Here is a 222,726-nt window from a genome sequence, read left to right as displayed (position 1 = left end):
TGACCCGTCGCCGACTCGGGGGGCTGCTGCTCCTGCTGGCGGCTCTGTACTTCGCCGGCGAGGCGTGGGCTCTCGCGGGCTGGCAGGGACGGCCCTACGACCTGACCGTCGACGCGATCAGCGCGCTCGGCGTGCCCTTCGAGATGCCCGACGGGGCGGTCTCGACTCGGCACGCGGCGATGAACGTGACCTTCATCGGCTCCGGCCTGCGGGCCCTGCTCGCGGGGTGGGCGCTGGCCCCCTTCGTCCCGCGATGGCGGTGGCTCGTGCTCCCGCTCGTCGCGGTCTACGCGCTCGGGCTGGTCCTCGTCGGCCTCTCGCCCGCCGGCGAGACCGTGCACGGGGCCGGCGCCCTCCTGGCCATCGGCGGCGGGTTCGTGCTCCTCGCGGCACTCACCGGCGCGCTGTGGCGCCATCGCGCGCTGGCCGTCTGGACCGTGGTGTGCACGGTGGTGTGCGGGCTCGGCTGGGTGCTCGCCCTCACCAACGCGGTCGGCTTCGGCACGGCCGAGCGGACGGCCGTCTACGCCGTGGTCGTGTGGCAGGTCGGCGCCGGCCTGGCCCTGCTCCTCGCCCGCGGTCGGGACTAGCCCCCGGGGGCGAAGGGGGGAGCTGGCGGTCCCGCCGCCAGCCCCTGCTCCGCGGCCGCCGTGCGCACCGCCTCGACGAAGAGGTCGATGGAAGGGCGCGGTGACGTCGTCGCCCGGTGCGCGATCGAGACGGTCCGCAGCACCGGCTCGTCGAGGGGGACGACATCGACCCCCGGCGGCAGCAACGTCAGGCCGAGGTCGGAGACGAGGGTGACGCCGAGGCCGCCGGCGATCATCGCCAAAGCGGTGAACTGCTCCTCGACCGTGTGTGCGATGCGCGGCTCGAAGCCGCGCTCGTGGCACCACACGCGCACCGCCCGGCCGAAGTGCGACCGGGGCCCGGCGAGGATCCACGGGAAGTCCGCGAGGTCGTGCAGACCCACGGTCTCGCCGACGACCGAGCCCCTCGGGCACGGCGGCGTGCAGCCGCTCGACGGCGACGACCGAGCGCTGGAGGGCCGGGTCGGGGTCGATCGTGTGGCTCGAGTAGTCGATGACGAAGGACATGTCGAGCAGCCCGTCACGGACGGCGTCGGCCGTCTCCTCGGGCGCGAGCTCGCTCGTGCGCACCTCGATGCCGGGGTGGTCGAGGTGCAGCGCCGACAGCGCGCGAGGCAGCAGGCCGGAGGCGACCGAGGCCCACACGCCGACGCTCAGGCGCGCGGTGATGCCCGCCTGGGCCTGCTCGATCGCGGCGGTGGCGCGCTCGACCGAGCCGAGGATCTCCTCGGCGTGGTCGGACAGGAGCAGGCCGAGCTCGGTGAGCTGGACGCGGCGGCCGTGGCGCTCGATGAGCTTGACGCCGACCTCGCGCTCGAGCTGGGCGAGCTGCTGGGAGACGCCCGACGGGCTGTAGTGCAGGGCCTGGGCGGCAGCGGTCACCGTGCCGCGCCGGTGGAGCTCGCGCAGCATCTGCAGGCGTCGCAGGGACAACTCCATCCGCCCACAGTAGGCCGCGCGCCGCCGGTCGTGGGCGAGGCGGCGACCGTGCAGTGGGGGTGCACGATCCAGCGCACCTTCTGTAACTGGACGTGAAGCGGGTCACTCGCTGACGCTGGCCCTACTGCACCCCCTTTTCAGATTGGCGGTCATCACCATGACGGCGACCCACACCACCAACCCGGCCCACGACTTCGTCGACCGCGAGCCCGCCCACCAGATCACCTGGGTCGACCCGGTCACCGGTGCCCACGGCTACCTCGTCGTCCACACCCTCGTCGGGGGCATCGCCACCGGCGGCACCCGCATGCGGCCCGGCTGCACGATCAGCGAGGTCGGGGACCTGGCCCGGGGCATGGCCACCAAGACGGCGGCCTTCGGCCTGCCCGTCGGCGGGGCGAAGGGGGGAGTGGACTTCGACCCGAAGGACCCGCGGGCCTTCGGCGTCCTCACGCGCTTCTTCACCGAGATGCGTCCGTGGCTCGACGGCCGGTGGGTCACCGCCGAGGACCTCGGGGTGACCCAGCAGCTCATCGACGACGTCTTCGCCGAGGTGGGCCTCTCGCAGTCCTTCCACGCGGCCATCTCGCGCTCGCCGCAGCCCGAGGAGACCCTCGCGCGCGTGCAGGCCGGCCTCGAGGTCATGACCGACGACGGGTACCCGCTCGGTGACGTCATCGGCGGCTACGGCGTCGCCGAGGCCTGCCTGGGTGCGGCCGAGGGCTTCGGCTGGGCGATCCCGGAGACGACGATCGCGATCCAGGGCGTCGGCACCATGGGTGGCGGCGCGGCGTGGTACCTCCACGAGGCCGGCGCGCGGGTGACGGCGGTCGCCGACGCCCGCGGCACGCTCTGCGACCCGGCGGGCCTCGACGTCCCCGCGCTGCTCGACCTGCGCGACGAGTACGGCGAGATCGACCGGACCCGGGTGCCGGCCCACGTGCAGCAGCTGCCGCGCGAGGCGATCGTCGGCATCACTGCCGACATCTTCGTCCCGGCGGCGGTCTCCTACGCGATCCGCGAGGACAACGTGGACCAGGTGGCGGCGGGGGTCGTCGTCGAGGCGGCCAATGCCGCCACGACGTGGGGCGCCGAGGACGCGCTCGTCGCGCGTGGTGTCGTCGTCGTGCCCGACTTCATCGCCAACGCCGGTGCCGCCGCGTGGGCGTGGTGGCTGCTGCAGGGGCAGGTCGGCTGTGACCCGCAGGATTCCTTCGACCGGCTCTCGGCGGAGATGCGGGCCAAGGTCGCCGTGCTCGCCGAGCGGTGGACCTGCGACCGGATCCCCATGCGGCAGAGCGGGTTTGCCCTCGCGTCGAGCAACCTGCACGCGCTCGAGGGGGCGCAGATCGTCATCCCCTGAGGTGTCCTGGCCCGGCCGCGACTCTGCATTGCCCTACGGCAATGCGGAGTCCGCCATCCCAATCTGCGCATTGCCGTAGGGCAATGCAGAGTCAGGAGGCGAAGGGGGTCAGGCGGGCGGCCGCATTTCTTCAAGGTCGTGCGGCCTCGCGCTTGTCGACGAGCCGGCTGACGGCATCGTCGAGGTGGGCCTGGAGGGCAGCCTTGGCCTTCGCCGGGGTGGCCTCGAGGATCGCGGTGCGCAGCTCTTCGTGCTCGTGGACCTGGGTCTCGAGGTCGCCGTAGGTCGTGCGCAGCTCGCCCAGGCACATGCGGGTCTCGACGAGCAGGGTGCGCATCGCGCGGATGAGGCGGGGGCTGCCCGAGGCCTCGACGAGCACCTCGTGGAAGTGCTGGTCCGCGTCGGAGACGGCGGGACCGTCCCCCTTCGCCGCGGCACGACGCATGCGGCGCAGGACGTCGTCGAGCTCGTCAGCCGTCTCCTCGCGCCGCGCTCCGTCGAGGACGACCTCGAGGGCGCCGCGCTCGATGACCGAGCGGGTGCGGTAGACGTCGAGCACGTCCTCGAGCGTCAGCTCGGTGACGAAGACCCCGCGGTTGGTGATCGCGTGGAGCAGCCCCTCGGAGACCAGTCGCTGCATCGCTTCGCGCAGCGGGCCCCGCGAGACCTCGAAGCGCCGCGCCAGGTCCGCCTCGCCGAGCTGCTCGCCCGGCTCGAGACGCCCGGCCATGATCGCGTCGCGCAGCTCGTCGGCGATGTACTCGACCGTCGACCGGCGCGGGTTGGGGCTGAGCTCACTGACGGGCATGGTCCTGCCTTCGTGGGGGGAGGCGTCGGGCGAAGAGGGCGCCGAGGTCCGGCGTCGTCGGCGTCGACCCCGCGAGCCGCAGCGCCTGCCAGATCGTCACCTGGTTGGCCGTGAGGACCGGCTTGCCGAGGCGGGCCTCGAGCTCGGGCACCACCGCGAGGGTACGCATCGCGGTGTCGGGGACGAGGAGCGTCTGCGCCTCGGGATGGTCGCGGGAGACGGCCAGCTCGGCGACCTGCTCGGGGGTGAGGTGGCCGACCTCGGCGGCGGTGTCGATGCCGGCGCTGCCCATCGCGACGACCTCGACGCCGGCGGCCGCGAGGTAGTCGACGAAGAGGCGGGCCACGTCGTCGGGATAGCTCGCCGCCACGGCGACCCGGGTCAGGCCGAGGTGGGCGAGGGCGTCGACAAAGGCGGCGCTCGTGCTCGACGCGGGCACCCCTGCGGCAGAGGCGAGCTGGTCGATCTGGTCGCGCGCTCCCTCCGGCCCGTAGACGAAGCTGCCTGACGTGCACGCCCACAGGACCGACTGCGGGCGGTGCTCAGCGAGCCGCGCGGCGCCCTCGGCCAGGCGGTCCGGGCGCCCGAGGTCGAGCAGCTCGGGGACGGCGTGCAGGTCGGTGCCGTAGACGTGGACGACGGGCAGGCGCACGCCGAGCAGGTCTGCGGCCCAGGGGTACTCGTCCTCGGCCGCGTGGTCGGGGTAGATGATGCCGGCCGTCGTCGGTGTGGTCGTGGCGGGTGTGCTCATGAGCCGAAGACCTCCCTCAGCCACCTGCCGGGCCCCATCATCGGCAGGCCCATCCGCGCCAGGCAGGCCCACACCGTCAGCTGGTTGGCGGTGAGCACCGGCTTGCCGAGCTCGCGCTCGAGTGGGTCGATGATGTCGTAGGTCGGCAGGTTGGTGCACGAGACGAAGATCGCCTCGGCCGCCGGGTCGTCGGCAGCCTCGACGAGCGCCGCGACGGTGCGGTAGTTGACCCGCCAGATGCCGCCGGCAAGCCCGAGGTGCTGCTGGGTGACGACCCCGACCTCGAGCTCGCCGAGGAAGTCGACGAGCCGGTCGGTCAGCGGTTGGTCGTAGGGCGTGATGACCGAGATGCGTTGCAGCCCAAGGGTGGTCACCGCCTCCGCGAGAGCTCCGGAGGAGGTCAGCGCCTCGGGGGCGCCGGCCTCGCGGATTGCGTCGACGAGCGCGGTCTCGCCGTCACGACCGTGGATGAAGCTGCCCGAGCTGCACAGGTAGGCGACGACTTCGGGCTCGACCCCGAGCACGTCACGGGTGGCGTCCTGCAGGGCGCTCACCGACGAGACCCGCTGCGCCATCTCCAGGCTCACGGGCACCGGCTCGAAGGGGGTGCGTGCCAGGTGGAAGCTGACCTCCAACGGTGCCCAGCGCCACAGCTCTCGCTCGAGGGCGAGGTCGAAGGGGGCGATGACCCCGATGCCGCGCTGGGCCAGCGGCCCGTCGAGCTCCGCGCCGGTCAGGACCACGTGCGGACCTCCCTTCGCACCGGGATTGCCAGATTGTTGACAATCTAGGAACCCGCTCATACGTTGTCAACATGTCTCGCCAGCCCGTCGTCGTCGTGCTCCACGACGGCGAGATGCCCAGTGAGAGCTCGATGGCGCCGGTCGTGGAGCGGGCGCGCGAGGTGCGCTACGCCACCGCCGCCGAGCTGCCCGAGGCGATCGTCGGGGCCGACGTCCTCTTCGCCTACGACTTCTTCTCCAGCGCGATCCCCGATGCCTGGCCCGCCGCCGACGCCCTCGAGTGGATCCATGTCGCCTCGACCGGCGTCGACGCGATCCTCTCGCCCGAGCTGCGCGCGAGTGACGTCGTGCTCACCAACTCGCGCGGCGTCTTCGACGAGGCGATCGCCGAGTACGTGCTCGGGCAGGTGCTGAGCTTCGCCAAGGACCTGCCCCGCTCGTGGGAGCTGCAGCAGGCGCGCCGCTGGGTGCACCGCGAGTCCGAGCGCGTCGCCGGCACGAGCGCCCTCGTCATCGGCACCGGCCAGATCGGCCGGGCCATCGCCCGGCTCCTGCGTGCCGCCGGCATCCGGGTCTCCGGCTCCGGGCGGCGGGCGCGCACCGACGACCCCGACTTCGGCACGGTCACGGCCCAGGAGGACCTGCACGAGGCCCTCGGGGGCGCCGACTGGGTCGTGTGCATCGCCCCGCTCACCGAGGCCACCCGCGGCATGCTCGACGGCGTCGCCTTCCGCGCGATGGCCGACCACGCCCGCCTGATCAACGTCGGCCGCGGCGAGTCGGTCGTCACCGACGACCTCGTCACCGCCCTGCGCGAGGGGGCCATCGCCGGGGCCGCCCTCGACGTGCTCGACACCGAGCCGCTGCCCGACGACCACCCTCTGTGGGACCTGCCCGACGTGCGCATCACCCCGCACAACTCGGGCGACTTCGTCGGGTGGCGTGACGCGCTCGTGCGCGTCTTCACCGACAACTTCGCCCGCTGGGTCGACGAGGAGCCGCTGCGCGACGTCGTCGACACCTCGCTGGGCTACGTACCGACCGACGGGAGCGCCCGATGACCCCCACCGAGATGACCGCCGTCGAGCTCGTCGCCGCCTACGGCGCCAAGGAGCTCTCGCCCGTCGAGGCGACCGAGGCGGTCCTGGCCCGGATCGACGAGGTCGACGGCGAGATCAACGCGATGTGCCTCGTCGACCGGGAGAGCGCCCTGGCGCAGGCCCGCGCGTCGGAGGCCCGGTGGCAGGCCGGCGCCCCCCAGGGGCTGCTCGACGGGGTCCCCACCTCGATGAAGGACATCTTCCTCACCAAGGGGTGGCCCACCCTTCGCGGCTCGAAGTCGATCGACCCCGACCAGACCTGGGACGTCGACGCCCCCGTCACCGCGCGACTGCGCGAGGACGGCATGGTCTTCGTCGGCAAGAACACCACCCCCGAGATCGCCTGGAAGGGCGTCACCGACTCGCCCCTCACCGGCGTGACCCGCAACCCCCTCGACACCCGGATGACCGCAGGGGGGTCCTCCGGTGGTGCCGCCGCGATCGTCGCCGCCGGGATGGGCCCCGTCGCCGTCGGGACCGACGCCGGGGGCAGCATCCGCATCCCCGCCTCCTTCTGCGGGATCGTCGGCTTCAAGCCGACCCACGGGCGGGTGCCGATGTTCCCCGCCAGCCCTTTCGGGCCGCTCGCCCACGCCGGCCCGATGACGCGCACCGTCGAGGACGCGGCGCTGCTCATGGACATCATCTCGCTGCCCGACCACCGCGACCCGACCGCGCTCGCACCGCCGCGCGCGACCTTCCGCGGTGAGCTCGCCCGCGACCTCACCGGGCTGCACGTCGCCTACTCGCGAGACCTCGGGTGGGTCGACGTCGACCCGGAGGTCGCCGCGACCGTCGACGCCGCGGTGGCCAAGGTCGACGCCGCCGGGTTGCACGTCACCGCGACCGACCCGGGCTTCGACGACCCCTTCGACGCCTTCGAGCTGCTGTGGGGCGCCAGCGCGGCGACGCTGCTGCGGACGATGCCGGGCGCCCGCGACACGATCGACCCCGAGCTCGGCCGGGCCTGGGACCTGGGCGAGTCGGTGAGCGGCGTCGACGTCTTCGAGGCGCGTGCCGTCGCGGCCGGGCTCGGCATCACGATGGGTGCCTTCCACGAGCAGCACAACCTGCTCATCACGCCGACGATGCCGATCCCCGCCTTCGAGGCCGGCCACGACGTCCCCCCGGGCAGCGGCATGACGCACTGGGCGCAGTGGACCCCCTTCACCTACCCCTTCAACATGACCCAGCAGCCGGCGATCAGCATCCCGTGCGGCACGACTGCGGCCGGTCTCCCGGTCGGTCTGCAGATCATCGGTCCGCGGCACTCCGACGACCTCGTCCTGGCCGCGGCGCGCTGGGTCGAGTCGGTCCTCGCCGGCTGACCCGGCCCGGCCCACGGCGGCTGCGGTCGTCACCCGTTTCTCGGGTCACCCGAGAAACCTCCCCTTCGCAAGGGTTTGAAACTCTTGTCAAGGACGGGTTTCTCGGGTGACCCGATATTCGTGAGGTCTGGGCGCGACGCCCTCAGGCCCGGGCGAAGACCAGCCGTTCGCCCTCGAAGCCTCGCCGCCACAGGTCGGTGCAGGCCGCTGCCATCTCGGCCAGGCCCTCCTCGATCGTCGCGAAGACCGACCCGGGTACCCAGCCGACGTCGCCGTTGATGAGCAGGTTGTTGCGGCCGTAGAAGATCGCCAGGTCGGTTGCCCCCTGGGCCGCGTGCGCCTCGGACCCGGGCTCGTAGCCGTAGGCCGGGTTGCCGATCTCCCAGGGCTCGAAGTCGAAGAGGCAAACGTCGCCGGGGATCGGGGTGACCGTGGGATTCTCGCGGTGCGGGGCGGCCGCGATCCGTGGCAGCAGTGTGTAGACCTCGTTGCGCGCGTACTTCGCGTGGAAGGCGTCACCGCCCGCGGGCAGCGCATCCCACACCGCGGCGCAGGTCAGGGGCGCCTCGTCGTCGAGCAGCCGCGCCCGGCACACCACGCCGCGCGACTCGAGGGCGATCGTGATGTACCGGGCCATGGCTCAGACCTCCGCCAGGACTTTGCCCCAGATCTCCAGGGCCTCGTCGACCTGCTCGGCGGTGACGACGAGCGGCGGGATCATCCGCACGACGTTCATGTGGGCGCCGCAGGTGAGCAGGAGCAGGCCCTTCTTGGCGGCGAGCTGCTGCGCCGCCTGGGCGCGGGCCGTGTCGGGCGTGCCGTCGGCCGCGGTGAACTCGCTGCCGACGAGCAGGCCGAGGCCGCGCACGTCGCCGATCCCTTCGATGGCGGCGGCCTTCGCACCCTCGAGCAGCTGGGTGCCGCGCTCGGCGGAGTTGGCGACCAAGCCCTCCTCCTCGATGACCTCGAGGGTGGCGACGGCCGCGGCGCACGCGACGGCATTGCCGCCGTAGGTGCCGCCCTGCGAGCCCGGCCACGCCTTGCCCATCAGCTCCTCGCTCGCGGCGATGCCGGAGATCGGGAAGCCGGAGGCGACCCCCTTCGCCAGGGTGATGATGTCGGGCTGCACGTCGAAGTGCTCGTGGCCGAACATCTTGCCGGTGCGGCCGAATCCGGTCTGGACCTCGTCCATGACGAGGAGGATCCCGTGCCTGTCGGCCCGCTCGCGCAGCCCCTGGAAGAAGGCGGTGTTGCCGGGGATGTAGCCCCCTTCGCCGAGGACCGGCTCGACGATGAAGGCGGCGGTCTCCTGCGGTGAGGTGAGCGTCGCGAGGATGTAGTCGAGCTCCTTGAGGGCGAAGGCGGTGGCCTCCTCCTCGCTCCAGCCGTAGCGGTAGGCGGTGGGGAAGGGGGCGACGTGCACCCCCGCCCATGAGCGGGGAGAAGCCGCGAGAAGCGGGTGCCGGAGGTCGTCATCGTCGCCGTCGCGACGGTGCGGCCGTGGAAGCCGCCGTGGAAGACGATGACATTGGGCCGGCCGGTCGCCTGGCGGGAGAGGCGGAGGGAGGCCTCGAGCGCCTCGCTGCCGGAGTTGGCGAAGAAGAGGCTGTCCAGGTGCGAAGGGAGGACCCCCTGCAGTTTGTCGACGAGGGCGAGCAGCGGCTGGTGCATGACCGTCGTGTACTGGCCGTGGATGAGCTTGCCGACCTGCTCCTGCGCGGCGGCGACGACCTTGGGGTGGCAGTGCCCGGTGCTCACGACGCCGATGCCGGCGGTGAAGTCGAGGTGGCGGTTGCCGTCGACGTCGAAGATCTCCGAGCCGAGGGCGTGGTCGATCGTCACGGGGGTGGCCTGCTTCAGCAGGGGGGACAGCGCTGTCATCGGGACCTCCGAGGTCGGGTTGTTCGTCTGATTGTTGACAATACGTCTACGGTTGGGGAGACGGCAAGGACGCTGACGAAGGAGCCTTCCATGACGATTACGGACACGCCAGAGGTCACCCGCGAGCAGGAGCGCGAGGCCATCGCCTCGGTGCCCACCGGCCTCTTCATCGGGGGCGAGTGGCGCACGACCCGCGCGACGATGCCGGTCGACGACCCGTCGACCGGCGAGCACCTCGTCGAGGTCGCCGACGCCGACCCCGACGAGGCCGCCGCGGCCCTCGACGCCGCCGTCGCGGCGCAGGCGGAGTGGGCGCAGGTGCCGCCCCGCGAGCGCAGCGAGATCCTCACCCGCGCCCGTGAGCTCATGCTCGCCGACGTCGACCGGCTCGCCTGATCATGACCCTCGAGATGGGCAAGCCCCTGGCCGAGGCGAAGGGGGAGGTGGCCTACGCCGCCGAGTTCTTCCGCTGGTTCGCGGAGGAGGCCGTGCGCATCGACGGCGGCTTCATGACCGCGCCGGCGGGCGGCTCGCGCTTCCTCGTCGCCAAGCAGCCGGTCGGCCCGTGCATCCTCATCACCCCGTGGAACTTCCCCATGGCGATGGGCACCCGCAAGATCGGGCCGGCCATCGCCGCCGGGTGCACGTCGGTCATCAAGCCGGCGGCCGAGACCCCGCTGTCGACCCTCGCGCTCGCCGACATCCTCGTGCAGGCGGGCCTGCCCGCGGGCGTGGTCAACGTCGTGACGACGAGCAAGAGCGACGACGTCATGCGCCCGATGATCCTTGACCCGCGCTCGCGCAAGATCTCCTTCACCGGGTCGACGCCGGTCGGCAAGCACCTGCTCGAGCTCGCCGCGAAGACCGTCATGCGCACGTCGATGGAGCTCGGCGGCAATGCCCCCTTCCTCGTCTTCGACGACGCCGACCTCGACGTCGCCGTCGAGGGGGCCATGGCGGCGAAGATGCGCAACATCGGCCAGGCCTGCACCGCGGCCAACCGGATCCTCGTGCAGCGAGGTGTCGCCGAGGAGTTCGCCCGCCGGCTGGGGGAGCGGATGGGGGCGCTGCCGATGGGGCGTGGTGTCGAGGACGGCGTCGTCGTCGGCCCGCTCGTCAACCAGAAGGCGGTCGACAAGGTCGACGAGCTCGTCCGTGATGCGCTCGACCGCGGGGCCACCGCGCAGCTCGGCGGCGCCCCCGCGGACCGTGACGGCTACTTCTACCCGGCGACGGTGCTCACCGGCGTGCCCGCGGAGGCCGACATGGGCAGCGCCGAGATCTTCGGCCCGGTCGCGGCGATCACCGAGTTCGACACCGAGGAGGAGGCGATCGCGCTGGCCAACGACACCCCCTTCGGCCTCATCTCCTATGTCTTCACCCAAGACCTCAACCGCGGCCTGCGGGTGAGCGAGGCCCTCGAGGCGGGGATGGTCGGGCTCAACCAGGGCGTCGTGTCCAACCCGGCTGCCCCCTTCGGTGGGATCAAGGAGTCCGGCGTCGGCCGCGAGGGCGGCTTCACCGGCATCGACGAGTTCCTCGAGTCGAAGTACATCGGCGTGCGGATGGCCTGACGCCCCACCAGCCTCCCCGATTTCCGGGTCACCCGAGAAACCGCCGCTTCGCAAGGGTTTCAAACCCTTGCGAAGCGGCAGTTTCTCTTGCTGAGTGGCGGATCAGGCCCGCAGGTCGGTCGCGCTCTCCCCGTGCTCGGCGAAGTCCTCGGCGGTCACCGGGCCCTGGGCGGGCTGGGTGATCCGCACGGGGTTGCCAAAGGGGTCCCGCAGCGCGCAGTCGATGCCGTAGGGGCGCTCGGTCGGCTCCTCGGTGAACTCCACCCCCTTCGCCCGCAGGTCCTCGTAGGTGGCCCGGCAGTCGTCGGTCGTGAGGATGGCGGCGGCTCCGAGCGCGCCCTTGGTGAGCAGGTCCCGCAGCTGCGCCGCGGTCTCCTCGTCGACGAAGGGGGCGCCCGGCACCTCCAGCATGATCTGCCGGTCGGGCTGGGCGGGCAGCGCGACGGTGAGCCAGCGCATGAAGCCCAGGTCGACGTCGGCACTCACCTCGAAGCCGAGCTTGCCGCAGTAGAAGTCGAGCGCCTGGTCCTGGTCGAGGACGTAGACGGAGTGGTGGCTGATCCCTGTGAACATGGCTCCAACCTAGGGACGCGGCGGCTGGCGCGCTTCTCCGAAACTGCTCGGTCTCGTCCACCGCGACACCACGCACCCCGGGGCGGCGATCGGCGCCTCGTCGCGGAAGTCGCTCGGCGTCCGCCCGGTGACCCGACGGAAGGTCCGGCTGAAGGTTCCGAGGCTGTCGTAGCCGACGGCCAGCGCCACCTCGGTGACGCTGCGGTCGTGGTCGCGCAGCAGGGTCATCGCCCGCTCGATCCGCCGCCGCTGCAGGTAGCGGTGCGGCGTCTCGCCGAAGGTCGCCGCGAACTGCCGGGAGAAGTGCGCCGGCGACATCAGCGCCACCCGGGCGAGCGAAGGGATGTCCAGCCCGCTCGCGTAGTCGCGGTCCATGGCGTCCCGTGCTCGCAGCAGGCGGCGGTTCTGGTCCTCCCGCGGGGTCATGGTCACCCCTCGACGCTAGCGACTCCCGCTGGTCGAGGTGCTGGGTCCCGCGCGCAGCGTGGGCGGGCCCCTGCCTGCTCAACTACCGACGCGCGGTGCGGCGGTCGGCCGTCAGTAGGCTCTGCGGTCCCTTGAGGCTTCGAAGATGCGTCGGTCGAGGTTGGTGTTCCAGATCCTTCGGTTCCCACTGGGGCGAAGGCTGCCAAGTCGAAGAGCAGCTGCCCGGTCATCCCAGGTCAGCGTCTCGATCGCTGCAACCGCTGTGGGGTCGATGCCGCGCATGTCGTAGATCTCGTCGAGCACCGGTACGAGGTCCGTGTCTCGTGACGCGAGGAGCACCACGTCGATGGTCGGTTGTACAGCGAGTCGGACCGCCCTGACTGCGCAAGCAACGTCGATACCCTTCTCTCGACCGCGACCCTTAGGTGTCGTCTTGCCGTTGATGTCCTTGATCGGCCTGCCGCTTGCATCGCGTTCGTAGTCGTACTTCAGGTCGCGGAGGTAGACCTCGGCTCCCTGGCTCCGCCACTGTTCAGCTTGGGCAGTGCACCTGGCGTTCTGTTCGCGCTCGTGATCGGTGTGAGGCAGTCCACGGGCGACGAAAACCTTGACGACTGTTGCGTGCGGGTGCCCCTTGCGCTGCCGCTTGTTGCGCTCTTGTACGGCGGCCCGAGCAAACAGGCTGGGGTCGATCAACGCGACCTGTGGCGGTTGGCCAGGCTCGAATATGTCTCTCGCGGTCAGGTGGACGTTTTGATAGTCGATCACCACGGCAGCGCGCAGCTTGGGCGGCTCGGGCAGCATCGATGACCCCCTCGTCTGAGAAAAAAATCCCCGCCAACCCGTGGAGGGCGGCGGGGAGCAACACGCACAACCTAGTTGAGCTGAACCGGGCTGGCAAGAGCATCGTCTGTGATCTCTCACGCGTCGTCTTCGCTCCCTGGGGAGGCTGTCCACGGCCGTCTCGAAGGGGAGAGCACGGCACGATGGACCCCATGACCCTCCAGCACATCGCCCTCGAGTCCGACTGGCAGGCAGCGCAGGCCACGGGCAGCTATCCGGTCTCGACGATCGGCCGGACGATCGCGCAGGAGGGCTTCATGCACTGCAGCGGGTCGCCGGAGCAGCTCGACGGGGTGCTCGCCCGCTTCTACGCCGACGTCGCCGAGCCGCTCCTCGCCCTGACGATCGACGAGCGGGCCCTCGACGAGTACGGCCTCGACGTCCGCTACGAGCCGGCGGTGGCCGGTGGCGACGAGCTCTTCCCGCACGTCTACGGCGGTGACCTGCCGGTCGGGTGCGTCAGCCAGGTCGGCGCCCTGCGCCTCTGACGAACGGGGCGTGTCAGCCCGGGTCTGCGGAATTGTCGCCTGACCCCTCGAGGAAGCGCTCGAGCAGGTCGGCGAGCTGCGCCTGCTCACGGGGGGTGAGTGCCTGATCGAGGGCTTGTTGCTGGGTGGCGACGTGAGTGGCCACGGCCGCGTCGACGACCTCGAGGCCGGCCTCGGTGAGGCGCACCCGCACACTCCGCCGATTGTCCGGGTCCGTGGCGCGCTCCAGCAGGCCCCGGTCCTCGAGGCGCTGCAGACGGTTGGTCATCGCGGCGCCGCTGACCATGGCACTGCGCGCAAGCTGGCCAGGGGTCAGTGTGTGGGGGGCTCCTGACCGGCGCAGGGTCGCGAGGGTGTCGAACTCGCCCGACTGGATCCCGTGCTCCCGGAAGTTTTCGGACACGGCGCGGCCGAGGATCTCCCCAGCCCGAGAGATGCGCCCGACGACGCCCATGGACGAGACATCCAGATCGGGCCGCACGGCGGCCCACTGGGCCAAGTAGTCGCTGACGCGGTCGGCCATAGGACACTTCCTTCGACGTCTAAGTGTTTGACGCCAACCTTAGGCCATGATTCTCTTAACGCATGAAACAATTAGATGTCGAAACATTAACAGACCCTGTGCTGACGGCCATCGCGCCCGTCACGTGGGGGACGACCTACCTCGTGACCACCGAACTGCTGCCGTCGGGCCACCCCCTGTGGTCGGGAGAGCTACGAGCCCTCCCTGCCGGCCTCATCGCGCTCGCGCTCGGGCGGACGCTGCCGACCGGGGCGTGGTGGTGGCGGTCGGTCGTGCTCGGCACGCTGAACATCGGTGCCTTCTTCCCGCTGCTCTTCCTCGCGGCCTACACCCTCCCTGGCGGGGTGGCTGGCATCTTCGGGGCGGCCGGTCCCCTCATCGTCGCCCTCCTCGCCCTGGCCCTGCTCGGTGAGCGGGTCACGGCGCGGCGGATCGTCTGGGGTCTGCTCGCGGTCCTCGGCGTGACCGCCATGGTGCTCGGTCCCGAGCGAGGACTCGACCCGGTGGGCGTCGCAGCGGGTGCCGGGAGTGCGGCGTCGATGGCGCTGGGCACCGTGCTTTCCAAGCGGTGGGCGCCGCCGGTCGGGGCCGTCGCCTTCACCGGGTGGCAGCTGACGGGCGGGGGGCTGGTGATGCTGCCGCTCACGCTCGGGGTCGAAGGGGCACCCCCGCCGCTCGACGCCATGGCGCTCCTCGGCTACGGCTGGCTGGCCCTGGTCGGCGGTCTGCTGGCCTACGTACTGTGGTTCCGCGGGATCGGGCGGATGCCAGCGGGCGTGGCCTCGTTCCTGCCGATCCTCTCGCCGCTCGTCGCCGCCGCACTCGGCTGGGCGGTGCTGGGTGAAGGCCTCACCCCGGTGCAGGCCGTGGGCTTCGCCCTCGCACTCGTGGCGGTGGTCGCGGCTCAGTGGCGGCCCCGTGCTGCGCGTCCCCCGCGGGTGGTCGCGGCATGAGGGTCCTGGTCATCGGTGGGTCGGGTGCGGCAGGGTCGTGTGTCGTTGCTGAGGCGGTGCGGCGCGGACATGACGTGGTTGCCGCAGCCCGCTCACCCAGACCCGGGGTTGGACCGGCTCGGATCGTTCGTCTCGACGTCACCGACACCGCGGCCGTCGTGGCGGCCGCGCAGGGCGTCGACGTCATCGTCGGCGCCACCCGACCGGCACCGGGTGGCGAGGGTGCCGTCGTGGAAATGACGATCTCGCTCGCCGAGGCAGCGGCCCGTGCTGATGCGCGTCTGGTCGTCATCGGGGGCGCCGCCCCACTGCGGGTGCCGGGGACGAGGCGGCGAGCCATGGACGACCCTCGGTGGGTTCCGGCGGAGTTCCGCCGGATCGCAGAGGCCAGCGCGCAACAACTCGACCTGCTCGGAACGGCCGACCCCGAGCCGGAATGGACCTACCTCGCTCCGGCGGCGGACTTCCGACCCGGCGGTGCCCGCGGCACGTACCGCCAACACGTGGGGAGCCGCTGCGAGGCGGACCTCGTCGTGGCTGCTGATGGCACCTCCCGGATCGCGATGGAGGACTTCGCCCTGGCGGTATGCGACGAGATCGAGCAGCCGCGTGTGTCTCGCGGGGTCGTTGCCGTGGGGTGGTGACGAAGGGGGTGTGTCGCGCGGCAGTTCACCGCTCGGTTGGGCCGCAATGCCCATGAACTCGTTGCCGCGGACGCGACCTGCCGCGCGACACGCCCGCCTCAAGCGCGAACGATGGGCGCGGTGGTCGCCTCGGTCGCCGCGATCAGGTCGGCCGGTGCGAGCTCCAGGTCCAGACCACGGCGCCCCCCGCTGACGAGGATGCTCCCGTGCTCGAGGGCAGAGTCGTCCACGACCGTGCGAAGGGAGCGCTTCTGCCCGATCGGGCTGATCCCGCCGACGACGTACCCGGTGGTGCGCTCGGCGAGCGCGGCGTCGGCCATGGTCGCCATCTTCGCGCCGACCGCGGCCGCGAGTGCCTTGAGGTCGAGCTGCCCGGTCACGGGCACGATCCCGACGACGAGGCCGTGGTCCCGCGGCAGGTCGGTCTGGGCGAGGAGGGTCTTGAAGACCCGCTCTGGCTCGACGCCGAGTGCCTCCGCCGCCTCGAGCCCGTAGGAATCCGCCCGCGGGTCGTGCTCGTACGGGCGCTCGGTGAACCCGATGCCCGCGGCCGTCAGCGCCCGCGTCGCCGGGGTGGCCCCGGCCCCCTTCGCTCGCTTGCTCATGGGGTCAGCCTGCCAGCGACGGCTCCCGCCGACGGGCGAACGGGTGGCCCACCCCAGCGCACAACGCCAGACTGGGATCATGCCCGGGCCGACGATGACACCCCTGCGGTGGCCGGAGATGACCGCGGACGGCATCACGTCCGCGGTCGCGTACGACGGCGAGCTCCCGCGCGGACGTTGGCATCGCGGTGTGCCCAGCACCTCGCTCACAGTGGTCATCGCGACCGCTGGACCAGTGTCGATCGGCGGCGGTACCGCGACGGCACCGGATGTTCGCCAGCGTCTGACGAGCCTCGTCGGAGGACTTCAGCACCACGCCGCGTGGACGTGGGAGGAGGGCCGATCCAGCGGGGTTCATCTGTCCCTCTCCCCGCTGGCAGCGCGGCGACTCTTGGGCTGCCCGGCAGCCGCTCTGGCTCCCGGCACGGACGGCCACACGACGGTCGGGCTCGATGTGCTCCTCGGCCGGTCGGCGGAGGACCTGCGCGAGGAGCTGGCCGAGGTCGACGACGCCCAGCAGGCGCAGGTCTTGCGGCAGTGGGTGCGCAGTCGCTGTACCGACAGGGGCCGGGACCCTCGCCCCGAGGTCGCCCACGCGTGGCGCCGTGCGCACGCCTCCGGGGGACGGATGCGCGTGACCGCGCTCGCCCGAGAGGTCCTGCTCAGCGAGCGTCAGCTGCGCACCCTGTTCCACCGTGAGCTCGGCGTCGGTCCCGGTCAGGTCCTGCGTCTGGCGCGGTTCGAGCGGTCCCGGGCGCGCATCGTCGCCGGGCTCGATGCGACCATCGCCGACACCGCGGCGGAGTGTGGATATGCCGATCACAGTCACCTCGTCCGGGACTGGCGCGAGCTCATCGGGTGCAGTCCCACCGCGTGGTTGGCTGAGGAGCGCCGAAATGTCCAAGTCCACGTGAGCGATGAGCCACGAGACTGACTGCCATGGACCAGATGCGACTGTCCCCCAAGCTCGTCATCGGCGACGGTCCCGGTGGCGCCGACCGGGCGATCGACTTCTACCGCGACGCCCTCGGCGCGGAGCTGGACGTCCGCCACTCCATGGGTGACGCCGTCGTCTTCGCGCGACTCCTGCTCCCCGGCGGTGGGGAGCTGCACGTCAAGGACGCCGACGACGTCGACCCCGGCCCGCCGGCCGGTGGTGGCGGGCACATCCTCGACATCGTCTGCGACGACCCGGACGCCGTCGTCGCCCGAGCGGTCGACCACGGCGCCGAGGTGGTCTTCGCGGTGGACGACCAGCCGTACGGGTCCCGGCAGGGCCGCTTCCGGGACCCCTTCGGTCACCAGTGGATCATCGGCACCCCCATCGCGATGAGCGAGGACGCGGTGCGGGGCGCCCTCGACGCGTGGGCCGACGGCTCGACCGGCTAGGTCCCGCAGTAGGTCACGTAGCCGCGCGTGAAGTCCGGGTCGGCCGGCTCGGCGTAGCGCTCCCGCCCCGGCGTCTCGACGAAGGGGGAGCGCAGCACCTCGAGCAGCTGCTCGAAGGGAGCGAGGTTGCCCGCGTGCGCCGCGGCGAGGGCCTCCTCGACGAGGTGGTTGCGGGGGATGTGGATCGGGTTGACCTCGTCCATGAGCCCGGCGATGACCGCAGGGTCCCTCCCTTCGCCCTCCAGGCGGGTCAGCCACCGGTCCCGCCAGGCCTGCCACCGCGCCACGTCCCGGACGCGGTCCAGGGTCGGCGTCGGCTCGTCGCGCAGCACCCGGGCGAGGTCGCGGAAGAGGCCGGTGAAGTCCAGCGACTCGTCCGCGGCGATCTGCAGCAGGTCCTCGACGAGCGCGTTGTCCCCGGCGACGTCGCGGACGAGGCCGAGCTTGATGCGGAAGTTGTCGAGCACGTGCTGCTCGTAGGCCGGGGTGAAAGCCTCGAGTCGCTCCTGCGCCTGCGTCACGAGGTCGTCGGCCTCGCCGTCGGCGAGCGGGATGAGGCACTCGGCCAGCCGCGCGAGGCCCCACAGCGCCATCGTCGGCTGCGCGGAGTAGCGGTAGCGGCCGCCGGTGTCGACGCTGCTGAAGAAGGTCTCCGGGTCGTAGGCGTCGAGGAAGGCGCACGGGCCGTAGTCGATCGTCTCGCCGGAGAGGGTCATGTTGTCGGTGTTCATCACCCCGTGGATGAAGCCGAGGGACATCCACTGCGCGATGAGCTCGGCCTGTCGCTCGACGACCGCGGTGAGCAGAGCCATCGGGTCGTTCTTCGGGATGTCGGGGTGGTGCCGGGCGCGGGCGTGCTCGACGACGGCGGCGAGCTGCTCGAGGCTGCCCTGCGTGGCGACGAGGACGAGGGTGCCGATGCGCAGGTGCGAGGCGGCGACCCGGGTGAGGACGGCGCCCGGCAGGGGCCGCTCGCGCAGCACCGGCTCGCCGGTCGCGACGGCAGCCAGGGCCCGCGTCGTCGGCACGCCGACCGCGTGCATGAACTCGGAGACGAGGACCTCGCGCAGCACGGGCCCCATGACCGCGCGGCCGTCACCGCCCCGGGAGAAGGGGGTGCGCCCGGACCCCTTGAGCGCGATGTCGCGGCGTCGGCCGCGGGTGTCGACGACCTCCCCGAGCAGGTGGGCCCGACCGTCGCCGAGCATCGGGGAGAGGTGACCGAACTGGTGGCCGGCGTAGGCCTGGGCGATCGGCTCCGATCCCTCGGCGACGGCATTGCCCGCGAGGACCGCGACGCCGTCCGGGGAGCGCAGGGCGCCCGGGTCGAGGCCGAGCTCGACGGCGAGGTCGTCGTCGAGCGCCAGCAGCTCGGGGGCGCGCACGGGGACCGGGTCGACCCGCGCCCCGAGCCAGCCGAGATCACGGACGAAGGTGTTGTCGCAGGGCCACCTCATGCCCCCACCATCGCAGACGCTCACGCGTGCTGGGCCGTGTAGCTCAGCTTGAGCTGCCCCTTCTTGGTGCGCACGCGGGTGATCTGGATGCCGGTGAGGTCGGCCGTCGTGCGCACGTGCGTCCCACCACACGGGTCGGTCTGCAGGCCCTCGATCGTCACCCGGCGCACTCCTTCGGCGTCGACCTCGGCGCCGAAGGGGAGGGCGGCCGCGACGTGCTCACGAGCCCGGTCGAGGACCGTCTCGACGAGCGCGGCCTTCGCCTCCTCGCCGTCGGGCAGGGTGCCTCCGTCGACGTCGTAGAGGAGGAATGCCTGACCCGGTGTGTGGCTCAGGCCCACGTTGACGAACCCAACGGCACGACGCACGCGTCGAGCAGGTGTCCCGCGGAGTGGAGCGCCGCGTGCCGGCGGCGCACCTCCGGGTCGATCGCGACGTGCACGCTCTCGCCGACGGCGGGCAGGTCGCCCCCCTTCGGGTGGACGGGGCCCTCGCGCACGGCGATGCCGGGAGTCGGCTCGTCACACACGGCGATGACCTCGGTGTCGACCTCGTAGAGGTGGGTCTCGTCCCAGTACGCGCGGCGCTGCTCCATGCCGCCATTGAAGCAGCCGCGCACGCTCCTCCCTTCGCCTGACGTCCACCTCCCGTCAACCTGACCTTGGTATCCATCACGCATGCAGCAGAACCTCCGCGAGTACATCGACCGGCTCATGGTCGAGGGCTACACCGTGCGTGACGACCAGGGCGACGACCCGATGCTCATCGCCCCTGACGGCAAGGCCGTCGAGACCTGGCGCGAGAACTACCCCTACGACTCCCTCATGGAGCGCGAGGAGTACGACGTCCAGAAGTACCTGCTGCAGATCGAGCTGCTGAAGTTCCAGTACTGGGCGCAGGACACGGGGCGCAAGTTCGTCGTGCTCTTCGAGGGCCGCGACGCCGCGGGCAAGGGCGGGACGATCAAGCGCTTCACCGAGCACCTCAACCCGCGAGGCGCCCGCGTCGTCGCCCTGACCAAGCCCTCGGAACGAGAGCTCGGGCAGTGGTACTTCCAGCGCTACATCCAGCACCTGCCGACGAGCGGCGAGATCGTCCTCTTCGACCGCTCCTGGTACAACCGGGCCGGCGTCGAGCGGGTCATGGGCTTCTGCAGCGACGAGCAGTACGAGGGCTTCATGGACCAGGCGCCGAAGATCGAGCGGATGCTCGCCGACGCCGGGGTGCACGTCACCAAGCTGTGGTTCTCGGTGACCCAGCAGGAGCAGCGCACCCGCTTCGCCATCCGCCAGATCGACCCGGTGCGCCGGTGGAAGCTCTCCCCGATGGACCTCGAGAGCCTCGACAAGTGGGAGGCCTACACCGAGGCCAAGGAGGAGATGTTCCGCCGCACGGACACCCGGCACGCGCCGTGGACGGTCATCAAGTCCAACGACAAGAAGCGCGGCCGGATCAATGCGATCCGCTTCTTCCTCAACCAGTTCGACTATGAGGGCAAGGACCCTGAGGTCGTCTTCACGCCGGACCGCAAGGTCGTCTCCCGCGGACGCAAGACCGAGGGAGACTGACGCACGCCCGGTCCCTGAGGAGGCCGTCCGCGGCCGTCTCGAAGGGCCGAGACGGCCAGCACCACCGCCGCGACGGCGAAGGCCACCCCGAATCCCACCCGCCCCGTCGGCGGCAGGTAGAACTGCGGCAGCACGAGGGCGGCGCCGACGCCGAGCGGCCAGGCTGCCCACGCGGGCGCCGTCCAGCGGCCTGACCGGACAGCCCGCTGCCAGGCCAGGGCCGTGCAGACCCCGCTCACCGCGAGGAGCAGCAGCCCGAGGCCGAAGGTCGTCAGGGCCGCGGGGTGCCCCCGCACCTCGTCGACGAGCTGGAGCACGGCCGGGTCGTCGAGGCCGGCCCGCCCGATCGCGTGCAGGCCGAAGGTCTCGGCCCCGAAGTAGGGCAGGACGAGTGCGACCCCGGCGAGCCCGCTCCAGCGGGCGAGCATCGTCGTCGGGGTCCCGCGCAGGTCGTCGATCCGCAGGCCGACGCGGGCCAGCTGGACGAGGGCGAGGGCTCCCGCGAGGTGAGCGACGACCCACCACGGGCTGGCGAAGGCCGCCGCGGCCTCCGGTGAGGTCGACGACGCGGCGTCGCCGTAGGGCCGGAGCAGCCGGTAGCCCGCCATGAGCAGGCCGGACGAGATGGTCGGCATCACCAGGTGCCGTGTCGTGTGGTCGCGCATCGTGGGCCCTTCCCTAAAGTGAGAGCGGTGCTCTCGGTTGTCGATGACGGTAGACCCTCTCGCCGGGGTAAAACAAGAGCGGTGCTCTCGGTCATGGCAGGATGTCGCCATGGCGGGTGCGAGGGAAGAGTCCAGGGCGCGCACGACGGCGGCGATCCTGCGGGCGGCGCGCGAGGAGATCGCGGCCCACGGTGGGGGAGGCCTGTCGATGCGTGCCGTGGCCCGTGAGGTCGGCATGGTCAGCTCGGCCGTCTACCGCTACTTCCCGACCCGCGAGGCGCTGCTCACGGCGATGATCCTCGAGAGCTACGAGAGCCTGGCCGCCGCGCTCGAGTCGGTGCGGGCCCGCCGTCCTGACCGCCGGTGGATCGCCCTCGGGGAGGCCATGCGTGGGTGGGCCGTCGAGCGTCCGCACGAGTTCCAGCTGATCTACGGCACCCCGGTGCCCGGGTACGTCGCCCCTCCGGAGACAGTGCCGGCCGCGGCCGCGGTGGCCCGCCCCTTCCTCGCGGTGGCGGGAGGGGTGGAGGTCGCCCCCTTCGCAGCCCCGCGGGTGGCCCGGCAGATGGAGGTCCTCACAGAGGTCGCCGAGGGCGTGACGCGCGAAGGGGGAGGCGCCGTCCTCGCCGAGCTCGCCGCCCTCATCGGCGCCGTCACGCTCGAGCTCGGTGGCCATCTCGTCGGCAGTGCTGAGCCGGCCGATCCGTTCTTCCGCGCCCTGCTCCAGCGACAGGTCGACACCCTCGGCCTCGCCGGTGCAGGGTGACCTCGTGACCCACGACCCCGTCCCGACCCGCGCCCCGCGCGGCCGGGCCCTCGCTGACATCGGCCCGATCGAGCAACTGCGCGCCGGCCGCCTCGGAGTCCGCCTGCCGCTCCTGCTCGCCGGGCTCTTCCTCTACGGCGCATCCATGGCGATGGTCCTGCGCGCGACCCTCGGGCAGATCCCGTGGGACGTGCTGCACGTCGGCGTCTCGCACCACATCCCACTGAGCTTCGGCACGATCGTCATCGGCGTCTCGCTGCTCGTGCTCCTCGGCTGGATCCCCCTGCGGCAGAAGCCCGGTCTGGGCACGATCGGCAATGCCCTGCTCATCGGCCCGTCCGCCGACCTCGTGCTGTCGGTCCTCGACGAGCCGGCCGGGATGATCTGGCGCATCGTCCTGCTCCTCGGCGGCGTGGTCCTCAACGGTGTCGCGACCGGCATGTACATCGGCTCACAGTTCGGCCCGGGCCCGCGCGACGGTCTGATGACCGGGCTGGCCCGCATCACCGGTGGCTCGATCCGGCTCGTGCGCACCGGGATCGAGGTCGCTGTGGTCGCCGTCGGCTGGCTGCTGGGTGGCACCGTCGGCGTCGGCACGGTGCTCTACGCCGTGGCCATCGGGCCGTTGGCCCAGCTCTTCCTGCCGCTCTTCACCGTCGATCTCGGGCGCCCGACCCCACCCACCGATACATAACTGGACATTGTGAATTAGCCCATGTGGGCGCGGTCGACCGACCGGGCCAAGCGATGGGCGTCGTCGCCCCGTGACCCGCGCAGGAGCACCCATGTCCGCCCCCGCAGCCGCTTCGACCGTCCTCACCTCGAGCGTGCGGGTCCGCCTCGTCACCGGCACCGAGGTCGCGATCACCGCCCGCCAGCACGAGTTCACCATCGACGAGCCGCAGAGCCTCGGCGGCGCAGACAAGGGCGCCAACCCCAGCGAGCACCTGCTCGCGGCCCTCGCCTCGTGCACCGTCATCAGCTATCAGGTCTGGGCCGACAGTCGCCGGCCCCGCGAGCGAGGCCGACTATCGCCGCCTCGACCAGGCCGTCGCCGAGCACTACCCCGTCCGGCACAACCTGACGCAGGGTGTGCCGGTACGCACGACCCTCGAGGTCGCCACTGCTGCCGCCTGACGCCGGTTGCTACGCTTGCTACATGGCAACCATCTCGCATCGGGAGCTCCGCAACGACAGCGCCGAGGTGCTGCGTCGGGTGGCGGCGGGTGAGAGCCTGACCGTGACCAACCGAGGCGAGCCGGTTGCGCGAATGGTGCCCCTGGGGGGTTCTGCCTTCGAGGAGGCGGTCGCGTCGGGGCAGGTGCAGCCGGCGCGTGCGGCACGGGACTTCTCGAGCATCCACCGAGTCGAAGGCGTGGACACGGCCGAGGTGCTCGAGGACCTCCGAGGCGATCGATGATCGTCTACCTCGACACGTCCGCGGCCTTCACGCTGCTGGCGGCCGAGGCGGAGTCGGAACCCCTGGCGGCCGCGCTCACCGCACTGGATCCCGCCGACGTCCTGCTCTCCTCCAGGCTGCTCTTCACCGAGCTGCACTGCGCAGCCCAACGCCGATCGGTGTGGGACGTGACCGCGGTCAACGCTGTGCTGGAGATGATCACCCTGGCCGACGTCACCCGTGAGGACCTCGACCGAGCAGCGACGAGCGGATGGGGGCTGCGCAGCGCCGACGCGATCCACCTTGCCACGGCCCTGCGGATGCAGTCGGAAGTGCTGGCCGCGTACGACCGAGAGCTGTGCGCCGCGGGGGAGTCGGCCGGTCTTCGCCTGCTCCGCCCGGGGGCCACCGCCTAGCGCACGACCTCGCGCAGGCTCCCGTCGACCCGGCGGGTCCAGCCACGTGAGTCGAGGTGCTCGAGCAGCGGCACGGCGACCCGGCGAGTCGTGCCCAGCGCCTGACGCGCAGCGCTCAGGGTGAAGGGCTGCTCCAGCCCCGAGAGCAGTCGCATCGCCCGTGCCGGTCCGCTCGGCAGCAGGACGACGTCGTCGGGCAGTCGCAGCAGCCGCCCGAGGCGCGCGGCAGCGGCGAGCTCCGCGGGGCCCAGCCCGAGATCGTCGAGGTCGCCCCTCTCCGGCGCGATGAAGGGAGCCTCCCGCAGCCTCTCCTCGAGAGCCGCGACCCCCGCCTCGGCGGGACCGAGGCCGGAGGCCCTCGGGTCCAGGACCCGCCCGTCGGCGATCGTCAGGTCGGAGCCTGCGACGAGGCCGCGGACGAGGTCGGGGCCCAGGTCCGCGGGCAGGTGGTCCGGCAGGGCGAGGGCCCGTGCGGCCTCGGCCACGGGCATCCCGGCGCTCAGGCGATCGGCGGAATGGTGGGCGCGGACGGCTTCGACCAACCGGCCTCGCCACGCCTCCATGGCTGCGGGGTCGATGCACCAGTCGCCCTGCCGCACAGCGGTGCTCGGCACCAGAAGCCCCAGTCGCTCGAAGGTGTCGAGGCGCTCCGCCGACCGCGACCGCAGGCGCGTCGCCGCGAGGTCGCCGGCTGACAGGGCCTCGGCCCGACGAGAGGCTCCGCCGCGGCGGGTGAGCGGCAGGGGGTCGACGTCAAGGATCCGCACGGCCCACAGTCGACGACTGCCCGGGTCGCGCAGGATCGCCCGGTCGCCGACCCGCCACGGCAGGTCGACGCCCGCCGACAGCCGGGCGAAGTCGTCACCGAGCGGTCGCACGTGCACCGGCGCGTCGACCGACCCCACGTGCAGCGTCGCCTGCTCGGGAGTCCGCATTTCCTTGAGGTCGTGCGAACCGGTCGCGTGCGAGCCACCCACCTCGGTGAGCCGCACGTCGACGGTCGGGGCGACCTCCCAGGCGTGGGGGGTGAGCAGCACGGCCGAGCGGCTCACGTCGTCGACGCGGCGCAGGTTGACCGCGGTCCGCGAGACCGGGCCGACGGACTCACGCGCTGCGTCCTGGCTGTGCAGGCCGCGGACCGTCACCTCGCGGGTGGTGCCGCGGTCGAGCAGCAGCAGTCGGTCGCCGGTGCGGACCGTGCCGGCGCCGAGCGTGCCCGTGACGACGGTGCCCGCACCCGACACCGAAAAGGCGCGGTCGCACCAGAGTCGCACTGCCCCAGCGGGATCCGGCTCGGGCAGCCGGGCGGCGAGGTCGGCGAGGGCGGTGCGCAGGTCGTCGAGACCGGCGCCCTTCGTCGCGGAGACCTCGACCGCCGGCACGTCGAGCCCAGCCGCAGCAAGCCGCCGTCCGGCGTCGGCCTGCACGGTCGCGATGCGGTCGTCGTCGGCGAGGTCACAGCGGGTGATGACGAGCAGCCCGTCGGTGATGCCCAGCGCCTGCACGGCCGCGAGGTGTTCGCTGCTCTGCGCCTGCCAGCCCTGATCCGCCGCGACGACGAAGACCACAGCCGGCGCCGGTCCCAGCCCCGACAGCATCGTCCCGACGAACCTCTGGTGCCCCGGCACGTCGACGAAGGCGATCTCGACCCCACCCGGCAGGCGCGTCCACGCGTAGCCGAGCTCGATGGTCAGCCCCCGGTCCCGCTCCTCCGACAGGCGGTCCGGGTCGCGCCCCGTCAGCGCCCGGACGAGCGTGGACTTGCCGTGGTCGACGTGGCCTGCGGTCGCCAGCACCCGCCTCATGACGAAGGGGGCTCCGCCCCGGTCCCGCGGTGGGCGGCGTTGTCGTCCAAGGCTGCTCGCAGCGCCCGCTCCACGTCGGAGTCACGGTCGGCCGGGATGCAGCGCAGGTCGAGCAAGCCGCAGCCGCCCTCGACACGAGCCAGCACGACGGGCACGCCAGCGGTGGGTCGACGCAGCCGCTCGACCGCCTCGACGGGCACCTCGACCGCCCAGCCGGGCAGCGGAACCCCGGGGGCGCCGCCGCCACCGACGCGACCGTCGACGGCGACCACCTCCCGGCCCAGTGCGGTCGCGAGGACGTCGACCCGTGGCCGCAGCTCGTCAGCGGTGGCGTGGAGCGACATGGCGACCGGCGGGACCGGGCCGCGCACGGTCGCCTCGAGCGCGGCGAGGGTGAGCTTGTCGACCCGCAGCGCCCGGGCGAGCGGGTGGCGCCGCAGCCGCTCGACGACCTCGGCATCACCGAGGACGAGGCCGGCCTGGGGTCCGCCGAGCAGCTTGTCGCCGCTGGCGGTCACGATCGTCGCGCCGGCGCGCAGCCAGGTCGTCGCGTCGGGCTCGTCGGGCAGCAACGGGTCGGGCGTCAGCAGCCCGGAGCCGATGTCGGCGACGACCGGCACGCGCGAGCCGTCGGGCCGGGTCAGCCCGCGCAGCTCCTCCAGCCCGACGGCCGTGGTGAAGCCGTCGACCCGGAAGTTGCTCGGGTGCACCTTGAGCACGCACCCGGTCTCGGGGCCGATGGCGTCGGCGTAGTCGCGCAGGTGCGTGCGGTTGGTCGTGCCGACCTCGCGCAGGCGGGCTCCGGTCGAGGCGATGAGGTCGGGCAGGCGGAATCCGTCGCCGATCTCGACCATCTCGCCGCGCGAGACGACGACCTCGCGGCCGGCGGCCAAGGCGGTCGTCGCGAGCACGAGGGCGGCTGCGCCGTTGTTGACCGCCAGCGCACCAGCCGCGTCGGGCACGGCCTCGAGCAGTGCGGCCAGCGCGCCGGCACCCCGTCGGCTGCGCGCCCCGGTCGTCAGGTCCATCTCGACGTCGACATAGCCGGCCGCATCGACGACGGCCTCGATCGCGCTGGGGGAGAGGGGCGCTCGCCCGACATTGGTGTGCACCACGACGCCCGTCGCGTTGAGCACCGGCGTCAGTGAGGAGGCCCGGGCCGGGAGCGATGCCAGCGCCGCGCCGGCCACGTCCTCCGGCGGGATCTCGCCGGCCCTCGCCCGCTGCTGGGCCGCGACGATCGCCGAGCGCACCACCGGCCGACCGAGACGCTCCGTCGCCGCGACGAAGGGGGGATCCGCCAGCAGCGTGTCGGTGCGCGGGATCGACCGGCGGGGGTCCTCGCTCACGGCGCTGCTCCCTTCGTCGGGCGTGGTGGTGGTCGTGAAGATCTGGCGGAGGCGGACGGGAATCGAACCCGCCAGACCGAGATGCTCGGCCTCACCGGTGTTGAAGACCGGGGGGACCACCAGGAACCCAGACGCCTCCACGGGCCACCCTAGGACCTCGCCGGGCCCGACACCGGCCGTGGGCCCTACGGTGTCGTCATGGAGCCGATCCGTCTGACCCAGTACGCGCGCGGCGGAGGCTGCGCCTGCAAGATCCCGGCCGGCGAGCTCGAGCAGATCGTCGCCGGTCTGCACGCCACCGCACCGCCGGGGTCGGACGTCCTCGTCGGGCTCGACGACGGTGACGACGCGGCCGCCGTGCGACTCACGGGAGGCCAGGCTGTCCTCTCCACGACCGACTTCTTCACCCCCGTCGTCGACGACCCCTACGACTGGGGGCGGATCGCCGCGGCGAATGCGGTCTCGGACGTCTATGCCATGGGTGGCGACCCGGTCATGGCAATCAACCTCGTCGCGTGGCCGCGCGAGCTGCTGCCGACAGACCTGCTGCGCGAGGTCCTGCGCGGTGGGCTCGACCTCGCGACCGAGGCCGGCTTCCCCGTGCTCGGCGGGCACAGCATCGACGCCCCCGAGCCGATCTACGGCATGGCGGTCACCGGCACCGCCGACCCCGACCGGATCATGCGCAACGACGCGGCGGAAGCTGGACTGCCGATTAGCCTGACCAAGCCCCTCGGCGTCGGGGTGCTCAACAACCGGCACAAGGCGACCGGCGAGCGGAGCGAAGAGGCGATCGCCTCGATGGTCACCCTCAACCGCGACTCCTCCCGGGCGGCCGTCGCGGCGGGCATCCGCGCGGCGACCGATGTCACCGGCTTCGGCCTGCTCGGCCACCTCTACAAGATGACTCGCGCCTCGGGCGTCGCCGCCCGCGTCGACGCGGCGGCCGTGCCCTATGTCGCTGGCGCCCGCGAGGCCCTCGCCGCCGGTCACGTCCCTGGCGGCTCTCGTCGCAACCTTGACTGGGTGCGTCCGCACCTCGCGGCCGACGGCATCGCCGAGGAGGAGCTGATCCTGCTCGCCGACGCGCAGACCTCCGGCGGTCTGCTCGTGGTCGGCGAGGTCCCCGGCGCGCCCGTCGTCGGCGAGACCGTCGCGGCCGGCTCCCTCGGTGACGGCGTGCTCGTGCAGGTCTCGTGAGCGAGGTCGACCGGGTCCTCGAGGCGGCTCGGGCCAGCCTGACTCGGTTCACCCCGCAGCAGGCCCACGACGCGGCGAAGGGGGGAGCCCTTCTCATCGACACCCGCACCGCCGCGCAGCGGGCCCGGCAGGGCGAGCTGCCCGGGGCGCTCGTCGTCGACCGGACCGTGCTCGAGTGGCGCCTCGACCCGACCTGCCCGCACCGCATCCCCGAGGCGCTGCCCGGGACCCGGGTCGTCGTGCTGTGCCGACAGGGCTACAGCTCGTCGCTGGCGGCGGTCTCCCTTCGCTCGCTCGGGGTGGACGCGACCGACGTCATCGGTGGGGTCGAGGCCTGGGCCGCCGCCGGCCTGCCCCTGCACACCGGGCCCGCCGACGTCCGCGAGTAGCCCCCCCCTCCCGCATTGCCCAACGGCAATGCGCCCTCACGCCCGCATTGCCCAACGGCAATGCGCCCCCTTTCGCATTTCCTTCAGGAAATACGACCCGGGGTGCGACGACCTCAAGGAAATGCGAAGGGGGGCGGTTGCCTCAGGCGTGCTGCGGCTTCTTGGTGATGAAGGGGATGACCGCGCCGACGAGGGCGATGACGCCGACGACGGTGAAGGCCATCGTGTACTGCTGGTCCTCGCCGATGAGCCAAGAGATGAGCAGCGGGCCGACGATGCCACCGATGGACCAGCCGATGAGCATCAGGCCGTAGATCGCGCCGGAGTTCTTCACGCCGAAGAAGTCGCCGGCCGTCGAGGGCAGGGTGCCGAAGGCGCCGCCGTAGCAGGTGTAGACGATGGCGCACAGGACGTAGAAGACGACTGCCGAGCCCGCGTGCGGGATCGCGAGCAGGGCCAGTCCCTGCAGGCCGAGGATGCCGAGGAAGGCCGGCATGCGCCCGATCTTGTCCGAGACCGCCGCCCACAGGATGCGGCCGCCGCCGTTGAAGAGGCCCATGACACGCCGACGAGGGTCGCGGCCGCCGCGGCACTCATGCCGGCGACGTCGGTCGCGGTGCCCGCGGCCACCGAGATGAGCGAGATGCCCGCGGTCACCGAGATCGTCAGGATGAGCGTCAGCAGGTACCACTGGGGCGTGCGCATGGCCTCCTGCTGGGTGAAGTCTTTGCCGGCGACGTTCTTGGCGGGGGTATCCCCCTTCGCAGCAGCCGGGGCACCGCCGACGGTGTAGCTGGCCGGGGGGTTCTTGAAGACCGAGGCGCCGATGAGGCCCATGACGAGGTAGGCGATGCCGAGGTAGAGGAAGACCTTCGTCGGGTACTGCTGGAAGTCCTCGCTCGAGTCGATCATCCGCTGCGCGAGCGGCGAGGTGATGACCGCACCGAAGCCGAAGCCGCCCACCGCGATGCCGGTGATCAGACCGCGCTTGTCAGGGAACCACTTCTGCAGCATGGCGATCGGCACGATGTAGGCCAGACCGAGGCCGAAGCCGCCGAGCACGCCGTAGCCGAGGATGAGCAGCCACAGGTCGGAGGCATCACGGGCGAAGCTCGCGAGGATGATGCCGATCGAGTAGATCGTCACGCCGACGAGCGCGACGAGGCGTGGCCCCTGCTTGTCCTGGATCCGTCCACCGAGGAAGGTCCCGACGAAGATCATGCCGATGGCGACCTCGAAGGGGATCGTCGCCTGCACCTTGGTCAGCTCGAGCGCCGACGGGTCGGCCTGGATCGCCTTGCTGAAGGTGCTCCACGCGTAGACGGCGCCGATCGCCAGCTGGACGAGGACACCGCCCGCGAGGATGAGCCAGCGGTTGCCGCCGGCGGACGTCGGGGCCTGCTCGGGTGCCGTGCTCATGGAACCTCCCACTGGTCGGGTGCCATCGGATGGTGACGGGGTGCTACCTGACGGTGACGATGCTGTCGTCGACGACGCCGTCCCCGCGCCGACGCTCGAGGCGGTCGCGCTGCACCCGGACGGTGTAGCGCGGGTCCTTGGCGGACTCGATGCCCGCCTCGACGATGCCCATGCGGGTCAGTGCCGAGGCGGCGGCGAGGGCGGCGCCCGAGGCGACCGCGACGATCCGGCTGCGTCCGGCGAGCAGGGTGCCGAGACCGCCACCGATGGCGAGGGCGCGGGCCAGGCGCAGGCGGCCGCCTGCAGTGCCCGTGCGCACCGGCTCGTCGATGCCCAGGCCGGTGAGGTGCTCCTCGAGGCGGTGCATCGCGAGCAGCTCGGCGCCGACACCGAGCAGCGCCAGTCGTCGTACCGGTCCGGCGAGGGCCGTGGGCGTGAGCACCATCTGCACGCCGCCGGCGGCCAGCGCGGCCGAGCCGACGAAGACGAAGGGGAGATCCCGCCGGCTCTCATGCCACACCGGGTGCGCGGTGTCGGCGAGCAGCACCGCCGTGTAGGCCGCGAGCGGCGCGCCGAAGGCCGCCTGGCCGATGGTCGAGGGCGTGCCGACGGCGTCGGTGACGCGGATGAGTGCGGTGACCGGACCTCGGGCGGGCAGCAGGCGCAGCACCTCGGCCCCCGTGGTGATCCCCGCGAAGCCCGCGTAGGCAGACAGGATCCACGTGCCGACCGACATCGGCGAGGTGAGTTTGACCGTGCGCATCATGTTGAGGAATCGCTCGGGCCGGCCGAGGTCGGCGACGAGTGCGATGCCGCTGAGGCCTACGGCGGCCATCGCCGTCAGGCGCGAGTTGCGTTGCAGCACGGAGTTGCCCGTGGCCGCCGCGCCCGCCTGGACGATGCCCGAGACTCCGGCGATGCCGCCGACGAAGAGATAGGCCGATATCTTGTGGTCCCACGGCACCGGCTTGACGATCGCCTGGCCGTAGTAGCTGCTGAACTCCGCGTCCGGCACCGCGGGCGCCTCGCGTCGGCCGCCGCCCTCGCGGGTGAGCCAGCTGCGGGCGGTGCCGGCCCTCCTCGGTCCCTGAGGTGCGACGGAGTGGGTCCCACGTTCCGCGTGGGCGCCTCGAAGGGACGCGCGGTCACGGCGGCGTCTGCGGCCACCCTCCTCGGGGGGTCGGTAGCTGTCGAAGGGAGAGGTCGTCACGTCCGGCTCCCGACGAAGGAGATCGCCACCGCCCCGAGCAGGCCGAGCCCCGCGACACCCGCCGCGCGGAACATCTCGGGCAGCCGCTTGGTCGGGGCCTCGGGGTCCGGCGGCAGGCCGTAGACCTCGGGCTCGTCGAGCAGGAGGAAGACCGAGCCGGTGCCGCCGACCCCGTCGTGCTCGTTGGCCCCGTAGAGGCGCGCCTCGGTGAAGCCCTGCTCGTGCAGCTGGGCCACGCGCTCCTTCGCCGTCGCGACCATGTCGTCGTGGGTGCCGAACTTGATCGACGTCGTCGGGCAGGTCTGCGCGCACGCGGGTGTCTGGTCGTGGGAGAGACGGTCGTAGCAGAGCGTGCACTTCTGCGCGACACCGACGTTGGGCACGTGGTCGTCGGCGCGGACCGACACGCTCGCGTCGGTGCGTCGCTCGATGACGCCGAAGGGGCAGGCCCCGACGCAGTAGCCGCAGCCGTTGCAGATGTCGGCCTGGACGACGACCGTGCCGTGCTCGCTGCGGAAGAGCGCACCCGTCGGGCACACATCGAGGCAGCCGGCGTGGGTGCAGTGCTTGCACACGTCGGAGGACATCAGCCAGCGGAAGTCCGGCATCGCCCCGACCATTCCCCCGTTGGTCGAGGTGCGAGGGCCTCCCGGGCCCGAGCCTCGAGACCCCGGGCCGCCACCACCCTCGACCCCTCCCGGTCCCTGAGGAGGCGCGCCAGCGCCCTCTCGAAGGGTCGCGAGCATGTCGGTCAGCGCCGGGCCGTGCCCCTCGATCGGCGCGGGGAGGGTGCCGTAGCCGGCGGGGGGAGGGGCCGTGGTTTCGAGGCTCGCTGGCGCTCGCTCCTCAACCACCGGGGAGGTCGGCTCACCGACGGCCGGCATGCCCAGGTCGACGAGCCGCTGCCCGGACTCGCGGGCGGCCTCGATGCGCTCGCGGCTCTGCTCGACGAAGGCGACGTGCCGCCACGTGCTCGCGCCGAGGTCACCGGTGTTGTCGTAGCTGTTGCCGGTGATGGCCAGGCCGTCGAGGGGGATGCCGTTCCACTCCTTGCACGCGACCTCGCAGGCCTTGCAGCCGATGCAGATCGAGGTGTCGGTGAAGAATCCCTTGCGCTCGGGCGCCTCCTGCCACCCGGCGTCGCGGGCGGGGTCGGTGGCCCCGGAGAGCTGGCGGGCGAGGTAGCCCATCACGGTCTCCCTTCGTCGTGGGGTTCGTCGCGGTGGGTGTTGCCCGTCTCGACGGTGGTGCCCGAGCGGGACTGGTACTCCGCGACGAGGCGCAGCAGCTCCTCGCCCCGCGGCCGGCGACCGGGGCGGATGTCGCAGGAGCCGACTTTGGACTCCTGGATCTGGACGTTGGGGTCGAGCGCCACGCCGAGCAGGTCGTTGGCCCCGTCGCCCTCGACGACGGCGTCGCGGCCGACGCCCCAGTGGTAGGGGAGCCCGATCTGGTGGATCGTGCGGCCCTTGATCGTCAGCGGCGTCATCCGCTCGGTGACGAGCACGCGTGCCTCGATGGCGCTGCGGGCCGAGATGAGTGTCGCCCACTCTCCGTTGACGAGGCCCTGCTGCTCGGCGAGCTCGGGCGAGACCTCGCAGAACATCTCGGGCTGCAGCTCCGACAGGTAGGGCAGCCACCGGCTCATGCCACCAGCGGTGTGGTGCTCGGTGAGCCGGTAGGTCGTGAAGACGAAGGGGTAGACGTCCGACCCCGGCTCGTCGCCGGACGGGCTCCACAGGTTGTCCTTGCGCGGGTAGACCAGCCGGGCCGGGTTGCGCTGCTGGCCGTAGACCGGGTTGGCGACGGGCGACTCTTGCGCCTCGTAGTGCGAAGGGAGCGGACCGTCCACCATGCCCTTGGGCGCGAAGAGCCAGCCCTTGCCGTCGGCCTGCATGATGAAGGGGTCGTCGCCGGCGATGGCTGCCGGCCCGCCGACGTCAGGGTCGGGTCGGAAGGAGGGGTCGCGGTCCACGGGGAAGTCGGGGACGTCCTTGCCCGTCCACTTCTTCGCCTCCTCGTCCCACCAGACGTACTTCTTGCGCTCGCTCCACGGCCGGCCCTGCGGGTCGGCGGAGGCGCGGTTGTAGAGGATGCGCCGGTTCATCGGCCAGGCCCAGCCCCACTCGGCGGCGGTCTCGTCCTGCTCCTTGCCGGGCACGCGGTTGGCCGACCTGTTGACCCCGCCGGCGTAGACGCCGGTGTAGATCCAGCAGCCGCCCGAGGTCGAGCCGTCGGCCTTCATGTCGGCGAACTTGTCGAGCAGCTGCCCGGCCCGCTCGCCGGAGACGTGGTAGCCGTTGATCTCGCGCAGGACCGCCTCGGCGTCGGTCTCGCCGTGCTCGTCCTTGGGGTAGTCCCAGGTGAGGTCGAGCAGCGGGCGGTCACGCTCGTCGGTCGAGTCGGCGAGGCGCTCGCGGATGCGCACGCCGAGCTCGTGGAAGAACTCGAGCTCGCTCTGGGCGTCGTTCGGGGGCTGCACGGCCTGGTGGCGCCACTGGAGCATCCGCTGGGTCTGGGTGAAGGTGCCCGACTTCTCGACGTGGTTGGCCGCGGGGAAGAAGAAGACCTCGGTGTCGATGTCCTCGGTCTTGAGCTCGCCGCTGGCGATCTCGGGGGAGTCCTTCCAGAAGGTCGCCGACTCGATGAGCTGGAAGTCGCGGACGACGACCCACTTGAGGTGCGTCATCGCCAGCCGCTGCATCTTGCCGTGGGCGGAGCCGACCGCGGGATTCTGCCCAAGGACGAAGTAGCCCTCGACCTCGTCCTCGAGCATCGACATCACCGTCTGGTAGGTGCCGTGGGCACCCGTCAGACGCGGCAGGTAGTCGAAGCAGAAGTCGTTGTCCTGGGTCGCCGCCTCGCCGAACCACGCCTTCATCAGGCTCGCGGTGTAGGCCGGCGCCTCGGTCCAGAAGCCCTTCTGCAGCGGAGAGGAGATCGTCGCGAGGTACTGCTCGAGGGTGTCGTGCTGGCCGGCCACCGGCATCGGCAGGTAGCCGGGCAGGAGGTTGAAGAGGGTCGGGATGTCCGTCGACCCCTGGATGCTCGCGTGCCCGCGCAGCGCCATGATGCCGCTGCCGGGCCGGCCGACATTGCCCATGAGCAGCTGGAGGATCGCCGCGGTGCGGATGAACTGTGCGCCGAGGCTGTGCTGGGTCCAGCCCAAGGCATACGCGAAGCAGGTCGTGCGCTCGCGCCCGGAGTTGCTCGTCAGAGCGTCGGCGATCTCGCGGAACTGCCACTGCGGGATGCCGCACACCTCCTCGACCATCTCGGGCGTGTAGCGCGCGTAGTGCCGCTTGAGCACCTGGAAGACCGAGCGCGGGTGCTGCAGCGATTCGTCACGAATCACCCGGGCATGCTCGAGGGCCGGACCGGCAGCGCCGTGCTGGTCGCCCCCGGCGCGGGCGCTCTTGTGCGCTCCGTGCTCGTGACCACCGCTCGGGCCGCCGACCTCGTCGTCACCCGAGGCACCCCCTTCGCCGTCCTCGCGCTCGGCATAGGCCCACGAGCTCATGTCGTAGGTGCCGGACTGCTCGTCGTAGCCGGAGAAGACGCCGTCCAGGTCCTCGGTGTCGACGAAGTCCTCGCTGACCAGCGTCGCCGCGTTGGTGTACGCGACGACGTAGTCACGGAAGAAGAGGTCGTTGTCGATGACGTGCTTGATGAGCGCCCCGAGCAGCACGACGTCGCTGCCCGCCCGGATCGCGACGTGCGTGTCAGCGATCGCGGAGGTGCGGGTGAAGCGCGGGTCGATGTGGATGATCCGCGCACCCCGCGCCTTGGCCTCGGAGACCCACTGGAAGCCCACGGGGTGGCACTCGGCCATGTTGGAGCCCTGGATGATGATGCAGTCCGCGTTGGCCATGTCCTGCAGGGACTGGGTGGCGCCGCCGCGCCCGAAGGAGGCTCCCAGACTGGGAACCGTGGCGGAGTGTCAAATACGCGCCTGGTTCTCGATCTGGATCGCGCCGGCCGCCGTGAAGAGCTTCTTGATCAGATAGTTCTCCTCGTTGTCGAGGGTGGCTCCCCCGAGCGAGGCGATGCCCATCGTGCGACGAAGGGGGCGGCCGTGCTCGTCGTGGTCCTGCCACTTCGCGCGGCGCGAGGCGAGGAAGCGGTCGGCGACCATGTCGATGGCCCGGTCGAGCTCGATCCGCTCGAAGTCCGTGGCCCCCGGCGCGCGGTAGAGCACGTGCGTCTGCCGGGTCGGCGAGTTGACCAGCTGCTCGCTCGCAGCGCCCTTGGGGCACAGACGTCCTCGGCTCACCGGTGAGTCCGGGTCGCCCTCGATCTGGACGACCTGCTCGTCCTTGACGAAGACCCGCTGGCCGCAGCCGACGGCGCAGTACGGGCAGACACTCTGCACGACCCGGTCGGCGCTCGAGGTGCGCGGCTCGGTCTCACGGGTGCGGCGCGAGGTGACGGCGTTGCCGCGCCCCAGGAAGTCTCCAGAGGCCAGCTGCCGCAGCACCGGCCAGCCGAGGAAGGTCGAGTCCTTCGGTGCCATCGCTGCCACTCCCTTCGCGAGAAGACGTGCTCTGGATCACCGTAGCCCCCCTCGGCCTGTCCCCGGTGGTCTGGGTCCCACGTTCCGCGTGGGCGCCTCGAGACCCGGGGCTCCCCACACGTTGGTCGAGGTGTGAGGAGTTCTGCGACGAGCCTCGAGACCCCTGGCTCGCCACACGTTGGTCGAGGTGTGAGGAGTTCTGCGACGAGCCTCGAGGCCCCTGGCTCGCCACACGTTGGTCGAGGTGTGAGGAGTTCTGCGACGAGCCTCGAGACCCGCTTACCAGGCGTAGGGCTCGAAGTTCTTCAGGAAGACGCCGTAGAGGTCCTCGCCGCGCTCGCCGCGCACGATCGGGTCGTAGACGCGGGCGGCGCCGTCGACGAGGTCGAGCGGGGCGTGCCAGCCTTGGGCGGCGATGTCGAGCTTTTCGTGGTGCGGGCGCTCGTCGGTGATCCAGCCGGTGTCGACGGCCGTCATGAGGATCCGGTCGGTGTCGAACATCTCGCCCGACGAGGTGCGGGTGAGCATGTTGAGCGCGGCCTTGGCCATGTTGGTGTGCGGGTGGCCGGCGCCCTTGTAGCGGCGCGAGAACTGGCCCTCCATCGCCGAGACGTTGACGACGTAGGCGCGGGCACGGTCCCCGACGACCTCGCGGTGTCGCTCGACCGCGGCTCGCATGACCGGCCGCAGCCGCGATACGAGGAGGAAGGGCGCGACCGAGTTGCACATCTGCACCTCGAGCAGCTCGAGCGGGTCGACCTCGTCGACGGTCTGCTTCCACGAGTTGGTCGTCACGACGTCGGGCAGCAGTCCTCCGGCGTCGACGGCCGTGCCGGCAAGGTGTGCCTCGAGGCTGGCGCTGCCGGCGGTGAGGGCGAGGCGGGTGAGGTCGGCGGCCGACCGCACGGCCGCGGCGTCCGCGTGCGGCACCGGGTGCTCGCCGAGCGAGCTGACCAGCGCCGCGGGGTGCGCCTCGCTCACCCGGTCGAAGGAGATCATCGTCGGCGTCGGCCCGTCGATCTCGAGGGGCCGCGACTCGCCGTCGACGAGCTGGCTGTAGGCGCCCGGGGAGCGCCGCACCGTCTGGCAGGCGTTGTTGACGAGGATGTCGAGCGGCCCGGCGGCCGCCACCTCGTCGGTGAGGGCGACGACCTGGGTCGGGTCGCGCAGGTCGATGCCGACGATCGTCAGCCGGTCGATCCACTCGGGCGAGTCGGCGAGCTCGGCGAAGCGCCGCGCGGCGTCACGGGGGAAGCGGGTGGTGATCGTCAGGTCGGCGCCGTCGCGCAGCAGCCGCAGGGCGATGTACATGCCGATCTTGGCCCGGCCGCCGGTGAGCAGCGCCCGGCGCCCGCGCAGGTCGGTGCCCTGGTCGCGCCGCGTGTGGCTCATCGCCGCGCAGTCCGGGCACAGCCAGTGGTAGAAGGCGTCGACGAGCGTGTAGTCCGCGTGGCAGATGTAGCAGCCGCGGGGGATCTGCAGCTCGCCGACGAACCGGCTCTCGCTCGACGCGGAGAGGGGGATCCCCTTCGTCTCGTCGTCGATGCGCATCGGCGACCCGGTCGCGGTCTGGTCGAGGATCGCCTGGTCGTGTGCCACCTTGGGCCCGCGCTCGGCCTGCCGGGCCTCGCGGCGGCGGGCCTTCTTGACCCGGTTGTACATCGTGCCCGCGGCCCGCTTGACCGTCGCGATGTCCTCGTGGCCGGCCGGCAGCTCATGGAGCATCCCGAGGACCCGAAGGGTGGTCGCCAGGTCGTCGGGGTCGACGCCTTCGGTGCCGGGCGGGTCGGGGAGATCAGTCACGAGCCCCGAGGATACGTCGCCTGCCGCACGTCTTTACTGTCGTGCGCATGGACTCCCTCGCCGACCGCACCTTCGCCGCCGTCCTCTTCGACAACGACGGCACCCTCGTCGACTCGACGGGTTCGGTCACCCGCTCGTGGGTGACCTGGGCGCAGGAGCACGACGTCGACCCGAGACGGCTCGTCGGGTTCCACGGGGTGCCGGCCGCGTCGATCATCGCGGCCGTGGCGCCGGACGTCGACGCGGCGGCGGCCTTCGCCCGGATCGAGCAGCTGGAGACCGATGACGTCGGCGACGTCGTGGCGCTGCCGGGCGTCCTCGACGCGGTGGATGACCTCGCCGGTGCGCCGGTCGCGGTCGTCACCTCGGCGACCCGCGGGCTGGCCCACGTGCGCCTCGCGGCGGCGGGCATCGCCGTCGACGAGGTGGTGACCATCGACGACGTCCAGCGGGGCAAGCCGGCGCCGGACCCCTTCGTCGAAGGAGCCCGGCGGCTCGGGGTCGACCCAGCGGACTGCCTGGTCTGCGAGGACGCCCCGAGCGGGATCGTCGCGGCGCGGGCCGCGGGCTGCGCGGTGCTCGCGGTGACGACGACGAGCACCGCCGAGGAGCTCGGCGACGCCGACCTCGTCGTGTCGTCGCTCGCCGACGTGGTCTTCGAGGTGGTCGACGGGCGGGTGCGGGTGCGCCCGCGTCAGCCCTGACCGGGGCGAAGGGAGATCAGGCGCCGGCCTGCTTGGGAGCGGCTGCGTCGGGGCCGGTCGCGGCGAGGTCGCGCTCGACGTAGGCCTCGATGGCGTTGAGGTCGTCCTCGCTGCGGCGGACCACGGCGAGCAGGTCCTGCATCGTGGCGACCTCCTCGACCTGCTCCTTGATGAACCACTGCATGAACTGCTCGGCCGCGAAGTCGTTGTCCTCGCGGGCAGTGCGTGTCAGCGCGTGGATCTGCTCGGTGACCCGCTTCTCCTGCTCGACGGCCAGCTCGACCGGCGGGACGATCCCCTCGAAGGCGCTGACCGGCGCGGCGATCGCCGGCAGGTGCACCGGCTGGTCGGTGTCGAGCAGGTACTGGATCATCATCTTCGCGTGGCCGCTCTCCTCGGCCGCCTGGCGGTAGAAGAAGCCCGCGAGCTGGGGCAGGGTCAGCGACTCGTAGTGGGCCGCGACGGCGAGGTACTGCTGGTGGGCGGCGAACTCCTCACCGATCTGGGTGGTGAGCTGGGCGGCGAAGGGCGAGGCGGTCATGCCCGAAAAATAGGCGGCCCGTCGGGGCCGTCGCCAGCAAGGACAGCCGACCCTTCGTGGTCGCCCGCGTGCCGCTCAGGCGGCCTTGCGCAGCTTGTCCTTGGCCTTGGCGGTGACGAGCCGGCGCTTGTGGACCGCGTAGCCGTCGGGCAGGCGCCCCTCCTTGAGCAGGCGGATCGGGCAGGAGCTGCAGCGCTTCTTGCTGACGCAGCACTTCTCCTTGACCTTGATCTTCCCGATCTTGACCTTCTTGCCCATGGCGGCACGCTAGGCCATGCAGGTGAGGCTCGCCTACCCTCCGTTCGCTCCTCGGGAACCGCCGGCGGATCCCCCTTCCCCCGGGGCTAGGAGGTGGCGGGCTCCTGCGGGTCCTCGCAGAGGAAGGAGGCCGTGCTCCCGCCCGAGTGGTACGTGTACTCGCGGCCCTGCGCTCGCAGCACGATCCGGTGTCCCTCGACGAGGGTCTGGCCGTAGACCCGCCCTGGCTCCGGGCAGCCGAGGCTGCTGTCGCGCCAGGTCACCACGTCCTGTGACACCAGCTCGACGTCGGCAGGGTCGATGGCCAGACGCTTCGCCAGGTCTGCGGCCGCCGCAGCCTGCCGGTCCGAAGGGGGCGTCGTGCTCGTCATCGAGGTCTCCGTGGTCGGGTTCGAGGTCGGGGTGGACGATGCGGGGTCGGTCGGGTCCTGCGCGCAGGCCCCCAGTGTGAGGAGGAGGGCGGCGCCGGCCAGCGCCCGGCCCGCGCGTGGCGGACCGAAGAGTCCACGACCAGTCATCACGACAACACCTCCCGGTCTCTCCATGGTGCCCGCTCAGACGAAGGGGAGCGCGCTGACCATCCCCTCGGGGCGGCCCGGCTCGGCGTAGTGCTCGACGCCGAAGGCCGCGGCGAAGATCTCGCGCGGCATCTGCAGCATCTCCTGCACGTCACCCTGCGAGGCGTGGCAGGCGAGGGCCGCGCGCTTGACGTCGATGACCTCGGTGACATCGACGGCGTGGTGGATCTCGCTCTGCGGCAGGCCCATCGGGTTGCCGTCGTCCATCGGGTCGTCGGGGGAGAAGCCTGGGTCGATGCCCACCGCCTTGGCCGCCTCGATCTGCTCGCGCATCCGGTCGCGGTTCATCGTGTTCTCGAGCACGCGGGGGCGGCGGGCCGCCAGCTCGGCCGCGCGGTGGGCGACGTGGTGCACCTTGACGTGGTCGGGGTGGCCGTAGCCGCCGTGCCAGTCGTAGCCGACGAGGACGTCCGCGTCCTCCTCGTCGAGGATCGCGGCCAAGCGGCCGGCGGCCTCATCGAGCTCGGCACCGTGGAAGGACCCGTCCCAGGCGTTGTGCTCCCAGCCGGTCATGCCGGAGTCGACGTAGCCGAGCCAGGCGACGCGGGCGGTACCCGTGACGGCGGCCGAGGCCTCGGCCTCCTGCCGACGGTGGTCGGCGAGGGTCCTCCCTTCGCCCAGGTCGTCGGGGACGGTCCCGTGCTCGCCGCCGGTCGCGTAGACGACGACCACCCGGCCGCCGGCGCGGGAGGTGAGGGCCATCGACCCGGAGGTCCCGCTGGCCTCGTCGTCGGGATGGGCGTGGAAGAAGACGGTGGTCGTCACGAGGACATCGTGCACCGGCGCACCGACAACTCGATTGCCGAGGCGGGCGAAGGGGGGAAGTCTCCACCCATGACCCCTCACCCCCCGGCCGCAGGGCTCCCCGTGGACACCTACCTCACCGCGATCGAGCGCGAGACCCGCCGCTTCCGCGAGTGCCTCGCCGACGCCAACCCGGGGCTGCGGGTGCCGACCTGCCCCGACTGGAGCGCCGACGACCTGCTGTGGCACCTCGGGGGAGAGGTGCAGGACTTCTGGGCCTGGGTCATCGCCCGCCGGCCCGAGGTGCCGGAGGTCTACGAGGAGCCGGAGCGGCCCGCCGACCGGGCCGGTCTGATCCGGCACCTCGACCACGCCCACGAGCAGCTCATGCTCGGCCTGCGCAATGCCGACCCGGCCGACGCCGCGTGGTCGTGGATCGGTGACCCGGCGCTGCACACGGTCGGCTTCACCGTCCGGCGTCAGGCGCACGAGGCGCTGATCCACCGCGTCGACGCCGAGCTGACCGTCGGGGCGGTCACACCGCTCGACTCGCAGCTCGCGAGCGACGGCCGTGCTCGAGTGCCTCGAGTGGATGTACGGCAACCTCCCCGGCTGGGCCGGCTGGGAGCACGATGGGTCGCGGGTCCTCGTCCACGCGGCCGACACCGGCCACCGCGTCCTCGTCGGCCTCGGCCGGGTGGCTGGCCGCAACCCGCGCACCGGTGACGAGATCGACCAGACCGAGCTGCAGGTGCTCGACCGCTCCGTCCACGGGCATGCCGAGGCCGACGTGACGATCACCGCCGGCGCCGCGGCTCTCGACCTGTGGCTGTGGCACCGCGGGCCGGCCCACCCGGTCGAGATGGAGGGGGACGAGGCTCTGCTCGACCGGCTGCTCGGCGTGCTCGGCCAACCGATCGACTGATTCCCGGGTTGGCTGCACCGGCTCCGCCGTCCGGCGAGGGCAAAGGGGGCCGGCCCGCCGTTCCGCAGGACGGGACCCGCTTGCGGTGACCAAGGTTGGTGAGGCTAGCCTTAGGCAACCCGCGGCGAGGTGCCCACCCGGCGCGGTCCCTCCCTTCGCAAAGGACTCCATCGTGCTCAGCCGTACCCGCCCGCTGGCCATCGTCAGCGGTCTCGCCCTCGCCCTGTCCGCCTGCGGCGGATCGTCCGACTCCGACTCCGCCGCCGGCCCGACCATCGAGGTCGAGGACAACAACGGCACGCAGCAGGTCCCGCAGGAGCCCACCTCGGTCGTGGCAACCGACAACCGGACCTTCGAGACCCTCGCCGACTGGGACGTCGAGCTCTCCGCCGCCGCGGTGAGCCTCATGCCCGAGACGATCTCCTACACCAAGGACAAGGATCTCGTCGACCTCGGCACCCACCGCGAGCCCGACCTCGAGGCCATCGTCGCCGCGAAGCCCGACCTCGTCATCAACGGCCAGCGCTTCACCCAGCACGAGGACAAGCTCAAGGAGCTCGCCCCTGACGCAGCCTTCCTCAACCTCGACCCGCGCGAGGGCGAGCCGCTCGACACCGAGCTCAAGCGGCAGACCGAGGTGCTCGGCGAGGTCTTCGGCAAGCAGGACGAGGCCAAGACCCTCGGCGAGGACCTCGACGCGCAGGTCGCCCGCGTGAAGCAGGCTTACGAGCCCGGCGACACGGTCATGGCGATCAACACCTCCGGCGGAGAGCTCGGCTACATCGCGCCGACCGTCGGCCAGACCTTCGGCCCGGTCTTCGACCTCTTCGATCTCGAGCCGGCCCTCGAGGTCGAGGGTGCGAGCGACGACCACCAGGGTGACGAGGTGTCCGTCGAGGCAATCGCCAAGGCCGACCCCGACTGGATCCTCGTCCTCGACCGTGACGCGGCCGTCGCCGCCGACGAGGAGGGCTACACGCCCGCCAAGCAGCTCATCGAGGACTCCGAGGCGCTCCAGGACGTCACCGCGGTCAAGGAGGGGCAGGTCGTCTTCGCCCCTGCGGACACTTACACCAACGAGGGCATCCAGACCTACACCGAGATCTTCTCGGCCTTCGCTGATGCGCTGGAGGAGCAGAGCTGAGCACGACCACGGCTGAACGCGTCGCCTCCAAGGGGCGCCTCCTCGACGCGAAGCTCGTCCTCGGCATCCTCGCCGTGGGCGGGCTCCTCGTCGTGTCGCTGCTCACCGGGGTGTACGACATCTTCGACGGCGACCGGGGCGGCGAGATGTTCGCCATCACCCGCATCCCGCGGACCGTCGCCCTCGTCCTCGCCGGCGCCGCGATGGCGATGTCGGGCCTGGTCATGCAGCTGCTGACGCAGAACCGCTTCGTCGAGCCGACGACGACCGGCACGACCGAGTGGGCGGGCCTGGGCCTGCTCGCCGTGATGATCCTCTTCCCCGGGGCCAGCCTCCTCGAGCGGATGATCGGGGCGATCATCGCGGCCTTCATCGGCACGATGGTCTTCTTCCTCTTCCTGCGAAGGGTGACCCTCCGGTCCTCGCTCATCGTCCCGATCGTGGGGATCATGCTCGGCGCCGTCGTCGGGTCCGTCTCGACCTTCATCGCGCTGCAGACCGACATGCTGCAGAACCTCGGGATCTGGTTCGCCGGTAGCTTCACCTCGGTCCTGCGCGGCCAGTACGAGGTGCTGTGGATCGTCGCCCTCGTCGCGATCGCGATCTTCGTCGTCGCGGACCGCTTCACCGTCGCCGGCCTCGGCGAGGAGATCTCGACGAATGTCGGGCTCAACTACAACCAGGTCGTCCTCATCGGCACGGTCCTCGTCGCCGTCGCGACCGGGGTCGTCACGGTCGTCGTGGGCAACCTGCCCTTCCTCGGGCTCATCGTCCCCAACATCATCTCGATGTGGCGCGGCGACGACCTGCGCAGCAACCTGCCGTGGGTCTGCCTGCTCGGCATCGCCATCGTCACCGTCTGCGACCTCGTCGGGCGCACGATCATCGCCCCCTTCGAGGTGCCCGTCTCGCTCATCCTCGGCGTCGTCGGCGCAGTCGTCTTCATCGCCCTCCTCCTGCGGCAGCGTCGTCGTGGCTGAGGCACCCGCGCAGCCGCGCACCACCCCGCCGGTCACCGCCCCCGTGGCGTCCGGCGGAGCACGCGAGTCCGGCCCCCTTCCCACCGCCCGCTCCCGCCGGCGCTACCGGGTCGTGCTCGTCGGCCTGCTCGTGCTGGCCGTCGGCCTGGGGTTCGCCCACCTCGCGGTGGACAACCCGATGCCGGTCGGCAGCGAGGGGTTCTGGCTCGTCGCGCAGATGCGGGGCAGCTCGCTCGTCGCGATGGCGGTCGTCGCGGTCTGCCAGGCGATGGCGACGGTGAGCTTCCAGACGGTGACCAACAACCGGATCATCACGCCGTCGATCATGGGCTTCGAGTCGCTCTACGTCGCCGTGCAGACCGCGGCCGTGTACTTCCTCGGCGTGTCCGGGCTCGGCATGCTCACCGGGCTGCCGCAGTTCGTCCTGCAGATCGCGCTCATGGTCGGGCTCTCGCTGGCGCTCTACGGGTGGCTGCTGTCCGGGCGCTACGCCAATGTGCAGATCATGCTGCTCATCGGCATCGTCATCGGCGGTGGGCTCGCGTCGGTCTCCTCCTTCATGCGGCGGATGCTCACGCCGAGCGAGTTCGACGTGCTCACCGCACGGATGTTCGGCTCCATGACCAACGCCGACCCGATGTACTTCCCCATCGCGATCCCGCTGTGCCTCGCCGCGGCCGCCCTGCTGTGGTGGCGCGCCCGACGGCTCGATGTCGTCGCGCTCGGCCGCGATGCCGCGACCAACCTTGGGCTCGACCACCGGCGTGAGCTCATGGGCACGCTCTTCCTCGTCTCGGTCCTCATGGCCGTCTCGACCGCGCTCGTCGGGCCGATGACCTTCCTCGGCTTCCTCGTCGCGACGCTCGCCTACCAGGCCGCCGACACCTACGACCACCGCCGGATCTTCCCCGTCGCCGCGCTCATCGGCTTCGTCGTGCTCTGCGGCGCCTACGTCGTGATGAAGCACGTCTTCTACGCCCAGGGTGTGGTGTCGATCATCATCGAGCTCGTGGGCGGCTCGGTCTTCCTCCTCGTCATCCTCAAGAAGGGGCGCCTGTGATCACCCTGACCGACGTCGGCAAGAGCTACGGCGACGAGGTGACGATCGGGCCGGTCGACCTCGAGATCCCGGCCGGCGGTGTCACGGCACTCGTCGGGCCCAACGGGGCCGGCAAGTCGACGCTGCTGACGATGATCGGACGGCTCCTCGACATCGACGAGGGTGCCATCGAGATCGCGGGCTACGACGTCGCCAGCACCAAGTCCAAGGACCTGGCGAAGATCGTCTCGATCCTGCGGCAGGAAAACCACTTCATCACTCGGCTCACCGTGCGCCAGCTCGTCGGCTTCGGGCGCTTCCCGTACTCGCAGGGACGCCTCACGGTCGCCGACGAGGAGGTCATCTCCCGGTCGATCGACTTCCTCGACCTCACCGCCCTCGAGGGCCGCTATCTCGACCAGCTCTCCGGGGGGCAGCGGCAGCGGGCCTACGTCGCCATGGTGCTCGCCCAGGACACCGACTACGTCCTGCTCGACGAGCCGCTGAACAACCTCGACATGCAGCACTCCGTGCACATGATGCGCCACCTGCACCGGGCCGCCGCAGAGCTCGGGCGCACGGTCATCGTCGTGCTCCACGACATCAACTTCGCCGGGCACTACGCTGACCGGATCTGCGCGGTCAAGGACGGCCAGGTCGTCGAGTTCGGGACCCCAGGGCAGATCATGACCGACGAGGTGCTCACCCGGGTCTTCGACACCGAGGTGCAGGTGATCGACGGACCCAACGGGCCGCTCGCCGTGTACTACTGACCGCCGTCGGTGGAGGGGCGAGCGCCAGCGAGCCTCGACACCCGATCCGCCCACTCAGCCCGCGACCGGCTCCGAGACGCGCTCGGCGGCGACCGGAGCGTCCGACGGCGGGGCGAGCTGCTCCCTTCGCTCGTAGGCCCACCCGGGGCCGCGCAGGAGGAAGCCGAAGCGGTCCGACCAGGTCGGCGCCGTCGCGATGTCCTTGGCGATGTCGCGCCACTCGTGGGTGGCGATCGTGCCGAGGTTGAAGCTGTCGATGTTGCGGGTCAGGCCGTAGCGCACCCGCTCGACCTCCGGCTCGAAGGTGCCGAAGAGCTTGTCCCACAGGATGAGGATCGAGCCGTGGTTGATGTCGAGGTACTGGCGCTGGCTGCCGTGGTGGGCGCGGTGGTGGCTCGGGGTGTTGAGCACCTTCTCCAGCCAGCCGATGGAGCGCACGGCCTCGGTGTGGATCCAGAACTGGTAGATGAGGTTGAGCGCCCGTGCGTCCTCGATGTAGCGTGGCGGGATCCCGAGCAGCGCGAGCACCCCATAGGGCGCCGACAGGGTGAAGCCGTCGGCGACCGGCTGCCGCAGCGCCGTCGACAGGTTGTAGCGCTCGCTGCTGTGGTGGACCACGTGCACCGCCCACAGCCACCGCGACTCGTGGGCCGTGCGGTGGTTCCAGTAGTAGATGAAGTCCCAGCCGGCGATGGCGAGCAGGTAGGGGACGGCCCCCGTGCGCTGGCGGAAGGGACTGATCGCGGCGAGCCGCGTCGCGGAGGTCTGTAGCGCCCACACCGAGGCCGCGGCGACCGCGGTCGAGCCGACGGCGGCGACGGCGGAGCCCGAGGTGAGCAGGCCGAGGGCGTCGACGCGCGAGCGGACGGTCGTCGGCTGCGGGGCGTCCGAGGGGAGGGTGCCGGCCTCGGGCAGCTCGCCCCCGTGGGCGCGCCGCTGGCGCAGCACGTCTCCGACGGTCGTCACGACGGCCGCCGCGGCGCCGACGGCCATGAGCGCGGTGCCCGCCCGCGTGGTCCCGGGCGCCAGACGACGCACGAGCGGCCCGGTGACGAAGGGGGCGATGAGACTGCCGATCCCCATGCTCAGGCTGGCGAAGGTGTCGTTGAGCTCGTAGTCCCCTGGCCGGTCCTCGTCGGGTGCGGCCGGGCGCTTGTGGTGCATCCACCAGTACTCCACACCCATGGCGCCCACGAAGGCAGGGATCGCGAGGACGGTCAGGTCAGGGCGTGCCATGGGGGCTCCTTTGCCGAGGACGAGCTCAACTGACCATAGAGTCAGTTGTCGTGCCTGACAAGATGTGCCGGATCACAGAGGAGGCATCCGTGAGTGGCATCGGGACGAAGGGCGTGGCCCGCGCCGAGCGCAGGCAGCAGCTCGTGCACGAGGCGGTCGAGGAGCTGGGAAGCCAGGGCTATGCCTGCGCCTCGATGGCCGACGTCGCCGCGCGCGCCGGTGTCTCGAAGGCCATGGTGCACAACGTCTTCGGGTCCAAGGCCGACCTCGCGCAGGCCTGCCTCGAGGAGGTCGGACCGCGCCTCGTCGCCACGATCGCCCAGGCCCAGACGGCGACCGATCCCGGTGAGCGCGCCCTCGACACCTTCACCGCGATCTTCTCGGCGATGGCCGAGCACCGCTATGCGTGGGCGCTCGTCAAGGACGAGACCCTGCCCGAGGGGTCGGCGGCTGCCGAGCTGGCACAGGGCTACCGCGCACAGCTGCACTCGATGGGGACCGTCGGCACCCGAGACGTCCTCGAGGCGGCCGGGCTCGCCGACCCGCTCGACCACGACCTGCTCGACCACATCTGGGAGTCGATCGTCGAGGCCGCGGTCGCGTGGTGGCAGGAGCACGATGACCACACCGCGGAGCAGATGGCGCAACGGCTCACCCGCCTGCTGGCCGTGGTCACGCTGCGGGGGTGACCCCCTTCGTCATGGCATCGCGGTCGTGGGGGAGCGCGCGGCTGGCCCGCCACGCACCGAGGACGGCGATCGCCAGCCCGATGGGGATCACCGTGAGGAGCGCGCGGTGCAGGCCGACGGCATCGGCGGCCAGGCCGTCGACCGGTGTGGCGAGGCCGTCCGAGAGGGCGCCGACGAGGATCGGGCCGATCGTCGCGCCGACGAGGTTGAAGGACGCGAAGTAGACCGCGATCGCCGTGGCCCGCAGCTGCGGTGGCGTGACGTCGGCGATCGCGGGCGACGCTGCGGCGGAGAGGAACTGGGTGCCCGTCCAGCCGATGGCGAAGAGCGCGACGAAGGCGACGGCACGGCCGGGGCCGAGCAGCAGCGCGGCGAGGGTCAGGGGGATCGCGGCGGCGAAACCGGCTGCCGCGACGACGAGCCGGCCTGACGGGTGCCGGTCGGAGGCGCGGTCGGCCAGACGCCCCCCGAGGAGCAGGCCGACGATGCCGGCGAGCCCGAGGATCGCCCCGGCGCCGATCGACGCCGGCCCGATCGACAGGCCGAAGTAGCGCTGGAGCAGTGGCACGACGAAGGTCGCGACGCCGTAGGTCGGGATCTGCAGCCCGATGCCGGCGACCATGAGCCAGGTGATCGTGCGGATCCGCAGCACGGCGCGATAGGGGTGCCGCTCCTGCTCCTGCGCGTGCAGCTCGACGGTGTCGGTGGCGCCGCGGGGTGGTTCCTTGACAAAGAGGACGGCGATCGCGAGGAGCAGGCCGGGCACGGCCGCGATGACGAAGGGGGCCCGCCACGTCCCCGTGGCCTCGACGAGCACGCCGACGGTGAGGAAGGCGAGGAGCAGCCCCACGGGGATCCCGAGGGAGACGATGCTGATGGCGCGGCTGCGGCGCTTCGGCTCGTAGACGTCGCAGATCAGCGCATTGGACGCCGGGCCGTAGCTCGCCTCGCCGATGCCGACGCCCAGGCGGAAGAGGAAGAGGAAGAGGAAGCCCTGCACGAGACCGCTCGCCCCGGTGAAGAGGCTCCACACGACGAGTCCGGCCGCCATGACGTAGCGACGCGGGACCCGGTCGGCGAGCCGACCGAGGAGCACGCCGGCGATGGCGTAGACGACGGTGAAGGACCCGCCGAGCACGCCGACCATCGTGTCGGTGAGGCCGAACTCCCCCTTGAGCGGTTCGACGATGACGGCCGGGATCGTCCGGTCGTAGAAGTTGACGACATTGGCCAGGGTCAGCGTCGCGAGCAGGTACCCGCGCTGCCCGCCCGTCAGTGGTTGCCGCATGCACCCAGTCTGTCGGGAATTCGCTGGTCGAGGTGCGCTGTCGCGCCTGGCTTCGAGGCTCCTTCGTCGCTCCTCAGCCACCGTTGGTCGAGGTGCGCTGTCGCGCCTGGCTTCGAGGCTCCTTCGTCGCTCCTCAGCCACCGTTGGTCGAGGTGCGAGGTCGCGCCTGGCTTCGAGGCTCCTTCGTCGCTCCTCAGCCACCGTTGGTCGAGGTGCGAGGAGCTCTGCGACGAGCCTCGAGACCCGGCGACCACATATCGTCGAGCCGTGATCAAGCGCCTCACCGTCTTCTGCGGCTCGACCCCCGGCACCGACCCTCGCTGGGTGGACCTCGCGCACGACGTCGGGGCCGAGCTGGCCCGCCGGGATATCGGTCTGGTCTACGGCGCGGGCGGCGGTGGCCTCATGGGCGCCGTGGCCCAGGGTGCGCTCGACGCAGGTGGTGAGGTCATCGGCGTCATCCCCACCTTCATGATCGAGCGGGAGTGGGGCCGCGACGACCTCACCGAGGTGCACGTCGTCGAGACGATGCACGAGCGCAAGGCGCTCATGGCCGACCTGACGAGCGCCTTCCTCGCGCTGCCCGGCGGCATGGGCACGCTCGAGGAGGTCTTCGAGGTGTGGACTTGGCGGCAGATCGGCCTGCTCGACAAGCCGGTCGGCTTCCTCGACGCCGACGGCTTCTGGACCCCGCTGCTCGACTCCCTTCGCGGCATCTCGCAGGCCGGCTTCATGTCGCAGGCGAGCCTCGACGACGTCGTCGTCGCGCCCGACCTCGATGCCGCGCTCGCCGGCCTCGAGGCGCGCGGCACCGGCACCCGGATGCTGCGGCCGGTGACCTGACCCCCCTTCGTCAGGCGGCGTCGGGGCGGATCCCGATGAGGCGAAGGGAGGATCCCGCGCACTCGGGGCACGGGTGGACCAGGGGTGCGTCCACCTCCGGCCACAGGATCCGGAAGGTCTCGTGCACACCGCACCGGTAGGCGACGATGCGCGGACCCTGCGCGGGGCGGGTGAGCTCGGGGGCGGTCAGGCGACGGACGGTGCTTGTGTGGCGCTGCATGCGAGAGATGGTGCGCCGCAAGGATTTCCCGACTGCTGCGCTCATGTTTCCGGGGTATTGCGCGGGCCGTCGTCCGCCGCCGAGTAGCGTTGTCCCCATGACTCAGACGCGTGCGGAGAAGGACAGCATGGGCACCATCGAGGTGGCCGCGGACAAGTACTGGGGCGCGCAGACGCAGCGCTCGCTCGGCAACTTCGACATCGGTCGCGACACCTTCGTCTGGGGCCGCTCGATGATCCGCGCCCTCGGCATCCTCAAGAAGTCCGCCGCCCTGGCCAACGCCGAGCTCGGCGAGCTGCCGCAGGACGTCGCCGACCTCGTGGCGCAGGCGGCCGACGAGGTCATCGCGGGCGACCTCGACGAGCACTTCCCGCTCGTCGTCTTCCAGACCGGCTCGGGCACGCAGTCCAACATGAACTCCAACGAGGTCATCTCCAACCGCGGCATCGAGATCGCCGGCGGCGAGATGGGCTCCAAGACCCCGGTCCACCCCAACGACCACGTCAATCGCGGCCAGTCGAGCAACGACACCTTCCCCACGGCGATGCACATCGCGATCGTCCTCGACCTCAACGAGCGTCTCTACCCGTCCGTCACGCAGCTGCGCGAGACCCTGGCCGCCAAGGCCAAGGAGTTCGCCGACATCGTCATGGTCGGCCGCACCCACCTGCAGGACGCCACCCCGGTGACCCTCGGCCAGGTCATCGGCGGCTGGGTCGCCCAGATCGACTTCGCCCTGGATGCGGTCAAGCACGCCGACGAGCGCGCCCGCGAGCTGGCCATCGGTGGCACCGCGGTCGGCACGGGCCTCAACGCCCACCCCGACTTCGGCAAGCTCTGCGCGGCCAAGATCAGCGACGAGGCCGGCTACGACTTCGTCCAGGCCCCCAACCTCTTCGCCAGCCTCTCGGCGCACGACGCGCTCGTCGAGGTGAGCGGCTCCCTTCGCACCCTCGCCGGCGCCCTGATGAAGATCGCCAACGACGTGCGCTGGTACGCCTCCGGCCCGCGCAACGGCATCGGCGAGCTCGCGATCCCGGAAAACGAGCCGGGCTCGTCGATCATGCCGGGCAAGGTCAACCCCACCCAGGCCGAGGCGATGACGATGGTCGCCACCCGGGTCTTCGGCAACGACGCGACGGTCGGCTTCGCCGGCAGCCAGGGCAACTTCCAGCTCAACGTCTACAAGCCGGTCATGGCGCACGCGGTCATCGAGTCGATCCGCCTGATCTCCGACGCCTGTGTCTCCTTCGACACCAACTGCGCCGTCGGCATCGAGCCGGTCCGCGAGAAGATCGACGAGAACCTCTCGCGCAACCTCATGCTCGTCACCGCGCTCAACCGCCACATCGGCTACGACAAGGCAGCGGCCATCGCCAAGAAGGCGCACAAGGAGGGCACGAGCCTGCGCGAGGCCGCCGTCGCCTCCGGTGACATCTCCGGCGAGGACTTCGACGCCTGGGTCGTCCCGGCCGACATGACGCACCCGAGCGCCTGACGACGCCTCACCCGCCCCGGGATTTCCGGGTCACCCGAGAAACCTCCCCCTTCGCAAGGGTTTCAAACCCTTGCGAAGGGGAGGTTTCTCTTGTTGAGCAGCGGCGGGAGTCGTCGGGCCGGTCAGAAACCCTCGTCGGCGACCTTGGCCGCCGGGCCCGCAGCGGTGCCGTAGCCTCCGAGCAGCTCCGCCAGGCGAAGGGGGCCGCGCGCCTCGTCGGCTCGGCCGGCCCGCTGCAGGGTGCGGCCCAGGAGCAGGTGCGCGTAGGCGTCGTCGGGAGCCTCGGCGATGACCTCGCGGGCCGCGGCCTCGGCCCGCCCGAGCTGCGCGGAGTGGAAGTAGCAGCGCGCCAGCAGCAGGTGGATCTCGGCGGGTGCCGTGCCCGACGGGGTCGGCGTCGCCCTCCGCGCGGGCGGCCGCGAGATCGGTGAAGAAGTCCTCGAGGTCGCTCGCCGCATCGGTGTAGCGGGCATCGTCGAAGGCGTGCTTCGCGCGCTCGTAGCGCTCGAAGCCGTACAGCTCGCGCGTCGTCGTGGTCATGACGTCCTCAACCCCGCCGGGGTGAGAACCATTCCCAGCAGGCCGGCGCACGCTCAGCGCACGCGGTCGAGCCGGACGAAGTCCGCCAGCCACGCGCCCAGCTCGCGGGCGCAACCGTCGACGGCCGCGGACCAGTCGTGCGCGGTCTCGTCGGCGTTGTCGCTCACGACCTTGACCAGGTGGACGGGCACGCCGAGCTCGGTGCACGCGAGGGCGATGGCGTAGCCCTCCATGTCGACGAGGTCGGCGCGTGTGGCGAGCTCGTCGCGCACGGCCGGGTCGGTGACGAAGAGGTCGCCGCTCGCCAGCGCCGTTGGTCGGCCGGCGTCCAGCTCGATCCGCTCGCGAGGGTCGAGGCCGAGCTGCCGGATCGGCTCGGCCGACAGGTCGTGATTGAGCACGGTCCCGATCTCGTGCAGTCCGGCGACGTCGGGGCGCAGGGCGCCGGCCGTGCCGATGTTGACGACGACGAGCTCGTCGCGGCGCGGGTGCTCACAGATCGCGCGGGTGACCTGCACGGCCGCGAGGGTCTTGCCGACCCCGGTGACGAGGACCTCGAGGTCTTCGGGGACGTGGGCGGCCTCGGCCCGGATCGCGGCGACGACGAGCAGGTGCATGGCGCCACCGTATCCGTCGTATCGTGCGGAGCATGGCCCCCTTCGTCCCGCACGCGCTGATCCGTGGCGCCCGCCTGCGACCCGGCGCCGCACCCGTGGACATCCGGCTGCGCGAAGGGAGGATCGCCGAGATCGGCGAGCACCTCACCACCGCGGGGGCCGAGGTCCATGACGCCGGCGGAGCGCTCGCGCTCCCGGGGCTGTGGGACGCACACGTGCACTTCGGCCAGTGGGCGGCGATGTCCCGCCGGGTCGACGTCGCGGACACCGCGAGCCCCGAGGAGGTCACGGCCCGGGTCGCGCGCCACCTCGCCGCGGAGCGTCCCGCGCCGGGCACGGTCGTGCAGGGCTTCGGCTGGCGGGTCGCGGGCTGGGACCGGCTGCCGGGCACCGCCGAGCTCGACGCCGTCGCCGGCGACCGGCCGGTCATCCTCATCAGCGGGGACTGCCACGCCGGGTGGCTGAGCAGCGCGGCCTTCCGAGCCCTTGGTCTGCCGGTCCACGAGGGGCACCTCGACGAGGACGAGTGGTTCCCGATCTACCAGCGCCTGGCCGACCTGCCGGAGGACCCGGCCGTCGTCCGCGCCAGCCTCGACTCGGCGATGCGTGCCGCCGCGGCGAAGGGGGTCGTCGGCATCGCCGACATGGAATTCGAGGCGGGGCGCCTCGAGTGGCCTCAGCGCACCGCCGACGGCCTCGACCTGCTACGGGTGCGTCCGGCGACCTACCCCGAGGGGCTCGAGGAGACCATCGCCGCGGGTGTGCGGACCGGCGACGTGCTCGACGGGACCGGCCTGGTGACGATGGGCCCGCTCAAGGTCATCACCGACGGCTCGCTCAACACCCGCACCGCCTGGTGCTGCGAGCCCTTCGTCACCGACGACGACCTCGGCGACCCGCACGGCAAGAGCACTGTCGGTCCCGAGGAGCTCACCGGGCTGCTGCGGCGCGCCCACGCGCACGGCCTCGACGGCGCGGTCCACGCGATCGGCGACCAGGCGCTGCTCGACGCCCTCGACGCCTACGCCGCGAGCGGCGCACGCGGCACGATCGAGCACGCGCAGCTGGTGCGGATGGAGGCGCTGGGTCGCTTCGCCGACCTCGGGCTCATCGCGAGCGTCCAGCCGGCGCACCTGCTCGACGACCGCGACTCGACCGAGGCCCTGTGGCCCGACCGGCTCGACCGGTGCTTCGCCCTGCGCTCGATGACGACGGCGGGGATCCCCCTTCGCCTGGGGTCGGACGCTCCCGTCTCCCCGCTCGACCCGTGGCTCGCCATGGCGGCGGCGGTCCACCGCAGTGCCGACGAGCGCGAGCCCTGGGCGCCGGAGCAGGCGATCGCGCCCCGCGAGGCGCTGCTCGCCTCGACCGACGGCGTCACCGAGCTCACCGTCGGGGGCCCGGGCGACGTCGCCCTCCTCGCCGAGGACCCCTGCCCCGCAGGCCTGCCCGGTACCGCAGCCCAGGCAGCTCACCTGCGGGAGACGCAGGTGCTGGCGACCTTCGTCGGCGGTCGACTGACCCACTCCGCCTGAGTCAGTCTCGCTCGGAACCCTTCTTCCTGTGGATGCTTACGGAGACCTCGGGCAGGCGGTCGCTCACCTTGTCCTTGGCCGTCTTCGCGCGCGTCAAGCGGTCGGCTCCGAACCGCTTGGCCGCGTCCACCTTCTCGGCGCCTCGTTCGACCGCACGGTCCCGGAGGTCCGTCGCGGCCGCGCCCCACGCGCGGGCATCGACGTCGGCGCCGTCCTGCGTAAGGCCGAGGACGTCGTGAAACCCTACGATCTGGGACGCGACTCTGTTGCGAGACCGGACGACCTTGGCCGAGGAGCGCGGGTTCGTGAGGACCTTGGCGTTGGCGGTCCCCGCCGCATCGTCGATCCGGGACAGCAGAATATGGGTTCGCTCGGCGATCGCTCGAGCTCGGTTCTCGCGGGCGGTCTCGAGTCCGCGGCGGTGGGTGTCGAGCTCATCGGGTGACGCGTCGAGGACCCGGTCCAGCTCGAGGATGGCGATGGCGTCGAGCAGCTGGAAACACCGCGCGAGCACGGCGAACCACTCGCGGCTGATGTCCTCGGCATTTCGCGTGATCTCGACGAGGTCCCCGACATCACGTTGACCCTCGAGCCTCTCCGCCAGTGCATCGAGCTGGCGCAGGGCATAGATCTGGGTCCGGCTGATCGTGAAGCCGACCCCTTGCACCTTGGACCAGGTCACCTCGGACACGCGCCCGACGCTCTCCCGGACGGCCATGGCCTCGTCGAGCAGGTCGCCGGCAGCGATCATGTCCGCGAGCACGGCATCCTTCTGAGCGCGCAGGATGTCGTCGACCTTGGCGTCGATGGCCTTGAGGTAGTCGGTGATCTCGTCCATGGCCTGCTGCATGGCGAGCTGTGCCATAACCCCGGCAGCGCCGGTCAGGATCGCGGGGTTGGCCAGGACATCACCATGCTGCGTGGAGAACTCGAGGATCCCGGTGATCTTGCCCTTGTCTGTGACGATCGCGCGACTGACATCGGCGGTGGAACCCTTCATGGGAGTCGACGTCGAGAGCTTCTCCGCTGACTCCTTGGTCAACTTGATCCAGCGCCCGGACTCGGCGGCGACCTGGGCGGACGCCCGGGCGGCCCCGGACCCGGCCGTGAGGATCTGGCTCAGGCGCAGCACGTCAACCGCACGGGATGGAACGCCCTCAGCCGTGACGAATCGCTCAACCGCCTGGTGGCTCCCGATGATGGCGATGCCCTTGGCGTCGCGGACGAGGTGGACCTCGTCGCCAAAGCTGCTGTCGTCGTCCATACGTCTCCCCGGTGTCCGGCCCGATCCGCGTGCAACTGTGGGGCAGCTGCACGAAAAGGGGCGTGATGTCGGACATGCTAGCCACGGCCCCCCGACAGCGCAGGGAGTAGCGTCGGTACGACTGCTGGACGTCGCGGCGGAACCCGAGCTCTTCGGGATCCTGAGTCAGAAGCCCTCGACGAGCGAGTCGATCTTCGCGGCGGAGGGGTGCGGCTCGCCGCCGCAGACGGTCGTGACGAGCTCTCGGTCGGCGCTGCCGGCGCCGGTCACGGTGAGGTTGGTGCCGCCCGCTCCGACGCACGGGCTGTCCTGACCCTCGATCTCGTCGAGGCGGGCGGGCAGCTCGGCGACGAAATCCTCCCACTGGTCGGCGTCCATCGGCCGTGACGTCTCGTCCCCCTTGACCTCCTCGCTCACCTCGTCCTGCGAGAGCCGGAGCGAGCGGGTGTCCTGGTAGCGGTCGGGGGTCGAGGGCGGGACCCAGCTGACCTCCACCACGACCGTGGCCGGGTCGAGCTGCGGCTCGTCGCCCCCGCCGACGAGCCCGCAGGCGGAGGTCAGCAGGAGCGCGGCGGCGAGGGCGAGCGGCTTCATGCACCTGTGACGTGGTGCGTCGGCGGAAAGTTCCGTGGTGTCGAGGCTCGGCCGCGGGCGGCCTCGCGCCTCCACCAGCGGGTGGGTTCGGCCGCGGGCGGCCTCCCGCCTCCACCATCGGATGGGCGAGGCCGTGAGGCCCCGCCCATCCGGTGATGCTGGCCAGGGGTCAGTTGGCGGTGTCGATCGTGACGCCGTAGTAGTTCGCCGCGTCGACGACCGGCTGGTAGAAGCTGTACGAGCCGGCCGCGTAGCCGCGGTTCCAACCGCGCTCGACACCGACCGGACCGCCGGAGGTCATGCCCTGGGCGAGGTTGCCGACACCGATGTACGCGCCCCCGGAGTCGCCGCCCTCCGTGCAGACGCTCGCCTCGGCGAGACCGGAGACGACCGTGCCGCCGTAGTTGACGGTGCGGTTGTAGGCCTTGATCGTCCCGCAGGTCCAGCCGGTCGTGTTGCCGGCCTTGCAGATCTCGGAGCCGACGGCGTTCTTGCTCGCGCCCTCGACCGGGTAGTAGCCCGAGTGGCCTCTTGCCGGGTGAGTTCGCGCCCTTCACACGCAGGGTTCACGTCGATGTCACCGCCCCGGGTTGCATCGAAGGGGGGGCCTTGGCTAATCTGGACTCGTTCCAATCAACGGAGCGGTCAAGTCCGCGCCGGATGGAGCGAACTGAACCCGAGAGATGCACAGGAGACCAACGCATGTCCCTCATCAACACCCAGATCAAGCCCTTCCAGGCCACCGGCTACATCGACGGTGAGTTCAAGGACTTCTCCGAGGCGGACATCGCCGGCAAGTGGGCGATCTTCTTCTTCTACCCGGCCGACTTCACCTTCGTCTGCCCGACGGAGCTCGAGGACCTCGCGGCCGAGTACGACGCGGAGCTCAAGGGCTTGGGCGTCGAGGTCTTCTCGGTCTCGACCGACACGCACTTCACCCACAAGGCGTGGCACGAGACCTCTGACGCGGTCGGCAAGGTCACCTACCCGATGCTCGGCGACCCGACCGCCACCATCTCGCGCAACTTCGACATCCTGCGCGAGGACGAGGGCCTGGCCAACCGTGGCACCTTCCTCGTCGACCCCGACGGCGTCATCCAGTTCCTCGAGATCACGGCCGAGGGCATCGGCCGCAACGCCAAGGAGCTCGTCCGCAAGGTCAAGGCCGCCCAGTACGTCCGCAACAACCCCGGTGAGGTCTGCCCGGCCAAGTGGGAAGAGGGCGCCGAGACCCTCGCCCCGAGCCTGGACCTCGTCGGCAAGATCTGATCGGGCCTCTCCGCTCGACCTGATCGCCGTCAACGCACGGTGCATCTCTGGTGGGGGCGGCGCGACCACGCCGCCCCCACCCGCACCCCGCAACTGTCATCCCCCTTCGTCCTGCAGGAGTCGCTCGCACCATGGCCCTCGACCAGAACCTCGCCACCCAACTCAAGGCGTACCTCGACAACCTCCGCGAGCCCATCGAGCTCGTCGCGAGCCTCGACGCGAGCCCCAAGTCCCGTGAGCTCGACGAGCTGATCGTCGAGATCGAGGGGATGAGCGACCTCATCACCCGCTGCGTGGCCGAAGGGAGCGACCTCGACGAGCGCGTCCCCTCCTTCGCGATCACCCGCGTGTCCGACCCGCAGGTGTCCGTCCGCTTCGCCGGCATCCCGATGGGCCATGAGTTCACCTCCCTCGTCCTGGCGCTGCTCCAGGTCGGCGGGCACCCGAGCAAGGCCTCGCAGGAGGTCATCGAGCAGATCAAGGGTCTGACCGGTGAGCACCACTTCGAGACCTTCTTCTCGCTCAGCTGCCAGAACTGCCCCGACGTCGTCCAGGCGCTCAACCTCATGAGCGTGCTCAACCCCGGCATCACCCACACGGCCATCGACGGCGCCGTCTTCCCCGAGGAGGCCGAGCGCCGCGGCGTGCTCGCCGTGCCGACCGTCTTCGTCGACGGCGAGTCCTTCGGCTCCGGCCGCATGGAGCTCGCCGAGATCGTCGGCAAGGTCGACGAACTGGCCGGTGGCGACTCCGCGGCCCGCGCCGCCGAGGAGCTGTCTTCCCGTGAGCCCTACGACGTCCTCGTCGTCGGAGGTGGCCCCGCCGGCGCCTCCGCGGCGATCTACGCCGCGCGCAAGGGCATCCGCACGGGTCTCGTCGCCGAGCGCTTCGGCGGCCAGGTGCTCGACACCATGGCGATCGAAAACCTCGTCTCCGTCCCGCACACCGAGGGCCCGAAGCTCGCGGCCGACCTCGAGCGCCACGTCGGCGAGTACGACGTCGACATGATCCGCAGCCAGGCCGCCGCCGGCCTCGCCGCCGGCGACGACGGGCTGACGGTCGTCGACCTCGTGGGCGGCGCCGCGCTCAAGGGCAAGACCGTGGTCCTCGCGACGGGCGCCCGCTGGCGCACCATGGGCGTCCCCGGCGAAGAGGACTACCGCAACAAGGGCGTCACCTTCTGCCCGCACTGCGACGGCCCGCTCTTCAAGGGCAAGCGCATCGCCGTCATCGGCGGCGGCAACTCCGGCGTCGAGGCCGCGATCGACCTCGCGGGCATCGTCGGGCACGTCACCCTCGTCGAGTTCATGGACGAGATGCGCGCCGACGAGGTGCTCCAGCGCAAGCTGCGCTCGCTGCCCAATGTCGACGTCCGCCTCGGCACCAAGACCACCGAGGTCGTCGGCGACGGCGGCAAGGTCACCGGCATCGTCGTCGAGCCCCGCGACGGCGGCGAGGGCGAGACCCTCGCTCTCGAGGGCGTCTTCGTCCAGATCGGCCTGCTGCCCAACACCGAGTGGCTCGGCGACGCGGTCGAGCTCTCCGAGCGCGGCGAGATCGTCATCGACGGTGTCGGCCGGACCAACCTGCCGGGCGTCTTCGCCGCCGGCGACTGCACGGTCGAGCCCTACAAGCAGATCGTCACGGCCCTGGGTGCCGGGTCGACCGCGTCCCTGAGCGCCTTCGACCACCTGATCCGCACGAGCGCGCCCGACGAGGACGCCGCGATCGCCGCCACCAAGGCTGCCGACGGTCCGCTCGAGGCCGGCGACCAGATTGACGTCCCCGACTCGGTGGGCGTCTCGGCCTGACCGGTCGCTACCGTCGTCTTCAACCCCCCTCGACCACACCAGGAGTGCGCATGAGCGAGCAGATCGACCTCTCCGACCACGGTCCCGCCCCCTACGCCGTCGACATCGAGTCGGCCACGCTGCAGAACTCCAACTACCGCTCCACGCTGTGGACCGGTACCAACCTGCAGCTGACCGTCATGGCCATCGCGCCCGGTGACGACATCGGCCTGGAGGTCCACGAGGACCACGACCAGTTCATCCGTGTCGAGGAGGGTCGCGGCCGGGCCCAGATGGGGCCGGCACGGGACGACCTGAGCTTCGACCGCGAGGTCGGCGACGACGACATCATCATGGTGCCGGCCGGGCAGTGGCACAACGTCACCAACATCGGCGACGTGCCGCTGAAGGTCTACTCCCTCTACGGCCCGCCGGAGCACGTGCACGGCACGGTCCACGCGACCAAGGCCGACCAGGACGCCGACCCCAACGAGCACTGATCACGACGAAGGGTGGGACCCGCCAGCTGGTGGGTCCCACCCCTCGTCATGTGGTGGCGCGCCAGGTGACCGGCCGGTAACGTCCGGCGCCATGCGGAACACCATCACGTACACCCACGTCCCCGGGGACGGCGCGCCCGTCGTCCTCGTCCACGGCATCGGCCACCGGCGCCAGGCGTGGGGCGAGGTGCCGGAGCTGCTCGCGGCGCGCGGTCACGACGTCTACGTCGTCGACCTGCCCGGCCACGGGGACTCGCCGAAGCCCACCCGCCCGGACGGCTGGTCGATGCGCAGTCATGCCGAGCAGTTCGAGCGGCTCTTCCGCGAGCTGGGCATCGAGCGGCCGCACGTCGTCGGCAACTCACTCGGCGGCGCGATGGCCCTCGAGCTGGCCGCCCGCGAGGGCGTCGTCAGCAGCGTGACCGCCCTGTCGCCGGCCGGGTTCTTCCCGCCGTGGCACCTGGCCAACGTCGCAGCCAACCTGCTCTTGATGAAGGCCGGCAGTCACCTCCCCGAGGCGCTGCACCGCCGCCTCACCGCCCACGTCTGGTTTCGCAAGCTGGCCTTCCGCGCCCTCTACACGCACCCGGAGAAGGTCACCGTCGAGGCGGCGGTGGGGGACACCCTCAACCTGCGCCGGGCACCCGGCTTCTGGCCGCACTTCGTCCGGGCGACCTTCCTGCGCGTCACCAAGCCGCTCGCCGTCCCGACGACCATCGCCTGGGGCGACACCGACCGCCTGCTCCTGCCCTCCGAGGCAGACACCGCCCGAGCCCGCTTCCCCGAGGCGACCCACGTCTCGCTCGAGGACTGCGGGCACTGTCCTCAGATCGACCACCCCGCGCTCGTCGTCGACAGCGTCCTCGCGACGATCGAGCGAGCGGGCTCCCGCCAGGGGGCCGTTCAGTAGAACCGGGAGGGGGGCCGACTACTCAACATCCGACCTGCGGATGAGCACTTCACGCGTGCTGCTTCGTGCGGGCGCACGGGCGACGGCATCTGGACCCATCCGTCGACGACCGAGGCGCTCAGCGATGTGCTCGTCGGCTGAGCAGGGGTGCGCGGGCCGGTGACGAGACGTACGTTACCGATGAGAAATAAACCAATGGATGGAAGGTCACCGATGACTGCCGCGCCCAGCCAACCGCAGGGCACCACCCGCCGCGAGCTGCCGGAGCGTGTCGACGTCCTCGTCGTCGGCGCCGGCATCTCGGGCATCGGTGCCGCGCACCGCATCCTGGAGGCCGACCCCGCCGTCGACCTCGCGATCGTCGAGGCGCGGAAGCGCACCGGCGGCACGTGGGACCTCTTCCGCTACCCGGGGGTGCGGTCGGACTCCGACATGTTCACCCTGTCCTTCCCCTTCCGGCCGTGGCAGGGACGCAAGGCGATCGCCGACGGGGGTGACATCCGCGACTACGTGCGGGCCACCGCGACCGAGGGCGGGCTCGACGAGCTGACCCACACCGGGTGCCGGGTCGTCGCGCTCGACTGGTCGAGCGACGCCCAGGAGTGGACCGTCCAGGTCGACACGGCCACGGGCCGGCGCGAGGTGCGCGCCGGGTGGGTCCACTTCGGCAGCGGCTACTACAACTACGAGGAGGCCCACGACCCGGGCTTCGCGGGGGTCGAGGACTTCTCCGGGACCGTGGTGCACCCGCAGTTCTGGCCGCAGGACCTCGACCACGCCCGCAAGCGCGTCGTCGTCATCGGCTCGGGTGCGACGGCCGTGACCGTCGTCCCGGCGATGGCACAGACGGCGGCCCACGTGACGATGCTCCAGCGCACGCCGAGCTATGTCTTCTCCCAGCCGGGGGTCGACCCCTTCGTCCAGCTGCTGCGCAAGCGCTTCAGCCCGCAGCGCGTGCAGTCGCTCACCCGGGTCAAGAACCTCGGCCTGCAGACCTTCCTCTACGAGCTCTCCCGCAAGCGGCCGCAGGTGGCCAACAAGATCGTCCTCGGCCAGGTCCGCGCCTTCCTGCCCAAGGAGGTCGTCGCCGAGCACTTCACCCCGCCCTACGACGTGTGGGACCAGCGGCTGTGCGCCGTGCCCGACGGCGACCTCTACACGACGATCCGGCGGGGTGCCGCCGACGTCGTCACCGGCCACATCGACCGCTTCGTGCCCGAGGGCGTGCGCCTGACTGACGGTCGGGTCCTCGAGGCCGACATCGTCGTCACCGCGACCGGCCTGCGGCTGCAGCTCTTCGGCGGGGCGCAGGTCTCGGTCGACGGTGCGCCGGTCGACATGGCCCGCCGCTTCGCCTACCGCGGCGTGATGCTCGCCGGCGTCCCCAACGTCACGATGACCGTCGGCTACGTCAACGCCTCGTGGACGCTGCGGGCCGACCTGGTGAGCCGCTACGTCGCGCGGCTGCTCGGGCACCTGCGCGACCGTGGCCTGGGCACCGCGGTCCCGGTCGCGCCAGACGGCATGACGGCCGGCCCGATCATGGACCTGACTTCGGGCTACGTGCAGCGCATCGTCTCGACCTTCCCCAAGGTCGGTGACCGCGCGCCGTGGACGATGCCGCAGAACTACCTCAAGGACAAGATCGCCTTCCGCCGGGCCGATGTCACCGAGGACATGTTCTTCGCTCCGCTCGGGGCGAAGGGAGTGGCCCTCCCGTCGGGTGCGGAGGCACCGGCGCAGCTGCCGCTGCCCGGGTCGTCGAGCAATGTCGACGGCGCCGTGGGCGATGTCGTCGAGGTGCCGGCGACGGAGGCCGCCGAGTCACCGGCCTCCGTGGAGGCTGTCGCGGAGACCTCGCGGTGAAGCGCCCCGATCTCGTCGTCGCCGGCGGCACGGCGGTCGTCACCGGGGCCGCCGGTGGCATGGGCGAGCACCTGGCCAAGGGCCTGGCGCGTCGCGGTGCCGACCTCGTCGTCCTCGACCGCGACGCCGCCGGCCTCGAGCGGGTCGTCGCCGAGATCGGCCGGGAGACGCCCGGGGCGCGAGTGGCCCCCTTCGTCGTCGACCTGTCGGACCGGGCCGCTGCCGACGCGGCGATCGCGCGCATCCGCGACGAGCACGCTGGCGTGACGATGCTCTTCAACAACGCCGGCGTCGCGGTCGGTGGCCGGTTCGTCGACGTCTCGGCACAGGACTTCGACTGGCTGCTCGAGATCAACCTGCTCGTGCCGATCCGGCTCACCCGGGCGCTGCTGCCGCTCATGCTTGCGGGCGGTGAGGGGCAGGTGGTCAACACCTCGAGCCTCTTCGGGCTCATCGGTCCGCCCGGCCAGAGCGCCTACGCGACGAGCAAGTTCGGGCTGCGCGGGTTCAGCGAGTCGCTGCGCAGCGAGCTCGAGGCGGAGGATCTGCCGGTGGGGGTCACCTCGGTGCACCCCGGGGGCATCCGCACGGGCATCGCCCGCAATGCCCGCATCCCCGACGGGGTCGACCGGCATGAGGCCGAGGAGGGCGTCCGCGACTTCGACAAGGTGCTCAGGTACCCCGCCGACCGGGCCGCGGAGGAGATCATCGAGGCCGCGATCGCCCGTCGACCGCGGCTGCTCATCGGCAACGACGCCCGCGCGCTCGACGCGGTCGCCCGGCTGCTGCCCGCGCGCTACTGGTCGCTCATGGGTCGCGGGATGGCCCTCGCGGCGAAGCGCCAGTAGCGACTGCCATCATGGGGCCATGACGATGCCCCAGCAGCTCCAGGGCCGACTGCGCCTGCCGATCATCTCTGCGCCGATGTTCCTCGGCTCGGGCGTCGACCTCGTCGTCGGTGCCTGCCGCGCCGGGGTCGTCGGGACCTTCCCGGCGCTCAACCTGCGCACCACCGAGGACTTCGACGGGTGGCTGACGCAGATCGAGACGGCCCTGGCCGAGCCCGACGCGAGCGGTCGCCGGCCCGCGCCCTTCGGCGTCAACTTCATCGTCCACCACACCAACAAGCGCATCGAGGCCGACCTCGAGCAGATCGTCGCGCACGAGGTGCCGCTCGTCATCACCAGCCTCGGCGCTGCCAAGGAAGTCGTCGACGCGGTCCACTCCTACGGCGGCCTCGTCTTCCACGACGTCACCAATGCCAAGCACGCGGCCAAGGCGGCGGCCGCGGGGGTGGACGGGCTCATCCTCGTCTCGGCCGGTGCCGGTGGGCACGCCGGCGGGCTCAACCCCTTCGCCCTGATCAGCGAGGTGCGCGCGGTCTGGGACGGGCCGCTCATCCTCAGTGGTGCCCTGTCGACCGGCCGCGACGTGCTCGCCGCCCAGGCCGCCGGTGCCGACCTGGCCTACATGGGCACGCGCTTCCTCGCGACGAGCGAGTCGCTCGTGTCGCAGGAGTACCGCGACATGCTCGTCGGGCACAGCGCCGAGCAGATCGTCTACACCCCGTCGATCAGCACCATCCCGGCCAACTTCCTGCGCGAGAGCATCGTCGCCGCCGGCCTCGACCCCGACCACCTGCCGGTGCCCGAGCGCGTCGACCTCGGCCACGTCACCAACCCCCACGCCGCGGAGCCCGCGAGCACGACCTCGGCGACCGCCCCCAAGGCGTGGAAGGAGATCTGGAGCGCCGGCCAGTCCGTCGCCGGCATCTCCTCCGTCGTCCCCGTGGCCGAGCTCGTCGACCAGCTCGAGGCCGAGTACACCCAGGCGAAGGGGGAGCTGCTCGCGGTCCTCGGGGAGTAGGTGAGCCGGGCGTCCGTGGGCGCGAACCCCCCTTTGCGCGGATGGACCGCGGGGCTAGCGTGGAGGGCATGGCTGAAACCCCCACTCGCGTCCTCGGGGACGGCACGTCGGTGCCGGTCCTCGGATTCGGCACCTACCCGCTGCGCGGGGACGACGGCGTGCGCGCCATCGCATCGGCTCTCGAGGTGGGCTACCGGCTCATCGACACGGCGGTCAACTACCGCAACGAGCGAGAGGTGACCGAGGCGATCCGGGCGAGCGGCATCGACCGCGGCGATGTCTTCGTCCAGACCAAAGTCCCCGGCCGTGACCACGAGAACGCCCGCACGAGCATCGAGACCTCGCTGCAGGTCATGGACCTCGAGTACCTCGACAGCGTGCTCATCCACTGGCCCAATCCCTCGCAGGGCCACTACGTGAAGGCTTGGCAGGGGCTCGTCGACGCGCGCGAGGCGGGGCTGGTCCGCTCGATCGGCGTCAGCAACTTCACGCCCGCCCACCTCGACGAGATCATCGAGGCGACCGGCGTGGCTCCGGCGAGCAACCAGGTCGAGATGCACCCCGCCTTCCCACAGGCGGACCAGCGTGCCGCCGACGCCGAGCGGGGCATCACGACGCAGGCGTGGAGCCCGATCGGCCGGGGCGAGATCCTCGACGCCGAGCCGGTTGTCGCCGCCGCGCGGGCCCACGACGTCACGCCCGCCCAGGTCGTCCTGCGTTGGCACCTGCACCTCGGGTCGCTCCCGCTGCCGAAGTCCGGTGACCCGGAGCGGCAGCGGACCAACCTCGAGATCTTCGGCTTCGATCTCTCCGAGGCCGAGACCGAGGCGATCACCGCGCTCGGCCGTCCCGACGGGCGCCTCTTCGACGCCGACCCGACGTACCACGAGGAGATGTGATGGAACTGCTGCCCCGCCTCGACGCCGCGGAGGTGCGCCGACTCGACCGTGCGCACGTCATGCACTCGTGGAGCGCGCAGGACCTCATCGACCCGCCGGGGGTCGTGGCGGCACGGGGCAGCAGGTTCACCGACCACACCGGTCGCGAGTACCTCGACTTCTCGAGCCAGCTGGTCAACGTCAACCTCGGGCACCAGCACCCAGACCTCGTCGCGGCGATTGCCGAGGCCGCCGGTCGGATGACGACGATGGCGCCGAGCTTTGCCGTCGAGACCCGCTCGCAGGCGGCCGCGATGATTGCCGACCGGGCGCCGGGCGACCTCGACGCGGTCTTCTTCACCAATGGTGGCGCCGACGCCAACGAGCACGCGATCCGTATGGCGCGGCTGCACACCGGCCGACACAAGGTGCTGGCCGCGTACCGCAGCTACCACGGCGGCACGGCGGGCGCGATGGCCCTCACCGGCGAGCCGCGGCGGTGGGGGAGCGAGCCGTCCCTGCCCGGCATCGTCCACCACTGGGGTCCCTACCCCTACCGCTCGCCCTTCCACTCCGACAGCCCCGAGCAGGAGTGCGAGCGGGCGCTGGCCCACCTCCGCGAGGTCGTCGAGGTCGAGGGTCCGCAGCACGTCGCCGCGATCGTCCTCGAGACGGTCGTCGGGACCAACGGCGTGCTCGTGCCGCCCGACGGCTACCTCGCCGGGGTGCGCACCCTGTGCGACGAGCACGGGATCGTCATGATCGCCGACGAGGTCATGGCCGGCTTCGGCCGGGTCGGCGAGTGGTTCGCCGTGGACCGGTGGGGCATCACGCCCGACCTCATCACCTTCGCGAAGGGGGTCAACTCCGGCTACGTCCCCCTCGGCGGGGTCGTCGTCAGCGCCGCGATCCGCGAGACCTTCGGCCGCCGGCCCTATCCGGGCGGGCTGACCTACCAGGGGCACCCGCTCGCCTGCGCCTCCGCGGTGGCGTCGATGAGGATCTTCGAGCGGGACGGGGTCGTCGAGCACGCCCGCGCGCTCGGCGAGGACGTCATCGGGCCGGGCTTGCGCGAGATCGCGCAGCGCCACCCGAGTGTCGGCGAGGTCCGCGGGCTCGGCGTCATGTGGGCGGTCGAGCTGGTCCGAGACCGCGAGACCCGAGAGCCGCTCGTGCCCTTCAACGCCTCGGGCGACGCGGCCTCCCCGATGTCCGAGGTTGCTGCGGCGTGCAAGGCCGCCGGGCTGTGGCCGATGATCGCCGGCAACCGCGTCCACGTCGTCCCGCCGTGCACGACGACCGCCGACGAGGTCCGCGAGGGTTTGGCGATTCTCGACGAAGCGCTGGCCGTCGCCGACGCCCGCACCGCGTGACGGGCGGTGATCGTTGGCCGGTACGCCCCGAGCCGGGCGAGGCAGTGCCGACCCCCTTCGGCATGTCGGCCTACTGCGTCGGTGACCCCGCTGCGCACGCCCCCGACCGGGACGCCCTCGTCGTCGTCCACGGGCCGGGTGACGACTCGCGCTGGACCTTCGCCGAGGTCGACGACGTCGTCCGGGCCGTCGCGGCCGGGCTGCTCGGGCTGGGGTTGCAGTCGGGCGACCGGGTGCTGCTGCGCATGGGCAACCGGGCGGACTTCCCCTTCGTCTTCTTCGGGGCGATCGCGGCCGGTCTCGTCGCTGTGCCGACGAGTGCCCAGCTGACCGCCGACGAGGCCGCCGGGCTGCTCGACGACAGCGGCGCCCGGGCGGTCGCCCTCGACCCCGACCTCGATCTCGCTGTGCCGCAGGGGGTCTCGGTCGTCACCACCGAGGACGTCGACCGCTGGGTAGCTGGCGGTGAGCGGGCCGAGCACGACCTCGGCGACCCTGATCGGCCAGCCTTCATCACCTACACCTCCGGCACCACCGGACGGCCGAAGGGGGTCGTCCACGCCCACCGCAGTGCCTGGGGGAGGCGCCCCATGTACCGCGGCTGGTACGGCCTCGGCGAGGGTGACGTCATGCTCCACGCGGGGGCACTCAACTGGACCTACACGCTCGGCGTCGGACTCACTGACCCGTGGGCCAACGCCGCGACCGCCATCGTCTACGACGGCCCCCGTGACGGGCTCGTCTGGCCGCGAATCGTCCACTCGCACAAGGCGACTCATCTCGCGGCCGTGCCCGGGGTCTACCGTCACCTGCTGCGTCACGGTGACCCGGGGGAGTGGGACCTGAGCTCCCTGCGGACCGCGCTCGTCGCCGGTGAGGCGCTGCCCACGGCACTGCTCGAGGAGTGGAGCGCCGCGACCGGGGTGCCGCTGCACGAGTCGCTCGGCATGAGCGAGATCTCGACCTTCGTCTCGACCGGGCCGGACGTGTCCGTGCGGCCCGGCAGCCCGGGGCGGGCCCAGCCCGGTCGGCGGATCGCCGTGCTCGACCCTGACGAGCTCGATGCGCCCCGCGAGCTGCCCGCGGGCGAGGTCGGGCGCCTGGCCGTGCACCGCAGCGACCCCGGCCTGATGCTCGGCTACTGGCAGCGGCCGGAGGAGACGGCGCAGGTCCTGCGGGGCGAGTGGTTCGTCACCGGGGACCTCGCCGAGCTCGACGCCGACGGCTACCTGACCTATCACGGCCGCGCGGACGACGTCATGAACGCCATGGGGTACCGCGTCTCCCCGATCGAGGTCGAGGACGCACTCGCCGGGGTGGCCGGCGTCGCCGACGTCGCCGTGACGGCCCTCGACGTCGGCGACGGGGTCAGCATCGTGTGTGCGTGGGTCGTGCCGAGGCCCGACGCGACGGACCCGGAGGCCTTGCGCGACAGGGTGATCGAGCAGGCGGGTCAGCGGCTCGCGGCCTACAAGCGCCCCCGTGAGGTGCGCCTGGTCGACGCCCTGCCGCGCACGGCCAACGGCAAGGTGGTGCGCCGCGACCTGCGGTGAGGCTCAGCCGCGCTCGGTGTAGGCCGCCTCGAGTTCGGGGATTCCGACCTGCTCGAAGATCTCGATCCGCCGTCCGTCGAGCGACGCCGCGAGGGCGTCGAGGCACATGTGGTAGCCCGCGGCATTGCTCGGCCACCCGCGCTCGGCCGGGTCGACGACATGGACGGTCGTCACCAGCCGGGTGCCCTCGTCGGTGGGCGTGAGCTCGAAGTGGATCCGCTCGCTGTCCCACATGAAGGCGAAGGTGCGCGGCGGGTCCCACTCGAGGATCTCGCCCTCGAGGGTGGGGGTGTCCTCGGGCTGCTGGTCGGCCTCCGGCCAGAAGGGCAGGGTGACGCGGGCCCCCTTCGCCCGCTCGCCGACGATGTCGGCGGGAAACCAGTCGTGCAGGTGCTCGGACTCGGTGAGGGCGCGCCAGACCCGCTCCGGCGGGTGCGCGAGGGGCCGGTCGTAGGTGAGGACGACGGTCGCGCCGTCGTGGGTCACGGTGCCGAGGGGGTTGCTCGTGGATGTGGTCATGACTGCTCCTGGGGGTCGTCCATGGTGTCGAGGTGGCGCTCGAGGTCGTCGAGCCGATCGGCCCACGCCCTGCGGAAGGGCGCGAGCCAGAGATCGAGGACCAGCAGCTGGTCTGGCTGCACGGCGTAGTGCCGACGTGGTCCGTCGACGCGAGCCCGGACGAGGTCGGCCTCGCCGAGCTGCTTGAGGTGCTTGGACACGCTGGGTTGGGAGGTGCCGAGCGCGGTGACCAGCTCGCCCACGGTGCGCTCGCCGGTGCTCAGCTCCTCGAGGATCCGACGCCGGGTCGGGTCGGCGAGGAGGGCGAAGACGTCACGCGTGGGCATGGCATTTATATTCCGCAATGTTCATATGCCTGTCAAGGCATTTGGTCGACTTGACCTCTGGTTCAAAAACGATAATCGTTCTCAGTTATGATGAGATCACGACGCCACATTCAGATCCTCTCCGTCGCAACCCTGCTCGCTCTCGGCCTGACCGCCTGCGGTACCGGGACGACCGCCGACTCGTCGGCGGAGTCGGCGCCGACGCCCTCGCCGATCGCGCGGGCCGACGACGTCTCGACCGCCGTGGGCGAGCCGTCCGGCAAGGTGGTCGAGGAGGGCAGCCGTACCCCGCGCCTGGCGATCACCCACGACGAGGGCGTCATCGTCCTCGACGCGGTCACGCTCGAGCTGCTCGGTGAGTTCCCCCTCGAGGGCTTCACCCGGCTCAACCCCGTCGGCGACGACCGGCACCTGATGGTCACCGAGGGCGAGGGCTTCCGCGTCCTCGACCTCGGTGGCTACTCCGTGCCCCACGGAGACCACGACCACCACCACTCCACCCGGCCGACGCTCACCGAGATGACCTTCGCCGCGAAGCACCCCGGCCACGTCGTCGTCCACGACGGTCGCACGGTGCTCTACGGCGACGGGGACGGCTCGATCCGGTCCTTCGACTCCGATGCGCTGCGTGACGGCGCGACCGACAAGCCCGAGGTGACGACCCGTACCGAGCGCACGCCGCACCACGGGGTGGCCGTCGAGCGGGATGACGGCTCGGTCGTCACGACGGTCGGGAAGGAGGACGAGCGCTCCGGCATCTTCATCCGCGATGCGAAGGGGAAGACGCTCGCCTCCTCCGACGAGTGCCCCGGTGTCCACGGCGAGGCGGCCGCGCGGGGCGGCGCCCTGGTCTTCGGCTGCGAGGACGGTCTGCTGCTCGTCAAGGGGGAGCAGATCACCAAGGTCGACGCCCCGGACGATTACGGCCGCATCGGCAACCAGGCCGGCAGCGAGGAGTCGCCCTTCGTGCTCGGCGACTACAAGACCGACCCCGACGCCGAGCTCGAGCGCCCGAAGTAGGTGAGCATCACGGACACCCGCGACGGGTCGCTGCGGCTCGTCGACCTGCCCGCGAGCTACTCCTTCCGCTCGCTCGAGCGAGGGCCCGACGGCGAGGGCGTCGTGCTCGGCACCGACGGCAAGCTGCACGTCATCGACATGGCGAAGGGAGAGGTGAGCCGCTCCATCGACGTGGTCGAGGAGTGGACCGAGTCGACCGACTGGCAGCAGCCCCGGCCCACCGTGCACGTCCAGGACGGCACGGCCTATGTCACCGAGCCGGGCAGCAAGGCCCTGCACATGGTCGACCTGCACTCCGGTGAGGTCGTGAGCAGCGGCGAGCTGCCCGTCGTGCCCAACGAGATCGACGGCACGCTCGGCTGACGCTCAGCGGCGGGTCAGGCCCACGCGGAACCCCACCGGCATGAGCGTCAGCCGCTCGGTGATCGTCAGGTCGTAGCCGGGCTCGGGCGTCAGGTCGAAGCGGTGCAGCAGCTTGGCCAGGACGATGACCGACTCGTGCAGCGCGAACTGGCGCCCGATGCAGGCCCGCTCACCCGTGCCGAAGGGCTTGTAGGCGTGGGCGGGCCGGGCGCGGTTGTGCTCGGGCAGGAAGCGGTCCGGGTCGAAGCGCTCCGGGTCCGGCCACACCTCGGGATCGCGGTGCAGCAGCGGGATGAAGACGAGGACCTTGTCCTCCGGCGTCATGCGCAGGCCGCCCGGAACCCCCGCCGAGCCGTCGGCCCCGATGGTCGTCGTCTCCCTCGGCGACCGGGCGAAGCCCGGTGCCGTCGGCCACAGCCGCAGGGTCTCGTCGACGACCCGGCGCAGGTAGCGCAGCTTGGGCACCTGCTCGAAGCTCGGGGTCGCGGACGGGTCGGTGCCGAGCACGTCGTCGAGCTCGGCCCGCACCCGCGCCAGCACCTCGGGCTCGCGCGTCAGGTGGTAGAGCGCGAAGGAGACCGCCCCCGAGGTCGTCTCGTGGCCGGCGACGAGGAGGGTGAGGATCTGGTGGCGCACGTTGGCGGCGTCGAGCAGGGAGCCCGACTCGTCGACGGGGACGTGCATCATCCGGCCGAGCAGGTCGTCGTGCTCGACGTCGCTCGTCTCCCGCTCGGCGACGATGTCGCGCAGCAGGCGGTCGATGTACTCGTGCCGCACGAGTGCCTCGCGGTCCCTGGTGCGCACCATGCGCCGCCCGACGAAGGGGAGGGCCGCCACGTTGGACCGGGCAGCCGCGTGGGACATGTCCGCGACGAAGGTCGTGACGAAGGGGTCGACCTCGGCGGTCTCGAAACTGTGGAAGGTGTGGCTGAAGGCGGCCCGCCCGATCGTCTCGAGGGTGAGCTTGGTGAGCCACGGGGAGACGTCGACGGTCCTCCCTTCGCCGGCGGCCTTGTCCCACACCGAGATCAGCTCGTCCGTCGCCTCCACCATGACGTCGTGGTAGCCGCGCATCGCCGACTTGCTGAAGGCCGGCATGAGCAGGTCGTGGGCCAGCCGCCAGTTGGGTTCGTCGGTCTCCGCGGTGAAGAGGCCGTCGGCGACGAACATCCGCAGGTCCGCCACGCCGGGCGCCAGGGCCTTGGTGAAGCGCTTGTCGTCGCACAGCTCACCGACGAGGTCGACGCCGCGGGCGAAGACGAACTTGCGGCCCATCGCGAGCATCTCGAAGATCGGCCCGAGGTCGGCGCCGAGGCGCAGCATGTTCTGGACCGGCGTGGTCGGGTCCATGCCCTTGCGGAAGGCATCACCGAGGATGCGGCGCCGGCCCGAGGGGTGGGGGAAGTCGTGCTCGGCCCAGCCCATCCCGTCGTTGGGCGGGTACTCCACGAGGGTGTCGGTCGCGGCCACGCTGCCGGTCCTTTCGTCAGGTGTAGTGACGCGCACCACCGTAGCCCCGACAGGGTGCGCTCGGGAGGCGCCAGCCCTTGCCGATCGTCGGCGGCCTCATGGGATGATGTGCGCCATGAGCAAGCACAAGCACCAGCGTCTCTCGCACCCCCCGACCGGCCCGCACGCCGTCGAGGACCTCGGGGAGGCTCAGAACCCCGCGTGGTGGACCGTCATGACCCTCGGGCTCATCGCTGGCGCGGTCGGCACGTGGGCGGTCTTCGTCCTCAGCCCGTTGCTCGGCATCATCGCCGCGGTGCTCACCGTCCTGACGATCGTCGTCGGTGTCGTCATGTCGAAGATGGGTCTGGGCTCCTACACCTACGGCAAGGGCGACACGGCGACCGACAGCGCCTCCATCGGCATCAAGTAACCCCACCCCGCTGGCTGAGGTGCGAGCGGCCTGCACCCCGCTGGCTGAGGTGCGAGCGCCAGCGAGCCTCGAAGCCCTCACCCCGCCGGGACGTTGTCCTCGATGTCGGCGAGCCAGCGGGTGGCGGCGGCGTCGCTGGGCATCCGCCAGTCGCCTCGCGGTGAGACCGCGCCGCCCGGGAGCACCTTGGGCCCGTTGGGCAGCGCCGACCGCTTGAACTGGTTGTCGAAGAAGCGCTGCACGAAGACGACGAGCCACGTCCGGATCTCGGCGAGGTCGTAGGCGCCGCGGTCCTCCTGTGCGACGGAGCTGGGCCACTCTCCCTTCGCCGCGTCCGACCACGTCTGCTCCGCGAGGAAGGCGATCTTGCTCGGCCGGTCCCCGCGCCGGAGCACGTGGAAGAGCGTGAAGTCCTGCAGCGCGTAGGGGCCGATCTTGTCCTGCGTCGACTGCGGCCGGTCGGCGTCCTTGCTCGGGACGAGCTCGGGGGAGATCTCGGTCGCGAGCACCGAGCGCAGGGTCTCGGAGACCTCCGGCAGCTGGCCGGTGTCGGCGACCCAGTGCACGAGGTGCTGCATGAGCGTCTTGGGCACGCCGGCGTTGACCCCGTAGTGGCTCATCTGGTCGCCGACGCCGTAGGTGCACCAGCCGAGGGCCAGCTCGGACAGGTCGCCGGTGCCCAGGACGATGCCGCCGCGCTGGTTGGCGATGCGGAAGAGATAGTCGGTGCGCAGCCCGGCCTGCACGTTTTCGAAGGTGACGTCGTAGACCTCGTCGGGGTGGTCGGCGTCGGGGTCGAGCCCGTAGGGGTGGCCCATGTCGCGCAGCATCTGCGTCGCGGTGGGCCGGATGTCGAGCTCCTCCCACGTGATGCCGAGCGACTCCATGAGCGCGACGGCATTGGTCTTGGTGTGGTCGCTCGTGGCGAAGCCGGGCATCGTGATGCCGATGATGTCGGTGCGCGGCCGCTCCAGCCGGTCCATCGCCTTGGCCGCGACGAGCAGCGCGTGGGTCGAGTCGAGCCCGCCGCTCACGCCGATGACGATCTTGGGCTGCCAGTCGGAGCCGCCGATGGCGCGCAGCCGCTGCTCCACCGCGGAGACCTGGATGTTGTAGGCCTCGTAGCAGTCCTGGGCGAGGCGGGCCTCGTCGTCGGGCACGAAGGGGAAGCGGTCGAGCGGGCGGAGCAGCCCGAGGTCACCGGTGGGCGCCTCGAGCTCGAGGTGCAGGTCGCGGTAGGGCGCCGACTCGGAACCGATCCCCAGGGCCACGCCGTTGTCGTCGAAGCTGCCCTGCCGCATGCGCTCCTGGCGCAGCCGGTCGACGTCGACGTCGACGAGCGTCTCGCGGGGACCCGAAGGGAAGCGCTCGGACTCGCCGAGGAGGTCGCCCCCTTCGTAGACCATCGTCTGGCCGTCCCACGACAGGTCGGTGGTGGACTCCCCTTCGCTCGCGGCGGCGTAGAGGTAGGCGGCATTGCAGCGCGCCGAGGCGGAGCGGGCGAGCAGGTGCCGGTCCTCCGCGCGGGCGACGGTGATGGGGGAGGCCGACAGGTTGAGCAGGACGGTCGCGCCTGCCAAGGCGGCCTCGGCGCTCGGCGGCACCGGCACCCACATGTCCTCGCAGACCTCGGCATGGATGACCAGGCCCGGCACGTCGTCGACGTGGACGAGCAGGTCGGTGCCGAAGGGGACGCCGTCGAGCACCGCGGCGTCCTCGCCCTGGGCGAAGGTCGGCCGGAACCACTCGTCGACGATGCCCGCGCCGGCGGCGAAGTGCCGCTTCTCGTAGAACTCGCGGTAGTTGGGCAGGTAGGACTTCGGGGCGATGCCGATGATCTCGCCGCGGTGGATCAGGACGGCGCAGTTGTAGAGGCGGTTGCGGTGGCGAAGGGGGGCACCCACCACGACGAGGGGCAGCAGGTCGGCGGTGCCTCGGGCGAGCTCGACGAGGGCCGCCTCGACCTCGCGCAGCAGCACGTCCTGCAGGAGCAGGTCGTCGATGGCGTAGCCGGCGATGCCGAGCTCGGGGAAGAGCGCGATCGCCGCCCCTTGCCCACCGACGTGGCGGGCCCGCTCGAGGGTCGCCGCGGCATTGCCCTGCGGGTCGCCCATCGTCACCGGCAGCGTGCACGCGGCGACGCGCGCGAAGCCGTGGCGGTAGAGGTTGCGGAAGTCTCGAGGATCGCTGCCCGTCATGGTCGCCAGCCTATGGCCCTGCTCCACCACACCCCCGTTGGTCGAGGTGGCCGAGCGCCAGCGAGGCCCTCGAGACCCTGCGTGGCTCTGGTGTCGAGGCTCCTTCGTCGCACCTCCACCAGCGGGGGAAGGGCCGCGGGCGAAACCCACTGGTCGGGGCGGCTCCCTTCGTCTTGGATGGGGCGATGGAGACGCACTCCCTCGCCGAGCGGCCGGACCTCGTCGACGCCTTCTGGTCGATCGCCGGGGACTGGCCGACCTTCATGCTCCAGGACCCGACCTCGGACCGGGCCTACGAGGCGGCGGTCGACGCCTTCCCGCAGCTGCACCTCGTCGTCATCGAGGGTGAGGCGGCGGTCGCGCGGCTGCACGCGGTGCCCTTCGGCCACGGTCTGGCGGACCTGCCGGCGCGGGGCTGGGACGCCGCGATGCAGGAGGCCGAGTGGCTGGCGGCGAAGGGGGAGGCCCCGGACCTGTCGACGGTCAGCCTCATCGAGGCGCGGGTCGCGGTGAGCCGGCGGGGCCAGGGCCTGAGCGGTGCACTCCTCGCCGAGGCGCGTCGGCGCTACGCGGCGCTCGGGTGCCGCGACCTCTTCGGCCCGGTGCGCCCGACCCGCAAGTGGCTCGAACCCCGCACTGCCGCAGACGAGTACGCGCGTCGGGTCCGCGAGGACGGGCTGCCGGTCGACCCCTGGCTGCGCGCGCACGTGCGCCTCGGCGGCCGCATCGTGCAGGTGGCGCCGTTGTCCATGACGATCCCCGGGACGCTGGCCCAGTGGCGGGAGTGGACGGGCCTGTCCTTCGACACGGACGGGTCTGTCGAGGTCGAAGGGGGCCTCGCCCCGGTCCACGTCGACCTCGCCAACGACCACGCGGTCTACGTCGAGCCGAATGTCTGGGTGCGCCACGACCTGCGCGCCGCCCCCGCCGGTCCCTGAGGAGGTCGCGCAGCGACCGTCTCGAAGGGAGCTGCCCTGGTGGTTGAGGTGCGAGCGCCAGCGAGCTGCCCCGGTGGTTGAGGTGCGAGGTCGCCCGCGGCCGAGCCTCGAAACCGCCTATCGCCTGAAGGTGAGGAGGGCAACCCCCAGCAGGGCCGACAAGGCGAGCCAGGGGCGAAGCCGTGAGCTCGAACGCGAAAGGCGCCGGTCGTCGTAGGCTGCGGCCTTCGTCTTGCATGCGCGATCGACCGCCGCGCTGTCGAGGATGATGAGGGCCATCGCCCCCAGAGTCAGCCCGAACGCGATGATGACGGCCGGCAGGGCCAGGTCTGCCCACAAGGCGACGACTCCGGCGCCCAGGAGAAGTCCGTAGGCCGCGAGGTCGGCAAAGCCGATCGGGCCGATGATGCCCCGCTCCTGCATGACGGCAGGCCTCACCAGGAAGACCTTGGCCTGTCGGTCGTGGTACCTGGCCTCGTCGGCGATGCCAGCCCGTCGTAAGAGTTCAGCCTGGCGGAGCTGTCCCTCTGCTCGTGCGTTGAGTGTCATCCGTCCGAGCACGCGGGTGCCGGCAGTTCCGACCGTCACGACAGTGGCGGCCACCGTGGCGATGATTTCAACGTTCATGTCACATCCCCTGCGGGTTCGAAGCGCGGCCCGTGCAGCGCTTCGAGTCAACGTATGACCGTCTACCGACAGCGAACTGGCGCGACTCCGCTCGCTGGAGTCCTCAAGCCCCGGGGTGAATCATGTAAAAAATCGGCGCAAATGTTTACATATCCAGAGCAACGTGTCAGGTTATGTGACATGAGGAAATGGCGGGCAGATCGGCCCTTCAACGAGTTGCCGGCACCCCCGCCTGCCGACACCTTGGAGACCAAGGCTGTCCTCAAGGCAGCGATCGGTGCTCGTGAGGCGGTTGCTCGCCTCGACCAGGCAAGCCGAGCCATGCCCAACCCCGGCGTGCTCATCAACACGATCCCGCTCCTCGAGGCACAAGCCAGCTCGGAGATCGAAAACGTCGTCACGACGTCCGACGACCTCTTTCGACACATGGACGATGACGACTCGTCGACGGACCCTGCGGTGCGGGAGACCCTGCGATACCGGACCGCCTTGCACGCCGGGTTTCGGATGGTGCGGGACCGGGGCCTCACCATGGGGACGGCCGAGCGTGTGTGCAGCACCATCCATGCACGGGAGATGAGCGTACGGTCCCTCCCTGGGACGCGCATCGCCAACCCTGCGACCGGAGCGATCGTCTACAGCCCGCCCGAAGGGGCGGACGTCATTCGTGACAAGCTCACCGAGTGGGAGCGCTTCGTCCATGCGGACGACGGTCTCGACCCGCTGGTGCGCATGGCCGCAGCCCATTACCAGTTCGAGGCGATCCACCCCTTCTCGGACGGCAACGGACGTACTGGCCGCATCCTCAACGTCCTCATGCTCGTCGAGGCCGGTCTCCTGCACATGCCGGTCCTCTACCTCTCCCGCTACATCATCCGGACCAAGGACGATTACTACCGCCTCCTGCGGGAGGTCACCAGCGCGGGCAACTGGGAGGAGTGGATCCGCTATGTCTTGGCCGGAGTCGAGCGAACATCCACGGCGACGGTCGCCAAGATCAGCGCGACCCGAGAGCTCCAGGCGGACTTCGCCCGCAGGGCTCGCGCTGTGTCCAAGGGGGGTGCCGACGCGGAGTTCCTCGCGGTCCTCTTCGAGCAGCCTTACTGCCGCATAGCGACCGTGATTGATCGATGCGGCGTGTCCAGACCTACTGCCACCCGCTGGTTGTCCGAGCTGGCTTCCGCTGGACTTCTTGACGACCACAAGGTCGGGCGCGACCGGCTTTTCATCAACCGCGAGTTCCTCACGCTGTTGCTCAGCGAGCAGGGCGAAGGTGGTCGGTGAGTGTTCGCCGCCGAGGTCAGCCGACCTCGGCGACGATGAGCTCCGCGATCGAGCGCATCAGGTCGGGGTGCCCGGTGGCCTCGGGGTCGGTGGTGGACCGTCGGGTCAGTGCGGCGAAGACGATCTGGGTGCCGTCCGGCGCCGAGACCAGTCCCGCGCAGTTCGTCACGCCGTAACTGCCGGAGCCGGTCTTGTCGGCGCTCCACCACCCCTGCGGGAGGCCGGCACGGAAGGTCTTGACGCTCGTCGTGTTCGCCTCGAGCCACCCGCGCAGCGCCCACCGGTCGCTGCCCGTCAGCCCGTCGCCGAGGGTCAGCCGGCGATACGTCGTCGCCAGCGCACGAGGCGTGCTCGTGTCGCGCGGGTCCCCGGGTATGGCGGTGTTGAGCTCGGTCTCCCACCGGTCGAGGCGGGTCACGCGGTCCCCGAGGCGACGCATCTCGCGGGTCAGCCCCCGCGGCCCGCCGATGCGCTCGAGGAGGAGGTTGGCGGCGGCGTTGTCGGAGTAACGGATCGCGGCGTCGCAGAGCTCGCCGACCGTCATGCGGCGGCGCTCACCGGTGATCGGCGAGTAGTCGACGAGATCGCTCGTGGCATAGCGGATGACCCGGTCGAGGTCGATTCCACGCCGCAGGGCGGTGGCCGCAGCCAGCGTCTTGAAGGTCGAGCACATCGCCTCTCGGTCGTCGGCCCGGTGCGCCAGGGTGGCGTCGGTGCCCAGGTTGCGGGCGTAGAGACCGATCCGGCTGTCGAGCTTGTCCTCCAGTGCGGCAACGGGGTCCGAGGTGGCCGATCGCGATGATGACGAAGAGGGCACCGCCCCGGCGATCGTGGGTGCGCCGAGGAGGGAGCCGCCCACCCCGAGGCCGGCCGCGAGCAGTCGCCGGCGTCCCACCCCTCGGTTCGACGGCGTGCGGATGGGGCCGGTGCGCTCGATGATCATGCGACCAGCACATCTGCCCCGGGCGGACCCCGCAACCGGACAAGCCTCGGTCCATGGCCAGCGACCGCAAGACCAAGCCCACCGACACCTCCCCCGACGAGGTGCTCGGCACCGTGGCCGACGAGCGCCGCCGCACGGACGCGCAGGCCGTGCTCGACCTCATGCGCGAGGTCTCCGGGGTCGAGCCGGTCGTGTGGGGGTCCGTCGATGATCGGCTTCGGTGCCCAGCCCTACACGACGGCAGATGGCAAGGAGCGCGAGTGGTTCCGCATCGGTCTCGCCCCGCGCAAGGCAGCGCTGACGCTCTACGGACTGACCTTCCACGGGTCCAACGAGGACCTGCTCGACCGCCTCGGGAAGCACACCACCGGCAAGGGCTGCGTCTACATCAAGCGATTGGAGGACGTCGACGCCGACGTCCTGCGCGAGCTCGTCGAGCGCTCCTGGGAGGGGTCCGGCGAGAGCTGAGCAAGAGTTTCCGCCGGTTCGCAAGGGTTTGAAACTCATGCGAAGAGGGGGTTTCTCGGGTGACCCGGAAATCGGGAGGCGCGTGGGAACGCTGAGCCGAAGGGGGCGTCACCGGCGCCGGGCAGAGGCGGCGGCGATCTGCTGCAGCAGGTCGACGGCGAGCTTGGCCGCCTCGTTGGACCGGGCCACGGGCGCGGTGAGCGCGACGATGTCACGCACCGGGTTGGGGTTGGTCAGGCGCAGGCGGCGCACCGACTTGGGGATCGAGCGGCTGGCGAGGTCGGGCAGGACCGTGATGCCCACACCCGCCGCGACGAAGGCCGTGGCCGTGTAGTGGTCCTGCGCCTCGACCGTGTATCGGGGTCGGAACCCCGCTGCGCGGCAGGCGCGGTCGACCATGTCCTGGGTGATGCCGGCGGAGATGTCGTTGCTGATCCACGAGCTGTCGGCGAGCTCGGCCATCTCGACCCGGCGCCGCCCGGCGAGCTTGTGGTCGGCCGGCACGAGCGCGACGAAGTGGTCGGTCATCAGGGGAGTGACGAGGTGGCCGGCACGGACCGAGGTGGTGGGGTCGGCGGGTACGACGTCGATGTCGACGACCGGTGCCTCGCCGCGAGGGTAGCCCTCGGTGAGGACCATCTGCAGGGTCAGCTCCTGCATCTTCGCCTGCAGCCGTTTGGCCAGCTGCGGCATCCACCGATAGCCCGCCGACGCGAAGTACCCGATCGCCAGCGAGCCGGTGCTCCCTTCGCGCAGGTCGTCGACGACGGCGTCGACCCGCTTGAGCTCCGTCATGAGCTGCTCGGACTCCGCCGCGAGCGTGTGAGCCGCCGGTGTGGGCTCGATCCCGCGCCCCTGGCGGGTGAAGAGTGTGAGCCCGGTCTCCTTCTGCAGCGCGGCGATCTGCTGGCTCACCGCCGACGGTGAGTAGCCGAGGTGCCCGGCGGCCGCGTTGACCGAGCCGGAAGCCATGACGGACAAGAAGGTCCGGAGTCGGTGGGCGTCGACCATGACCGGCAGACTACCCGACGATGAAGCAAACCTGCATGAACTGACACAAAACTGCATTGGTCACGGATAGTTGACGCTGACATCATTGTGGACATGGAGAAGCTCTGGATGACCTACATCAACGCCCTTCGTCCCGCCGCCAACCGCCACTGGGGTGCCGGCCCGGACTCCGACCACACCCGCATGGCCGCCGAGCTGGCCGCCATGTCCCAGGACGAGACCCGCACGTCCAAGCAGGACCTCATCGTCTCCGCCGAGTCGGCGCCGCGCTACAACGCGCCCTACGACAACCGGATGAGCGACCGCTTCCACCCGGTCCTCTCCACGCGCTGAGCGCGACCGTCCGGGGGCGAATCCAGCCCGGACGTGACGAAGGCCCCGCACCATGTGGTGCGGGGCCTTCGTCGTGCCCGGACGAGGTACTGACGCCCATGCGTCATGAAGGTTGTGTGTTGAACCGGTAGCCCTGGAAGCCGGCAGCAGTCCAAGGGGCCCGCCGGCTCCCGGGGCTACCGGTTCAATACCGGGCCAGCATGACGAAGGGCGGGACCCCCTCGTCGGGAGTCCCGCCCTGTGCGGTCTCGGGGCCTTCGTCGTGCCCGGACGAGGTCCGGTCAGCGGGTGCCGACGTCGTCGGTGAGCACGACCGCGCGGCCGGCCTCCAGGCGCGCCACCGGGACGCGGAAGGGGGAGCAGCTCACGTAGTCGAGTCCGGCGTCGTTGAAGAAGTGGATCGACTCCGGGTCGCCGCCGTGCTCGCCGCAGACACCGGTCTTGAGGCCGGGCTGGGTCTCGCGGCCCTTGTCGACACCGATCCGCACGAGCTCGCCGACACCGAGCGCGTCGAGGGTCTCGAAGGGGGAGATCGTCAGCACGCCGTTTTCCAGGTACTTCGGGAAGAAGGCCGTCTCCACGTCGTCGCGGGAGAAGCCCCACGTCGTCTGGGTCAGGTCGTTGGTGCCGAAGGAGAAGAAGTCGGCGGTCTGGGCGATGCGGTTGGCCGTGAGGGCCGCGCGCGGCAGCTCGATCATGCAGCCGATCGGCAGGTCGATCGCCTGGTTGTGGGCCTCGGCGACCTCGGCGATGATCTCCTCCGCCTGGGCGCGGACGATGACGAGCTCACGGTTGGACCCGATGAGCGGGACCATGATCTCCGGCTGCGGGTCCTTGCCCTCCTCGCGCAGGCGCACGACGGCCTCGGCGATCGCACGGATCTGCAGGCCGAAGAGGCCGGGGATCTTCAGCCCGAGGCGCACGCCGCGCAGGCCGAGCATCGGGTTGGACTCGTGGATCGCGCGGACGGCGTCGCGCAGCGCCCGGGCCCGCTCGACCTCGGGGCCGCTCTCGCCGCGCTCCTCCGCCAAGGCCACCTCGACGGTCAGGTCGGTGAGGTCGGGGAGGAACTCGTGCAGCGGCGGGTCGATGAGCCGGATCGTCGTCGGCAGCCCGTCCATCGCGGAGAGCAGCTGGGCGAAGTCCTCGATCTGCGCCGGCAGCAGCTCGGCGAGGGCGGCATCGCGCTCCTCGTCGGTCTCCGCGAGGACGACCCGCTCGATCTGCTGGCGTCGCTCACCGAGGAACTGGTGCTCGGTGCGGCACAGGCCGATGCCCTCGGCGCCGCGGTCGCGCGCCCGCTGGGCGTCCTCGCCCGTGTCGGCGTTGGCCCGCACCTTGAGCCGACGTCGGGCGTCGGCGTGGGTGAGCAGCCGGTCGACGGCCTCGATGAGCTCGGTCGTCTCCTCGCCGTCGGAGATCGCCCGGGCGGCCTCGATGCCCTCGGAGATGTAGGTCATGACGGGCGAGTCGACGACGTGGACGTCGCCGAGGAAGACCTCGCCGGTCTTGCCGTCGATGGCCAGGGTGTCGCCCTCGCGCACGACGTGCTCGCCGACCCGGATTTCCTTGCTCGCCACGTCGACGACGAGGTCCTCGGCGCCGACGACGGCGCACTTGCCCATGCCTCGGGCGACGACGGCCGCGTGCGAGGTCTTGCCGCCGCGCGCGGTGAGGATGCCGGCCGCGGCGATCATGCCGGGCAGGTCCTCGGGGGAGGTCTCGCGACGCACGAGGATCACCGAGCTGCCCTCGGCCTGCTTGGCCTCGGCGCTGGCGTTGTCGAAGGCGACGGCGCCCACGGCCGCGCCCGGCGAGGCACCCATGCCCGTGGCGATGAGGGTGCGCTCGGCCTCGCGGTCGAACTGCGGGAAGAGCAGCTGGCTCAGCTGCTCGCCGGTCACCCGCTCGAGCGCCTCGTCCATGGTGATCAGGGCCTCGTCGACGAGCTGGGTCGCGATGCGGAAGGCGGCGCCGGCGGTGCGCTTGCCGACGCGGGTCTGCAGCATCCACAGCTTGCCGCGCTCGATGGTGAACTCGATGTCGCACAGGTCGCGGTAGTGCGTCTCGAGGCGGCGCATCGCCGCACGCAGCTCCTTGTAGGCGCCCGCGTCGCGCTCCTCGAGGTCGGTGAGCGCGAGCGTGTTGCGGATGCCGGCGACGACGTCCTCGCCCTGGGCATTGGGCAGGTAGTCGCCGTAGACCCCCGAGTGGCCGGAGGAGGGGTCGCGGGTGAAGCACACGCCGGTGCCGGAGGTCTCGCCGAGGTTGCCGAAGACCATCGCCTGCACGTTGACCGCGGTGCCGAGGTCGTCGGCGATCCGCTCGCGGCGACGGTAGAGCTGGGCGCGCTCGGTGTTCCAGCTGCGGAAGACCGCCTCGATCGCCATGTCGACCTGGCGACGCGGCGTCTGCGGGAAGGGTTTGCCCGTCTCGTCGAGCACGATCTGCTTGAACTCGGCGACGACCGCCTTGAGGTGGTCGGCGGTCAGGTCGACGTCGGCCTGTACCCCCGCCTCCTCCTTGTGCGCGTCGAGCACGTCGGAGAAGCGCTCGGAGTCGATGTCGAGCACCGTCTTGCCGAACATCTGGATCAGGCGTCGGTAGGAGTCCCACGCGAAGCGCTCGTCGCCGGCGAAGGAGGCCAGCGAGTGCACGGTGTCGTCGTTGAGGCCGACGTTGAGCACCGTCTCCATCATGCCGGGCATGGAGAACTTCGCGCCGGAGCGCACGGAGAGCAACAGCGGCTCCTCGGAGTCGCCGAGGGTGCGGCCGATGAGGTCCTCGACGTCACGCAGGCGCTGGGTCACCTCGACGCGCACCTCCGGGGGCACCCGCCCCTCGGTGAGGTAGGCGCGGCAGGCCTCGGTGGTGATCGTGAAGCCCGGCGGGACGGGCAGGCCCAGCTTGACCATCTCGGCGAGGTTGGCCCCCTTGCCGCCGAGCAGATCCTTCTGGTCGCGATCGCCCTCGCTGAACATGTGGACGTACTGAATCACCGGGTGCCTCCCAAATGCGTGCGTGGAACCCGCCCACTATGGCAGGCGTCACGCGGATCTCCACGTCCGGTTCCGCGTCGCCGCACGGGCAGGGGCGAAGGGGGGAGCGGCTTCAGTCCTCGTCGCGGCCCAGCGCCTCGAGAGCGTCACCGTCGAGCCGGTAGGTCAGCCACTCGTCCTGCGGCGTCGCGTCGAGCGAGTCGTAGAAGGCGATCGACGGGGCATTCCACCGGAGCACGGACCACTCCAGCCGCTTGTACCCGCGCTCGCGGCACTCCTGCGCGAGGGTCTCGAGCAGCGCCTTGCCCAGGCCCGACCCGCGGTGCCGCGGCTCGACGTAGAGGTCCTCGAGGTGGATGCCGTGCCGACCGGTCCAGGTGGAGAAGGTGAGGAACCACAGCGCCATCCCGACGACCTGGCGGTCCCTCCCCTTCGAGGCTCCTGCGTCGCGCCTCAGGACATCGCCTTCGCCCGCCTCGGCGACGTGGCACCAGGCCATCGGCGTTGCGCCCTTGCCCGTGGGGAAAAGCGCGGCGCGGAAGTCGTCCTCCGTGGCGACGGCCGCGTCCGGCTCCTTCTCGTACGTCGCCAGGTCCTTGACCAGACGGATCAGGTCGGGCAGGTCCTCCGGCGTGGCCGGGCGGATGTCGGGGTGCGCCATGGGGCGATTGTGTCAGTCGAGCGTCGTGCGCCCACGGTGGATCCGCAGCGAGACGAAGAGGACGATCAGGCCCGCCGCGGACAGGCCGGCGCCGACGAGCGAGGGCGCCTGCCACCCCCATCCAGCGGCGAGGACGAGGCCACCGAGCCAGGCGCCGAGGGCGTTGGCGACGTTGAGGGCGGCGTGATTGCCGGCGGCGCCGAGGGTGCGGGCGCGTCCGGCGACCTCCATGAGCCGCAGCTGGAGGGCGAGGACGAAGGCCGAGACGGAGATGCACACGAGGAGCAGGACGACGCCGGCCGGGATCGCCCAGTTGGCGGCCCAGGCGAAGAGGGCGAGGCCGGCCCCGGTCGCGATCGTCGACCCGACGAGCGTGCGCAGCACCGACAGGTCGACGAGCCGCCCGGCGATCATCGTGCCGAGCAGGCCACCGACGCCGTAGATGAAGAGGTAGATCGGCACCGCGTCGGCGGGCAGGCCGGTCTGGTTGCGCAGGATCGGCGAGATGTAGGAGTACATCGCAAAGACGCCGCCGAAGCCCACCGACCCGACGAGCAGTGTGAGCCAGACCTGCGAGTCGGCGAAGGCGGACAGCTCGCTGCGCACGTCGGCCTCTGTGTCGGCGGGCTGGTGCGGGACGACGATGCTGACGAGCACGGCGGTGAGGACACCGATCGCGGCGACGAGCCAGTACGCGGAGCGCCAGCCGGCCTGCTGGCCCAGCCAGGTCGCGAGTGGGACGCCGGCGACGTTGGCGATGGGGATGCCGAGCATGATCCGGCTGACCGCCCAGCCGCCGCGCCCCGGCGCGACGATGTCGAAGGCGACGATCGAGGCGATGCCGAAGAACGCGCCGTGCGGGATGCCGGCGACGAGCCGGGCGAGCATGAGCAGCGGGTAGCTCGTGGCGACCGCGCTCAGGGCGTTGCCCACGGCGAAGAGGACCATGAGCGCGACGAGCAGCTCACGGCGGGGGAGCCGGTTGCCGAAGATCGCGATCGTCGGTGCGCCGACGACGACGCCGAGCGCGTACGCCGAGATCGTGTGCCCGGCCTGTGGGATCGTGGTCCCGATGCCCCCGGCGATCTCCGGGAGCAGTCCCATCGTCACGAACTCGGTGACGCCGATGCCGACGCCCCCGAGCACCAGGGCGGCGAGGGCTGTCCCCACCCGACCATCGGTGGACGATCGTGCAACCGTGGGGGGCGAAGGGGGATTCACCGATCCATTCTCTCCCACCGTTTGACCTCTCAACGACATTGCCTCTACATTTGTAGATGACTGTTCTACGGAAGTAGAAGACTCGATCAGGAGATCACTCGCATGGCACTTCGCCTCTACCGCCTCGGCCGCTGGTGCGCCACCCACGCCAAGAGCGTGCTCGCGGCCTGGCTCGTCGTCCTCGTGCTGGCCGGATCCGGCGCCGCCGCCTTCGGTCGCCCCCTGACCAACGAGGTGTCGGTGCCCGGGAGCGAGTTCGAGGAGGTGCTGGACAACCTGCAGACCGAGATCCCCGACGCAGCAGGCGGCTTCGGCACGGTGGTGCTCCACACCGAGGACGGCGCATTCACCTCCGAGCAGCGCAAGGCGATCGACAAGGTCTACGGCGAGTGGGAGGACCAGCCGAGCGTCAAGCGGGTCATCAACCCCTTCGACAACCAGCGGACCCTCGACGACTCGCGCACCGACCTGACGGACGCGAAGAAGGACCTCGACAAGGGCCAGAAGGACCTCGACGAGGCCTGGGTCAAGATCTCCAAGGCCCAGGGCCAGCTCGACTACGGCAACGCGTGGATCGACTACTTCGAGAAGAACGACCCCGACAGCCCCCACCTCGCCGAGATCCGCCAGCAGGTCAAGGACGGCGAGAAGAAGATGGCCAAGGCCAAGAAGGACTACGCCAAGGGGGAGCGCAAGCTCAAGACCGGCCGGACCCAGTACGACGCCGGCACGATCGTCGCCCACGGGGCCGCGGACACACGATTTGTCACCGATGACGGCTACGCGCTGACCCAGATCCAGTTCGACACCAACACCAACTCCGTCGACCCCGAGGTCAAGGAGGCGATCGTCGAGATCGGGAAGCAGCTCGACGACGTCGGGATCCAGACGCAGTACAGCGTCGAGATCACCCAGGAGAACACCCTCGTCGGCCCCGGTGAGGTCGTCGGCCTGGTCATCGCTGCCATCGTGCTCACCCTCGCCCTCGGCTCGCTCATCGCTGCCGGACTGCCGATCTCCGGTGCCCTCCTCGGCGTCGGCGTCGGCCTCGCCGGGGCCATGACCGCGACGCACTTCTTCGACATGCACGCGATGACCCCGGCGCTCGCGCTCATGCTCGGCCTCGCCGTCGGCATCGACTACGCGCTCTTCATCGTCAACCGGCACCGCATCCAGCTGCTCGACGGGCGCCAGATGACCGACTCCATCGCGCACGCCGTCGGCACCGCGGGCAGCGCCGTCGTCGTCGCCGGCACGACCGTCGCCATCGCGCTCACCGCACTCGTCATCACCCCCGTGCCGCTCCTCGGCCAGATGGGACTTGTCGCCGCCGCGACCGTCGTCGTCGCCGTGTGCGTCGCCCTGACGCTCACCCCGGCCCTGCTCCACGTCGTCGGCCGCCGGGTCATCTCGAAGCGCGCGTGGGCCAAGCATGCTGCCCGGCCCGACACCGACCAGGTCTTCGGGTCGCGCTACGTCGACGGCGTGACGAAGCGCCCCGCGCTCGTCGTGCTCGCTGTCATCGCCCTGTGCGGGATCATCGCGGTGCCGGCGCTCTCCCTTCGCCTCGGGCTGCCGGACGGGTCGAGTGAGCCGCTCGAGTCCACCGCCCACCAGACCTACGTCGAGGTCGAGGACAACTTCGGCGCCGGGGCCAACGGTCCGATCATCGCCGTCGCAACCCTCGACGAGCCGGCGAAGGACACGGACGCGGTCCTCGTCGAGCAGAGCCACCTCGTCAAGGAGCTGCGCAGCGTCGACGGCGTCAAGGCGGTCATCCCCTTCGGGGTCAGTGACGACCGGACCACGCTCGCCTTCCAGGTCGTCACCGTAGGCGGCCCTGCGGACAAGGAGACGAGCGACACCGTCCGCCTCCTCAAGGCGAGCGCCGGACCGATCGGCACGGCGACGCACTCCGAGATCGGCCTCACCGGCCAGACCGTCGCCAACATCGAGATCTCCGAGCAGCTCGCCGCCGCGCTTCCTCCCTACCTGGCGATCGTCATCGGGCTCTCGCTCGTCCTGCTCACCATCGTCTTCCGCAGCATCCTCGTGCCGCTCGTCGCGACCGCCGGCTTCCTGCTGTCCGTCGCCGCGTCCTTCGGTGCCGCCGTCGCGGTCTACCAGTGGGGCTGGCTCGGCTCGATCCTCGGTGTCGACACCCCCGGGCCGATGCTCAGCTTCATGCCGATCATGCTCATCGGCGTCCTCTTCGGCCTGGCGATGGACTACCAGATGTTCCTCGTGTCCGGGATGAAGGAGGCGCACGCCCACGGTGCCGACGCCCGCTCTGCGGTGCGGCACGGCTTCACCCACGGCGCCAAGGTCGTGCTCGCCGCGGCCCTGATCATGGCGGCGGTCTTCGCGGGCTTCATCTTCGCCCACCTGACGATGATCCGGCCGATCGGCTTTGCGCTCGCCGTCGGAGTCCTCATCGACGCGCTCCTCGTGCGGATGACCCTCACTCCTGCGGTGATGCACCTGCTCGGTGAGGGCGCCTGGTGGATGCCCCGCTGGCTCGACCGGATCCTGCCGGACCTCGACGTCGAGGGCACCGCCCTGGAGCAGGGTCCGGTGACGAAGGGGGAGACCTCGGCCACAGCGGAGCCCGTCAGCGGCTCATAGGGTCGGGTCGCATGACGACGACGCAGAACGCCCCGCTCCTGGAGTCCACGACCGACATCGATGCCACGCCCGAGCAGGTCTGGGCGGTCATCACCGATCCGCGAGCCCTCGGCGGACTGTCCGACCAGGTGGTGCGCACCCACGTCGTGGGCACGGCCCCCGTCGGGCTCGGCACGCGCACGATCAACATCAATCGTCGTGGTCCGCTGCTCTGGCCGACCCGCGCCAAGGTCGTGCGCTTCGAGCCCGCGCGCGACTACGCCTTCCGGGTCAAGGACAACGCGACGATCTGGTCCTTCGAGCTGGCGCCCTCTGCGACGGGTGGCACGACGGTGACCCACCGACGCGAGGCACCGCAGGGCACGACGCAGATCTCGCGCACGCTGCAGGACAAGGTGCTCGGTGGCGTGCCCGACTTCGACCGCGAGATGGAGGCCGGCATGGCCACCACCCTGCGCCGGCTCAAGGCCCTGCTCGAGCGCTGAGGGGCACCGCTCCTCCCGGTGGCTGAGGAGCGAGGAACGAGTGTCTCGAAGCCACGGACGAAGGGGGATGCTCCCGGCGAGGAGGGTTGGCGCGCTGCCGAAGTCCTTCGTCGTCGCGTGGTCACCGGGTCGTTCTCGACTTCGGCTTGACGCCACGCCAACCCACCTCGCCGTCCGCTCCGCTGCCTGCCGCGTCGGCTTGATGTGCGCAGCCATCCCCCTTCGTCCTGCGGCTCCCCCTTCGTCCTGTGACGCTCTCCTCGAGTGAAAGACAGAGCGCGTGTTCGCTCACGCGCTGTGTATTTCACTCGAGGTGGCCTCCCGTCGTCCTGCGGCTCTCCCGCCGCCATCGAGGAGCGGGGGACAACCCCCGGGAGGGATGGGTACTTCTCCCCATCGACCCGTCACTGCGGCATCCATAGGTTTGTGGGTGTCAGCAGGGCACGGGGACGCTCCTCCTGACACCGGCCCGGAGCCTGCAGGGGGGTTCCGGACCACAGCGCAGGGCGGGACTCCGCAGGGGGAGTCCCGCCCTTCGTCGTGCCCGTATCGCAACCGGCCCCGCCGTGGGACGATGAGCGCATGTCCACACCAGCAGGGGGCCCGAGCGTCCCGCCGCCTCCGGGCGGCTCCTTCGGCAACACGCAACCGCCGTCCGGTCAGTTCGGCCAGACGCCACCCTCCTCCGGGCCCGCCTACGGCGCACCGGGTCAGCCGGGTCAGACCGGCGGCTACGGCGGTCCGGGAGGACCGGCCGGCCCCGGAGGTCCGGGGCAGCCCTACGGCGGTGGGCCCGGTGGCCAGCCGCCGAAGAAGGGCATGGGCAAGGGAGTCATCGCCGCGATCGTCGGCGTCGTCGCCCTCGTGCTCCTGGTCTGCTGCATCGGCGGCTTCTTCATCGCCAACCGTGATGACGACGACCCGACCTCCTCGACGACGACGAGCGAGACGACCACGGAGTCGACGACCGAGTCGACCACCGAGACCTCCGAGCCGACGTCCGAGACGACCACGGAGTCGACGACCGAAACCTCGGAGCCGACCTCCGAGACCTCCTCGTCCAGCTCGGCCGCCGCCGGCAGCCTCCCGGAGGAGTTCGACGGGTGGCAGCGCGGGACGACCAGCTCCAGCGGTGGCCAGGACACGGCCGTCTACCGCAAGGGCTCCGACACGATCTCGGTCGTCGTCGGCGAGGGCGTCAAGCCGGCCGACTTCGAGGCGATCTGGGACAACCCCAAGAAGGTCGGCGACTACAACTGCGGCGAGCTGTCCTCCACCACGCAGTGCGCTGGCGAGACCGGCGGCACGACCTACCTCATCACCTCGGCGTCCGGCTCGTCCGCGTCTGAGGTCTCCAAGATCCTCGGCGAGTTCCTCAAGGCCGTGTGAGCCAACCCACCACCCACCGGAAGGGTCTCGTCCTCGGACGAGGCCCTTCCGTCGTCCTCGCCCCGCCTAGGGTGGAGGCATGCCCCGGCACATCACGACGACCATTCAGGACGGGATCGGGCACGTGCGCCTGGCCCGCCCTGACAAGCTCAACGCGCTGACGCTCGACATGCTCGACGACCTCGTCGCCGCCGCCCACGGGCTGCGCGCCGACCGACGGCTGCGCGCCGTTGTCATCTCCGGTGAGGGTGACTCCTTCTGCGCCGGTCTCGACTTCGGCTCGGCGATGAAGAAGCCGTCGGGCATCGCCACCCGCTTCCTCCCGCGACCGTGGCGGGGGACCAACACCTTCCAGGAGGCGCCCTGGGCCTTCCGTCGGCTGCCGGTCCCGGTCATCGCCGCCGTGAGCGGGCACTGCCTCGGTGGCGGTCTTCAGATCGCCCTCGCCGCCGACTTCCGGATCACCCATCCTGACGCGACATGGTCGGTGCTCGAGGGGCGCTGGGGGATCATCCCCGACATGTCCGGGGTGCAGGCGCTGTCGGAGCTCGTCGGGATCGACGTGGCGAAGAAGCTGACGATGACCGCTGACAAGATCTCGGGCACGCGCGCCCAGGAGCTCGGCCTGGCGACCGAGGTCGCCGCCGACCCGGTCGCGGCCGCCACCGAGCTCGCCCAGCAGCTGGCGACCCGCTCGCCCGACGCGCTCGCGGCGACCAAGCGGCTCTTCGACGGCACGTGGCACCGCAGCCCGCGCCGCACCTTCGCCCGCGAGCGGCGTGAGCAGCTGCCGCTGCTGCTCGGGCCCAACGCCGCGCGGGCGCGGGTGGCCAACTCCCGCAAGGAGTCCCCCGACTTCCTGCCCCGTCAACGGCGGATGGTCCCGTGAGCGGCGGCCCCCGCACCCAGACCGGCTTCCTCCCGATCGTTCCGGAGGACCTGCCCGAGGGCTGGACGACCCGGGTGCCAGACGAGACCGACGTCGACGAGCTCATCGCGCTCGTCTCGTCGGCCAAGCGGGCGGTCGACGGTTCCGGTGCCGTCGAGGCCGAGCTCGTCGCCGGCGAGGCCGTCGGCGAGGGGTCGTGGACCCGCCGGCAGGTCGTCGTCGCGGACCCGCAGGGCGTGATCAGGGTTTGGGCCAGGGTGCACGATCGGGCGGCCGGACGGTCCAACGTCGACCTGACCGCCGACCCGGCGCTGGGCCGCGAGGTCGAGCAGGAGCTCGCCGTCTCGCTCCTCGCCTGGGCCGAGGCGGTCGCGCTGCGCATCGCTCGCGGGCGCGGGCTCGGGGGTACCCGGCTCGACGTGTCGGTGCACGAGGACGATGACCGCCTGCGCAGCATGCTCGAGGCGGCCGGCTTCACCCGCGCCCGTCGGTGGCTGCAGATGAGTCGGCCGATCGGTCCCGGCGACGCCGAGCTCGCCGAGACCCGCGAGGGCGTCGTCGTGCGCCAGGTCGCGCGCCGCGAGGACGGCACCCCGGTCGCGGCGGACCTGCAGGCGGTCTACCGGATGATCGAGGAGTCCTTCGCCGACCACTTCAACTCCTATCGCGAGTCCTTCCCGGAGTTCCTCTCGCGGCTGCGCGAGGCGCCCGGCCACCGGTGGGACCACTGGTGGATCGCCGACATCGAGATCGAAGGCCAGTGGGTGCCCGGGGGCGCCGTCGCCGCGGCGGTGCTGCCCGAGGACGCCGACGGCCACGAGGGCACCTACATCGACTACATCGGCGTCCACCGGTTGGCTCGGGGCCGCGGGGTCGCCAAGTCGCTGCTCCACGCCGTCATCGCCGACGCTGCCCGCCGCGGCCGCAACCGCGTCTCGCTCGAGGTCGACGCCGACAGCCCGACGGGAGCCGACGGGATCTATGCGTCGATGGGCTGGGTCACCCGCTATCGCACCGAGTCGTGGCACCGCGACGTGCGCGTCGAGGGCACCGACGCCCCGGTGCCGCAGGCGCGCCTCGACGAGTCCTGAGCTCCCCCTTCGCACGCCATGAAGCTGCATTGCCCTACGGCAATGCAGCTTCATGGCGCCGCCCTCCCGCATTGCCGTAGGGCAATGCGGAGATCGCAGGTCAGGCGTCGATGCGCCGGGTCTCGATGGTGAAGTCCTGTGCCCGCAGGCGCTCGATGAGCGGGGCGGCCATCGCGACTGCGGGGGTGAGCACGCCCCCTTCGCTCGTCAGGTCGTCCTGGGCGAGGCACAGCGCGGCCTGGCCGAGCATGATCGCCGTGCCGTTGTAGCCGGGGTCGGCCTTGGCCGCGACGGTCGTCGCGTACTGCGCGCCACCGGTGGTGGAGGCGACGACCTCCATCGTGAAGCGGCCGTTGACCCGCGTCTGCTCGTCCGGACCCTCGCCCGGCTCGGGCAGGAACCGGTCGACGACCCGACGGGTCGGCGCGAAGGACAGGCCGGCGACGAGACCGAGCAGGCCGGCGGTCATGCCGGTAGCGGCGAAGGGGGACTTCGCGCGGCTGCCGAAGTCGGTCACCTCGTGGTAGCGGAAGGCACGGCCGTAGGCCCAGCCGAGCAGGGCATTGCTCCGGCGCACGATGCGCGTGTTGTACGACGCCATGATGAAGGGGCCGGTCCAGTGGCCGTCGGCCGTGCGGCGCACCGGCAGCCGGGAGCCGACCTTGCCGAGTGTCGAGCGCACCCGCGAGTGCTCGGTGGTCGACGGCGCGACCTCGGCCCGGTCGGCGCTCGTCGGCTCGGCGGCGCGGTCGGGGCTCAGGCCGTAGGGGTCGTTGATGACCCGCCGGTCCTCGACGGACTCGCGCGCGGCGATCGTCTGGCGGCGCATCGAGTCAATCGTGCCGCCGGAGAGGCCGCCGCGCAGGCGGCGCACGAAGAGCACCGTGTCGGTCAGCTCGCCGGCGCCCTCCTCGCGGGCGACCCGGGCCGTCTCCCAGACGCCGATGTCCGAGGGGATCGAGTCGAAGCCGCACGAGTGGACGACCCGGGCGCCGGAGCGCTGGGCCACCTCGTGGAATGCCTCGGCGGAGTCACGGACGAAGAGCACCTCGCCGGTGAGGTCGGCGTAGTGCGTGCCGGCGACGGCGCAGGCCTTGACGAGCTCGCGCCCGTAGGCGGCATAGGGGCCGACCGTGGTCACGAGGACGCGCGTGCGGGCGGCGAGGTCCGCGCAGGCGGCGGGGTCGGAGACGTCGACGACGACCCGCGGCCAGGTGGCGGCGGCGCCCCCGAGCTCGGCTGCGAGGGCGTCGAGCTTGTTCCGCGAGCGTCCGGCGAGCGCGACGCGCAGGCCTTCGGGGGCGTGGTCGCGCAGGTGCGCCGCGGTGAGTCGACCGACGAAGCCGGTGGCTCCGACGAGCACGACGTCGAGGTCGCGGGCAGCGGTGGGTGCAGTCATGAATCGACACTAACCCGTTGTGCCCCAACCTGTTTCATCTTCAACCGACTCGCACCCTTCCCTTGCGGGGCACTCTCCGATAGACAGGGAGCCCGGGGACGATGTCGTCCCTCCTCTCGACAGTGAAGGAGAAGCACCATGACGCAGCCTCCGAACGACACCCCTGACCTGCCCGAGGAGGCCATCGGCGGCGTGCCCGTCGAGGCCCCGACCGCCGGTGACGGCGGTGCCGATGGCGCAGCCGGTGACGGTGGCGCGGACGGTGCTGCCGGTGACGGCGGTGCCGATGGCGCCGCTGGTGACGGTGGCGCCGATGGTGCCGCTGGTGACGGTGGTGCCGACGGTGCCGCTGGTGACGGTGGCGCCGACGGTGCCGCTGGTGACGGTGGCGCCGACGGTGCTGCCGGCGATGGTGCTGCCGGCGATGGTGCTGCCGGCGACGGTGGCGCCGACGGCGGAGCCTGAGTGACCGACGCCCACGAGGCCGGTGCACCCGCGCGGTGCACCGGCCTCGCCCGCGTCACCGACCTCGGCCCCGAGGAGCTCGAGCGCTCCTGGGGACGAGAGCCCCGGCACGTGCCCGCGGCGGCGCTGCCGACCCCCTTCGACGACCTCCTGACGACACGTGACGTCGACGACCTGCTCTCGCGGCGCGGCATGCGCACCCCCTTCCTGCGCGTGGCCCGTGACGGGCACACGCTCGCCGACGCCGACTTCACCCGCGGCGGTGGCGTCGGCGCGGGCGTGACCGACCAGCTCGACGACACCGCGCTGCTGCGCCTCTTCGCCGAGGGGCACACCCTCGTCCTGCAGGGCCTGCACCGCACCCACCCGCCGGTGCTCGAGCTCGCCCAGGACCTCGCCGCCGACCTCGGCCACCCCGTGCAGGTCAATGCCTATGTCACCCCGGCGAGCAGCCGCGGCTTCGCCGCCCACTACGACGTGCACGACGTCTTCGTCCTGCAGACCGCGGGCGAGAAGCGCTGGAGCCTGCACGCCCCGGTCCAGCCGCACCCCCTGCGTGACCAGCCGTGGCAGGACCGGCGCCCGGCCGTCGAGCGGGCGGCCGCCGGCGAACCGCACCTCGAGGTCACGCTGCGGCCCGGCGACGTGCTCTACGTGCCCCGCGGCTGGCTGCACTCCGCGACCGCCCTCGGCGGCGTGAGCACGCACCTGACCGTCGGCATCCACGTGTGGCACCGCGGACACGTCGCCGAGGCCGTTCTCGACGCCGCGCGAAGGGGGCTGGCTGCGCAGGAGTCGCAGCGCACCTCCCTTCGTCCCGGGGTGGACGTCGCAGACCCCGAGGCCATCGCCGACGACCTCGCCGCCGTCCGCGAGGCCCTGCTGCGGGCCGTCGCCGACGTCGACGCGAGCGCCGTCGCCGCCCGCCTCGCCGCTCGCCAGCGCGCGGCCCAGCGGCCGGCGCCGGTCGACCCGGTCGGGACCGTCGAGACCCTCGCCGACGGGTTCGACGACCTCGCCGTCGCGCCCCGCGCCCACCTGCAGGCCTCCCTCGAGACCGGCACCGAGGGTGCGGTCCTCGTCAGCCGGGCCGGGAGGCTGCCCCTCACCGACGACGACGCGGCGGCGGTGACGGCCTGGCTCGCCGACGAGGCACCCGCCGTGCTCGACCCCGACCTCGCCCGGCGGCTCGTCGTCGCCGGGGTGGCGGTGCCCGCCGCCGAGCGCCCCGCGTAGGGTCGTGAGCGTGAGCACGACCCCCTCCGCGAGTCCCTCCCGGTGCTCGCTCGCCGCCCTCGAGCGCGGCGACGTGCCGGTCGGCACCGCCGTACCCGCCCGCTACTGGATGCTCGTCGGTCACCCCGGTCCGTGGCCGGCCAAGCCGATCGCGGCCCCCGGCATCGCCGACGTCCGCGCCGACCTCGACGCGGCACTGGGGCGCTTCGGTGCCCGGCTGCAGCTCATCCGCCGGCACGGACGGCTCGAGGGCGACCAGATCGAGGCCGAGGGCCAGCGACAGGTCTTCCTCGTCGACGTGCACCGCGGGCTCGTCGGCCGGGCCCACTGGGAGCGACCCGAGGACCTCGTCGAGCTCGCCGGGCGCTTCGACGACCTGCCTGACCCGACGAGCGAACCGCTCTTCCTCGTGTGCACCCACGGGCGCAAGGACGTCTGCTGCGCGGTCGAGGGGCGGGTCGTCGCCGCGGTCCTCGACGACGCCCTGCCCGGTGCCGTCTGGGAGACGACTCACCTCGGCGGCGACCGCTTCGCGGGCAACGTCGTGATCCTGCCTGAGGGGTCGATGTACGGCCGGCTCACCGGCGACACCGCGCCCCGGGTCGTCCTCGACCACCTCGACGGTCGGGTCGACCTCGACCGCTGGCGCGGCCGCTGCTCGTGGCACCCGGCGGCACAGGCCGCGGCCCACGACCTCATGCGCGCCGACCCGACCGTGCTGCTGCGTGACCTGGCCCGGCCACGGCTCGAGGAGAGGGGCGACGAGGCTTGGTTGGTGCACCTCGACCACGGTGGGGGGACCTCCCTTCGTCACGTGGTGCGGACCATGAGCGCACCCCACCAGCTGACCTGCGGAGGGGCTGCCAAGGTGCAGGCGCTCTTCGACGTGACGACCCCCGGCTGACCGGTGTGAGATCCGTCGTCGCAGGCCGGTCCGAGGCTCGACCCCGAGGCGTCAGCGGCTACGATCTGGGCCCATGACGACGACGCCGCAGACGAGCAACGCAGCCGACGACCACCTCACCGAGTGGGCGGACCGCCAGGCCAAGGCGGAGGCGATGATCCCCGTCGTGGGCCGCCTCTACCGTGAGTTCGGGGTCGTGACCTCGATCCACGGCCGCACCCTGCTGGGGCAGTCCTCGACCGATGTGCTCAAGGCGCACCGCTTCGCCCGTCGCGTCGACATCGCGTTGACCGTCGACGACACCCTGCCGATGCTTGAGGCGCTCACCGCCCTGCAGCCCGGCCCGGCCTCCATCGACGTGGCCCGCCTGCACCGCCGCCGCCTCGAGGCCGGCGAGGGCGTCTCCCTCGAGGACTTCCTGCGCTCCGAGCTCGCCGACGTCGTCGGCAAGCACGGCCAGGGCGAGCTGCCGAGCACCGACGTCGTCCTCTACGGCTTCGGCCGCATCGGCCGCCTGCTGGCCCGCATCCTCATCGAGCACGCCGGCACCGGCCACGGCCTGCGGCTGCGCGCCATCGTCGTGCGCAAGGGCGCCGACAACGACCTGTCCAAGCGGGCCAGCCTGCTGCGTCGCGACTCGGTCCACGGGTCCTTTGCCGGCACCATCACCGTCGACGAGGAGGCCAACACCATCCTCGCCAACGGCACCCTCATCCAGGTCATCTACTCCGACGACCCGTCGAGCGTCGACTACACGCAGTACGGCATCGACGACGCGATCGTCGTCGACAACACCGGCAAGTGGCGCGACGAGGAGGGCCTGTCCAAGCACCTGCAGTGCCCCGGCGTCTCCCGTGTGCTGCTCACGGCTCCCGGCAAGGGCGGCCTGCCCAACATCGTCAGCGGCATCAACGACGCGATGATCGGCGACGCCAAGGTCGTCACGGCCGCGTCCTGCACGACCAACGCGATCGTCCCCGCGCTCAAGGCGGTCAGCGACGAGTACGGCATCGTCGGCGGTCACATCGAGACCGTCCACGCCTTCACCAACGACCAGAACCTCATCGACAACTTCCACAAGGGCGAGCGTCGCGGCCGGTCCGCGGCCCTCAACATGGTGCTCACCGAGACCGGCGCCGCCAAGGCCGTCTCCAAGGCGCTGCCCGAGCTCGAGGGCAAGCTCACCGGCAACTCCGTGCGCGTGCCGACCCCCGACGTGTCGATGGCGATCCTCAACCTCACGCTGGAGCGGGGCGTCGAGCGCGAGGAGCTCAACGACTTCCTGCGCGAGGCCTCGCTCTACGGCGACCTGCACAAGCAGCTCGACTACATCGACAGCCCCGAGGTCGTCTCGACCGACTTCGTCGGCAACCGCCACGCGGGCATCGTCGACGGCCGCGCGACGATCACCTCGGGCGACCGCGTCGTCCTCTACGTCTGGTACGACAACGAGTTCGGCTACTCCTGCCAGGTCGTGCGCGTCCTCGAGGAGATGGCCCAGGTCCACCCGCCGGCCTTCCCGGCGGTCTGAGCCGCGGGTCGTCGCACCCCCGCCACACGTTTTCCGGGTCACCCGGGAAACCCCCGCTTCGCACGGGTTTCAAACCCTTGCGAAGCGGCGGTTTCTCGGGTGACCCGATGTTCGCGGGGCCAGTGGGGTGAGGGCCCAGCCCCCGTGCCTAGCGAAGGGGGCGGACCGTCGCCTTGTCGCCACCGCAGGTGCGCCCCTCCTCGGGGGCGTCGACGATCCGGGCGGCGTTGAGCACGGAGAGCGAGTCGAAGCTCGGGCGCCCCTCGATGACCGAGCGGTACTCGTAGCGGGTCAGGCGCTGGGCCCGGCACTGCTCGTCGAAGGTCAGCACGTCGAAGGAGCTCGGCTGGCCGACGAGCTCGGCGTCGGGCCCGCCGACGAAGTGCGAGAGCGTGCCGCCGCCGGTGAAGGTGCCGACCTGCAGGCGGTTGCCGCTCACCTGCGGCACGTGCCCGTGGCCGTGGACGCGCAGCCGCCCGGGGGCGTCCTCGAGCGCGGGCTCCTCGTGGGAGACGGTGATGTCCGGCGGTTCGGCATCGCCGAGGGCCTCGACCCAGCGTTCACGGGCCGCGACCTGCTCGTCGGTGCTGCCGTCGTCGGCGTCGCCGTAGTAGCGCGGGTCGTTGAACCCGGCGATCCGCAGGCCGCCCACCTCGATCTGCTGGTACTCGCCCGACCCGGGCTCGAGGAGCGTCACGCCGTCGGTGCCGGCGAGGTCGTCGAGGAGCTGGGTGTCGTCGACGGCGCTGCGGTCGTGGTTGCCGGCGACGAAGACATAGGGCACCCCGAGCGAGGAGATCGACCGGTAGAGGTTGCTCAGCCCGGCCTCCTGGACCCGCCCGAAGTTGATGAGGTCGCCGGAGTCGATGACGACGTCGATGTCCTGCTCGCGCACGATCGTGCGCATCAGGGCGTACTGGTTGGAGGCGTGCACGTCGGAGACGAGCAGCACCTTGAGCGCGGCGGTGTCGTCCTCCGCCTGCGGGGCATACTCCTGCTGCATGGCCGTCGACAGCGCGAGGAGGTTGCGCAGGTAGGGCGTGGCCTGGTCGGCCCGCTGCTCGACGTCGTCGAGCAGGTCGCGGTTGGCGATCGCCAGCTGGAGCAGCCCGCTCGAGCGCAGCTCGACGAGCCGGTCGGGGTCGTAGGTGCGCCACGCCGACAGGCCCAGGGTCGACAGGGTGACCGCGGTGACGAGGCTCGCGCCCAGGACGGTCCGCCGGTGCGGGAGTGTGCGGCGGCGCAGCCGGACGACGCCGAGGCACAGGAGCAGGCCCAGCACACCGCCGGCCGCGAAGCGCAGCCCGACCCCGACCGCGGCCTCGGTGATCACCCGGGTGCGCTCCTGGGAGCTGACGTCGAGGCTCGCGGCATCGAGGTTGCCCGAGGCGACGAGGTCGGTGATCGAGGGCTTGACCCGCGGCGAGACCTGCACGCCCGGGGCGACGCCGGCGAACTGCGCGGACACGCTCCCGACGACCGTGTCGGTGCCGATGTGGGACCGGTCCGTCCAGCTCGGCGACAGGCGCACGTCGGCTGCGTAGTAGTCGGTCTCGACGGCCACGGGCCACAGCGAGGCGGTGACGAGCCCGCCGGTGACGACTGCGGCCACGAGGGCCAGGGTCGCGGCGACGAGGCGCAGGCGGGCGGTCCAGGACATGGCGCCCACTGTAGGCAGAGGCCACCTGAACCCCAGTTGCTACTGGTCAGTAATGCGGTTTAGGGTCAGGTCATGAATGCTGATGCCATCGTCGTGGGCCACGGCCTCGCCGGACTCGTCGCGACCGCGGAGTTGGCCGACGCCGGCCGCAGGGTCCTCCTCGTCGACCAGGAGAGCGAGGCCAACCTCGGCGGTCAGGCGCACTGGTCCTTCGGCGGCCTCTTCTTCGTCGACAGCCCCGAGCAGCGACGCCTGGGCATCAAGGACTCTGCCGAACTGGCCCACTCCGACTGGATGAACACCGCGGGCTTCGACCGCGACGAGGACCACTGGCCGCGGCAGTGGGCGCAGGCCTACCTCGACTTCGCCGGCGGTGAGAAGCGGGCCTGGCTGCACGAGCAGGGCATGCGCTGGTTCCCCATCGTCGGCTGGGCCGAGCGCGGCGACGGATCGGCGCACGGGCACGGCAACTCCGTGCCCCGCTTCCACATCACGTGGGGGACCGGACCGGGGGTCGTCGCCCCCTTCGTCCGTCGTGTGGAGCAGGCCCGGGAGCGGGGCCTGGTGACCTACGCCCACCGGCACCGCGTGGACGAGATCATCGTCGAAGGGGGTGCCGCCGTCGGTGTGCGCGGGGTCGAGCTGGCGCCTGACGGCGCCGAACGGGGCGTGGCGACCAACCGCGACAGCATCGGGGGCTTCGAGCTGCGGGCCCCCGTCGTCCTCGTCGCCTCGGGAGGCATCGGCGGCAACCACGACCTCGTGCGCGCCAACTGGCCGGAGAGGCTCGGCACGCCGCCGAAGCACATGGTGACCGGGGTGCCGGCGCACGTCGACGGCCGGATGATCGGGATCACCGAGGCAGCCGGCGGCAACCTCATCAACCGCGACCGCATGTGGCACTACGTCGAGGGGATCCGCAACTGGGACCCCATCTGGGCGCAGCACGGCATCCGGATCCTGCCCGGGCCGAGCTCGATGTGGCTCGACGCCGAGGGCACCCGCCTGCCGGCGCCGCTCCTGCCCGGCTACGACACGCTCGGCACGCTGGCGCACCTGCGGGCCACCGGGCACGACCACTCGTGGTTCATCACCAACCGGTCGGTCGCCGGCAAGGAGTTCGCCCTCTCGGGGTCGGAGCAGAACCAGGACCTCACGGGCAAGGAGGTCGCGGGCGTCATCCGCAAGCGCTCGCTGGCCGACGTCACGCCATCGATGCAGGCCTTCCTCGACAAGGGGGCGGACTTCGTCATGGCCGACACCGTCGAGGAGCTCGTCGCGCGGATGAACGACCTCGTCGAGGAGGGCGAGCCGCGGCTCGATGTCGCCCACGTCAAGCGTCAGCTCGACGAGCGTGACGGGCAACTCGACAACGCCTACTCCAAGGACGCGCAGATCGCTGCGATGCGGGTCGCCCGCTCCTACCTCGGCGACAAGATCTCCAAGCGCGCCTACCCGCCGCACAAGCTGCAGGACCCGAAGAAGGGCCCGCTCGTCGGGGTCAAGCTGCACGTCCTCTCCCGCAAGACCCTCGGGGGCTTCGAGACCGACCTCGGCGCACGGGTCCTGGGGCGCGACGGCGAGGTGATCCGCGGGCTCTACGCGGCCGGCGAGGCGGCCGGCTTCGGTGGCGGCGGGGTCCACGGCTACCGGGCCCTCGAGGGCACCTTCCTCGGCGGCTGCATCTTCTCCGGCCGATCGGCCGGCCGGACCATGGCGCAGGACCTCGGCGACTGAGCCGTCCTCGGAGGTGACCCGGGCGTAGGGTGGCCCGGTCACGACCGAAGGGGGAACCGCTGCATGTGGGCAGCGCTGCGGCACCGCAGGGGGCAGGTCCTCGCCCTTGCCCTCGTCTCCGCGCTCGTCGCGACGTGTGCCGCCTTCGCGCCGATCTTCGCCCGCAGCGTCGACCAGGGACTGCTGCGGACGCACGTGACCCAGGCCGACGCCGAGCAGACGGCGACGGCGATCTCCCGACCCCGCACCGCTGACGCGCGTGACGTGCTGCCCGCCGTGGTGGCCGAGCAGGTGCCGGCAGAGTTGGCGGCGGTCTCCGGCGAGCCGGTCGAGGTGGTGCGCCAGTCCACCCGGGTGGTGCCCGAGGCCGGCAAGCAGGCCTCGCCCGTCGTGCTGCGATCGCGCACCGGGGCGTGCGACCACCTCGAGGTCGCCGGACGCTGCCCGCAGGCGGCCGGCGAGATCCTCGTGTCAGCGGCCGACGCCAAGGCCTGGGGGTGGAAGGCCGGTACCGAGCTGGAGATCCCCGACGACAAGTACCCCGGCCGCTACCCCAACGTCGACGCGGAGCCGCCCCCGATCGACCTCACCGTCGTCGGCACCTACACGGTGCGCGAGGACCCCGAGTACTGGCTCGGCGACCGTCCCGACGGCAAATCCGGGGTGACGACCCCTGACCTGGACAACCTGCCCCTGGTCGACGACCTCATCACCACCGAGGCGACCTTCGAGGGGGTGCTGCCCAAGGCGACGGTGCTCGTCGTGCTGCCGCTCGACCCGCAGGCCGCGACGCTCGACTCCCTCCCTCTGGCTGCGCAGGCCGTGGAGCGGATGCGTGAGGAGCACCCGGAGCTCGACATCGACGACTCCGCCGCCACGCTCGTCGACGGGGTGACCACCGGGCGATCGCAGACGGCGATCATCGTCCCCTTCGTCACGGTGCAGCTGGCGCTGCTGTCCGTGCTCGTCCTCTTCCTCGTGGCCCAGTCCGGCGTCGACCAGCGGCGCCACGACGTGGCCCTCGCCCGACTCCGCGGCCGCTCCCGCGCCGGAGCCCGCCGACTGCTGCTCACCGAGCTCGTCGTCCCGGTCGTCCTCGGCCTGCCGATCGGCTTCGTCTGTGCGGTGCTGCTCGCGGTGCTCGTGCGCCGGTCCATGCTGCCTCGCGGCATCCCCTTCGAGATACCGCTCGCGGTCCTGCCCTGGCTCCTCGGGTCCCTCGTCGTCTCCGTGCTCGCCGTCGCCCTCGCGGCACGGCCGGTGCTGCGCGAGCCGGTCAACGACCTGCTGCGCTCGGTGCGGCCCTCGTCGGCCGGCGGGTCGGTCGTCGTCGAGGTCGTGGTCGTCGTCCTGGCCGTCATCGGCGTGGTCGGGCTCGCAACGGGTGCCCTCAGCGGGCCGGCCGCCCTGGCGACGCCTACCCTGCTCGCCATCGCGGTCGGCGTGCTCGCCGCCCGCTTCGTGCCCCGCCTCGCCGCCCGCCGTGCCCGCTCGGCCACGCGCCGGGGGAGGGTGGCGGCCGCGGTCGCGGGTCACGCCGTGGCCCGGCGACCGGCCGCCCGCCGGGTCCTCGTCGTCACGACGGTGGCTACTGCGCTCGCGGTCTTCGGGGCCAATGCCGTCGTCGTGGCCGACCGCAACCGGCTCGCCCGCGCCGAGCTCGAGACCGGCGCCCCGGCCGTCGTGTCCGTCGACGTCGCCACCGCGCCGGAGCTGCTGTCGGCTGCGGGCACCCTCCAGGAGGCGGACATCGCGGCCGTCCCGGTCGCCATCATCCAGCCGCGGGACAAGAACGCCGAGGCGACCCTGGCGACCGACCCCGACTGGCTCTTCCGGGCGGCCAACCCCGATGCCATCGCCGACCTCGACCCTCGCCCCCTCGCCCTGCCCGACCAGGAGCCGATCGAGGTCCCCGGCCGCACCGCGACCGCGCGCGTCTCGTGGGACCTGGCGAGCAAGGGCAGCGAGGACCCACCCGAGCTGGTCCTCGACCTGACGACGGGCACTGGTGACAAGCGGTCGGCACGGCTGACCACGCTTGGGCCGAAGGCCCGCGGCAGCGCCCGGGTCGACGCCGACCTCTTCTGCACCGACGACTGCCGGGTCGCGGGCATCCGGGTCGCCACCTCGGGCTTCCCCGGCAGCTCCGTCGACGGGACCGTCAAGGTCTCCGGTCTCGCCGTCGACGGCAAGCCCCTGCCCGTCACGGGTCAGCGGACGTGGGACTCGGACAAGGGCGGTCCGGGCACCTCCCACCTGATCGTCACGCCGCAGGGGGACGACCTCGACCTCGCCGTCGAAGCGCTCGACGGCGCCGACGTCACGGCACACATCGCCGACGTGCCCCGACCGCTCCCGGCGATCGCCGCAGGCCCGGACGCCGAGGACGGTGACGTCCGGTCGGTGACCGACGTCGCCGGCGGCCAGACCGAGATCGAGGTCGCGCAGGTCGTCGACGCGCTGCCCGCGGCGACCGACCACGGGGTGCTCGTCTCCCTTCCGGCGCTCGCGCGCACGAGCGGCGAGCTCGACACCACCCGCACGCAGCGCCAGATCTGGCTCGGCGACGCCTCGCCGGCGACGATCGAGCGGGCGCGCGACCTGCTCGGCGACGCCGACGTGCCCGTCCGATCGGTGAGGACGACGGCCGAGGCCGACCGGGTCTACGACCAGTCGGCGTCGGCCTGGGGGCTGCAGCTCGCGCTGCTCGGCGGTGTGCTCGCGGTCGTCCTCGCCGCGCTCGTCCTCGTCGTCCTCGCGATCACCGGGTGGCGCTCCAGCGCCCGCGACCTCGCCGCGCTGCGGGTGAGCGGCGTGAGCTCCCGAGCGGCCGCGCGTGCCCTGCGCACCGAGCACCTGACGAGCGTCGCCGTCGGCGTGGTGCTCGGCGCGCTCTGCGCACTCGTCGGATCGTGGATCGCGCTGCCCGAGCTGCCGCTCTTCACCACCCCGGCCGCGGTGCCCGTGGCCGATCTCGCGCCGGCGTGGCTCGCGGTCGTCGCCGCCACGCTCGTCGTCGCGATCGTCCTGCTCGTCGTCGCCCGCCTCATCGCCGGGGCGATCGGGCGCCGGGTGCGACTGGGAGTGGCCCAGGGGGAGCCGACATGAGCGGGCTGCCCGTGCGCACCCACGGACTGGTGCACATCTACCGCGCGGAGGGCCACGACGTGGCCGCGCTCTCCGGGGTCGACCTCACCGTCGCCGCGGGCGAGCGGATCGCTCTGCTCGGCCCGAGCGGTGCGGGCAAGTCGACGCTGCTCGCGCTCTTCGGCGGGCTGCTGCGACCGAGCGCCGGCCGGATCCACGTCGGCGACCACGAGCTGTCGGTGATGAGCGAGGCGCAGATCGACGCTTTCCGCTCGGGCGAGGTCGGCATCGTCCTGCAGGGCGCGGCTCGCAACCACCTGCCGTGGCTCACGGCTCGGGGCAATGTCGAGTTCGCCCAGGGGGCCGCGCGGCGCACCGGGCGCACCGTCCCCGCGGTCGACGAGCTGCTCGGCCTGCTCGGGCTCGACGAGGTGGCCGACCGACCGCTCGAGTCGCTCACCCCCGGTCAGCTCCAGCTCGCGGCCCTGGCCGTCGCCCTCGCCTGCGGGCCGGGGCTCCTCCTCGGCGACGAGCCGACGAGCCAGCTCGACCACGACGCCCGCGACGTCGTCCTCGAGGCGATGGCCGAGGTCGGGCGCACGTTCGGCACGACGATCGTCGTCGTCACCCACGACCCCGACGTCGCCAAGGCTTTCCCCCGCACCGTGACCATCCGCGACGGCCGGGCCGGCGGTGAGGGACGCAGCGGCGAGGAGTACTCCGTCGTGGCCGCCGACGGATCGTTGCCGCTGCCGCCGCCGGCACTCGAGGCCTTCCCCCCGGGGACCCTCGTGCGCGTGCACCGCACCGACGACGGGGCCTGGCAGCTCCTCGTCGACGAGGAGGAGGAGCGATGAGCGAGGACCTCGTGCTCGAGGACGTCGCGGTGCGCTACGGCGACGTCGTGGCGGTCGAAGGGGTCCGTGCGGTCGCGCACCCCGGAGAGATCACTGCCGTCACCGGACACTCCGGCGCCGGCAAGACCTCGTTGCTGTGGGCGGTCGGTGGACTGCTCGAGTCAGGCTCGAGCGGGCGGATCCGACTGGGGGAGAGGCAGATCGGTGACGAAGCCGGCTCACGCGATGCCGGTGCCGTGCTCATCCCTCAGGGCAGCGCCCTGGCCGAGGTGCTCACCGCCCGCGGCAACATCGCGGTGCCGCTCGTCGCGGCGGGCATGTCCGGTGGCGACGCCGGCGCGGCCGCTGACCGGGCGCTCGCCTCGGTCGGGCTCCACGAGCACGCGGGCCACCTCGCGGAGGAGCTTTCCGGCGGTCAGCGGCAGCGCGTGGCCGTCGCCCGGGGACTGGCGCTGTCCTCCCTTCGCCTGGCCGCGGGGAGCCTGGTGCTGCTCGCCGACGAACCCACCTCGGAGCTCGACCACGACACCCGCGAGCAGGTCGTCGTGCTGCTGCAGGACATCGCCCGCCGGGGCGGGATCGTCCTGCTCGCCACGCACGACCCCGAGGTCGCCGAGGTCGCGGCCGCCCGCTGGCACCTCGACGACGGCCGCCTCCAGTCTGCATTGCCGTAGGGCAATGCGGGATCCGGTCTGCATTGCCGTTGGGCCATGCGAGAGGGGAGGGTCGCGGGCCGCATTTCCCTCAGGAAATGCGAAGGGTGTCAGGCGGTGAGCAGGATCTTGCCGATGTGACCGCTCGCCTCGAGCTCGCGGTGGGCATCGGCGGCACGCTCGAGCGGGTGGGTGCCCTGGACGATCGGGCGCACGGCGCCGTCCTCGACCAGCGGCCACACGTGCTCGCGGACCGCGGCGACGATCGCCGCCTTTTCCTCGGCGGGACGGGCCCGCAGCGAGGTCGCGATGACCGCGGCCCGCTTGCTCAGCAGCTTGCCGAGGTCGAGCTCGCCCTTGCGGCCACCCATGAGGCCGATGACGACGAGCCGGCCCGATGTCGCCAGCAGGTCGACATTGCGCGGGAGGTACTTGGCCCCCATGAGGTCGAGGACGACGTCGGCCCCGTGACCATCAGTCGCGGCGCGCACCTCCTCGACGAAGTCCTGCTCGCGGTAGTTGACGAGGATCTGCGCGCCGAGGTCGCGGCAGACGTCGAGCTTGGCCTGCGAGCCGGCCGTCACAGCCACCCGCGCACCGGCGGCCGTGGCGAGCTGGATGGCCATCGTCCCGATGCCCGACGATCCGCCGTGGACGAGGAAGACCTCGCCGGGCTGGAGGTTGGCCGTCATGAAGACGTTGGACCAGACCGTGCACGCGACCTCGGGCAACCCCGCGGCATCGGTGAGGGAGACCCCCTTCGGCACGGGCAGCAGCTGCGCCGCCGGGACCCGGACCTGCTCCGCATAGCCGCCACCGTCGACGAGGGCACAGACCTCGTCGCCGACGGACCAGCCCTCGACACCCGGACCGACCTCGCGGATCGTGCCCGAGACCTCGAGGCCCGGCAGCGGCGAGGCGCCCGCGGGCGGCGGGTAGTGCCCGAGCCGCTGCATGACGTCGGCGCGGTTGACCCCGGCGGCCACCATGTCGACGACGACGTCGCCGGGGCCGGCCGTGGGGGCCTCGATCTCGGTGATCTGCAGGACGTCGGCGTCTCCGGGCTCGGTGATGGAGATGCCGCGCATCAGGAGACCTTGTCCAGCTCTCCCTCGACGGACTGCATGGCCTCGGGGAGGTGACCCGCGGACTTCTTGTAGAAGCTCGCCGCCTGGCGGGTGGCCATGGTGCGGGCCAGACCCATCGCGAGGCCGGCGAGGGCGGCGAAGGCAATGGCCTCGCCGACGGGGTTCTCCGGGTTGTTGGGGTCGATCGTCTCGCCCTTGCCCATGCGCGACCACGCGATGGAGATGACCTTGTTGGCGACGATGCCGGCGATGATCGCCGAGCCGGTGCCCAGCACCTTCCAGACCATGTTGCCCACGAGACGTCCTTTCGTACACACACGCTGCGGAGGTGGCGGCGGTCGCCGCCACCCGATACGTCTCCAACCCTGCCACAGACGTGCACCCCGGACCGCCCGTCGGCCCACGCGGCTATGCTGGCCGGGCACGACAGGGGAGCGCATCAGCGCTGAGAGTGCGGGCGACCGCAGACCCTCGTACCTGATCCGGCTAGCACCGGCGTAGGGAGTCGAGTCTCAGGGACCTCGTCGGCGCACGGCCCGTGGCCGGGTGTCGGCGCAGATCCCTCCCTGTGGAACCCACACAGGAGAAGCATCAGCATGACCACCACCAAGACGCCGGCCGCGTCCCGCGCCGGCACCGTCCTCGCCACCCGCCCCCTCATGGGCTGGCGCACCGTCGACCTGCTGACCGTCGCCTTCCTCGGCGTGGCCTTCGGCGTCGCCTACTGGGGCTACGGACTGCTCTACAACGGACCCATCTCCGCCCTCGGCCTGGCCTTCCAGCCGCTCTTCGGGCTCTTCGTCGGGTTCTGGTTCATCGCCGGCGTCGTCGGCGGACTGGTCGTGCGCCGGCCCGGCGCCGCCATCGCCTGCGAGCTCATCGCCGCGACCGTATCCGCGCTCTTCGGCAACCAGTGGGGGGTCACGACGGTCGTCTCCGGCCTGGCCCAGGGGATCGGCGCCGAGCTGGCCTTCGCGATCTTCGCCTACAAGGCCTTCGGCCCGGCCGTCGCGCTGCTCTCCGGTGCGCTGTCGGCGCCGCTGGAGTGGATCTACGAGATCTACTGGTACTTCGTCGACTGGACCTGGGCGTGGAAGCTCGCCTACCTGCCCCTCATGGTCGTCTCCGGGGTCGTTGTCGCCGGGCTCGGCGGCTGGCTGCTCACCCGCGCGCTGGCGCAGGCCGGTGCGCTCAACCCCTTCCCGCCCGGCCAGGAGGTCCTCGAGCGGAGGGCCGTCTGATCCACGATCGGACGAAGGGGGCAGCCCCCGTGGGCGTCGACGTCACCGGTCGGGGCGAGGTCGTCGTCCGCGACCTCACGTGGCGGCCCGTCGGCCGACGCGAGCCCGTGCTGCGCGAGCTCGACCTCACGCTGCGCCCTGGCGAGCGGGTCCTGCTCGTCGGGCCGAGCGGGTCCGGCAAGTCGACCCTGCTCCGGGCCCTCGCCGGTCTGCTGCTCACCGTCGACTCCGGTGACCTCGTCGGCGAGGTACGGGTCGACGGGGCCGCGCCCGGCGAGCGTCCCGGTGCGGTCGGGCTCGTGCTCCAGGAGCCCGGCTCCGGCACGGTCGCGGCGACCGTGGGGCGCGATGTCGCCTTCGGGTTGGAAAACGTCGGCGTGCCCGCTGGCGACATGCCGGCTGTCGTCGACCGCTGCCTGGCCGCTGTGGGGCTGGGGGACCTGCCGCGCTCGACCCCGACCGGCGCCCTCTCCGGCGGCCAGACCCAGCGGCTCGCGCTCGCCGGTGCCCTCGCCCTCCAGCCCGCCCTCCTCCTGCTCGACGAGCCGACCGCAATGCTCGACGCAGACTCGGCCGCCCGGGTCCGCGACGCCGTCGTCACCGGCGCGGCCGGTCTGACGACGGTCGTCGTCGAGCACCGGATCGAGCCCTGGCTCGAGCACGTCGACCGGGTGCTCGTCCTCGGCCGCGACGGGCGGATCCACCACGACGGGTCGGCCGCCGAGGTGCTGGCCGAGCACGGTGAGACGCTGGCCGCCGACGGCATCTGGGTGCCGGGTGTGCCGGCTCCTGAGCCGCTGACGATCGACCTCGGCCCCCTCGCCCGTGCGGTCGAGCCCCGGGCGACGCTGCTCACGAGCCAACCGCTCGTTGTCGAGCGAGCGCGCAACCACCTCGATGGCAGCAGCGAGGTGACGACCGCGCTCGTCACCGACGCGCCGCTCTCCCCGGCCGCGGGCCGGGCCACCGCGCTCGTCGGACCCAGCGGTGGGGGCAAGTCGACGTGGCTGGCGGCGCTCGGCGGGCTGGTGGCGCCGTCGTCGGGACGGGTGCTCGCCGACGGACGGTCGGTCGGGGACCTGCCCGCCACCGAGATCGCCCACCTCGTCGGGTGGGTGCCGCAGTGGAGCTCCAGCGCGCTGCTCGCCCGCACCGTGCTCGACGAGGTGCTGCTCACCGGCCGCACCCTCGGCACCGCTGACGAAGGGGAGGCCCGTCGCCTCCTCGAGGTCCTCGGGCTGGAGCACCTCGAGCGGGCCGACCCGCAGACTCTCTCCGGTGGCGAGCAGCGTCGGCTGGCCGTCGCGGCCGCGCTGGCCCACGGCCCGGCCGTGGCCCTCGCGGACGAGCCGACGGTCGGTCAGGACCGTGGCACGTGGGCGGCCGTCGTCGGCCTGCTCACCGCCCACCGTGACCGCGGCGGTGCTGTCGTCGCCGCCACGCACGACCCCGACCTCGTCTCACTCGTCGACGAGGTGCGGCAGGTGCGTCCGCCGGAGACCGAGCCGTCCCGGGAGACGCCACGGGCCGTGCTGTCCGCGTGCGGGCCGCTCGCGCTCTTCGCCGCGGCCGCGATCCCCATGGCGGCCGCCGTCCTCTCACCCGGGTGGCGGGTCTCGCTCGTGATCCTGGGCCTCCTCGTACTAGGCGCCGTCGTGGGCCTGAGCAACCTGCCCGGCCGCGGCGCCGGCTGGACCGTCCAGGGCCGGTGGCGCGGTCTGGCGATCCGACTCGTCCCCGCCCTCGTCGGCGGTCTCGGCGTCGGCTGGTCGACCTGGTTGCTCGGGTCACGTGACGTCGAGGTCGCGCTCTCGGCGGCGCTGCGACTCCTCGTCATCGTCGTGCCCTCGGCGATTCTCCTCGCCTTCGTCGACCCCGACGACCTCGCCGACCACCTGGGCCAGCGGCTCCGGCTGCCGGCCCGCCCGGTCGTCGCGCTGGGCGCGGCGTTGCAGCGGGTGCAGACCTTCGGTGCGGCGTGGACCGAGGTCGGCTGGGCGCGACGGTTGCGGGGCCAGGGCGTGACCTGGCGCTCGCCGCGCAGTGTCGTGGCGCACCTGTGGGCCTCGACCTTCGGGATGCTGCTGCGCTCGCTCGGTTCCGCGGCCACGCTCGCCGTGGCGATGGACGCTCGTGGCTTCGCCGGCGCCGGTCGGCGCACCTGGGCCACCCGGGCCCCGTGGCGCGCGGCCGACACGGTGGTCGTGCTCGCCTCGCTCGTGACGGTCGTCGTCGCGCTGCTCGCCCGCTGACCGCTCAGCAGGAGCCCTTGATGTCCTCCTGCCAAGCGATCCGCCAGGCGTCGGCGTTGGGCCAGCTGCGGTTGAGCACGTGGAAGCTCACCGGTCGTGGCCCCTTGCCCTCCGAGCCCTTGACCTTGGTCCCGGAGGCGTTGACGAGGTGGGTGCCGCTCTCGTCGATGCAGGCCCTGACCTTGACGAAGGGAGGGATGGCCGTGCCCTTGATCGGGGCCGGGTCGAGGTCGATCTTCGTCGCGGTCGGGTCACCCACGAGCTTCGTCTCGCCCTGGCGGGTCTGCTTGTCGACGGTCAGCTCGGCCGCGTCGGCGAGGATGGCCGTCGCCTCGGTGCCCTCGGCGAAGCCGATGGAGGTCTCGGTGGTGTAGTGGTCGGGCTGGGCGAGGATGGTGTTGCGGCCGCTCACCCACTGGTAGACGCGCTGACGCGCGCGGTCGGAGGCGACGTCGTCGGCGTCCACCGACGTCGTCTGGCTCTGGTCGACGAGGTCGGGTGGCAGGTGCTCGTCCTCGCGATCACCGTCACCGCAGCCGGCGAGGACCACCCCGATGGCCAGCACCACGGCCAGGTGCCCTCCGCGACGGGGTCGGGTCACTTGTTGACCACCTGGTTCTCGCCGATACGGATCCACAGCGACTGCTTGAACTCGGTCTGCATGCGGCCTTCGCCGTTGGCATCCCGGTAGTTGATGTTCCAGTAGGTCGTGATGCGCACGAGGTAGTTACCGGGCTTCTTGTACTTGTGACCGCAGTCGGGCGTCTGCTCGGCCTTGCGCCGGGCGAAGGGCTCGCTCTTGCCGCAGGTGATCGACGTCCCGTCGCCCATCTCCCACTTGACGTGGGTCACGCCGGCGTCGACGTAGTAGCCGGTGTCGGGGTCCTCGACGAGCGGCGGGTCCCACTGCGAGTCGAACAGGGCGCGGGGCCACATCCACACGTTGAGGCCGACCGGCGCCATGCGGTACCCGTCGAAGCGGGCGTGCATGGGGACGGGGCTGGGCGCCAGACCGGGGTACATCGCCCGGAAGCGCGTGCCGACGGCCGTCTCGAGGTCCTCCTGGAGGTCCTGGGGGTTGTTGGTCTCCGGCGGCTCCTCCGACCAGAAGGAGTCCCGGGGGATGAGGACATTGCCCTCGTCGTTGAGGCCGGTGCACGTGTAGAGCTTTGCGCCCTCGCGGTAGCCCGGGTGGTCGGGACCCGGCTGGTCGGTCGCCTCGATGACGTAGCACTGCCGAGCGTTGCTCCACGAGCCGGCGACGGCGTCCTCGCAGGGCACGCTCTTGTACTCCGGCGCCCCACGGTGGCAGGCCGGTCGCCCGCCACCCTTGCCGCCGCCGGTGCCGTCGGACTTCTCCCCGCCGAAGACGATCCGGCAGTTGGCCCGCAGGCCGAAGTTGCGGCAGATGTTGGCGTCGCTGTCGGGCGCGGCCGACAGGGAGAGGGCGAGGAAGAGCAGTGTCACGCCGAAGGTGGCGAAGAGGCGCTCCCGGGTCAGGACGCGGGTCAGGGTCGTCATCGCTGTGGCCTCCTCAGACCGCGTGATGGCTGGTCGTGGGGGTCTGCGAGGCGGTGAGCTCGGGGAGGGTGGCGAGCAGCTCGCGCGACGCGGGCTCGAGGACGCCATCGGCCAGCCGGCCGCAGTCGGCCAGGCCGAAGGCCGCGGCATCGCGGGGGACCGGGTCGCCGAGCTCGTGGGTGGCCAGCAGCTGCAGGCGCCACAGGGCCTCGACGCCGGGCTCGACCGTCAGGCCGACCACGGTCGCGTCGTGCGCGGCCGCCCAACGCCCCTCCATGAGCCGGCGGCGGGCCAGCTCGGTCGCCGCAGTGGTGATGGCGAAGATCATCTGCGAACGCAGCGCCTGCGCCCAGACGTAGTGCCGCGGGTGCACCCCGGCGAAGGGGCGTCCGCGAACCAGACCGAGGGCCTGCTCGAGGTGCTCGGTGCCGGCGGTCGAGGGGTCGGCGGGCACGAGTCCCTGCCACAGCGACCAGTCGCTCGCGATCGTGCGGGCCGCGACCAGACCGCCCTGCGGGGTCTCGTCGGGACCCAGCCAGGAGCCGAGCCCGGCGAGCGAGCTGTCGCGCACGCGCGAGTGGTCGTGCACGGCGCGGTTGGGCCACATGGCGTCGTCGATCTCGGTGCCCGTCGCCTCGGGATGCGTGCTGAGGTAGGCCGCGAGCTCGGTGAGGCGCATGCGGTGGGCGGGGGTGACGTCGCCGACGTTGTCGATGTCGACCGGGCCGAGCAGTCGCAGCACCGGCTCGTCGGTGGGCGCGGCGAGCTCGCGGACCCGCTCGGGGAAGGCGATGACCGGGGGCAGCGGGGTGCCCGGGGTCGGCGTGATCTGGTTGGACAGCCACCCCGGGGTGGTCCCCTGGGCGGTGATCTCGAGGCCGGCGGTCCGGCGCACCGTCGCGACGTCCTCACCCGGGGCGAAGGGGGTGTCCCCGGACGGGGTGTTGACCGGGGTGTTCCACCGGACCTGGGTGCGGCTGCCGCTCTCGTCGTCGATCTGGGAGCGGCGCACCGTCGGCGCGTCGTCGAGGAGGTCGTCGCCGGGGTCGACGGTGACCTCGGGCGTGGCGGCCGCGACGGAGGCGAGCGTCGGCTCGCCCTCGGCGGGCGCCCAGACGTCGTCGGAGGGGGCCACGAGGTCGAAGAGGAAGCCGATGCGGGCGGCGTCCTGCGCACTCAGCCGCTCGGGCCGCACCTGCAGGTAGGCGGGGGAGAGGACGGCTGCGTCGGGGTCGTCGCCGATGATCAGGGCGTCGGCGCCATCGGCGATGCTGCTCGCGGAGTGCGCCAGGGCCACGCGGGGCGAGGAGGCGACGGCCTTGTCGAGCCGACGACGGTCGCGCGCGTCGAGGTCGCCGCTCACGACGATCACCTCGCGGGCGGTCGGGTCGATCTGCACCTGCACCGAGAGGGTGTAGGCGGCCATGTCGGGGACGAAGCGCACCCGCGACGAGCCGATGACCTGCTCGAGCTCGGGGTGGCCGCCGACGACCGTGACGGTCGTGGCGTCGGCCCACGGCGAGGTGGCGAGCGAAAGGGTCATGGCCGCGAGGGTGTCGCGGGTGCGGGAGCCGTCGCCGACGACGGCGAAGGTGCGCGCGTCGGCGAGGTTGACCAGGACGTGGGCCTCCTCGTCGTCCTGCCCGACGGCCACGAGCGCGGGGAAGGGGGCCGGCTCGGTGACGAGCACGCCGGGGTCGAGGGTCATCGCCCGGTCGACCGCGAGGGTCCACAGGCGCGGGTCGGCGGTCGAGGTCCACGGGGCGGGCAGGCGCATCGGGTCGGCGAGCTGCACGTCGAGCTGCGAGCGCCCGACGCGCACCGAGCGCAGCCCCGGCAGGGCGCGGCCGGCCTCGCGGGCGGCCACCGCGATGTGCCGCAGCGCGATGTCGACCGTGTCGATCGTGTGGACGTCGGCGACGAGCGCGAGCTCTCGCTCGAGGTCGCTCGCGTCGGTCTCGTCGGGGCGGGTGAGCCGGCCGGCCCGACGGCGGCGAGCGAGGTCGAGGAGCGAGAGCAGACCGGCGGCGGTGAGTCCGGACAAGCCCAGGACGGTGCTGCCCCACTCATCGGCCGGGTCGCCGAGGACGACTGGGTCGGTCGAACCCTCGTCGGTCGAGCCGTCGTCGGTGACTCCGGCCGGTGCAGCCGTGGCCGATGCGCCGACCCCGGCAACACCGGATGCGGCACCGGTCGCCGAGTCCGCCTCGGCACGGTCGGTCGCGTCGGCGTCCGCCCCGCCCGTAGCGTCGGAAGCGGGAGCGCTGGGTGCGCTGGAGCCGCCGGGGACGCTCGACGTGGGCGTCTCGGGGCTTGCTGCGGCAGCGCTCGTGCCGCCCGGAACCTGCAGCTCCCAGCCGGGCTGGATGAGGTCGGGGTCGGTGAGCCGTCCGCCGTCGGGCTGCTGCTCGGCTCCGGTCGCCTCGACGATCTCGGTGTAGCGGCTGCCGTCGCCGAGCTCGTCCTCGGCGATCTCCCAGAGGGTGTCGTCCTGCTCGACCGTGTGGGTGTCGCCGTCGGCGACGGGCGCGGGGGACTCATCGGGCAGCTGGAGCTGCTGGCCGGGCGAGATCCAGTTGGAGGCCGGGATCGTGTCGCGGTTGAGCTCGAGGATCTCGGTGTAGCGGGCGCCGTCGCCGAGCTGGGCCTCGGCGATGGACCACAGGCTCTCGCCCTGGGCGACCTCGTGGGTGATCGTCGCGCGCTCGCTCGTCGGGGCGGCGGAGTCGGTCTGGGCCGTCGCCGCAGCATCGGCGGCGACGGCGGCCGCGGCCCCACCGGCCAGGGCGGTGCTCGCGGTCGTCGCGGTGTCGGAGCCCGGAGCGGGAGCAGCGTGAGCGGTGCCGGCCCAGGTGCCCACGGTCGGGATGGTGATGAAGAGCAGGGCAGCGGTGCCGACGATGTAGCGGGCGATGCCCTGGGGCAGCGAGAGGCCCGGCAGCCGTGGCACGTCGACGCCGAGGAGTCGCGCCCCGATCTCGAGGACGATCGACAGCGCGATGAAGAGCCACGCGAGCCAGGCGGCGTAGCGGAAGATGACGAGCAGCACGGACCCGTCGTCGGGGGAGGTGACCGCCTCCCAGATCTCGGCCGGGGAGGCCCACTGGTCAGGGACCGGGCCCGCGCCGATCTGGAGCAGCAGCCACGGGACGCCGACGACGAGGAGGACGACCCCGACGAGGGCGAGCAGCCCCTTGGCCCTACTGGCAGGCGCCGAAGGCGTTGACATCGGGGTCGTACTCCTCTCCCTTGCCGTCCGTGCGGTACTGGTAGGCGCTGCCCGTGCCCTCGACCTCACGCGGGCCGACGCCGAGGATGCCCAGGAAGATCGGCTCCCAGGTGCGGGTGGCCTCGACCGTGACGGTGTGTCCGCCCTCGGTGACCCGGACGTCGGTGAGCGTGACGTCGGTGGTGTGGGTGGCCACGAACTCCTCGGCCGCGGTCTGCGCCTGGTGCTGCGGGACGGTGATCTCGGCACCCCAGATGGCGCACCCCTTGTTGATCGACTGCCCGGCGTAGCGCGCCGTCTCGGCGGCGACGTCGTTGGCCTGCTGCATCGCGCGCACCTGACCGCCGCCGTCGACGACGAGGCCGACGAGCGGGATCGTCGCGAAGACCGCGGAGACGAAGTAGGTGCTCAGCGAGCCGCGCTCGTCGCGCAGCCGGGCGAGGATGCGGGGGGCCGGTCGGTGCATCAGCGCTCCCGGTAGGCGTCGATGGGGCTGCTGGCCGTCGCCGAGACCTGGTGGCTGCCGCCGACCCCGGGCAGAGCCAGGTCGGCCAGGGCGACGTCGCACGTCACGGTGGCGGCCACGACGAGCCCGGTGACGCCGGGGTCGGTGTCCTTGCCCGAGGTGTCGAGCTGGATGTCCATGGAGTTGCACGTCAGGTCCTGCTCGGCGAGGAAGGCCTCGGCCGCCTCGAGGCCGCGCTCCTCGGCGTCGCTGCCCCGCTCGATCGACGCCGCGCGCGCGGCCTCGCCGGCGGCGGACTGGATCGACTGCTGGGCGATGGCGAGCCGGCCGCCCATGACGAGCATGGCGATGAGCAGGCCGAAGGCGGGGGCGAGGATGACCATCTCGATGCTGGCCGAGCCGCTCTCGCTCCGCAGCCGCCGCCGGTGGCTCACCACGACGGCCTCTCGGTGCGGTCGATGCCGCTGCCCTCGAAGTCCTCCACCCGGGTGAACTCCTCGATCGCGCGGGTCGAGGACTGCGAGACCTGGGGGTCCCACCCGGGGATGATCGACATCGTCGTGCCGGTGACCCGCACGGTGACGGTGCCGTTGCCGCGGTCGCGGGTCACCTCGACGTCGGGGCTCTCGAGCAGGCCGTCACCACCTGCGCGAGCGGCGAAGTCGAGGGCTGCGGTGCGCCCGTGCTCGTCGGTCTGCTCGTAGCCGGCGGCCCCTCGGGCGCCCTCCTGCGCGGAGGCCAGCGCGACGGTGCGGCCTTGGTAGTAGACGGCGCCCTGCACGGCGAGGAAGAGCAGGCTCAGGGCGAGAGGGAGCAGGACGACCATCTCGAGGGACAGCGCACCGCGGTCGGAGCGCCACCGCTCCGGCCTACCGTGCTGTGCCCCCCGAGTGATCAAGGTGCCTTGATCTCCTGGCTCTTGCTGCGAACGAAGGTCGTGATGGCGCCGATGACGATGACCGAGATGGTGATGACCGCGACGGCCCACAGCACCTGCTCGATGGTGACCGAGCCGCGCTCGTCGCGGGCGCGGTTGATGACATCCGTCTGGTCGCCGAAGTAGTCAAGGGCCTGTGCGCCCAAGACCTGGAGGGCGGCGAAGAACTGGATCATGTGGGTCTCTCCCGGGACAATGTGAGGGCTGGCCCGGGAGGCTGCTGTCCCCCCGGACGTGTCACAGGCTATCGGAGGGTGGCCGCGGACCCCAAGAAGAGAACTCCCCGCCACCCGGCGTTCACCCCGTCAACTGAGCGAGGTCAGTAGACGACTCGTTTGGGTTCCACAAACGCACCCTTGTAGGACCTTTTGATGTGTCTCGAACACTGCGTTGTGCCCCAGAGAAGTTTCCCAGCCCGCGACAGCAGGCAGGCACTTCGACGACACCCACACCTTGGTCGAGGTGATCCAGCCACCCGGAGGGATGGCATAGGTGGTCCACGCCTGTGGGGTTGAACGGATGACTCCGCTGGCTGCGTAGCAGTCGAACTTGGTGCTGACGCCCAGAACCGTCAGAAGGGCGGCCGCGCCGACTGAAGCAGCCGCAGTGCGTGCGTGCCGGGGCCGTTGGTTCGTCGTTCGAGTTTTCATTGCTTCCCCTTGCCTGGTCATCCGGTGACCACCTCAGGCCAGAACGTGGGGAATCTGTCGCAACTTGAGATTGAGGATCAGGCGCCGATGATCCGCAGCAGGGAGGGAGTCACGAGGATGGCCATGAAGATCAGCCCGAGTGTGGACATCGGGATCGACATCCGCTCACCCGTGGCGTTGGCCTCGGCGAGGGCGGAGTTGAGCTCGGCGGTGCGCATGCTCTGCGAGCGCGAGCGCAGGGTCTGGTAGACCTGCGCGCCCTCCTCGCCGGACAGGCGCATGATGTCGGCGAGGTCGGCGAGCTCCGGCAGGCCGAGCTCGTCGGAGAGCTTGCGCAGAGCGTCCCAGGGCGGCAGGCCGGACCAGCGGGAGCGGGACAGCTCCTCGGCGAGCCGGCGGAAGACCCAGGAGTCGCCGATGTTGGCCGCGATCTCCATCGCCTGGCGGGGCCCGGAGCCGCTGTTGCGCTCGAGCGCCACGAGGTCGATGTAGGAGGCCAAGGCGCGGCCGAACTCCTTGCGGGCAGCCTTGGCGTCGTCCTTGACGTTGTAGTCCGGCAGGAAGAACAAGCCGACTGCGCCGCCCGCGGAGGCGAGGAGGGTGATGATCCAGGGCAGGCCGAACCCGAAGAAGGAGAGGACGGTGAGCAACATGACCGGGATGAAGGCGCCCAAGATCGCGAAGACGACCTTTTCGCCGTAGAAGCGGTGCACCGGGATGCGCATGAGCGCCAGCTCGCGGTAGGGCGGCGCACCGAGGGAGTCGAGGGGCAGGGTGCGCATGGCCCAGCGGCCGAGCTTGTCGCGGGCGTCGCCCTCGGCTGTACCCGCCTCGACCGCACCCTCGTCGTGCGCGGACAAGGAGCGGTCCGGGGAGAGTCGGTCGAGGGCGGTGGCGAGGTCGACCTGGGCGGGCCGGAAGCGCCAGACGAGCATCGACAGGCCGAGCCCGACGAGGGCGCCGGCGATCATCGCGATCTGCAGGGTGGTGGTCATCGACGCGCCTCCTCGGCGACCTCGTTGCCGATGAAGCGGGGCAGCTTCTTGCCCTTGGCCATCGACTTCATCCAGACGAGTGCCCCGACGTAGGCGGCGAGCAGCACCGTGAGGATGACCTGGCCGATGCCGCTGCGGTAGGGCTCGAACATCGTCGTGAAGAAGAACATGATGACCAGCACCGCGAGGGTGATGATCGTGACCCAGCGGGCGGTGGCCCGGGGCTTGGCCCGGTCGGCCTCGACCATGCGCCGCGAGCGCACGTCCTCGCCGACGGCGACGGCGACGGACTCGAGGACGCTCGCCAGGCCGGCGCCGCGACGCTGTGCGCCGAGCAGGAGGTTGGCGGCGAGCAGGTCGCCCGTGGAGTCGTCGAGGTCGTCGGCGAAGGCGCGCAGGGCGTCGTCGGTGGGCCAGCGCGCCCGCAGGCGGGCCGCCAGGAGGTTGACCTCGGGCTCGATCTCCTTGGGCGCCGAGCGCAGCGTCGCGACGATGGCCTGCTCGAGGCCGACACCGACGGTGAGCACCCCGGCGAGGGAGCGGGTCCACTCCTCCATCGCCTCGAGCCGGTCGATGCTCGCCTCGGCATCGCCGGAGCTGAGCAGCCACGGCAGGCCGATGATCGTCGCCGGGATGAGGACGATGGCGATGACCCAGCCGGTGAAGAGCGCGAAGATCACCCCCGCGACGACCCCGATGATGATGATCTGCCGGGTCCGGCGCGGCAGCTTGTCCCACCAGCCGTCACGGTCGGCGGCGGCGAGCTTGACCTTCGTGGGGCGCGGCGGGACCTTGCGCATGCCCTCGACGAAGGTGATGCCCGCGAGGACGAGCAGGCCGCCCATGAGGGCGCCGGTCAGCCAGGGGCTCACTGCGGTGCCCGGGCGAAGTAGCCGTCGAGGTCGAAGCCCCACCGGGCGAGCGAGCGGTAGTCGTCGGGCAGGATCCCCGGGATCGGCGCCCCGCCCTGCGGGTTGGGCTGGAAGACGTGGGTCGTCGCCGGCCCGTCCTCGCCCGGGTGGATCGCGATGATCTCGCTGACGTAGCGCTCGCGGCGGGCCTCGCCGTCGGCGGTGGGCGCGGTGTCGAGCTGCAGCTGGACGATGACGTCGATGTGCTCGGCGACCGCGCGCTCGGCGTAGGCCTCGGTGACGTGCGAACCGGCCTCCATGGCACAGGTGATGAGCTTGCGGATCGCGCCGACGGCATTGGCCGAGTGGGTCGTGCTGATCGAGCCGGAGCCGGACTGCATCGCCTTGATCATCGCCAGCACCTCGCGACCGCGGACCTCACCGACGATCTGGCGCGAGAGGTTGAAGCGGAAGGAGTCGTAGAGCAGGTCGTCGAGCGGGATCTCGCCGGCCTGACGGCCGTCGGCCCCGACCTCGCCGGAACCGGGACGCGACTCCCAGGCGACGATGCGGCGGTGCTTCTCCGGCAGCTCGTGCAGGTGCAGCTCGTACTCGGTCTCGAAGGTGCCGATGCGCTCCCACGGGTCGAGCTCGGCGCACAGGGCCCGGACCATCGTCGTCTTGCCCGCGCCCTGGGCGCCGGCGACGACGATGCTCTTCTTCGCCTTGACTGCGGCCCGCAGGAAGGAGACGGCGACCGCGTCGAGCATGCCGCGCTCGGACAGCTCCTCGAGGGTGATCTCGCGCAGCCGGTGGCGTCGGATGACCATCGACGGCCGAGGGGTGACCCAGGCCGTCGCGGCGAGCCGGGCGCCGCCGTCGAGGCGCATGTGCAGGCGCGGCTGGGCCTCGGAGAAGGGGCGGGCGTTGACCTCGGAGCGGCTGGCGAGGAAGACGAGGAAGTCGATGAGCTCCTGGTCGTTCTCGGCAACCGGCGGGCCCGGGCGCAGCGTGCCGTCGGTGTACTCGAGGAGCACCTGGTCGCAGCCGGTGATCTCGATGTTCTCGACGTGCTCGTCGTCGACGAGGGGCTGCAGCCGGCCGAGACCGAAGAGCGCGTCGAAGACGGCCTGACCGATGCGGTCCTGCTCGTCCATCGACCAGGCGCGCCGGCCGACGGCGAGGTTGTTGGCGGCGGTCGTCTGGAGCAGCTCGACGATGATCGAGCGGCCGAGCTCGCGCTGCGCCTGCTGGTCGAGGTGCTGGCGGTCCTGGAGGGCCCCGGTGAGCATCTCGGAGGCCTGGGTGCGCAGCTCGGCGACCTGGCTCCAGTCGATCTCGGTGTCGTGGACGGTGTCGGCGCTCAGTCGCTGCGCGGGCACCGTCGAGACGCGCTGCGCGCCCCCGGACGAAGGGGGCGGAGCCGCCGGCTGTCCCGGGGGCGGGGTGGCCGCGGCCTGACCCATGCCCCACGTCGGCGGGGGCGGGGTCTGCGTCGGCACCGCGTGCCGGTCGTGCGGCGAGACGCTGCCGGCGCCGGCAGCCAGGCGCTGGGAGATGTCGTCGCGCGGGCGGGTCTCCTCCGGCGGGTCGGTCTCCTGCGCGAAGAGCGGCAGGGAGGTGGGGTCGAAGGGGGGCTGGCTCATGCCTGACCTGCCTCCTGGACGCGCTGGGTGCCCAGACGCTCTCGGTTGTTGGCGATGAGTCCCTGCGAGGAGCTCACGGTCGCCCGCAGGGCGCGGTTGAGCGGCCCGGAGGCGAAGCCCTTCTTCGGGCGTTGGCCCGAGTGGTAGACCTCGGCGGACTCGGGGTCCCACGGGATCTCGGCGACGACCGGCAGGCCGAGGACCGCGCGGATCTCGCGGGCGGAGTAGGGCCGACCGGGGCCGACGAGCAGGACGCCGAGCTGGTGCGCGGCACCCATGCCGGCGAGCTGCTCGCGCAGCGCGCGGGCCCACCCGCGGGCGCCGGACACGGCCGGCAGGTCGCTGTGCAGCACGAGCAGGGAGAGGTCGGAGCCGCGCACGAGCGGCATCGGGGAGTGCTCCAGGCCGAGGCGGCCGGCGTCGACGACGACGTCGACGCCGCGCTGCTCCATGCCGCGCAGCACACCGGACAGTGGCTCCCAGAGGTTGGTCATCGACGCGGCCTGCTGGTGCGAGCGGATGCCGGGCACGAACTCGACGTTGGAGCCGGGCAGGGTCATCGACACCGTCGCGATGGCCGCGCCGAGGTTGCCCACGCGGTTGGCCACCGCGAGGTCGAGGAGACCCCGGTCGTGGACGGTCTGGCCCTGCAGGTAGCCGGCGAGGACCGCCGAGGACCCGGTCGGGTCGGCGTCGACGAGCATGACGTGTCGCTGCCAGGCGAGGGCCATGCCGAGCGCGGAGACGGTCACCCCGGGGGAGCCCGAGGCGGAGAAGAGCGTGACGACGGCCATCAGCTGGTCGGCGAGGCGCTCGGGGTGGTGTCCGAGGTCGAGTCGGACGGCTCGGCCGCGGTGTCCCCGGAGCCGTTGCCCTTGGACTTCACGACGATCGCGACCTCCTGGCGGGCCGCGGCGGCGGCCAACGGGGAGGCGTCGTCGGTGCGGACCTGCACGTCGACGAGCTTGGTCTGGCCGTCGTCGGACATGTCGACGCTCGAGACGATGCCCTCGTAAGTCGTCGGGCGGCCGGTGATCGCCTCGGCGCTCGCCGGCACGACGACGGCCTCGATCGGCTGACCGACCCGCAGGTCGCCGGTGACGCCCTGACCCGGGGTGAGCGCCAGACCGACGATCGACCAACCGTCGGCCGGGGCGATCTCGGCCGAGACCGACTCTCGGGTCACGAGCGAGCCCTTGGCCATGTCGACGTTGGCGTACATGCCGATGAGGCTGCGCTGCTCGTCCCACGACAGCGGCGAGATGGAGTTGTCGCGGCGCAGCTGGGTGCGCACGAGGTCGGTCTCCTTGATGACGTCGCCGCGCTCGATGTCGGCCCGCACGGCGACGTAGTCGTCGGTGCCGGACAGGGTGCTCAGCAGGAAGGCACCGAGCAGGGCACCGAGCGCGGTGAGCAGGACCGAGACCGCGATGAGCATGGGGCGGCGACGCAACTTGGGCGGCTCGGGGGCGGCGGCCCCCTCGGCGGTGCTGCCGTCGCCGTTGCGGTTGCGGCGGGTGGCATGCTCCGCCGGTGGCGGCTCAGCGGTGGGGGCGGTCATGGGTGCAACTCCCTGTGCGTCGTGCCCGAGGGGTGCGGTCGTACGTGACGGCTCCCCGATGTCCGGGGATCAGGCTAAAGCACGGCGGGCCCCTCCGGCACGCGGCGGCCCACCAGCGGGCACGATGGGAGACATGGCCCGTCTCCTCGTCGTCCACCACAGCCCCACGCGCTCCACGCAGGCGCTGCTCGACGCGGCGCTCGCCGGGGCCCGCCACCCCGACATCGAGGGGGTCGAGGTGCAGGTCGTCCCGGCCCTCGAGGCCACGGCCGATGACGTCCTTGCCGCTGACGGCTATCTCCTGGGCACCCCGGCCAACTTCGGCTACATGTCGGGGGCCCTCAAGCACTTCTTCGACTCGACCTTCCTCCAGGTCGGCGGTGCCCTCGACGACTCCGGCGGCGCCGGCGACGGCTCGGGGGGCGGGTCCACCGCCAAACGGCCCTACGGGCTGTGGGTCCACGGCCGCTATGACGTCACCGGCGCCGTGCGCGCCGTCGGCTCGATCGTCCAGGCCCTCGACTGGCGGCAGGCCGCCGAGGTCCTCGAGGTCGTCGGCGACGTCGACGACGCCGCCCTCGAGTCGGCGACCGAGCTCGGCGGCACGCTCGCAGCCCTCCTCACCTGACCTGCGGCCACCCCTTCGTCCGCGGAGGGGAGAACTCCCCATTCCCCCTTCGCCCGCTTGTCCCTAGCGTCGTCACCACCGGCGGCATCGAGGGAGAGTCATGGCGCAGCAGACGAGGTTCAGAGCACGCACGATCGGGGCACGGACGCTCGACGTCCTCACCCGGGCCGTCCGGGGGGAGCCGCCGGCGGGTCACGCCGAGCAGTGGGCCGAGCTCGTCGACGCCGGCATCGCCTCGCCCCGGCGCGAGCTGCTCCCGCGGTGGCACGAGGTGCTCACCGAGGCGGCCACGGCGCCGGTGCGCTTCGAGGTCGACTCGCGGATGGGCCGGGCGGGGATGCGCAGCCGGATCTCGCTCACCCCGCGGATCGGCCTGTCGATCACCGAGCGCCGCAGGCTCACGGTCACCGACGACGAGATCGCCGTCGAGGCGGTCGAGGACGCCGTCGAGATCGCGTTCTTCGAGCCGCGGATCATCTGGCCGGCCGTGCAGCGGACCCTGCCCCCGAGCCCGGCCGTCCGGGCGGAGGGCGGCGCCGACCCGCGCCTCGAGCGCACCGTCGGCGTCATCCGTGACGTGCCCGAACGCTCGGCCCTGCCCGACGAGGTGCTCGCGCGGCTCGCCGGTACCGACGTCGAGGTGGGCCTGGCGCTGCAGGTCGACAACGGGAGCGAGACCCCCTTCGTCACGGCGCGGCACTGGCTCGAAGGGGACGACGGTCGCCTGCTCGAGGTCCGCCTGCTCGAGGACGAGGTCGAGGTCGTCGAGGTGCCGACCGGGACCATCGCGGCAGAGATCGCCTGGCTGACGGTCGGGGCCTTCGACCTGCGCTCGCGCGCCCGGACGGTGGCGTGATGAGCGTCAGCGAGGGGATGGACGTCGAGCGGGTCCGCTCGATCGCCGCACAGCTCGCTCCAGCGAACGCATCCGGGGCGTCCACGGCGACGGCACCGGCAGCATGCGGGTGCTCGACGGGGTGTGGTCCGGGCCCGACCTCGAGACCTTCAGCCGCGGCTGGGATGCCGGGGCGAGCTCGCTCGAGTCGGCGGCCGCCGCGCTCGCCGACCTGCAGCGCGACCTGCTGCGGCAGGCGCAGGACCAGGACAGCGCCTCCGGCGACGGGTCCGGCGGGGGTGGCTCCGGTGGCGACCCCGTTGACGACCGCGGCCGCGACCCGCGGGAGGTCATCGAGGACTTCTTCGACGACCTCTTCGACGGGGACGGCGACGACGGCGGGGGGTGGAGCCTGCCCAACCCGGTCGACGGCCTCCGAGACGCCTGGGACCGGGGCACCGAGGCGGTCGAGGACGCCTGGGACTGGGCCGGCGACCGGGGGCGGGACCTCGTCGAGTGGGGGCGTGACGGGCTGGACTGGCTCGGTGACCGGGGCCGCGACCTGGTCGACGCGGGGCGCAACTTCTGGGACGAGCAGGTCGTCACCCGGTGGGACGCCGGGATGGCGGCGCTCGCCCGGCTGGGGCCGTCGATCGTCAACTTCGGCGAGCAGTTCACCCAGATCTTCACCGAGGGCCGGTGGCCGCGCTTCCACGAGGTGGCCGCGAGCGCGATCCTGCTCCTGGGCCGCACCGGTGGGCTCTTCGCCAACATCGCCACCGGTGAGGACCACCAGATCTTCGACAGCGGCGACGGCGTGGTGACCTCGACCAACTCCGTCGAGGCCGACCCCGAGGTCGCCGGTCGCATCCCCACCGATCTCAACGCGCTCATGCAGATCCAGAACGACACCTACGACAACACCGAGGGGCGCGAGAGCGACAACCGGCACGTGCGCGTCACCGAGGTGCGCCAGCCCGACGGCAGCTCGGCCTACATCGTCACGGTGCCGGGGACCAACGGCCTCTTCGACTTCCCCGGGTCGGTGACCGGCGGCGACGAGGCCTTCGACAACACCTCCAACCTCGAGCTGCAGGCCGGCCAGCGCAGCGCCTCGATGGAGACCGTCGAGGCGGCGATGGAGGAGGCCGGCATCCCGCCCGGGGCCCCGGTCATGCTCCAGGGGCACAGCCAGGGCGGCATGGTGACGGGCGAGCTCGTCCAGGACCCGGCCTTCATGGAGCGCTACAACGTCACGCACATGATCACCCAGGGCTCGCCCAACGACAGTCGCTCGATCCCGCCCGGCGTGCAGACCCTCGCGCTCGAGCACACCAACGACCCGGTGCCCAAGGTCGACTTCGGCGACAGCCTGGCCGGGCCGCCGATGCCGATCCCGCTGCCGGGGCCGCTGCCGACGGTTGTCGCCCCGATGACGCCGATCCCCAACTTCGACCCGGCGCTCGCCGGCTCCGGCGACCACGTGACGCAGGTGCGGATGGAGCCGGGTCCCGGGGTGTCGATGTTCGGCGGCGGCAACGACAGCGCGCACCACTACCGCAACTACTCCGACTCGGTGGAGCGCGAGATCGCCGCGGGCAACCCCGGCATCATCGACTACGCCGACAGCCCCGGGATCGACGTCTTCCTCACCGGCGACGAGGGTGCGGTGACGATCACCGAGTACGGCACCGGGCGCGAGTGATCTGCGGTTGACTGGGGTCATGCGAGCGGTGATGAGCGTGAGCCTGGGGCTGGTCCTCGTCGGTGTCCTCACCGGCTGCGGCCTCTTCGGTCGGGGTGGGTCGGCGCAGGTGCCGGAGAGCCCGACCTGGCGCGAGGACGCGGTGGCGGCCATCCGTGAGACGCCCGGGGTCACCGCGGCCGAGGTGACGGTCAACGACGTCGACGACGGCGGCGGCTCCACGGGCCCGGTCGTCTATGGCAAGTTCACCGTGAGCGGGGACGCGCAGGCGGTCGTCGACGACGCGCTGCTTCGCCTGAGCGAGGTGCTCGGCCCCGAGTCGAAGGGAGTCGGGCTCAACCTGTCGGTGACCTCGCCGGAGGGGGCCGGGCAGACGCTGGGGGCCTTCGGATACGGGGGAGCGCGGCACGGGGCGGCGCTGTGGGAGCAAACGCACTGACCGACCGAGATCGCTGAGCCGAGGTCGCAGACCCGGGGTCGGTGATCGCGACCACCGGGCTGCTGCTGCAATGGGGCCGTGGCCTACTTCGAACGCATCGACGCATCCACCGTCCGCCCCACCCCCCACACCGGAGGTGCCTGGGCCGAGCACGAGCAGCACATCGCCCCGGCGATCGGTCTGCTCGCCCATGTCGTCGAGGTCGACCGGGATGCCCGGCGGGACGACGGGCTGCCGCTCGCCCGGATCTCCTGCGACATCCTCGGGACGGTGCCGCTCGAGCCGTGCACCCACGAGGTGCGGGTGCTGCGCCCCGGGAGGACGGTCGAGCTCGTCGAGGCGACCCTCAGCCACGGCGGCCGTGCGGTCGTCGTCGCCCGCGCCTGGCTCATCGCCACCGGGGACACGACCGCCCTCGAGCACAGCGACCTGCCCCGGATCCCCGGGCCCGACGAGGTCGAGCCCTGGGACGCCGGGAGCGTCTGGCCCGGTGGCTTCATCGCCTCGACCGAGGTGCGACGTCGGGCCGCGGCCCCCGGGCGCGGTCAGGTGTGGGTGCGCACCGACGTGCCGCTGGTCGACGAACCCCACAGCCGGCTCGCCGCGGCCGTCGGGCTGCTCGACATCGCCAACGGGATGAACGTCCTCGCCTCCCCGCGGGAGGTCCTCTTCCCCAACCTCGACCTCACGGCGCACTTCTTCCGCACCCCGGGCGAGGGGTGGCTCGGCCTCGACACGACCGTCTCCTTCGGCCCTGACGGTCACGGGTTGACCTCGAGCACCGTGCACGACGAGCAGGGGCCGGTCGGCACGCTCGCGCAGGGGCTGACCGTGCGTCCCTGACCCCGGCTCCGTCACGACGCTGCCGGCACCACGACGAGGGGCCCCGCCGAACTGGCGGGGCCCCTCGGTGTCGCTGCCGGGCGATCAGGCGTGGCGCGCGGTGTAGCGGCTGTGGCGCGCGGTGTAGCGGGAGTTGGCGCGACGCAGGGCGACGGCACCGGCGACGACGCACAGGGTCCAGACGCCGAGGGCGATCCAGCCGGCCAGCCACGTGGCGGCCGCACCGACGAGGACCACCGCGGTGAGGACGCAGGCGACGGCGATGAGGTTGCGGCGGATGGCCGCGACCGACTCGGGGCTGGCGTGGCGGTGGCGCAGGTTGTGGCCGACCGGCGTCGCGGCCGGCTCGACCTCGGGGGTCGGCGCAGCAGGGGCGGCCTCGGTGTCGGTCTCGGTGGTGCGGCCCTCGACGGCGGTCACGGTGGCGGCGCCGGGGGCGGCAGCCTCCTCGACGGCGTCGCGGAAGGCCAGGCGCGGGATGGCGGCGGTGTCCACCTCGTCGTCGTTGGTCGCGAGCATGGCCTCGAGGTCCTCCGCCTGGATGGCCCAGGTCGGCAGGTCGGTGGGTGCTGTGCGGTCAGAAGTCGTGCGCGCCGTGCTCATGGGGCCCATGATCCCGCGCCGCTGCAGGGATCTTGCGCAAATTCACCGCACCGGGCGTGTCTCGAGGTCGGCGATGTCCTGCGTCACACGAGTCACACGCGCCTCAGCCGTGGTGACCCGGTCACGCGCGACGACGAGCGCGGCCCGCACCTGCGACTCCTCGAGCCGGGCCGCGGAGAGCTCGCGCTCGGCCTCGCGCAGCTCGTCGCGGGCGGAGTCGAGGGCCTCCTGCCGAGCGCGCTCCTGCGCGTCGACCTCGGGGTCGGCCGCCCCGTCACCGGCGTCGTCGGGCAGCGGCGGCAGCAGCCGAAGGGGGGTCGCCACGGCGTCGTCGAGCTCGACCTCGCCGAAGCCCGCGTAGGTCAGGGCCCGCAGCAGCGTGCCGGAGGCGAGGGCGCGGCCACTCTGCTCGTCGGCGAGCACCGCGACTGCCGTGGCGTCGACCTCGCCCCTGGCGGCAGCACCGAAGGGGGAGCCCGTCGCCTCGGCGCACCGATCGGCCGCGGCGACGAGGGCGTCGATCGCGGCCCGGCGCTCCGGCCTGGCCTGCGCGAGGGTGGCACCGTCCCCCTTCGCCTGGGCGGTGCGCATCCGCTCGCCGAGGGCGGTGAGGTCGGCGACCACCTGCGGCTCGTCGCGGGCGACGCGGTTGAGCAGCCACGCGGTCCGCGTCGGCTTGCGCAGGGCGGTGATCGCGGCGGCGACGTCGGGGTCGTCCCCCTTCGCCTCGCGGGCCAGGCGGGTGCGGGTGGCGACGAAGTCCGCGGGGGCGGCTGCGTAGAGCTCGTCGACGGCGTCCTCGAGTCTCACGGGGCGTGCGCCTCGGCGATGCGGGTGAGGCGCGCGACGTAGCCGGCCCAGCGCTGCTCGCCCCACTCGGGCAGGTTGTTGCCCTCGGAGCGCAGGCCCACCGCGCCGTCGAGCTGCTCGCGGAGGATGTCGGCGTGCCCGGCGTGCCTGGCCTCGTCGAGGGCCATGTGGACGATGATCTGCCCGAGCGTCACGGTGTTGCGGTCCTCGGGCCACCACGCCACCCGGCCCTCGGCCTCGAGGGGCAGCGCCTCGATCGTCGCGTCGGCGTGGTCGAAGCAGGCCCGGCTCCAGGCGAGCACGTCGGCCATCGACTCGTCCTCGGTGGCGAACATGTCCTCGTTGTCCTCAGGGCCCACCCCCTCGACCTCCCACGGCAGCTGCAGCTCGCTGGGGCGAGAGAAGGTCTCCCCGAAGTAGCCCAGCTCGCACGCCGCGGAGTGCTTGACGAGGCCGAGCAGGTTGGTGCCCGTCGGCGTGCGCGGCCGGCGTGCCTCGTACTCGTCGAGCCCCTCGAGCTTGAGCAGCAGCGCCGCCCGCTGCACGCGGAGCATGGCGTGGAGCTGGGTCTTGAGGTCCGCCATGCGACCAGCCTGCCACCGGGGGCGGACGAAGGGGGACGGAGCGGACGACGGGGAGGTCCGGCGCAGCGTCAAGTCGAAGTCGAGAACGACCAGGCGACCACGCGATGACGAAGGACTTCGGCAGCGCGCCGGACCTCTCCGCCGGGAGCGGTGGCAACCCCTTCTCAGCCGACGGGGACGGCCTCAGCCAGCGGGCGGGCGGCCTTCAGCGTGCTCCAAGGTGGCGGGCCTACGGTGCATCGAATGGCACACATCTCGCACCCCGCGCGCTGGCTGACGGGGTTGACCCTGCTCCTTCTCGCCGGCACCGTTGCGGCGGCCGGGCTGCAGAACGTGCGCGCCGACCGCACCGGTGCCCCCGTCTTCGCCTTCCTCTTCTGGAACCTCTTCCTCGCGTGGGTGCCCTATCTCCTCGCCCTCGCCCTCGTGGGGCTCGACCGACTGCGGGCTCCCGGCTGGCTGCTCGCGGGCGTCGGCGTCGTGTGGTTGCTCTTCCTGCCCAATGCGCCGTACATCCTCACCGACTTCATCCACCTCGGGGCGATCCCGGGGGCGCCCCGGTGGTTCGACGCGCTGCTCATCGGCTCCTTCGCCGCGACCGGGCTCGCCCTGGGCCTGACCTCGCTGCTGCTCGTGCACCACCTCGTCGCCGCTCGGGTCGGCAAGGTGACGGGCTGGGTCGTCGCGATCGGGTCGCTCGCGCTGTCGTCCGTCGGGATCTACCTCGGGCGCTTCCCGCGCTTCAACTCCTGGGACGTGGTCACCAACCCGCACGGACTCGTCGAGGTCATCACCTCCCGGCTCGCCGATCCCCTCGGCAACCCCTTCCTCCTCCAGTTCGCCGTGCTGATGACCGGTGGGCTCGTCGCCTCCTACCTCGTGACGTGGGGCCTGAGCCGGGCCCTCGCGGGTGGTCGCCGGACCGGGGTGGCACAGTACGGCGGGTGAGCACCCCCGCCCTCCCCGCGCAGGAGCGGCCCGCCGTACCCGTCGAGATCAAGGTCCTCGTCGCTGCGGCCTTCGTCATCGCCGTCGGCTTCGGCCTGATCACCCCGGTCCTGCCGCAGTTCGCCCAGAGCTTCGACGTCGGCGTGACCGCCGCGTCGGTCATCGTCTCGGCCTTCGCCTTCTTCCGGCTCCTCTTCGCCCCCGCGGGCGGCTCTCTCGTCGCTCGCCTGGGTGAGCGGCCGGTCTACATCGTCGGGCTGGTCATCGTCGCGCTGTCGACGGGAGCCTCGGCCTTCGCCCAGACCTACTGGCAGCTGCTCATCTTCCGCTCGCTCGGCGGCATCGGCTCGACGATGTTCACCGTCTCGGCGATGGCGCTGCTCGTGCGGCTGGCCCCGCCGAGCATTCGCGGGCGGGTCTCGTCGATGTACGGCAGCGCCTTCCTCATCGGTGGCGTCATCGGCCCCGTCATCGGCGGCGCGCTCGGCGAGCTCGGCATGCGCGTGCCCTTCGTCGTCTACGGCGTCGCGCTCCTCATCGCCGCGGCCCTCGTCGCGATCATGCTGCGGGGGACCCCCCTTCGCGCCGATCCGCTCCAGGGGGCGCTGCCACCGATGACCGTCCGCGAGGCCCTCGGGGACAGCGCCTACCGGGCGGCGATGGTCTCGGCCTTCGCCAACGGCTGGACCAACTTCGGTGTGCGCGTGGCGATCCTGCCGCTCTTCGCCGTCGCGGTCGTCGGCGAGACGTGGGCCGCGGCCGTCGCGCTCGCCGTCGGGGCCGCGGCCACCGCGCTGACGCTGCAGTTCTCCGGTCGGGTCGCCGACACCCTCGGCCGACGGCGCCCGATCCTCGTCGGCCTCGGCCTCAGCGCCGTCGGCATGGGGGCGATGGGGCTGTCCGGTGACCTCGTGCCGATCCTCGTCCTGACGACCGTGCTCGCCGTCGGGGCCGGCCTGCTCAACCCCGCCCAGCAGGCGACCGTCGCCGACGTCGTCGGCAACGGCCGGTCCGGGGGCAAGGTGCTCGCGGCCTTCCAGATGTGCCAGGACGCGGGCGGCATCGGTGGTCCGGTCGTCATCGGGGCGGTCGCCGACCTCTGGGGTTGGCAGTGGGCCTTCGCCCTGAGCGGGCTGGTGTCGGCGCTGGCGATCCTGCCGTGGCTGCGGGCCCGCGAGACCCTCGTCGTCCACGCGGGATGATCCGCGGGCGCCCCGACGTTGCGGCCAGCATGCAGATCGACATCTGGTCCGACATCGCCTGCCCCTGGTGCTACATCGGCAAGCGGCGCCTCGAGACTGCCCTCGCCGACCACCCGCACCGCGACGAGATCACCGTCGCCTGGCACAGCTACCAGCTCGACCCGTCGCTGCCGGAGCACTACGAGGGCACCGAGGCCGACTACCTCGCCTCGCGCAAGGGGATGCCGGTCGAGCAGGTGCGCGAGATGTTCGGTCACGTCGCCGAGCAGGCCGCAGGCGAGGGCCTGGCCTACGACTTCGACCGCCTCGTCGTCGCCAACTCCGCCCGCGCCCACGAGCTGCTCCACCTGGCCAAGGAGCGTGGTCTGGGTGACGAGGTCAAGGAGGCACTGCTCTCCGGTCACTTCGAGCACGGCCTCGACATCGGTGACGTCGACGCGCTCGCACGGGTCGGTGCCGACGCCGGTCTGGACGAAGGGGAGGTCCGCGCGGCCCTCGCGGACGGCCGCTACAAGGCCGCCGTCGCCTCCGACATCGACATGGCTCGCCAGATCGGGGTGACGGGCGTCCCCTTCGTCGTCGTCGACATGAAGTACGCCGTCTCCGGCGCCCAGCCGCCAGAGCTCTTCCGGGAGGTCGTCGACAAGGCGCTCGCCGAGCGGACCCCGGCCGTGCAGGTCGTGCAGTCCGGCGACGTCTGCGGGCCCGACGGCTGCTGAGCGCCGCGACCGGGGCGTAACGTCGGGGGCATGACTCCTGCACAACTGCTCATCGACTGCTTCCGCCGGGTGCGCGAGAGCGCGCTGGCCGCCATCGACGGCCTCACTGAGGAACAGCTGACGCACCGCGTCGCGCCCGACGCCAACCCGATCGCGTGGCTGGTCTGGCACGCCTATCGCGTCCAGGACGACCACGTGGCCGACGTCGCCGGTCTTCAGCAGGTCTGGGCCGCCCGAGGTTTCATCGAGTTCTTCGACCTCGACCTGGACGAGGACGACACCGGCTACGGGCACACGAGTGCGCAGGTGGGCAAGGTCGTGGCGAGTGCCGAGCTGCTCGCCCGCTACGTCGAGGCCGTGCACGACCAGACGGTGACGTGGGTCGCCGGGCTGGACGAGGACCACCTCGACCGCGTCGTCGACACCTCGTGGGACCCGCCGGTCACGCTCGGGGCGCGGCTGGTGAGCGTCGTCAACGACGACACCCAGCACGTCGGGCAGGCGGCGTACCTCCGGGGGCTGCTCACCGCATGAGGTCGAGCTTCGTCGTGTCCGCCGAGACCGGGCACTCGCCCGCCGAGACGTGGGCGCGGCTGTGGGACCTCGATCGGCACACGGTTGTCATCCCGCTGACGACGGTGACGCCCCACCCGCCGGCGACCCGGCTGGGGGCGGGGGCCGGCTTCACCGGCAGGACCGCGCTGGGGCCGCTCGGCTTCGACGACGTCATGCGGGTCGAGACGTGGGCCCCGCCGGAGTCCGCGACCGTGGTCAAGGTCGGCCGGGTCGTCGGCGGGCGGATCGAGGTGACGGTGGCCCCCCTTCGTCACGGCTCGCGCGTCGTCTGGCGCCAGACGGTGAAGCTGCCGTGGCTGCCGGCGCGACTGCGGTGGGTCGAGGCGCTCGCCGCCCGGGTCATGGCGCCCGGCTATCGGCGGGTGATCCGGACCCTGCTGGCGTGAGCCCGCCCGGCTCGTGGCCGCGGGGATCGAGCTCGCTGAGGACCTCACGGATCGTCCGTGGGGGCTGACCGACGTCCGGGTGCACGACCCTGACGAGTACTACTTGGATCACCGACCGTCGCTGACGCCGAGGCTCAGGTCCGGCGCTTCGTGCGGGCCGTCGCCGGGGCGGTCCACGGGTCCTCCGGCCACGGGTGCTTGGGGTAGCGGCCGCGCATCTCAGCGCGCACCTGGGCATAGGGCCCGGACCAGAAGGACGCGAGGTCGTCGGTCACGGCGAGCGGGCGACGGGCGGGGGAGAGCAGGTGGAAGAGCACCGGCACGCGGCCGTCGAGGAGCCGCGGCGTCTCGGCGAGGCCGAAGCACTCCTGCAGCTTGACCGCGAGCACCGGTGTGGCAGAAGGCTCGTCGTGCGGCGGCCAGGTGATCGCGGCCGTCGACCCGCTCGGGACCGGCAGGCGCTCGGGGGCGAGCTCGTCGAGTCGCGTGGCCTCGGGCCAGGGGAGCAGGCGACGCAGCGGGTCCGTCAGGTCGAGGCGGGCGAAGGGGGTGCCCGTCGCCACGCGCTGCAGCTCGGGGCCGAGCCACTCGTCGAGCCGAGCGGCCAGCGCCGGGTCGGACACGTCGGGCCACGGGTCGCCGAGGTGGTGGTGGAGCACGGCGAGGCGTCGACGCAGGGTGTCGGCCGCGGGCGACCAGGTGAGCAGGTCGAGGCCGCGGACGGCGAGCGCGCGCCGTACCGCGTCGGCCCCGGTCGCGGGGGCGGCCCGGACCGGGGTCGAGCTGAGCTCGATGGCGCCGAGGGCGTCGACCTCGCGGGCAGTGACCCTTCCTTCGCCCAGGTCGGCGCGGACCTCGCGGACCCGCAGCCCGGCGCCGGCGGTCTCCGCCTCGTCCCGGGTCAGGGCCGCGGCAAGCCGGATCACGGCACCGGTGCCGGCCGCGACGCGGCCGTCGGCGCGGGCGACGTCGGCGACGACGAGCCACTCGTGGTGGCGCATCGGGCTGCCGGTGGGCAGGGCCGCGCGGGTGCCGGACGCGAGGAGATAGGTGGGGCCGTCGCCGACGCGCCGGGCGATCCGGCCGGGGTGGGCGAGTGCGGTCACCAGGCCGGCGCCACCGGGGCGCTCGTCCCCGCCGGCGGGGACGAGACGGGCGAGGCGGTCGGCCTCGCGGCGCCACCGGCCGGCGTCGCGGGAGCGCCCGGAGCGCAGGTCGGCGAGCAGCCGGTCGAGGTCGCCGTCGTCGCTGCGCAGGTCGTCGGCGAGGGCCGCGACGGCCTCGGCCGCTGCCGTGGTCCCCACGAGGCCGGCGCCGTCGAGCAGGGCGCGGGCGAGCCTGGGGTCGGCGGGGACGCGGACCGCGGCCAGACCCTCGTCGGTGACCCGGCCCTCCGCATCGACGAGCCCGAGGCCGTGCAGCGTGGCCTCGGCCGCACCGATGGCGGGCGACGGGGGCGGTGTCAGCAGCGGCAGACCCTCACCACGCGGCGACCCCCAGGCGGCCAGGGTCAGGGCGGTCTCGGTGAGGTCGGCCGTGGTGATCTGCGGGGTGACGTGCTCCGGTGCGCGGGACCAGACGGACTCCTCGACGAGCCGCACGGCGCGGCCGGGTCCCAGACGCGCGGCCCGACCGGAGCGTTGGGTCATCGAGGCGCGTGATGCCTGCACGGTGACGAGGCCGGACATGTCACGGGCGGCGTCACGGCGCGGTTCGCGGGAGAGGGCGGCGTCGACGACCAGCCGCACGCCGGGAACGGTGAGCGAGGACTCGGCCAGGTCGGTGGAGACGACGATGCGGCCACCGCTCGTGGTGGGCTCGCCGCCGATCGCGCGGTCCTGCTCGCGCGAGGCGAGGCGGCCGTGGAGCGGGAGGACCTCGGCGCCGGGGTCGAGACGGCCGAGCAGCTCGACGACCCGGTCGACCTCCCGGGCTCCGGGGACGAAGACGAGGGTGTGGTGGTCGGGCCCGTGGTGCCGTGCGGTCACCCGCGCGACGTGCTCGAGGAAGCCCCGGGTGACACCCCGCGCGTCGGTCCGCGGGCCCGGGCTCGGCTCCCAGAGGACCTCGAGCGGGTGCAGCGCGCCCTCGCTGTCGACGAGTGGGGCCGGACCGTCGTCGTCGCCGAGCAGCGCGGCGATGCCCCGGGCGTCGAGGGTGGCCGACATCGCGACGAGCTGCAACTCCCGGAGCTGGCGCACCTCGGCGAGCATCCCGAGCAGCAGGTCGGTGTCGAGGGCTCGCTCGTGGACCTCGTCGAGGACGACGGCTGCGGTGCCGGTCAGCTCGGGGTCGGCGAGGAGGCGGCGCACGAGCACCCCCGGAGTCACGAACTCCACCCGCGTGCGCGGCCCGACGCGGCGCTCGCCGCGGACGGTGTGGCCGACGAGGTCACCGACCTGCGTGCCGGTCAGGTGGGCCAGCCGTCGCGCCGCCGCACGCACCGTGACCCGCCGGGGGCCGGTGACGACGACCCTTCCGTCGACGCAGTCGGCGACGAGCGGGGGCGCCAGTGTCGTCTTGCCGGACCCCGGCGGGGCCTGGACGACCGCGACACCCCGGGTCGAGACCGCCGCCCGCAGGTCGTCGAGCGTCTCGGCGAAGGGGAGTCCCTCACCGATCGCGCGCAGGTCGAGGTCGGTCATGGCGTCGAGCCTCGCACGAGCAGCGCCGGGGTCAGCGCTCGAGGACGAAGAGTCGCGTCGTCGTGTCGTAGTAGCGGTCCGTGAGCCCCTCGTCGCGCATGCCCAGGCGACGGGCGACCCGCTGCGAGGGCTCGTTGTCCGAGTGTGTGACGGCGACGACGCGGGGGAGGCCGGAGGCGTGGTCGAGCACGCGGGTGGCGGCTTCGGTCGCGATGCCGCGGCCCCACACGTCGGGGTGCAGGTGCCAGCCGATCTCGACCTCGGGACTGTCGAGGGCCAGCTCCGGGTTGCGCGGGTCCGCCGCGAGGGGCGAGCCGCTGATCGGGATCGGCTTGAGCAGCAGTGTCCCGACGAAGCGGTCGGCGAGGTCGATCGCCCAGATGCCCTGGGGCGCCGGGTAGGGCACGTCGCGGCGGCGGGGGATCGAAGCGCGTGCCTCGGCGACGTCGGTCATCGGCTGCCCGTCGCCGATCCACCGCTGCACCTCGGGCCGCGAGTGCAGGTCGAAGAGCGCGTCCGCGTCGTCGTCGCGGAAGGTCCGCAAGGTCAGCCGGTCGGTCGTCAGCGTCTCGGGCACGCCTCGATCCTCGCACCGGGCGGCGCCCCGCGCCCGCCCCTGCTGTCAGAGCGACTCGAGCTTGCGCACGATCCGCTGCACGGTGAGCCAGGTCCTCGTGGTGATGTCCTTGCCGTGGGTGCGATCGAGCCACCGCATGAAGTCCGGCGTCCTGCCCGGGTCGCCGTTGTCGATGACGGCGAGATAGGCCCGCGCCTCCTCGTCGAAGCCGACGACCCGCACGAGCGGGTCGGGGTCGTCGGGCACCTCCCCGGGGGTGACGCCGTCCTTGAGGAAGGTCGCGACGAGATAGGTCCCGCGCCCGTGCGTCAGACCGTCGAAGGGGTCACGCTCGAGCAGGCCCCGCAACTCATCCAAGGAGCGGATGATCGTGCCGCCCCCGATGCCCAGCTCCGCGACGAGCGCCTCCTGGATCCGCCGCTCCAGCTCCGGCACGTCGGTCTCGTCGGTCTCGAAGACGATGTTGCCGCTCGCGAGCACCGACCCGACCCGCGCCAGGCCGAGCCCTTCGTGGACCGCCCGCAGCTCGGCATTCGAGTTGTGGGGCAGCGTGGGCGCGATCCCGCGCAGCAGGGCGACGTAGCGCGTCATGGCCGCAGGTGCGAGGCGCCGTTGAGGTCGATCGTCGCCCCGGACGCCCACTGCGCGTCGGACGAGGCGAGCCAGAGCACGGCCGAGGCCACCTCCTCCGGTCGCCCCACCCGGCCGAAGGGGGAGTCCGCCCGGATCGCGTCTCCCGCAGGGGAATCCAACCGGTCCGCCACCCTCTCGGTGTCGACGAAGCCGGGCGCCACGGTCGCGACCGCGATGCCGTGTGGGGCGAGCGCGACGGCGAGCGAGGCGTCCATCGAGTGCAGTGCCGCCTTGGAGGCCGCGTAGGCCGGGTACTCGGGCTCGCCGCGGTGGACCCCGCGGGTGCCGATGGTGATGACCCGCCCCGGGAGCCCGAGCTCGACGAGCCGGCGGGTCATCGCGTGCGTGACCATCGCCGTCCCGAGGGTGTTGATCCGCAGGTAGTCCTCCCAGCTGCGTTGCCACGCATGGGGATCCGTCGTCGCGGGTGGGTGAGCGAGTGCGGGTGTCGTCGCGATGCCCGCGTTGTTGACGAGCACCGTGACCGGTGCGCCGAGGGCCTCCTCGGCTGCCGCCGGCAGGCCCGCGGCCTGGTCCGCGTCGCCCAGGTCGCCGACGACGAGGGCGTGCCCCTCGCCGGGGAGGGAGTCGCGCATCGCCTCCCCCTTCGAGGCTCCTTCGTCGCGCCTCAGGACACCGCCTTCGTCGACCACGGAGCGGACGTGCACCGCGACCCGATCACCTTGATGGGCGAAGGCGGTGGCGATGGCGCGACCGATGCCGCGGGAGGCTCCGGTGACGAGGACGGCTCGGGGCTCGCTCATGCCGACAGTCTGCTCCCTGCGGCTGTCGTCGTGCTGGGCCGGGCGGCGCGGCGTCGTGCGTAGCCGATGACGGCGATGATCGTCAGCGGGCCGAAGAAGTTCATGGGCAGGTAGGCGGCGACCATGACCCACATGGGGCCGCCGTCGAGGGCACCCTGGTCGGGGCGCCGCCCGGCCATGATGCCGAGCCACAGCTCGACCGTGAAGAGCCACGTCATCACCGTGCCGCCCAACGTGCCGAGCACCACGGGCACCCAGCGGTTGATCCTGATGCCGGCGAAGCGCTCGCCCCAAGGGCGCACCAGCCCGACGACGAGCACGGCCGCGAAGAGCTGGGCGATCGACAGACCGAGGACGTAGCCCCCTTCGCCCTCGTGGAGCACACGGAGCGGCTCCGTCCCCGGCATCCAGCCGGCGATCATCAGCAGCCGCCACACTGCCGACGGCAGCGCGCACGCGAGCACCCCCCACGCCGCTGCTCGTGCCCACGCCTGCGGTTCCCGTCCCTGCCATCCCTGTGTCATGGCTCCAGCCTCGTGGTGGCGGTCGGCACCCACCATGCAGCCACCGGCCGCGACGAAGGGGGGTCTGCCCCCGCTCAGGAGCCGGTCGGCAGGACCATCGCGACGACGTCCGGGGCATCGGCCTCGAGCCACGCGGGGCGGGTCGAGCCCACCTCGCGCCAGCCGGTGCGGCGGTAGAGCTCGACGGCCGAGCCGGTGGGGATGACGTCGAGGCACGGGGCGAGCCCGAGCGCGGCGACGTGGTCGAGGGCGGTGCGCATGAGGGCGGCACCGATGCCCTGGCCGCGCACGCGCGTCGCCGTGAAGTACACGCCGATCTCGGCGAGGCGCTCGGCCGGGAGGCCGTGGCCGGCCATCCACAGGCGGGAGAGGTCCGGCTCCCGGCTCACCGCTGGGTCGAGGACCGGCAGCACCGCGATGTGGCCGACGGGTTCGTCGTCGAGGAGGGCGGTCCAGGTCGCGAGCGTGCCCTCCCGCGCGACGAAGTCCTCCGGGGACATCGGCAGCGGCTCGCGGTGCGGGTACCCCGAGGCCGCCTGCTGCTCGACGAGGACGGCGCCGAGAGCGGGGAGCTCGGCGTCGGTTCGGGGGCGGATGACGAGGGGCACGGGCCCATCTTGCGGCACGCTGGGCCCTTGGTCTTCGACGGTCTTTGGATCCAGCTCTTCATCGATGTCCCGCGCGAGGGATGGGAGAGGTCGGTGGACTTCTGGGGGGCCTGACCGGCGCTGCCCGGGGTCCGTGGCGCGGGCTAGGCTACTCGAGCAAACTTTCTTGAGCGGAGTGAGGTCTCGATGACCCGGACGGCCACGTCGATGCGTCCCCGCATCCACCCCGCGTGGTGGGTCGCGGCCGTCGCCTTCCTCGCGCTGCTCGGGGCCGCCGGCTTCCGCGCCGCGCCCGGTGCGCTCATGGTGCCGCTCCACGAGGAGTTCGGCTGGTCGATGAGCACGATGTCGCTCTCGGTCGGGATCAACCTCCTGCTCTACGGTCTCGTCGCCCCCTTCGCCGCGGCCCTGATGGACCGCTTCGGCATGCGGCAGATCATCGCCGGCGCGCTCACCCTCGTCGCGCTCGGCGCCGGCGGCAGCACGCTCATGACGGCGTCGTGGCAGCTGCACATCTTCTGGGGCGTGCTCATCGGGACCGGCACCGGATCGATGGCCCTCGTGCTCGCCGCGACCGTCGCCAACCGGTGGTTCGTGGCGCGAAGGGGGTTGGTCATGGGCGTCCTCACCGCCGGCTCCGCCACGGGGCAGCTGATCTTCCTGCCGCCCGTCGCGGCGCTGGCGGAGGACGTCGGCTGGCGCCCCGCCTCCCTCGTCATCGCGGTCGCCGCGCTCGCCGTCGCGCCCATCGCCTGGCTCGTCATGCGGGACCACCCGCACGACCGGGGGGTCCTCCCCTTCGGCGCTGATCCGCAGACCTGGGTGCCTCCGGCAGAGGTGACCGGCGGGGCCATGGGCCGGGCGATTGACGGGCTGCGTTTCGCGGTGCGGCACAAGGCTTTTTGGGCGCTCGCGCTCGCCTTCGCCATCTGCGGCGCGACGACCAACGGGCTCATCGGCATCCACTTCATCCCGTCGGCGCACGACCACGGCATGTCGCAGACGACGGCCGCCGGGCTGCTCGCACTCGTCGGCATCTTCGACATCGTCGGGACGATCGCGTCCGGCTGGCTCACCGACGTCTTCGACCCGCGGTGGCTGCTCGTCGCCTACTACTTCTTCCGCGGGGTGGGGCTGCTCGTGCTGCCGCTGCTGCTGTCCGACGCGGTGCACCCGAGCATGCTGCTCTTCATCATCGTCTACGGCCTGGACTGGGTGGCGACCGTGCCGCCGACCGCCGCGCTGTGCCGGGAGGTCTTCGGCGAGCAGGGGACGATCGTCTTCGGGTGGGTCTTCGCCGCGCACCAGATCGGGGCGGCGCTCGCGGCCTTCGGGGCCGGGGTCATCCGCGACACCTTCGGCGCCTACACGTGGGCCTGGTGGGGCGGCGCGATGCTCTGCGTCATCGCCTCCTTGCTGTCCTTCGCCGTGCGGCGTGAGCCGGTGCTCGAGCCGGAGTCGGAGCGGGTGGCCGTCGGCTGACCGACGCGCAGGGGTGGGGCTAGCGTGCGGACATGAGCACCGCCTTCCAGGACGCCTACCCCGACGACGTCGCGCACTGCTACGGCTGCGGGACGCAGAACCCCGCCGGTCACCAGCTGAAGTCGCACTGGGACGGGGAGGAGACCGTCGCGCGCTTCACCCCGCGGCCCGAGCACACGGCGATGCCCGGCTACGTCTACGGCGGGCTCATCGCCTCGCTCGTCGACTGTCATGGCACGGGTAGCGCGGCCGCCGCCGGGCACCGCGCCCAGGGGCGCGAGATGGGCAGCGAGCCGGCGCTGCGCTATGTCACCGCCTCGCTGCACGTCGACTACCTCGCGCCGACGCCGATGGGGGTCGAGCTGACGCTGCGGGGCGTCATCGAGGAGGTCACCGAGCGCAAGGTCGTCGTCGCCGAGACCGTGCACGCCGGCGAGACGCTCGTGGCGAAGGGGAAGGTCGTCGCCGTGCTCATGCCCGCCGGGATGGCCCGGGGCTGACCGGCGGCGTGTCGCGCTGCAGTTCTTGGGGCAGCGCGACGGAAGACCCCGAAGATCCGGGGGAGAGGCGCGCGCGGTGCCTGAACTGCCGCGCGACACGCTGTGGGCTGCTCAATCGAGGAGGCCGGCGGCGCCGGCGGGTTCGGCATAGGCGACCGCCAGCGACTCGACCGTCTCGTGGGCGTTGAGCCCGCTCGGGTTGGGCACGACCCACAGCCGGGCGCCCTCGACGGGCTCGGGCTGCTCGCCCGTCTGCGCCTTGCGCACCCCGAATGCCTGGCGGTAGGCGGTGATCCCCGCGACGGCGACGACTGCCGGCCGGGTGCTGGCGATGGTGGCCAGCAGGCGCTCGCCGCCCTCGCGCAGCTCGTCGGCCGTGAGCTCGTCGGCGCGGGCGGTGGCCCGGCGCACGAGGTTGGTGATGCCGATGCCGCGCTCACGGAGGTGCTCGCGGTCCTCGTCGGTCATGCCGGCGGCGGGGTCGACGGCCTGCGTGAGGACGCCCGCCCGCAGCAGCGCCGGGTAGAAGCGGTTGCCCGGGTGCGCGAAGTGGGTCTGCGTCGCCGCGGTCCACAGCCCGGGGTTGATCCCGACGAAGAGCAGGTGCAACTCCTGGCCGGGGCCCGGCAGCAGATCGGGCACCTCGGCGTCGCGGTAGGACTCCAGCTCGGCACGGGTGAAGCTGGGGCGGGCACTTGGCATGTCCGTCACCCTAGATCGGCCTCTGGGTGGAGGTGGACGCGACCGGATAGTCGGACGCAGATACCTCTACCCGGGACGTAGGGCGACGTGGGACCCGGCTCAGGCGCTGGCGCGGAAGGCCCGCAGCCGCAGGCTGTTGCTCACGACGAAGACGCTGGACAGGGCCATCGCGGCACCGGCGAGCATCGGGTTGAGCAGCCCGAGCGCCGCGAGCGGGATCGCCGCGGTGTTGTAGGCGAAGGCCCAGAAGAGGTTGGCCTTGATCGTGCCGAGGGTCTTGCGCGAGAGGCGGATCGCGTCGACCGCGGCCCGCAGGTCCCCTCGCACGAGGGTGATGTCGGCCGCCTCGATCGCCACGTCGGTGCCCGTGCCCATCGCCAGCCCGAGGTCGGCCTGCGCGAGCGCGGGTGCGTCGTTGACCCCGTCGCCGACCATCGCGACGACCTTGCCCTCGCCCTGCAGGCGCGTGACGACGTCGACCTTGTCGGCGGGCATGACCTCGGCGATGACCTCGTCGATGCCGACCTCGGCGGCGACCTGCTCGGCGACCGCGCGGTTGTCCCCGGTGAGCAGGACGGGGGTGAGGCCGAGCTTCTTCAGCCCGGCGATGGCCTCGGCGCTCGTCGGCTTCACCGTGTCGGAGACGACGAGCACGCCACGCGCCAGCCCGTCCCAGCCGACGGCGATCGCCGTGCGACCCTCGGCCTCGGCGGCCGCCTTGGCCGCGGCCAGCTCGCCGTCGAGCGCCATGGCCCAGTCGGCGAGCAGCGACTCACGGCCGGCGACGACCGCGTGTCCGTCGACGACGCCGGTGACGCCCTGGCCCTGCACGTTGTCGAAGCCCTCGACGACCGGCAGGTCGCCGACCTCGGCAGCGGCTCCCTTCGCGATGGCCTGGGCGATGGGGTGCTCCGACGCGTGCTCGAGGGCCCCGGCCAGCCGGAGGAGATCGGTGCGGTCCACCCCCTTCGCCGGGACGGAGTCGACGAGGGCCATGGCACCGGACGTGACCGTGCCGGTCTTGTCGAGGACGATCGTGTCGACCGTGCGCGTGGCCTCCAGGACCTCGGGGCCCTTGATGAGCACGCCCATCTGCGCGCCGCGACCCGTGCCGACGAGCAGGGCGGTGGGCGTCGCCAGACCGAGCGCGCACGGGCAGGCGATGATGAGGACCGCGACGGCCGCGGTGAAGGCGGCGCTGACGGGGAAGCCCGCGCCGAGCCAGGCGCCGAGGGTCGCGACGGCGATCGCGATGGCGACGGGGACGAAGACCCCCGAGACCGTGTCGGCGAGGCGCTGGACCTCGGCCTTGCCGGACTGCGCGTCCTCGACGAGCCGGGCCATCTGCGCCAGCTGGGTGTCGGAGCCGACCCGGGTGGCGCGCACGACCAGCCGGCCACCCTCGTTGACCGTCGCGCCCGTCACGGCATCGCCCTCGCCGACCTCGACCGGGACGGACTCGCCGGTGAGCATCGAGGCGTCGATGGCGCTCGTCCCCGAGGTGATGACGCCGTCGGTCGCGACCTTTTCACCCGGCCGCACGACGAACTCGTCACCGACCGTCAGCTCCTCGACCGGGATCCGCACCTCGGTGCCGCCGCGCAGGACGGCGACCTCCTTGGCGCCGAGCTCTAGCAGGGCGCGCAGGGCGTCGCCGGCGCGGCGCTTGGACCGCTTCTCGAAGTAGCGCCCCATGAGGATGAAGGTGATGACGCCGGCGGCGACCTCGAGGTAGATGCTGCCGAGGCCGTCGGTGCGCGAGATCGTCAGCTCGAAGGCGTGCGTCATCCCCCGGTCGCCGGCGGTGCCGAAGAAGAGGGCGACGACCGACCACAGCCAGGCCGACAGCGTGCCGACGGAGATCAGCGTGTCCATCGTCGCCGCGCCGTGGCGCAGGTTGGTCCACGTCGCGCGGTGGAAGGGCCAGCCGGCCCAGAAGACGACCGGCGTCGCGAGCACGAGCGAGGCGAAGCCCCAGTAGTCGAACTGCAGGGCCGGGACCATCGCCAGCAGGATGACCGGGACGGCGAGCACAGCCGAGCCGATGAGTCGCTGGCGCAGGGCGGTCAGCTCTCGGTCCTGCGGGGCATCCTCCTCGGACGAAGGGGGTTCCGCCGCCGGCAGGGTCGCGGTGTAGCCGGTCTGCTCGACGACCGTGATGAGGTCCTGCGGGTCGGTGCCGAAGGGGGCGGTGACCGTCGCCTTCTCGGTCGCGTAGTTGACGCTCGCGGTGACGTCGTCGAGCTTGTTGAGCTTGCGCTCGATCCGGTTGGCGCACGACGCGCAGGTCATGCCGCCGATCTGCAGCTCGACGGTCGAGGTGGTGACCGGGTCGGTCTCAGTGGTCATGGTCGGTGTCTCCGTGCGAGGTGCTGGGGGTTGCGGTGCTGCCCGCGGGGCTGCTGCCCGCGGTGTCGACGACGAGCGGCGCCGTGTGCACCTGCCCGTCGACCTTGACGTCGAGGTAGAGCAGGTAGCGCCCGGGCGTCGGGGCCGTGGTGACGAAGTCGATCTCCGGGCCGCCGGGCTCGGCGGCCGTGGGCGCTTCGCCCTCGGGGTGGACGTGGAGGTAGGCCAGGTCGCCCTCGCGCAGCGCGACGAGGTGGCCGGCGGCGCCGAGGTAGGGCTCGATCGTCGTCACGGGCTCGCCGTCGCGCTCGACCCGCAGGGTGAGGCGCGACTCCTCGCCGGGCACGAGGTCGCCCTCGACACTGACGTCGAGGCCGTCGACGCTCGTGGTCCGGGTCGGTTGCGACGCGGTGGGGGTGAGGTCACCGGCGACGTCGACTGTGGAGGTGAGGGTCACCCCTTCGTCGGCGTCGGCCGGGGTGGTGTCGGCGTAGAGGCGGTAGGTGCCGGCGGCCTGCCAGGTCCACGGCAGCGACCACGTGCCGTCGGCGGCGCGCTGCGGGTGGACGTGACGGAAGTGCTGGCCGTCGCTGCGTACGACGACCAGGTGCAGCTCCTCCTCGTGCTCGACGGAGTAGTCGGTGACCGGGTCGCCGTCGGCGTCGGTGACCGTCAGCTCGAGGCGGCCGCGCTCGTCGACCTCGGTCGGGGCGGAGACGCCGGTGAGGCGGTAGCCGTCCTGCTCGAGCGCCAGGCCCGCGGGTGCGGCTGCGTCGTCGTGGGCGGAGTGGTCACCGGCGGCGTCGCCGGTGCCGTCGTCGGTGGGGGAGGCGTGCTCGCCGCCGTGGGTGGTGCTCTCCTGCGCCCAGGCCCGCGCGGTCTCCTCGGGCACGACCGCGCGGGCCGTGACCGCGGCGAGCGCGAAGACGACCGCGAGGGCGAGACCGAAGAGACCGAGACGGGTCGGGGCGTTCATCCTCAGGCCTTGGTAGCCGTGTAGCCGGCCTCGGTGACTGCGGCGATGACGGCCGCGTCGTCGACGTCACCGGAGACGACGAGCTTGCCGGTCGCGGAGCTCACCTCGACGACCTCGGCGCCGGGGATCTCGCTGACCTCCTCGCGGACGGACATCTCGCAGTGGCCGCAGGTCATGCCGGTCACCTGGTACTCGGTGGTGGTCGCGCTCATCGTGGGTTCCTCTCGATCTATACCTATGGGGGGTATCTGATGAGGTCAACTGTATACCCCCTTGAGGTATTCCGGCACCGGAGTGTCGAGAAGGCGCGACTCAGTCGCGGGCGTAGCCGGTCGAAGGGTTCTCGCGGTGGTGCCGGTGCCGGACTCAGCCGCAGTGGTAGCGGCAAGCGGCGATGCGCACCTCGTCGCCGATGACCTTGTAGACGAGCCGGTGCTCGTCGGTGATGCGGCGATACCAGTACTCCGCGAAGTCGCGGCGGGCGACACCGTCGTCTACGACGCGCAGATCGACGACGCCAACTCGGTGCTCTCCGAGGGCTACTACCGCTGGTCGGGCCAGGAGACGGCGCTCCTGGTCACCGAGGTCTCCTTCGACCGGGCGCAGCTGCCGACGCGGGTCGACGCCTTCCACCGCGCCCACGCCGACGGCCCCGACCTGCGCTCGCACGAGCTCGCGCTCGAGCATGGCGACCGGGTGCACCTGGCCCAGCCCGAGGCCGCGGTCGGCGTCCACGGGATCCGGTGGGACTGGGCGCCCCAGGCCCCGTGCAGGGCAGACTGAGCGGATGCGCCGCTTCGAAGAGCTCGCCTGGAGCGAGACCCCCAGAGGTGAGATCAGCCTGCGTCGGCGGATCGAGCCGACGCTCAAGGTCGACGTCTACGAGGTCAAGCTCGGCGACGAGTTCCTCATGTCGAGCCTCTTCACGGTCGCCGAGATCGAGCTGGCTCGCCTCGGTCTGACCAGGGCGAAGGGGGACCAGCTCGACGTCGTCGTCGGCGGCCTGGGCCTGGGGTGTACCGCCAAGGCGGCGCTGGAGGACCCGCGGGTGAGCTCGATGCTCGTCGTCGACGCCATGCCCGAGGTCATCGACTGGCACGAGCGGGAGCTGCTGCCGGACGCGCCCGCCGTCGTGCGCGACGAGCGCACTCGCCTGCTGCTCGGCAACTTCTTCGAGCTCGCGGGGTCCGAGGAGGGCTTCGACCCGGACGAGCCGGGCCGGCTGCACGACGCGGTGCTCCTTGACATCGACCACACGCCGCACCGCCTGCTCCACCCCGACCACGCCCCCTTCTACTCCGTCGAGGGTCTGCAGCGGCTGCGGGCGCACCTGCGCCCGGGCGGCGTCTTCGCCATGTGGTCCGACGACCCGCCGGACGCCGACTTCTGCGCGCTGCTCGAGCAGGTCTTCGACGAGGTCGAGGCGCACGTCGTCGCCTTCGACAACTTCCTCACCGGCGGGCAGTCGAGCAACACCGTCTACGTCGCGTTCTGAGCTGGCGGGGGTAGCGGGTCCTGCCAGGCCCGGACCAGCTCCGCCAGACGAAGGGGGATCGCCACCCGCCAGTCCTCGGGCAGCACCGAGGCGGCCGGTGCCGTCGCGCTCGACGAGCTCGTCCTGCACGCCTGGGACCTGGCGAAGGGGACGGGCCAAGGCTTCGATCCTGACCCTGAGGCGCTGGATGCGGCCGAGGGCTTCTGCGCCCAGATCCCCGACGACCCCGAGGCGCGGCAGGGGCTCTTCGGGCCGGGCGCTGGCGTCGAAGGCCGGCACCCGTCGGGCCGAGAGCCGCTCGTCGCAGCTGGAGCGCATCGCCTGCGTCGACTGGCTCGAGAGCATCGACGCGGTGCTCTGCGCCGACATCGCCGACCCCAGGCTCTGCCACGACAGCAGGGAGCCGAGCGACATCGACGGGCCGAGGGACAGCACCGAGGCGAAGGACCCGATGCTGCCGATCGACAGGTAGCTCGTCTGGCCCGAGTGTGCCGCCCTTCGAGACGGGCGCGGGGCGCCCTCCGGGTCCTGAGGAGGAGGCCGCCCGCGGCCGACGTCTCGAAGGGCAGGGATCGGGGCATGGGGCCTGGCCGGGAAAGTTGCGGATGACCGGGAAGCGCGGACGTGGCCGCGCAATTGCGCGGGCACGTCCGGCTTTCCCGGCCACGCGCGGATATCCCGGCCAGATCAGGACTTCCCGGCCAGACGGGCCCTCCCAGGTACGAAGGGCGATGCAGGCAGCCGGGAATGAACTCCCTTCGCTCGTAGTTGAGCCAAGTGAACTCAACTTTTGGGTCACGGATTTGCGCAATCCGCGGACGGGATCCTAAGTTGAGCGACAGCAACTCAACCCGCGTCGGGGTGACCACCTCGACCACCCGAACAAAGGAGCGCCTCATGGCCCGTGCCGTTGGCATCGACCTCGGAACCACCAACTCTGCCGTCGCCGTCCTCGAGGGTGGCGAGCCCACGATCATCCCGAACGCCGAGGGTGGCCGCACCACCCCCTCCGTCGTCGCCTTCTCCAAGGGCGGCGAGGTCCTCGTCGGCGACATCGCCAAGCGTCAGGCGGTGACCAACGCCGACCGCACCATCCGCTCGGTCAAGCGCCACATGGGCACCGACTGGACGACCGACGACATCGACGGCAAGAAGTACACCGCCCAGGAGATCAGCGCCCGTACGCTGCAGAAGCTCAAGCGCGACGCCGAGTCCTACCTCGGTGAGGACGTCACCGACGCGGTCATCACCGTCCCCGCCTACTTCGACGACGCCGAGCGCCAGGCCACCAAGGAGGCCGGCGAGATCGCGGGCCTCAATGTCCTGCGCATCGTCAACGAGCCGACGGCGGCCGCCCTGGCCTACGGCCTCGACAAGGGCAAGGAGGACGAGCTCATCCTCGTCTTCGACCTCGGTGGCGGCACCTTCGACGTCTCCCTGCTCGAGGTCGGCAAGGACCCCGAGGACGGCTTCTCCACCATCCAGGTCCGCGCGACCTCCGGTGACAACCAGCTCGGTGGCGACGACTGGGACGAGCGCATCGTCGATCACCTCCTGACCCAGGTGAAGAACAACACCGGCGTCGACCTCTCCGGCGACAAGATCGCCATGCAGCGTCTGCGCGACGCCGCCGAGCAGGCGAAGAAGGAGCTCTCCTCCTCGACGACCACGTCGATCAACCTGCAGTACCTGTCCATGGGCGAGAACGGCCCCATCCACCTCGACGAGTCGCTCTCGCGGGCGAACTTCGAGCAGATGACCAAGGACCTGCTCGACCGGACCAGGACCCCCTTCGAGAACGTCATCAAGGACGCGGGCGTCCAGGTCTCCGACATCGACCACGTGGTCCTCGTCGGTGGCTCCACCCGCATGCCGGCCGTCAGCTCGCTCGTCAAGGAGCTGACCGGCGGCAAGGAGCCCAACAAGGGCGTCAACCCGGACGAGGTCGTCGCGCTCGGCGCGGCCCTGCAGGCCGGTGTCCTCAAGGGCGAGCGCAACGACGTCCTGCTCATCGACGTCACGCCGCTCTCCCTCGGCATCGAGACCAAGGGCGGCCTCTTCACCAAGCTCATCGAGCGCAACACCGCCATCCCGACGAAGCGCTCCGAGGTCTTCTCCACCGCCGAGGACAACCAGCCCTCCGTGCTGATCCAGGTCTTCCAGGGTGAGCGCGAAATCGCGCGGGAGAACAAGAACCTCGGCACCTTCGAGCTCTCCGGCATCGCGCCGGCGCCGCGCGGCGTGCCGCAGATCGAGGTCACCTTCGACATCGACGCCAACGGCATCGTCCACGTGACGGCCAAGGACCGGGGCACCGGCCAGGAGCAGAAGATCACCATCTCCGGCGGCTCTGCGCTGTCGAAGGAGGAGATCGAGCGCATGGTCAAGGAGGCCGAGGCGCACGCCGACGAGGACAAGGCCCGGCGCGAGGAGACCGAGGCCCGCAACAACGCGGAGAACCTCGTCTACTCCACCGAGAAGTTCCTCGGTGAGTCCGGTGACAAGCTGACCGACGAGCAGCGCAAGCCCGTCGACGACGCGCTCGCCGACCTCAAGGAGGCCCTCAAGCCGGAGTCCGGCGTGAGCGTCGAGGAGCTGGCCAAGAAGGTCGACACCCTCAACGAGGAGTCGCAGAAGATGGGCGCCGCCCTCTACGCGGCCTCCGCGGAGCAGGGCGAGGGCGCGGCCCCCGGCGGCGACGCCGGCGCCGAGCAGCCCGCTCCCGAGGGTGACGACGACATCGTCGACGCCGAGGTCGTCGACGACGACGAGGAGAAGAAGTGACCGACCCCAACCAGCCGATCGAGCCCGAGGTGACCGCGGACGCGGCCCACCCGGAGGCCGAGGAGCAGGTCGTCGAGGCCGAGGTGGTCGACGAGGCCGCAGCTGACGCTGCGCCTGAGTCGGCCACCCCGGCCGACGGGGCCACCGCCCCGGGCGAAGGGGAGGCCACCGGCGACGCCGAGGTCCACCCCGACACGGCCCGCGCCGACAAGCTCCAGGACGACTACCTGCGCCTGCAGGCCGAGTACGTCAACTACAAGCGGCGCGTCGACCGGGACCTCCCGGTGCACAAGGAGCGCGCGGTCCACGACCTGCTCGAGTCGCTCCTGCCGGTCCTCGACGAGATCCACCTCGCCGAGCAGCACGGCGACCTGCCGGAGGGCAGTCCCTTCCGGGCGATCGCCGACAAGCTCGAGCAGGTCCTCACCAAGCAGGGCCTGGAGCGCGTGGGCGTCAAGGGCGAGGCCTTCGACCCCAACGTGCACGAGGCCCTCATGCACGGCGCGTGGGACGCCTCCGACCCGGAGCTGCCGAGCGACGCGACGGCCACGACGGTCGTCACCGTGCTCCAGCCCGGCTACCGCGCCGGCGAGCGCGTCCTGCGCGCCGCCCGCGTCGCGGTCGCCGACCCGCAGTAACCACCACCGAGAGGAGGAGACATGGCCAGTCAGGACTGGTTGGACAAGGACTTCTACGCGGTCCTGGGCGTCGCCAAGGACGCTGATACCACGGAGATCAAGAAGGCCTACCGCAAGCTCGCCAAGCAGTACCACCCCGACCGCAATGCCGGGGACGCCGCCGCCGAGCAGAAGTTCAAGGACGTCGGTGAGGCGCACGCCGTGCTCTCCGACCCGGAGCAGCGTCGTGAGTACGACGCCATCCGCTCGATGGCTGGCGGCGGTGCGCGATTCACCGCCGGCGGCCCGGGTGGGGGCGCAGGCTTCGAGGACATCTTCTCCGCCTTCGGCGGGGGAGGGGGCGGCTCGCGGGTGCGCTACAGCACCGGCGGCGGCTCCCCCTTCGCCGGGGGTGGGGCGGGCGAGCCCGACCTCGAGGACATCCTGTCGATGTTCGGCGGGGGCGGCGGCGCCGGCTTCGGTGGGCAGGGTGCGGGCTTCCGCGCCCCGCGGGGCCCGGTCAAGGGCCAGGACCTCACCGCCCGCACCGAGCTGTCCTTCCGCGACGCGGTCGAGGGGCGCACCATCGCCCTGACCGTCAACGGCGAGAAGGTCAACGCCAGGATCCCTGCCGGCGTCAAGGACGGCCAGAAGATCCGCCTGCGCGGCAAGGGAGGTCACGGCGACCAGGGCGGGCCCCGCGGTGACCTCATCCTCACCGTGTCGGTGGGCAAGCACCCGGTCTACGGCCGCGACGGCGACAACCTGACCCTCGATCTGCCGGTGACCTTCCCCGAGGCCGCCCTCGGTGCCACGGTCGCCGTGCCGACCCTCGACGGGTCGCAGGTCAAGGTCAGGATCGCGCCGGGGACCCCGAGCGGCCGCGTCCTGCGGCTCAAGGGACGCGGCATCGCGACGAAGGGGGCCACCGGCGATCTGCTCGCCAAGGTCCAGATCATCGTGCCGACCGAGCTCAGCGAGGCCGAGCGCGAGGCCGTCGAGGTCCTGCGCGATGCCCGCACCGACGACCCGCGCGCCGCGCTGTTCGCCGCCGCGAGCGCCTGACCGCGACACACTGGTGACGCACCGATGACGACAGGAGGTGGGCATGGTGGCACGGATCTCCGGCATGAGCGGTGACGACCGCACGCCCGTCTACGTCATCTCCGTCGCCGCCGAGCTCGCCGGTATGCACGCGCAGACGCTGCGCCAGTACGACCGGATCGGGCTCGTCACGCCCTTGCGCACCCGGGGTGGCGGCCGACGCTACAGCGCCGCCGACGTCACCCGGCTGCGCGAGGTGCAGCGGCTTTCCCAGGAGGAGGGCGTCTCGCTCGCCGCGATCCAGCGCATCTTCGACCTCGAACACCAGGTCGAGGCGCTGCGCGAGCGGGTCGCCGAGCTCGACGACGAGCTCGACGCCGCGCACGAGCAGCTCGGGCAGGGTCGGCGCTTCTTCGCGGTCGGCTCGCAGGGTGACATCGTCGCCCTGCGTCACGGGCAGCGCCCGCGGCAGCAGACCGGCGGGCAGGCGCTCGTCGTGTGGCAGCCGTACGGCCGCGCCTGACCTCGCGCCCTCGACGTCCGGGTCAGACCCGCTCGAGCACCTCGCCCCACTCCCGCAGCCGTCGCTCGACGGCGGCCTGCTCGGCCGCCAGACGCTTCAGGCCATCGGCCGGGTGGATCGGGTCCGGCCACTTGGGGCGCGTGGTGTCCCCTTCGTACTCCCCGCGCAGGCGGCGGCGCACCAGCGGGACGACCTCGTCCCGGACAAACCTCGCCTCCGCCTCGAGCGCGCCGCGCCAACCGGACGGCTCGTGGGGGACGAAGTTGCTCAGCTTGAGCGTGTGCTGCACCCCGATGCGCTCCGCGACGGCCGCGGCCATCCGCTTGTGCCCCGGCCGGGCCATGTGGATCCGGTCCATCGCCCACAGCGTGCGCTGGTCGTACTCCGCCATGAGGGCGTGGTCGACGAGCGTGACGTCGTGGGTCGCCGCGAGGTCGCGGATCGCGGAGTTGAACCCCTCGACCCGTCGGGTCAGCGGCTTGAGCAGGCCGGAGGCCTGCGGCACGAAGGTCGTGAAGACGACGACCTGGGCGCCGGTGTCGACGAGCCGCCGCAGCGCGGCCTCGTAGCGGGTCGCGATGCCGTCGACGTCGGCACGCAGCGAGAGCAGGTCGTTGCCGCCGGCGGCGAAGGAGATGTGCGTCGGGCGCATGGCGATCGCGAGGTCGAGCTGGTCGGTGACGACCTGGTCGAGGAACTTGCTGCGGATCGCCAGGTTGGCATAGCGCCAGGCGGGGTCGGCGCGGCCGAGCTGGCGGGCGAGCCGGTCCGCCCAGCCCCGCACCTGGTTGGGGTAGTGGACGTGCGGGTCGCCCACGCCCTCGGTGAAGGAGTCGCCGACCGCGACGAAGAGCCCACTCATGTCGTGGTCATGCTGGCGGGGCGGTCCGCCCCTGATCAAGGGGAGCGGGGCTCCCTTCGCCATCTCGCCGCCGGGAGTTCACCCGCAGGACGAAGGGAGGGCCGTGGCCGTTGTCGGAGGGCGCTGGCAGGCTGTGCTCCATGCCACTTCCCCAGGACGCCGCCTCGGTCTTCGATCGCAAGAACACCCCGCTCATGCGTCTCGTCGACGCCACCGACCCGCAGGCGCTCGCGGGCCCGAGCCCGTGCGCCGGCTGGTCGGGGCTCGACGTCGTGCAGCACCTCATCGACACCCAGCGTGACTTCCTGCTCAAGGCGGGCGCCGACCTGCCTGACCCGGCGCCGACGGTCGCTGCGCTCGGGCCGGCCACCGCGTGGCGCACCCACGCCGAGGGCGTCGCCCGGCAGCTCGCCGACGACACCCTGGCCGAGCGGCCCTACGAGACGCCCTTCGGCTCGACGACGGTGGGCGCCGCCTTCGACCGCTTCTACGGCTTCGACCTGCTCGTCCACCGCTGGGACATCGGTGCGGCCGCGGGCGTCCCGGTCGAGCTGAGCGACCGCGAGCTCGACCAGGTCGAGGAGGCGCTGGCCGGATTCGGCGACGCCGTGCGCAGCGAGGGCGTCTGCGGCCCGGCCGTCGAGGTCGGCCCCGATGCCAGCCGCCAGGAGCGGGTCATCGCCTTCACCGGGCGCGACCCGCGCGCCTGACTGGCCCTCGCCGCGTGGGCGGCGGCCGGGTGGCACCAACGCTGCCGGGGTCGCGGGCGGGCGAAGTTGGGCGGGGTCAGGCGAGCGCTTCGCCCAACCCGGTGAGCAGCCGGTCGACGTCGGAGTCATCGGTGTAGGGCGCGACACCGACGCGGATCCCGACGTCGACGTCGAGTCCGAGCGCCCGGAAGGGCTCGTGCGCGTAGAAGGTCCCGGCCGGCGCGAGCACGTCCACCGCGGCGAGCTTCGCGGCGACCGCGCGGGCATCACCGCCCGGCAGGGTGAAGAAGAGCGTCGGGGTGCGGTCGGCGGCCCGCGAGTGGAGCACGACCCGGTCGCCGAGGTCGGCGAGCGCGGCCTCGATCCGCTGCCGCAGGCGTAGCTCGTGGGCGTGGACGAGATCGTGCGCCGCCGCCAGCCGCTCCCGGCGCGACAGGCCCTGCGGGGCCAGCGACGCGATGACGTCGACCGCCGCTGTGGCGCCCGCCATGATCTCGTAGGGCAGCGTCCCCAGCTCGAAGCGCTCCGGCACCGCATCGGTCGACGGCAGCAGCTTGTCGGGCCGAAGGCCGTGCAGGAGAGTCGGATCCGCCGCCAGCGCCGCGCAGTGCGGGCCGAAGAACTTGTACGGCGAGCACACGTAGAGGTCGGCGCCGAGCGCCGCGACGTCGATGTGCGCGTGCGCCGTCAGGTGCACTCCGTCGACGTGCACGAGCGCCCCGACCGCGTGGGCCCGCTCGGCGATCCGGGCCACGGGCGGACGGCTGCCGAGCAGGTTGGACGCACCGGTCACCGCGACGAGCCGGGTGCGCTCGGTGACGATCTCGTCGAGGTCGGTCAGGTCCAGCTCGGCCGTCGAGGAGTCGAGCCGCAGCCACCGCACGCTCGCCCCGACGGCCTCGGCGGCCTGCACCCACGGCCGCACGTTGCAGTCGTGGTCGAGCTCGGTGACGACGACCTCGTCACCCGGCCCCCACCCCTTCGCCAGCGCCCGCGAGATGTCGTAGGTGAGCTGGGTGGCGCTGCGGCCGTAGACGATCCCGTCGGGGGAGGCCCCGAGCAGGTCGGCCATCGCGGAGCGGAAGCCGGCGATGGCTGCCTCGGCGTTGCGCTCGCTCGCCACCGAGGAGCCGCGGTTGGACAGCGGCCCGGTGAGCGTCGCAGCGATCGCCTCACCGACCTCGGCCGGGGTCTGGGTGCCGCCCGGCCCGTCGAAGTGGGCTATGCCGGAGTGAAGGGAGGGGAAGAGGGCGCGGAGTGCGGCGACGTCGACGGACATGTCGTGATCATGCCCACCGACGTCGCCGCCGGGGAAGGCGGTCAGCTCACCGCGGCCGCGAGGCGCGCCAGCGAGTCCTCGAGCTGCGACTCCTTGACGAGCGGGAAGCCGACCTTGTCCAGGAGGGCCTGGTCGTTGACGCCGCTCCAGTCGTAGGTGTGGGTGACGATGGTGCTGTCCGAGCCCTGCGGCTCCAGCTCCCACAGCCACTCCCACCCGGGCGGCTCGGTGCCGGCGGGCGCGGTCTTCCAGCCGACCATCTTGTTGGTGTCGTAGGCGGTGACGTGGTTGTCCGTCTGGTACTCGCCGCCCATGTGGTCGCCGGACATGTTCATCGTGAAGACGTCGCCGACGGCCTGGATCCGATCGGTCTTCTCGTCCGAGCGGACGAAGCCGGAGCCGTCGAGCTCGGCGTGCCGTTCGGGGTTGGTGAGCACCTCGAAGACGTCCTTGGCGGGCGCGTCGACGGTGCGCTGGACAGTGATCTTCTGCTCTTGTGCCATGCCGTCGACGACACCACGCGCGCCGTCCGATGTCCACCCCCGTGGTCGTGACAGGCTGGTGACATGTCCGAGCACCTGATGGTCTTCCCCGACCGTGACGACGCCGATCGCATCGCCGAGGACCTGCGCGACGAGGGCTTCACCGAGGTCCGCGTCGTGCGTGAGGCCCTCGCCGGTGAGGACGACAGCGAGGACCACGAGTGGGCCGTCCACGTGACCGAGGAGATGGTCGCCGACGAGTCCGGGGCGGTCGCCAAGGGGCTGCGTGAGCGCTTCGCCAAGCTTGCCGAGGACCACGACGGCTGGTACGACCCCGAGCCGCGGACCTGAGCGTCAGCGACCCGCCACGGGTGCCTGGGATCGCGCGATGTTGCGGCCTCGGCACTCCCTTGTGTCACGATATGGTGACGAACTACCCACGGACCGTCCCCATCCACCCGGCGTCCACGGGTCCCGACATCGGAGGTTTCGCCCGTGGACACTGGCAGTGAGCCCGCGGGGTGCCATCGCGCCCTGGGCGAGCGTGGCATGGCCTCGCGTCGTCAGGCCCGACAGACCCGTCGCTACTACACCCTGACGGCAGCCAGCACGGTCGTTCCCGGCCTCGGCCTGATCCAGACCCGGCGTCGCACCGGCATCGCGATGGTGGCCGGGTTCTTCCTCACGATCCTCGCCGTCTGCGGGTGGGGTCTGACGAAGGGAGTCACCTCCTCGGTCATCGGCGTCGGCGTGAGCCGGCAGGCCTTGATGATCCTCATCCCCGTGGTCGCCGTCGGCGCCCTCATCTGGATCTGGGGCATCGTCACCACGGCTCGGGACAACATGCCACCGGGCATGAGCGGACGGCCGCGCATCGCCATGGTGGTCTTCGCCTCGCTGGCGGCGCTGCTGATCTTCGCGCCGGCTGCGCAGTCGGTGCGCTACGCGGTCATCCAGCGCTCGCTGATCGGCACCGTCTTCGACCAGCTGCGCCCTGCGGGCGCGGCCGCGCCCGGCGATGGTGACGACCCGTGGGCCGGCACCGGCCGAGTCAACGTCATGCTCGTCGGATCGGACGCGGGTGAGGACCGCGACGGCATCCGTCCCGACTCGATCATGGTGGCGAGCGTCGACACCAAGACCGGCGAGACCGTGCTCTTCGGCATCCCCCGCAACTTGCAGAACATCCCCTTCTCGAAGGACAACCCACTGTCGAAGCAGTACCCAGAGGGGTTCAACTGCGGCGACCAGTGCCTCATGGAGTACGTCTGGACCCTCGGTCGGGACAACGCCGAGCTCTTCCCCGGCGACGACAACCCCGGCCTGACCGTCACCAAGGACGCTGCGTCGCAGATCCTCGGCCTCGACATCGACTACACGACGGTCATCAACCTGGAGGGCTTCACCCAGCTCGTCGACGCGATGGGCGGCGTGACGATCGATGTCAAGGAGCGGGTGTGCATCGGCTGCAAGATCGAGGGTGGCGTCGTCGTCGGCACGACCGGCTACATCGAGCCGGGCGTGCAAAAGCTCGACGGCTACCGAGCTCTCTGGTACTCCCGCTCCCGGGGCCGAGTCGACCGATGGTGACTTCTCGCGCATGCGGCGTCAGCGCTGCATGGTCGGGGCGCTGCTCAACCAGGTCAACCCGACGTCGATGCTCGTGCGCTACCCCAAGCTCGCGAAGACGCTCGAGGACAACGTCAAGGTCGACATCCCCCAGCAGGACCTCAAGGCGTGGTCCGAGCTCGTGCTGCGCATCCAGGACAAGGGCAAGATCCAGTCGCTGCCCCTGACCAACAAGAACATCGACGTCAACAAGCCCGACTACGCCAAGATCCACGCGATGGTCGACGAGGCGATCAACCCCCCGCCCCCGGCCCCCAAGACATCGACCCCGAAGAAGACCCCCAGCTCGACGAGCACCACCGAGCCGTCCTCCTCCTCGACGACCGATACCGACGAGCTGAGCGACATCACCGCCACCTGCTGACCCTCGAGACTCTGCATTGCCCAACGGCAATGCAGAGTCTCGATGTCAAGACTTCGTGGCCTGTCCCTGTTCTCGTGCGGGGTGGCTCTGGCCGAAGGGGAGCACGCGGCGGAAGGGGGTCGGTACAGAGTTGAGCGGAATAGACTCAAGTCTGGGAAGGTTGATCGAAGAAGAGACCACCGCCAGACGTAGAGGAGACCCCATGGACTTCCAGCCCACCACCAAGGTGGCCGAGGCGCTCGCCTTGGCCCAGCGTTCGGCCCAGACCCAGGGGCACCCCGAGGTCACGCCCGACCACCTCGTGAGCGCCCTCGTGCAGCTCGACACGCCGCAGTGCGACACCCTCCTGCAGGCCGCCGGGACCGGCGCCGGACACGTCCTCGCGCAGGCCGACGCAGCCGTGCGGGCACTGCCGACCACGAGCGGTGCGGCGGCCTCCCCTTCGCTGGGGCGCAGCCTGCTCGCCGTGCTCCAGCAGGCCGACACCCTCATGCGGGCGAAGGGGGACACGCACCTCGCCCTCGACCTGCTCCTGCTCGCGCTCGCCGAGACGGGCCACCTCGCGGCCGTCGAGTCCCGCGGCGCCCGCGACATGGAGGCGAAGATCGACGAGCTGCGCGCCGGGCGCAAGGTGACTTCCGAGACGCCCGCCGAGGGCGGCGATTCGCTCGAGCAGTACGGCACCGACCTGACCCAGGCCGCCCGCGACGGCAAGCTCGACCCGGTCATCGGGCGGGACGCCGAGATCCGCCGCGTCGTCCAGGTGCTCTCCCGCCGGACGAAGAACAACCCCGTGCTCATCGGCGAGCCCGGCGTCGGCAAGACCGCCGTCGTCGAGGGCCTGGCCCAGCGCATCGTCGACGGTGACGTGCCCGAGTCGCTGCGCGACAAGCGGCTCGTCAGCCTCGATCTCGGCGCGATGGTCGCCGGCGCGAAGTACCGCGGCGAGTTCGAGGAGCGGCTCAAGGCCGTGCTCGAGGAGATCAAGGCCAGCGACGGGCAGATCGTCACCTTCATCGACGAGCTGCACACCGTCGTCGGTGCGGGGGCGTCCGGTGAGGGCGCCATGGATGCGGGCAACATGCTCAAGCCGATGCTCGCCCGCGGCGAGCTGCGACTCGTCGGCGCGACGACGCTCGACGAGTTCCGCGAGCACATCGAAAAGGACCCGGCCCTGGAGCGGCGCTTCCAGCAGGTCTTCGTCGGTGAGCCGAGCGTCGAGGACACCATCGCGATCCTGCGCGGGCTCAAGGAGCGCTACGAGGCGCACCACAAGGTCGAGATCGAGGACAGCGCGCTCGTCGCGGCGGCCACGCTGTCGGACCGCTACATCACCGGCCGGCAGCTGCCCGACAAGGCGATCGACCTCGTCGACGAGGCCGCGTCGCGCCTGCGGATGGAGATCGACTCCAGCCCCGTCGAGATCGACGAGCTGCGCCGCGCTGTCGACCGGCTGAAGATGGAGGAGCTGCACCTGTCCAAGGAGTCGGATGCGGCCTCCGTCGACCGGCTCGAGCGGCTGCGCGCTGACCTCGCCGACAAGTCCGAGGAGCTCGCCGCGCTCACCGCGCGCTGGGAGGCGGAGAAGTCCGGCCTCAACCGGGTCGGTGACCTCAAGGCGCGGGTCGACGAGCTGCGCACGCAGGCTGAGCGGCTGCAGCGCGAGGGTGACTACGAAGGCGCATCCCGGCTGCTCTACGGCGACATCCCCGCCGCCGAGCAGGAGCTGGCGGCCGCGCAGGCCCAGGAGTCCGAGGCCGAGGCGAGCGAAGGCTCGCCGATGGTCAAGGACCGGGTCGGCAGCGACGACATCGCCGAGGTCATCTCGGCGTGGACCGGCATCCCCGCCGGGCGCCTGCTGCAGGGCGAGACGGAGAAGCTGCTGAACATGGAGTCGATCATCGGCTCCCGGCTCGTCGGGCAGGCCGATGCCGTGCGCGCGGTCTCCGACGCCGTGCGTCGCTCGCGGGCCGGCATCGCCGACCCCGACCGGCCGACCGGGTCCTTCCTCTTCCTCGGCCCGACCGGTGTCGGCAAGACCGAGCTGGCCAAGTCGCTGGCCGACTTCCTCTTCGACGACGAGCGCGCGATGGTGCGCATCGACATGTCGGAGTACGCCGAGCGGCACGCGGTCGCGCGCCTCATCGGTGCGCCCCCCGGCTATGTCGGCTACGAGGAGGGTGGCCAGCTCACCGAGGCCGTGCGCCGGCGTCCCTACTCCGTCGTCCTGCTCGACGAGGTCGAGAAGGCCCACCCCGAGACCTTCGACATCCTCCTGCAGGTCCTCGACGACGGGCGCCTGACCGACGGCCAGGGTCGCACGGTCGACTTCCGCAATGTCATCCTCGTCATGACCTCCAACCTCGGCAGCCAGTTCCTCACCGACCCACTGCTCGAGGGCGAGGCGCGCCGCGAGTCCGTCATGGGCGTCGTGCGGCAGGCCTTCAAGCCGGAGTTCCTCAACCGGCTCGACGAGATCGTCATCTTCGACGCGCTGAGCCGCGACGAGCTCGGCCACATCGTCGAGCTGCAGGTCCGCGAGCTCGCGAGTCGGCTCGCCGACCGTCGGATCCACCTCGAGGTCACTCCGGCGGCTCGCGAATGGCTCGCCGAGACCGGTTACGACCCGGCCTACGGCGCCCGCCCGCTGCGCCGCCTCGTGCAGCGCGAGATCGGTGACCGGCTGGCCACCGCCCTGCTTGCCGGCGACGTGCGTGACGGCTCGACCGTCGTCGTCGACCGCGACGAGGAGGGCGACGGGCTCTCCCTTCGCTGAGGGGCGCCGGATGGTTGTGCGTTGAACCGGTAGTCCCCGGTGCCGGCAGGTCCCCATGAGGGGCTGCCGGCACCGGGGACTTCCTTTTCGTCCCGGGGCTGACAGGCTGGGGGCGTGCGACCACGCGAACACGTCCTCGTCGTCGGCGGCGGCATCGCCGGACTGGCGCTCGCCGCCCACCTCGGGCGCAGCACACAGGTCACCCTCGTCGAGGAGCGCCCGGAGCGCGCCGGGGCGGGCACGGTCCTCGCGCTGTGGCGCGGCGGCCGTGACGCCCTCGACACCATCGGCGTGGGGGAGCGGGTCCGGGCCACCGCGCTGCCCGTCGAAGGGGGAGGGCTGCGCTCCGCGGACGGGCGGGACCTGGTGGAGCTGCGCGACCGCGACCAACGGCTGTGGTTCACCCCGCGTCCCGACCTCGTGGCGGCGCTCGAGGCCGCGGTGCCCCCTTCGGTCACCCGCCTGACCCGCCTCGTCACCGATCCCCGCGCCGTCGCCGCGGAGGTCGGCGCGGACCTCGTCGTCGGGGCCGACGGGGTGCGCTCGGCCGTGCGACAGCACACCTTCGAGGGCAGCGCTCCGATCATCACCGACTGGGTCGCCCTGCGCGATCACCGCCCCGGCCCGCCGGTGCGCACCGCGACCGAGTGGTGGGGTGCCGAGGGCCTCTTCGGCCTGACGCCCGGGCCGCAGGGCGCCGCATGGTTCTGCGCCGTGCGCGCCGACCACCGCGACGCACCCCTCGAGCGGGACGAGGCACTCGCCCTCGCGCGCGGGCACTTCTGCGACTGGGACCCGCGCGTCGGAGAGGTCCTCGCGGCCGTCGGCGAGGAGGCCGACGTCCAGCGCATCCTCATCGCTCCCCGCCTGCCGAGCTATGCCGACGAGGGCGTCGTCCTCATCGGCGACGCCGCCCACGCCATGAGCCCCAACCTCGGTCGCGGCGCCAACGAGGCCCTCGAGGACGCGGTCGTCCTCGCCGACCTCATCCACCGCCGCGGGACGAAGGGGGCACCCCTCGCCTTCAGCAGGCGCCGCCGCCTCCGCGGCCGGACCCTGCAGCTCGCCGGCGCCGCCGGCCTGAGGGTGGCGACGAGTCGTCGCGGTGCCCGACTGCGCGACGCCGCACTGCGTCTCGTGCCCTAGTCTCTGGCGCGTGGACCCCCACCAGCTCGACATCGCCCGCGAACGCGTCCGCCTGCACCTGTCCCAGGGCCGCCACGACGCGGCGATGCACGAGGTCGAGCAGGCCCTCGCGAGCGCACCCGACGACACCGAGCTGCAGCGGCTGCGGGCCGTCACCCTCCTCGACTCCGGTCGCGCCCAGCAGTCGCTCGAGGCCCTCAACCACGCCCTCGCCACCGAGCCCGAGGACCCGACGCTCCACCTGCTCGCGTCGATGGCCCTCACCCGGCTGGGGCACCACGGCGACGCGGTGGCCGCTGCGTCCGAGGCGGCTCGGCTGGCCCCCTTCGAGCCCGAACCCCACCGCCAGCTCGCCCGCGCCCACGCCGCCTCCGGACGCCACGGCTCCGCCCCCGCCCGCGCTGCCGCAGCGCGCGCCCTAGAGCTCGCGCCGCGCGAGGCCGACAGCCATTTGGCGATGGTGGATGCGATCTTCCCCGACGGCCGGCAGCCGGGTCGCCGCGACCGTGAGCTCGCCGAGCACCACGTGCGGCAGGCGCTCGACCTAGAGCCTGAGTCCCCGGCAGCGCTCAACGAGCTGGCCCGCGTCCAGATGGCCGGGCGGCGCTCCGCGCAGGCCGCCGGCACGCTCTCCCGGGCGGTCGCCGGCTCGCCGCAGGAGCAGCTCCTCCACCACAACATGGACGTGGCCCTGGCCAACAACGTCGTCATGGCGCACTGGGCGCTGTTCCTCGCCATCTGCGTCATCGGCCGCGTGGACCCGCTCTCGGACCGCGGGAAGATGGCGGTCATCGCCGGTATCGCGATCCTCGCTCTCGGTTTCATCATCGGCCGCCTGCTCACCCAGGTGCGCCAGTCGCGGATGGCCTACCTGCGGGGCTTCGCCCGTCGGCAGACCCTCATCGCGGTGTGGGCGGCGCTCATCGGCCTGAGCTCCCTGTTCTTCGTCCTCAGCGCGCTCACCGGGCTCGTCGCCTTCCTCGCACTGGGCGTCGCCGCCCTCTTCGTCGGTGCGGTCCTGTCGTGGGTCGCGTGGTTCCGCAACCGGAAGTCCTGACCGGCCCGTGTCCCGGTGGTGATGGAGGATGGACCCATGAGCGACCTCATCGACTCACTCACCCGCGCCGTCGAGGCCAGCCCGCAGGACCTGCCGCTGCGCCTCCACCTCGCCCAGATGCTCGTCGACGCGGGCCGTGGCGACGAGGCCGTGACGCACTGCGCCACCGTCCTGCAGCAGGACCCGGGCAACAGCACCGCGCGCGACCTGATGACGCGCGCGCTGGGCGGACCGCCGCAGGCCTCAGCCGCGCCGCAGGTCGCCGCGCCGCCGGCGCCGTCCGCCCAGCCGGCGGCACCCCCTTCGCCCGCGACGCCGCCGCCCACCGCGACGGACCCGACCGAGCCCGGCGGCCATGACGGGTTCGACTGGGGCGCAGCGGAAGGCCAGCTCGGCGACGTCTCCCCGCGCCCGATGTTCGTCGACGGTGACCCGCACGCCTCCGAGGTGGCCGCCCACGACCTCGAGCGCCCCGGCATCACCCTCGCCGACGTCGGCGGGATGCAGGAGGTCAAGGCGCGGCTCGACGCGGCCTTCCTCGCCCCCCTTCGCCATCCAGAGCTGCGGCGGGCCTACGGCAAGTCGCTCAAGGGTGGCATCCTGCTCTACGGGCCGCCCGGCTGCGGCAAGACCTTCGTCGGTCGGGCGCTGGCCGGCGAGCTCGGTGCCGGCTTCGTCAACGTCGGCATCAGCGACGTGCTCGACATGTACACGGGCCGGTCCGAGCGCAACATCACGGAGGTCTTCGAGTTCGCCCGCTCGCACGCGCCGACCGTCATCTTCCTCGACGAGCTCGACGCGATCGGCGCCAAGCGCGCGACGATGCACAACAGCGGCATGCGCACGGTCGTCAACCAGCTGCTCATGGAGATGGACGGCGTGGAGGCCGACAACGAGGGCGTCTTCGTCGTCGGTGCGACCAACCAGCCGTGGGACGTAGACCCGGCGCTGCGTCGCCCCGGGCGCCTGGACCGCACCGTCTTCGTCTCGCCGCCGGACGAGGAGGCGCGGGCCGCGATCTTTCGCCACCACCTGACCGACCGGCCCGTCGAGGGCATCGACGTCGCCTGGCTCGCTCGCAAGTCCGCCGGCCTGTCCGGCGCCGACATCGCCCACGTCTGCGAGACGGCCACCGAGTTCGCCCTGATGGAGGGCGCCCGGTCGGGCACGATGCGTTACATCGGCATGGCCGACCTCAAGCGCTCGCTCGGCGAGGTGCGCCCGTCGACCGGGCCGTGGTTCACCTCGGCGAAGAATGTCGTCGAGTTCGCCAACGTCGACGGTGCCTACGACGAGCTGCGGGACTGGATGCGCCGCAACAAGGTGCGCTGACCCACATCGTCCCGGCTCCCGGCCCGCCCCCGCGTTAGGTTGACGCTCATGCGACGACGTTCCCTGCTTGCCTCCGTGCCGCTGGCCCTCACCCTCGCGGCCGGGTGCTCGGCCTTCGAGGAGGCGACCCCGCCCACGGAGGCCCTCGACAAGGCCCGCACGATCTACGTCGACTCGGGCACGGTCACCTTCGACCTGAAGTCCTCGGCGATCCCCAAGGGGCGCAACGGTGTCTCCGCGGCCAACGGCTCCGGCATCGTCGACAAGACGACCCCGAAGTTCCAGGGTCAGGTCACCGGCGTGATCGACGGCGCCTCCGCCGGCGTCGAGATCATCGCCATCGACGACAAGACGTGGATGTCCTTCTTCACCAAGGACTTCAACCCCGTCGACATGAAGGACCTCGGCGCGCCCAACCCCGCCGAGTTCTTCCGCACCGGCAGCGGTGTCGACCAGATCCTCGAAAACACCGAGGACGCCAAGGCGGGGGAGAAGACCCGGGACGGCGACACCGTGCTCCAGGAGTACACCGGCACCGTGCCCAAGGCCGACATCGAGCGGCTCTTCGGCCTTGCGGAGGGCGGCGACACCTTCGACGTCACCTACGGCATCGAGCCCGACAGCGGTGAGCTGCGGCAGGTCGAGATCACCGGTGACTTCTACAAGGAGTCGGAGACGACCTACACGCTGCGGCTCAAGGACTACGGCAAGAACGTCGAGATCACCAAGCCCTCCTCCTGACGTGTCGACGCCCGTCACTGCCGCCGTCACCGGGCGGGACCCGCGGGTCCTGCTCGCCCTCGCCTCGACCGCCGTGGCCCTCGCCGCGGCCGACACCTACGTCGTCGTCCTCGCCCTGACCGACATGATGAGCGGCGTCGGCCTCGGTCTGGACAACCTCCAGCGGGCCGCGCCGATCATCTCCGGCTTCCTTCTCGGCTACATCGCGGTCCTCCCGCTCATCGGCCGCCTCGCCGACCTCGTCCCGCGCTCGCGGATCCTCCTCGGCTGCCTCGTCGTCTTCGTCATCGGCTCGGGCGTCACCGCCCTCGCGGTGAGCCTCGACGTGCTCGTCGCCGGCCGCGTCGTGCAGGGCGTGGGGGGTGGCGGGCTCGTCCCCGCGACCCTCGCGCTCGTCGCCGACCTCTGGCCGCCGGGCCGAAGGGGGATGCCCCTCGGTGTCGTCGGCGCCGTCCAGGAGCTCGGCTCGGTCCTCGGTCCGCTCCTCGGCGCCGCGGTCCTCCTCGTCGCCGACTGGCGGGCGATCTTCTGGCTCAACGTCGTGCTCGGCGTCGTGCTGTGGGTGGCCATCGCCTTGGCCTCCCGGTCCCTGAGGAACGAGGCCACCCGCGGCCGAAGCCCGTCGAAGGGCCGGGACCGATCGTGGCCTGCGGCGGGGCTGGGTGTCGTCACGGTCGGCCTGCTCTGGCTCACCCTCGCCGCACCGCGGGCGCTGGCGACCGATGTCTACCTCGGGCTGCCCTTCGTCCCCTTCGCCGGCGACAACCGCCTCGTGACGCCGATCGGCCTGGTGACACTCCTGCTCGCGCTGCTGCTCGCCGGGCTCACCGTGCGCCGCTGGTGGCCACCGCTGCGCGAGAGTGACCTGCCCGGGGCGCTGCTGCTCGGCACCGCCCTCGGGTGCGTCGTGCTGACCTTCAGCTCCGCCGACCCCGAGACCGAGGTCGTCGGGCCGCTCGGCTACGCCCTGCTCCCCGTCGCGGTCATCGCGACGGTGCTCTACGTGTGGCGGCACCGGACCGCGGCGGCCCCGCTCGTGCCCCGCGGCACGGTCCGCGGCCGGACCGGCTGGTCGCTCGTCATCTCCCTGCTCGTCGGTGTCGCGCTCGTCGCGGTCGTCGTCGACGTCCCGCTCTTCTCCCGGCTGACGACCGACGGCTCCCAGACGGACGCCGCGATGGAGCTGGTGAAGTTCCTCGTCGCCGTCCCCGTCGGCGCGCTCGTCGGCGGTTGGGTGCTGCGCTGGGTCGGTGACGGGCTCTCCGCCGGAGTCGGCCTCGCGCTCGCCGCCGTCGGGCTGCTCGTCATGTCCGGCTGGGAGGACGGCTCGCTCGCCCGGGTCTCGGCGACGGTGACCCTCGCGGTCGTCGGCTTCGGCCTCGGCATGGCGCTCGCCCCGGTCAACGACGCGGCCCTGGCCGACGCCCCGCAGGAGGCGCACGGCACGGCGAGCAGCCTGGTCGTCGTCAGCCGCATGGTCGGCATGGTCGTCGGCCTGGCCCTGCTGACGGGCGTGGGCCTGCACCGCTACTACCAGGCGGTCGAGGCGCTGCCGCGCGAGCAGCAGACCGACGGCGGCGCCTTGCTCGACGCCGCCCTGCTGCAGGTGCACACGGTCTTCCTCGGGGCGGCCGGGGCCGCGGCGCTCGGCGCCGTCCTCGCGCTCGTCTGCCTCGGGCTCCGCCGCCGCGAGGGCTCAGGCTCGATCGCTCGCAGCTGGGGCGTCGAGGAGTAGCTCGACCTTGTCGGCGACGATCGCCGGCGCTTCGTAGGTGATCATGTGGCCGACGCCGGGCAGCGACCAGAACTGCGCGTCCGGGATGCCCGCGGCCAACCGCCGGCCCGCCGACACCGGCGTCAGCCGGTCGCGGGCACCGGTGAGCACGACCGTGCGGACCCCGGCGAAGGGGGCGAGGTGCTCCCGGAAGTCGAGCTCGCCGATCGCGCGGTGCCAGTCGGCGACGACATTGGCCCGGGTGCGGCTGGTCAACCGGCCCGTGGCGCGCACCGCCGCCGGGTCGGGGTCAGGCCCGAAGAGGTTGGCCGCGGTGAGGCGCGCCGTCGTCGGCAGGCCACGGGCGCTCGCCGGCAGGCGCCCGAGCACGGCCATGGCGATGCCCTCGCCCGGGACGGGACGACGGGTGCCGAGGTGGGCAGCCGTGCCGACCAGTGCGGCGCCGCGCACCCGCTCGGCGAAGAGGCCGGGCGCGACCTGCGCGAGCGCCATGACGGTCATGCCGCCCATGGAGTGCCCGCCGAGGACGATGTCACCCTCGGGAGCCGTCTCGGCGACGACCGCGCGCAGGGTCGCGCCGAGGTCGAGCAGGCTGACCCGACGGTCGCGACCGGGTGTCGAGAGCCCGTGCCCCGGCTGGTCGTAGGTGATGACGCGCAGGTGCGGCCGGCGTGCCTGCAGCTCCGCGACGACGCGGTCCCACGTCTCTGCCGCGAGACACCAGCCGTGGGCGAGGACGAGGGTCGGGCCGTGTGCGGCTCCGGCCGGGGCCGCGTGCTCACGGACCGCGATGCGCGCCCCGTCCGGGGCGACCAGGGTTGTCACGTGAGGGTCCGCGCTCACCGGGCGGAACCCCCTTCGGCTGTCTTGTCCACGGCCGCGCCGTCGTCGCCGTCGAGGCCCACGATGACCGGAGCGTGGTCGCTGGCGCCCTTGCCCTTGCGCTCCTCGCGGTCGATGGCCGCGCCGCTCACCCGCTCGGCGAAGGACGCCGACCCGAGGACGAAGTCGATGCGCATGCCGCGGCGCTTGGGGAAGGCGAGCTGCTGGTAGTCCCAGTAGGTGTAGGTGCCGGGCCCGGGGGCGTGCGGGCGCACGACGTCGGTGAAGCCCGACTCGAGGAAGGCGTGGAAGGCCGCCCGCTCCGGCGGCGAGACGTGCGTCTTGTCGGCGAAGTACTCCATCGACCACACGTCCTCGTCCTGCGGCGCGACGTTCCAGTCGCCGCACAGGGCGACCGGGGTGCCGTCGGCGGCCCACTCGACGGCGCGGTCACGCAGCCGGGCCAGCCACTCCAGCTTGTAGGCCATGTGCGGGTCGTCGAGGGTGCGGCCGTTGGGCACGTAGAGCGACCACACGCGCACGCCACCGCAGGTCGCGCCGATCGAGCGCGCCTCGGGCGCAACGGGATCGCCGAAGCCGGGATCGCCGTCGAAGCCGATCGCCACGTTCTCGAGGCCGACCCGGGAGAGGATCGCCACGCCGTTCCACTGGTTGATGCCGTGGTGGGCCACCTCGTAGCCGAGGTCGCGGAAGCGGTCGAAGGGGAACTGCTCCTCCTTGGCCTTGGTCTCCTGGATGGCGAGCACGTCGACGTCGCTGCGCTGCAGCCAGGCCTCGACGCGGTCGACGCGGGAGCGGATGGAGTTGACGTTCCAGGTCGCGATACGCACGGGCGCCACCCTAGCCACCGCCGGCATCGACGCCGGCGTCACGCTCTGCTGGGGCGTCGGCCCGGGCCGGGGCTGGGCGGCGCGGCGCTGCCCGCCGTGATGCTCGGGTCCGCGCTGCGCGTCGCATTCACGACGCGGGACCGGCGGCTGGCCACGGGGAAGGGGGGTCGTTAGCGTGCGGAGCATGCGCCCCTTCATCGAGATCCCGGCTGCGGACGGGACGGCCGAGGCCGTCGTCGCGCGGCCCGACGACCAGCCGCACCCCGGCGTCCTGCTGTGCATCGACGCGCTCGGGCTGCGGGCCCGCATAGAGGAGATGGCTGACCGCATCGCGTCGTGGGGCTACATCGTCCTCGCGCCCAACACGATGTACCGCTCCGGCACGGCGGCCGAGACCACGCCCCGCACCGACCTGCGGATCCCCGAGGAGCGGGCCGCCTACGGGGCCGTCGCCGCGCCCTACCTCGCCGCGCTCGACGGGCCGGCGATGGAGCGGGACACCCCGCACTACGTCGCTGCGCTGCGGGCGCTCGACGGCGTGACCGACGGGCCGATCGGCGTCACCGGCTACTGTATGGGGGCGAAGTTCGCGACCCTCGTCGCCGGCCTCGAGCCGAGCGTCGCGGCGTGCGGCGGATTCCACGGCGCCCGCCTGGCGACCGACGAGCCGGACAGTCCACACCTGCGACTCGCCTCTGCCACAGCGGAGTTCGTCTACGGGCACGCCGACAAGGACCAGTCGATGCCGCCCGAGAGCATCGAGCTGCTCGACCGTGCCCTCGCCGAGCACGGGCTGACCGCGACGACCGCGGTCTACCCCGACGCGCCGCACGGCTACACGATGACCGACACCTCGAGCCACCAGCAGGCGGGCGAGGACCGGCACTGGCGCGAGCTGCGCGAGCTCTTCGACCGGACCCTGGGCGCATGAGCACGGCACTGGTCACCGGCGCCACCGCCGGCATCGGGCGCGAGTTCGCCGGGCAGCTCGCCGCGAAGGGGGTCGACCTCGTCCTCGTCGCCCGCGACGAGGCCCGGCTGGCGGCCGTGGCCGGCGAGCTCTCGGGTCGGCACGGTGTGGCCGTCGAGGTCCTGCCGGCCGACCTGTCCGACCGGGCGCAGCTTGAGCGGGTCGCCGAGCGGCTGCGTGACGCGGCCCGGCCGGTCGACCTGCTCGTCAACAACGCCGGCTACTCGCTGAACTCACGCTTCGTCGACAGTGCCGTCGAGGCCGAGGAGCAGCTGCTCGACGTGCTCGTGCGGGCCGTGCTCGTCCTCAGCCACGCGGCGGCGACCGCGATGGTGGGGCGGGGGAGTGGGCAGATCATCAACGTCTCGTCCGTCGCCGGCCTGAGCGCGAGCGGCACCTATGCCGCGGCGAAGTCCTATGTCACGACCTTCACCGAGTCCCTCTCCGGGCAGCTCGCCGGGACCGGCGTGCAGGTGATGGCGCTGCTGCCCGGCTACGTGCGCACGGAGTTCCACGAGCGCGCGGGCATCGACAAGGGCGAGCGCGCGGGGCCCTTCTGGCTCGACGCGGGCGATCTCGTGCGCCAGGCCCTCGCCGACTCCGAGCGCGGGCGGGTCGTCTCCGTGCCCAGCGCGCAGTACAAGGCGATCGTCGCCGTGGCCCGGCACCTGCCGCGCGCCATCGTGCGCAACCCGCGCATCACGGCGCTGCACCGCAAGCCGGACTGACCTCCCCTTCGCCGGAGACTGCATTGCCCTACGGCAATGCGAAGGGGAGGCTGCATTGCCCTACGGCAATGCGCGCAGGTGACTGCATTGCCGTAGGGCAATGCGAAGGGGAGGTGCCAGAGCGCTCGCGGATCCCCCTTCGGGGGCGGCGCCTCCCGGCCCGGCGCGGTCTGCCACCGGCACGCGACGCTGGCGGCGACGGAGTCCATAGACTGCGGGCGTGACTGACATCGCTGCCGACCGCGCCCGCCTGCTCGAGATCGTCAAGGACAAGGCCATCGTCCACGGACGCGTGACCCTCTCCTCCGGCAAGGAGGCCGACTACTACGTCGACCTGCGCCGCATCACCCTCGACGGCGAAGCCTCCCCGCTCGTCGGTCGCGTCATGCTCGACCTCGTCGCCGATCTGGACTTCGACGCCGTCGGTGGGCTGACCCTCGGCGCCGACCCGGTCGCCACGTCGATGCTCCACGCCACCGCGGCGAAGGGGGAGCGGCTGGACGCCTTCGTGGTGCGCAAGGCCGGCAAGGCGCACGGCCTGCAGCAGCGCATCGAGGGCCCGTCGATCTCCGGTCGCCGCGTCCTGATCGTCGAGGACACCTCGACGACCGGCAGCTCGCCCCTCGAGGCCGCCAATGCCGCCCGCGAGGCGGGCGCCGAGGTCGTCGCCGTCGCGACGATCGCCGACCGGGCGACCGGTGCCGCGGAGAAGTTCGCCGAGGCCGGCCTGGAGTACCGCCACGTCTTCGGGCTCGAGGAGCTCGGGCTCGCCTGAGTCCTCGAGGCGGGCGCCCTTCGAGACGGTCGCTGAGCGACCTCCTCAGGGAGCGGTGGGTATCGGCCTAGGGAAATGCCGGGCTAGAGGTTAGGCTCTCCTAAGTCAGTCGATTCCGGTACCAGGAGAGTCATGAAGATCGCCGAGCTCAAGGACCGCGTCGTCCTCGGCGCCGCCCGCGCCTACGCGCGGCGCACGATGGCCGACTACGCGGAGCGTCCGGAGGAGTCGCAGTTCACCGTCACGGTGTCGCGGGTCGTCGACCTCAACCCCGTCATGCGTCGGATCACCCTGAGCGCGCCGGAGCTGACCCGCTACGAGCTGCTCGGCCCCGACGAGTACTTCGGCCTGCTCATGCCCGGAGCCGACGGCGGGCTGCACCTGCCCGACCCCGAGCGGACCAATGTGCGCACCGCCATCGCCGACATGCCCGAGAGCGAGCAGCCCGGCCTGCGCTGGTACACCGTGCGCGCGCTGCGCCGGGACGAAGGGGAGCTCGACGTCGACATCGTCACGCACGGTGACTCGGGGCCGGGTTCGGCCTGGGCGACGACCGCGGTCGTCGGCGACGTGGCCGGCTTCCGCTCCGGGGGTGCGCTGTACTCGACGTGGGACGCGCCGCGCCAGCTGATCGTGGCGGACGAGACGGCCGTGCCCGCGCTGCTCGCGATTCTCGAGGAGCGCTTCCGTCGGGGGCTGCCGGGTCTCGGCGAGGGCATCGAGGCGCACGTCGAGGTCGACTCCCGCGTGGTGCTCGACGGGCTCGACCTCCCGGCCGCGGTGACCGTCCACGAGCGCGGCGACGCCGCGCCGGGCACCGCCGTGCTCACCGCCCTCGCGACCGCCCCGGACCTGACCGCCGACCTGGACTACGCGTGGCTGTGCGGGGAGTCGGGGCTGGCGACCTCCCTTCGTCGTCACCTCGTGCAGGAGGTCGGGATGGACAAGCGGGCCATCACCTTCTCCGGCTACTGGAAGCTGGGTTCGGCGCGGGGCTGAGTCAGGCGCGGACGCAGAGGAGGCCCGGCGCAGCATCAAGCCGAAGTCGAGAACGACCACGCAACCACGCGACGACGAGGGACTTCGGCAGCGCGCCGGGTCTGCTCGGCGGCCGCCACGTGTCGCAGAGTCGGCAGGTAGCGTTCCACCCATGGAGCCGCACCTCGTCGCCCTCGATGTCGACGGCACGATCGTCACCCACGCCGGAGAGCTCGGGGAGCGCACCCGAGAGGCGATCCGGGCCGTCGCCGACGCCGGCCACGAGATCGTCATCTCGACGGGCCGATCGGTCGTCGCGACGCTGCCGATCCTGCGCCTGCTCGACCTGCAGCACGGGTTCGCCGTGTGCTCCAACGGCGCCGTGACGATCCGCCTCGACCCGACCGCCCCCGACGGCTACACCATCGACGAGACGGTGACCTTCGACCCGCGGCAGGCGCTCACCCTCGTCATGGAGCACGCGCCGCACATCCTCGTCGCGGTCGAGGAGGTCGGCGTCGGCTTCAAGGTGGCCCGGCCCTACCCCGAGGGCGTGCTGCAGGGCGAGCAGGTCGTCGTCCCCTTCGAGGAGCTCGTCTCCCGCCCGACGACCCGCGTGACCTTCCACGACCCCGAGGGGCAGAGCGAGGACTTCCTCGAGCTCGTCGAGCGGATCGGCCTGCACGGCGTGAGCTATGCCGTCGGCTACACCGCGTGGCTCGACCTGGCGCCCGAGGGCGTGTCCAAGGGGTCGGCCCTCGAGCTCGTCCGCCGCAAGCTCGGGATCGAGCCCTCGCACACCTTCGCCGCCGGCGACCAGCGCAACGACCTCGAGATGCTGCGCTGGGCCGCCCGCGGCGTCGCCATGGGTGGCGCCCCGCCGGAGGTCGTCGCGGCCGCCGACGAGACGACCGGGTCGGTCGATGACGACGGTCTCGCAGACGCCCTTCGCCCGCTCTGCTGACCGGGGGCACATCGGGGGGCATCATGTTCTCGTGACCCGCACCCCTGACATCGACGACGCCCGCGACGCAGTCCGCACGGTCGGCGACCACCCGGCGCTCGAAGCCCTCGCTCGCGTCGGCTTCGCCGCCTCCGGCCTGCTGCACATCGTCCTCGGCTACACCGCCGGCCGCGTGGGCTGGGGCGGAGGCGGGCAGGCCGACCATTCCGGCGCCCTCGCGACGCTCGCGAGCAACCCCGCCGGCACGGTGCTCATGTGGGTCATCACCGTGACCCTCGCCGGCCTCGTGCTGTGGCAGCTGACCGTGGCGGTCGCGCCGACCGGCGGCGACTCCGGTGCCACCGACCGGGTCAAGGCGCTCGCCAAGGCCGTGGTCTACGCCGCGCTCGCCTGGACCGCGGGGCGCTTCGCCGTCGGGTCGGGGTCGTCCTCGTCCTCCGAGCAGTCCTCCCAGGACGTCACCGCGACCCTCATGCAGGCGCCGGCCGGCCAGGTCCTCGTCGGTGCTGTCGGCGTCGCGATCATCGCCGTCGGTGGCTACCACGTCTACAAGGGCGTCACCCGCAAGTTCCTCGACGACCTCGAGGAGCACCCCGGGCGCCTCGCGACGGTGGCCGGCATGGTCGGCTACCCGGCGAAGGGGGCCGTCCTCGCCCTCGTCGGCGTCTTCTTCGTCATCGCCGCGATCCGGCACCAGTCCTCGCAGGCCGACGGCCTCGACGGTGCCCTGAAGTCCCTGCGCGACGAGCCCTTCGGCCCCGCGCTGCTCACCGTCGTCGCGGCCGGTCTCGTGGCCTTCGGCCTCTACTGCTTCTCCCGGGCACGCCACCAGCGGATCTGACCTCCCCTTCGGCGTTAACCCTTTGCCATGACGAAGGGGGAGTCCCTACCCTTGTCGGGCCCGACCGGTCGGTGACAGCGCCCGGTCCCCCCGACCAGAGGTGATGACCCGCCCGATGCGGCACCAGATCTCCCGCGACTGACCAGCGCGACCGACCGCGGCCCACGCACCGCGAGTCCCGTCGGCGTGCGCTCGCCGCCACGGCAGGAGATCACCCATGTCAGCACCCACCGCGGGGGCCGACGCCCTCGTCACCCTCACCCACCTCACCCTCGACTGGCCCGACGGCACCCGTGCGCTCGACGACGTCAGCGGGTCCTTCGGCCACGGCCGCACCGGGCTCGTCGGACGCAACGGCTCGGGCAAGACGACCCTGCTGCGCCTCATGGCCGGCGAGCTCACGCCGACCTCCGGCGCCGTGCACGTCGCGGGCACGGTCGCCACGCTGCCGCAGCAGCTCGGCCTCGACACCACCCGCACCGTGGCCGAGGCGCTTGGCATCGCGCCCGTCCTGAGCGCGATCAGCGCCATCGAGGCGGGCTCGCTCGACCAGGCGAACTTCGATGCGGCAGAAGGCCGCTGGGGCATCGAGGCCGAGGCTCTCAGTGCCCTCGCGATGCTCGGTCTACCCGCGGAGCCGGAGCTGTTCGACCGGCAGCTCGGCGCCCTCTCCGGGGGTGAGGTCGTCACCGTCGGGCTCGCCGCACTCCAGCTGCAGCGGGCCGACGTCGCGCTGCTCGACGAGCCGACCAACAACCTCGACCGGGCCTCCCGGGAGCGGCTCGTCGCCGCCGTCGACGCGTGGCCGACGCAGCGCTCGCTCGTCGTCGTCAGCCACGACACCGAGCTGCTCGAGCACGTCGACCGGATCGTCGAGGTGCACGGGCGGGAGCTGCGCAGCTTCGACGGGCCGTGGTCGGTCTACCGCGCGGCGATCGACGCCGAGCAGCAGGCCGCCGCCGACGCCGTGCAGGCCGCGGAGCAGGACCTGCGCCGGCAGAAGCGCGACCGCATCGAGGCCGAGCTCAAGCTCGCCGGCCGGCAGCGGATTGCCGACCGCGACTCCGCGAGCAAGCGCGCGCCCAGGATCATCATGAAGACCTGGGGCATGCAGGCGGAAAAGTCCGCCGCCAAGCACCGCGACATCCACGACGACCGGCTCCAGCGGGCCAAGTCCTCGCTCGCCGACGCCGAGGCGCGGGTCCGCGAGGACCGTTCGGTGCGCATCGAGCTACCCGCGACCCGCGTGCCGGCAGGGCGCACGGTGCTGACCGTGCGGCCGGTCGGTCCCGACGAGGTGACGGCGGCCCCCCCTTCGAGGCTCCTCCGTCACACCTCTGGACGACGCCTTCGCGATGTCGTCGTGCGCGGACCGGAGCGGATCGCCCTCACCGGGCCCAATGGCGCCGGCAAGACCACGCTGCTCCGCGAGGTCCTCGGGCTGCCGACGCGCGTGGAGCCGGTGGCGCGACTCGTCGGCCGCATCGACGAGGCCGGTCACCTGCCGCAGCGGATCGAGCTCGACGACGACCTGACGATCCTCGAGACGGTGCGGGCGGCTGCGCCGACCGTGCCGCCGCAGCAGGTGCGGACGTCGTTGGCGCGCTTCCTCTTCCGGGGCGCGCTCGTGGAGCGGCGGGTCGCGGGCCTGTCCGGCGGCGAGCGCTTCCGCGTGGCGCTGGCCAGGGTGCTGCTCGCGGACCCGGCGCCGCAGCTCGTGGTGCTCGACGAACCGACCAACAGTCTCGACGTCGACAGCGTCGACCAGCTCGTCGACGCGCTCTCGGCCTACGAAGGGGCTCTGCTCGTCGTCAGCCACGACGAGGACTTCCTCGGCCGACTGGGCCTCACCCGCCGCTGGGAGATCCGCGACGGCCGGCTGGGCGAGACCCCGGTGACCGCATTGCCGTAGGGCAATGCGGGCAGGACGCGCATTGCCCTACGGCAATGCAGCGTCGCGGCGAAGCGGGAGGCACGCCAGGGCGAGGGTCGCGGCGGCGGCGCCGAGGGTCAGTCCCATGACGACGTCGCTCACGTAGTGCACCCCGAGGAGGAGTCGGTCGGCGGCCGTCAGGGCGACGGCCGCGAGCGCGAGCAGCGTGGTGCCCCAGCGGACCCAGGCGCGCTCGGCCAGCCGTGCGAGGGAGACGAGCAGGACCGCGCCCAGGGCGATGTTGGTCGCGTGCCCGCTCGGGTAGGACCAGCTGCCGACCTCGGCGAGCGCGACGCTGGGGCGAGGGCGGTCGACGATCTCCTTGCACACCGCACCGAGCGCCCACCCGAGCACGCCCACCGCGACGGTGACGATCGCGGCGCGGAGGGTGAGGCGTCGCCGGGCGACGAGCACCCCGGCCCAGATCGCGACGAGCGGGTGCACGACCCACGGTCCGCTGAGCGCGGCCCACACGTGCGCCGCCGTGCCGAGCCGGTCGTGATCGGCGAGGACCGCGGTGGCCCGGGAGGCGCTCCCTTCGTCGAGCTCGCGCAGCGTCGCGGAGGGGAGGATCGCCCACTCACCCAGCGCCGCGACGAGGAGCATGACGGCGGTCATGGCCGACACCGCAGCGACGACGCGAAGGGGGGAGACGCGGCGGTCGGTCGGCATCCACCGATTGTGCGGCATGCTTGACCCGCCATGTCCGATCTCGTCATCACCTCACCGGCCAACCAACGCCTCAAGGACCTCGTCACCCTGCGTCGTCGCCGGGCCCGTGAGGCCACCGGGACCACCCTCGTCGAGGGTCTCGAGGAGACCACCCTCGCGCTCGACGCCGGGGTCCGGCCGCTCGCCCTCTTCCACTGCCCCGAGCTCATGCTCGACCCGCAGGTCGGTGCCGCGCTCGTCGAGCGCGCCCGCGACCTGGGGGCCGAGATCGTCGAGCTGGGGCGCACCGCCTTCGACAAGGTGGCCTACCGCGAGGGGCCCGACGGGATCCTCGCCAAGGTGCCCGCTCCCGGCCGCCGCCTCGAGGACGTCGAGCTGCCCGACGGCGCGCTCGTCCTGCTGTGCGAGGGCGTGGAGAAGCCGGGCAACCTCGGCGCGATGCTCCGCACCGCTGACGCCGCCGGCGTCGCGCTCGTCCTCTCGGCGGACCCGGTGACCGACTGGGGCAACCCCAACGTCATCCGCTCGAGCAAGGGGACGGTCTTCTCGGTGCCGGTCGCGGCCGCGAGCACCGACGAGGCGTGGGCCTGGCTCGCCGAGCACGGGGTCGAGGTCGTCGCGACCACCCCTGACACCGACGTCGAGCACACCGACGCCGATCTCACCGGCGCGGTCGCCGTCGCCGTCGGCTCCGAGAAGTACGGACTGACCGATGCCGCCCTCGCCCGGGCCCAGCACCGCGTGCGGATCCCCATGGTGGGACAGGCGAACTCGCTCAACGTCGCCACCTCGGCCGCGATCGTCGTCTACGAGGCCGTGCGTCAGCGCCGGACGTCCTGAACCACCCCGATTACGGGGGTGGCCCCGCCCTGTGCCACGATGCCTGCATGCGCGTTGACCACGTCTCCTATGCTGCAGACCAGTCCGGTGTCAAGGCCACGGCCGAGCGCCTCGGCGAGGCCCTGGGCGTCACGCCCGTCGACGGCGGGATCCACCCGCGTTTCGGCACGCGCAACATGATCCTCCCGCTCGCCCACGAGCGCTACGTCGAGATCGTCGAGGTCCTCGACCACCCGAGCTCCGACAAGGCCCCCTTCGGTCAGGTCGTGCGCGCCCGCTCCGAGGCCGGCGGCGGCTGGATGGGCTGGGTCATCCGGGTCGACGAGGAGATCGAGGCCGTCGAGGAGCGCCTCGACCGCAAGGCGGTCGCGGGCAACCGGCGCCTCTCCGACGGCCGCGAGTTCCTGTGGAAGCAGATCGGCATCAAGGGCACCCTCGCCGACCCGCAGCTGCCCTTCTTCGTCAAGTGGGGCGAGGGCTCGCCGCACCCCTCCGAGCAGGCCTCGACCGAGGTGACGATCTCCTCGCTGATGATCGCCGGCGACCAGGCCCGGGTCACCGACTGGCTCGGCGGGCTCCCGCCCGAGGAGACCTCCTCGGTCATCACCTTCGACTTCGTCGCGCCGCACGGCACCCCCGGCCTGATGTCGGTCACCTTCAACACCCCCGGTGGTCCGGTCACCCTCTGACCGCCCTCCCATGGCCCGGCTCGATCGCCTCGGCGAGTTCTTCGCCCTCGACGACGACTGGGTCCGCCCCGGCAGCACCGTCAGCCGCGGTGACGCCCTCTTCACCCTCGCGGTCGTCGCCGCCTCGCTCTTCGTCCTGGAGCTGATGCGCGCGCTCGGCGGGCTCGTCGAGATCGACGCCCCGCGCTGGCAGCAGTGGCTCTACACCGCCGTCCCCGCGCTCTTCCTGCTCACCCGGCGACGCTTCCCCCTCGCCACGGCCATCGGCGCCTCGATCGCCTACTGGGCCATCTCGACGCTCGAGCCGCTCATGGCGAGCCTGCTGTCGACCCAGATCGCCTACTTCCTCGTCATCCTCGGCGGTGTCGCCTGGGCGCGCAGCCGCCGGGCGATGGCAGCGGTCTACGCGGTCGTCCTCTTCCTGATGTTCCTCTGGCTGGTCTGGGGCATCGCCGTCGGCCAGGTCCTCAGCGACATGGTGGAGGCGAGCGACCCCGACGCGTGGATCCCGGCCACCATCGCCGCCCCGCTCATGCTCGGGGTCATCAACATCCTCTACTTCGGCGGGGCCGTCCTCGGCGGGCAGGTCGCCTGGCGCTCCGCACGCCAGCGCGCGCGCCTCGAGCAGCAGACGGTCACGATCCGCGAGCAGACCGAACGCCTGCGCGAGAGCGCCGTCATCGATGAGCGCCTGCGCATCGCCCGCGAGCTGCACGACGTCGTCGCGCACCACGTCTCCGGGATCGGGGTGCAGGCGGCCGCGGCCCGTCGCGTCATGGACCGTGACCCCGAGGCGGCGAAGGGGGCGTTGGCCCGGATCGAGGGCGGCAGCCGCGACGCCGTCACCCAGATGCGTGGGCTCCTCGGCACCCTGCGGATGCGCGAGTCGCCTACCGGCGCAGTCGATCACGCGCCCGAGCCGACCCTCGGGGACATCGCCGAGATGGCGCGGGCCCGCAGCGGGTCGGGTCTGACCGTGGTCCACGAGCTCGTCGAGGCTCGTGAGGGTGACGTCGAGGCCGTGCCGGCCTCGGTGGGGCACTCGCTCTACCGCACCGCCCAGGAGGCGCTGACCAATGTCACGAAGCACTCGACCGCCCGCACCGCCCGCGTGACCGTGCGCGTCGACGCCGAGCACGCCGAGGTCGAGGTCACCGACGACGGGCGGCCGCGCCCCGGGACCTCCGGCACCGGCATGGGCCAGCTCGGCATCCGCGAGCGGGTCCAGTCGCACCACGGGAGCGTCGAGATCGGGCCGCGCCCGCTGGGCGGATATCGCGTCCGGGCGCGGATCCCCCTTCGCTCCGGGGGTGCGTGATGAGCGAGGTGCTGCGCGTGCTGCTCGTCGACGACCAGCCGATCATCCGGTCCGGCTTCGCGATGATGCTCTCGGTCGAGGACGACCTCGAGGTCGTCGGCGAGGCGGCCGACGGGCGCGAGGCCATCGAGCTCGCCCGGGCGCAGCGCCCCGATGTCATCGTCATGGACGTGCAGATGCCCGTCATGGACGGCATCGCCGCGACCCGCGAGATCGTCGCCGAGGAGCTCGGTCGGGTCATCATCCTGACGACCTTCGACGCCGACAGCTATCTCTTCGACGCGCTGCGGGCCGGGGCCAGCGGGTTCCTGCTCAAGAACGCCGAGGCCGAGCAGCTCGTCGAGGCACTGCGTGCCGTCGGCCACGGTCACGCGCTGCTCGCGCCCGAGGTGACCAAGCGGGTCATCGAGCAGATGTCACCGCCGGGAGCCGGCGGGGGAGCGGGTGCGACAGGCACCGGGGCACCCACCGGTGGTGCCCACGCCGAGCTGCTGGCGCACCTGACCGACCGGGAGCTCGACGTGCTGCGGCTCATCGGGGCCGGGCGCTCCAACTCCGAGATCGCCGCCGACCTCGTCATCGGCGCGGCGACGGTCAAGACGCACGTGTCGAGCATCTTCGCCAAGCTCCAGGTGCGGGACCGAGTGGGCGCGGTGATCATCGCCCACGAATCGGGCGTCGTCGGCGGGGGCTGAGGCTCCTCCCCCCGCAGGGGGAGGGCCAAGACCACCCCGGAGACGGATCCCGTGGACTCCCTTCGTCCCTAGCGTTGGGGCCATGGACAGGACATCGCAGACGATCACCGTGGAGGGGCTGACGCGACGGTTCGGTGACTTCACCGCCGTCGACCACATCGACTTCACGGTGCCGCAGGGACAGATGACCGGCTTCGTCGGAGGCAACGGCGCCGGCAAGACGACGACGATGCGCATGATCATGGGCGTCCTCACGATCTCCGAGGGGCGGGTCCTCTGGGGCGACCGGCCGATCACCGCCGCCGACCAGCGCACCATCGGCTACATGCCGGAGGAGCGCGGGCTCTACCCCAAGCAGAAGGTCGCCGATCAGCTGATCTACCTCGGTCAGCTGCGCGGCCTGAGCGCCCGGCGCTCCCGGGAGTCGGTCATGACCCTCCTCGAGCGCCTCGGCCTGGGGGAGCGCACCGACGACACGGTCGAGTCGCTCTCGCTCGGCAACCAGCAGCGGGTGCAGATCGCGGCCGCGCTGATGATCGAGCCGGCCGCGCTGATCCTCGACGAGCCCTTCTCCGGCCTCGACCCCGACGCCGTGGACTCGATGGCCGACCTGCTGCGCGAGCACACGGCACGCGGTGTGCCGGTGCTCTTCTCCAGCCACCAGCTCGACCTCGTCGACCGGCTGTGCGACCAGCTCGTCATCCTCGCCAAGGGGACGGTGCGGGCGACCGGCACCCCGACGCAGCTGCGGGGCGGCGCCCCGCGCCGGCACAAGCTCGTTGCGGTCCGTGACGCCGGCTGGGTCCGTGACCTGTCGGGGGTCACGACCCTCGACGTCGACGGCCCCACGGCCGTCCTCGACCTCACCGGCGACTCCGAGGCCGAGCGCCAGCGGGTGCTCGGCGAGGTCCTCGCCGAGGGGCTGCGCCGTGGTGGCGTCACCGAGCTGACGCCGATCGTGCCGCCGCTGTCCGAGGTCTACCGGGAGGTGACGGCATGAGCACCGCGACGACCTCCCCTTCGCCCACCTCGACCGGATCGGGCGCCGAGTCCACCTCCACCCGCAGCGCCTGGGCCCTCGTCGCCCAGCGTGAGCTGTCGGTGCGGCTGCGGGACAAGACCTTCATCGGGTCGACCCTGCTGTCGCTCGTCATCCTCGTGGCCGTCTTCGGCTTCCAGGCGTGGAATGCCAACAAGGAGGTCACCTACGACCTCGCCGTCACCACCCAGTCGCAGCAGATGGGGGAGTCGATCGTCGCGGCCGCGCCGGACATCGACGACAAGGTGACGATCGAGCTCGTCGAGGTCGACGATGCCCGGGCCGCCCAGGCCGCCGTCATGGACGAGTCCGCCGACGCCTGGCTGCACCCCACCGACGACGGCTGGGAGCTCGTCGGCCGCTCGGAGGTCAGCTCGGGGCTGCGGGACATCGCCACCGAGACGGTGAGCAGCACGGTGCTCGCGGCCAACGCGCAGCAGGCCGGCACCGACGTCGCAACCCTCCAGCAGGGGACCGCCGTCACGACCGACATCCTCGACGGGGACGCGGAGCAACAGGGCATCGCCAAGGCGGTGGGCTTCGGCATGGCGATCCTCTTCTACATGTCGGCGGTGATCTTCGGGATGTACCTCGCGATGAGCGTCACCGAGGAGAAGCAGTCGCGCATCGTCGAGATCATCGCGACGTCGATCCCACTACGACACCTGCTCTTCGGCAAGCTCATCGCGGCCGTCGTGCTCGCGTTGGCCCAGCTGCTGCTCTACGCGGCCGTGGCGGTCATCGGGGTGAGCTTCACCGACTGGGGTGACATGCTGCCGAGCTTCACGAGCGGGCTGGCGTGGTTCGTCCTCTTCTTCATCGCGGGCTTCACGATGATCGCGGCGCTCTACGCGGTGGCTGGCGCGCTCGCCTCGCGACAGGAGGACATCCAGTCCACGTCGATGCCCGTGACGATGCTGCTGATGTTCATGTTCTTCGGCGCGATGTTCGCCACCGGCCGCCTCGCCGAGGTCCTCGCCTGGATCCCGCCCTTCTCCGCGGTGCTCCAGCCGATGCGCCTGGTGTCGGGCGAGGCGCAGTGGTGGGAGGCGGTCATCAGTCTGGGTCTGCTCGCCGCGGCCACCGTCGCCGTCATCCTCGTCGCCGAGCGGATCTACCGCCGGGCGCTGATGCAGACGGGCGGCAAGCTCACCTACAAGGAGGCGTGGAACGCCGAGCTGTGAGCACTCGCCGCCGGCGCCGTACCGCGGCGTGGGCGGCCACGGACTCGATCGGCCGGGCACCTGTCAGGGGTGGTGCCCGGCCGGTCGTCTGCCCTGGCTGGCTGGCTGGGGGAACGGGGAACGGACAGGGGGGAAGGGGGAAGAGCCGGCTGGGTGGCTACGCCGTTGCTCCGTGCTGTGGGTCAGGCTGGATGCGGTCCGGGGGAGGAGACGGAGTTGGGTTGGCATAGTGCTCCGGTCAAGCTGTCAGGTGCCCGTCGTGTGGCGACCCGTACTGTGGAGCAATGGCGTAGGGCTCGGATCGGCCCCGCGGCTCAGTCCGAGATCGCCCGCCGCAGGCGAAGGGAGTTGAGCACGACGAGGATCGAGCTCAGCGCCATCGCGGCGCCGGCGATCATCGGGTTGAGCAGGCCGGCCATCGCCAGCGGGATCGCCAGGATGTTGTAGCCGAAGGCCCACCCGAGGTTTTGCTTGATGACCTGCAGGGTCTCGCGAGACAGCGTGATCGCGCGCGGGACCGACTCGAGGTCGGCGTGCACGAGGACGATGTCGGCCGACTCCATGGCGACGTCGGTGCCGGTGCCCATGGCCATGCCGAGGTCGGCCTTGACGATCGCGGCGGCATCGTTGACCCCGTCACCGACCATCGCGACGACCCGGCCCTGCTCCTGCAGCTCGGCGATGACGTCGTGCTTGTCCTGGGGACGCACGTCGGCGACGACGTGCTCGGGTTCGATGCCGACCTGGGCGGCGATCGTCGTGGCGTTGTGCTCGTTGTCGCCGCTGAGCAGCCAGACCTGCAGCCCCTCGGCGCGCAGCGCACGGATCGCATCGCCGGAGGTCTCGCGGATCTCGTCGGCCACCGTCAGCGCGCCCCGGGCGACGCCGTCCCAACCGACGAAGACCGTCGTGCCCGGGCGCTCGAGTGTCGCCAGCTCGGCCGGCACCTCGTCGAAGAGGTCGGCTCGCCCGACCGTGACCCGCGTGTCCTTGATGGTCGCGACCGCTCCTGCGCCCGGGAGGGCCTCGAAGTCGCGGATCGCCGGGACCTTGATCCCCTTGTCCTGCGCGCGGCGCACGATGGCGCGCGCGATCGGGTGCTCGCTGCCCGACTCGACGGCCGCCGCAGCGGTGAGCACGGCCGCCGGGTGGAGGCCGGGCGAGGCCGCGAGGTCGGTCACCTGGGCGACGCCGGTGGTGATGGTGCCGGTCTTGTCGAGGACGAGGGTGTCGACGCGACGGGTGTCCTCGAGGACCTGTGCCCCCTTGATGAGCACGCCCCGCTGGGCGCCGCGGCTGGTGCCGACGAGCAGCGCCATGGGCGTCGCGAGGCCGAGCGCGCACGGGCAGGCGATGATCAGGACGGTGACGGCGACCCCGAGCGCGGTCGTCGCCGACCCCGAGCCGATCCACCAGCCGGAGAAGGTCAGCAGCGCCAGACCCAGGACGGCCGGGACGAAGTAGGAGGAGACCCGGTCGGCGAGCCGCTGGACCTCGGCCTTGCCGATCTGCGCCTGCTCGACGAGCCGGACGATCTGGGCATAGGTCGTGTCGGCGCCGACGGCGGTCGCCTCCACCACGAGCCGTCCCGAGGTGTTGACCGTGCCGGCGTCGAGGTGGTCACCGGTGCGCACGTCGACCGGCACCGACTCGCCCGTGACGAGCGAGGTGTCGATGGCGCTCGAGCCGTCGACGACGCACCCGTCGGTGGCGACCTTTTCGCCGGGGCGCACGATGAAGTGGTCGCCGACCTGGAGCTCCTCGAGGGGCAGGACGACCTCGGTCGTCGCCCGGCTGCGGGAGTCGATCCGCTGGACGGCCACTCCCTTCGACCCGAGGTCCATGAGCTCGGTGAGGGCGGAGCGGCCCTCGTCCTTGGTCCGGGCCTCGAGCCAGCGCCCGATCAGGAGGAAGGCGGTGATGACCGCGGCCGTCTCGAAGTAGTAGTGCCCGTCGACCCCGGCCCCGGTGAGCAGGGTCACCGTCGACCACAGGTAGGCGGCGCTCACGCCGAGGCTGACGAGGGTGTCCATCGTCGACTGCAGGTGGCGGGCGGCTGAGTAGGCGGCCTTGTGGAAGGGCCACGCGGCCCAGCCGACGACCGGCGTCGTCAGCAGCCACTGGAGCCACGGGCTGGCCGCGGACTCCCACGGACCCATCGCCAGGACGAGGACGACGAAGGCGAGACCACCGGCGACGGCCGCGCGCCGCTGGAGGTCGGCACGCGCGATCGGCGTGTGCGTCGGCGGGGTGAGGCGCGACTCGCCTTCGATGACCGTGGCGCCGTAGCCGCTGGCCTCGACGGTCTTGATGAGCTCGTCCACCGGGAGGTCGGCAGGGTGGGAGACGGTCGCCCGCTCGGTGGCGAGGTTGACCGTGGCCTCGACGCCGTCGATCTTGCCGAGGTTGCGCTCGATCCGGGCGCTGCAGGACGCGCACGTCATGCCGGTGATCGCCAGGTCGACGCTGCGCGAGGTCGCCTCCGGCTCGGCGACGGGATCGGGGGCGGTGGTGGTGCTCATGGGGGTCATTGTCTCGGCTCGGGCGCGGCGGGTCAGGGAGGCGAAGGGGGCGCGTCGCCGCTCAGGAGCGGACGAGGCGGGCGATGGCGGCGCTGGCCTCGGCCACCTTCTCGGCTGCGGCCTCGTCGGACTCCTTCGCGGCGTCGACGACGCAGTGCCCGACGTGGTCCTCGAGCAGGCCCAGGCTCACGGCCTGCAGCGCCTTGGTCGCCGCCGATACCTGGGTGAGGATGTCGATGCAGTAGGTGTCCTCCTCGACCATCCGCGAGATGCCGCGGATCTGCCCCTCGACGCGGCGCAGCCGCTTGAGGTAGTCGTCCTTGCTGCCGCTGTAGCCGGCCATGTGCTCCTCCTGGGGGTCGTGCACTGGCCAACAGGATACCCCCCGGGGGGTATTCCGCCGAAGCCCCTCAGCCGATGAAGCGGAAGAACGGGCTGGCCGGGTCGACCCGCTCGATCGTGAGCGGCGAGGTCTCCGTGCGGGCGAGCAGCGGCAGCAGGTCGCGGGGGTGGCCGAGCTCGAGGCCGACGAGCGCTGGCCCGGTCTCGCGGTTGCTCCGCTTGACGTACTCGAAGTAGGCGATGTCGTCGTCCGGCCCGAGCACCTCGTCGAGGAAGCGCCGCAGCGCGCCCGGCTCCTGCGGGAAGTCGACGAGGAAGTAGTGCTTGCGGCCCTCGTGGATGAGCGCCCGCTCGACGATCTCGGCGTAGCGCGAGACGTCGTTGTTGCCGCCCGAGACGACGGCGACGACGGTCGACCCGGGCGTGATGTCGAGGTCGGCGAGGACCGTGGTCGCCATGGCACCGGCGGGCTCGGCGATGATCCCGTCGGTCTGGTACATCGCGAGCATCTCGACGCAGATGGCGCCCTCGGCGACCGACGTCAGCTCGGTGCCGGTGGCGGCGACGGCCGCGTGGGTCAGGTCACCGGCGCGGCGCACCGCGGCCCCGTCGACGAAGGGGGAGACCGTCTCGAGGTCGACCGGGGCCCCGGCGGCCAAGGCGGCGGCCATCGAGGCGGCGTCCTCGGGCTCGACCCCGACGAGCCGGGTGCTCGAGGAGTGGGCCGCCATCCACGTCGCCATCCCGCCGAGCAGCCCGCCCCCGCCGACGGGCACGGTGACGAGGTCGGGGGTGCGGCCGAGCTGGCGTGCGATCTCGACGGCGACCGTGCCCTGACCGGCCATGGTGTCGAGGGCGTCGAAGGCCGGCACGACGACAGCACCGGACTCCGCAGCGTCTGCCGCGGCTGCGCGTGCTGCGTCGTCGTAGACCTCACCGGTGACGATGACGTCGACCATGTCGCCGCCGAGGGCTGCGACGCGGTCGCGCTTCTGCCGAGGAGTGTTGCGCGGCAGGTAGATCCGGGCCTTGACGCCGAGGCGCTGGCCGGCGAAGGCGACCCCCTGGGCGTGGTTGCCCGCGGAGGCGGCGACGACTCCCTTCGCGCGCTGCTCCTCGCTGAGGTGGGCGATGAGGGTGAAGGCGCCTCGCAACTTGTAGGACCGCACCGGCTGCAGGTCCTCGCGCTTGAGCCAGACGTCGGCGCCGGTCGCGGCCGACAGGCGCTCGCTGCGGTGCAGCGGGGTCGGCGGCAGGACACCGGCGAGCAGGGCTGCCGCCTCGTCGACGGCGGCAGCGGTGAGGAGGGGGGCGGTCACCTGCCCACCGTAGTCGCGCCCGGTCGCCCCGGCCCGGCCCGTCTCACCCGCCCCGTCCACACCGGTGGTCGAGGTGTGAGGAGCTCTGCGACGAGCCTCGAGACCTGGTGCGCGGTCTCGAGGGCCTCGCTGGCGCTCGGCCACCTCGACCCACGGTGGCTGAGGTGCGAGCGCCAGCGAGCTGCGAAGCCCGCTCAGAGGAGGTCGAACTCCCGCAGCTCGTCCTCGGTCATCAGGCGCGACCGGATGAGGAAGCGCACGCCCTCGGGTGCCTCGACCGAGAAGCCGGAACCGCGGCCCGGGACGACGTCGACCGTGAGGTGGGTGTGCTTCCAGTACTCGTACTGCGACACGCTCATCCAGAACTCGATCGGTGTGAAGCCCTCGCCGGTGAGCGTGCCGAGGTTGATGTCGGCCTCGCTGGTCAGGAAGTCCCCCGCCGGGTAGCACATCGGCGCCGAGCCGTCGCAACAACCGCCGCTCTGGTGGAACATCAGCGGGCCGTGGCGCTGCTCGAGCTTCGCGAGCAGTGCTGCTGCCTCGTCGGTGAGGTCGACGCGTGCACCCATGGCGGGGGACTCCCTTCGCTCCGGCTCGATCAGAAGAAGCCGAGCTTGTTCTGGTCGTAGCTGACGAGCAGGTTCTTGGTCTGCTGGTAGTGCTCGAGCATCATCTTGTGGTTCTCGCGGCCGATGCCGGACTGCTTGTAGCCACCGAAGGCGGCGTGGGCCGGGTACTGGTGGTAGCAGTTGGTCCACACGCGCCCGGCCTGGATCCCGCGCCCCATGGCGAAGGTGGTGTGGGCGCTGCGCGACCAGACACCGGCGCCGAGGCCGTAGAGGGTGTCGTTCGCGATGTGCAGTGCCTCGTCCTCGTCGGCGAAGGAGGTCAGCGAGACGACCGGGCCGAAGATCTCCTCCTGGAAGATCCGCATCGAGTTCTTGCCCTCGAAGACCGTCGGCGCGATGTAGTAGCCGCCGGACAGGTCATCGCCGAGGTCGACGGACTCGCCACCGGTGAGCACCTTGGCGCCCTCTTCGCGGCCGATCGCCAGGTAGCTCTTGATCTTCTCGAACTGGTCGTTGCTCGCCTGGGCGCCCATCGTCGTCTCGGTGTCGAGCGGGTTGCCCTGCGTGATCGCCTCGACGCGCTTGACGGCGTCGCCGACGAACTGCTCGTACATGCCCTGCTGCACGAGCGCGCGGGAGGGGCAGGTGCAGATCTCGCCCTGGTTGAGGGCGAACATCGTGAAGCCCTCGAGCGCCTTGTCGTAGAAGGCGTCCTGCTCGGCCGCGACGTCGTCGAAGAAGACGTTGGGCGACTTGCCGCCGAGCTCGAGGGTGACGGGGATGATGTTCTGGCTGGCGTACTGCATGATCAGCCGGCCGGTGGTCGTCTCGCCGGTGAAGGCGATCTTGGCGATGCGGGGACTGGAGGCGAGCGGCTTGCCGGCCTCGACGCCGAAGCCGTTGACGACGTTGAGCACGCCCGGGGGCAGCAGGTCTGCGATGAGCTCGACGACCTTGAGGATCGACCACGGGGTCTGCTCGGCCGGCTTGAGGACGATGCAGTTGCCGGCGGCCAGCGCCGGGGCGATCTTCCACACGCCCATGAGGATCGGGAAGTTCCACGGGATGATCTGGCCGACGACGCCGAGAGGCTCGTGGAAGTGGTACGCCATCGTGTTGTGGTCGATCTCCGAGATGCTGCCTTCCTGGGCACGGATCGCGCCGGCGAAGTAGCGGAAGTGGTCGACCGCGAGCGGGATGTCGGCGGCGAGCGTCTCGCGCACGGCCTTGCCGTTGTCCCAGGTCTCGATGACCGCGATGTCCTCGAGGTTGGCCTCGATGGTGTCGGCGATCTTGAGCAGGATGTTGGAGCGGTCGGTGGTCGAGGTGCGGCCCCACGCGTCCTTGGCGGCGTGCGCGGCGTCCAGCGCCTTGTCGATGTCCTCGGCGGTGCTACGGGCGACCCGGGTGAAGACCTGACCGGTCACCGGGGTGATGTTGTCGAAGTACTCGCCGTTCACCGGGGCGACCCACTCGCCACCGATGAAGTTGTCGTACTGCTCCTTGACCTCGATGGTCGAGTCCGAGCTGCCGGGCGGGCTGTAGACGGCCATGTCTGCCTCCTGGGGTCAATCGACGACGCACCGTTGCGAAGTCGTCCTGAGCCGACCGTAGGACGGGGGAGGTTGGTCGAAGGTTGGTCGCGTGCGCACCCACCTACCCGATCGGGTAGGGCTGCTCCGTCGACCTACCTTCTGCCCCGACGTCGGGCTACGGTGACCGGATGACACCGGGAGGGATCACGTCGACGACGACGGAACGACACCGACACGCGGACCCGGAGTCCGCGTCCGAGGTGACCGGTCCGTCCGACGGCCCCTTCCTCCTGAAGTTCCACGCCCCCGAGATCCTCTTCGGTCCCGGCTCCCTCGACGAATCCGGCCGTGCCGCAGCGCGATTGGGCGCCCAGCGTCCATTCGTCGTCTCCGACCCGGGCCTCGTCGAGGCGGGCTGGGTCGACCAGCTCGTCCCCCTGTTGACCGCCGAGGGTCTCCAGCCGACGGTGTGGACCTCGGTGACGCCCAACCCCAGGGACCACGAGATCGCCGCCGCCTACGAGCGCTACCTCGAGGTGGGTGGCGACGTCATCGTCGCCATCGGAGGGGGTTCCTGCGCCGACGCGGCGAAGGGGGTTGCGGTCCTCGCGGGCAATGGTGGCGACATCCGCGACTACGCCGGTATCGACAAGGTCGACGCGCCGATCCCGCCGGTCCTGATCATCCCGAGCACCTCGGGCACGGGTGCCGACGTCTCGCAGTTCTGCATCGTCACCGACACCGAGCGCCGGGTAAAGCTGACGATCATGGGCCGCGCCCTCGTCCCGGACATCTCGATCACCGACCCGCGGCTGCTCACGACGATGCCCGAGGACCTCAACGCCGCGACCGGTCTCGACGCGCTGACCCATGCCGTCGAGTCGTACGTCTCCCGGGCGCACAACCCGATCGCCGACGGTCAGGCGCTGAGCGCCGTGGGGCTCGTCTGCGGCCACCTGCGCGAGACGATGGACCGCCCCTTCGACCTCGGGCCGCGGGGCAAGATGGCGCAGGCGAGCCTGCAGGCCGGCATGGCCTTCACCAACGCGATCCTCGGCGCGACGCACGCGATGAGCCACCAGGTCGGCGGCCTCCTCGACGCACCCCACGGGGTGATCAACGGCGTGCTGCTGCCGCACGTCATCCGCTACAACGCCCGTGCGGCGCCCGACCGCTTCGTCAGGCTGGCGCGCTCGGCCGGGCTGACCGTCGGCGACGTGCCGGGCGACGAGGCCGCCGAGCTGCTCGCCGACCACGTGCGCCGGCTGGCCGACGACGTCGGCGTCCCGCGGGGCCTGCGCGACCTCGGCGTGCGGGAGGAGGACCTCGACTCCCTCTCGGCGACCACCCTGGAGGACGCCTGCCTGACGACCAACCCGCGGGCGGCCGACCAGGACGACATCCGGGCGCTCTTCCGGGGCGCGCTGTGAGCACCCCGCGGTCGGCCCCCGACCTCGAGGCGCTCACCGGTGTCCGCTCGGGCAAGGGGTCCTACTACCGCGCCTACGTCCGCTCCGACGAGCGCACCCAGCGGGCCGTGCGGGCGATGGACTCGATCTCCCGGGCGCTCGTGCGCACCCACGAGGGTCCGCGAGGACTCCTCGAAGAGGTCGTGCGCGCGGCGGCGTCCCACCTCGAGGCGCAGTGGATGATCCTCACGATCGCCGACGGCCGGCTCATCGGGGCCCGGCCCCGCGTCCTCGCCCTGGCGAAGGGGGAGACCACCCCCGTCGACGACGAGGAGCAGCTGCCGCCGATGGTGCGCCGCGAGCTGGGCGCGATCCGTGCGGGTCTCGCGGTGCGCACGGCCGACGAGGGGCCGTGGGTGCGGGTGCCGGTCGTGCTCGCCGGGACCCCCGTCGGCGCGCTCGCCGGGCTGCACGGCCTGGCCGCGGACCCCGAGCCCGGCGACCTCGCGGTGCTGCGGATCCTCGCCAACCAGGCCGCCGTCTCGCTGCACACGTCGGAGCAGTATCTCGAGGGCCAGCGCCAGCACCGCCGGGCGCAGAGCCTCTACGACGAGGTGCAGGCGCAGGCCCGCGACCTCGACCAGCGCACCCACGAGCTGCACCGCCTCGAGAAGAGGCTCGAGCTGGCCCGGCAGCGCGAGCTCATCGACACCGAGCGCGGCCGGATCGCCCGCGAGCTGCACGACTCGGTGACGCAGTACGTCCTCTCGGCCGGCATGGCGGTCGAGATCGCGCGGGGCGAGGTCGAGGCACGGTCGGGGACCGCCGACCCGATGCACGAGCAGCTCGTCACCGCCAAGGACCTCACCCAGCAGGCCGTGAGCCAGCTGCGCCGGGCGATCTACGCGCTGAGCCGCTCCCAGGGCGAGACCCTCGCCTCGCTGCCCGACCTCGTCCGCGAGGTCGCCGAGCACCACCGCAGCCACCTGCAGGTCAAGGTCCGCGTCGCGGGCGAGGCCGTGCCGCTGGGCGTCGACGCCGAGCACGACATCGCCCGGGCGGTCGGCGAGGCGATGTTCAACGTCGCGCTCCACGCGCAGGCGACGCGGGCGGTGGTGCGCCTGAACTACCGGCCCGACGAGGTCGTCGCGTCGGTGGCCGACGACGGCTGCGGCGACCCGGTCGTGCTCGGGCGGCTGCTGCGCGTCGAGCGTCGCAGCACCGACGGCAGCCACCGCGGCCTGGCCAACATCGAGGCGCGGGTGGCCGACCTCGGCGGGCGGGTGCGGTTCCGCCGCGCCCGCATCGGGGGAGTGCGGGTCGAGATCCGGGTGCCCGTCCCGTCGGACGGCGAGCGGCACAGCCTCATCGAGCAGCTCGCGCAGGGTGACCGGACCGGTGAGAGGGGACGAGCATGACGACAGCGACGAGCACCACCGACGAGGACGAGATCCGGCTGCTCCTCGTCGACGACCACGCCATCGTGCGCCAGGGCCTGCGCTCGGTGCTCCAGCGCGAGGAGGGCATCCGGGTCGTCGGCGAGGCCGAGGACGCGGCCCGGGCCAAGGAGCTCGTGGCCGAGCTCTCCCCGCAGATGGTTTGCCTCGACCTCAAGCTCTCGACCTCCTCCGACAGCGAGGGCATCGCCCTGTGCGAGGAGCTCACGACGCTCCACCCCGACATCGCGGTGCTCGTGCTGACGACCTTCCTCGACGAGCGGCTCGTGCTGCGGGCGATCCGGGCCGGCGCGCGTGGCTACGTCGTCAAGGACGTCGACACCTCGGGCCTCGTCCGGGCGATCCGTGACGTGAGCCGCGGGGGCAGCGCCTTCGATGCCCGGTCGGCGGCCGCGATGGTCCGCGGGCTGCACGGGGCGGAGGAGGAGCAGCCCAAGGAGCTGACGAGCCGCGAGCTCGAGGTCCTGCGGCTGCTCGCGTCGGGCCTGTCCAACAGCAAGATCGGCGCCGAGCTCTTCATCTCCGAGACGACCGCGAAGTTCCACGTCGGCAACATCCTGCGCAAGCTCGGCGTCTCGCGCCGGGCCGAGGCCGTGTACGCGGCCTCCAAGGCCGGCCTGCTCTGACCCCCTTCGCTCAGGCGAGGTCGAGCACGAGCCAGCCCCCGTGGTGCTCCTCGACGGCGAAGGGGAGGCCGGTGCGCAGGCCGTAGGCGGCCAGGTCCTCGCGGGTGAGGGTGCGCACGTGACCCCACAGCTCCTCGGGCTCGTCCTCGTAGGGAACGGCGATGACGACGCGGCGGCGGGCGAGGCGGACCGCCTCGGTGACGACCCGCCAGCCGTGCTGCGGCTCGAGGTGCTCGAGCAGGTGGAGCGCGACGACGGTGTCGGCGCACCCGTCGGGCAGCGGCACGTGGGCGGCGTCCGCGGTGAGCGCCCCCACCGGCGTGCCGAGTTGCGCCGAGACCTGCTCGAGCAGGCGGATCGACCCTGCGGAGACGTCGATGGCCGTCACCTCGCGGGTCCCGGCCTGGCGCAGGGAGAAGAAGCCGAAGCACGAGCCCAGCTCGACGACCGAGTCGCCGACGAGCACCTCCTCGGCGCGCGCGTAGACGGGGGCGTACCCGGCGACCGCGCCGTGCATCCCCGCGGAGGGCGAGTTGGCGAGGTCGGTCGCGGCCTCGATCGTGCGCAGGCTCGTGCGGTAGAAGTGCTCCCACGCGCTCAGCGGGTCGTCGGCGGACGTCAGGACGATGCCCGTCATGATCCGCTCGAAGACGTCGGCGCCGCGCAGCCACCCGGGGCCGAAGATCTCCCGGGAGAGCAGCTCCGCGAGACCGGCGTGCACCTCCTCGAGGGGGACGCGGTGCGCGATGGCGACCCGGCCCCCTTCGTGGCTGATGTCGAAGTGCTCGGTCCGCACGGTCCGCAGGGTGCGCCGCGGCAGCTCGCCGTCGGTGCGCACGACCCGGACGAGGTCGTCGACGTAGGCGGGCCGCCCGGGGGCGAGCGGGTCGATGGGCCGCGGCTCGGCGCTCGCGACGACGGGGATCACGTCCCCGCCCCCACGGTCGCGGCGGACACGCGCTCGAGCCCGCCGAGGCTGCGCACCACCTGCACGCGGTCGCACGACTCGGCGTAGAGAGGCAGGTCGCAGCTGCCGAGGCCCCACGAGTAGCGCGGCTCGGGCGTGAGCCAGATGACCGAGCGCACCCGCCGGGCGATCTCCTCGAAGACCTCGATCCGCGGGTCGTTGCCGTTGTTGCGCCCGTCGCCGAGGACGATGACCGTCGTGCGCCGGTTGAGCGCGCCGCCGTACTGCTCGAGGAAGACCTCGAAGGCGGACCCGAAGTCGGAGTCGGCGTCGACGTCGAGCACCCCACCCGCGGGCAGGCCGGACATGACGAGCGACAGCGCCTCCTCGACGGGGTGGTCGGCGAAGAGGTCGGTGATCTCGACGCAGTCCTGGACGAAGGCGAAGGAGCGAACCTTGGCCGCCACGGACTGCAGCGAGTGGACGAGGTGGAGCATGAAGCGCGAGGTCTGCCGCACCGACAGCGAGACGTCGCACAGCACGAGCAGCCGCGGCCGGTCCTCGACCTTGCTCACCGTGACGGGGCGGAAGGGCACGCCGTCGTAGCGCATGTTGCGGCGCATCGTCAGCCGGCCGTCGATCGTCCCGCGGGCCGCGGTGTGCCGCCGGGGGCGGGGCGCGCCGTGCAGCGAGCGCAGCAGCCGGCGGATCGAGTCCTCGAGCGCGGCCCGGTCGGCCTCGTCGACGGTCTCGGCCTGGGCCGCCTCGATCTCGCGCATCTCCAGCTCGGCCTCGCGGGCCATGAGCTCCTCGAGGAATCCCTTGAGCCGCTCGGGCAGCGCGTCGAGGAAGGGCTGCAGCGCCTCGCGCAGCGCCGCCATCTCCGGTCCCTCGTCCTCGTCGCCCTCGGGCAGGTCGGAGGACTCGTCGAGCCACGCGAGCAGGGCCATCTCCTGCGCGACGCTCAGCTCGGCGTCGACCTGCATGCCCGGTCGGCGGGCGAGGTCGCCCGGTGCCCCGGGGTTGTGCAGCCGCGAGGTGGAGATCTGCACGCGCGCGGCCTCGTCAGGGCCGGCCTGGGTCCCGTCGGACAGGACGATCTCGTCGGTGAGGTTGGCCATGTCGAGGCGGTTGGCCTCCTGGTGCAGGTTGTACTGCTGCGCCATGTCCTCGGGCCGGAAGAAGTCGTGCAGGTCGACCGGCTTGCCGTGCGAGTGACCGTCCTGCGGCATGTCACCCGGCTCCTCTGACAGGGAGAACTCGGTGAGCTCGCCGTCGTCGGAGAGGTCGTCGTGGCTGTGCCCGTGCTCGGGGTCCTGGGTGAGCACCGGCCGCAGCGAGAAGAAGCGGTCGAAGGTCTCGTCGAAGACCGGCATGTCCCGGCGGTCCTTGATGAGGCTGACCGCGAGGGCGGCCCGGAGGACCTCGCGGTCCTCCAGGACGCCCGGCTGCGCGGCGGCCTTCAGCCCGTCGATGGCCTCGGCGACGCTCGCCGGGACACCCCGCAGCCGCAGGATCCGCACGAAGCGGTGGAGGGTGGTCTCCATCGTCGCTCCCTCCTCACAGGGGGCGCTTGCGCGCGCCCCGACCGGCGAAGGAGCGGTCGCCCTGACCCGGTGTCACCTTGCGGGAGGTCCCGAGACCCCCGGGTGCTCCGTAGTAGTCGGTGTCGTGGCGGCCGGGGGCGTCCTTCGCCTTGCGGGCCTCGCGCCCGTCGACGTCGTCGTCCCCGTGGTCGGAGCCGTGGGGATGAGGGTGGTCGTGCGTGTGGTCGTGCCCGTGCCCGTGGTCGTGCCCCTCGGGGACGACGGCATTGGGGTCGACGAGCTTGGGCAGCGCCTCGCCGGCACGGCGCAGGTCGCGGTCGTACTTGACGACGACGCTCAGCGTGTCCGACAGCAGGGTCGCGTCGAGCTCGTCGACCCCGAGGACGGCGAGCGTGCGCGCCCAGTCGATGGTCTCGGAGATGCTCGGCGCCTTGCGCAGCTCGAGCTCGCGCAGGCCGCGGACGATCTCGACGAGGCGCGCGGCGAGCGCGTCCTGCAGCCCGGTCTCCTTGGAGCGCAGGATGTCCAGCTCGCGCTCGGGGCTCGGGTAGTCGAGGAAGAGGTGCAGGCAGCGGCGCTTGAGCGCGGCTGACAGGTCGCGGGTGTTGTTGGAGGTCAGCACGACGAGCGGCAGGTGCGTCGCCTCGATCGTCCCGATCTCGGGGATGGAGATCTGGAACTCGGAGAGCAGCTCGAGCAGGACCGCCTCGAGGGCCTCGTCGGCGCGGTCGACCTCGTCGATGAGCAGCACGACGGGCTCCTCGCTCGTGATCGCCTCGAGGAGCGGGCGGGCGGCGAGGAAGCGCTCGGAGAAGAAGATGCTGTCGTGCGCCGAGATCTGGTCGACGGCCTCGGTGAGGTCGGCGGCGTCGGAGACGATCTGCCCGATCTTCTCCCGCAGGATCTGCGTGTAGAGCAGCTGCTTGCCGTAGTCCCACTCGTAGAGGGCCTTCGACTCGTCCTGGCCCTCGTAGCACTGCAGGCGGATGAGGCGGCGTCCGGTCACCTCGGCGAGGCTCTGGGCCAGCTGCGTCTTGCCCACGCCGGCCGGCCCCTCGAGGAGGACCGGCTTCTCCAGGCGGGTCTGGAGGAAGACGGTGGTCGCGAGCTTGCGGTCGGCGAGGTACCCGTGCTCGCGGAACTGCTCGATGGTGTCCTCGACGCTCGCGAGGGCGGGCACGGCGTCCGTCGTGGTGGTGGACATGGCGCTCCTGTCGGTGGTTCGTCCGGGGGTGCGGCGGTCCCCCTTCGTCCTCCTACCCGGTGGGGACGAAGGGGGACCGCCGCGGCTTGGTGAGGTGCGTCAGCTGATGAGGTCGTCGAGGTCACCGGTCATGCAGTGCTCGACGACGGGGCGCACGGTCTCGAAGGTGCACTCCTTGGCGTTGCCCGGGGTGCAGGCGTCGCCGAGGACGTGGTTGGTGATGCGGTCGACGTCCGCGGCGTCACCCTTGATCTCCGGGGAGTTCTTGTAGTACTCCGTCGGCCCGGTGCCCAGGCGGTTCTTGGAGTAGCTGTCCTGGGTGACGTCGACGAAGCGCTCGGGGATGCCCACGTCGCGCAGCAGCCGGATCGACGCCTCGAGCGCGGCGTCGGCGGCCTGCACCTTGGTCATGCCGTGGGTGTCGACGCCCATGGCCTCCGCGATGTCGGCGAAGCGGCCGTAGCAGGCGGGCATGTTGAAGGCCCACACGCGCGGCAGGGCGATGGCGTTGTTGAGCCCGTGGTGCGTGTCGTAGAAGGCGCTGACCGCGTGGCTGATCGAGTGGATGATGCCGAGGCCACCGGAGTTGAAGGCCTGGGCGGCGATGTACTGGGCGTACATCATGCCCTCGCGGCCCTTGAGGTCCTGACCGTTCCAGACCGCCTCGCGCAGGTTCTCGGAGGTGAGCTTGATGGCGCGGATCGCGTTGCCGAGCGAGGGCTCGAAGTTCAGCCGCGAGACGTAGGGCTCGGAGGCGTGCGCGAGGACGTCGAACCCGCACTGGGCGGTGTAGTCGATCGGGCAGTCGTAGTAGAGCACCGGGTCGTCGACGGCGAGGCTGGCGACGGACGCGTCGTCGAAGGCGACGTACTTGTGGGGGTTGTCCGGGTCGGTCGTCGTGTCGGTGATGACGTAGGCCCACGAGGTCTCGGAGCCGGTGCCGGCCGTGGTGGAGACCGCGATGTGCGGCGGGTTCTTCGGGTTCTCGGACATGTTGAAGCCCTCGAACTCGTTGACATTGCGACCGTCGTGCGCGACGGAGATGCGCGCGCCCTTGCAGGCGTCGTGCGCGGAGCCGCCGCCGATGGAGACGAAGGAGTCGCAGGCGTTCTCCTGGTACAGCGCCACAGAGTCCATGACGTTGTAGTCCTTGGGGTTGGACTCGACCTTGTCGTAGACGACGACCTCGAGGCCGTGGTACCTCATCGACTCGACGATGTTCTTGACGATGTCCGTGCCGCGCAGGCCGGTCGTCATGACGAGCGTCTTGCGGAAGCCGAGCTTGAGGGCCTCCGGACCGATCATCTCCCAGGCGCCGGGACCCATCATGGCGCGCGGGAAGGGGTGGAACTCCTTGATCGGGAATGGCTTGAGCAGATCATCAACCTGCATGGCGGGTCTCCTTTGACCGTGGGTGGGTTGCTCTCGGAACCTAGGGCGGCGGTGCACCGGCCGGACAGTCCAGAGTCCAGATCCCCACCCCCGTGGCAGGTGCCCACCTGTCCGATCGGGCAGGGCCCCCGAGAGCGTCCGGACGTGGGTCATCGCCCCGCGGTGCCGGCTCGGCGCGTGGGGCGCAGGGAGGCCTTCCTTCAGCCGCCGGGACGGCGGGGCAGGAGGGCTCCGAAGGAGCGTGCTTGCGCGGCGCCGACCCAGAGACCGGCGCCGTAGGCGAGGTCGTCGAGGCGGCGGCTGATCGGGGCGTAGGTCGCCTCGGGGTGGTCGGTCCGGGCGACGACGACGTCGACGAGTAGTGAGGTGACGAGGGCGCGCCGCACGGTGCTGCTTCGGGTCGCGGCGACTGCGGCGAGCGGCCACCAGTGGCGCAGCAGCAGCGCGGTCTCCTGCCGGACGGCCCAGCCCAGGCCCTGGGCGCCGAGGCGCACGGCCAGCTCGCGCCGCTGCGGTCCCTCGGGCAGCCGCCGGTCGAGCGAGCGCACGCCCCAGAGCAGGCCGAGGCCGGCGACGGGCAGCGACCAGCGGCGACGCGCGAGCACCGCGGCGGCGGCGACGGCCATCGTCGCGGACATGACTGCGGGGGCGCCCTTGCGCCCGTGGCGCGCGGCGAGCCCGGCGCCGCCGGTGCCGTAGAGGAACTTGCGGCCGAGCCAGCCGCCGACGGTGGCACGGGTGTCGTGCCAGGCGATCTCGTCGGGGTCGTAGCGTACGGTCTGCCCGGCGTCGACGAGCCGCCAGACGAGGTCGACGTCCTCGCCGACGCGCATGTCCTCGGCGAAGCCGCCGGCGGCGCGCAGCCGCTCGACGCGTGCCACGAGGCAGGCGCTGGGCAGCCACCCGACGGCGGCTCCCGGCCGTACGGAGCAGGCGCGGCGTCCGAGGGCGAGCGAGGAGACCTGCTCGTCGTAGCGCTCGAACCACGCGGGGTCGTCGGCGCGGGCCCGGCTGCGCACGAGGGGCCCCACGAGCGCCACCTGGTCGTCGGCGAAGTGCCGGGCGAGCCGGCGCAGCATCGCGGTATCGGCCTGGACGTCGGAGTCGACGAGCGCGACGAAGGGGGTCTCCACCGCGAGAACGCCGGCGTTGCGGGCCCCGGCGGGGCCGAGGTTGACGGGCAGGGAGATGACCCGCGCGCCGTGGTCGGCGGCGACCCGGGCGACCGTGTCGGGGTCGTGCGACGCATCATCGACGACGATGCAGCGCAGTCCGTCGAGGGCGTCGAGGGCTCGTGCGAGCTGCTCGGGCCGGTCGCGGATCGGGATGACGACGGTGATCTCCGACGGGTCGGGGCCGGCGCCGTGGAGCACGGGGTCGGCGAGGTTGCCGTCGACGAGGCGGGCGACGAGGGGCTCGTCGGCGGGGCCGCGCACGACGAGGCGACCGTCGACGACGCGCTCGCGGGCGGCGGCGCCCAGGCGCACGGCCCGCAGCGGGGAGCCGCCGACGAGCAGGCCGTCGTCGTAGGCCCGCACGTCGTGGCGGATCCGGGCCTCGTAGCCGGGGGCAAACCGGGTGGTCATCCGCTGAACCCCCCGTCGGCGGCGACGACGCCGCCGTTGAGCGCGGCTCCGGCGGGGGAGCAGCACAGGCTCACGGTGGCGGCGATCTCGTCGGGGTCGAGGGGGCGGCGGAGCAGCTGGTGCTCGGCGAGGTGCTCGCTCGTCGTGCCGTAGAGGGCGGCCGTCGCCGCGAGCATCGGGGTGTCGGTGCCGCCGGGGCTCACGGCGACGGCGGTGACGCCGGTGCCGACGAGGTCGGCGGCGAGCCCGCGCACCATGCCGACGACGGCGTGCTTGGCGGCGTTGTAGGCGGCGAGGTGGAAGAGGCCGCGCCCTCCGGCCGCGGAGGCGATGGCGACGAACCGGCCGCCCGAGGGGTCCGGCCCAGCGAGCATCGCGGGGACGGCGGCGGCCGCGGTGTGCCAGACGCCGAGCGCGTCGACCTGCCAGAGCAGGTCGAGCTGGTCGGTCGGTGTCTCCCAGAGGGGTTGGCCTCCGGCGACGATCCCGGCGGCGGCGACCGCGGCGTCGAGCCGCCCCCACCGCTCGACGGCGTCGACGACCGCGTCGGCCACGGCCGCGGGGTCGCGCACGTCGGCGACCCGGGTGACGACCCGGCCGCCGGCTCGCGGGTCGGCGGCGACCGACTCGAGGTCGTCGACCGTCGGCATCGGGTAGGGGTGGGCGGTGGGGCCGGCGCACGCGTCGAGCGCGAGGACGTCGTAGCCCTCCTCCGCGAGACGAAGGGCGGTCGCCGCCCCCATCCCGCGGGCGGCCCCGGTGACGAGGGCGACCCGGCTCATGACGAGGGTTCCAGGGTGGGCTGCAGCGCCTGCGCGACGACGTCGTCGACCATCGCGGCGAGGACCGGCGCGCCCTCGGCGGCGCTCGCGCCGGTCGGGTCGCCGAGCACGCCGTTGGGCGAGACGGCGATGACCCCGCCGGCCATCATCGTGGGCAGGATCTCGGCGAGGGGCCGGGTGTCGCCGGGTTCGGCGCGGTCGAGGCGGACGGTCTCGGGGCGCAGGTGGAGCAGCAGCGAGGTCTCGGTCCGCCCGGCGTGCAGGTCGACGCTCTCGGTGGCGCACGCGGCCCAGCCGACGTCGTGGCCCTCGTCGACGAGCTGCCCCACGGCGGCGGTCAGCGCCTGGCTGTTGCCGCCGTGCCCGTTGACGAGCAGCACCCGTGGGGCCCAGGTGCGGGCCGAGCGGACGAGCTCGACGACGACCTGGCGCAGGACTTCGGTGCCGATCGAGATGGTCCCGGGGAAGTGCTGGTGCTCGCCGCTCGACCCGAGCGCGACGACGGGCGCGACCCACGCCGTCGTCCCCGCGGCGGTGAGCCGCTCGGCCACGCCCTGGGCGACGGCGGTGGCGATGAGCGCGTCGGTGTCGAGCGGCAGGTGCGGGCCGTGCTGCTCGAGCGACCCGACCGGCACGACGAGGAGGTCCACCCCTTCGGCCTCCGCGGAGGCAAGGTGGGCCAGCTCGCGCGGCCGGTCGGGGGAGGGCATGCCCGTCAGCGCGTCGTCGCGGCCGCGGGCACACCGAGCTCGCGGTGGAAACCCTCGGGGACGAGCAGGTGCTCGGGGCCCAGCTCGGCGACGGAGGAGAGGGCGAGGCCGCGCAGGGCGGAGTCGACGCCGCCGTTGAGCAGGTCGAGGACGTTTTCCACCCCGGCCTGGCCGTTGGCGGCGAGCCCCCAGAGGTAGGCCCGGCCGATGAGGACGGCCTTGGCGCCGAGGGCGAGGGCCTTGACGACGTCGGAGCCGCGGCGGATGCCGCCGTCCATGACGACGTCGACCTGGTGGCCGACCCGCTGCGAGATCGGGTGGACCATGCGGATCGCGGCGGGGGTACCGTCGAGGTTGTTGCCGCCGTGGTTGGACACCGAGATGCCGGCGACGCCGACGTCGACCGCGCGCAGCGCGTCGTCGACGCGGGAGACACCCTTGAGGACGAAGGGGGTGCCGCTGATCTGCGACCACTGCTCCCGCATCCACGCGACGTCCTGCCAGGAGGGCGGCGGCGTGGTCATCCACTCGTAGTAGGCACCGAAGAAGGTCGGCGCCTCCCCTCCGGGCGGGGTGAGGTTGGGCGCGGTGAGGTCGGGCAGCTTGCCGGTGTCGATGAACTGGCGGCCGAAGTCGACGAGCCAGCGAGGCTTCGTCGCGACCTGCGGGGCGAGCCGGATCATCGCCTTGAGGTCGACCTTCTCGGGGATCTCCGGGCTGCCCCAGTCACGGCCGATGGAGAAGGACCAGTCGAGGGTGGCGATGAGGCCCTTGGCGCCGGCCTCGTGGGCGCGGGTCATCCGCTGGATCATCGTGTCGCGGTCGCCGGTCCAGTACATCTGGAAGAAGGTCGTCGCTCCGGTGTCGCAGACCTCCTCGACGGACTTCGAGGCGAAGTTGGACAGGCCCATGATCGTGCCGCGGGCCGCGGCGGCCCGGGCGACGGCGACCTCGCCGTCGGGGTGGACCGCCTGGACGCCGGTGGGGCTGATGATGACCGGCGAGCCGATCTGCTGGCCGAAGACGGTCGTCGACTGGTCACGCTCGGGCTGCTGGCCGACGACGTGCGGAGCCAAGCCGATCTCGGCGAAGGCGCTCTGGTTGTCGTCGCGACTCTGGCCGCGCTCCGACCCGGCGACGAGTGCGCCGTAGACGGGAGCGGGCAGCTTTTTGCGGGCGCGCTCCTGGGCGACGGCGACGGACTCGAACCACGGGTTCTGCTTCCAGGGGTTGGTGAGCCACTCGGGCTTGTTCATCGTCTCGTCCTCGTCATCGAGGGTCGAAGCCAGCGAGCGGGCTCTCGGCGCACGGCGAGACCGGACGCGGCGGGGCAGCGGTCTCCCCTTCGGGCCGGCGGCGCATGAGCTTGAGCATCACGGGCTCGTTGCGGGTGGGGTTGGCCTTGGAGTGGTCCTGGCTGGCGGCGGGCACGGTGCGCTCGCCCGAGAGGGCGGACTCGCCGTAGCCCTGGACGCACTCCGGGTCGGGGCCGTCGAGCGGCAGGCCGGTGAAGAACTTCGCGGCCATGCAGCCGCCGCGGCAGCTGTCGAAGTGGGCGCACTTCGAGCAGGCGCCACCGGTCTGAGGGGAGCGCAGCTCGCGGAAGAGCTCGGAGTCGCGCCACACCCCGCCGAAGCCGCCGTCGGTGAGCAGGTTCCCGGCGTGGAACTGGTCGTGGATCGCGAAGGGGCACGCGTAGACGTCACCGACGGGGTCGATGAGGCAGACGACGCGGCCGGCGCCGCAGAGGTTGAGCCCGGGCAGGGACTCGCCGAAGGCCGCAAGGTGGAAGAAGGAGTCGCCGGTGAGCACGTCCTCTCCGTGAGCCATGAGCCAGTCGTAGAGCACCCGCTGCTGCTCCGGCAACGGGTGCAGTTCGTCCCACACGTCGGCGCCGCGGCCCGAGGGACGCAGCCGGGTCAGGCGCAGCGTGGCGCCGTAGCGGTCGGCGATGGCCTTGAAGTCGTCGAGCTGGCTGATGTTCTGTCGGGTGCAGACGACGGAGATCTTGGCGTCACCGAACCCGGCGGCCTGCAGGTTGTCGAGGGCACGCAGCGCCATGTCGTAGGAGCCGGGGCCGCGGACATAGTCGTTGACCTCGGCGGTCGCGCCGTCGAGGGAGATCTGTACGTCGACGTAGTCGGTCGCGGCGAGGAAGGCCGCGCGCTCGGGGGTGATCCGGGCGCCGTTCGTCGAGAACTTCACGCCCACGTCGTGGGCGACCGCGTACTCGAGCAGCTCCCAGAAGTCGGGGCGGATCGTCGGCTCACCACCGCCGATGTTGACGTAGAAGACCTGCATCCGCTGCAACTCGTCGATGACGGCCTTGCACTGCTCGGTGCTCAACTCGCGCGGGTCTCGCCGACCCGAGCTGGAGAGGCAGTGGGCGCACTCGAGGTTGCAGGCGTAGGTCAGCTCCCAGGTCAGGCAGATCGGGGCGTCGAGGCCGAACTCGAACTGCTCGACGAGCGTGCCGCCCTCGGGGCGGGCTGGTGCCTGCCGGGCCGCGGGTCGGTCGGTGGTGAGGGTCATGCTGGCTCCTCAGGAGTCGGTGCGTGGGCGGATCATGCCGTTGGCGGCAAGACCCTGCAGCGCACGCAGGTACCCGTCGTGCTGCTCCTGCGGGATGCCCTCGGCGACCAGGGTGCTCTGCACGTCCGGGTGGTCGGCGAGGTGCTCCACGACGCGGACGAGCTCCGGTCGCTTGAGGAAGGACAGCTTGCGGTTGTGGAAGTTGTAGGCCAGGGCCCCGAAGGGTTCGGGGCGAAGCGCCACGGATGCCGACAGCTCCCAGGGCCGCATCAGCATCCGTGGCGTTTCCGCGTTCATCGCGATCATCGATCTCTGGTCGAGGCGCGGATCAGTAGACGCCGCACATGCCGTCGATGGAGACCTCTTCCACGAGGTCATCGGCGACTGCGTCGACCTGAGCGTCTTGCTCGAGACCGTCGTGCTGCTCGTCTGCCATGGTGTTGTCCTTCCGACGTCGCTGTCTGGTTCGGCCCAAGTTAGTGACGTGAGAGGACGGCCGTAACTGCCCTAACGGGTAGTCCGTGGCCTGCCCGGGTCGGTCAGGCGGGTGGTCAGGCGCCGCCCAGTGCCGCGTCCACGATGGCCCTGGCGTCCGCCTGCACCTGCGCCAGGTGCTCGGGCCCGCGGAAGGACTCGGCGTAGATCTTGTAGACGTCCTCGGTGCCAGACGGGCGCGCGGCACACCATGCCGACTCGGTGGTGACCTTGAGCCCACCGATGGCCGCGCCGTTGCCGGGGGCCTCGGTGAGCGTGGCCGTGATCGCCTCTCCTGCCAAAGAGTCCGCGGAGACGGCGGCCGGCGGGGTGAGGGCCTTGAGGGCAGCCTTCTGCTCGCGGGTCGCGGGGGCGTCGACGTCGACGCGGGCGTAGGCGGGCTCGCCGTGGCGGGCGACGAGATCGGCGTAGTGCTCGCTGGGGGAGCGACCGGTGGTCGCGAGGATCTCGGAGGCGAGCAGAGCGAGGATGATGCCGTCCTTGTCAGTGGTCCACACCGACCCGTCGTGGCGGAGGAAGGAGGCGCCGGCCGACTCCTCGCCGCCGAAGCCGACCGACCCGTCGAGCAGGCCGGGGACGAACCACTTGAAGCCGACCGGCACCTCCCACAGGTCCATACCGAGGTCGGCCGCGACGCGGTCGATCATGGAGCTCGACACGAGCGTCTTGCCGATGCGCCGGCTCGTCCATCCCGCTCGCGCGCCGCCGTGCAGGTACTGGATCGCGACGGCGAGGTAGTGGTTGGGGTTCATCAGCCCGGCGTCGGGCGTGACGACGCCGTGCCGGTCGGAGTCCGCGTCGTTGCCGGTCGCGATGTCGTACCGATCGCGTTGTGCGACAAGGCTGGCCATCGCGGACGGCGAGCTGCAGTCCATCCGGATTCTGCCGTCCTTGTCGAGGGTCATGAACCGCCACGTCGGGTCGACGAGCGGGTTGACCACCGTGAGGTCGAGGCCGTGCCGCTCGCCGATCTCGCCCCAGTAGTGCACGGCCGCGCCGCCCATCGGGTCGGCACCGATCCGCACGCCGGCGTCTCGGATCCGTAGCAGGTCGACCACATCGGGCAGGTCGGTGACGTAGGCGTCGAGGTAGTCGTGGTCGGTCGCGATGGCCCGGGCCCGGGCGAAGGGAGTCCGCCGCACCTGCCGCAGCCCATCGCGCAGGTGTGCATTGGCCGCGTCCGCGATGGCGCTTGTGACGTCGGTGTCGGCGGGGCCACCGTGCGGTGGGTTGTACTTGAAGCCGCCGTCGCTCGGGGGGTTGTGCGAGGGCGTGACGACGATGCCGTCGGCCAGCCCCATCCCCTTCGCCGTGAGGTCCTTGCCCCGGTTGGCCGTGAGGATCGCGTGCGAGATCGCGGGCGTCGGGGTGTAGCCGTCGCGGGAGTCGACGAGGACGGTGACGCCGCCGGCGACGAGGACCTCGAGGGCGGTGGTCCACGCCGGCTCGGAGAGGGCGTGGGTGTCGCGGCCGAGGAAGAGCGGGCCGTCGATGCCGGCCGCGCGGCGGTGGTCGACGATCGCCTGGGTCGTGGCGAGGATGTGGGCTTCGTTGAAGGACGCGGTGAGCGAGGAGCCCCGGTGCCCGCTCGTGCCGAAGGCGACCTGCTGGTCGACGTCGTCGGGGTCGGGCTGCACGGCGTAGTAGGCGGTGACGACGTGGCTGACGTCGATGAGGTCCTCGGGCAGGGCGGGCTGGCCCGCGCGGTCGGCTGCGCTCATGCCCCGACGCTACCGCCCTACCGCAGCACCGCCGCCAACCGCGCGGTGAGCGGCGCCGTGGCCGGGTGGCGAGCCTCGCCGAGCTCGTCGAGCGCCCGCTGGAGCACCTCGGCATCGGCCACGACCTCGCTGTAGGCGAGCACGGCCGAGGGATCGGGGTCGGTGAGCAGGCACTCGCGGACGGCGACGGCGAGGTAGTCGGCGGTCTCGGTGAGCAGCGGCGAGCTGGTGCCGGGGACGAGGTCGCCGCCGTAGGCGTCGACGGCCGCGCGGGCATCGCTGCGGCGCACCGCCGCCCGCACCGCGTCGACATCGCTCGTCACGGGCAGGTCGAGCCGATAGGGCCGGGAGGCCAGACGGCCGCCGAGGGCGGAGCGCAGCTGGCTGACCTCGGACTTCAGGGTGCTCGTCGACACCCGCTCGTCGCCGTAGAGGTGGGCGTGCAGCTCGCCGAGCGAGAGCCCCTCGGGGTGCAGGGCGAGGATCGCGAGGATCTCCACCTGGCGGCGGGTGAGCAGCAGTCGCGACCCGTCGAGGTGGACCTCGCTCGCGCCCAGCAGGCGCAGGTGCAGCCCCTGGTGCGCGGGCACGGTCAGCGTCGAGGCGAGGGACGAGGCGGGGATCGCGGTCTCGAGCAGCCGGGCGAGCGCCTGCGCGGTCGCGGCGCCGATCGGGTGGCTGCGGTCCCACGTCGTCGACAGGTCGAGGACCCCGAGCTGGGCGCCGGTCCCCGGGTCGTGCACGGGCGCGGCCCAGCAGACCCAGTTGTGGATGATCGGGGCGTAGTGCTCGGCGGCGAAGACGGTTGAGACGGAGTCCATGCGCAGCGCGAGGTTGAGCGCATTGGTCCCGACGCTGCCCTCGTCCCACCGGCCGCCGGCGACGAAGTTGACCTGCTCGGCAGCGCTGCGCATGACCCGCCCGCCATAGGTCCACAGGATCCGTGTCTGGGGGTCGGTGACAGCGACGACGAGGTCGCCGTCCTCGGCCGCGGACCGCAGCGCCCCCTCGAGCCGTGCGACCGCGGCCGACAGCGGTGACTCCGCGAAGAGGCTGGCGGTCTCCCCTTCGTCGGCCAGGGGGGCCGCGTCGACGCTGGCGGGCAGGTGCTCGGCGGACCGCTCCCACGACGAGAGGATCTCGGGGCGCACCTGCTCGGGGGCACTGCCCTCGCGCCAGTGCTCCCAGGCGCGCTCCAGCGTGCGCCGCCGACCCGACTCCACCATCGGCCACCTCCTCGTGCTCCCCGGTCAGGGTAGGCCGGGCGGGGCCTAGAGTCGAGGGATGAGCACCGCAGCCGGCACCCTGACCTGGACTCCGGCGGCCGAGCGCACCGACCTGCTCGCCGCGCCCGTCGCCGCCGCGATCGCGGCGGTCCCCTCGGCCCGCGTGGCCGAGATCGACCCCGAGCTGGCGGACACCGCCGCCTTCTGCGAGGCCTATGCGTCGCCGCCGCAGTTGTCCGCCAACTGCGTCGTCGTCGCGGGCCGAAGGGGAGGGGAGACCCGGCACGCCGCCGTCCTCGTCCTCGCGACGGACCGGGCGGACATCAACGGCGTCGTGCGCCGGCACGTCGACGCACGCAAGATCTCCTTCGCCCCGATGGACGAGGCCGTCGAGGTCACCGGCATGGAGTACGGCGGCATCACCCCCGTCGGGCTGCCGGAGGGGTGGCCCGTGCTCGTCGACGAGGCGGTCGTTGCCGCCGGCGAGGTCGTCATCGGCTCGGGCGTGCGCGGCTCCAAGCTGCTCGTCGACGCGGCCGAGCTCGCGGCGCTGCCGAGCGCCGAGGTCCTCGCCCTGGCGCAGCCCACCGGCTGAGGTCCGCGACCCACCGTTGGTCGAGGTGCGAGGCCGTCCACGGCTGAGCCTCGAGACCCGGTCAGTGACCCGTCACGCGTCCATCCCGAGCGAGGCGAGCAGCTCCTGCACCCGCCCCCGGATCTCGTCGCGGATCGGCCGCACGGCCTCGATACCCTGGCCGGCGGGGTCGTCGAGCTGCCAGTCCTCGTAGCGCTTGCCGGGGAAGATCGGGCAGGCATCACCGCACCCCATCGTGATGACGACGTCGCTGGCCTGCACCGCGTCGGTGGTCAGGACCTTGGGCCGCTCGGCGGACAGGTCGATGCCCTCTTCGAGCATCGCCGCGCGAACGGCCGGGTTGATCGAGTCGGCGGGGGCGGAGCCGGCGGAGCGCACCTCGACGGTGCCGCCGGACAGCACACGGGTCCAGGCCGCGGCCATCTGCGAGCGGCCGGCGTTGTGCACGCAGACGTAGAGCACGGACGGGGTCATCGGACCTCCTGCAGGTCGGGCGAAGGGGAGGGAAAGCGCGTGCGAAGGGCGAGGCTGACGTAGACCAGGCCGACGAGGACGGGGACCTCGATGAGCGGCCCGACGACGCCGGCGAGGGCCTGGCCGCTCGTCGCGCCGAAGGTCGCGATGGCCACGGCGATGGCGAGCTCGAAGTTGTTGCCCGCCGCGGTGAAGGCGAGCGTCGTCGTGCGCTCGTAGCCCATGCCTAGGGTCCGGCCGAGGAGGTAGCCGGCACCCCACATCAGGGCGAAGTAGGCGAGCAGCGGCAGGGCGATCCGGCCGACGTCGAGGGGCCGGGAGGTGATGGCCTCGCCCTGCAGGGCGAAGAGCACGACGATGGTGAAGAGCAACCCGTAGAGGGCCCAGGGCCCGACCTTCGGCAGGAAGGTCTCCTCGTACTCCCTTCGCCCCCAATGGCGCTCGCCGACGCGACGGGAGAGGTAGCCGGCGAGCAGGGGGATGCCGAGGAAGATCAGGACGGACTTGGCGATCTGCCACGCAGAGACGTCGAGGGCGGCCTGCTCGAGGCCGAGCCAGCCGGGCAGGACCGACAGGTAGAACCAGCCGAGCCCGGCGAAGGCGACGACCTGGAAGAGCGAGTTGAGTGCCACGAGAACGGCGGCGGCGTCGCGGTCGCCGCAGGCCAGGTCGTTCCAGATGATGACCATGGCGATGCAGCGGGCGAGTCCGACGATGATCAGGCCGGTGCGGTACTCGGGCAGGTCGGGCAGGAGGGTCCAGGCGAGGGCAAACATCAGCGCCGGTCCGACGAGCCAGTTGAGCAGCAGCGAGGACCCGAGCAGGCGGCGGTCGGAGGTCACGGTGTCGAGCCGGTCGTAGCGCACCTTGGCGAGCACGGGGTACATCATCACGAGCAGTCCGAGCGCGATCGGCAGCGAGATCCCGTCGACCTCGATGGCGCCCAGCAGGTCGCCGAGGCCGGGGACGAGCCGGCCGAGGAGGAGGCCGGCGACCATCGCCAGCCCGATCCACGCCGGCAGCCACCGGTCGAGGGTCGACAGGCGAGCGGGCGCCTGTCCGGGCGCGGTGTCGACGCTCACTGTTCGGCGGGCTTGCTCGCGCGGACGAAGGCGCTGGCGAAGGACCCGTCGAGCGCGTCGACCACCTGCTCGAGCGTCCAGCCATGCGGCAGCTGGTCGCCCACGAGGCCGGACAGGCGGTGCAGGTCGTCGCGGCCGTAGGTGCGCGTGATCTCCACGGAGGCGTCGGTGAAGCCCACCGCCGTGAGCCGCTCGACGTAGGCCGTGTCGAGCAGGGCTCCGGAGATGCAGCCGGTCCACAGGCCGACGATGCCGCGCAGCGCATCGGGGATCCCGCGGAGGAGGACGACGTCGGCGACGGCGAAGCGTCCGCCCGGCCGCAGCACGCGGTGCGCCTCACGGATCACGGCGTCCTTGTCCGCGCTGAGGTTGATGACGCAGTTGGAGATGACGACGTCGACGCTCGCGTCATCGAGCGGGATGGCCTCGATCCGGCCACGGACGAAGCGCGCATTGGCGATGCCGGCCTCGGCCTGGTTGCGGCGGGCGAGCTCGAGCATCTCGTCAGTCATGTCGAGCCCGGTCGCGGTGCCGGTGGGGCCGACGCGGCGCGCGGAGAGCAGCACGTCGAGACCGCCGCCGGAGCCCAGGTCGAGGACGTCCTCGCCGGGGGAGAGGTCGGCGAGGGCCGTCGGGTTGCCGCACCCGAGCGAGGCTGCGAGTGCCGCGTCCGAAGGGGAGTCCGTCCCCTCGTAGAGACCGACGGTGATCGGGTCGGGCTCGCCCCCGGGGCTGGACCCGCTGCAGCACGGGCCGGCGTCTCCCGTGAGGTGAGATCGGGCGGCAGCGGCATAGCGCTCGCGCACGGCGTCGCGGGTGGGGATCGTGGGGATCACGAGAAGCTCCTGCTTCGATGGATGTCGAATCAACTGCCGTGGCCAGCATGGTCCGGTGATTTGAGATATGTCAAGATAAGCCCGTGAGCATCCTCGAGTCGGTCCCCGGTGAGCAGGCCGTGACCTGCTGCGGGCTGGCGACCTCGCCCGTCACCGAGGCCGACGCGGCCCGTCTGGCGCCGGTCTTCAAGGCGCTCGGCGACCCGGTCCGGCTGCGCATGGTCTCGATGATCGCCGCGCAGCCCGAGCTGTGCGTCTGCGAGATCACCCCGGCCTTCGACCTGTCGTCGGGCACGATCTCGCACCACCTCAAGCTGCTGCGCGAGGCCGGGCTCGTCGACTGCGAGCGCCGCGGCACCTTCGTCTACTACTGGATCAACCCCGAGGCCCTCGGCGCCCTGTCGACCCTGCTCGCGGTCGCCCCCGCCGGCTGAGCCCCCCGCCCCCTTCGCTTTGACGCCAGCCGCCCCGGCGCGGTCCCATGGGTCCATGACCGACCTCGCGATCGTCGACGCCGACCCCACGCCGCTCACCGCCACCGTGGGGACCAAGTTCGCCTACGGCACGACCGGAGTCCGCGAGGCGCTCCTCTCTTTCGCCGTGTCCGCTGCGCACGACATCCTCGAGGAGGAGATCCTCATCCACGCGGGTGGCAAGCAGGTCGAGGCGCGAGAGCTTGCCGGCAACCACGGCACTCGGCTGCACGTCGTCGACGAGGTGGGCGACGGCTGGCTCGAGGTGACCTATCGCGCGGTTGTCGACATCACCAGGCCGACCGGTGACCAGGTGGGGCGTGAGATCGACTTCGACCGCTGGGTCTTCACCCGTCCGAGCCGCTACGCCGAGTCGGATCGACTGGCCCCCATGGCTGCTCGACTCTTCCCGAGCCAGTCCGGGATCGAGCGGGTCAATGCCGTCGGCGAGTGGGTCAACACGCACATGGCCTACATCTCCGGGTCGAGCCGGGGCACCGACGGCGCCGTCGACTCGATCCTCCAGGCCTCCGGGGTGTGCCGCGACTTCGCGCACGTCGTCGTCGCCCTGCTGCGGGCGCTCGGCACCCCCGCGCGGCTCGTCTCGGTCTACGCCCCGGGGCTGCAGCCGATGGACTTCCACGCCGTGGCCGAGGCCTGGGTCGACGACGCGTGGCACATCGTCGACGCGACCCGACTGGCCCCCCGCGAGGCGATGGTCCGCATCGCCACCGGCCGCGACGCGGCCGACACCGCCTTCCTCACCACGCGCGGTGGCCGTACGACCTTCAACCGTCAGGTCGTCACCGCCGCGCTCACCGAGGGCCGGCTCCCGCAGGAGGACCCCTCAGCGCTCGTGCGCCTGGCCTGAGCCCACGGCCCCGGACGAAGGGGGGCCGGCCGCACCTTCCCGCGCCCCGGGACGTCGTGCGCCTGGCCGTGCGCGTCACCGGACCGGAAGTTACTGTGAAGTAACACCGGTCGACGGCGACCGGCTCTGCCCGGGAGGACGCCATGCGCGCTCGCACCTTGTCCATCGTCACCGTCGTTGCGGCCGCGGCCGCCACCGTCGGTGCGGGTCCCTCGAACGCCGCTCCAAGCGCCCCGGCCGAGTCGCGCCAGCACTTCGTCCAGCTCGGCGACTCCTTCTCCTCGGGCAACGGCGCGGGCAGCTACGAGGAGAAGTCGTGCTGGCGCTCGCCGAACAACTACGGCGCTCGGGTCGCGCAGCTCAAGGGCGCGACCTACACCAATGCGGCGTGCAGCGGTGGCGTGACCGCAGACATCCTCCAGCCGCGCGACATCGGGTCGCCGTCGTGGCGCACGCGCACCTACCGGATCCCGGTCGGGGCCGTCGATGCCCGGGTCCAGTGGCTGGCGAGGGCGAAGGCGGACCACCTCTGCGGCACTCCCGCCCAGCCGGACTTCTCCTACGTCTACACCCTCAGCTCGAGCGCGTCGGCGGGCGATCTCTACACCGCGACGGTCCGCTGCCAGCTGCAGGCCGCACCGCAGATCGACGCGGTCGACCGTTCGACGGACGCCGTCTTCGTCACCACGGGCGGCAACGACGTGGGCTTCACCTCGATCGTCATCGACTGCCTCGTGCTGCGCGCGGCGGGAAGCTGCAAGGCCCGCATCGACGCGGCAAACGTCGAGCTGACGTCGCTGAAGCCCCGGCTCGTAGAGGCGCTGCAGGCGGTCCACGACCGCTCCGGCGGGCGTGCGCACGTCTACCTGCTGGGGTACCCGCACCTGATCAACACCGGCAGCTTCCGCCTGAGCTCGACCTACGACGCCGGGCAAGAGCTCTCGCGGATGCAGCTGCGCGGCGACACCCTGCAGCGGGCGGCGATGGCCGAGCTGTCACGAGCCAACGGTGGTCAGGGCGGGTTCACCTTCGTCGACGTCAAGCGTGACTGGGGCGGCTACACGCACGGTATCGACCCGCACGTCGTCGCGAACAACAGCAATGCCTGGCTGGTCCCGGTCCTCGCGCCGGGGCGTGAGCTCAAGGAGTTCGTCCACCCGACGGCCGCGGGCTGGGGTGCGAGCGCGCTGGCGCTCGCCGACGCGATGCGTTGACCCAGCCCCCGAGTGGGTCGATCGCGAGGCCCCCCGGTCACCGCGCTGGCGCCGTGGAGGATTGTTCAATGTTCGTCTAAGGTTTGGCCATGCCCTCCCTCTCGCGGTCCGGAGTCGTCCCCCGACTCCTCGCCGGCCTCGTCATCGTGCTCTGGTTTGTCGTGGCGGCGGTGGGTGGCCCGCTCGTCGGCCAGCTGTCGAGCGTGCAGGACAACGACCAGGCTTCCTTCCTGCCCCAGGAGGCCGAGTCGACCCGGGTGGCCGAGCAGCTCCCCGACTTCGAGGCCGACGCGACCCTGCCGCTCATCGTGGCGGTGGAGTCAGCCGACGGGTTGGACCGCCAGCAGCTGGCGGAGCTCGGCGCCTGGGCCAAGCAGCTGCCGCGGCAGCAGCTCGACTCAGTGCCGGGCACGGTGTCGGACTACCTTGCGGCGCAACGCATCCCGGTGATCCCGTCGGAGGACGGCGACGCGGCGATCGTCGTCCTGGCTCTCGACGCGGCTGCCGTCGAGGAGACCGTCGACGAGACGGCCATTTCCGACCTGGTCGTCGACGACCTGCGCGGTGACCTTGCTCCTGACGTCGACGGGGCGCAGGTGTCGGTGACCGGTCCCGCGGGGTTCGCCGCCGACCTCGGCGAGGCCTTCGCGGGGATCGATGGTCTGCTGCTCCTCGTCACGCTCGTCGTCGTGCTCGTCATCCTGCTCGTCGTCTACCGCAGCCCCGTCCTCCCCTTCGTCGTGCTCCTGACGAGCATCTTCGGGCTGGCGCTCGCTGCCCTGGTCATCCACCCGATGGCCGCGGCCGAGTGGATCCAGCTGTCCGGGCAGAGCCAGGGGATCCTCTTCATCCTCGTCGTCGGCGCCGCGACGGACTACTCGCTGCTGCTCGTCGCCCGCTACCGGGAGGAGCTGCACGCGGCCGATCCCCTGCCGGCGCTGCGCATCGCGTGGCGCCAGACCCTCGGCCCGGTCGCCGCCAGCGGCGGCACCGTCATCGCCGGTCTGCTGTGCCTGCTGCTGTCCGACCTCGGCAACATCTCGGGCCTGGGGCCCGTCGGTGCCCTCGGCATCGCCGGCGCCATGGTCGCCTCGCTCACCCTGCTGCCCGCGGCCCTGGCCCTGCTCGGTCGGGCCGCCTTCTGGCCGTCGGTGCCGCGTCGGGGGTCCCGACCGCAGCACCGGCTGTGGTCCGGCGTGGCGCGTCGGGTCACGGCCCGCCCGCGCGCCACCTGGGTGGTCACCACCGCCGTGCTGCTCGTCGCCGCGGCTGCCGCGCTGACCTTCCCGACCCAGGGCATCTCCCAGGCGCAGTTCTTCACCACCGATGTGGAGTCCGTCGACGGGCAGGGTGTCCTCGACCGGCACTTCGACGGCGGTGACCAGCAGCCCGTGCAGGTCGTCGTCCCCGACGCGAGCGTCCGCGAGGCGCAGGGAGTCCTCGCCGACCACGACGACGTCGCCGGCCGGGTCGAGTCGCGGGAGTCCACGTCCGGATCGGGCTCGACCCTGCTCTCGGCCACCCTGACCGTCGGGTCGGAGTCGCCGGAGGCCCGCGAGGTCGTGCGCGACCTGCGCGACGAGCTCCACGCGGTCGATCCCGGCATCATCGTCGGTGGCGCGACCGCGACCTCGGTCGACACCGACGACGCGAGCACGCGCGACTACCGGGTCGTCGTGCCCGCGATCCTGCTCGTCGTCACCCTCATCCTCATGGCCCTGCTGCGCTCCGTCGCCGCGGCCGTGCTGCTCGTGGCGGTCAACGTGCTGACCTTCGCCGCGACCCTGGGCGTCTCGGCGATCCTCTTCACCCGGGTCCTCGACCAGCCCGGCGCCGACCCCTCGACGCCCGTCCTCGGGTTCGTCTTCCTCGTCGCCCTCGCCGTGGACTACTCGATCTTCCTCATGACGAGGGCCAGGGAGGAGTCGTTGCACGTCGGGACCCGCCGCGGCGTGCGCCGCGCCGTCGCGGTCACGGGTGGGGTCATCACCAGCGCCGGCGTCGTCCTGGCGGCGACCTTCTCCGCGCTGTGGGTGATCCCGCTGCTCTTCCTCGCGCAGATCGCCTTCATCGTCGCCTTCGGGGTGCTCCTCGACACGATCGTCACCCGCTCGGTCCTCGTGCCGGCGCTGGCCGCGGACCTGGGCAACCGCATCTGGTGGCCCGGGTCCGGGCGGATGGCCGACGACGAGCCGCGCTGACCCGCTGCGCCCCGTGCCGGGAGGAGCTCAGTCCAGCAGGTCGACCAGCTGGGGCGCGATGCCGGTGTAGGTCGCGGGGGTCATCGCCGCGACGCGCTCCTCGACGTCGGCCGGCAGGCCCAGCCCGCGGACGAACCCGACGAGCTCCGGCTGGCCGATGCGCTGCCCGCGGGTGAGCTCCTTGAGCCGCTCGTAAGGCTCCTCCATGCCGGGCACGCCCTGCGCGCCGAGGGCCCGCATCACCGACTGGATCGGCTCGCCGAGCACCTCCCAGTTGCGGTCGAGGTCGGCGGCCATCGCCTCGGGCACGGCGTCGAGCCCGGCCAGACCGCGGCCTGCGTTGTCGATCGCGAGGAGGGAGTGGCCGAGCGCCGTGCCGATGTTGCGCTGCATCGAGCTGTCGGTGAGGTCGCGCTGCAGCCGCGAGGTGACGAGGGTGCTCGCGAGGACGTCGAGGAGTGCATTGCTCACCTCGAGGTTGGCCTCGGCATTTTCGAAGCGGATCGGGTTGACCTTGTGCGGCATGGTGCTCGAGCCGACGGTGCCCTGGCCGCGCACCTGCGCGAAGTAGCCCATCGAGATGTAGCTCCACACGTCGGTGCACAGGTTGTGCAGCACGCGGTTGTAGCGGGCGATGTCGGCGTAGATCTCCGCCTGCCAGTCGTGCGACTCGATCTGCGTCGTGAGGGGGTTCCACGTCAGGCCGAGGCCCTCGACGAAGGACTGCGAGATCTCCAGCCAGTCGGCCTCGGGCACGGCCGCCAGGTGTGCACCGAAGGTGCCGGTCGCGCCGTTGATCTTGCCGAGGTACTCGTCCTGCTGGATCCGCTTCAGCTGGCGCATCAGGCGGTGCGCCAGGACGGCCAGCTCCTTGCCCATGGTCGTCGGCGTCGCCGGCTGACCGTGGGTGTGCGCCAGCAGCGGCACGTCGCGCAGCTCGTCGGCCATCGACGCGACCGCCTCGGCGAGCGCGTCGGCGCGCGGCAGCCAGACCTCCTCGACAGCGCCCTGGACCATGAGGGCGTAGGAGAGGTTGTTGATGTCCTCGCTCGTGCAGCAGAAGTGGATCAGCTCGGCCAGACCCTTGTCCTCGGGGGCCGGGGCGATCTGCGCGAGCCGCTCCTTGAGGTAGTACTCGACGGCCTTGACGTCGTGCTGGGTGACCTTTTCGGTCGCCGCGAGCTCGGCGATCGCGTCAGGGCCGAAGTCCTCGACGACCCGGCGCAGGGCCGCCTGCTCGTCGTCGGTGAGCTGCCGCACGCCGGGCACGACCTGGCGGGAGGTCAGGTGGATCAGCCACTCGACCTCGACGTGGACCCGCATGCGGTTGAGCGCGGGCTCGCTCAGGTAGTCGATGAGCGGCGAGACGGCGGGCCGGTAGCGGCCGTCGAGCGCGCCCAGGGCGATCTGGGGAGTGGCGTCAGCAAGGCTCTGCATGGCGCCCATCCTCCCACTGGAGAAGGGGGTGCCCGTCACCTCGCTCAGGTGACGGGCACCCCCTTCGTCGCCGTTACCGATTTGAGACCTGGCCGGGTGGTGTGCTTACGGTGGGCGACGCCCGGTGGTCGGACCGCCGGGGTGACCGATGCGGTCAGGATCGACCGCTCGTGGCCCTCGGCGGGCCGCGCCACGAGACGAGGAGGAGGAGTCATCACCATGGCCACCACCCGTCACAGCACCACCCGCCGCGCCGCCCAGGCCACGCCGGAGCAGCAGGTCGAGATCGCCCAGAAGGTCCTCGAGGGCCAGGGCCCAGGCGCTTGGCCGGTCTGCTCGGTCAAGGCGGGCCTGACCGCCACCAACGGTGCCTGACGGGCACCGGCTCGGCGCCTGACCAGCGCCCCACCCACGTGACGGGCGTCGACTCTCAGGGGAGTCGGCGCCCGTTGCTCATGCCTCGAGCTGCCCGCGCACGTGGTCGACGATGCCGTCGGCGGCGCCGGTGATCTCCGCGTAGGTGCGGTCGAAGTCGGAGTCGTCGCCGTACCAGGGGTCGTCGATGGCCAGGGCGTCACCCTTGAGGCCGGCGGGGTCGAAGGAGCGGATCATCCGGATGCGGTCCTTGGCCTCGGGGACCCCGGCGAGGCGCCGCAGCACGGTGTAGTGCCCGTGGTCGGCGGCGAGCACGAGGTCGCGGTCGGCGAACCAGCGCTTGTCGAAGACGCGGGCGCGGTGCTGCGCGTAGTCGCCGGTGTGGCCGTGGCGGTGCATCGCCGCGATGGTCCGCGGGTCGGCGGGGTGGCCCTCCTCCCACGCGGTGGTGCCGGCGGAGTCGACCGCGACCCGGTCGCCGAGCCCGGCCGCCTCGAAGCGCTCACGCAGCACCCACTCCGCCATCGGCGAGCGGCAGATGTTGCCCGTGCACACGACGGTGATCCGGTAGGTCATGACGACATCGTCCACCAGTCGTCTGGGGAGAACCATGCGGGGGCCTGTGAGGAGAGCGTGGCCGCGTCGAGGTCGGCGGCCCCGGCAGGTACGAGGGCGAGCAGCGGGGCGCCGGCCAGGCGCGGGAGCGACTGCAGGTGTGCCCGCTCGAGAGCGCCCTCCGTGCCGACCCCGGTGACGACGACCCCCACGACCGGCAGGTCGCGCCGGCCGAGAGCCTCGGCGGCGAGCGCGACGTGGTTGAGAGCGGTGGCGGCCAGGTCGGTGACGAGGACGATCCCCGTGGAGACCCCCTTGTAGCGAAGGGCGGTGCCCACGTCCGCGAGCGTCCCGCCGCGGGCGTCGAGGGGCACGAGCAGACCGTGGGCGCCGTGGAGGAGCAGGGCGTCGTGCTCGGTGCCGGCGGCACGCAGCGCGTGCTTGACCGCCGGCGGAAGGCTGACCCCGGCCCGCTCGGCGGCCGCGACCGGGGGGAGGGCGTCGTGCAGGCGCTGCCACTCCTGCGCCGACCGGCCGCTCAGCCGCGTGATGACCTCGCCGTCCCCCTCGCCCGTCGCCGTGACGACCGGGACGGCGATGCCCACATCGCGACCGGCGTCGGCGAGGAGCACGGCCAGGGCCGCGGTGGCAGCGGCGTGCTCGGGCCCGGTGCTGCCGGCGCCCGTGACGAGGACGACCCGCGGCAGGGCGAGCTCGTCGAGCGTGGTCTCGACGCTCACAGGCCCACGGCCGCCCGCAGCTGGGCACCGCTCCAGCGCCGACGGTCGGGGCCGCTCGCCTCGGCCTCGCGGACGAGCTCGACGATCCGGGCGCACACCGGGGCCGCCGACCCGTGGTCGGCCCCGAGCTGCACGACGGCCCCCTGCAACTCGTCGATCTCGGTCGGCCGACCGGCATCGAGGTCGTCGGCCATGGAGGAGCGGGCCGTCGGCGCGACCTTGAGCGAGGCGCGAGCAAGGTTGCTGAAGACGGGCGTGGGGGAGCGCAGCAGGGCCGGCATCGCGGCGGCCGGCAGCGGGGTCATCCGCGCGGGGGAGATCCCGATTCGCCGGGCGAGGGCCAGCGCCTCGTCCTGGCAGGCGGCCAGGACGGTCCGGCAGTCACGGTCGCGCAGCTCGACGGCGAGGGGCAGGCCGGTCAGCGCGTTGACCGCGTTGTTGAGGTTGAGCAGGAGCTTGCCGAAGAGCACCGCCCGCATGTCGGGGTCGACCTCGACGCGCAGCCCGCCGCCCTGCGCGACCCGGACGAAGGGGTCGACGCGCGGGTGGTCCTTGACCACCGGCCGCCCGCTCGTCGTCTGGGTCCAGTGCGTCTCGGCGGTGCGCACGACGTTGAAGGGGACCATGCCCGAGAGCACGAGCGGTCGGGAGGCCCGGCTGGGGAAGGCACCGGCAAGCGCCTCGTCGATCGCGCTCGCATTGCGCAGGCCGTTTTGCAGGGAGATGACGACCGAGTCGTGCTGGAGGTAGGGCGCGATCTGCTGGGTCGCGGCGGCCAGGCCGTGGGTCTTGGTCGTGAGGAGCACGTAGTGGGCGCCGACGACGGCACTCGGTTCGGTCGCCAGCGTGAGCGTGTCGGGGGGCACCGTGCGGGTGCGCCCGGCGAGGTCGGTGACGGTCAGGCCGTCGCGGGTGATGGCGTCGACGGTCGGCGCCCGGCCGATGAGAGTCACATCGGCCGCGGCGGCCAGCCACCCGCCGAAGTAGGTCCCGATGCTGCCCGCACCCATGACGGCCACGCGCGTGCGCTCCACTCCTGCTCACCCCTTGCCGAGCCATCGGCCTGCCGATCCCGGCTGCCGTTGCCGCGATCCTAACCTCCGGGTTGCCGAAGCGGCCGGTCCGACGAGGTGTCGGGCCGGCCGCTTCCGAGGCCGCGAGGCGAAGGGAGGTCACCTCGCCGCGGCGGGCTCCTCCACGGGCCGGTCCTCGGTCCGGTCCGCGGACGTGAGCTGGGTGAGGGCCTCCCCTTCGACGTCGACATTGGGCAGGAGCCTGTCCAGCCACCGCGGCATCGACCACGCCGCGTCGCCCATGAGGTACATGAGCGCCGGGATGAGCGTCATCCGCACGACGAAGGCGTCGAGCAGGACGGCCGCGGCGAGGGCGAAGCCCATCGACTTGATGAGGTTGTCCGGCTGCAGCATGAAGGCGGCGAAGACCGAGATCATGATGAGCGCGGCGGCGGTGACGACCCGGGCGCCGTGGCGGAAGCCATCGACGACAGCCTCGCGGGCGGTGTCGCCGTGGACATAGGCCTCACGCATCCGGGTGACGAGGAAGACCTGGTAGTCCATCGCCAGCCCGAAGACGATGCCGATCATCAGGATCGGCAGGAAGCTCACGAGCGGGGCGCCGTCGACGAGGCCGAGGGCCCCCTCCTGGAAGATCAGGACGGTCGCGCCGACCGTGCCGAGCGTCGAGAGCACGAAGCCGAGCGTCGCGGTGAGCGGCACGAGCAGCGAGCGGAAGACGAGCATGAGCAGCACGAAGGCGAGCCCGACGACGACGCCGAGGTAGGGCAGCAGCGCGTCCTGGAGCTTTTCGGACACGTCGGTCTGGATCGCGGTGAGGCCGGTGACGCCGATCGTGGTGCCGGTCATCTCCTCCTGCTGGCCCTGACCCGCGCGGATGTCGGTGAGCAGGGTCTCGGTGGCCTCGTCGGCAGCGCCGGTCTTCGGGGTGACGAGCAGCTGGGCGCCGGTGCCCTCCTCGTTCATGCCGACGACCTGCGCGTTGGCGACGCCGTCGAAGCCGCTCAGCCACTCGACGACCTGGCCGTAGGCCGCCGGGGCCTGACGCGGGTCCTCGAGGTCACGGCCATCGACGACGACGACCATGCGGGCCTCCTGGCCGACGCCGAAGCCGTCGGCGATGAGGTCGGCCGCCCGACGCTGCGAGGTGTCGGCCGCGGCGGTCGAGTCGCTCGGCAGGGCGAGGTGGAGGTCCTTGGCCGGCACGGCGAGGGCGCCGAGCGCGAGGACCGCGACGAGGGCGGCGATGATCGGGTGCGCACCGATGGCGCGCGCCCAGCGGGTGCCGCCGTTGTCGACGTGCTCGCCCTCGTCGATGACCTTGTCCTTGCGGATCTGTCCGGCGAAGGCCCGGGTCCCGAGGGCGCCGACGATCGCGGGGAGCAGGGTGAGCGCCACGAGGACGGCGACGAGGACGGTCCCGGCCGCGGCCAGACCCATCGCGGTGAGGAAGGGGATCTGCACGACGGCGAGGGCGGCGAGGGCGATGATCACCGTCAGACCGGCGAAGACGACCGCGGAGCCGGCGCGCCCGACGGCCAGGCCGATGGCGTGCTGGCGGTCGTCCGTGTGCCGCAGCTCGGTCCGGTAGCGGGAGAGGATGAAGAGGGCGTAGTCGATGCCGACGGCGAGGCCGAGCATCGAGGCGAGGATCGGGGTCGTCGTGCCGAGGTCGAAGAAGGCGGTCGCGGCGGTGATGCCGAGGATGCCGGTGCCGACGCCGACGAGGGCGGTGAGGATCGGCAGGCCCGCGGCGACGAGCGAGCCGAAGGTCAGGACGAGGACGAGCAGCGCGACGGCGATGCCGATGAGCTCGCTGGTCATGCCCATCTCGGGGATGCCCTGCATGCCGGTGCCGGTGACCTCGGCGGTCAGGCCGGCGTCGCGCGCGTCGTCGACGGCCTCGGTGACCGCGTCACGGCTGGACTGCTCGACGTCGGTCACGGTGTCGACGTCGAAGTTCCACTGGATCAGGCCGGTGCGCCCGTCCTCGGTGAGCGGGGAGAGCGCGGCGGCGTTGGTCTCGGCCACCGCCTGCGGCTGGCCGTTCTTCTTCGCCTCGGCGAGCATCTGGCGCTCGAGTCCGGCGGCCGCGGTGACCGGGTTGACGAACTGCTCGGGGTCACCGACCTGCGGGGCCTCGCGCAGCTCGGCGAGCAGGTCGTCGACGGCGGCGGAGTTGGCCGGGTCGGAGAGCTTTTCGCCCTCGGGTGCCTGGACGACGACGGTGCCGGTGGCCTGGTCGAAGGCGTCCTGGGTCTGCGGGAAGAGCTCCTGCTGCAGGTTCTGCGCCTGCTCGGACTCGATCCCGGGGATGGAGAACTTGTCGCTCATCGGCTGCGACATCGTCGCGGCCGCGCCGCCGATCGCGACGAGGACGACGAGCCAGCCGATGAGGAAGGCGGGCCAGCGTCGGTGCGCGAGGCGTCCGAGCCGGTAGAGGGCGTGGGCCATGGGGTGCCTTTCGGGGCGTTGAGGGTGGGCGACCGCGTCGTCGGGGCCGGTGGTGCGGGTCGGGTGGGACGGGCAGGACGAAGGGGGGTCACGCCGGGTCGGCGAGGATCTCCCGGGCGGTGGTCAGGTTGGCGCGGGCCCGGTCGGACAGCGGGCCGAGGCTGGGGGTGGCGATGCACTGGACGACGGAGTGCTGGACGATGCCGCCGACGATCGCCAGAGCCATGCGTGAGCGGGAGTCGTCGGCGTCGTCCCGGGCCGACAGGTGGGTCACGAGCTCCTCGACGTGGGTCTTGACCCGCACGAAGAGCTCGGGGTTGCGCTCGATGACGTCGTGCAGCTGCTCGAAGTCGGCGGGTGTCCCGTCGTTGGCGTGCAGGCAGTCGAGGACGACGGTGAGCACGTCGTCGACGAGGTGTCCGGTCGGTCCGCCCGAGCGCAGGGTCGCGGCCTGCTCGTCGGTGAGGACGGGGAGCAGGCCGAGGACGGCCTCCTCCTTGGAGGAGACGTGGTTGAAGAGCGTGCGGCGGGAGACGCCGACGGCGCGGGCGAGGTCCTCGACCGTGAAGCCCGCGTAGCCGCAGTCCACGGCCAGCCGCTGCGCGGCGGTGATGATCGCGGAGCGACGGCTACCTGCCCGCGTGGTTGCACTTTCGGTCACGGAGTGCAGTTTTGCACTTCCTCCTCCTTCGTGCAAAACCCGCAGTCCTCCCCGTCCGCTCTCCGTCTTCAGGCACGGCGAAGGGGGTCGGCCTCCGGCTGGAGATCGACCCCCTTCGTGTCACGCGCTCCCTGAGGAGGTCGCGCAGCGAACGCCTCGAAGGGAGGTGGGATGCTCCTATGGATGTCAAGCGGCCATGGTGAGCGTCTGGTTGTCGGTTGCTGTCTTGGTGATGACGTAGAACATTTCGCGGGCGATGAGGCGTTTGAGGCAGCGGATGACGTCCTTCTTGGACAGTCCTTCGGCAGTGCGTCGGCGCATGTAGGCCTGGGTGCGCGGGTCCCAGCGCAGGCGGCAGAGAACGATCCGGTACAGCGCAGCGTTTGCTTGCCGGTCGCCGCCGCGGTTGAGGCGGTGGCGGTGGATCTTGCCGGACGAGGCGGGGATCGGTGCGACGCCGCACAGCATCGCGAACGCGCCCTCGGAGCGGAGCCGGTCAGCGTTCTCGCCGGCAGTGACCAGCAGCTGTCCGGCGGTGTCGGCGCCGACTCCGTTCAGCTGGAGCAGATCCGGGTTGATCGCGGCGACCAGTGGCTCGATGAGCGCGTCGAGCTCGGCGATGTCCGCTACGAGGGCAGCGTGTCGGCGGGCCAGGTTGCGCAGGGCCACCTTGGTTGCCTGTTCGGGGTCGCTGACGCGCTCGGTGTCGGGCCGCAGAGCGGCGCAGGTGGTCAGCAGCTCTCGGTCGCTCAGGACACGCAGCCGGGCGCGTAGCTCTTCTGGTGCGGTCACGATCAGGGTCTTGATTCGTCGTTGGCAGTCCGCGCGCTGGTCGACTGCGCTGCGGCGTGCCACGCGTAGGTTGCGCAAGGCCTCGACCTTCCCTTCGCGGGCCTTGGGCGTGCCAGTGCGTACCTGGGCCAGGGCGGCGCGGGCTGCGGCCTCGGCATCGATGGGGTCTGACTTGCCAGCGCTGCGTCGTGTCCTGCGGTCGGGCCGGTCCACCTCGACCATCTCGATGCCCTGACTGCTCAGGTAGCGGGCCAGGCCGGCGCCATAGGCGCCGGTGCCCTCGATCCCGACGACCAGAACCACCCCGAGGTCGTGTAGCCAGGCCAGCAGGGCGTGGTAGCCCGCCCCAGTGGCTGGGAACGTGGAGTGGCCCAGTAGCCGGCCGGCCGCATCGACCGCGGCGACAGTGTGGGTGTCTTGGTGGGTGTCGACACCTGCGGCGATCTCGATCTGGTCTCTCGAGCTGTCTGATGCGATGGTGGTCATCGTCGTCCTTCTCCTTCGACTGGTCAGGGGCGGCACGCACCAGCCGAGCGAGCGGACAAGACAGTGATGGGTGCCTGCTGGCACAGGCTCCTATGAGGTCACACACCCTCGTCCGGTGAGTGCACACGAGTCCCGCAGCGGAACGACCGACAGATCCCGTTGAAGACCCGAAGTCAGTCAGGCGCCGAGTCAGGACGACCGCTGCGGGACTCGCCTACACCATCATCACTGTCAGGCGGCGAGCCGGGCCTGTCGTCGCCGGCGCAGCCGGCGCCACGCGCTGAGCACCCAGACCAGCGCCGCCGCGAGGACGACGAGCACGAGGACGACGAGCAGGGGCAGGAAGATCGCGACGAGGGTGATGCCCACGGCGGCGCCGTCCTCGGCGGTCGAGGCGACCGGCGCGCCGAAGCCCGCCGTGCCGGCGTTGATCACCGGTCTGGAGGCCGCCTTGCCGGTGTGGACCAGCCCGGCGACGACGATGCCGAGCACGACCCCGACCCAGGCGTGCTCCTGCATCCACGTCGACTCGTCGAGCGTGCTCGCGCCGGCGGTGGCGGCGACCGCCTCGCCCACCTCGAGCGCAACGGCTGCGGGTGGCCTCCCTTCGGCAGACCCTCACCGACCTCCTCGGCGACGCGACCTGCTGAGCCGGCTCACTGCTCGCGGATCGACACCCATCCGTCGGGGCCGTCGCCGTGGCCGCTGTCGGGGACGATCTGGACGACTTCGTACTCCTGTTCGCCGAGCCTCACGGTGCTGCCGACGGTGACCTCGGAGGTCTCGGAGTCCACCGACATGACCGCGGACTCGTCGTCCATGTTGTAGGCGATGACCCGATGGTCCTGGACCTGCGTCGGGATGTTCTGCCGCAGCTGCGTCGCGTCGGCCACGGGGTCGGGCTGGTTGGCACCGCACCCGGCGAGGGCGGTGAGCGCGCACACCGCGACCACCACCCGACTGCGGGCACTCATGGACGCACCTGGCGAAGGCGCACCCAGCCGTTGGGGCGGTGCTCGGGGCGTGCGTCGTCGTGGGGCGCGAGCTCGTGCACGGCGTAGGCCAGGCCTGCGACGGAAACGACGTCGTCGGGGTGGATCATCGACCGTGCCCCGTCGTTGCTCAGCACAGCCGACTCCGGTGCGATGTTGTAGGCGATGAGGCGGGCCCCCTCGACCTTGGTCGGCAGGTTCTGCCGCAGGACCACGTCGTCAGTCATGTCATCTCCTCGTCCGGCTCGTCCCGGCGTCACGGTCGGGAGGTCGTGATGTGGGTGAAGTTCTCGCGGTACTCGTCGTACGACATCTCGTGTGCCGGCTCGCTCGGGTCGTGCGGGTTGACGAGCACGAGCGTGCCGTCGTCCTTGACCTCGGACACCCAGTAGATGTGGTCGGTGACGATGCCGTCCTCCCCTTGATAGGCCGGCCGGTCGCCCGCGTCGTCGTGAGAGGACAGGGCCACCTGCCCGTCGTTGTCGAGGATGTCGCGGATCTCATCGGACGAAGGGGGCGGGTTCAGCCCGAGGAAGCCGCTGCCGGTGCCCTCGGTGTCGGCCTCCTGACCGGTGATCGCCTCGATACCCCGCTCAGCGGTGTCGTACTCCATATCCTCCCAGCTGCCGCCCATGTGCTGGGCCATCGCCTTTTCGTAGAGCAGCGGCCACAGCTCGCGCTCGCCGGGGTTGTCGGCGAACTCCGGGTCGCCGTTGGTGGCGGGGAAGTCCGGTGTGACGACGTATTCGACCGGTTCGCCGTCCTCGTAGAGCGTGACCGTGTAGGTGCCGTCGCCGTTGTCCGTGACGTTCTTCTCGATGAGGTCGGGGTTGGAAGCGGCGACCGTCTGCATCGAGGTGATGAACCAGCAGTCGGCCAGGCTGCCCTGCTGCACGTCGGTGGGCTGGATCTGCGGCTCGCCCTCCTCGCCGGTGAAGAGGGGTCCGTCGATGCGCTCCTCGGGTGGCGTGTCGTCCATGCCCTTGGGGTCGGGCTTCTGCTTGGGGCCGCCGCCCCCTTCGCCGTCCTGTGCGCCGGCCCGGTCCACGGGGTTGGATCGCGGGATCAGCCCTTCGCCCTCCGAGGCGCCTTCCTGCTCGTCTGCCTGCCTGCGCAGCAGGTCGGCAAAGGTGGTCAACCGGTCGCTGCAGACGTGGGCCTGCCGCTCCGCGACCGACCAGTCGCGGGCAAAAATCTCGCTGTCGGGACCCTCCCACACCTGCTCCAGTGCTCGCAGCAGACCGGAGCCCTCGGATGACTGCGAGCATCGTGACTGCGCCACCACCTGGGGTCTGACCCTTGCTTATGACCGGCCCTGCGGGTGCCCTCGCGTTGACGTGTCGGCCCCGGGTGGTGGCGTTCACCAGGCTGCTGGCCGGGTGGGCAGTGACCTGATAGGAGCCTGACTCGACCAGGGCCTCATCGCAGTCCTGTCCGCCCACTCCGGCCAGCTGAGCCATGGACAGCCCGCCCGGAAAGTGCGAGAGAGGATCCACAGCCCGATGCCCAGCATGCAGCTTCGGCGTGACGATGTCATCGTCGGCGTCGACACCCACAAGGACAACCACGTAGCGGTCGCGATCGACGGCTTTGGCGGCCGGCTCGGCGACATCGTCGTGCCCACCACCATCGCCGGGTTTGAGGAGCTCCTCGCCTTCTGTCTGGCCTTCGTCGGGTCGGCCGGTCGGCTGATCGGGTTCGGCGTCGAGGGCACCGGCTCCTACGGGGTCGGCTTGGCGCGCTACCTGCGCAACCACGGTCACGACGTCCACGAGATCGCCCGCCCAGCACGGGCCGCGGAACGTCGACTCGCAGGGAAGAACGACACCATCGATGCCGAGCACGCTGCACGCCAGCTACTGGCTGGGCACGGGCTGTCGACACCCAAGACCGCCGACGGCGCGGTCGAAACGATCAGGCTGGTCAAGATCGCCTACGACGGTGCCGTTCAAGCGCGGACAACCGCGATGATCACGCTCAAGGCGACCCTCGCGACCGGGAGCGAGGCGTTGCGGGCGGAGCTGGAGACGCTCACCGACCACAAGCTGATCCTCGCGTGCGCGGCGCTGGAGGGTCCGACTCCACTGCCGCCCGTGCGCCGTGGCGCACCTGCCGTTGTTGTGCCGGGCGACCCGGATGTGGCGATGCGACACGTGCTGTCCTCGATGGCGAAGCGTTGGCTGGCGCTGCACGAGGAGGCCAAGGCTCACGCCGCATCACTGAAGGCACTCACTGCGGCCGCTGCGCCCCAGCTCGTCGAGGCCGTCGGCGTCGGCTACGACACTGCGGCACAGATGCTGATCACCGCCGGCGACAACGCCAACCGGATCAAGTCCGAGGCAGCGTTTGCCAAGATGTGTGGCGCGTGCCCGATCCCGGCTGGATCCGGCAAGACCAACAGCCGGCACCGTCTGTACCGCGGCGGGAACCGGCAGGCCAACGCCGCGCTGTATCGCGTGGTCATCGTGCGCATGCGCTGGCATCAGCCGACGATCGACTACGTGGCCCGTCGCACCGCCGAGGGCATGTCGAAGCGGGAGATCATCCGGTGCCTGAAGCGGTACCTCGCTCGCGAGCTCTTCCGCCTGCTGCTGGCCCCGGACGCCATCGCCAAGCCCGTTAATGGAGAGCTCGAAATCGCGGCCTGATCGACTTGACGATCTATAGGAGCATCAGCGCTGACAGGCGCTGGCCCTGGCCGTGCAGGAGGACCGATATCTGTCGCCCCCGGGCAACATCCATGCCTTCGCTGATCATCGTGCTGCCCTGTCCCTGATGCTGTGACCAACATAGGGCGGGTCGCGTCGGGCAGGAAGGGGGAGAGCTCCCCGGGGCCCCGCGAGCCGACTCAGTCGGCCCGGGCTGTCCCGCTCGTCTCGCCGTGCTTCTTGCACACGGCGGTCCACGTCGTGCCCTCGGTCGTCACC

General features: G+C 72.0%; 219 protein-coding genes, 1 tRNA gene, 7 pseudogenes and 1 riboswitch (3 of these 228 running past the window's edge). Of the genes and pseudogenes, 111 read left to right on the top strand and 116 right to left on the bottom strand.

Annotated features, from left to right (window positions below):
* Positions 1-3 carry the final stretch of a hypothetical protein gene (locus H7A72_RS15545; RefSeq protein WP_159451129.1) on the top strand. 324 nt of this gene lie to the left of the window's left edge, so 3 of the gene's 327 nt are visible here — the last part of the coding sequence; the start codon falls outside the window, past its left edge; it ends in the stop codon at positions 1-3.
* A protein-coding gene (locus H7A72_RS15540) for a DUF998 domain-containing protein (protein ID WP_072625870.1) crosses the window boundary here: on the top strand, positions 1-590 show its 3' portion. Its footprint begins 1 nt before the window's first position; 590 of the gene's 591 nt are visible here — the last part of the coding sequence; its start codon straddles the left edge of the window (only 2 of its three bases are visible, at positions 1-2); the stop codon is at positions 588-590. The genes H7A72_RS15545 and H7A72_RS15540 overlap by 4 nt, the downstream gene beginning before the upstream one ends.
* Here H7A72_RS15540 and H7A72_RS16965 read toward each other — a convergent pair.
* Together H7A72_RS16965 and H7A72_RS17020 are read right to left on the bottom strand one after the other, a co-directional pair.
* Complete coding sequence (locus H7A72_RS16965; RefSeq protein ID WP_255494252.1) at positions 587-973, bottom strand: LysR substrate-binding domain-containing protein; 387 nt, start codon at positions 971-973, stop codon at positions 587-589. The two genes, H7A72_RS15540 and H7A72_RS16965, sit on opposite strands and share 4 nt — an antisense overlap.
* Positions 974-1,043: 70 nt before the next feature.
* A pseudogene (locus tag H7A72_RS17020) lies at positions 1,044-1,502 on the bottom strand (LysR family transcriptional regulator); the annotation flags it as partial.
* Positions 1,503-1,686: 184 nt separating this feature from the next.
* Here H7A72_RS17020 and H7A72_RS15530 point away from each other — a divergent pair.
* Complete coding sequence (locus H7A72_RS15530) at positions 1,687-2,892, top strand: Glu/Leu/Phe/Val dehydrogenase dimerization domain-containing protein (RefSeq protein WP_084449643.1); 1,206 nt, start codon at positions 1,687-1,689, stop codon at positions 2,890-2,892.
* Positions 2,893-3,022: 130 nt separating this feature from the next.
* On the opposite strand, the gene H7A72_RS15525 is transcribed toward H7A72_RS15530, so the two are convergent.
* Genes H7A72_RS15525 through H7A72_RS15515 form a run of 3 tightly spaced genes read right to left on the bottom strand, consistent with a single transcriptional unit; the run spans position 3,023 to position 5,194 of the window.
* Entirely contained in the window at positions 3,023-3,700 is a 678-nt protein-coding gene (locus tag H7A72_RS15525; protein WP_185221096.1) for a GntR family transcriptional regulator, read from the bottom strand.
* The gene (locus H7A72_RS15520) at positions 3,687-4,451 is read right to left on the bottom strand and encodes a maleate cis-trans isomerase (protein WP_185221095.1); all 765 of its coding nucleotides are present in this window, start codon (positions 4,449-4,451) and stop codon (positions 3,687-3,689) included. The genes H7A72_RS15525 and H7A72_RS15520 overlap by 14 nt, the downstream gene beginning before the upstream one ends.
* Positions 4,448-5,194, bottom strand: a complete 747-nt coding sequence (locus H7A72_RS15515; protein WP_223277680.1) for a hypothetical protein — start codon at positions 5,192-5,194, stop codon at positions 4,448-4,450. Before H7A72_RS15515 ends, H7A72_RS15520 begins: the two co-directional genes overlap by 4 nt.
* A gap of 71 nt (positions 5,195-5,265) precedes the next feature.
* Between H7A72_RS15515 and H7A72_RS15510 the strand changes: the two genes are divergently transcribed.
* Together H7A72_RS15510 and H7A72_RS15505 are read left to right on the top strand one after the other, a co-directional pair.
* A complete protein-coding gene (locus tag H7A72_RS15510; protein ID WP_185221093.1) occupies positions 5,266-6,255 on the top strand; it encodes a D-2-hydroxyacid dehydrogenase in 990 nt (329 codons plus the stop codon).
* Positions 6,252-7,622, top strand: coding sequence for an amidase (locus H7A72_RS15505; RefSeq protein ID WP_185221092.1), 1,371 nt, complete (start codon positions 6,252-6,254; stop codon positions 7,620-7,622). The genes H7A72_RS15510 and H7A72_RS15505 overlap by 4 nt, the downstream gene beginning before the upstream one ends.
* 142 nt (positions 7,623-7,764) lie before the next feature.
* Here H7A72_RS15505 and H7A72_RS15500 read toward each other — a convergent pair whose 3' ends face one another.
* On the bottom strand, positions 7,765-8,259 hold the full coding sequence (locus tag H7A72_RS15500; protein ID WP_084449649.1) for a DUF3830 family protein: 495 nt from the start codon (positions 8,257-8,259) through the stop codon (positions 7,765-7,767).
* A gap of 3 nt (positions 8,260-8,262) precedes the next feature.
* Positions 8,263-9,503: pseudogene (locus tag H7A72_RS15495) on the bottom strand (aspartate aminotransferase family protein).
* Positions 9,504-9,593: 90 nt separating this feature from the next.
* Between H7A72_RS15495 and H7A72_RS15490 the strand changes: the two are divergent.
* Positions 9,594-11,077, top strand: a pseudogene (locus H7A72_RS15490) (NAD-dependent succinate-semialdehyde dehydrogenase).
* Positions 11,078-11,179: 102 nt separating this feature from the next.
* Here the strand turns inward: H7A72_RS15490 and H7A72_RS15485 are convergent.
* From H7A72_RS15485 to H7A72_RS15475, 3 genes are all read right to left on the bottom strand, one after another.
* The gene (locus H7A72_RS15485; RefSeq protein ID WP_185221091.1) at positions 11,180-11,650 is read right to left on the bottom strand and encodes a VOC family protein; all 471 of its coding nucleotides are present in this window, start codon (positions 11,648-11,650) and stop codon (positions 11,180-11,182) included.
* A 9-nt stretch (positions 11,651-11,659) separates the two neighbouring features.
* A complete protein-coding gene (locus H7A72_RS15480; protein ID WP_185222421.1) occupies positions 11,660-12,076 on the bottom strand; it encodes a helix-turn-helix transcriptional regulator in 417 nt (138 codons plus the stop codon).
* A 111-nt stretch (positions 12,077-12,187) separates the two neighbouring features.
* The gene (locus H7A72_RS15475) at positions 12,188-12,880 is read right to left on the bottom strand and encodes an NYN domain-containing protein (protein ID WP_084449654.1); all 693 of its coding nucleotides are present in this window, start codon (positions 12,878-12,880) and stop codon (positions 12,188-12,190) included.
* Between the two features lie 191 nt (positions 12,881-13,071).
* Here H7A72_RS15475 and H7A72_RS15470 point away from each other — a divergent pair, with 191 nt between their 5' ends.
* Positions 13,072-13,407, top strand: a complete 336-nt coding sequence (locus tag H7A72_RS15470) for a DUF952 domain-containing protein (protein WP_084449655.1) — start codon at positions 13,072-13,074, stop codon at positions 13,405-13,407.
* Between the two features lie 13 nt (positions 13,408-13,420).
* Here H7A72_RS15470 and H7A72_RS15465 read toward each other — a convergent pair whose 3' ends face one another.
* A complete protein-coding gene (locus tag H7A72_RS15465; protein WP_084449656.1) occupies positions 13,421-13,930 on the bottom strand; it encodes a MarR family winged helix-turn-helix transcriptional regulator in 510 nt (169 codons plus the stop codon).
* Positions 13,931-13,992: 62 nt separating this feature from the next.
* On the opposite strand from H7A72_RS15465, the gene H7A72_RS15460 reads away from it, so the two are divergent.
* On the top strand, positions 13,993-14,883 hold the full coding sequence (locus tag H7A72_RS15460) for an EamA family transporter (RefSeq protein ID WP_185221090.1): 891 nt from the start codon (positions 13,993-13,995) through the stop codon (positions 14,881-14,883).
* Positions 14,880-15,527 carry an NAD(P)-dependent oxidoreductase gene (locus H7A72_RS15455; protein WP_084449885.1) on the top strand — a complete coding sequence of 216 codons (648 nt, stop codon included), beginning with the start codon at positions 14,880-14,882 and terminating at the stop codon, positions 15,525-15,527. The genes H7A72_RS15460 and H7A72_RS15455 overlap by 4 nt, the downstream gene beginning before the upstream one ends.
* 98 nt (positions 15,528-15,625) lie before the next feature.
* Here the strand turns inward: H7A72_RS15455 and ybaK are convergent, their stop codons facing one another.
* A complete protein-coding gene (ybaK, locus tag H7A72_RS15450; protein ID WP_084449658.1) occupies positions 15,626-16,132 on the bottom strand; it encodes a Cys-tRNA(Pro) deacylase in 507 nt (168 codons plus the stop codon).
* A 79-nt stretch (positions 16,133-16,211) separates the two neighbouring features.
* Between ybaK and H7A72_RS15445 the strand changes: the two genes are divergently transcribed.
* Both H7A72_RS15445 and H7A72_RS15440 read left to right on the top strand, forming a co-directional pair.
* The gene (locus H7A72_RS15445; protein ID WP_159451131.1) at positions 16,212-17,066 is read left to right on the top strand and encodes an AraC family transcriptional regulator; all 855 of its coding nucleotides are present in this window, start codon (positions 16,212-16,214) and stop codon (positions 17,064-17,066) included.
* 5 nt (positions 17,067-17,071) lie between these two features.
* Positions 17,072-17,521, top strand: coding sequence for a glyoxalase/bleomycin resistance/extradiol dioxygenase family protein (locus H7A72_RS15440; RefSeq protein ID WP_200811120.1), 450 nt, complete (start codon positions 17,072-17,074; stop codon positions 17,519-17,521).
* Here the strand turns inward: H7A72_RS15440 and H7A72_RS15435 are convergent.
* Genes H7A72_RS15435 through H7A72_RS15425 form a run of 3 tightly spaced genes read right to left on the bottom strand, consistent with a single transcriptional unit; the run spans position 17,518 to position 19,597 of the window.
* A complete protein-coding gene (locus H7A72_RS15435) occupies positions 17,518-18,978 on the bottom strand; it encodes a YdiU family protein (protein WP_185221089.1) in 1,461 nt (486 codons plus the stop codon). The genes H7A72_RS15440 and H7A72_RS15435 overlap by 4 nt on opposite strands.
* 20 nt (positions 18,979-18,998) lie before the next feature.
* Positions 18,999-19,319 carry a hypothetical protein gene (locus tag H7A72_RS15430; protein ID WP_185221088.1) on the bottom strand — a complete coding sequence of 107 codons (321 nt, stop codon included), beginning with the start codon at positions 19,317-19,319 and terminating at the stop codon, positions 18,999-19,001.
* Positions 19,310-19,597, bottom strand: coding sequence for a hypothetical protein (locus H7A72_RS15425; RefSeq protein WP_185221087.1), 288 nt, complete (start codon positions 19,595-19,597; stop codon positions 19,310-19,312). Before H7A72_RS15425 ends, H7A72_RS15430 begins: the two co-directional genes overlap by 10 nt.
* Positions 19,598-19,655: 58 nt before the next feature.
* Between H7A72_RS15425 and ppk2 the strand changes: the two genes are divergently transcribed.
* The gene (gene ppk2 / locus H7A72_RS15420) at positions 19,656-20,546 is read left to right on the top strand and encodes a polyphosphate kinase 2 (protein WP_185221086.1); all 891 of its coding nucleotides are present in this window, start codon (positions 19,656-19,658) and stop codon (positions 20,544-20,546) included.
* Here the strand turns inward: ppk2 and H7A72_RS15415 are convergent.
* Positions 20,465-21,181: a hypothetical protein gene (locus tag H7A72_RS15415; protein WP_185221085.1), complete on the bottom strand. Its 717-nt coding sequence runs from the start codon at positions 21,179-21,181 to the stop codon at positions 20,465-20,467. The two genes, ppk2 and H7A72_RS15415, sit on opposite strands and share 82 nt — an antisense overlap.
* A gap of 139 nt (positions 21,182-21,320) precedes the next feature.
* Between H7A72_RS15415 and H7A72_RS15410 the strand changes: the two genes are divergently transcribed.
* The 4 genes from H7A72_RS15410 to H7A72_RS15395 all read left to right on the top strand — a co-directional run bounded on the left by H7A72_RS15410 (position 21,321) and on the right by H7A72_RS15395 (position 23,792).
* Positions 21,321-21,977, top strand: coding sequence for a TetR/AcrR family transcriptional regulator (locus tag H7A72_RS15410; RefSeq protein ID WP_185221084.1), 657 nt, complete (start codon positions 21,321-21,323; stop codon positions 21,975-21,977).
* A gap of 4 nt (positions 21,978-21,981) precedes the next feature.
* Positions 21,982-22,671: a YitT family protein gene (locus H7A72_RS15405; protein WP_185221083.1), complete on the top strand. Its 690-nt coding sequence runs from the start codon at positions 21,982-21,984 to the stop codon at positions 22,669-22,671.
* Between the two features lie 465 nt (positions 22,672-23,136).
* The gene (locus tag H7A72_RS15400; protein ID WP_072625853.1) at positions 23,137-23,397 is read left to right on the top strand and encodes a type II toxin-antitoxin system Phd/YefM family antitoxin; all 261 of its coding nucleotides are present in this window, start codon (positions 23,137-23,139) and stop codon (positions 23,395-23,397) included.
* Positions 23,394-23,792 carry a type II toxin-antitoxin system VapC family toxin gene (locus H7A72_RS15395; RefSeq protein WP_185221082.1) on the top strand — a complete coding sequence of 133 codons (399 nt, stop codon included), beginning with the start codon at positions 23,394-23,396 and terminating at the stop codon, positions 23,790-23,792. The genes H7A72_RS15400 and H7A72_RS15395 overlap by 4 nt, the downstream gene beginning before the upstream one ends.
* On the opposite strand, the gene H7A72_RS15390 is transcribed toward H7A72_RS15395, so the two are convergent.
* The 3 genes from H7A72_RS15390 to H7A72_RS15380 form a co-directional block, all read right to left on the bottom strand.
* Positions 23,789-25,597, bottom strand: coding sequence for a SelB C-terminal domain-containing protein (locus H7A72_RS15390; protein ID WP_185221081.1), 1,809 nt, complete (start codon positions 25,595-25,597; stop codon positions 23,789-23,791). The genes H7A72_RS15395 and H7A72_RS15390 overlap by 4 nt on opposite strands.
* Complete coding sequence (gene selA, locus H7A72_RS15385; protein WP_185221080.1) at positions 25,594-26,946, bottom strand: L-seryl-tRNA(Sec) selenium transferase; 1,353 nt, start codon at positions 26,944-26,946, stop codon at positions 25,594-25,596. Before selA ends, H7A72_RS15390 begins: the two co-directional genes overlap by 4 nt.
* 43 nt (positions 26,947-26,989) lie before the next feature.
* A tRNA-Sec gene (locus H7A72_RS15380) sits at positions 26,990-27,085 on the bottom strand.
* A 59-nt stretch (positions 27,086-27,144) separates the two neighbouring features.
* On the opposite strand from H7A72_RS15380, the gene selD reads away from it, so the two are divergent.
* Complete coding sequence (gene selD, locus H7A72_RS15375; RefSeq protein ID WP_084449669.1) at positions 27,145-28,146, top strand: selenide, water dikinase SelD; 1,002 nt, start codon at positions 27,145-27,147, stop codon at positions 28,144-28,146.
* Positions 28,143-28,535, top strand: coding sequence for a rhodanese-like domain-containing protein (locus tag H7A72_RS15370; RefSeq protein WP_185221079.1), 393 nt, complete (start codon positions 28,143-28,145; stop codon positions 28,533-28,535). Before selD ends, H7A72_RS15370 begins: the two co-directional genes overlap by 4 nt.
* Positions 28,536-28,677: 142 nt before the next feature.
* Here the strand turns inward: H7A72_RS15370 and H7A72_RS16785 are convergent, their stop codons facing one another.
* From H7A72_RS16785 to H7A72_RS15340, 6 genes and pseudogenes are all read right to left on the bottom strand, one after another.
* On the bottom strand, positions 28,678-29,031 hold the full coding sequence (locus H7A72_RS16785) for an MFS transporter (RefSeq protein WP_255494250.1): 354 nt from the start codon (positions 29,029-29,031) through the stop codon (positions 28,678-28,680).
* A gap of 71 nt (positions 29,032-29,102) precedes the next feature.
* A pseudogene (locus H7A72_RS15365) lies at positions 29,103-29,954 on the bottom strand (MFS transporter); the annotation flags it as partial.
* Positions 29,955-29,997: 43 nt separating this feature from the next.
* Entirely contained in the window at positions 29,998-31,164 is a 1,167-nt protein-coding gene (gene nrfD, locus H7A72_RS15360; RefSeq protein WP_185221078.1) for an NrfD/PsrC family molybdoenzyme membrane anchor subunit, read from the bottom strand.
* Positions 31,161-32,354 carry a 4Fe-4S dicluster domain-containing protein gene (locus H7A72_RS15355; RefSeq protein ID WP_185221077.1) on the bottom strand — a complete coding sequence of 398 codons (1,194 nt, stop codon included), beginning with the start codon at positions 32,352-32,354 and terminating at the stop codon, positions 31,161-31,163. The genes nrfD and H7A72_RS15355 overlap by 4 nt, the downstream gene beginning before the upstream one ends.
* Positions 32,354-35,677: a formate dehydrogenase gene (gene fdh / locus H7A72_RS15350; protein WP_223277678.1), complete on the bottom strand. Its 3,324-nt coding sequence runs from the start codon at positions 35,675-35,677 to the stop codon at positions 32,354-32,356. The genes H7A72_RS15355 and fdh overlap by 1 nt, the downstream gene beginning before the upstream one ends.
* Positions 35,678-35,956: 279 nt before the next feature.
* A complete protein-coding gene (locus H7A72_RS15340) occupies positions 35,957-37,480 on the bottom strand; it encodes an SDR family NAD(P)-dependent oxidoreductase (protein WP_185221075.1) in 1,524 nt (507 codons plus the stop codon).
* A gap of 47 nt (positions 37,481-37,527) precedes the next feature.
* On the opposite strand from H7A72_RS15340, the gene H7A72_RS15335 reads away from it, so the two are divergent.
* Positions 37,528-38,184 carry an HAD-IA family hydrolase gene (locus tag H7A72_RS15335; RefSeq protein ID WP_185221074.1) on the top strand — a complete coding sequence of 219 codons (657 nt, stop codon included), beginning with the start codon at positions 37,528-37,530 and terminating at the stop codon, positions 38,182-38,184.
* Between the two features lie 16 nt (positions 38,185-38,200).
* Here the strand turns inward: H7A72_RS15335 and H7A72_RS15330 are convergent, their stop codons facing one another.
* From H7A72_RS15330 to H7A72_RS15315, 4 genes are all read right to left on the bottom strand, one after another.
* The gene (locus H7A72_RS15330) at positions 38,201-38,725 is read right to left on the bottom strand and encodes a ferritin (protein WP_084449677.1); all 525 of its coding nucleotides are present in this window, start codon (positions 38,723-38,725) and stop codon (positions 38,201-38,203) included.
* A 75-nt stretch (positions 38,726-38,800) separates the two neighbouring features.
* On the bottom strand, positions 38,801-38,983 hold the full coding sequence (locus tag H7A72_RS15325; RefSeq protein ID WP_072625838.1) for a hypothetical protein: 183 nt from the start codon (positions 38,981-38,983) through the stop codon (positions 38,801-38,803).
* Between the two features lie 86 nt (positions 38,984-39,069).
* Positions 39,070-39,501: a hypothetical protein gene (locus H7A72_RS15320; protein ID WP_185221073.1), complete on the bottom strand. Its 432-nt coding sequence runs from the start codon at positions 39,499-39,501 to the stop codon at positions 39,070-39,072.
* 36 nt (positions 39,502-39,537) lie between these two features.
* Entirely contained in the window at positions 39,538-40,326 is a 789-nt protein-coding gene (locus H7A72_RS15315) for a PIG-L deacetylase family protein (protein WP_185221072.1), read from the bottom strand.
* Here H7A72_RS15315 and H7A72_RS16780 point away from each other — a divergent pair.
* The 6 genes and pseudogenes from H7A72_RS16780 to H7A72_RS15290 form a co-directional block, all read left to right on the top strand.
* Positions 40,297-40,953 (top strand): annotated as a pseudogene (locus tag H7A72_RS16780) (maleylpyruvate isomerase N-terminal domain-containing protein); the annotation flags it as partial. The gene H7A72_RS15315 and the pseudogene H7A72_RS16780 sit on opposite strands and share 30 nt — an antisense overlap.
* The gene (locus H7A72_RS15310) at positions 40,898-41,230 is read left to right on the top strand and encodes a hypothetical protein (protein ID WP_185221071.1); all 333 of its coding nucleotides are present in this window, start codon (positions 40,898-40,900) and stop codon (positions 41,228-41,230) included. The pseudogene H7A72_RS16780 and the gene H7A72_RS15310, both read left to right, overlap by 56 nt.
* Before the next feature lie 172 nt (positions 41,231-41,402).
* Positions 41,403-42,374: a siderophore ABC transporter substrate-binding protein gene (locus H7A72_RS15305; protein WP_185221070.1), complete on the top strand. Its 972-nt coding sequence runs from the start codon at positions 41,403-41,405 to the stop codon at positions 42,372-42,374.
* A complete protein-coding gene (locus H7A72_RS15300) occupies positions 42,371-43,354 on the top strand; it encodes an ABC transporter permease (RefSeq protein ID WP_072625835.1) in 984 nt (327 codons plus the stop codon). Before H7A72_RS15305 ends, H7A72_RS15300 begins: the two co-directional genes overlap by 4 nt.
* Complete coding sequence (locus H7A72_RS15295) at positions 43,347-44,414, top strand: iron chelate uptake ABC transporter family permease subunit (RefSeq protein ID WP_205703075.1); 1,068 nt, start codon at positions 43,347-43,349, stop codon at positions 44,412-44,414. The genes H7A72_RS15300 and H7A72_RS15295 overlap by 8 nt, the downstream gene beginning before the upstream one ends.
* Complete coding sequence (locus H7A72_RS15290; protein ID WP_185221069.1) at positions 44,411-45,166, top strand: ABC transporter ATP-binding protein; 756 nt, start codon at positions 44,411-44,413, stop codon at positions 45,164-45,166. Before H7A72_RS15295 ends, H7A72_RS15290 begins: the two co-directional genes overlap by 4 nt.
* Positions 45,167-45,220: 54 nt before the next feature.
* Here the strand turns inward: H7A72_RS15290 and H7A72_RS15285 are convergent, their stop codons facing one another.
* A complete protein-coding gene (locus H7A72_RS15285) occupies positions 45,221-46,402 on the bottom strand; it encodes a sterol desaturase family protein (protein ID WP_185221068.1) in 1,182 nt (393 codons plus the stop codon).
* Positions 46,403-46,491: 89 nt separating this feature from the next.
* On the opposite strand from H7A72_RS15285, the gene H7A72_RS15280 reads away from it, so the two are divergent.
* Complete coding sequence (locus H7A72_RS15280) at positions 46,492-47,091, top strand: TetR/AcrR family transcriptional regulator (RefSeq protein ID WP_205703074.1); 600 nt, start codon at positions 46,492-46,494, stop codon at positions 47,089-47,091.
* On the opposite strand, the gene H7A72_RS15275 is transcribed toward H7A72_RS15280, so the two are convergent.
* On the bottom strand, positions 47,075-48,379 hold the full coding sequence (locus H7A72_RS15275) for an MFS transporter (RefSeq protein ID WP_185221067.1): 1,305 nt from the start codon (positions 48,377-48,379) through the stop codon (positions 47,075-47,077). The genes H7A72_RS15280 and H7A72_RS15275 overlap by 17 nt on opposite strands.
* A 267-nt stretch (positions 48,380-48,646) precedes the next feature.
* Between H7A72_RS15275 and H7A72_RS15270 the strand changes: the two genes are divergently transcribed.
* On the top strand, positions 48,647-49,222 hold the full coding sequence (locus tag H7A72_RS15270; protein WP_205703073.1) for a TIGR00730 family Rossman fold protein: 576 nt from the start codon (positions 48,647-48,649) through the stop codon (positions 49,220-49,222).
* Positions 49,223-49,232: 10 nt separating this feature from the next.
* Here the strand turns inward: H7A72_RS15270 and H7A72_RS15265 are convergent, their stop codons facing one another.
* Positions 49,233-49,442, bottom strand: a complete 210-nt coding sequence (locus tag H7A72_RS15265) for a hypothetical protein (RefSeq protein WP_072625831.1) — start codon at positions 49,440-49,442, stop codon at positions 49,233-49,235.
* Between the two features lie 97 nt (positions 49,443-49,539).
* Here H7A72_RS15265 and fumC point away from each other — a divergent pair, with 97 nt between their 5' ends.
* On the top strand, positions 49,540-50,940 hold the full coding sequence (gene fumC, locus H7A72_RS15260) for a class II fumarate hydratase (RefSeq protein ID WP_072625830.1): 1,401 nt from the start codon (positions 49,540-49,542) through the stop codon (positions 50,938-50,940).
* Positions 50,941-51,062: 122 nt separating this feature from the next.
* Here the strand turns inward: fumC and H7A72_RS15255 are convergent, their stop codons facing one another.
* Positions 51,063-51,398, bottom strand: a complete 336-nt coding sequence (locus H7A72_RS15255; protein ID WP_223277676.1) for a tetratricopeptide repeat protein — start codon at positions 51,396-51,398, stop codon at positions 51,063-51,065.
* A 135-nt stretch (positions 51,399-51,533) separates the two neighbouring features.
* Positions 51,534-52,097 (bottom strand): nucleosidase, encoded by a 564-nt coding sequence (locus H7A72_RS15250; protein ID WP_185221065.1) that lies wholly within the window; start codon positions 52,095-52,097, stop codon positions 51,534-51,536.
* A gap of 32 nt (positions 52,098-52,129) precedes the next feature.
* Between H7A72_RS15250 and H7A72_RS15245 the strand changes: the two genes are divergently transcribed.
* Positions 52,130-53,632: an amidohydrolase gene (locus H7A72_RS15245; protein WP_185221064.1), complete on the top strand. Its 1,503-nt coding sequence runs from the start codon at positions 52,130-52,132 to the stop codon at positions 53,630-53,632.
* A gap of 1 nt (position 53,633) precedes the next feature.
* Here H7A72_RS15245 and H7A72_RS15240 read toward each other — a convergent pair whose 3' ends face one another.
* The 3 genes and pseudogenes from H7A72_RS15240 to H7A72_RS17255 form a co-directional block, all read right to left on the bottom strand.
* The gene (locus tag H7A72_RS15240) at positions 53,634-54,896 is read right to left on the bottom strand and encodes a hypothetical protein (protein WP_185221063.1); all 1,263 of its coding nucleotides are present in this window, start codon (positions 54,894-54,896) and stop codon (positions 53,634-53,636) included.
* 165 nt (positions 54,897-55,061) lie between these two features.
* A complete protein-coding gene (locus H7A72_RS15235; protein WP_185221062.1) occupies positions 55,062-55,490 on the bottom strand; it encodes a hypothetical protein in 429 nt (142 codons plus the stop codon).
* 169 nt (positions 55,491-55,659) lie between these two features.
* Positions 55,660-55,989 (bottom strand): annotated as a pseudogene (locus H7A72_RS17255) (S1 family peptidase); the annotation flags it as partial.
* 203 nt (positions 55,990-56,192) lie between these two features.
* Here H7A72_RS17255 and ahpC point away from each other — a divergent pair.
* The 10 genes from ahpC (at position 56,193) to H7A72_RS15180 (ending at position 67,495) form a co-directional block, all read left to right on the top strand.
* On the top strand, positions 56,193-56,759 hold the full coding sequence (ahpC, locus tag H7A72_RS15225) for an alkyl hydroperoxide reductase subunit C (RefSeq protein ID WP_084449693.1): 567 nt from the start codon (positions 56,193-56,195) through the stop codon (positions 56,757-56,759).
* 131 nt (positions 56,760-56,890) lie between these two features.
* Positions 56,891-58,570: an alkyl hydroperoxide reductase subunit F gene (gene ahpF / locus H7A72_RS15220; RefSeq protein WP_185221061.1), complete on the top strand. Its 1,680-nt coding sequence runs from the start codon at positions 56,891-56,893 to the stop codon at positions 58,568-58,570.
* A gap of 50 nt (positions 58,571-58,620) precedes the next feature.
* The gene (locus tag H7A72_RS15215) at positions 58,621-59,049 is read left to right on the top strand and encodes a cupin domain-containing protein (protein ID WP_185221060.1); all 429 of its coding nucleotides are present in this window, start codon (positions 58,621-58,623) and stop codon (positions 59,047-59,049) included.
* 91 nt (positions 59,050-59,140) lie between these two features.
* Complete coding sequence (locus H7A72_RS15210) at positions 59,141-59,959, top strand: alpha/beta fold hydrolase (RefSeq protein WP_185221059.1); 819 nt, start codon at positions 59,141-59,143, stop codon at positions 59,957-59,959.
* Positions 59,960-60,172: 213 nt separating this feature from the next.
* A complete protein-coding gene (locus H7A72_RS15205) occupies positions 60,173-61,825 on the top strand; it encodes an NAD(P)/FAD-dependent oxidoreductase (protein WP_185221058.1) in 1,653 nt (550 codons plus the stop codon).
* Entirely contained in the window at positions 61,822-62,673 is an 852-nt protein-coding gene (locus tag H7A72_RS15200; protein WP_185221057.1) for an SDR family oxidoreductase, read from the top strand. The genes H7A72_RS15205 and H7A72_RS15200 overlap by 4 nt, the downstream gene beginning before the upstream one ends.
* Before the next feature lie 19 nt (positions 62,674-62,692).
* Positions 62,693-63,691: a nitronate monooxygenase family protein gene (locus H7A72_RS15195; protein WP_185221056.1), complete on the top strand. Its 999-nt coding sequence runs from the start codon at positions 62,693-62,695 to the stop codon at positions 63,689-63,691.
* A 68-nt stretch (positions 63,692-63,759) separates the two neighbouring features.
* Positions 63,760-64,590, top strand: a complete 831-nt coding sequence (locus H7A72_RS15190; RefSeq protein ID WP_185221055.1) for an aldo/keto reductase — start codon at positions 63,760-63,762, stop codon at positions 64,588-64,590.
* A complete protein-coding gene (locus H7A72_RS15185; protein WP_185221054.1) occupies positions 64,590-65,942 on the top strand; it encodes an aspartate aminotransferase family protein in 1,353 nt (450 codons plus the stop codon). Before H7A72_RS15190 ends, H7A72_RS15185 begins: the two co-directional genes overlap by 1 nt.
* A gap of 44 nt (positions 65,943-65,986) precedes the next feature.
* Positions 65,987-67,495: a class I adenylate-forming enzyme family protein gene (locus H7A72_RS15180; protein WP_223277675.1), complete on the top strand. Its 1,509-nt coding sequence runs from the start codon at positions 65,987-65,989 to the stop codon at positions 67,493-67,495.
* A gap of 3 nt (positions 67,496-67,498) precedes the next feature.
* Here the strand turns inward: H7A72_RS15180 and H7A72_RS15175 are convergent, their stop codons facing one another.
* Positions 67,499-68,014 carry an SRPBCC family protein gene (locus H7A72_RS15175; protein ID WP_185221053.1) on the bottom strand — a complete coding sequence of 172 codons (516 nt, stop codon included), beginning with the start codon at positions 68,012-68,014 and terminating at the stop codon, positions 67,499-67,501.
* Positions 68,011-68,340, bottom strand: coding sequence for a helix-turn-helix transcriptional regulator (locus H7A72_RS15170; protein WP_084449893.1), 330 nt, complete (start codon positions 68,338-68,340; stop codon positions 68,011-68,013). Before H7A72_RS15170 ends, H7A72_RS15175 begins: the two co-directional genes overlap by 4 nt.
* 90 nt (positions 68,341-68,430) lie before the next feature.
* On the opposite strand from H7A72_RS15170, the gene H7A72_RS15165 reads away from it, so the two are divergent.
* Positions 68,431-69,360, top strand: a complete 930-nt coding sequence (locus tag H7A72_RS15165; protein ID WP_223277674.1) for a hypothetical protein — start codon at positions 68,431-68,433, stop codon at positions 69,358-69,360.
* On the top strand, positions 69,361-69,723 hold the full coding sequence (locus tag H7A72_RS16775; RefSeq protein WP_223277673.1) for a hypothetical protein: 363 nt from the start codon (positions 69,361-69,363) through the stop codon (positions 69,721-69,723).
* A 3-nt stretch (positions 69,724-69,726) separates the two neighbouring features.
* Here the strand turns inward: H7A72_RS16775 and H7A72_RS15160 are convergent, their stop codons facing one another.
* Positions 69,727-71,193, bottom strand: coding sequence for a cytochrome P450 (locus H7A72_RS15160; protein ID WP_185221052.1), 1,467 nt, complete (start codon positions 71,191-71,193; stop codon positions 69,727-69,729).
* A gap of 115 nt (positions 71,194-71,308) precedes the next feature.
* On the opposite strand from H7A72_RS15160, the gene H7A72_RS15155 reads away from it, so the two are divergent.
* On the top strand, positions 71,309-71,605 hold the full coding sequence (locus H7A72_RS15155; RefSeq protein WP_185221051.1) for a hypothetical protein: 297 nt from the start codon (positions 71,309-71,311) through the stop codon (positions 71,603-71,605).
* A 77-nt stretch (positions 71,606-71,682) separates the two neighbouring features.
* On the opposite strand, the gene H7A72_RS15150 is transcribed toward H7A72_RS15155, so the two are convergent.
* Positions 71,683-73,803, bottom strand: coding sequence for an NAD(+) synthase (locus tag H7A72_RS15150; RefSeq protein WP_185221050.1), 2,121 nt, complete (start codon positions 73,801-73,803; stop codon positions 71,683-71,685).
* Between the two features lie 185 nt (positions 73,804-73,988).
* Here H7A72_RS15150 and H7A72_RS15145 point away from each other — a divergent pair, with 185 nt between their 5' ends.
* Complete coding sequence (locus H7A72_RS15145) at positions 73,989-74,741, top strand: N-acetyltransferase (RefSeq protein ID WP_185221049.1); 753 nt, start codon at positions 73,989-73,991, stop codon at positions 74,739-74,741.
* 117 nt (positions 74,742-74,858) lie between these two features.
* Here H7A72_RS15145 and H7A72_RS15140 read toward each other — a convergent pair whose 3' ends face one another.
* Positions 74,859-75,368, bottom strand: coding sequence for a hypothetical protein (locus H7A72_RS15140; protein ID WP_084449705.1), 510 nt, complete (start codon positions 75,366-75,368; stop codon positions 74,859-74,861).
* Positions 75,369-75,584: 216 nt separating this feature from the next.
* Between H7A72_RS15140 and H7A72_RS15135 the strand changes: the two genes are divergently transcribed.
* Positions 75,585-76,652 carry a Fic family protein gene (locus tag H7A72_RS15135; RefSeq protein ID WP_370543580.1) on the top strand — a complete coding sequence of 356 codons (1,068 nt, stop codon included), beginning with the start codon at positions 75,585-75,587 and terminating at the stop codon, positions 76,650-76,652.
* A gap of 16 nt (positions 76,653-76,668) precedes the next feature.
* Here H7A72_RS15135 and bla read toward each other — a convergent pair whose 3' ends face one another.
* Positions 76,669-77,595, bottom strand: a complete 927-nt coding sequence (bla, locus tag H7A72_RS15130) for a class A beta-lactamase (RefSeq protein WP_084449707.1) — start codon at positions 77,593-77,595, stop codon at positions 76,669-76,671.
* 207 nt (positions 77,596-77,802) lie between these two features.
* Here bla and H7A72_RS16770 point away from each other — a divergent pair, with 207 nt between their 5' ends.
* Positions 77,803-78,063 carry a DUF1801 domain-containing protein gene (locus tag H7A72_RS16770; RefSeq protein WP_223277672.1) on the top strand — a complete coding sequence of 87 codons (261 nt, stop codon included), beginning with the start codon at positions 77,803-77,805 and terminating at the stop codon, positions 78,061-78,063.
* A gap of 108 nt (positions 78,064-78,171) precedes the next feature.
* Here H7A72_RS16770 and H7A72_RS15120 read toward each other — a convergent pair whose 3' ends face one another.
* Complete coding sequence (locus H7A72_RS15120; RefSeq protein ID WP_185221048.1) at positions 78,172-79,074, bottom strand: LysR family transcriptional regulator; 903 nt, start codon at positions 79,072-79,074, stop codon at positions 78,172-78,174.
* 93 nt (positions 79,075-79,167) lie between these two features.
* On the opposite strand from H7A72_RS15120, the gene H7A72_RS15115 reads away from it, so the two are divergent.
* Positions 79,168-79,407, top strand: coding sequence for a hypothetical protein (locus tag H7A72_RS15115; RefSeq protein WP_084449710.1), 240 nt, complete (start codon positions 79,168-79,170; stop codon positions 79,405-79,407).
* A 281-nt stretch (positions 79,408-79,688) separates the two neighbouring features.
* On the opposite strand, the gene ppdK is transcribed toward H7A72_RS15115, so the two are convergent.
* The 3 genes from ppdK to H7A72_RS15100 all read right to left on the bottom strand — a co-directional run bounded on the left by ppdK (position 79,689) and on the right by H7A72_RS15100 (position 84,237).
* Positions 79,689-82,406: a pyruvate, phosphate dikinase gene (ppdK, locus tag H7A72_RS15110; RefSeq protein ID WP_185221047.1), complete on the bottom strand. Its 2,718-nt coding sequence runs from the start codon at positions 82,404-82,406 to the stop codon at positions 79,689-79,691.
* Positions 82,407-82,518: 112 nt separating this feature from the next.
* A complete protein-coding gene (locus H7A72_RS15105) occupies positions 82,519-83,067 on the bottom strand; it encodes a GNAT family N-acetyltransferase (RefSeq protein WP_185221046.1) in 549 nt (182 codons plus the stop codon).
* A gap of 12 nt (positions 83,068-83,079) precedes the next feature.
* Positions 83,080-84,237: an MFS transporter gene (locus tag H7A72_RS15100; protein WP_185221045.1), complete on the bottom strand. Its 1,158-nt coding sequence runs from the start codon at positions 84,235-84,237 to the stop codon at positions 83,080-83,082.
* 153 nt (positions 84,238-84,390) lie between these two features.
* Between H7A72_RS15100 and H7A72_RS15095 the strand changes: the two genes are divergently transcribed.
* The 5 genes from H7A72_RS15095 to H7A72_RS15075 all read left to right on the top strand — a co-directional run bounded on the left by H7A72_RS15095 (position 84,391) and on the right by H7A72_RS15075 (position 90,767).
* Positions 84,391-86,913, top strand: coding sequence for an MMPL family transporter (locus tag H7A72_RS15095; protein WP_185221044.1), 2,523 nt, complete (start codon positions 84,391-84,393; stop codon positions 86,911-86,913).
* 11 nt (positions 86,914-86,924) lie between these two features.
* Positions 86,925-87,398, top strand: a complete 474-nt coding sequence (locus H7A72_RS15090) for an SRPBCC family protein (RefSeq protein ID WP_084449715.1) — start codon at positions 86,925-86,927, stop codon at positions 87,396-87,398.
* A 582-nt stretch (positions 87,399-87,980) separates the two neighbouring features.
* The gene (locus H7A72_RS15085; RefSeq protein ID WP_143445399.1) at positions 87,981-88,787 is read left to right on the top strand and encodes a hypothetical protein; all 807 of its coding nucleotides are present in this window, start codon (positions 87,981-87,983) and stop codon (positions 88,785-88,787) included.
* A gap of 79 nt (positions 88,788-88,866) precedes the next feature.
* Positions 88,867-89,676: a crotonase/enoyl-CoA hydratase family protein gene (locus H7A72_RS15080; protein WP_072625799.1), complete on the top strand. Its 810-nt coding sequence runs from the start codon at positions 88,867-88,869 to the stop codon at positions 89,674-89,676.
* Positions 89,673-90,767, top strand: a complete 1,095-nt coding sequence (locus H7A72_RS15075) for a GNAT family N-acetyltransferase (RefSeq protein ID WP_084449717.1) — start codon at positions 89,673-89,675, stop codon at positions 90,765-90,767. Before H7A72_RS15080 ends, H7A72_RS15075 begins: the two co-directional genes overlap by 4 nt.
* 100 nt (positions 90,768-90,867) lie before the next feature.
* On the opposite strand, the gene H7A72_RS15070 is transcribed toward H7A72_RS15075, so the two are convergent.
* A complete protein-coding gene (locus H7A72_RS15070) occupies positions 90,868-92,166 on the bottom strand; it encodes a trans-acting enoyl reductase family protein (RefSeq protein WP_185221043.1) in 1,299 nt (432 codons plus the stop codon).
* Between the two features lie 226 nt (positions 92,167-92,392).
* Here H7A72_RS15070 and H7A72_RS15065 point away from each other — a divergent pair, with 226 nt between their 5' ends.
* The 4 genes from H7A72_RS15065 to H7A72_RS15050 all read left to right on the top strand — a co-directional run bounded on the left by H7A72_RS15065 (position 92,393) and on the right by H7A72_RS15050 (position 96,302).
* Complete coding sequence (locus tag H7A72_RS15065) at positions 92,393-92,635, top strand: hypothetical protein (protein ID WP_185221042.1); 243 nt, start codon at positions 92,393-92,395, stop codon at positions 92,633-92,635.
* Positions 92,632-93,867: a cupin domain-containing protein gene (locus tag H7A72_RS15060; protein WP_185221041.1), complete on the top strand. Its 1,236-nt coding sequence runs from the start codon at positions 92,632-92,634 to the stop codon at positions 93,865-93,867. Before H7A72_RS15065 ends, H7A72_RS15060 begins: the two co-directional genes overlap by 4 nt.
* A 10-nt stretch (positions 93,868-93,877) precedes the next feature.
* Complete coding sequence (locus H7A72_RS15055; RefSeq protein WP_185221040.1) at positions 93,878-94,771, top strand: sucrase ferredoxin; 894 nt, start codon at positions 93,878-93,880, stop codon at positions 94,769-94,771.
* A gap of 73 nt (positions 94,772-94,844) precedes the next feature.
* On the top strand, positions 94,845-96,302 hold the full coding sequence (locus H7A72_RS15050; RefSeq protein ID WP_185221039.1) for a glyceraldehyde-3-phosphate dehydrogenase: 1,458 nt from the start codon (positions 94,845-94,847) through the stop codon (positions 96,300-96,302).
* 148 nt (positions 96,303-96,450) lie between these two features.
* Here H7A72_RS15050 and H7A72_RS15045 read toward each other — a convergent pair whose 3' ends face one another.
* The gene (locus tag H7A72_RS15045) at positions 96,451-97,962 is read right to left on the bottom strand and encodes a metallophosphoesterase (protein ID WP_185221038.1); all 1,512 of its coding nucleotides are present in this window, start codon (positions 97,960-97,962) and stop codon (positions 96,451-96,453) included.
* 72 nt (positions 97,963-98,034) lie between these two features.
* Between H7A72_RS15045 and H7A72_RS15040 the strand changes: the two genes are divergently transcribed.
* From H7A72_RS15040 to H7A72_RS15025, 4 genes are all read left to right on the top strand, one after another.
* Positions 98,035-99,699: an FAD-binding dehydrogenase gene (locus H7A72_RS15040; RefSeq protein WP_185221037.1), complete on the top strand. Its 1,665-nt coding sequence runs from the start codon at positions 98,035-98,037 to the stop codon at positions 99,697-99,699.
* Positions 99,700-99,762: 63 nt separating this feature from the next.
* A complete protein-coding gene (locus H7A72_RS15035; protein WP_185221036.1) occupies positions 99,763-102,807 on the top strand; it encodes an FtsX-like permease family protein in 3,045 nt (1,014 codons plus the stop codon).
* Positions 102,804-103,643, top strand: coding sequence for an ABC transporter ATP-binding protein (locus H7A72_RS15030; RefSeq protein WP_185221035.1), 840 nt, complete (start codon positions 102,804-102,806; stop codon positions 103,641-103,643). The genes H7A72_RS15035 and H7A72_RS15030 overlap by 4 nt, the downstream gene beginning before the upstream one ends.
* Positions 103,640-104,317, top strand: coding sequence for an ATP-binding cassette domain-containing protein (locus tag H7A72_RS15025; protein ID WP_185221034.1), 678 nt, complete (start codon positions 103,640-103,642; stop codon positions 104,315-104,317). Before H7A72_RS15030 ends, H7A72_RS15025 begins: the two co-directional genes overlap by 4 nt.
* An 89-nt stretch (positions 104,318-104,406) precedes the next feature.
* Here H7A72_RS15025 and H7A72_RS15020 read toward each other — a convergent pair whose 3' ends face one another.
* Together H7A72_RS15020 and H7A72_RS15015 are read right to left on the bottom strand one after the other, a co-directional pair.
* Positions 104,407-105,384, bottom strand: a complete 978-nt coding sequence (locus H7A72_RS15020) for an NAD(P)H-quinone oxidoreductase (RefSeq protein ID WP_185221033.1) — start codon at positions 105,382-105,384, stop codon at positions 104,407-104,409.
* A complete protein-coding gene (locus H7A72_RS15015; RefSeq protein ID WP_223277925.1) occupies positions 105,384-105,671 on the bottom strand; it encodes a DUF4235 domain-containing protein in 288 nt (95 codons plus the stop codon). Before H7A72_RS15015 ends, H7A72_RS15020 begins: the two co-directional genes overlap by 1 nt.
* Positions 105,672-105,802: 131 nt before the next feature.
* A riboswitch (TPP riboswitch) is annotated at positions 105,803-105,905 on the top strand.
* A 75-nt stretch (positions 105,906-105,980) separates the two neighbouring features.
* On the opposite strand from H7A72_RS15015, the gene H7A72_RS15010 reads away from it, so the two are divergent.
* Positions 105,981-106,625 carry an ECF transporter S component gene (locus tag H7A72_RS15010; protein WP_084449729.1) on the top strand — a complete coding sequence of 215 codons (645 nt, stop codon included), beginning with the start codon at positions 105,981-105,983 and terminating at the stop codon, positions 106,623-106,625.
* Between the two features lie 29 nt (positions 106,626-106,654).
* A complete protein-coding gene (locus H7A72_RS15005) occupies positions 106,655-108,877 on the top strand; it encodes an ATP-binding cassette domain-containing protein (RefSeq protein ID WP_084449730.1) in 2,223 nt (740 codons plus the stop codon).
* Between the two features lie 4 nt (positions 108,878-108,881).
* Here the strand turns inward: H7A72_RS15005 and H7A72_RS15000 are convergent, their stop codons facing one another.
* The 12 genes from H7A72_RS15000 to H7A72_RS14945 form a co-directional block, all read right to left on the bottom strand.
* Positions 108,882-109,478 (bottom strand): hypothetical protein, encoded by a 597-nt coding sequence (locus tag H7A72_RS15000; RefSeq protein WP_185221031.1) that lies wholly within the window; start codon positions 109,476-109,478, stop codon positions 108,882-108,884.
* On the bottom strand, positions 109,475-110,398 hold the full coding sequence (locus H7A72_RS14995; RefSeq protein WP_084449732.1) for a PKD domain-containing protein: 924 nt from the start codon (positions 110,396-110,398) through the stop codon (positions 109,475-109,477). The genes H7A72_RS15000 and H7A72_RS14995 overlap by 4 nt, the downstream gene beginning before the upstream one ends.
* 13 nt (positions 110,399-110,411) lie before the next feature.
* A complete protein-coding gene (locus H7A72_RS14990) occupies positions 110,412-113,627 on the bottom strand; it encodes a LysM peptidoglycan-binding domain-containing protein (RefSeq protein ID WP_185221030.1) in 3,216 nt (1,071 codons plus the stop codon).
* A complete protein-coding gene (locus H7A72_RS14985) occupies positions 113,599-114,093 on the bottom strand; it encodes a hypothetical protein (protein ID WP_084449734.1) in 495 nt (164 codons plus the stop codon). The genes H7A72_RS14990 and H7A72_RS14985 overlap by 29 nt, the downstream gene beginning before the upstream one ends.
* Entirely contained in the window at positions 114,093-114,527 is a 435-nt protein-coding gene (locus H7A72_RS14980) for a TadE/TadG family type IV pilus assembly protein (protein ID WP_223277671.1), read from the bottom strand. Before H7A72_RS14980 ends, H7A72_RS14985 begins: the two co-directional genes overlap by 1 nt.
* Positions 114,524-114,991, bottom strand: coding sequence for a TadE/TadG family type IV pilus assembly protein (locus H7A72_RS14975; RefSeq protein WP_185221029.1), 468 nt, complete (start codon positions 114,989-114,991; stop codon positions 114,524-114,526). The genes H7A72_RS14980 and H7A72_RS14975 overlap by 4 nt, the downstream gene beginning before the upstream one ends.
* Positions 114,988-115,206 (bottom strand): hypothetical protein, encoded by a 219-nt coding sequence (locus H7A72_RS14970; RefSeq protein WP_072625778.1) that lies wholly within the window; start codon positions 115,204-115,206, stop codon positions 114,988-114,990. The genes H7A72_RS14975 and H7A72_RS14970 overlap by 4 nt, the downstream gene beginning before the upstream one ends.
* A gap of 551 nt (positions 115,207-115,757) precedes the next feature.
* Entirely contained in the window at positions 115,758-116,675 is a 918-nt protein-coding gene (locus H7A72_RS14965) for a type II secretion system F family protein (protein ID WP_084449736.1), read from the bottom strand.
* Positions 116,672-117,547 (bottom strand): type II secretion system F family protein, encoded by an 876-nt coding sequence (locus tag H7A72_RS14960; protein WP_223277670.1) that lies wholly within the window; start codon positions 117,545-117,547, stop codon positions 116,672-116,674. Before H7A72_RS14960 ends, H7A72_RS14965 begins: the two co-directional genes overlap by 4 nt.
* Positions 117,544-119,172: a CpaF family protein gene (locus H7A72_RS14955; protein ID WP_185221028.1), complete on the bottom strand. Its 1,629-nt coding sequence runs from the start codon at positions 119,170-119,172 to the stop codon at positions 117,544-117,546. Before H7A72_RS14955 ends, H7A72_RS14960 begins: the two co-directional genes overlap by 4 nt.
* Positions 119,169-119,966 (bottom strand): hypothetical protein, encoded by a 798-nt coding sequence (locus tag H7A72_RS14950; RefSeq protein ID WP_084449738.1) that lies wholly within the window; start codon positions 119,964-119,966, stop codon positions 119,169-119,171. The genes H7A72_RS14955 and H7A72_RS14950 overlap by 4 nt, the downstream gene beginning before the upstream one ends.
* Positions 119,966-120,733 (bottom strand): SAF domain-containing protein, encoded by a 768-nt coding sequence (locus H7A72_RS14945; RefSeq protein WP_185221027.1) that lies wholly within the window; start codon positions 120,731-120,733, stop codon positions 119,966-119,968. The genes H7A72_RS14950 and H7A72_RS14945 overlap by 1 nt, the downstream gene beginning before the upstream one ends.
* Before the next feature lie 133 nt (positions 120,734-120,866).
* Here H7A72_RS14945 and H7A72_RS14940 point away from each other — a divergent pair, with 133 nt between their 5' ends.
* The 5 genes from H7A72_RS14940 (at position 120,867) to H7A72_RS14920 (ending at position 125,183) form a co-directional block, all read left to right on the top strand.
* On the top strand, positions 120,867-121,361 hold the full coding sequence (locus H7A72_RS14940; RefSeq protein WP_072625771.1) for a flavodoxin family protein: 495 nt from the start codon (positions 120,867-120,869) through the stop codon (positions 121,359-121,361).
* 100 nt (positions 121,362-121,461) lie between these two features.
* Positions 121,462-122,217: a hypothetical protein gene (locus tag H7A72_RS14935; protein WP_185221026.1), complete on the top strand. Its 756-nt coding sequence runs from the start codon at positions 121,462-121,464 to the stop codon at positions 122,215-122,217.
* 103 nt (positions 122,218-122,320) lie between these two features.
* Entirely contained in the window at positions 122,321-123,901 is a 1,581-nt protein-coding gene (locus tag H7A72_RS14930; protein WP_185221025.1) for a hypothetical protein, read from the top strand.
* Positions 123,902-123,932: 31 nt separating this feature from the next.
* A complete protein-coding gene (locus H7A72_RS14925) occupies positions 123,933-124,340 on the top strand; it encodes a hypothetical protein (protein WP_143445403.1) in 408 nt (135 codons plus the stop codon).
* Positions 124,341-124,418: 78 nt separating this feature from the next.
* On the top strand, positions 124,419-125,183 hold the full coding sequence (locus H7A72_RS14920; protein WP_185221024.1) for a thioesterase family protein: 765 nt from the start codon (positions 124,419-124,421) through the stop codon (positions 125,181-125,183).
* A gap of 84 nt (positions 125,184-125,267) precedes the next feature.
* Here the strand turns inward: H7A72_RS14920 and H7A72_RS14915 are convergent, their stop codons facing one another.
* From H7A72_RS14915 to H7A72_RS14905, 3 genes are read right to left on the bottom strand one after another with little or no spacing between them, the layout of a single operon-like run.
* Entirely contained in the window at positions 125,268-125,786 is a 519-nt protein-coding gene (locus H7A72_RS14915) for a hypothetical protein (protein WP_185221023.1), read from the bottom strand.
* A 42-nt stretch (positions 125,787-125,828) separates the two neighbouring features.
* Positions 125,829-126,596, bottom strand: coding sequence for a hypothetical protein (locus H7A72_RS14910; protein WP_185221022.1), 768 nt, complete (start codon positions 126,594-126,596; stop codon positions 125,829-125,831).
* The gene (locus tag H7A72_RS14905) at positions 126,593-127,180 is read right to left on the bottom strand and encodes a DinB family protein (protein ID WP_185221021.1); all 588 of its coding nucleotides are present in this window, start codon (positions 127,178-127,180) and stop codon (positions 126,593-126,595) included. The genes H7A72_RS14910 and H7A72_RS14905 overlap by 4 nt, the downstream gene beginning before the upstream one ends.
* A 243-nt stretch (positions 127,181-127,423) precedes the next feature.
* On the opposite strand from H7A72_RS14905, the gene H7A72_RS14900 reads away from it, so the two are divergent.
* From H7A72_RS14900 to H7A72_RS14880, 5 genes are read left to right on the top strand one after another with little or no spacing between them, the layout of a single operon-like run.
* Positions 127,424-128,128, top strand: coding sequence for a DUF1361 domain-containing protein (locus H7A72_RS14900; protein ID WP_185221020.1), 705 nt, complete (start codon positions 127,424-127,426; stop codon positions 128,126-128,128).
* Positions 128,125-129,330 (top strand): MFS transporter, encoded by a 1,206-nt coding sequence (locus H7A72_RS14895; RefSeq protein ID WP_084449748.1) that lies wholly within the window; start codon positions 128,125-128,127, stop codon positions 129,328-129,330. Before H7A72_RS14900 ends, H7A72_RS14895 begins: the two co-directional genes overlap by 4 nt.
* 29 nt (positions 129,331-129,359) lie before the next feature.
* A complete protein-coding gene (locus H7A72_RS14890) occupies positions 129,360-130,049 on the top strand; it encodes a DsbA family oxidoreductase (protein WP_255494248.1) in 690 nt (229 codons plus the stop codon).
* 30 nt (positions 130,050-130,079) lie between these two features.
* The gene (locus H7A72_RS14885; protein WP_185221018.1) at positions 130,080-130,583 is read left to right on the top strand and encodes a DUF664 domain-containing protein; all 504 of its coding nucleotides are present in this window, start codon (positions 130,080-130,082) and stop codon (positions 130,581-130,583) included.
* Positions 130,580-131,011 carry a hypothetical protein gene (locus H7A72_RS14880; protein WP_185221017.1) on the top strand — a complete coding sequence of 144 codons (432 nt, stop codon included), beginning with the start codon at positions 130,580-130,582 and terminating at the stop codon, positions 131,009-131,011. The genes H7A72_RS14885 and H7A72_RS14880 overlap by 4 nt, the downstream gene beginning before the upstream one ends.
* Before the next feature lie 134 nt (positions 131,012-131,145).
* On the opposite strand, the gene hrpB is transcribed toward H7A72_RS14880, so the two are convergent.
* The 6 genes from hrpB to H7A72_RS14850 all read right to left on the bottom strand — a co-directional run bounded on the left by hrpB (position 131,146) and on the right by H7A72_RS14850 (position 136,762).
* Positions 131,146-133,656, bottom strand: coding sequence for an ATP-dependent helicase HrpB (hrpB, locus tag H7A72_RS14875; RefSeq protein ID WP_185221016.1), 2,511 nt, complete (start codon positions 133,654-133,656; stop codon positions 131,146-131,148).
* A 31-nt stretch (positions 133,657-133,687) separates the two neighbouring features.
* Positions 133,688-134,233, bottom strand: coding sequence for a GNAT family N-acetyltransferase (locus H7A72_RS14870; protein WP_185221015.1), 546 nt, complete (start codon positions 134,231-134,233; stop codon positions 133,688-133,690).
* A 45-nt stretch (positions 134,234-134,278) separates the two neighbouring features.
* Positions 134,279-134,824 carry a DUF1697 domain-containing protein gene (locus H7A72_RS14865; RefSeq protein ID WP_185221014.1) on the bottom strand — a complete coding sequence of 182 codons (546 nt, stop codon included), beginning with the start codon at positions 134,822-134,824 and terminating at the stop codon, positions 134,279-134,281.
* Entirely contained in the window at positions 134,821-135,630 is an 810-nt protein-coding gene (locus H7A72_RS14860; RefSeq protein ID WP_185221013.1) for an SDR family NAD(P)-dependent oxidoreductase, read from the bottom strand. The genes H7A72_RS14865 and H7A72_RS14860 overlap by 4 nt, the downstream gene beginning before the upstream one ends.
* Entirely contained in the window at positions 135,627-136,154 is a 528-nt protein-coding gene (locus tag H7A72_RS14855) for a hypothetical protein (protein WP_185221012.1), read from the bottom strand. Before H7A72_RS14855 ends, H7A72_RS14860 begins: the two co-directional genes overlap by 4 nt.
* A gap of 74 nt (positions 136,155-136,228) precedes the next feature.
* Entirely contained in the window at positions 136,229-136,762 is a 534-nt protein-coding gene (locus H7A72_RS14850; protein ID WP_185221011.1) for a GNAT family N-acetyltransferase, read from the bottom strand.
* A 186-nt stretch (positions 136,763-136,948) separates the two neighbouring features.
* Here H7A72_RS14850 and H7A72_RS14845 point away from each other — a divergent pair, with 186 nt between their 5' ends.
* Both H7A72_RS14845 and H7A72_RS14840 read left to right on the top strand, forming a co-directional pair.
* A complete protein-coding gene (locus H7A72_RS14845; protein WP_185221010.1) occupies positions 136,949-138,244 on the top strand; it encodes an MFS transporter in 1,296 nt (431 codons plus the stop codon).
* Positions 138,245-138,276: 32 nt separating this feature from the next.
* Positions 138,277-138,744, top strand: a complete 468-nt coding sequence (locus H7A72_RS14840; protein ID WP_185221009.1) for a PaaI family thioesterase — start codon at positions 138,277-138,279, stop codon at positions 138,742-138,744.
* 111 nt (positions 138,745-138,855) lie between these two features.
* Here the strand turns inward: H7A72_RS14840 and H7A72_RS14835 are convergent, their stop codons facing one another.
* From H7A72_RS14835 to H7A72_RS17250, 5 genes and pseudogenes are all read right to left on the bottom strand, one after another.
* On the bottom strand, positions 138,856-139,446 hold the full coding sequence (locus tag H7A72_RS14835; protein WP_185221008.1) for a mismatch-specific DNA-glycosylase: 591 nt from the start codon (positions 139,444-139,446) through the stop codon (positions 138,856-138,858).
* Between the two features lie 99 nt (positions 139,447-139,545).
* The gene (locus H7A72_RS14830; RefSeq protein ID WP_185221007.1) at positions 139,546-141,795 is read right to left on the bottom strand and encodes a cation-translocating P-type ATPase; all 2,250 of its coding nucleotides are present in this window, start codon (positions 141,793-141,795) and stop codon (positions 139,546-139,548) included.
* On the bottom strand, positions 141,785-142,771 hold the full coding sequence (locus tag H7A72_RS14825) for a heavy-metal-associated domain-containing protein (protein WP_185221006.1): 987 nt from the start codon (positions 142,769-142,771) through the stop codon (positions 141,785-141,787). Before H7A72_RS14825 ends, H7A72_RS14830 begins: the two co-directional genes overlap by 11 nt.
* Before the next feature lie 2 nt (positions 142,772-142,773).
* Positions 142,774-142,983, bottom strand: coding sequence for a heavy-metal-associated domain-containing protein (locus H7A72_RS14820; RefSeq protein WP_072625748.1), 210 nt, complete (start codon positions 142,981-142,983; stop codon positions 142,774-142,776).
* A gap of 154 nt (positions 142,984-143,137) precedes the next feature.
* Positions 143,138-143,239, bottom strand: a pseudogene (locus tag H7A72_RS17250) (type II toxin-antitoxin system YoeB family toxin); the annotation flags it as partial.
* 319 nt (positions 143,240-143,558) lie between these two features.
* On the opposite strand from H7A72_RS17250, the gene H7A72_RS14810 reads away from it, so the two are divergent.
* The 5 genes from H7A72_RS14810 to H7A72_RS14790 all read left to right on the top strand — a co-directional run bounded on the left by H7A72_RS14810 (position 143,559) and on the right by H7A72_RS14790 (position 149,234).
* Complete coding sequence (locus H7A72_RS14810; protein ID WP_084449762.1) at positions 143,559-144,266, top strand: spermidine synthase; 708 nt, start codon at positions 143,559-143,561, stop codon at positions 144,264-144,266.
* A gap of 897 nt (positions 144,267-145,163) precedes the next feature.
* Entirely contained in the window at positions 145,164-147,050 is a 1,887-nt protein-coding gene (dnaK, locus tag H7A72_RS14805) for a molecular chaperone DnaK (protein ID WP_185221005.1), read from the top strand.
* Complete coding sequence (locus H7A72_RS14800) at positions 147,047-147,688, top strand: nucleotide exchange factor GrpE (RefSeq protein ID WP_185221004.1); 642 nt, start codon at positions 147,047-147,049, stop codon at positions 147,686-147,688. Before dnaK ends, H7A72_RS14800 begins: the two co-directional genes overlap by 4 nt.
* A gap of 21 nt (positions 147,689-147,709) precedes the next feature.
* A complete protein-coding gene (locus tag H7A72_RS14795; RefSeq protein ID WP_185221003.1) occupies positions 147,710-148,732 on the top strand; it encodes a DnaJ C-terminal domain-containing protein in 1,023 nt (340 codons plus the stop codon).
* A 43-nt stretch (positions 148,733-148,775) separates the two neighbouring features.
* Positions 148,776-149,234, top strand: coding sequence for a heat shock protein transcriptional repressor HspR (locus H7A72_RS14790; RefSeq protein WP_185221002.1), 459 nt, complete (start codon positions 148,776-148,778; stop codon positions 149,232-149,234).
* Between the two features lie 22 nt (positions 149,235-149,256).
* Here H7A72_RS14790 and H7A72_RS14785 read toward each other — a convergent pair whose 3' ends face one another.
* Positions 149,257-150,096: an SGNH/GDSL hydrolase family protein gene (locus tag H7A72_RS14785; RefSeq protein ID WP_223277669.1), complete on the bottom strand. Its 840-nt coding sequence runs from the start codon at positions 150,094-150,096 to the stop codon at positions 149,257-149,259.
* 140 nt (positions 150,097-150,236) lie between these two features.
* Between H7A72_RS14785 and H7A72_RS14780 the strand changes: the two genes are divergently transcribed.
* Positions 150,237-150,806: a TIGR03086 family metal-binding protein gene (locus H7A72_RS14780; RefSeq protein ID WP_185221000.1), complete on the top strand. Its 570-nt coding sequence runs from the start codon at positions 150,237-150,239 to the stop codon at positions 150,804-150,806.
* Between the two features lie 76 nt (positions 150,807-150,882).
* On the opposite strand, the gene H7A72_RS14775 is transcribed toward H7A72_RS14780, so the two are convergent.
* On the bottom strand, positions 150,883-152,085 hold the full coding sequence (locus H7A72_RS14775) for a cysteine desulfurase-like protein (RefSeq protein ID WP_185220999.1): 1,203 nt from the start codon (positions 152,083-152,085) through the stop codon (positions 150,883-150,885).
* Positions 152,086-152,126: 41 nt separating this feature from the next.
* The gene (locus tag H7A72_RS14770; protein ID WP_185220998.1) at positions 152,127-152,588 is read right to left on the bottom strand and encodes an SRPBCC family protein; all 462 of its coding nucleotides are present in this window, start codon (positions 152,586-152,588) and stop codon (positions 152,127-152,129) included.
* A gap of 63 nt (positions 152,589-152,651) precedes the next feature.
* On the opposite strand from H7A72_RS14770, the gene H7A72_RS14765 reads away from it, so the two are divergent.
* From H7A72_RS14765 to H7A72_RS14725, 9 genes are all read left to right on the top strand, one after another.
* Positions 152,652-152,918, top strand: a complete 267-nt coding sequence (locus H7A72_RS14765) for a ribonuclease E inhibitor RraB (protein ID WP_072625714.1) — start codon at positions 152,652-152,654, stop codon at positions 152,916-152,918.
* Positions 152,919-153,116: 198 nt separating this feature from the next.
* Positions 153,117-154,157 (top strand): LCP family protein, encoded by a 1,041-nt coding sequence (locus H7A72_RS14760; protein ID WP_185220997.1) that lies wholly within the window; start codon positions 153,117-153,119, stop codon positions 154,155-154,157.
* A gap of 10 nt (positions 154,158-154,167) precedes the next feature.
* Positions 154,168-154,560, top strand: coding sequence for an LCP family protein (locus H7A72_RS14755; RefSeq protein WP_185220996.1), 393 nt, complete (start codon positions 154,168-154,170; stop codon positions 154,558-154,560).
* 202 nt (positions 154,561-154,762) lie between these two features.
* Positions 154,763-157,336 carry an ATP-dependent chaperone ClpB gene (clpB, locus tag H7A72_RS14750; protein ID WP_185220995.1) on the top strand — a complete coding sequence of 858 codons (2,574 nt, stop codon included), beginning with the start codon at positions 154,763-154,765 and terminating at the stop codon, positions 157,334-157,336.
* A gap of 114 nt (positions 157,337-157,450) precedes the next feature.
* A complete protein-coding gene (locus tag H7A72_RS14745; protein WP_185220994.1) occupies positions 157,451-158,482 on the top strand; it encodes an NAD(P)/FAD-dependent oxidoreductase in 1,032 nt (343 codons plus the stop codon).
* A gap of 10 nt (positions 158,483-158,492) precedes the next feature.
* Entirely contained in the window at positions 158,493-159,539 is a 1,047-nt protein-coding gene (locus tag H7A72_RS14740; RefSeq protein ID WP_185220993.1) for a tetratricopeptide repeat protein, read from the top strand.
* A gap of 36 nt (positions 159,540-159,575) precedes the next feature.
* Positions 159,576-160,871 carry an AAA family ATPase gene (locus tag H7A72_RS14735; protein ID WP_185220992.1) on the top strand — a complete coding sequence of 432 codons (1,296 nt, stop codon included), beginning with the start codon at positions 159,576-159,578 and terminating at the stop codon, positions 160,869-160,871.
* 48 nt (positions 160,872-160,919) lie between these two features.
* Positions 160,920-161,612 carry an LppX_LprAFG lipoprotein gene (locus H7A72_RS14730; RefSeq protein ID WP_185220991.1) on the top strand — a complete coding sequence of 231 codons (693 nt, stop codon included), beginning with the start codon at positions 160,920-160,922 and terminating at the stop codon, positions 161,610-161,612.
* A gap of 1 nt (position 161,613) precedes the next feature.
* Entirely contained in the window at positions 161,614-163,347 is a 1,734-nt protein-coding gene (locus H7A72_RS14725) for an MFS transporter (RefSeq protein WP_185220990.1), read from the top strand.
* Here H7A72_RS14725 and H7A72_RS14720 read toward each other — a convergent pair.
* Positions 163,309-164,172 carry an alpha/beta fold hydrolase gene (locus H7A72_RS14720; protein ID WP_185220989.1) on the bottom strand — a complete coding sequence of 288 codons (864 nt, stop codon included), beginning with the start codon at positions 164,170-164,172 and terminating at the stop codon, positions 163,309-163,311. The two genes, H7A72_RS14725 and H7A72_RS14720, sit on opposite strands and share 39 nt — an antisense overlap.
* 14 nt (positions 164,173-164,186) lie before the next feature.
* Complete coding sequence (locus H7A72_RS14715) at positions 164,187-165,020, bottom strand: exodeoxyribonuclease III (protein ID WP_185220988.1); 834 nt, start codon at positions 165,018-165,020, stop codon at positions 164,187-164,189.
* Positions 165,021-165,204: 184 nt separating this feature from the next.
* Here H7A72_RS14715 and H7A72_RS14710 point away from each other — a divergent pair, with 184 nt between their 5' ends.
* From H7A72_RS14710 to H7A72_RS14680, 7 genes are all read left to right on the top strand, one after another.
* Positions 165,205-165,951: a dienelactone hydrolase family protein gene (locus H7A72_RS14710; protein ID WP_185220987.1), complete on the top strand. Its 747-nt coding sequence runs from the start codon at positions 165,205-165,207 to the stop codon at positions 165,949-165,951.
* On the top strand, positions 165,948-166,718 hold the full coding sequence (locus H7A72_RS14705; protein WP_185220986.1) for an SDR family oxidoreductase: 771 nt from the start codon (positions 165,948-165,950) through the stop codon (positions 166,716-166,718). Before H7A72_RS14710 ends, H7A72_RS14705 begins: the two co-directional genes overlap by 4 nt.
* Positions 166,719-166,938: 220 nt before the next feature.
* Entirely contained in the window at positions 166,939-167,493 is a 555-nt protein-coding gene (gene pyrE / locus H7A72_RS14700) for an orotate phosphoribosyltransferase (protein WP_072625704.1), read from the top strand.
* Between the two features lie 132 nt (positions 167,494-167,625).
* Positions 167,626-168,492, top strand: a complete 867-nt coding sequence (locus tag H7A72_RS14695; protein ID WP_185220985.1) for a siderophore-interacting protein — start codon at positions 167,626-167,628, stop codon at positions 168,490-168,492.
* A 151-nt stretch (positions 168,493-168,643) separates the two neighbouring features.
* Positions 168,644-169,435, top strand: coding sequence for an HAD family hydrolase (locus H7A72_RS14690; protein ID WP_072625702.1), 792 nt, complete (start codon positions 168,644-168,646; stop codon positions 169,433-169,435).
* Between the two features lie 31 nt (positions 169,436-169,466).
* Positions 169,467-170,276 (top strand): DUF1206 domain-containing protein, encoded by an 810-nt coding sequence (locus H7A72_RS14685; RefSeq protein WP_223277667.1) that lies wholly within the window; start codon positions 169,467-169,469, stop codon positions 170,274-170,276.
* 217 nt (positions 170,277-170,493) lie between these two features.
* Positions 170,494-172,188, top strand: coding sequence for an ABC-F family ATP-binding cassette domain-containing protein (locus H7A72_RS14680; protein ID WP_185220983.1), 1,695 nt, complete (start codon positions 170,494-170,496; stop codon positions 172,186-172,188).
* Between the two features lie 27 nt (positions 172,189-172,215).
* On the opposite strand, the gene H7A72_RS14675 is transcribed toward H7A72_RS14680, so the two are convergent.
* A complete protein-coding gene (locus tag H7A72_RS14675) occupies positions 172,216-172,881 on the bottom strand; it encodes a phosphatase PAP2 family protein (RefSeq protein ID WP_185220982.1) in 666 nt (221 codons plus the stop codon).
* A gap of 30 nt (positions 172,882-172,911) precedes the next feature.
* On the opposite strand from H7A72_RS14675, the gene H7A72_RS14670 reads away from it, so the two are divergent.
* The 6 genes from H7A72_RS14670 (at position 172,912) to H7A72_RS14645 (ending at position 178,646) form a co-directional block, all read left to right on the top strand.
* Positions 172,912-173,721 carry an RNA methyltransferase gene (locus H7A72_RS14670; protein WP_185220981.1) on the top strand — a complete coding sequence of 270 codons (810 nt, stop codon included), beginning with the start codon at positions 172,912-172,914 and terminating at the stop codon, positions 173,719-173,721.
* Between the two features lie 47 nt (positions 173,722-173,768).
* Complete coding sequence (locus H7A72_RS14665) at positions 173,769-174,410, top strand: VOC family protein (protein ID WP_185220980.1); 642 nt, start codon at positions 173,769-173,771, stop codon at positions 174,408-174,410.
* Positions 174,411-174,420: 10 nt separating this feature from the next.
* Positions 174,421-175,728: a sensor histidine kinase gene (locus tag H7A72_RS14660; protein WP_185220979.1), complete on the top strand. Its 1,308-nt coding sequence runs from the start codon at positions 174,421-174,423 to the stop codon at positions 175,726-175,728.
* Positions 175,728-176,423, top strand: coding sequence for a response regulator transcription factor (locus H7A72_RS14655; RefSeq protein WP_185220978.1), 696 nt, complete (start codon positions 175,728-175,730; stop codon positions 176,421-176,423). Before H7A72_RS14660 ends, H7A72_RS14655 begins: the two co-directional genes overlap by 1 nt.
* An 82-nt stretch (positions 176,424-176,505) precedes the next feature.
* Positions 176,506-177,423 carry an ABC transporter ATP-binding protein gene (locus tag H7A72_RS14650; protein WP_185220977.1) on the top strand — a complete coding sequence of 306 codons (918 nt, stop codon included), beginning with the start codon at positions 176,506-176,508 and terminating at the stop codon, positions 177,421-177,423.
* Positions 177,420-178,646 carry an ABC transporter permease gene (locus H7A72_RS14645; protein WP_185220976.1) on the top strand — a complete coding sequence of 409 codons (1,227 nt, stop codon included), beginning with the start codon at positions 177,420-177,422 and terminating at the stop codon, positions 178,644-178,646. Before H7A72_RS14650 ends, H7A72_RS14645 begins: the two co-directional genes overlap by 4 nt.
* 314 nt (positions 178,647-178,960) lie before the next feature.
* On the opposite strand, the gene H7A72_RS14640 is transcribed toward H7A72_RS14645, so the two are convergent.
* From H7A72_RS14640 to H7A72_RS14620, 5 genes are all read right to left on the bottom strand, one after another.
* On the bottom strand, positions 178,961-181,168 hold the full coding sequence (locus H7A72_RS14640) for a cation-translocating P-type ATPase (RefSeq protein WP_223277666.1): 2,208 nt from the start codon (positions 181,166-181,168) through the stop codon (positions 178,961-178,963).
* 61 nt (positions 181,169-181,229) lie between these two features.
* Positions 181,230-181,511 (bottom strand): metal-sensitive transcriptional regulator, encoded by a 282-nt coding sequence (locus H7A72_RS14635; protein ID WP_072625692.1) that lies wholly within the window; start codon positions 181,509-181,511, stop codon positions 181,230-181,232.
* A gap of 67 nt (positions 181,512-181,578) precedes the next feature.
* The gene (ilvA, locus tag H7A72_RS14630) at positions 181,579-182,829 is read right to left on the bottom strand and encodes a threonine ammonia-lyase IlvA (RefSeq protein WP_185220974.1); all 1,251 of its coding nucleotides are present in this window, start codon (positions 182,827-182,829) and stop codon (positions 181,579-181,581) included.
* Positions 182,830-183,023: 194 nt separating this feature from the next.
* The gene (locus H7A72_RS14625) at positions 183,024-183,398 is read right to left on the bottom strand and encodes a DUF779 domain-containing protein (protein ID WP_072625691.1); all 375 of its coding nucleotides are present in this window, start codon (positions 183,396-183,398) and stop codon (positions 183,024-183,026) included.
* A 29-nt stretch (positions 183,399-183,427) separates the two neighbouring features.
* Positions 183,428-184,951: an aldehyde dehydrogenase family protein gene (locus H7A72_RS14620; protein WP_185220973.1), complete on the bottom strand. Its 1,524-nt coding sequence runs from the start codon at positions 184,949-184,951 to the stop codon at positions 183,428-183,430.
* Positions 184,952-185,121: 170 nt separating this feature from the next.
* On the opposite strand from H7A72_RS14620, the gene H7A72_RS14615 reads away from it, so the two are divergent.
* From H7A72_RS14615 to H7A72_RS14605, 3 genes are read left to right on the top strand one after another with little or no spacing between them, the layout of a single operon-like run.
* Entirely contained in the window at positions 185,122-186,363 is a 1,242-nt protein-coding gene (locus H7A72_RS14615) for an iron-containing alcohol dehydrogenase (RefSeq protein ID WP_185220972.1), read from the top strand.
* A complete protein-coding gene (locus tag H7A72_RS14610) occupies positions 186,360-187,760 on the top strand; it encodes a sensor histidine kinase (protein ID WP_084449790.1) in 1,401 nt (466 codons plus the stop codon). Before H7A72_RS14615 ends, H7A72_RS14610 begins: the two co-directional genes overlap by 4 nt.
* Entirely contained in the window at positions 187,757-188,425 is a 669-nt protein-coding gene (locus H7A72_RS14605) for a response regulator transcription factor (RefSeq protein WP_068328717.1), read from the top strand. The genes H7A72_RS14610 and H7A72_RS14605 overlap by 4 nt, the downstream gene beginning before the upstream one ends.
* A gap of 10 nt (positions 188,426-188,435) precedes the next feature.
* Here the strand turns inward: H7A72_RS14605 and mftM are convergent, their stop codons facing one another.
* From mftM to H7A72_RS14540, 13 genes are all read right to left on the bottom strand, one after another.
* A complete protein-coding gene (gene mftM, locus H7A72_RS14600; RefSeq protein WP_084449791.1) occupies positions 188,436-189,353 on the bottom strand; it encodes a mycofactocin oligosaccharide methyltransferase MftM in 918 nt (305 codons plus the stop codon).
* Complete coding sequence (locus H7A72_RS14595; protein ID WP_068328723.1) at positions 189,350-190,879, bottom strand: VWA domain-containing protein; 1,530 nt, start codon at positions 190,877-190,879, stop codon at positions 189,350-189,352. The genes mftM and H7A72_RS14595 overlap by 4 nt, the downstream gene beginning before the upstream one ends.
* A 13-nt stretch (positions 190,880-190,892) precedes the next feature.
* Positions 190,893-192,083, bottom strand: a complete 1,191-nt coding sequence (locus H7A72_RS14590) for a MoxR family ATPase (RefSeq protein WP_084449792.1) — start codon at positions 192,081-192,083, stop codon at positions 190,893-190,895.
* A 99-nt stretch (positions 192,084-192,182) separates the two neighbouring features.
* Positions 192,183-193,475: an NDMA-dependent methanol dehydrogenase gene (gene mdo / locus H7A72_RS14585; protein ID WP_185220971.1), complete on the bottom strand. Its 1,293-nt coding sequence runs from the start codon at positions 193,473-193,475 to the stop codon at positions 192,183-192,185.
* A gap of 200 nt (positions 193,476-193,675) precedes the next feature.
* Positions 193,676-195,061, bottom strand: coding sequence for a mycofactocin biosynthesis glycosyltransferase MftF (mftF, locus tag H7A72_RS14580; protein ID WP_185220970.1), 1,386 nt, complete (start codon positions 195,059-195,061; stop codon positions 193,676-193,678).
* Complete coding sequence (locus H7A72_RS14575; protein ID WP_068424158.1) at positions 195,058-195,843, bottom strand: mycofactocin-coupled SDR family oxidoreductase; 786 nt, start codon at positions 195,841-195,843, stop codon at positions 195,058-195,060. Before H7A72_RS14575 ends, mftF begins: the two co-directional genes overlap by 4 nt.
* On the bottom strand, positions 195,840-196,553 hold the full coding sequence (gene mftE / locus H7A72_RS14570; protein ID WP_185220969.1) for a mycofactocin biosynthesis peptidyl-dipeptidase MftE: 714 nt from the start codon (positions 196,551-196,553) through the stop codon (positions 195,840-195,842). The genes H7A72_RS14575 and mftE overlap by 4 nt, the downstream gene beginning before the upstream one ends.
* A 5-nt stretch (positions 196,554-196,558) precedes the next feature.
* On the bottom strand, positions 196,559-197,809 hold the full coding sequence (gene mftD, locus H7A72_RS14565) for a pre-mycofactocin synthase MftD (protein WP_084449797.1): 1,251 nt from the start codon (positions 197,807-197,809) through the stop codon (positions 196,559-196,561).
* Between the two features lie 13 nt (positions 197,810-197,822).
* Positions 197,823-199,085, bottom strand: a complete 1,263-nt coding sequence (mftC, locus tag H7A72_RS14560; protein ID WP_068328741.1) for a mycofactocin radical SAM maturase — start codon at positions 199,083-199,085, stop codon at positions 197,823-197,825.
* 9 nt (positions 199,086-199,094) lie between these two features.
* On the bottom strand, positions 199,095-199,355 hold the full coding sequence (gene mftB, locus H7A72_RS14555) for a mycofactocin biosynthesis chaperone MftB (protein ID WP_223277665.1): 261 nt from the start codon (positions 199,353-199,355) through the stop codon (positions 199,095-199,097).
* 58 nt (positions 199,356-199,413) lie between these two features.
* On the bottom strand, positions 199,414-199,521 hold the full coding sequence (mftA, locus tag H7A72_RS14550) for a mycofactocin precursor MftA (protein WP_082807721.1): 108 nt from the start codon (positions 199,519-199,521) through the stop codon (positions 199,414-199,416).
* Positions 199,522-199,636: 115 nt separating this feature from the next.
* Positions 199,637-201,301: a phosphoglucomutase (alpha-D-glucose-1,6-bisphosphate-dependent) gene (pgm, locus tag H7A72_RS14545; RefSeq protein ID WP_185220968.1), complete on the bottom strand. Its 1,665-nt coding sequence runs from the start codon at positions 201,299-201,301 to the stop codon at positions 199,637-199,639.
* A gap of 17 nt (positions 201,302-201,318) precedes the next feature.
* Positions 201,319-202,527: a transcriptional regulator gene (locus tag H7A72_RS14540; RefSeq protein ID WP_185220967.1), complete on the bottom strand. Its 1,209-nt coding sequence runs from the start codon at positions 202,525-202,527 to the stop codon at positions 201,319-201,321.
* Positions 202,528-202,585: 58 nt separating this feature from the next.
* Here H7A72_RS14540 and H7A72_RS14535 point away from each other — a divergent pair, with 58 nt between their 5' ends.
* Positions 202,586-203,122 carry a YbaK/EbsC family protein gene (locus H7A72_RS14535; protein WP_185220966.1) on the top strand — a complete coding sequence of 179 codons (537 nt, stop codon included), beginning with the start codon at positions 202,586-202,588 and terminating at the stop codon, positions 203,120-203,122.
* A gap of 72 nt (positions 203,123-203,194) precedes the next feature.
* On the opposite strand, the gene H7A72_RS14530 is transcribed toward H7A72_RS14535, so the two are convergent.
* From H7A72_RS14530 to arsM, 3 genes are read right to left on the bottom strand one after another with little or no spacing between them, the layout of a single operon-like run.
* Positions 203,195-203,596, bottom strand: coding sequence for an arsenate reductase ArsC (locus H7A72_RS14530; protein WP_084449801.1), 402 nt, complete (start codon positions 203,594-203,596; stop codon positions 203,195-203,197).
* Entirely contained in the window at positions 203,593-204,678 is a 1,086-nt protein-coding gene (arsB, locus tag H7A72_RS14525; RefSeq protein WP_084449802.1) for an ACR3 family arsenite efflux transporter, read from the bottom strand. The genes H7A72_RS14530 and arsB overlap by 4 nt, the downstream gene beginning before the upstream one ends.
* Positions 204,675-205,514: an arsenite methyltransferase gene (gene arsM, locus H7A72_RS14520; RefSeq protein WP_223277664.1), complete on the bottom strand. Its 840-nt coding sequence runs from the start codon at positions 205,512-205,514 to the stop codon at positions 204,675-204,677. Before arsM ends, arsB begins: the two co-directional genes overlap by 4 nt.
* Before the next feature lie 83 nt (positions 205,515-205,597).
* Here arsM and H7A72_RS14515 point away from each other — a divergent pair, with 83 nt between their 5' ends.
* From H7A72_RS14515 to H7A72_RS14500, 4 genes are all read left to right on the top strand, one after another.
* The gene (locus tag H7A72_RS14515) at positions 205,598-205,948 is read left to right on the top strand and encodes a helix-turn-helix transcriptional regulator (RefSeq protein WP_084449803.1); all 351 of its coding nucleotides are present in this window, start codon (positions 205,598-205,600) and stop codon (positions 205,946-205,948) included.
* Positions 205,949-206,003: 55 nt separating this feature from the next.
* A complete protein-coding gene (locus H7A72_RS14510) occupies positions 206,004-206,858 on the top strand; it encodes a transglutaminase family protein (protein WP_084449804.1) in 855 nt (284 codons plus the stop codon).
* A 143-nt stretch (positions 206,859-207,001) separates the two neighbouring features.
* The gene (locus tag H7A72_RS14505) at positions 207,002-208,072 is read left to right on the top strand and encodes an SGNH/GDSL hydrolase family protein (RefSeq protein ID WP_084449805.1); all 1,071 of its coding nucleotides are present in this window, start codon (positions 207,002-207,004) and stop codon (positions 208,070-208,072) included.
* Between the two features lie 89 nt (positions 208,073-208,161).
* Positions 208,162-210,273 carry an MMPL family transporter gene (locus H7A72_RS14500; protein ID WP_084449806.1) on the top strand — a complete coding sequence of 704 codons (2,112 nt, stop codon included), beginning with the start codon at positions 208,162-208,164 and terminating at the stop codon, positions 210,271-210,273.
* Between the two features lie 27 nt (positions 210,274-210,300).
* On the opposite strand, the gene purB is transcribed toward H7A72_RS14500, so the two are convergent.
* The gene (gene purB / locus H7A72_RS14495) at positions 210,301-211,710 is read right to left on the bottom strand and encodes an adenylosuccinate lyase (protein ID WP_084449904.1); all 1,410 of its coding nucleotides are present in this window, start codon (positions 211,708-211,710) and stop codon (positions 210,301-210,303) included.
* A 219-nt stretch (positions 211,711-211,929) separates the two neighbouring features.
* Between purB and H7A72_RS14490 the strand changes: the two genes are divergently transcribed.
* Entirely contained in the window at positions 211,930-212,085 is a 156-nt protein-coding gene (locus H7A72_RS14490) for a transglycosylase family protein (protein ID WP_200811136.1), read from the top strand.
* Between the two features lie 78 nt (positions 212,086-212,163).
* Here the strand turns inward: H7A72_RS14490 and H7A72_RS14485 are convergent, their stop codons facing one another.
* The 10 genes from H7A72_RS14485 to H7A72_RS14440 form a co-directional block, all read right to left on the bottom strand.
* Positions 212,164-212,661: a low molecular weight protein-tyrosine-phosphatase gene (locus H7A72_RS14485; RefSeq protein ID WP_084449905.1), complete on the bottom strand. Its 498-nt coding sequence runs from the start codon at positions 212,659-212,661 to the stop codon at positions 212,164-212,166.
* Entirely contained in the window at positions 212,658-213,380 is a 723-nt protein-coding gene (bioD, locus tag H7A72_RS14480) for an ATP-dependent dethiobiotin synthetase BioD (RefSeq protein ID WP_159451139.1), read from the bottom strand. The genes H7A72_RS14485 and bioD overlap by 4 nt, the downstream gene beginning before the upstream one ends.
* Positions 213,377-214,414, bottom strand: coding sequence for a 2-dehydropantoate 2-reductase (locus H7A72_RS14475; RefSeq protein ID WP_223277663.1), 1,038 nt, complete (start codon positions 214,412-214,414; stop codon positions 213,377-213,379). The genes bioD and H7A72_RS14475 overlap by 4 nt, the downstream gene beginning before the upstream one ends.
* 138 nt (positions 214,415-214,552) lie before the next feature.
* A complete protein-coding gene (locus H7A72_RS14470) occupies positions 214,553-216,868 on the bottom strand; it encodes an MMPL family transporter (protein WP_185220965.1) in 2,316 nt (771 codons plus the stop codon).
* Between the two features lie 88 nt (positions 216,869-216,956).
* Positions 216,957-217,529, bottom strand: coding sequence for a TetR/AcrR family transcriptional regulator (locus H7A72_RS14465; protein WP_185220964.1), 573 nt, complete (start codon positions 217,527-217,529; stop codon positions 216,957-216,959).
* 186 nt (positions 217,530-217,715) lie between these two features.
* Positions 217,716-218,807 (bottom strand): IS110 family transposase, encoded by a 1,092-nt coding sequence (locus H7A72_RS14460; RefSeq protein WP_072624885.1) that lies wholly within the window; start codon positions 218,805-218,807, stop codon positions 217,716-217,718.
* Between the two features lie 231 nt (positions 218,808-219,038).
* On the bottom strand, positions 219,039-219,383 hold the full coding sequence (locus H7A72_RS14455) for a DUF4126 domain-containing protein (protein ID WP_185220963.1): 345 nt from the start codon (positions 219,381-219,383) through the stop codon (positions 219,039-219,041).
* Positions 219,384-219,463: 80 nt separating this feature from the next.
* Positions 219,464-219,781 (bottom strand): hypothetical protein, encoded by a 318-nt coding sequence (locus H7A72_RS14450; protein ID WP_185220962.1) that lies wholly within the window; start codon positions 219,779-219,781, stop codon positions 219,464-219,466.
* Positions 219,778-220,026, bottom strand: coding sequence for a hypothetical protein (locus H7A72_RS14445; RefSeq protein WP_084449811.1), 249 nt, complete (start codon positions 220,024-220,026; stop codon positions 219,778-219,780). Before H7A72_RS14445 ends, H7A72_RS14450 begins: the two co-directional genes overlap by 4 nt.
* A gap of 29 nt (positions 220,027-220,055) precedes the next feature.
* Positions 220,056-221,081 (bottom strand): C2 family cysteine protease, encoded by a 1,026-nt coding sequence (locus H7A72_RS14440; protein WP_185220961.1) that lies wholly within the window; start codon positions 221,079-221,081, stop codon positions 220,056-220,058.
* Positions 221,082-221,301: 220 nt separating this feature from the next.
* Here H7A72_RS14440 and H7A72_RS14435 point away from each other — a divergent pair, with 220 nt between their 5' ends.
* Positions 221,302-222,447: an IS110 family transposase gene (locus H7A72_RS14435; protein WP_185220960.1), complete on the top strand. Its 1,146-nt coding sequence runs from the start codon at positions 221,302-221,304 to the stop codon at positions 222,445-222,447.
* 200 nt (positions 222,448-222,647) lie between these two features.
* Here the strand turns inward: H7A72_RS14435 and H7A72_RS14430 are convergent, their stop codons facing one another.
* Positions 222,648-222,726: the final stretch of a hypothetical protein gene (locus H7A72_RS14430; RefSeq protein ID WP_084449813.1), read on the bottom strand. It continues 194 nt past the right edge of the window; the window shows 79 of its 273 coding nt (coding positions 195-273); its start codon lies off the right edge, out of view — the gene reads right to left on this strand; its stop codon occupies positions 222,648-222,650.

The sequence above is a fragment of the Janibacter sp. YB324 genome, from assembly GCF_014217915.1.
In the GTDB taxonomy this organism is placed as follows: Bacteria; Actinomycetota; Actinomycetes; order Actinomycetales; family Dermatophilaceae; genus Janibacter; species Janibacter indicus.
Note: the sequence above shows the minus strand (reverse complement) of the source record. Positions and strands in the feature narration are given on the sequence as shown.

Coding starts and splice junctions, on each gene's coding strand:
- H7A72_RS15530 (WP_084449643.1), top strand. CDS start 1,687: ATGACGGCGACCCACACCACCAACCCGGCCCACGACTTCGTCGACCGC.
- H7A72_RS15525 (WP_185221096.1), bottom strand. CDS start 3,700: ATGCCCGTCAGTGAGCTCAGCCCCAACCCGCGCCGGTCGACGGTCGAG.
- H7A72_RS15520 (WP_185221095.1), bottom strand. CDS start 4,451: ATGAGCACACCCGCCACGACCACACCGACGACGGCCGGCATCATCTAC.
- H7A72_RS15510 (WP_185221093.1), top strand. CDS start 5,266: ATGTCTCGCCAGCCCGTCGTCGTCGTGCTCCACGACGGCGAGATGCCC.
- H7A72_RS15505 (WP_185221092.1), top strand. CDS start 6,252: ATGACCCCCACCGAGATGACCGCCGTCGAGCTCGTCGCCGCCTACGGC.
- H7A72_RS15500 (WP_084449649.1), bottom strand. CDS start 8,259: ATGGCCCGGTACATCACGATCGCCCTCGAGTCGCGCGGCGTGGTGTGC.
- H7A72_RS15485 (WP_185221091.1), bottom strand. CDS start 11,650: ATGTTCACAGGGATCAGCCACCACTCCGTCTACGTCCTCGACCAGGAC.
- H7A72_RS15480 (WP_185222421.1), bottom strand. CDS start 12,076: ATGACCCCGCGGGAGGACCAGAACCGCCGCCTGCTGCGAGCACGGGAC.
- H7A72_RS15475 (WP_084449654.1), bottom strand. CDS start 12,880: ATGCTGCCCGAGCCGCCCAAGCTGCGCGCTGCCGTGGTGATCGACTAT.
- H7A72_RS15470 (WP_084449655.1), top strand. CDS start 13,072: ATGACCCTCCAGCACATCGCCCTCGAGTCCGACTGGCAGGCAGCGCAG.
- H7A72_RS15465 (WP_084449656.1), bottom strand. CDS start 13,930: ATGGCCGACCGCGTCAGCGACTACTTGGCCCAGTGGGCCGCCGTGCGG.
- H7A72_RS15460 (WP_185221090.1), top strand. CDS start 13,993: ATGAAACAATTAGATGTCGAAACATTAACAGACCCTGTGCTGACGGCC.
- H7A72_RS15455 (WP_084449885.1), top strand. CDS start 14,880: ATGAGGGTCCTGGTCATCGGTGGGTCGGGTGCGGCAGGGTCGTGTGTC.
- ybaK (WP_084449658.1), bottom strand. CDS start 16,132: ATGAGCAAGCGAGCGAAGGGGGCCGGGGCCACCCCGGCGACGCGGGCG.
- H7A72_RS15445 (WP_159451131.1), top strand. CDS start 16,212: ATGCCCGGGCCGACGATGACACCCCTGCGGTGGCCGGAGATGACCGCG.
- H7A72_RS15440 (WP_200811120.1), top strand. CDS start 17,072: ATGGACCAGATGCGACTGTCCCCCAAGCTCGTCATCGGCGACGGTCCC.
- H7A72_RS15435 (WP_185221089.1), bottom strand. CDS start 18,978: ATGAGGTGGCCCTGCGACAACACCTTCGTCCGTGATCTCGGCTGGCTC.
- ppk2 (WP_185221086.1), top strand. CDS start 19,656: ATGCAGCAGAACCTCCGCGAGTACATCGACCGGCTCATGGTCGAGGGC.
- H7A72_RS15415 (WP_185221085.1), bottom strand. CDS start 21,181: ATGCCGACCATCTCGTCCGGCCTGCTCATGGCGGGCTACCGGCTGCTC.
- H7A72_RS15410 (WP_185221084.1), top strand. CDS start 21,321: ATGGCGGGTGCGAGGGAAGAGTCCAGGGCGCGCACGACGGCGGCGATC.
- H7A72_RS15400 (WP_072625853.1), top strand. CDS start 23,137: ATGGCAACCATCTCGCATCGGGAGCTCCGCAACGACAGCGCCGAGGTG.
- H7A72_RS15395 (WP_185221082.1), top strand. CDS start 23,394: ATGATCGTCTACCTCGACACGTCCGCGGCCTTCACGCTGCTGGCGGCC.
- H7A72_RS15390 (WP_185221081.1), bottom strand. CDS start 25,597: ATGAGGCGGGTGCTGGCGACCGCAGGCCACGTCGACCACGGCAAGTCC.
- selD (WP_084449669.1), top strand. CDS start 27,145: ATGGAGCCGATCCGTCTGACCCAGTACGCGCGCGGCGGAGGCTGCGCC.
- H7A72_RS16785 (WP_255494250.1), bottom strand. CDS start 29,031: ATGCCGGCCTTCCTCGGCATCCTCGGCCTGCAGGGACTGGCCCTGCTC.
- H7A72_RS15355 (WP_185221077.1), bottom strand. CDS start 32,354: ATGGGCTACCTCGCCCGCCAGCTCTCCGGGGCCACCGACCCCGCCCGC.
- H7A72_RS15335 (WP_185221074.1), top strand. CDS start 37,528: ATGGACTCCCTCGCCGACCGCACCTTCGCCGCCGTCCTCTTCGACAAC.
- H7A72_RS15330 (WP_084449677.1), bottom strand. CDS start 38,725: ATGACCGCCTCGCCCTTCGCCGCCCAGCTCACCACCCAGATCGGTGAG.
- H7A72_RS15325 (WP_072625838.1), bottom strand. CDS start 38,983: ATGGGCAAGAAGGTCAAGATCGGGAAGATCAAGGTCAAGGAGAAGTGC.
- H7A72_RS15320 (WP_185221073.1), bottom strand. CDS start 39,501: ATGACTGGTCGTGGACTCTTCGGTCCGCCACGCGCGGGCCGGGCGCTG.
- H7A72_RS15310 (WP_185221071.1), top strand. CDS start 40,898: ATGTACGGCAACCTCCCCGGCTGGGCCGGCTGGGAGCACGATGGGTCG.
- H7A72_RS15285 (WP_185221068.1), bottom strand. CDS start 46,402: ATGGCACGCCCTGACCTGACCGTCCTCGCGATCCCTGCCTTCGTGGGC.
- H7A72_RS15275 (WP_185221067.1), bottom strand. CDS start 48,379: ATGCGGCAACCACTGACGGGCGGGCAGCGCGGGTACCTGCTCGCGACG.
- H7A72_RS15265 (WP_072625831.1), bottom strand. CDS start 49,442: ATGCAGCGCCACACAAGCACCGTCCGTCGCCTGACCGCCCCCGAGCTC.
- fumC (WP_072625830.1), top strand. CDS start 49,540: ATGACTCAGACGCGTGCGGAGAAGGACAGCATGGGCACCATCGAGGTG.
- H7A72_RS15255 (WP_223277676.1), bottom strand. CDS start 51,398: ATGCGGCGAGCGACCTCGAGGACTTCTTCACCGATCTCGCGGCCGCCC.
- H7A72_RS15250 (WP_185221065.1), bottom strand. CDS start 52,097: ATGCACCTGCTCGTCGTCGCCGCGATCCGGGCCGAGGCCGCCCACGTC.
- H7A72_RS15245 (WP_185221064.1), top strand. CDS start 52,130: ATGGCCCCCTTCGTCCCGCACGCGCTGATCCGTGGCGCCCGCCTGCGA.
- H7A72_RS15240 (WP_185221063.1), bottom strand. CDS start 54,896: ATGGACGACGACAGCAGCTTTGGCGACGAGGTCCACCTCGTCCGCGAC.
- H7A72_RS15235 (WP_185221062.1), bottom strand. CDS start 55,490: ATGAAGCCGCTCGCCCTCGCCGCCGCGCTCCTGCTGACCTCCGCCTGC.
- ahpC (WP_084449693.1), top strand. CDS start 56,193: ATGTCCCTCATCAACACCCAGATCAAGCCCTTCCAGGCCACCGGCTAC.
- ahpF (WP_185221061.1), top strand. CDS start 56,891: ATGGCCCTCGACCAGAACCTCGCCACCCAACTCAAGGCGTACCTCGAC.
- H7A72_RS15215 (WP_185221060.1), top strand. CDS start 58,621: ATGAGCGAGCAGATCGACCTCTCCGACCACGGTCCCGCCCCCTACGCC.
- H7A72_RS15210 (WP_185221059.1), top strand. CDS start 59,141: ATGCGGAACACCATCACGTACACCCACGTCCCCGGGGACGGCGCGCCC.
- H7A72_RS15205 (WP_185221058.1), top strand. CDS start 60,173: ATGACTGCCGCGCCCAGCCAACCGCAGGGCACCACCCGCCGCGAGCTG.
- H7A72_RS15195 (WP_185221056.1), top strand. CDS start 62,693: ATGACGATGCCCCAGCAGCTCCAGGGCCGACTGCGCCTGCCGATCATC.
- H7A72_RS15190 (WP_185221055.1), top strand. CDS start 63,760: ATGGCTGAAACCCCCACTCGCGTCCTCGGGGACGGCACGTCGGTGCCG.
- H7A72_RS15185 (WP_185221054.1), top strand. CDS start 64,590: ATGGAACTGCTGCCCCGCCTCGACGCCGCGGAGGTGCGCCGACTCGAC.
- H7A72_RS15175 (WP_185221053.1), bottom strand. CDS start 68,014: ATGACCACATCCACGAGCAACCCCCTCGGCACCGTGACCCACGACGGC.
- H7A72_RS15170 (WP_084449893.1), bottom strand. CDS start 68,340: ATGCCCACGCGTGACGTCTTCGCCCTCCTCGCCGACCCGACCCGGCGT.
- H7A72_RS15165 (WP_223277674.1), top strand. CDS start 68,431: ATGAGATCACGACGCCACATTCAGATCCTCTCCGTCGCAACCCTGCTC.
- H7A72_RS15155 (WP_185221051.1), top strand. CDS start 71,309: ATGAGCAAGCACAAGCACCAGCGTCTCTCGCACCCCCCGACCGGCCCG.
- H7A72_RS15150 (WP_185221050.1), bottom strand. CDS start 73,803: ATGACGGGCAGCGATCCTCGAGACTTCCGCAACCTCTACCGCCACGGC.
- H7A72_RS15145 (WP_185221049.1), top strand. CDS start 73,989: ATGGAGACGCACTCCCTCGCCGAGCGGCCGGACCTCGTCGACGCCTTC.
- H7A72_RS15140 (WP_084449705.1), bottom strand. CDS start 75,368: ATGAACGTTGAAATCATCGCCACGGTGGCCGCCACTGTCGTGACGGTC.
- bla (WP_084449707.1), bottom strand. CDS start 77,595: ATGATCATCGAGCGCACCGGCCCCATCCGCACGCCGTCGAACCGAGGG.
- H7A72_RS16770 (WP_223277672.1), top strand. CDS start 77,803: ATGATCGGCTTCGGTGCCCAGCCCTACACGACGGCAGATGGCAAGGAG.
- H7A72_RS15120 (WP_185221048.1), bottom strand. CDS start 79,074: ATGGTCGACGCCCACCGACTCCGGACCTTCTTGTCCGTCATGGCTTCC.
- H7A72_RS15115 (WP_084449710.1), top strand. CDS start 79,168: ATGGAGAAGCTCTGGATGACCTACATCAACGCCCTTCGTCCCGCCGCC.
- H7A72_RS15105 (WP_185221046.1), bottom strand. CDS start 83,067: ATGGCGCACCCCGACATCCGCCCGGCCACGCCGGAGGACCTGCCCGAC.
- H7A72_RS15095 (WP_185221044.1), top strand. CDS start 84,391: ATGGCACTTCGCCTCTACCGCCTCGGCCGCTGGTGCGCCACCCACGCC.
- H7A72_RS15090 (WP_084449715.1), top strand. CDS start 86,925: ATGACGACGACGCAGAACGCCCCGCTCCTGGAGTCCACGACCGACATC.
- H7A72_RS15085 (WP_143445399.1), top strand. CDS start 87,981: ATGTCCACACCAGCAGGGGGCCCGAGCGTCCCGCCGCCTCCGGGCGGC.
- H7A72_RS15080 (WP_072625799.1), top strand. CDS start 88,867: ATGCCCCGGCACATCACGACGACCATTCAGGACGGGATCGGGCACGTG.
- H7A72_RS15070 (WP_185221043.1), bottom strand. CDS start 92,166: ATGACTGCACCCACCGCTGCCCGCGACCTCGACGTCGTGCTCGTCGGA.
- H7A72_RS15050 (WP_185221039.1), top strand. CDS start 94,845: ATGACGACGACGCCGCAGACGAGCAACGCAGCCGACGACCACCTCACC.
- H7A72_RS15045 (WP_185221038.1), bottom strand. CDS start 97,962: ATGTCCTGGACCGCCCGCCTGCGCCTCGTCGCCGCGACCCTGGCCCTC.
- H7A72_RS15040 (WP_185221037.1), top strand. CDS start 98,035: ATGAATGCTGATGCCATCGTCGTGGGCCACGGCCTCGCCGGACTCGTC.
- H7A72_RS15035 (WP_185221036.1), top strand. CDS start 99,763: ATGTGGGCAGCGCTGCGGCACCGCAGGGGGCAGGTCCTCGCCCTTGCC.
- H7A72_RS15030 (WP_185221035.1), top strand. CDS start 102,804: ATGAGCGGGCTGCCCGTGCGCACCCACGGACTGGTGCACATCTACCGC.
- H7A72_RS15025 (WP_185221034.1), top strand. CDS start 103,640: ATGAGCGAGGACCTCGTGCTCGAGGACGTCGCGGTGCGCTACGGCGAC.
- H7A72_RS15020 (WP_185221033.1), bottom strand. CDS start 105,384: ATGCGCGGCATCTCCATCACCGAGCCCGGAGACGCCGACGTCCTGCAG.
- H7A72_RS15015 (WP_223277925.1), bottom strand. CDS start 105,671: ATGGTCTGGAAGGTGCTGGGCACCGGCTCGGCGATCATCGCCGGCATC.
- H7A72_RS15010 (WP_084449729.1), top strand. CDS start 105,981: ATGACCACCACCAAGACGCCGGCCGCGTCCCGCGCCGGCACCGTCCTC.
- H7A72_RS14995 (WP_084449732.1), bottom strand. CDS start 110,398: ATGACGACCCTGACCCGCGTCCTGACCCGGGAGCGCCTCTTCGCCACC.
- H7A72_RS14990 (WP_185221030.1), bottom strand. CDS start 113,627: ATGTCAACGCCTTCGGCGCCTGCCAGTAGGGCCAAGGGGCTGCTCGCC.
- H7A72_RS14985 (WP_084449734.1), bottom strand. CDS start 114,093: ATGCACCGACCGGCCCCCCGCATCCTCGCCCGGCTGCGCGACGAGCGC.
- H7A72_RS14970 (WP_072625778.1), bottom strand. CDS start 115,206: ATGATCCAGTTCTTCGCCGCCCTCCAGGTCTTGGGCGCACAGGCCCTT.
- H7A72_RS14965 (WP_084449736.1), bottom strand. CDS start 116,675: ATGACCACCACCCTGCAGATCGCGATGATCGCCGGCGCCCTCGTCGGG.
- H7A72_RS14955 (WP_185221028.1), bottom strand. CDS start 119,172: ATGAGCCAGCCCCCCTTCGACCCCACCTCCCTGCCGCTCTTCGCGCAG.
- H7A72_RS14950 (WP_084449738.1), bottom strand. CDS start 119,966: ATGGCCGTCGTCACGCTCTTCTCCGCCTCGGGCTCCCCCGGGGTGACC.
- H7A72_RS14945 (WP_185221027.1), bottom strand. CDS start 120,733: ATGACCGCCCCCACCGCTGAGCCGCCACCGGCGGAGCATGCCACCCGC.
- H7A72_RS14940 (WP_072625771.1), top strand. CDS start 120,867: ATGGCCCGTCTCCTCGTCGTCCACCACAGCCCCACGCGCTCCACGCAG.
- H7A72_RS14935 (WP_185221026.1), top strand. CDS start 121,462: ATGGCGCAGCAGACGAGGTTCAGAGCACGCACGATCGGGGCACGGACG.
- H7A72_RS14930 (WP_185221025.1), top strand. CDS start 122,321: ATGCGGGTGCTCGACGGGGTGTGGTCCGGGCCCGACCTCGAGACCTTC.
- H7A72_RS14925 (WP_143445403.1), top strand. CDS start 123,933: ATGAGCGTGAGCCTGGGGCTGGTCCTCGTCGGTGTCCTCACCGGCTGC.
- H7A72_RS14915 (WP_185221023.1), bottom strand. CDS start 125,786: ATGAGCACGGCGCGCACGACTTCTGACCGCACAGCACCCACCGACCTG.
- H7A72_RS14905 (WP_185221021.1), bottom strand. CDS start 127,180: ATGGCGGACCTCAAGACCCAGCTCCACGCCATGCTCCGCGTGCAGCGG.
- H7A72_RS14900 (WP_185221020.1), top strand. CDS start 127,424: ATGGCACACATCTCGCACCCCGCGCGCTGGCTGACGGGGTTGACCCTG.
- H7A72_RS14890 (WP_255494248.1), top strand. CDS start 129,360: ATGCAGATCGACATCTGGTCCGACATCGCCTGCCCCTGGTGCTACATC.
- H7A72_RS14885 (WP_185221018.1), top strand. CDS start 130,080: ATGACTCCTGCACAACTGCTCATCGACTGCTTCCGCCGGGTGCGCGAG.
- H7A72_RS14880 (WP_185221017.1), top strand. CDS start 130,580: ATGAGGTCGAGCTTCGTCGTGTCCGCCGAGACCGGGCACTCGCCCGCC.
- hrpB (WP_185221016.1), bottom strand. CDS start 133,656: ATGACCGACCTCGACCTGCGCGCGATCGGTGAGGGACTCCCCTTCGCC.
- H7A72_RS14865 (WP_185221014.1), bottom strand. CDS start 134,824: ATGACGCGCTACGTCGCCCTGCTGCGCGGGATCGCGCCCACGCTGCCC.
- H7A72_RS14860 (WP_185221013.1), bottom strand. CDS start 135,630: ATGAGCGAGCCCCGAGCCGTCCTCGTCACCGGAGCCTCCCGCGGCATC.
- H7A72_RS14855 (WP_185221012.1), bottom strand. CDS start 136,154: ATGACACAGGGATGGCAGGGACGGGAACCGCAGGCGTGGGCACGAGCA.
- H7A72_RS14845 (WP_185221010.1), top strand. CDS start 136,949: ATGACCCGGACGGCCACGTCGATGCGTCCCCGCATCCACCCCGCGTGG.
- H7A72_RS14840 (WP_185221009.1), top strand. CDS start 138,277: ATGAGCACCGCCTTCCAGGACGCCTACCCCGACGACGTCGCGCACTGC.
- H7A72_RS14835 (WP_185221008.1), bottom strand. CDS start 139,446: ATGCCAAGTGCCCGCCCCAGCTTCACCCGTGCCGAGCTGGAGTCCTAC.
- H7A72_RS14830 (WP_185221007.1), bottom strand. CDS start 141,795: ATGACCACTGAGACCGACCCGGTCACCACCTCGACCGTCGAGCTGCAG.
- H7A72_RS14825 (WP_185221006.1), bottom strand. CDS start 142,771: ATGAACGCCCCGACCCGTCTCGGTCTCTTCGGTCTCGCCCTCGCGGTC.
- H7A72_RS14820 (WP_072625748.1), bottom strand. CDS start 142,983: ATGAGCGCGACCACCACCGAGTACCAGGTGACCGGCATGACCTGCGGC.
- H7A72_RS14810 (WP_084449762.1), top strand. CDS start 143,559: ATGCGCCGCTTCGAAGAGCTCGCCTGGAGCGAGACCCCCAGAGGTGAG.
- dnaK (WP_185221005.1), top strand. CDS start 145,164: ATGGCCCGTGCCGTTGGCATCGACCTCGGAACCACCAACTCTGCCGTC.
- H7A72_RS14795 (WP_185221003.1), top strand. CDS start 147,710: ATGGCCAGTCAGGACTGGTTGGACAAGGACTTCTACGCGGTCCTGGGC.
- H7A72_RS14790 (WP_185221002.1), top strand. CDS start 148,776: ATGGTGGCACGGATCTCCGGCATGAGCGGTGACGACCGCACGCCCGTC.
- H7A72_RS14785 (WP_223277669.1), bottom strand. CDS start 150,096: ATGAGTGGGCTCTTCGTCGCGGTCGGCGACTCCTTCACCGAGGGCGTG.
- H7A72_RS14780 (WP_185221000.1), top strand. CDS start 150,237: ATGCCACTTCCCCAGGACGCCGCCTCGGTCTTCGATCGCAAGAACACC.
- H7A72_RS14775 (WP_185220999.1), bottom strand. CDS start 152,085: ATGTCCGTCGACGTCGCCGCACTCCGCGCCCTCTTCCCCTCCCTTCAC.
- H7A72_RS14770 (WP_185220998.1), bottom strand. CDS start 152,588: ATGGCACAAGAGCAGAAGATCACTGTCCAGCGCACCGTCGACGCGCCC.
- H7A72_RS14765 (WP_072625714.1), top strand. CDS start 152,652: ATGTCCGAGCACCTGATGGTCTTCCCCGACCGTGACGACGCCGATCGC.
- H7A72_RS14760 (WP_185220997.1), top strand. CDS start 153,117: ATGGCCTCGCGTCGTCAGGCCCGACAGACCCGTCGCTACTACACCCTG.
- H7A72_RS14755 (WP_185220996.1), top strand. CDS start 154,168: ATGCGGCGTCAGCGCTGCATGGTCGGGGCGCTGCTCAACCAGGTCAAC.
- clpB (WP_185220995.1), top strand. CDS start 154,763: ATGGACTTCCAGCCCACCACCAAGGTGGCCGAGGCGCTCGCCTTGGCC.
- H7A72_RS14735 (WP_185220992.1), top strand. CDS start 159,576: ATGAGCGACCTCATCGACTCACTCACCCGCGCCGTCGAGGCCAGCCCG.
- H7A72_RS14730 (WP_185220991.1), top strand. CDS start 160,920: ATGCGACGACGTTCCCTGCTTGCCTCCGTGCCGCTGGCCCTCACCCTC.
- H7A72_RS14710 (WP_185220987.1), top strand. CDS start 165,205: ATGCGCCCCTTCATCGAGATCCCGGCTGCGGACGGGACGGCCGAGGCC.
- H7A72_RS14705 (WP_185220986.1), top strand. CDS start 165,948: ATGAGCACGGCACTGGTCACCGGCGCCACCGCCGGCATCGGGCGCGAG.
- H7A72_RS14695 (WP_185220985.1), top strand. CDS start 167,626: ATGAAGATCGCCGAGCTCAAGGACCGCGTCGTCCTCGGCGCCGCCCGC.
- H7A72_RS14690 (WP_072625702.1), top strand. CDS start 168,644: ATGGAGCCGCACCTCGTCGCCCTCGATGTCGACGGCACGATCGTCACC.
- H7A72_RS14680 (WP_185220983.1), top strand. CDS start 170,494: ATGTCAGCACCCACCGCGGGGGCCGACGCCCTCGTCACCCTCACCCAC.
- H7A72_RS14675 (WP_185220982.1), bottom strand. CDS start 172,881: ATGCCGACCGACCGCCGCGTCTCCCCCCTTCGCGTCGTCGCTGCGGTG.
- H7A72_RS14670 (WP_185220981.1), top strand. CDS start 172,912: ATGTCCGATCTCGTCATCACCTCACCGGCCAACCAACGCCTCAAGGAC.
- H7A72_RS14665 (WP_185220980.1), top strand. CDS start 173,769: ATGCGCGTTGACCACGTCTCCTATGCTGCAGACCAGTCCGGTGTCAAG.
- H7A72_RS14660 (WP_185220979.1), top strand. CDS start 174,421: ATGGCCCGGCTCGATCGCCTCGGCGAGTTCTTCGCCCTCGACGACGAC.
- H7A72_RS14655 (WP_185220978.1), top strand. CDS start 175,728: ATGAGCGAGGTGCTGCGCGTGCTGCTCGTCGACGACCAGCCGATCATC.
- H7A72_RS14650 (WP_185220977.1), top strand. CDS start 176,506: ATGGACAGGACATCGCAGACGATCACCGTGGAGGGGCTGACGCGACGG.
- H7A72_RS14645 (WP_185220976.1), top strand. CDS start 177,420: ATGAGCACCGCGACGACCTCCCCTTCGCCCACCTCGACCGGATCGGGC.
- H7A72_RS14640 (WP_223277666.1), bottom strand. CDS start 181,168: ATGAGCACCACCACCGCCCCCGATCCCGTCGCCGAGCCGGAGGCGACC.
- H7A72_RS14635 (WP_072625692.1), bottom strand. CDS start 181,511: ATGGCCGGCTACAGCGGCAGCAAGGACGACTACCTCAAGCGGCTGCGC.
- H7A72_RS14625 (WP_072625691.1), bottom strand. CDS start 183,398: ATGGGTGCACGCGTCGACCTCACCGACGAGGCAGCAGCACTGCTCGCG.
- H7A72_RS14620 (WP_185220973.1), bottom strand. CDS start 184,951: ATGGCCGTCTACAGCCCGCCCGGCAGCTCGGACTCGACCATCGAGGTC.
- H7A72_RS14615 (WP_185220972.1), top strand. CDS start 185,122: ATGACACCGGGAGGGATCACGTCGACGACGACGGAACGACACCGACAC.
- H7A72_RS14605 (WP_068328717.1), top strand. CDS start 187,757: ATGACGACAGCGACGAGCACCACCGACGAGGACGAGATCCGGCTGCTC.
- H7A72_RS14595 (WP_068328723.1), bottom strand. CDS start 190,879: ATGGAGACCACCCTCCACCGCTTCGTGCGGATCCTGCGGCTGCGGGGT.
- H7A72_RS14590 (WP_084449792.1), bottom strand. CDS start 192,083: ATGTCCACCACCACGACGGACGCCGTGCCCGCCCTCGCGAGCGTCGAG.
- mdo (WP_185220971.1), bottom strand. CDS start 193,475: ATGCAGGTTGATGATCTGCTCAAGCCATTCCCGATCAAGGAGTTCCAC.
- mftF (WP_185220970.1), bottom strand. CDS start 195,061: ATGACCACCCGGTTTGCCCCCGGCTACGAGGCCCGGATCCGCCACGAC.
- H7A72_RS14575 (WP_068424158.1), bottom strand. CDS start 195,843: ATGAGCCGGGTCGCCCTCGTCACCGGGGCCGCCCGCGGGATGGGGGCG.
- mftE (WP_185220969.1), bottom strand. CDS start 196,553: ATGCCCTCCCCCGACCGGCCGCGCGAGCTGGCCCACCTTGCCTCCGCG.
- mftD (WP_084449797.1), bottom strand. CDS start 197,809: ATGAACAAGCCCGAGTGGCTCACCAACCCCTGGAAGCAGAACCCGTGG.
- mftC (WP_068328741.1), bottom strand. CDS start 199,085: ATGACCCTCACCACCGACCGACCCGCGGCCCGGCAGGCACCAGCCCGC.
- mftB (WP_223277665.1), bottom strand. CDS start 199,355: ATGCGGCCCTGGGAGCTGTCGGCATCCGTGGCGCTTCGCCCCGAACCC.
- mftA (WP_082807721.1), bottom strand. CDS start 199,521: ATGGCAGACGAGCAGCACGACGGTCTCGAGCAAGACGCTCAGGTCGAC.
- pgm (WP_185220968.1), bottom strand. CDS start 201,301: ATGAGCGCAGCCGACCGCGCGGGCCAGCCCGCCCTGCCCGAGGACCTC.
- H7A72_RS14540 (WP_185220967.1), bottom strand. CDS start 202,527: ATGGTGGAGTCGGGTCGGCGGCGCACGCTGGAGCGCGCCTGGGAGCAC.
- H7A72_RS14535 (WP_185220966.1), top strand. CDS start 202,586: ATGAGCACCGCAGCCGGCACCCTGACCTGGACTCCGGCGGCCGAGCGC.
- H7A72_RS14530 (WP_084449801.1), bottom strand. CDS start 203,596: ATGACCCCGTCCGTGCTCTACGTCTGCGTGCACAACGCCGGCCGCTCG.
- H7A72_RS14510 (WP_084449804.1), top strand. CDS start 206,004: ATGACCGACCTCGCGATCGTCGACGCCGACCCCACGCCGCTCACCGCC.
- H7A72_RS14505 (WP_084449805.1), top strand. CDS start 207,002: ATGCGCGCTCGCACCTTGTCCATCGTCACCGTCGTTGCGGCCGCGGCC.
- H7A72_RS14500 (WP_084449806.1), top strand. CDS start 208,162: ATGCCCTCCCTCTCGCGGTCCGGAGTCGTCCCCCGACTCCTCGCCGGC.
- purB (WP_084449904.1), bottom strand. CDS start 211,710: ATGCAGAGCCTTGCTGACGCCACTCCCCAGATCGCCCTGGGCGCGCTC.
- H7A72_RS14490 (WP_200811136.1), top strand. CDS start 211,930: ATGGCCACCACCCGTCACAGCACCACCCGCCGCGCCGCCCAGGCCACG.
- H7A72_RS14485 (WP_084449905.1), bottom strand. CDS start 212,661: ATGACCTACCGGATCACCGTCGTGTGCACGGGCAACATCTGCCGCTCG.
- H7A72_RS14470 (WP_185220965.1), bottom strand. CDS start 216,868: ATGGCCCACGCCCTCTACCGGCTCGGACGCCTCGCGCACCGACGCTGG.
- H7A72_RS14460 (WP_072624885.1), bottom strand. CDS start 218,807: ATGACCACCATCGCATCAGACAGCTCGAGAGACCAGATCGAGATCGCC.
- H7A72_RS14450 (WP_185220962.1), bottom strand. CDS start 219,781: ATGAGTGCCCGCAGTCGGGTGGTGGTCGCGGTGTGCGCGCTCACCGCC.
- H7A72_RS14445 (WP_084449811.1), bottom strand. CDS start 220,026: ATGACTGACGACGTGGTCCTGCGGCAGAACCTGCCGACCAAGGTCGAG.
- H7A72_RS14435 (WP_185220960.1), top strand. CDS start 221,302: ATGCCCAGCATGCAGCTTCGGCGTGACGATGTCATCGTCGGCGTCGAC.